Origin of the sequence: Mucilaginibacter sp. UR6-11, from assembly GCF_020880695.1 — a bacterium.
GTDB lineage: Bacteria > Bacteroidota > Bacteroidia > Sphingobacteriales > Sphingobacteriaceae > Mucilaginibacter.
Window position 1 is genome coordinate 805,974 of record NZ_JAJIWO010000001.1, and the last position, 230,686, is coordinate 1,036,659.

231 protein-coding genes, 1 tRNA gene and 1 riboswitch (2 of these 233 only partly in view) are annotated in these 230,686 nt (G+C 43.8%); of the genes, 88 read left to right on the forward strand and 144 right to left on the reverse strand.

From position 1 onward, the window contains the following. From eno to carA, 6 genes are all read right to left on the reverse strand, one after another. Positions 1 to 206: the beginning of a phosphopyruvate hydratase gene (gene eno / locus LJ658_RS03720; protein ID WP_230545121.1), read on the reverse strand. 1,090 nt of this gene lie to the left of the window's left edge; the window shows 206 of its 1,296 coding nt (coding positions 1–206); the start codon lies at positions 204 to 206; its stop codon lies beyond the left edge, outside the window. Positions 207 to 416: 210 nt separating this feature from the next. Then, a complete protein-coding gene (locus LJ658_RS03725) occupies positions 417 to 1,142 on the reverse strand; it encodes a DUF2490 domain-containing protein (RefSeq protein ID WP_230545122.1) in 726 nt (241 codons plus the stop codon). A 69-nt stretch (positions 1,143 to 1,211) separates the two neighbouring features. Further along, a complete protein-coding gene (locus tag LJ658_RS03730) occupies positions 1,212 to 2,312 on the reverse strand; it encodes an ABC transporter permease (protein ID WP_230545123.1) in 1,101 nt (366 codons plus the stop codon). A 54-nt stretch (positions 2,313 to 2,366) separates the two neighbouring features. Next, positions 2,367 to 3,131 (reverse strand): ABC transporter ATP-binding protein, encoded by a 765-nt coding sequence (locus tag LJ658_RS03735; RefSeq protein WP_230545124.1) that lies wholly within the window; start codon positions 3,129 to 3,131, stop codon positions 2,367 to 2,369. A gap of 382 nt (positions 3,132 to 3,513) precedes the next feature. Further along, positions 3,514 to 4,980: a thioredoxin-like domain-containing protein gene (locus LJ658_RS03740; RefSeq protein ID WP_230545125.1), complete on the reverse strand. Its 1,467-nt coding sequence runs from the start codon at positions 4,978 to 4,980 to the stop codon at positions 3,514 to 3,516. A 150-nt stretch (positions 4,981 to 5,130) separates the two neighbouring features. After that, a complete protein-coding gene (carA, locus tag LJ658_RS03745; RefSeq protein ID WP_230545126.1) occupies positions 5,131 to 6,231 on the reverse strand; it encodes a glutamine-hydrolyzing carbamoyl-phosphate synthase small subunit in 1,101 nt (366 codons plus the stop codon). A 1,370-nt stretch (positions 6,232 to 7,601) separates the two neighbouring features. Here carA and LJ658_RS03750 point away from each other — a divergent pair. From LJ658_RS03750 to LJ658_RS03760, 3 genes are all read left to right on the forward strand, one after another. Next, complete coding sequence (locus LJ658_RS03750) at positions 7,602 to 7,781, forward strand: hypothetical protein (RefSeq protein WP_230545127.1); 180 nt, start codon at positions 7,602 to 7,604, stop codon at positions 7,779 to 7,781. An 84-nt stretch (positions 7,782 to 7,865) separates the two neighbouring features. Further along, the gene (gene panB, locus LJ658_RS03755) at positions 7,866 to 8,681 is read left to right on the forward strand and encodes a 3-methyl-2-oxobutanoate hydroxymethyltransferase (protein ID WP_230545128.1); all 816 of its coding nucleotides are present in this window, start codon (positions 7,866 to 7,868) and stop codon (positions 8,679 to 8,681) included. An 89-nt stretch (positions 8,682 to 8,770) separates the two neighbouring features. Further along, positions 8,771 to 9,493 (forward strand): RluA family pseudouridine synthase, encoded by a 723-nt coding sequence (locus LJ658_RS03760; protein WP_230545129.1) that lies wholly within the window; start codon positions 8,771 to 8,773, stop codon positions 9,491 to 9,493. Between the two features lie 72 nt (positions 9,494 to 9,565). On the opposite strand, the gene yiaK is transcribed toward LJ658_RS03760, so the two are convergent. Beyond that, a complete protein-coding gene (gene yiaK, locus LJ658_RS03765; RefSeq protein ID WP_230545130.1) occupies positions 9,566 to 10,561 on the reverse strand; it encodes a 3-dehydro-L-gulonate 2-dehydrogenase in 996 nt (331 codons plus the stop codon). A gap of 117 nt (positions 10,562 to 10,678) precedes the next feature. Here yiaK and LJ658_RS03770 point away from each other — a divergent pair, with 117 nt between their 5' ends. The 9 genes from LJ658_RS03770 (at position 10,679) to rodA (ending at position 21,062) form a co-directional block, all read left to right on the forward strand. Next, complete coding sequence (locus tag LJ658_RS03770; protein ID WP_230545131.1) at positions 10,679 to 11,182, forward strand: DUF5004 domain-containing protein; 504 nt, start codon at positions 10,679 to 10,681, stop codon at positions 11,180 to 11,182. A gap of 55 nt (positions 11,183 to 11,237) precedes the next feature. Then, on the forward strand, positions 11,238 to 11,816 hold the full coding sequence (purN, locus tag LJ658_RS03775; RefSeq protein WP_230545132.1) for a phosphoribosylglycinamide formyltransferase: 579 nt from the start codon (positions 11,238 to 11,240) through the stop codon (positions 11,814 to 11,816). Positions 11,817 to 11,917: 101 nt separating this feature from the next. Beyond that, positions 11,918 to 13,144, forward strand: coding sequence for an MFS transporter (locus LJ658_RS03780; RefSeq protein ID WP_230545133.1), 1,227 nt, complete (start codon positions 11,918 to 11,920; stop codon positions 13,142 to 13,144). A 556-nt stretch (positions 13,145 to 13,700) separates the two neighbouring features. Beyond that, on the forward strand, positions 13,701 to 15,227 hold the full coding sequence (gene purH / locus LJ658_RS03785) for a bifunctional phosphoribosylaminoimidazolecarboxamide formyltransferase/IMP cyclohydrolase (protein ID WP_230545134.1): 1,527 nt from the start codon (positions 13,701 to 13,703) through the stop codon (positions 15,225 to 15,227). Between the two features lie 132 nt (positions 15,228 to 15,359). Next, the gene (locus tag LJ658_RS03790) at positions 15,360 to 16,382 is read left to right on the forward strand and encodes a rod shape-determining protein (RefSeq protein WP_144246277.1); all 1,023 of its coding nucleotides are present in this window, start codon (positions 15,360 to 15,362) and stop codon (positions 16,380 to 16,382) included. 77 nt (positions 16,383 to 16,459) lie between these two features. Next, a complete protein-coding gene (mreC, locus tag LJ658_RS03795) occupies positions 16,460 to 17,296 on the forward strand; it encodes a rod shape-determining protein MreC (protein WP_230545135.1) in 837 nt (278 codons plus the stop codon). Next, positions 17,289 to 17,807: a rod shape-determining protein MreD gene (locus tag LJ658_RS03800; RefSeq protein ID WP_230545136.1), complete on the forward strand. Its 519-nt coding sequence runs from the start codon at positions 17,289 to 17,291 to the stop codon at positions 17,805 to 17,807. Before mreC ends, LJ658_RS03800 begins: the two co-directional genes overlap by 8 nt. Continuing rightward, positions 17,804 to 19,795 (forward strand): penicillin-binding protein 2, encoded by a 1,992-nt coding sequence (mrdA, locus tag LJ658_RS03805; protein ID WP_230545137.1) that lies wholly within the window; start codon positions 17,804 to 17,806, stop codon positions 19,793 to 19,795. The genes LJ658_RS03800 and mrdA overlap by 4 nt, the downstream gene beginning before the upstream one ends. After that, the gene (gene rodA / locus LJ658_RS03810) at positions 19,788 to 21,062 is read left to right on the forward strand and encodes a rod shape-determining protein RodA (protein WP_230545138.1); all 1,275 of its coding nucleotides are present in this window, start codon (positions 19,788 to 19,790) and stop codon (positions 21,060 to 21,062) included. Before mrdA ends, rodA begins: the two co-directional genes overlap by 8 nt. A 55-nt stretch (positions 21,063 to 21,117) precedes the next feature. On the opposite strand, the gene LJ658_RS03815 is transcribed toward rodA, so the two are convergent. Then, positions 21,118 to 22,083 (reverse strand): hypothetical protein, encoded by a 966-nt coding sequence (locus LJ658_RS03815; RefSeq protein ID WP_230545139.1) that lies wholly within the window; start codon positions 22,081 to 22,083, stop codon positions 21,118 to 21,120. Between the two features lie 74 nt (positions 22,084 to 22,157). Between LJ658_RS03815 and LJ658_RS03820 the strand changes: the two genes are divergently transcribed. Further along, positions 22,158 to 22,739 carry a thymidine kinase gene (locus LJ658_RS03820; protein ID WP_230545140.1) on the forward strand — a complete coding sequence of 194 codons (582 nt, stop codon included), beginning with the start codon at positions 22,158 to 22,160 and terminating at the stop codon, positions 22,737 to 22,739. A gap of 105 nt (positions 22,740 to 22,844) precedes the next feature. After that, on the forward strand, positions 22,845 to 23,213 hold the full coding sequence (locus LJ658_RS03825) for a two-component system response regulator (RefSeq protein WP_230545141.1): 369 nt from the start codon (positions 22,845 to 22,847) through the stop codon (positions 23,211 to 23,213). A gap of 22 nt (positions 23,214 to 23,235) precedes the next feature. On the opposite strand, the gene LJ658_RS03830 is transcribed toward LJ658_RS03825, so the two are convergent. From LJ658_RS03830 to LJ658_RS03845, 4 genes are all read right to left on the reverse strand, one after another. Next, positions 23,236 to 24,555, reverse strand: a complete 1,320-nt coding sequence (locus tag LJ658_RS03830) for a zinc dependent phospholipase C family protein (protein WP_230545142.1) — start codon at positions 24,553 to 24,555, stop codon at positions 23,236 to 23,238. Positions 24,556 to 24,661: 106 nt separating this feature from the next. After that, on the reverse strand, positions 24,662 to 25,342 hold the full coding sequence (locus tag LJ658_RS03835; protein WP_230545143.1) for an NAD-dependent epimerase/dehydratase family protein: 681 nt from the start codon (positions 25,340 to 25,342) through the stop codon (positions 24,662 to 24,664). An 88-nt stretch (positions 25,343 to 25,430) separates the two neighbouring features. After that, positions 25,431 to 25,754, reverse strand: coding sequence for a hypothetical protein (locus tag LJ658_RS03840; protein ID WP_230545144.1), 324 nt, complete (start codon positions 25,752 to 25,754; stop codon positions 25,431 to 25,433). Positions 25,755 to 25,756: 2 nt separating this feature from the next. Further along, positions 25,757 to 25,894 (reverse strand): hypothetical protein, encoded by a 138-nt coding sequence (locus LJ658_RS03845; RefSeq protein ID WP_230545145.1) that lies wholly within the window; start codon positions 25,892 to 25,894, stop codon positions 25,757 to 25,759. A gap of 296 nt (positions 25,895 to 26,190) precedes the next feature. On the opposite strand from LJ658_RS03845, the gene LJ658_RS03850 reads away from it, so the two are divergent. After that, entirely contained in the window at positions 26,191 to 26,385 is a 195-nt protein-coding gene (locus LJ658_RS03850) for a cold-shock protein (protein ID WP_230545146.1), read from the forward strand. Between the two features lie 106 nt (positions 26,386 to 26,491). Here LJ658_RS03850 and LJ658_RS03855 read toward each other — a convergent pair whose 3' ends face one another. The 10 genes from LJ658_RS03855 to LJ658_RS03900 form a co-directional block, all read right to left on the reverse strand. Further along, positions 26,492 to 26,851 carry a hypothetical protein gene (locus LJ658_RS03855; RefSeq protein ID WP_230545147.1) on the reverse strand — a complete coding sequence of 120 codons (360 nt, stop codon included), beginning with the start codon at positions 26,849 to 26,851 and terminating at the stop codon, positions 26,492 to 26,494. Between the two features lie 203 nt (positions 26,852 to 27,054). Beyond that, complete coding sequence (locus LJ658_RS03860) at positions 27,055 to 27,240, reverse strand: hypothetical protein (RefSeq protein ID WP_230545148.1); 186 nt, start codon at positions 27,238 to 27,240, stop codon at positions 27,055 to 27,057. Between the two features lie 80 nt (positions 27,241 to 27,320). Beyond that, positions 27,321 to 27,914, reverse strand: a complete 594-nt coding sequence (locus LJ658_RS03865) for a helix-turn-helix domain-containing protein (RefSeq protein ID WP_230545149.1) — start codon at positions 27,912 to 27,914, stop codon at positions 27,321 to 27,323. 48 nt (positions 27,915 to 27,962) lie between these two features. Continuing rightward, positions 27,963 to 30,152, reverse strand: a complete 2,190-nt coding sequence (locus LJ658_RS03870; RefSeq protein WP_230545150.1) for a glycoside hydrolase family 3 C-terminal domain-containing protein — start codon at positions 30,150 to 30,152, stop codon at positions 27,963 to 27,965. 142 nt (positions 30,153 to 30,294) lie between these two features. Beyond that, on the reverse strand, positions 30,295 to 30,684 hold the full coding sequence (locus tag LJ658_RS03875) for a DUF1801 domain-containing protein (protein WP_230545151.1): 390 nt from the start codon (positions 30,682 to 30,684) through the stop codon (positions 30,295 to 30,297). A 74-nt stretch (positions 30,685 to 30,758) separates the two neighbouring features. Then, entirely contained in the window at positions 30,759 to 31,196 is a 438-nt protein-coding gene (locus tag LJ658_RS03880; protein ID WP_230545152.1) for an SRPBCC domain-containing protein, read from the reverse strand. A gap of 15 nt (positions 31,197 to 31,211) precedes the next feature. Continuing rightward, complete coding sequence (locus LJ658_RS03885; protein WP_230545153.1) at positions 31,212 to 31,649, reverse strand: SRPBCC domain-containing protein; 438 nt, start codon at positions 31,647 to 31,649, stop codon at positions 31,212 to 31,214. 478 nt (positions 31,650 to 32,127) lie between these two features. Continuing rightward, positions 32,128 to 32,313, reverse strand: a complete 186-nt coding sequence (locus LJ658_RS03890; protein ID WP_230545154.1) for a hypothetical protein — start codon at positions 32,311 to 32,313, stop codon at positions 32,128 to 32,130. Between the two features lie 26 nt (positions 32,314 to 32,339). Beyond that, positions 32,340 to 32,921 carry a chemotaxis protein CheB gene (locus LJ658_RS03895; protein ID WP_230545155.1) on the reverse strand — a complete coding sequence of 194 codons (582 nt, stop codon included), beginning with the start codon at positions 32,919 to 32,921 and terminating at the stop codon, positions 32,340 to 32,342. Between the two features lie 548 nt (positions 32,922 to 33,469). Further along, a tRNA-Phe gene (locus LJ658_RS03900) sits at positions 33,470 to 33,542 on the reverse strand. Positions 33,543 to 33,751: 209 nt separating this feature from the next. On the opposite strand from LJ658_RS03900, the gene LJ658_RS03905 reads away from it, so the two are divergent. From LJ658_RS03905 to LJ658_RS03915, 3 genes are read left to right on the forward strand one after another with little or no spacing between them, the layout of a single operon-like run. Continuing rightward, positions 33,752 to 35,059 carry a (Fe-S)-binding protein gene (locus tag LJ658_RS03905; RefSeq protein ID WP_230545156.1) on the forward strand — a complete coding sequence of 436 codons (1,308 nt, stop codon included), beginning with the start codon at positions 33,752 to 33,754 and terminating at the stop codon, positions 35,057 to 35,059. Positions 35,060 to 35,077: 18 nt separating this feature from the next. Beyond that, the gene (locus LJ658_RS03910; protein ID WP_230545157.1) at positions 35,078 to 35,530 is read left to right on the forward strand and encodes a DUF2750 domain-containing protein; all 453 of its coding nucleotides are present in this window, start codon (positions 35,078 to 35,080) and stop codon (positions 35,528 to 35,530) included. Positions 35,531 to 35,533: 3 nt separating this feature from the next. Next, positions 35,534 to 36,322: a (Fe-S)-binding protein gene (locus LJ658_RS03915; RefSeq protein ID WP_230545158.1), complete on the forward strand. Its 789-nt coding sequence runs from the start codon at positions 35,534 to 35,536 to the stop codon at positions 36,320 to 36,322. On the opposite strand, the gene LJ658_RS03920 is transcribed toward LJ658_RS03915, so the two are convergent. After that, entirely contained in the window at positions 36,317 to 36,799 is a 483-nt protein-coding gene (locus LJ658_RS03920) for a hypothetical protein (protein WP_230545159.1), read from the reverse strand. The two genes, LJ658_RS03915 and LJ658_RS03920, sit on opposite strands and share 6 nt — an antisense overlap. A 46-nt stretch (positions 36,800 to 36,845) precedes the next feature. Here LJ658_RS03920 and LJ658_RS03925 point away from each other — a divergent pair, with 46 nt between their 5' ends. Together LJ658_RS03925 and LJ658_RS03930 are read left to right on the forward strand one after the other, a co-directional pair. After that, complete coding sequence (locus LJ658_RS03925) at positions 36,846 to 37,331, forward strand: ABC transporter ATPase (protein WP_230545160.1); 486 nt, start codon at positions 36,846 to 36,848, stop codon at positions 37,329 to 37,331. Between the two features lie 86 nt (positions 37,332 to 37,417). Further along, on the forward strand, positions 37,418 to 37,708 hold the full coding sequence (locus tag LJ658_RS03930; RefSeq protein WP_230545161.1) for a YciI family protein: 291 nt from the start codon (positions 37,418 to 37,420) through the stop codon (positions 37,706 to 37,708). A gap of 20 nt (positions 37,709 to 37,728) precedes the next feature. On the opposite strand, the gene mtgA is transcribed toward LJ658_RS03930, so the two are convergent. The 4 genes from mtgA to rpsF all read right to left on the reverse strand — a co-directional run bounded on the left by mtgA (position 37,729) and on the right by rpsF (position 39,694). After that, on the reverse strand, positions 37,729 to 38,418 hold the full coding sequence (gene mtgA, locus LJ658_RS03935) for a monofunctional biosynthetic peptidoglycan transglycosylase (RefSeq protein WP_230545162.1): 690 nt from the start codon (positions 38,416 to 38,418) through the stop codon (positions 37,729 to 37,731). A 186-nt stretch (positions 38,419 to 38,604) separates the two neighbouring features. Beyond that, positions 38,605 to 39,048 (reverse strand): 50S ribosomal protein L9, encoded by a 444-nt coding sequence (rplI, locus tag LJ658_RS03940; protein ID WP_230545163.1) that lies wholly within the window; start codon positions 39,046 to 39,048, stop codon positions 38,605 to 38,607. A 17-nt stretch (positions 39,049 to 39,065) separates the two neighbouring features. Continuing rightward, positions 39,066 to 39,329, reverse strand: coding sequence for a 30S ribosomal protein S18 (gene rpsR, locus LJ658_RS03945; RefSeq protein ID WP_067054791.1), 264 nt, complete (start codon positions 39,327 to 39,329; stop codon positions 39,066 to 39,068). Next, positions 39,329 to 39,694 carry a 30S ribosomal protein S6 gene (gene rpsF / locus LJ658_RS03950; RefSeq protein WP_230545164.1) on the reverse strand — a complete coding sequence of 122 codons (366 nt, stop codon included), beginning with the start codon at positions 39,692 to 39,694 and terminating at the stop codon, positions 39,329 to 39,331. Before rpsF ends, rpsR begins: the two co-directional genes overlap by 1 nt. A 160-nt stretch (positions 39,695 to 39,854) precedes the next feature. On the opposite strand from rpsF, the gene LJ658_RS03955 reads away from it, so the two are divergent. The 6 genes from LJ658_RS03955 (at position 39,855) to LJ658_RS03980 (ending at position 44,791) form a co-directional block, all read left to right on the forward strand. Beyond that, positions 39,855 to 40,469, forward strand: coding sequence for a hypothetical protein (locus LJ658_RS03955; protein ID WP_230545165.1), 615 nt, complete (start codon positions 39,855 to 39,857; stop codon positions 40,467 to 40,469). 123 nt (positions 40,470 to 40,592) lie between these two features. Then, a complete protein-coding gene (locus LJ658_RS03960) occupies positions 40,593 to 40,871 on the forward strand; it encodes a hypothetical protein (protein ID WP_230545166.1) in 279 nt (92 codons plus the stop codon). Between the two features lie 155 nt (positions 40,872 to 41,026). Beyond that, positions 41,027 to 42,832 (forward strand): DNA polymerase III subunit gamma/tau, encoded by a 1,806-nt coding sequence (locus LJ658_RS03965; RefSeq protein WP_230545167.1) that lies wholly within the window; start codon positions 41,027 to 41,029, stop codon positions 42,830 to 42,832. A 53-nt stretch (positions 42,833 to 42,885) separates the two neighbouring features. Beyond that, the gene (locus LJ658_RS03970) at positions 42,886 to 43,416 is read left to right on the forward strand and encodes a hypothetical protein (RefSeq protein ID WP_230545168.1); all 531 of its coding nucleotides are present in this window, start codon (positions 42,886 to 42,888) and stop codon (positions 43,414 to 43,416) included. Positions 43,417 to 43,474: 58 nt separating this feature from the next. Next, positions 43,475 to 44,059: a hypothetical protein gene (locus LJ658_RS03975; RefSeq protein WP_230545456.1), complete on the forward strand. Its 585-nt coding sequence runs from the start codon at positions 43,475 to 43,477 to the stop codon at positions 44,057 to 44,059. 66 nt (positions 44,060 to 44,125) lie between these two features. Then, positions 44,126 to 44,791: a hypothetical protein gene (locus tag LJ658_RS03980; protein ID WP_230545457.1), complete on the forward strand. Its 666-nt coding sequence runs from the start codon at positions 44,126 to 44,128 to the stop codon at positions 44,789 to 44,791. A 43-nt stretch (positions 44,792 to 44,834) separates the two neighbouring features. On the opposite strand, the gene LJ658_RS03985 is transcribed toward LJ658_RS03980, so the two are convergent. Together LJ658_RS03985 and LJ658_RS03990 are read right to left on the reverse strand one after the other, a co-directional pair. Next, positions 44,835 to 45,248: a hypothetical protein gene (locus tag LJ658_RS03985; RefSeq protein ID WP_230545169.1), complete on the reverse strand. Its 414-nt coding sequence runs from the start codon at positions 45,246 to 45,248 to the stop codon at positions 44,835 to 44,837. A gap of 71 nt (positions 45,249 to 45,319) precedes the next feature. Next, positions 45,320 to 46,027, reverse strand: a complete 708-nt coding sequence (locus LJ658_RS03990) for a hypothetical protein (protein ID WP_230545170.1) — start codon at positions 46,025 to 46,027, stop codon at positions 45,320 to 45,322. A gap of 254 nt (positions 46,028 to 46,281) precedes the next feature. Between LJ658_RS03990 and LJ658_RS03995 the strand changes: the two genes are divergently transcribed. Continuing rightward, positions 46,282 to 47,511 carry an NADP-dependent isocitrate dehydrogenase gene (locus LJ658_RS03995; protein WP_230545171.1) on the forward strand — a complete coding sequence of 410 codons (1,230 nt, stop codon included), beginning with the start codon at positions 46,282 to 46,284 and terminating at the stop codon, positions 47,509 to 47,511. A gap of 123 nt (positions 47,512 to 47,634) precedes the next feature. Then, positions 47,635 to 48,618, forward strand: coding sequence for a type I phosphomannose isomerase catalytic subunit (locus LJ658_RS04000; protein ID WP_230545172.1), 984 nt, complete (start codon positions 47,635 to 47,637; stop codon positions 48,616 to 48,618). Positions 48,619 to 48,679: 61 nt separating this feature from the next. On the opposite strand, the gene LJ658_RS04005 is transcribed toward LJ658_RS04000, so the two are convergent. Together LJ658_RS04005 and LJ658_RS04010 are read right to left on the reverse strand one after the other, a co-directional pair. Beyond that, positions 48,680 to 49,291 (reverse strand): YdeI family protein, encoded by a 612-nt coding sequence (locus tag LJ658_RS04005; protein ID WP_230545173.1) that lies wholly within the window; start codon positions 49,289 to 49,291, stop codon positions 48,680 to 48,682. Between the two features lie 42 nt (positions 49,292 to 49,333). After that, entirely contained in the window at positions 49,334 to 50,299 is a 966-nt protein-coding gene (locus tag LJ658_RS04010; RefSeq protein ID WP_230545174.1) for an NAD-dependent epimerase/dehydratase family protein, read from the reverse strand. A 146-nt stretch (positions 50,300 to 50,445) separates the two neighbouring features. On the opposite strand from LJ658_RS04010, the gene LJ658_RS04015 reads away from it, so the two are divergent. Together LJ658_RS04015 and LJ658_RS04020 are read left to right on the forward strand one after the other, a co-directional pair. After that, positions 50,446 to 51,627: a formimidoylglutamase gene (locus LJ658_RS04015; RefSeq protein ID WP_230545175.1), complete on the forward strand. Its 1,182-nt coding sequence runs from the start codon at positions 50,446 to 50,448 to the stop codon at positions 51,625 to 51,627. A 58-nt stretch (positions 51,628 to 51,685) separates the two neighbouring features. Next, a complete protein-coding gene (locus tag LJ658_RS04020) occupies positions 51,686 to 52,834 on the forward strand; it encodes a TlpA disulfide reductase family protein (RefSeq protein ID WP_230545176.1) in 1,149 nt (382 codons plus the stop codon). 77 nt (positions 52,835 to 52,911) lie between these two features. On the opposite strand, the gene LJ658_RS04025 is transcribed toward LJ658_RS04020, so the two are convergent. Beyond that, complete coding sequence (locus LJ658_RS04025) at positions 52,912 to 54,561, reverse strand: NAD+ synthase (protein WP_230545177.1); 1,650 nt, start codon at positions 54,559 to 54,561, stop codon at positions 52,912 to 52,914. A gap of 162 nt (positions 54,562 to 54,723) precedes the next feature. On the opposite strand from LJ658_RS04025, the gene gldB reads away from it, so the two are divergent. Then, positions 54,724 to 55,764: a gliding motility lipoprotein GldB gene (gene gldB, locus LJ658_RS04030; protein WP_230545178.1), complete on the forward strand. Its 1,041-nt coding sequence runs from the start codon at positions 54,724 to 54,726 to the stop codon at positions 55,762 to 55,764. A gap of 74 nt (positions 55,765 to 55,838) precedes the next feature. On the opposite strand, the gene LJ658_RS04035 is transcribed toward gldB, so the two are convergent. From LJ658_RS04035 to LJ658_RS04055, 5 genes are all read right to left on the reverse strand, one after another. Continuing rightward, positions 55,839 to 56,027, reverse strand: coding sequence for a hypothetical protein (locus LJ658_RS04035; RefSeq protein ID WP_230545179.1), 189 nt, complete (start codon positions 56,025 to 56,027; stop codon positions 55,839 to 55,841). Between the two features lie 220 nt (positions 56,028 to 56,247). Continuing rightward, positions 56,248 to 57,246: a hypothetical protein gene (locus tag LJ658_RS04040; protein WP_230545180.1), complete on the reverse strand. Its 999-nt coding sequence runs from the start codon at positions 57,244 to 57,246 to the stop codon at positions 56,248 to 56,250. Positions 57,247 to 57,384: 138 nt separating this feature from the next. Next, the gene (locus LJ658_RS04045) at positions 57,385 to 59,472 is read right to left on the reverse strand and encodes a hypothetical protein (RefSeq protein ID WP_230545181.1); all 2,088 of its coding nucleotides are present in this window, start codon (positions 59,470 to 59,472) and stop codon (positions 57,385 to 57,387) included. Positions 59,473 to 59,651: 179 nt separating this feature from the next. Next, entirely contained in the window at positions 59,652 to 60,395 is a 744-nt protein-coding gene (gene fabG / locus LJ658_RS04050; protein ID WP_230545182.1) for a 3-oxoacyl-[acyl-carrier-protein] reductase, read from the reverse strand. A gap of 175 nt (positions 60,396 to 60,570) precedes the next feature. After that, the gene (locus tag LJ658_RS04055; protein ID WP_230545183.1) at positions 60,571 to 61,752 is read right to left on the reverse strand and encodes a glycoside hydrolase family 99-like domain-containing protein; all 1,182 of its coding nucleotides are present in this window, start codon (positions 61,750 to 61,752) and stop codon (positions 60,571 to 60,573) included. A 153-nt stretch (positions 61,753 to 61,905) separates the two neighbouring features. Between LJ658_RS04055 and LJ658_RS04060 the strand changes: the two genes are divergently transcribed. Further along, positions 61,906 to 62,331 (forward strand): DUF4488 domain-containing protein, encoded by a 426-nt coding sequence (locus LJ658_RS04060; RefSeq protein ID WP_230545184.1) that lies wholly within the window; start codon positions 61,906 to 61,908, stop codon positions 62,329 to 62,331. Between the two features lie 68 nt (positions 62,332 to 62,399). On the opposite strand, the gene LJ658_RS04065 is transcribed toward LJ658_RS04060, so the two are convergent. After that, positions 62,400 to 63,662 (reverse strand): AhpC/TSA family protein, encoded by a 1,263-nt coding sequence (locus LJ658_RS04065; protein ID WP_230545185.1) that lies wholly within the window; start codon positions 63,660 to 63,662, stop codon positions 62,400 to 62,402. Positions 63,663 to 64,150: 488 nt separating this feature from the next. Between LJ658_RS04065 and LJ658_RS04070 the strand changes: the two genes are divergently transcribed. Next, entirely contained in the window at positions 64,151 to 64,594 is a 444-nt protein-coding gene (locus LJ658_RS04070; protein ID WP_230545186.1) for a hypothetical protein, read from the forward strand. A gap of 187 nt (positions 64,595 to 64,781) precedes the next feature. On the opposite strand, the gene LJ658_RS04075 is transcribed toward LJ658_RS04070, so the two are convergent. After that, complete coding sequence (locus tag LJ658_RS04075; RefSeq protein WP_230545187.1) at positions 64,782 to 66,044, reverse strand: AAA family ATPase; 1,263 nt, start codon at positions 66,042 to 66,044, stop codon at positions 64,782 to 64,784. Between the two features lie 229 nt (positions 66,045 to 66,273). Here LJ658_RS04075 and LJ658_RS04080 point away from each other — a divergent pair, with 229 nt between their 5' ends. Then, positions 66,274 to 67,224, forward strand: coding sequence for a sugar phosphate isomerase/epimerase (locus tag LJ658_RS04080; RefSeq protein ID WP_230545188.1), 951 nt, complete (start codon positions 66,274 to 66,276; stop codon positions 67,222 to 67,224). On the opposite strand, the gene LJ658_RS04085 is transcribed toward LJ658_RS04080, so the two are convergent. Both LJ658_RS04085 and LJ658_RS04090 read right to left on the reverse strand, forming a co-directional pair. Continuing rightward, positions 67,221 to 68,177, reverse strand: a complete 957-nt coding sequence (locus LJ658_RS04085; protein WP_230545189.1) for a glycoside hydrolase family 43 protein — start codon at positions 68,175 to 68,177, stop codon at positions 67,221 to 67,223. The two genes, LJ658_RS04080 and LJ658_RS04085, sit on opposite strands and share 4 nt — an antisense overlap. A gap of 69 nt (positions 68,178 to 68,246) precedes the next feature. Continuing rightward, positions 68,247 to 68,858 carry an RDD family protein gene (locus LJ658_RS04090; protein ID WP_230545190.1) on the reverse strand — a complete coding sequence of 204 codons (612 nt, stop codon included), beginning with the start codon at positions 68,856 to 68,858 and terminating at the stop codon, positions 68,247 to 68,249. A 78-nt stretch (positions 68,859 to 68,936) separates the two neighbouring features. Next, positions 68,937 to 69,142: riboswitch (cobalamin riboswitch) on the forward strand. Between the two features lie 168 nt (positions 69,143 to 69,310). Between LJ658_RS04090 and metE the strand changes: the two genes are divergently transcribed. After that, entirely contained in the window at positions 69,311 to 71,617 is a 2,307-nt protein-coding gene (gene metE / locus LJ658_RS04095; RefSeq protein WP_370632941.1) for a 5-methyltetrahydropteroyltriglutamate--homocysteine S-methyltransferase, read from the forward strand. A 383-nt stretch (positions 71,618 to 72,000) separates the two neighbouring features. Here metE and LJ658_RS04100 read toward each other — a convergent pair whose 3' ends face one another. The 6 genes from LJ658_RS04100 to sucD all read right to left on the reverse strand — a co-directional run bounded on the left by LJ658_RS04100 (position 72,001) and on the right by sucD (position 78,406). After that, complete coding sequence (locus tag LJ658_RS04100; RefSeq protein ID WP_230545192.1) at positions 72,001 to 72,402, reverse strand: hypothetical protein; 402 nt, start codon at positions 72,400 to 72,402, stop codon at positions 72,001 to 72,003. 120 nt (positions 72,403 to 72,522) lie between these two features. Further along, positions 72,523 to 72,738 (reverse strand): cysteine-rich CWC family protein, encoded by a 216-nt coding sequence (locus LJ658_RS04105; protein WP_230545193.1) that lies wholly within the window; start codon positions 72,736 to 72,738, stop codon positions 72,523 to 72,525. Between the two features lie 162 nt (positions 72,739 to 72,900). After that, positions 72,901 to 75,279, reverse strand: coding sequence for a ribonucleoside-diphosphate reductase subunit alpha (locus LJ658_RS04110; protein ID WP_230545194.1), 2,379 nt, complete (start codon positions 75,277 to 75,279; stop codon positions 72,901 to 72,903). Positions 75,280 to 75,434: 155 nt separating this feature from the next. Then, the gene (locus LJ658_RS04115) at positions 75,435 to 76,412 is read right to left on the reverse strand and encodes a ribonucleoside-diphosphate reductase small subunit (protein WP_230545195.1); all 978 of its coding nucleotides are present in this window, start codon (positions 76,410 to 76,412) and stop codon (positions 75,435 to 75,437) included. 429 nt (positions 76,413 to 76,841) lie between these two features. Then, positions 76,842 to 77,204 carry a methionine-R-sulfoxide reductase gene (locus LJ658_RS04120; RefSeq protein WP_230545196.1) on the reverse strand — a complete coding sequence of 121 codons (363 nt, stop codon included), beginning with the start codon at positions 77,202 to 77,204 and terminating at the stop codon, positions 76,842 to 76,844. Between the two features lie 320 nt (positions 77,205 to 77,524). Further along, positions 77,525 to 78,406, reverse strand: coding sequence for a succinate--CoA ligase subunit alpha (gene sucD / locus LJ658_RS04125; RefSeq protein ID WP_230545197.1), 882 nt, complete (start codon positions 78,404 to 78,406; stop codon positions 77,525 to 77,527). Between the two features lie 79 nt (positions 78,407 to 78,485). Here sucD and LJ658_RS04130 point away from each other — a divergent pair, with 79 nt between their 5' ends. Then, positions 78,486 to 78,815, forward strand: coding sequence for a hypothetical protein (locus LJ658_RS04130; protein ID WP_230545198.1), 330 nt, complete (start codon positions 78,486 to 78,488; stop codon positions 78,813 to 78,815). Positions 78,816 to 79,129: 314 nt separating this feature from the next. On the opposite strand, the gene ligA is transcribed toward LJ658_RS04130, so the two are convergent. Further along, the gene (ligA, locus tag LJ658_RS04135) at positions 79,130 to 81,139 is read right to left on the reverse strand and encodes an NAD-dependent DNA ligase LigA (RefSeq protein WP_230545199.1); all 2,010 of its coding nucleotides are present in this window, start codon (positions 81,137 to 81,139) and stop codon (positions 79,130 to 79,132) included. A 108-nt stretch (positions 81,140 to 81,247) separates the two neighbouring features. On the opposite strand from ligA, the gene LJ658_RS04140 reads away from it, so the two are divergent. The 3 genes from LJ658_RS04140 to dapA all read left to right on the forward strand — a co-directional run bounded on the left by LJ658_RS04140 (position 81,248) and on the right by dapA (position 84,662). Next, positions 81,248 to 81,550: a YXWGXW repeat-containing protein gene (locus LJ658_RS04140; RefSeq protein ID WP_230545200.1), complete on the forward strand. Its 303-nt coding sequence runs from the start codon at positions 81,248 to 81,250 to the stop codon at positions 81,548 to 81,550. Positions 81,551 to 82,407: 857 nt separating this feature from the next. Beyond that, entirely contained in the window at positions 82,408 to 83,670 is a 1,263-nt protein-coding gene (gene dctA, locus LJ658_RS04145; RefSeq protein WP_304610919.1) for a C4-dicarboxylate transporter DctA, read from the forward strand. A 110-nt stretch (positions 83,671 to 83,780) separates the two neighbouring features. After that, complete coding sequence (dapA, locus tag LJ658_RS04150; RefSeq protein ID WP_230545201.1) at positions 83,781 to 84,662, forward strand: 4-hydroxy-tetrahydrodipicolinate synthase; 882 nt, start codon at positions 83,781 to 83,783, stop codon at positions 84,660 to 84,662. Positions 84,663 to 84,742: 80 nt separating this feature from the next. Here dapA and LJ658_RS04155 read toward each other — a convergent pair whose 3' ends face one another. The 16 genes from LJ658_RS04155 to mraZ all read right to left on the reverse strand — a co-directional run bounded on the left by LJ658_RS04155 (position 84,743) and on the right by mraZ (position 102,873). Further along, complete coding sequence (locus LJ658_RS04155; RefSeq protein WP_230545202.1) at positions 84,743 to 84,919, reverse strand: histone H1; 177 nt, start codon at positions 84,917 to 84,919, stop codon at positions 84,743 to 84,745. 334 nt (positions 84,920 to 85,253) lie between these two features. Next, positions 85,254 to 86,495, reverse strand: a complete 1,242-nt coding sequence (locus LJ658_RS04160; protein WP_230545203.1) for an aminotransferase class I/II-fold pyridoxal phosphate-dependent enzyme — start codon at positions 86,493 to 86,495, stop codon at positions 85,254 to 85,256. A 156-nt stretch (positions 86,496 to 86,651) separates the two neighbouring features. Further along, positions 86,652 to 88,274, reverse strand: a complete 1,623-nt coding sequence (gene ftsZ / locus LJ658_RS04165) for a cell division protein FtsZ (protein ID WP_230545204.1) — start codon at positions 88,272 to 88,274, stop codon at positions 86,652 to 86,654. 162 nt (positions 88,275 to 88,436) lie between these two features. Then, positions 88,437 to 89,783: a cell division protein FtsA gene (ftsA, locus tag LJ658_RS04170; RefSeq protein WP_230545205.1), complete on the reverse strand. Its 1,347-nt coding sequence runs from the start codon at positions 89,781 to 89,783 to the stop codon at positions 88,437 to 88,439. A gap of 2 nt (positions 89,784 to 89,785) precedes the next feature. Then, entirely contained in the window at positions 89,786 to 90,649 is an 864-nt protein-coding gene (locus tag LJ658_RS04175; protein ID WP_230545206.1) for a cell division protein FtsQ/DivIB, read from the reverse strand. After that, positions 90,642 to 91,997, reverse strand: a complete 1,356-nt coding sequence (gene murC, locus LJ658_RS04180; RefSeq protein ID WP_230545207.1) for a UDP-N-acetylmuramate--L-alanine ligase — start codon at positions 91,995 to 91,997, stop codon at positions 90,642 to 90,644. The genes LJ658_RS04175 and murC overlap by 8 nt, the downstream gene beginning before the upstream one ends. A gap of 47 nt (positions 91,998 to 92,044) precedes the next feature. Beyond that, complete coding sequence (gene murG / locus LJ658_RS04185) at positions 92,045 to 93,160, reverse strand: undecaprenyldiphospho-muramoylpentapeptide beta-N-acetylglucosaminyltransferase (protein WP_230545208.1); 1,116 nt, start codon at positions 93,158 to 93,160, stop codon at positions 92,045 to 92,047. Between the two features lie 69 nt (positions 93,161 to 93,229). Further along, positions 93,230 to 94,393: an FtsW/RodA/SpoVE family cell cycle protein gene (locus LJ658_RS04190; protein WP_230545209.1), complete on the reverse strand. Its 1,164-nt coding sequence runs from the start codon at positions 94,391 to 94,393 to the stop codon at positions 93,230 to 93,232. A 60-nt stretch (positions 94,394 to 94,453) separates the two neighbouring features. Continuing rightward, entirely contained in the window at positions 94,454 to 94,795 is a 342-nt protein-coding gene (locus tag LJ658_RS04195) for a four helix bundle protein (protein WP_230545210.1), read from the reverse strand. Positions 94,796 to 94,867: 72 nt separating this feature from the next. Beyond that, positions 94,868 to 96,256 (reverse strand): UDP-N-acetylmuramoyl-L-alanine--D-glutamate ligase, encoded by a 1,389-nt coding sequence (murD, locus tag LJ658_RS04200; RefSeq protein WP_230545211.1) that lies wholly within the window; start codon positions 96,254 to 96,256, stop codon positions 94,868 to 94,870. A gap of 29 nt (positions 96,257 to 96,285) precedes the next feature. Continuing rightward, positions 96,286 to 97,527 carry a phospho-N-acetylmuramoyl-pentapeptide-transferase gene (gene mraY / locus LJ658_RS04205; protein ID WP_230545212.1) on the reverse strand — a complete coding sequence of 414 codons (1,242 nt, stop codon included), beginning with the start codon at positions 97,525 to 97,527 and terminating at the stop codon, positions 96,286 to 96,288. Further along, positions 97,527 to 98,987 (reverse strand): UDP-N-acetylmuramoyl-L-alanyl-D-glutamate--2,6-diaminopimelate ligase, encoded by a 1,461-nt coding sequence (locus LJ658_RS04210; protein WP_230545213.1) that lies wholly within the window; start codon positions 98,985 to 98,987, stop codon positions 97,527 to 97,529. Before LJ658_RS04210 ends, mraY begins: the two co-directional genes overlap by 1 nt. Continuing rightward, a complete protein-coding gene (locus LJ658_RS04215; RefSeq protein WP_230545214.1) occupies positions 98,984 to 101,107 on the reverse strand; it encodes a penicillin-binding protein in 2,124 nt (707 codons plus the stop codon). The genes LJ658_RS04210 and LJ658_RS04215 overlap by 4 nt, the downstream gene beginning before the upstream one ends. Beyond that, entirely contained in the window at positions 101,104 to 101,511 is a 408-nt protein-coding gene (locus tag LJ658_RS04220; protein WP_230545215.1) for an FtsL-like putative cell division protein, read from the reverse strand. The genes LJ658_RS04215 and LJ658_RS04220 overlap by 4 nt, the downstream gene beginning before the upstream one ends. A gap of 2 nt (positions 101,512 to 101,513) precedes the next feature. Next, entirely contained in the window at positions 101,514 to 102,419 is a 906-nt protein-coding gene (rsmH, locus tag LJ658_RS04225; protein WP_230545216.1) for a 16S rRNA (cytosine(1402)-N(4))-methyltransferase RsmH, read from the reverse strand. Then, entirely contained in the window at positions 102,409 to 102,873 is a 465-nt protein-coding gene (gene mraZ / locus LJ658_RS04230) for a division/cell wall cluster transcriptional repressor MraZ (protein ID WP_230545217.1), read from the reverse strand. Before mraZ ends, rsmH begins: the two co-directional genes overlap by 11 nt. Positions 102,874 to 103,220: 347 nt before the next feature. On the opposite strand from mraZ, the gene LJ658_RS04235 reads away from it, so the two are divergent. Further along, positions 103,221 to 103,841 (forward strand): hypothetical protein, encoded by a 621-nt coding sequence (locus LJ658_RS04235; RefSeq protein WP_230545218.1) that lies wholly within the window; start codon positions 103,221 to 103,223, stop codon positions 103,839 to 103,841. 12 nt (positions 103,842 to 103,853) lie between these two features. Here the strand turns inward: LJ658_RS04235 and LJ658_RS04240 are convergent, their stop codons facing one another. The 3 genes from LJ658_RS04240 to LJ658_RS04250 form a co-directional block, all read right to left on the reverse strand. After that, positions 103,854 to 105,683 (reverse strand): UbiD family decarboxylase, encoded by a 1,830-nt coding sequence (locus tag LJ658_RS04240; protein ID WP_230545219.1) that lies wholly within the window; start codon positions 105,681 to 105,683, stop codon positions 103,854 to 103,856. A 62-nt stretch (positions 105,684 to 105,745) separates the two neighbouring features. Then, the gene (locus tag LJ658_RS04245) at positions 105,746 to 107,044 is read right to left on the reverse strand and encodes a pitrilysin family protein (RefSeq protein ID WP_230545220.1); all 1,299 of its coding nucleotides are present in this window, start codon (positions 107,042 to 107,044) and stop codon (positions 105,746 to 105,748) included. Positions 107,045 to 107,050: 6 nt separating this feature from the next. Continuing rightward, a complete protein-coding gene (locus LJ658_RS04250) occupies positions 107,051 to 108,424 on the reverse strand; it encodes a pitrilysin family protein (protein WP_230545221.1) in 1,374 nt (457 codons plus the stop codon). Positions 108,425 to 108,607: 183 nt separating this feature from the next. Between LJ658_RS04250 and LJ658_RS04255 the strand changes: the two genes are divergently transcribed. Together LJ658_RS04255 and LJ658_RS04260 are read left to right on the forward strand one after the other, a co-directional pair. Then, positions 108,608 to 109,444 (forward strand): sulfite exporter TauE/SafE family protein, encoded by an 837-nt coding sequence (locus LJ658_RS04255; RefSeq protein ID WP_230545222.1) that lies wholly within the window; start codon positions 108,608 to 108,610, stop codon positions 109,442 to 109,444. After that, on the forward strand, positions 109,441 to 109,821 hold the full coding sequence (locus tag LJ658_RS04260) for a DUF1634 domain-containing protein (RefSeq protein WP_230545223.1): 381 nt from the start codon (positions 109,441 to 109,443) through the stop codon (positions 109,819 to 109,821). Before LJ658_RS04255 ends, LJ658_RS04260 begins: the two co-directional genes overlap by 4 nt. On the opposite strand, the gene LJ658_RS04265 is transcribed toward LJ658_RS04260, so the two are convergent. Next, positions 109,818 to 112,280, reverse strand: coding sequence for an outer membrane beta-barrel family protein (locus LJ658_RS04265; RefSeq protein ID WP_230545224.1), 2,463 nt, complete (start codon positions 112,278 to 112,280; stop codon positions 109,818 to 109,820). The two genes, LJ658_RS04260 and LJ658_RS04265, sit on opposite strands and share 4 nt — an antisense overlap. A gap of 178 nt (positions 112,281 to 112,458) precedes the next feature. Between LJ658_RS04265 and LJ658_RS04270 the strand changes: the two genes are divergently transcribed. After that, positions 112,459 to 113,445 (forward strand): alpha/beta hydrolase, encoded by a 987-nt coding sequence (locus LJ658_RS04270; RefSeq protein ID WP_230545225.1) that lies wholly within the window; start codon positions 112,459 to 112,461, stop codon positions 113,443 to 113,445. Between the two features lie 10 nt (positions 113,446 to 113,455). On the opposite strand, the gene LJ658_RS04275 is transcribed toward LJ658_RS04270, so the two are convergent. Next, positions 113,456 to 113,926, reverse strand: a complete 471-nt coding sequence (locus tag LJ658_RS04275) for a DinB family protein (protein ID WP_230545226.1) — start codon at positions 113,924 to 113,926, stop codon at positions 113,456 to 113,458. A gap of 78 nt (positions 113,927 to 114,004) precedes the next feature. Here LJ658_RS04275 and LJ658_RS04280 point away from each other — a divergent pair, with 78 nt between their 5' ends. From LJ658_RS04280 to pruA, 5 genes are all read left to right on the forward strand, one after another. Continuing rightward, positions 114,005 to 115,750 carry a DUF885 domain-containing protein gene (locus tag LJ658_RS04280; protein WP_230545227.1) on the forward strand — a complete coding sequence of 582 codons (1,746 nt, stop codon included), beginning with the start codon at positions 114,005 to 114,007 and terminating at the stop codon, positions 115,748 to 115,750. A 64-nt stretch (positions 115,751 to 115,814) separates the two neighbouring features. Continuing rightward, positions 115,815 to 116,741, forward strand: coding sequence for a DUF5996 family protein (locus LJ658_RS04285; RefSeq protein ID WP_230545228.1), 927 nt, complete (start codon positions 115,815 to 115,817; stop codon positions 116,739 to 116,741). Between the two features lie 90 nt (positions 116,742 to 116,831). Further along, positions 116,832 to 117,659 carry a formyltetrahydrofolate deformylase gene (purU, locus tag LJ658_RS04290; RefSeq protein WP_230545229.1) on the forward strand — a complete coding sequence of 276 codons (828 nt, stop codon included), beginning with the start codon at positions 116,832 to 116,834 and terminating at the stop codon, positions 117,657 to 117,659. A 44-nt stretch (positions 117,660 to 117,703) separates the two neighbouring features. Continuing rightward, entirely contained in the window at positions 117,704 to 118,201 is a 498-nt protein-coding gene (locus LJ658_RS04295) for a hypothetical protein (protein ID WP_230545230.1), read from the forward strand. Between the two features lie 387 nt (positions 118,202 to 118,588). After that, positions 118,589 to 120,223, forward strand: coding sequence for an L-glutamate gamma-semialdehyde dehydrogenase (gene pruA / locus LJ658_RS04300; RefSeq protein WP_230545231.1), 1,635 nt, complete (start codon positions 118,589 to 118,591; stop codon positions 120,221 to 120,223). Positions 120,224 to 120,326: 103 nt separating this feature from the next. Here the strand turns inward: pruA and can (LJ658_RS04305) are convergent, their stop codons facing one another. The 5 genes from can (LJ658_RS04305) to LJ658_RS04325 all read right to left on the reverse strand — a co-directional run bounded on the left by can (LJ658_RS04305) (position 120,327) and on the right by LJ658_RS04325 (position 124,609). After that, positions 120,327 to 120,998 carry a carbonate dehydratase gene (gene can, locus LJ658_RS04305; protein WP_230545232.1) on the reverse strand — a complete coding sequence of 224 codons (672 nt, stop codon included), beginning with the start codon at positions 120,996 to 120,998 and terminating at the stop codon, positions 120,327 to 120,329. A gap of 24 nt (positions 120,999 to 121,022) precedes the next feature. Then, entirely contained in the window at positions 121,023 to 121,760 is a 738-nt protein-coding gene (locus LJ658_RS04310) for a YoaK family protein (protein ID WP_230545233.1), read from the reverse strand. A 112-nt stretch (positions 121,761 to 121,872) separates the two neighbouring features. Next, positions 121,873 to 122,595: a carbonate dehydratase gene (gene can, locus LJ658_RS04315; protein WP_230545234.1), complete on the reverse strand. Its 723-nt coding sequence runs from the start codon at positions 122,593 to 122,595 to the stop codon at positions 121,873 to 121,875. Between the two features lie 9 nt (positions 122,596 to 122,604). Continuing rightward, positions 122,605 to 124,209, reverse strand: coding sequence for a SulP family inorganic anion transporter (locus LJ658_RS04320; RefSeq protein ID WP_230545235.1), 1,605 nt, complete (start codon positions 124,207 to 124,209; stop codon positions 122,605 to 122,607). Positions 124,210 to 124,279: 70 nt separating this feature from the next. Beyond that, positions 124,280 to 124,609, reverse strand: coding sequence for a hypothetical protein (locus LJ658_RS04325; RefSeq protein ID WP_230545236.1), 330 nt, complete (start codon positions 124,607 to 124,609; stop codon positions 124,280 to 124,282). Positions 124,610 to 124,712: 103 nt separating this feature from the next. Here LJ658_RS04325 and LJ658_RS04330 point away from each other — a divergent pair, with 103 nt between their 5' ends. The 4 genes from LJ658_RS04330 to LJ658_RS04345 all read left to right on the forward strand — a co-directional run bounded on the left by LJ658_RS04330 (position 124,713) and on the right by LJ658_RS04345 (position 128,928). Beyond that, positions 124,713 to 126,254 (forward strand): acyl-CoA carboxylase subunit beta, encoded by a 1,542-nt coding sequence (locus tag LJ658_RS04330; RefSeq protein WP_230545237.1) that lies wholly within the window; start codon positions 124,713 to 124,715, stop codon positions 126,252 to 126,254. A 70-nt stretch (positions 126,255 to 126,324) separates the two neighbouring features. Continuing rightward, the gene (locus tag LJ658_RS04335; protein ID WP_230545238.1) at positions 126,325 to 126,732 is read left to right on the forward strand and encodes a GNAT family N-acetyltransferase; all 408 of its coding nucleotides are present in this window, start codon (positions 126,325 to 126,327) and stop codon (positions 126,730 to 126,732) included. Positions 126,733 to 126,855: 123 nt separating this feature from the next. Next, positions 126,856 to 127,971: a M42 family metallopeptidase gene (locus LJ658_RS04340; protein WP_230545239.1), complete on the forward strand. Its 1,116-nt coding sequence runs from the start codon at positions 126,856 to 126,858 to the stop codon at positions 127,969 to 127,971. Positions 127,972 to 128,025: 54 nt separating this feature from the next. Then, the gene (locus LJ658_RS04345) at positions 128,026 to 128,928 is read left to right on the forward strand and encodes a sugar phosphate nucleotidyltransferase (RefSeq protein ID WP_230545240.1); all 903 of its coding nucleotides are present in this window, start codon (positions 128,026 to 128,028) and stop codon (positions 128,926 to 128,928) included. 228 nt (positions 128,929 to 129,156) lie between these two features. Here LJ658_RS04345 and nhaA read toward each other — a convergent pair whose 3' ends face one another. Then, positions 129,157 to 130,335 carry a Na+/H+ antiporter NhaA gene (nhaA, locus tag LJ658_RS04350; protein WP_230545241.1) on the reverse strand — a complete coding sequence of 393 codons (1,179 nt, stop codon included), beginning with the start codon at positions 130,333 to 130,335 and terminating at the stop codon, positions 129,157 to 129,159. A gap of 152 nt (positions 130,336 to 130,487) precedes the next feature. Between nhaA and LJ658_RS04355 the strand changes: the two genes are divergently transcribed. After that, the gene (locus LJ658_RS04355) at positions 130,488 to 132,746 is read left to right on the forward strand and encodes a glycoside hydrolase family 31 protein (RefSeq protein WP_230545242.1); all 2,259 of its coding nucleotides are present in this window, start codon (positions 130,488 to 130,490) and stop codon (positions 132,744 to 132,746) included. Positions 132,747 to 132,977: 231 nt separating this feature from the next. Here LJ658_RS04355 and dnaK read toward each other — a convergent pair whose 3' ends face one another. Next, positions 132,978 to 134,891 carry a molecular chaperone DnaK gene (dnaK, locus tag LJ658_RS04360; RefSeq protein ID WP_230545243.1) on the reverse strand — a complete coding sequence of 638 codons (1,914 nt, stop codon included), beginning with the start codon at positions 134,889 to 134,891 and terminating at the stop codon, positions 132,978 to 132,980. 361 nt (positions 134,892 to 135,252) lie between these two features. Here dnaK and LJ658_RS04365 point away from each other — a divergent pair, with 361 nt between their 5' ends. Further along, positions 135,253 to 135,804, forward strand: coding sequence for a transposase (locus tag LJ658_RS04365; RefSeq protein WP_230545244.1), 552 nt, complete (start codon positions 135,253 to 135,255; stop codon positions 135,802 to 135,804). A 130-nt stretch (positions 135,805 to 135,934) separates the two neighbouring features. Here the strand turns inward: LJ658_RS04365 and rplQ are convergent, their stop codons facing one another. The 29 genes from rplQ to rplC all read right to left on the reverse strand — a co-directional run bounded on the left by rplQ (position 135,935) and on the right by rplC (position 151,284). Continuing rightward, entirely contained in the window at positions 135,935 to 136,582 is a 648-nt protein-coding gene (gene rplQ, locus LJ658_RS04370; protein ID WP_230545245.1) for a 50S ribosomal protein L17, read from the reverse strand. Between the two features lie 187 nt (positions 136,583 to 136,769). Then, positions 136,770 to 137,762: a DNA-directed RNA polymerase subunit alpha gene (locus LJ658_RS04375; protein WP_230545246.1), complete on the reverse strand. Its 993-nt coding sequence runs from the start codon at positions 137,760 to 137,762 to the stop codon at positions 136,770 to 136,772. A 96-nt stretch (positions 137,763 to 137,858) separates the two neighbouring features. Continuing rightward, positions 137,859 to 138,467 carry a 30S ribosomal protein S4 gene (gene rpsD, locus LJ658_RS04380; protein ID WP_230545247.1) on the reverse strand — a complete coding sequence of 203 codons (609 nt, stop codon included), beginning with the start codon at positions 138,465 to 138,467 and terminating at the stop codon, positions 137,859 to 137,861. Between the two features lie 72 nt (positions 138,468 to 138,539). Further along, positions 138,540 to 138,929: a 30S ribosomal protein S11 gene (rpsK, locus tag LJ658_RS04385; protein ID WP_230545248.1), complete on the reverse strand. Its 390-nt coding sequence runs from the start codon at positions 138,927 to 138,929 to the stop codon at positions 138,540 to 138,542. Positions 138,930 to 139,065: 136 nt separating this feature from the next. Then, positions 139,066 to 139,443, reverse strand: a complete 378-nt coding sequence (gene rpsM / locus LJ658_RS04390) for a 30S ribosomal protein S13 (RefSeq protein ID WP_230545249.1) — start codon at positions 139,441 to 139,443, stop codon at positions 139,066 to 139,068. A gap of 70 nt (positions 139,444 to 139,513) precedes the next feature. Next, complete coding sequence (gene rpmJ / locus LJ658_RS04395; RefSeq protein WP_082855993.1) at positions 139,514 to 139,630, reverse strand: 50S ribosomal protein L36; 117 nt, start codon at positions 139,628 to 139,630, stop codon at positions 139,514 to 139,516. A gap of 9 nt (positions 139,631 to 139,639) precedes the next feature. Then, positions 139,640 to 139,858 carry a translation initiation factor IF-1 gene (gene infA / locus LJ658_RS04400; protein WP_090643449.1) on the reverse strand — a complete coding sequence of 73 codons (219 nt, stop codon included), beginning with the start codon at positions 139,856 to 139,858 and terminating at the stop codon, positions 139,640 to 139,642. Between the two features lie 67 nt (positions 139,859 to 139,925). Next, positions 139,926 to 140,714, reverse strand: coding sequence for a type I methionyl aminopeptidase (gene map, locus LJ658_RS04405; RefSeq protein ID WP_230545250.1), 789 nt, complete (start codon positions 140,712 to 140,714; stop codon positions 139,926 to 139,928). 6 nt (positions 140,715 to 140,720) lie between these two features. After that, positions 140,721 to 142,061 carry a preprotein translocase subunit SecY gene (gene secY / locus LJ658_RS04410; RefSeq protein ID WP_230545251.1) on the reverse strand — a complete coding sequence of 447 codons (1,341 nt, stop codon included), beginning with the start codon at positions 142,059 to 142,061 and terminating at the stop codon, positions 140,721 to 140,723. A 16-nt stretch (positions 142,062 to 142,077) separates the two neighbouring features. Next, on the reverse strand, positions 142,078 to 142,524 hold the full coding sequence (rplO, locus tag LJ658_RS04415) for a 50S ribosomal protein L15 (RefSeq protein WP_230545252.1): 447 nt from the start codon (positions 142,522 to 142,524) through the stop codon (positions 142,078 to 142,080). 4 nt (positions 142,525 to 142,528) lie between these two features. Further along, entirely contained in the window at positions 142,529 to 142,708 is a 180-nt protein-coding gene (gene rpmD, locus LJ658_RS04420) for a 50S ribosomal protein L30 (RefSeq protein WP_230545253.1), read from the reverse strand. Between the two features lie 4 nt (positions 142,709 to 142,712). Then, positions 142,713 to 143,231, reverse strand: coding sequence for a 30S ribosomal protein S5 (rpsE, locus tag LJ658_RS04425; RefSeq protein ID WP_230545254.1), 519 nt, complete (start codon positions 143,229 to 143,231; stop codon positions 142,713 to 142,715). Positions 143,232 to 143,243: 12 nt separating this feature from the next. Further along, positions 143,244 to 143,600 carry a 50S ribosomal protein L18 gene (gene rplR, locus LJ658_RS04430; protein WP_230545255.1) on the reverse strand — a complete coding sequence of 119 codons (357 nt, stop codon included), beginning with the start codon at positions 143,598 to 143,600 and terminating at the stop codon, positions 143,244 to 143,246. A gap of 5 nt (positions 143,601 to 143,605) precedes the next feature. Continuing rightward, complete coding sequence (rplF, locus tag LJ658_RS04435) at positions 143,606 to 144,163, reverse strand: 50S ribosomal protein L6 (RefSeq protein ID WP_230545256.1); 558 nt, start codon at positions 144,161 to 144,163, stop codon at positions 143,606 to 143,608. 18 nt (positions 144,164 to 144,181) lie between these two features. Further along, positions 144,182 to 144,583 (reverse strand): 30S ribosomal protein S8, encoded by a 402-nt coding sequence (gene rpsH, locus LJ658_RS04440; RefSeq protein WP_230545451.1) that lies wholly within the window; start codon positions 144,581 to 144,583, stop codon positions 144,182 to 144,184. 136 nt (positions 144,584 to 144,719) lie between these two features. Further along, positions 144,720 to 144,989, reverse strand: coding sequence for a 30S ribosomal protein S14 (rpsN, locus tag LJ658_RS04445; protein ID WP_230545257.1), 270 nt, complete (start codon positions 144,987 to 144,989; stop codon positions 144,720 to 144,722). Further along, positions 144,982 to 145,551: a 50S ribosomal protein L5 gene (gene rplE, locus LJ658_RS04450; RefSeq protein WP_230545258.1), complete on the reverse strand. Its 570-nt coding sequence runs from the start codon at positions 145,549 to 145,551 to the stop codon at positions 144,982 to 144,984. The genes rpsN and rplE overlap by 8 nt, the downstream gene beginning before the upstream one ends. Beyond that, positions 145,551 to 145,889 (reverse strand): 50S ribosomal protein L24, encoded by a 339-nt coding sequence (rplX, locus tag LJ658_RS04455; RefSeq protein ID WP_230545259.1) that lies wholly within the window; start codon positions 145,887 to 145,889, stop codon positions 145,551 to 145,553. Before rplX ends, rplE begins: the two co-directional genes overlap by 1 nt. 1 nt (position 145,890) lies before the next feature. Further along, a complete protein-coding gene (rplN, locus tag LJ658_RS04460; RefSeq protein ID WP_066006038.1) occupies positions 145,891 to 146,259 on the reverse strand; it encodes a 50S ribosomal protein L14 in 369 nt (122 codons plus the stop codon). Between the two features lies 1 nt (position 146,260). Further along, positions 146,261 to 146,515 (reverse strand): 30S ribosomal protein S17, encoded by a 255-nt coding sequence (gene rpsQ / locus LJ658_RS04465; protein ID WP_144246489.1) that lies wholly within the window; start codon positions 146,513 to 146,515, stop codon positions 146,261 to 146,263. A gap of 21 nt (positions 146,516 to 146,536) precedes the next feature. Further along, positions 146,537 to 146,746, reverse strand: coding sequence for a 50S ribosomal protein L29 (rpmC, locus tag LJ658_RS04470; protein WP_230545260.1), 210 nt, complete (start codon positions 146,744 to 146,746; stop codon positions 146,537 to 146,539). Positions 146,747 to 146,842: 96 nt separating this feature from the next. Beyond that, positions 146,843 to 147,265 carry a 50S ribosomal protein L16 gene (rplP, locus tag LJ658_RS04475; RefSeq protein WP_230545261.1) on the reverse strand — a complete coding sequence of 141 codons (423 nt, stop codon included), beginning with the start codon at positions 147,263 to 147,265 and terminating at the stop codon, positions 146,843 to 146,845. Between the two features lie 48 nt (positions 147,266 to 147,313). After that, positions 147,314 to 148,201 carry a 30S ribosomal protein S3 gene (gene rpsC, locus LJ658_RS04480; protein WP_230545262.1) on the reverse strand — a complete coding sequence of 296 codons (888 nt, stop codon included), beginning with the start codon at positions 148,199 to 148,201 and terminating at the stop codon, positions 147,314 to 147,316. Between the two features lie 5 nt (positions 148,202 to 148,206). After that, positions 148,207 to 148,635 (reverse strand): 50S ribosomal protein L22, encoded by a 429-nt coding sequence (gene rplV, locus LJ658_RS04485; protein ID WP_230545263.1) that lies wholly within the window; start codon positions 148,633 to 148,635, stop codon positions 148,207 to 148,209. A 3-nt stretch (positions 148,636 to 148,638) separates the two neighbouring features. Beyond that, the gene (rpsS, locus tag LJ658_RS04490) at positions 148,639 to 148,905 is read right to left on the reverse strand and encodes a 30S ribosomal protein S19 (RefSeq protein ID WP_114005430.1); all 267 of its coding nucleotides are present in this window, start codon (positions 148,903 to 148,905) and stop codon (positions 148,639 to 148,641) included. Between the two features lie 2 nt (positions 148,906 to 148,907). Further along, a complete protein-coding gene (rplB, locus tag LJ658_RS04495) occupies positions 148,908 to 149,735 on the reverse strand; it encodes a 50S ribosomal protein L2 (RefSeq protein WP_230545264.1) in 828 nt (275 codons plus the stop codon). A gap of 8 nt (positions 149,736 to 149,743) precedes the next feature. Next, positions 149,744 to 150,034 carry a 50S ribosomal protein L23 gene (rplW, locus tag LJ658_RS04500; protein ID WP_230545265.1) on the reverse strand — a complete coding sequence of 97 codons (291 nt, stop codon included), beginning with the start codon at positions 150,032 to 150,034 and terminating at the stop codon, positions 149,744 to 149,746. Position 150,035: 1 nt separating this feature from the next. Continuing rightward, positions 150,036 to 150,665: a 50S ribosomal protein L4 gene (rplD, locus tag LJ658_RS04505; protein ID WP_230545266.1), complete on the reverse strand. Its 630-nt coding sequence runs from the start codon at positions 150,663 to 150,665 to the stop codon at positions 150,036 to 150,038. 1 nt (position 150,666) lies between these two features. Beyond that, complete coding sequence (rplC, locus tag LJ658_RS04510; protein ID WP_230545267.1) at positions 150,667 to 151,284, reverse strand: 50S ribosomal protein L3; 618 nt, start codon at positions 151,282 to 151,284, stop codon at positions 150,667 to 150,669. Positions 151,285 to 151,709: 425 nt separating this feature from the next. Here rplC and LJ658_RS04515 point away from each other — a divergent pair, with 425 nt between their 5' ends. The 4 genes from LJ658_RS04515 to LJ658_RS04530 are packed head-to-tail and all read left to right on the forward strand — an operon-like array spanning position 151,710 to position 155,959. Then, entirely contained in the window at positions 151,710 to 153,134 is a 1,425-nt protein-coding gene (locus LJ658_RS04515; RefSeq protein ID WP_230545268.1) for a DUF4419 domain-containing protein, read from the forward strand. A 28-nt stretch (positions 153,135 to 153,162) separates the two neighbouring features. Continuing rightward, complete coding sequence (locus LJ658_RS04520) at positions 153,163 to 154,581, forward strand: DUF4419 domain-containing protein (RefSeq protein WP_230545269.1); 1,419 nt, start codon at positions 153,163 to 153,165, stop codon at positions 154,579 to 154,581. A gap of 56 nt (positions 154,582 to 154,637) precedes the next feature. After that, positions 154,638 to 155,027, forward strand: a complete 390-nt coding sequence (locus LJ658_RS04525) for an acyl-CoA thioesterase (RefSeq protein WP_230545270.1) — start codon at positions 154,638 to 154,640, stop codon at positions 155,025 to 155,027. A 53-nt stretch (positions 155,028 to 155,080) separates the two neighbouring features. Continuing rightward, positions 155,081 to 155,959: a DUF6624 domain-containing protein gene (locus tag LJ658_RS04530; RefSeq protein ID WP_230545271.1), complete on the forward strand. Its 879-nt coding sequence runs from the start codon at positions 155,081 to 155,083 to the stop codon at positions 155,957 to 155,959. Between the two features lie 42 nt (positions 155,960 to 156,001). Here LJ658_RS04530 and LJ658_RS04535 read toward each other — a convergent pair whose 3' ends face one another. Continuing rightward, positions 156,002 to 157,261, reverse strand: coding sequence for a prephenate dehydrogenase (locus LJ658_RS04535; protein WP_230545272.1), 1,260 nt, complete (start codon positions 157,259 to 157,261; stop codon positions 156,002 to 156,004). Positions 157,262 to 157,393: 132 nt separating this feature from the next. Here LJ658_RS04535 and LJ658_RS04540 point away from each other — a divergent pair, with 132 nt between their 5' ends. The 3 genes from LJ658_RS04540 to LJ658_RS04550 all read left to right on the forward strand — a co-directional run bounded on the left by LJ658_RS04540 (position 157,394) and on the right by LJ658_RS04550 (position 159,617). Then, entirely contained in the window at positions 157,394 to 158,242 is an 849-nt protein-coding gene (locus tag LJ658_RS04540; RefSeq protein WP_230545273.1) for a hypothetical protein, read from the forward strand. 179 nt (positions 158,243 to 158,421) lie between these two features. Then, the gene (locus tag LJ658_RS04545; RefSeq protein ID WP_230545274.1) at positions 158,422 to 158,865 is read left to right on the forward strand and encodes an EVE domain-containing protein; all 444 of its coding nucleotides are present in this window, start codon (positions 158,422 to 158,424) and stop codon (positions 158,863 to 158,865) included. 47 nt (positions 158,866 to 158,912) lie between these two features. Continuing rightward, a complete protein-coding gene (locus LJ658_RS04550) occupies positions 158,913 to 159,617 on the forward strand; it encodes a DUF92 domain-containing protein (RefSeq protein ID WP_230545275.1) in 705 nt (234 codons plus the stop codon). Positions 159,618 to 160,284: 667 nt separating this feature from the next. On the opposite strand, the gene rpsJ is transcribed toward LJ658_RS04550, so the two are convergent. The 16 genes from rpsJ to hemC form a co-directional block, all read right to left on the reverse strand. Next, positions 160,285 to 160,590: a 30S ribosomal protein S10 gene (gene rpsJ / locus LJ658_RS04555; protein ID WP_022830652.1), complete on the reverse strand. Its 306-nt coding sequence runs from the start codon at positions 160,588 to 160,590 to the stop codon at positions 160,285 to 160,287. Between the two features lie 135 nt (positions 160,591 to 160,725). Further along, positions 160,726 to 162,837, reverse strand: a complete 2,112-nt coding sequence (fusA, locus tag LJ658_RS04560) for an elongation factor G (protein WP_230545276.1) — start codon at positions 162,835 to 162,837, stop codon at positions 160,726 to 160,728. A gap of 103 nt (positions 162,838 to 162,940) precedes the next feature. Then, positions 162,941 to 163,411 carry a 30S ribosomal protein S7 gene (gene rpsG / locus LJ658_RS04565; RefSeq protein WP_370632942.1) on the reverse strand — a complete coding sequence of 157 codons (471 nt, stop codon included), beginning with the start codon at positions 163,409 to 163,411 and terminating at the stop codon, positions 162,941 to 162,943. Positions 163,412 to 163,427: 16 nt separating this feature from the next. Beyond that, positions 163,428 to 163,841: a 30S ribosomal protein S12 gene (rpsL, locus tag LJ658_RS04570; RefSeq protein WP_230545452.1), complete on the reverse strand. Its 414-nt coding sequence runs from the start codon at positions 163,839 to 163,841 to the stop codon at positions 163,428 to 163,430. Positions 163,842 to 164,746: 905 nt separating this feature from the next. Next, positions 164,747 to 165,745 (reverse strand): ABC transporter ATP-binding protein, encoded by a 999-nt coding sequence (locus tag LJ658_RS04575; RefSeq protein WP_230545278.1) that lies wholly within the window; start codon positions 165,743 to 165,745, stop codon positions 164,747 to 164,749. Positions 165,746 to 165,821: 76 nt separating this feature from the next. Beyond that, complete coding sequence (locus tag LJ658_RS04580) at positions 165,822 to 166,640, reverse strand: outer membrane beta-barrel protein (RefSeq protein WP_230545279.1); 819 nt, start codon at positions 166,638 to 166,640, stop codon at positions 165,822 to 165,824. Positions 166,641 to 166,681: 41 nt separating this feature from the next. After that, the gene (locus tag LJ658_RS04585) at positions 166,682 to 167,452 is read right to left on the reverse strand and encodes a hypothetical protein (RefSeq protein WP_230545280.1); all 771 of its coding nucleotides are present in this window, start codon (positions 167,450 to 167,452) and stop codon (positions 166,682 to 166,684) included. Beyond that, positions 167,436 to 168,005, reverse strand: coding sequence for an RNA polymerase sigma factor (locus tag LJ658_RS04590; RefSeq protein ID WP_230545453.1), 570 nt, complete (start codon positions 168,003 to 168,005; stop codon positions 167,436 to 167,438). The genes LJ658_RS04585 and LJ658_RS04590 overlap by 17 nt, the downstream gene beginning before the upstream one ends. Before the next feature lie 224 nt (positions 168,006 to 168,229). Next, the gene (locus tag LJ658_RS04595; RefSeq protein WP_230545281.1) at positions 168,230 to 168,763 is read right to left on the reverse strand and encodes a CopD family protein; all 534 of its coding nucleotides are present in this window, start codon (positions 168,761 to 168,763) and stop codon (positions 168,230 to 168,232) included. 80 nt (positions 168,764 to 168,843) lie between these two features. Further along, on the reverse strand, positions 168,844 to 169,875 hold the full coding sequence (gene hemE, locus LJ658_RS04600; protein WP_230545282.1) for a uroporphyrinogen decarboxylase: 1,032 nt from the start codon (positions 169,873 to 169,875) through the stop codon (positions 168,844 to 168,846). A 121-nt stretch (positions 169,876 to 169,996) separates the two neighbouring features. Further along, a complete protein-coding gene (locus LJ658_RS04605; protein ID WP_230545283.1) occupies positions 169,997 to 170,518 on the reverse strand; it encodes a lipopolysaccharide assembly protein LapB in 522 nt (173 codons plus the stop codon). A gap of 3 nt (positions 170,519 to 170,521) precedes the next feature. Beyond that, the gene (locus LJ658_RS04610; RefSeq protein ID WP_230545284.1) at positions 170,522 to 171,226 is read right to left on the reverse strand and encodes a response regulator transcription factor; all 705 of its coding nucleotides are present in this window, start codon (positions 171,224 to 171,226) and stop codon (positions 170,522 to 170,524) included. A gap of 11 nt (positions 171,227 to 171,237) precedes the next feature. Next, positions 171,238 to 172,113 (reverse strand): sensor histidine kinase KdpD, encoded by an 876-nt coding sequence (locus tag LJ658_RS04615; RefSeq protein WP_230545285.1) that lies wholly within the window; start codon positions 172,111 to 172,113, stop codon positions 171,238 to 171,240. Between the two features lie 6 nt (positions 172,114 to 172,119). After that, a complete protein-coding gene (gene hemL / locus LJ658_RS04620) occupies positions 172,120 to 173,487 on the reverse strand; it encodes a glutamate-1-semialdehyde 2,1-aminomutase (protein ID WP_230545286.1) in 1,368 nt (455 codons plus the stop codon). 80 nt (positions 173,488 to 173,567) lie between these two features. After that, complete coding sequence (gene hemB / locus LJ658_RS04625; RefSeq protein ID WP_230545287.1) at positions 173,568 to 174,539, reverse strand: porphobilinogen synthase; 972 nt, start codon at positions 174,537 to 174,539, stop codon at positions 173,568 to 173,570. 75 nt (positions 174,540 to 174,614) lie between these two features. Then, complete coding sequence (hemC, locus tag LJ658_RS04630) at positions 174,615 to 176,189, reverse strand: hydroxymethylbilane synthase (protein ID WP_230545288.1); 1,575 nt, start codon at positions 176,187 to 176,189, stop codon at positions 174,615 to 174,617. 599 nt (positions 176,190 to 176,788) lie between these two features. Between hemC and LJ658_RS04635 the strand changes: the two genes are divergently transcribed. Together LJ658_RS04635 and LJ658_RS04640 are read left to right on the forward strand one after the other, a co-directional pair. Beyond that, complete coding sequence (locus LJ658_RS04635) at positions 176,789 to 177,271, forward strand: hypothetical protein (protein ID WP_230545289.1); 483 nt, start codon at positions 176,789 to 176,791, stop codon at positions 177,269 to 177,271. A gap of 159 nt (positions 177,272 to 177,430) precedes the next feature. Beyond that, positions 177,431 to 178,156 (forward strand): hypothetical protein, encoded by a 726-nt coding sequence (locus LJ658_RS04640; protein WP_230545290.1) that lies wholly within the window; start codon positions 177,431 to 177,433, stop codon positions 178,154 to 178,156. Positions 178,157 to 178,409: 253 nt separating this feature from the next. Here LJ658_RS04640 and LJ658_RS04645 read toward each other — a convergent pair whose 3' ends face one another. The 4 genes from LJ658_RS04645 to LJ658_RS04660 form a co-directional block, all read right to left on the reverse strand. Further along, positions 178,410 to 179,342, reverse strand: coding sequence for a DUF6371 domain-containing protein (locus LJ658_RS04645; RefSeq protein WP_230545291.1), 933 nt, complete (start codon positions 179,340 to 179,342; stop codon positions 178,410 to 178,412). 202 nt (positions 179,343 to 179,544) lie between these two features. Further along, positions 179,545 to 180,618, reverse strand: coding sequence for an AAA family ATPase (locus tag LJ658_RS04650; protein WP_230545292.1), 1,074 nt, complete (start codon positions 180,616 to 180,618; stop codon positions 179,545 to 179,547). A gap of 1,757 nt (positions 180,619 to 182,375) precedes the next feature. Then, the gene (locus tag LJ658_RS04655; protein ID WP_230545293.1) at positions 182,376 to 184,769 is read right to left on the reverse strand and encodes an ABC transporter permease; all 2,394 of its coding nucleotides are present in this window, start codon (positions 184,767 to 184,769) and stop codon (positions 182,376 to 182,378) included. A gap of 312 nt (positions 184,770 to 185,081) precedes the next feature. Continuing rightward, positions 185,082 to 185,429, reverse strand: a complete 348-nt coding sequence (locus tag LJ658_RS04660; protein WP_230545294.1) for a hypothetical protein — start codon at positions 185,427 to 185,429, stop codon at positions 185,082 to 185,084. Positions 185,430 to 185,610: 181 nt separating this feature from the next. Between LJ658_RS04660 and LJ658_RS04665 the strand changes: the two genes are divergently transcribed. Then, positions 185,611 to 186,072 (forward strand): carboxymuconolactone decarboxylase family protein, encoded by a 462-nt coding sequence (locus LJ658_RS04665; protein WP_230545295.1) that lies wholly within the window; start codon positions 185,611 to 185,613, stop codon positions 186,070 to 186,072. A 661-nt stretch (positions 186,073 to 186,733) separates the two neighbouring features. Here the strand turns inward: LJ658_RS04665 and hemA are convergent. Beyond that, on the reverse strand, positions 186,734 to 187,960 hold the full coding sequence (gene hemA / locus LJ658_RS04670) for a glutamyl-tRNA reductase (RefSeq protein ID WP_230545296.1): 1,227 nt from the start codon (positions 187,958 to 187,960) through the stop codon (positions 186,734 to 186,736). A 175-nt stretch (positions 187,961 to 188,135) separates the two neighbouring features. Here hemA and LJ658_RS04675 point away from each other — a divergent pair, with 175 nt between their 5' ends. The 3 genes from LJ658_RS04675 (at position 188,136) to LJ658_RS04685 (ending at position 190,476) form a co-directional block, all read left to right on the forward strand. After that, positions 188,136 to 188,528 carry a DoxX family membrane protein gene (locus tag LJ658_RS04675; RefSeq protein ID WP_230545297.1) on the forward strand — a complete coding sequence of 131 codons (393 nt, stop codon included), beginning with the start codon at positions 188,136 to 188,138 and terminating at the stop codon, positions 188,526 to 188,528. A gap of 54 nt (positions 188,529 to 188,582) precedes the next feature. Continuing rightward, on the forward strand, positions 188,583 to 189,413 hold the full coding sequence (locus LJ658_RS04680; protein ID WP_230545298.1) for a S9 family peptidase: 831 nt from the start codon (positions 188,583 to 188,585) through the stop codon (positions 189,411 to 189,413). A 64-nt stretch (positions 189,414 to 189,477) separates the two neighbouring features. Further along, positions 189,478 to 190,476: an MBL fold metallo-hydrolase gene (locus tag LJ658_RS04685; protein ID WP_230545299.1), complete on the forward strand. Its 999-nt coding sequence runs from the start codon at positions 189,478 to 189,480 to the stop codon at positions 190,474 to 190,476. A 54-nt stretch (positions 190,477 to 190,530) separates the two neighbouring features. Here LJ658_RS04685 and LJ658_RS04690 read toward each other — a convergent pair whose 3' ends face one another. After that, positions 190,531 to 192,267, reverse strand: coding sequence for a thiamine pyrophosphate-dependent enzyme (locus LJ658_RS04690; RefSeq protein ID WP_230545300.1), 1,737 nt, complete (start codon positions 192,265 to 192,267; stop codon positions 190,531 to 190,533). 226 nt (positions 192,268 to 192,493) lie between these two features. On the opposite strand from LJ658_RS04690, the gene LJ658_RS04695 reads away from it, so the two are divergent. Continuing rightward, on the forward strand, positions 192,494 to 192,811 hold the full coding sequence (locus tag LJ658_RS04695) for a hypothetical protein (protein WP_230545301.1): 318 nt from the start codon (positions 192,494 to 192,496) through the stop codon (positions 192,809 to 192,811). Between the two features lie 5 nt (positions 192,812 to 192,816). On the opposite strand, the gene LJ658_RS04700 is transcribed toward LJ658_RS04695, so the two are convergent. Beyond that, positions 192,817 to 193,347, reverse strand: coding sequence for a dihydrofolate reductase family protein (locus LJ658_RS04700; protein ID WP_230545302.1), 531 nt, complete (start codon positions 193,345 to 193,347; stop codon positions 192,817 to 192,819). 27 nt (positions 193,348 to 193,374) lie between these two features. Further along, positions 193,375 to 195,390 (reverse strand): (E)-4-hydroxy-3-methylbut-2-enyl-diphosphate synthase, encoded by a 2,016-nt coding sequence (ispG, locus tag LJ658_RS04705; RefSeq protein ID WP_230545303.1) that lies wholly within the window; start codon positions 195,388 to 195,390, stop codon positions 193,375 to 193,377. An 82-nt stretch (positions 195,391 to 195,472) separates the two neighbouring features. On the opposite strand from ispG, the gene LJ658_RS04710 reads away from it, so the two are divergent. From LJ658_RS04710 to LJ658_RS04720, 3 genes are all read left to right on the forward strand, one after another. Further along, complete coding sequence (locus LJ658_RS04710) at positions 195,473 to 195,613, forward strand: hypothetical protein (RefSeq protein ID WP_230545304.1); 141 nt, start codon at positions 195,473 to 195,475, stop codon at positions 195,611 to 195,613. Between the two features lie 145 nt (positions 195,614 to 195,758). Then, a complete protein-coding gene (locus LJ658_RS04715; RefSeq protein WP_230545305.1) occupies positions 195,759 to 196,313 on the forward strand; it encodes a hypothetical protein in 555 nt (184 codons plus the stop codon). A gap of 69 nt (positions 196,314 to 196,382) precedes the next feature. After that, on the forward strand, positions 196,383 to 197,006 hold the full coding sequence (locus LJ658_RS04720) for an RDD family protein (RefSeq protein WP_230545306.1): 624 nt from the start codon (positions 196,383 to 196,385) through the stop codon (positions 197,004 to 197,006). Positions 197,007 to 197,017: 11 nt separating this feature from the next. On the opposite strand, the gene LJ658_RS04725 is transcribed toward LJ658_RS04720, so the two are convergent. Genes LJ658_RS04725 through LJ658_RS04735 form a run of 3 tightly spaced genes read right to left on the reverse strand, consistent with a single transcriptional unit; the run spans position 197,018 to position 199,356 of the window. Beyond that, positions 197,018 to 197,980 carry a hypothetical protein gene (locus LJ658_RS04725; RefSeq protein ID WP_230545307.1) on the reverse strand — a complete coding sequence of 321 codons (963 nt, stop codon included), beginning with the start codon at positions 197,978 to 197,980 and terminating at the stop codon, positions 197,018 to 197,020. 18 nt (positions 197,981 to 197,998) lie between these two features. Continuing rightward, a complete protein-coding gene (locus tag LJ658_RS04730) occupies positions 197,999 to 198,628 on the reverse strand; it encodes a PspC domain-containing protein (RefSeq protein WP_230545308.1) in 630 nt (209 codons plus the stop codon). A gap of 23 nt (positions 198,629 to 198,651) precedes the next feature. Further along, a complete protein-coding gene (locus LJ658_RS04735) occupies positions 198,652 to 199,356 on the reverse strand; it encodes an SDR family oxidoreductase (protein WP_230545309.1) in 705 nt (234 codons plus the stop codon). Between the two features lie 135 nt (positions 199,357 to 199,491). Here LJ658_RS04735 and LJ658_RS04740 point away from each other — a divergent pair, with 135 nt between their 5' ends. The 3 genes from LJ658_RS04740 to LJ658_RS04750 all read left to right on the forward strand — a co-directional run bounded on the left by LJ658_RS04740 (position 199,492) and on the right by LJ658_RS04750 (position 202,438). After that, a complete protein-coding gene (locus LJ658_RS04740) occupies positions 199,492 to 200,853 on the forward strand; it encodes a TonB family protein (RefSeq protein ID WP_230545310.1) in 1,362 nt (453 codons plus the stop codon). Between the two features lie 104 nt (positions 200,854 to 200,957). Further along, a complete protein-coding gene (locus tag LJ658_RS04745; RefSeq protein WP_230545311.1) occupies positions 200,958 to 201,689 on the forward strand; it encodes an ABC transporter permease in 732 nt (243 codons plus the stop codon). Beyond that, positions 201,686 to 202,438 (forward strand): ABC transporter ATP-binding protein, encoded by a 753-nt coding sequence (locus LJ658_RS04750; protein WP_230545312.1) that lies wholly within the window; start codon positions 201,686 to 201,688, stop codon positions 202,436 to 202,438. Before LJ658_RS04745 ends, LJ658_RS04750 begins: the two co-directional genes overlap by 4 nt. Positions 202,439 to 202,476: 38 nt before the next feature. On the opposite strand, the gene LJ658_RS04755 is transcribed toward LJ658_RS04750, so the two are convergent. Together LJ658_RS04755 and LJ658_RS04760 are read right to left on the reverse strand one after the other, a co-directional pair. Continuing rightward, positions 202,477 to 203,298, reverse strand: coding sequence for a hypothetical protein (locus LJ658_RS04755; protein WP_230545313.1), 822 nt, complete (start codon positions 203,296 to 203,298; stop codon positions 202,477 to 202,479). A gap of 89 nt (positions 203,299 to 203,387) precedes the next feature. Then, positions 203,388 to 204,212 carry a hypothetical protein gene (locus LJ658_RS04760; RefSeq protein WP_230545314.1) on the reverse strand — a complete coding sequence of 275 codons (825 nt, stop codon included), beginning with the start codon at positions 204,210 to 204,212 and terminating at the stop codon, positions 203,388 to 203,390. Between the two features lie 206 nt (positions 204,213 to 204,418). Here LJ658_RS04760 and LJ658_RS04765 point away from each other — a divergent pair, with 206 nt between their 5' ends. Together LJ658_RS04765 and LJ658_RS04770 are read left to right on the forward strand one after the other, a co-directional pair. Continuing rightward, positions 204,419 to 205,303 carry a class I SAM-dependent methyltransferase gene (locus LJ658_RS04765; RefSeq protein WP_230545315.1) on the forward strand — a complete coding sequence of 295 codons (885 nt, stop codon included), beginning with the start codon at positions 204,419 to 204,421 and terminating at the stop codon, positions 205,301 to 205,303. Between the two features lie 119 nt (positions 205,304 to 205,422). Further along, positions 205,423 to 206,481 (forward strand): hypothetical protein, encoded by a 1,059-nt coding sequence (locus LJ658_RS04770; protein WP_230545316.1) that lies wholly within the window; start codon positions 205,423 to 205,425, stop codon positions 206,479 to 206,481. 95 nt (positions 206,482 to 206,576) lie between these two features. Here the strand turns inward: LJ658_RS04770 and LJ658_RS04775 are convergent, their stop codons facing one another. Beyond that, the gene (locus tag LJ658_RS04775) at positions 206,577 to 206,966 is read right to left on the reverse strand and encodes a DoxX family membrane protein (RefSeq protein ID WP_230545317.1); all 390 of its coding nucleotides are present in this window, start codon (positions 206,964 to 206,966) and stop codon (positions 206,577 to 206,579) included. A 108-nt stretch (positions 206,967 to 207,074) separates the two neighbouring features. On the opposite strand from LJ658_RS04775, the gene msrA reads away from it, so the two are divergent. The 5 genes from msrA to LJ658_RS04800 all read left to right on the forward strand — a co-directional run bounded on the left by msrA (position 207,075) and on the right by LJ658_RS04800 (position 212,663). Beyond that, positions 207,075 to 207,620 (forward strand): peptide-methionine (S)-S-oxide reductase MsrA, encoded by a 546-nt coding sequence (gene msrA, locus LJ658_RS04780; RefSeq protein ID WP_230545318.1) that lies wholly within the window; start codon positions 207,075 to 207,077, stop codon positions 207,618 to 207,620. Between the two features lie 2 nt (positions 207,621 to 207,622). Next, positions 207,623 to 208,420, forward strand: a complete 798-nt coding sequence (locus LJ658_RS04785; protein WP_230545319.1) for a 5'-nucleotidase, lipoprotein e(P4) family — start codon at positions 207,623 to 207,625, stop codon at positions 208,418 to 208,420. Between the two features lie 76 nt (positions 208,421 to 208,496). Continuing rightward, entirely contained in the window at positions 208,497 to 210,938 is a 2,442-nt protein-coding gene (locus LJ658_RS04790; RefSeq protein ID WP_230545320.1) for a bifunctional YncE family protein/alkaline phosphatase family protein, read from the forward strand. Between the two features lie 96 nt (positions 210,939 to 211,034). Next, entirely contained in the window at positions 211,035 to 211,901 is an 867-nt protein-coding gene (locus LJ658_RS04795; RefSeq protein WP_230545321.1) for an aldose 1-epimerase family protein, read from the forward strand. Between the two features lie 3 nt (positions 211,902 to 211,904). After that, complete coding sequence (locus tag LJ658_RS04800) at positions 211,905 to 212,663, forward strand: class I SAM-dependent methyltransferase (protein ID WP_230545322.1); 759 nt, start codon at positions 211,905 to 211,907, stop codon at positions 212,661 to 212,663. 98 nt (positions 212,664 to 212,761) lie between these two features. Here the strand turns inward: LJ658_RS04800 and LJ658_RS04805 are convergent, their stop codons facing one another. Further along, positions 212,762 to 215,593 (reverse strand): DNA gyrase/topoisomerase IV subunit A, encoded by a 2,832-nt coding sequence (locus LJ658_RS04805; RefSeq protein WP_230545323.1) that lies wholly within the window; start codon positions 215,591 to 215,593, stop codon positions 212,762 to 212,764. 140 nt (positions 215,594 to 215,733) lie between these two features. Between LJ658_RS04805 and LJ658_RS04810 the strand changes: the two genes are divergently transcribed. Beyond that, a complete protein-coding gene (locus tag LJ658_RS04810; protein ID WP_230545324.1) occupies positions 215,734 to 216,099 on the forward strand; it encodes a VOC family protein in 366 nt (121 codons plus the stop codon). Between the two features lie 3 nt (positions 216,100 to 216,102). On the opposite strand, the gene LJ658_RS04815 is transcribed toward LJ658_RS04810, so the two are convergent. Further along, positions 216,103 to 216,612, reverse strand: a complete 510-nt coding sequence (locus tag LJ658_RS04815; protein WP_230545325.1) for a YdeI/OmpD-associated family protein — start codon at positions 216,610 to 216,612, stop codon at positions 216,103 to 216,105. 154 nt (positions 216,613 to 216,766) lie between these two features. Between LJ658_RS04815 and LJ658_RS04820 the strand changes: the two genes are divergently transcribed. Next, the gene (locus LJ658_RS04820; protein ID WP_230545326.1) at positions 216,767 to 217,192 is read left to right on the forward strand and encodes a hypothetical protein; all 426 of its coding nucleotides are present in this window, start codon (positions 216,767 to 216,769) and stop codon (positions 217,190 to 217,192) included. A gap of 107 nt (positions 217,193 to 217,299) precedes the next feature. Here the strand turns inward: LJ658_RS04820 and LJ658_RS04825 are convergent, their stop codons facing one another. The 4 genes from LJ658_RS04825 to ftcD form a co-directional block, all read right to left on the reverse strand. Continuing rightward, the gene (locus tag LJ658_RS04825; protein ID WP_230545327.1) at positions 217,300 to 217,785 is read right to left on the reverse strand and encodes a cytidine deaminase; all 486 of its coding nucleotides are present in this window, start codon (positions 217,783 to 217,785) and stop codon (positions 217,300 to 217,302) included. Between the two features lie 192 nt (positions 217,786 to 217,977). Continuing rightward, positions 217,978 to 219,867, reverse strand: a complete 1,890-nt coding sequence (locus LJ658_RS04830) for a DNA topoisomerase IV subunit B (protein ID WP_230545328.1) — start codon at positions 219,865 to 219,867, stop codon at positions 217,978 to 217,980. A 203-nt stretch (positions 219,868 to 220,070) separates the two neighbouring features. Next, the gene (locus tag LJ658_RS04835; RefSeq protein WP_230545329.1) at positions 220,071 to 220,697 is read right to left on the reverse strand and encodes a hypothetical protein; all 627 of its coding nucleotides are present in this window, start codon (positions 220,695 to 220,697) and stop codon (positions 220,071 to 220,073) included. A 129-nt stretch (positions 220,698 to 220,826) separates the two neighbouring features. After that, positions 220,827 to 221,834 (reverse strand): glutamate formimidoyltransferase, encoded by a 1,008-nt coding sequence (gene ftcD / locus LJ658_RS04840; protein WP_230545330.1) that lies wholly within the window; start codon positions 221,832 to 221,834, stop codon positions 220,827 to 220,829. Positions 221,835 to 222,038: 204 nt separating this feature from the next. Between ftcD and LJ658_RS04845 the strand changes: the two genes are divergently transcribed. Together LJ658_RS04845 and LJ658_RS04850 are read left to right on the forward strand one after the other, a co-directional pair. Then, a complete protein-coding gene (locus LJ658_RS04845) occupies positions 222,039 to 224,834 on the forward strand; it encodes an outer membrane beta-barrel protein (RefSeq protein ID WP_230545331.1) in 2,796 nt (931 codons plus the stop codon). 6 nt (positions 224,835 to 224,840) lie between these two features. Next, positions 224,841 to 225,617, forward strand: coding sequence for a GLPGLI family protein (locus LJ658_RS04850; RefSeq protein ID WP_230545332.1), 777 nt, complete (start codon positions 224,841 to 224,843; stop codon positions 225,615 to 225,617). Between the two features lie 90 nt (positions 225,618 to 225,707). Here LJ658_RS04850 and LJ658_RS04855 read toward each other — a convergent pair whose 3' ends face one another. After that, positions 225,708 to 227,585 (reverse strand): chloride channel protein, encoded by a 1,878-nt coding sequence (locus tag LJ658_RS04855; RefSeq protein WP_230545333.1) that lies wholly within the window; start codon positions 227,583 to 227,585, stop codon positions 225,708 to 225,710. A gap of 136 nt (positions 227,586 to 227,721) precedes the next feature. After that, positions 227,722 to 228,375, reverse strand: coding sequence for an RNA polymerase sigma factor (locus LJ658_RS04860; RefSeq protein WP_230545334.1), 654 nt, complete (start codon positions 228,373 to 228,375; stop codon positions 227,722 to 227,724). Between the two features lie 116 nt (positions 228,376 to 228,491). Here LJ658_RS04860 and LJ658_RS04865 point away from each other — a divergent pair, with 116 nt between their 5' ends. The 3 genes from LJ658_RS04865 to LJ658_RS04875 form a co-directional block, all read left to right on the forward strand. Then, positions 228,492 to 228,875 carry a hypothetical protein gene (locus tag LJ658_RS04865; protein WP_230545335.1) on the forward strand — a complete coding sequence of 128 codons (384 nt, stop codon included), beginning with the start codon at positions 228,492 to 228,494 and terminating at the stop codon, positions 228,873 to 228,875. Positions 228,876 to 228,946: 71 nt separating this feature from the next. Next, entirely contained in the window at positions 228,947 to 230,182 is a 1,236-nt protein-coding gene (locus tag LJ658_RS04870) for a carboxypeptidase-like regulatory domain-containing protein (protein WP_230545336.1), read from the forward strand. A 126-nt stretch (positions 230,183 to 230,308) separates the two neighbouring features. Then, a protein-coding gene (locus LJ658_RS04875) for a putative sensor domain DACNV-containing protein (protein ID WP_230545337.1) crosses the window boundary here: on the forward strand, positions 230,309 to 230,686 show its start. 762 nt of this gene lie beyond the right edge of the window; the window shows 378 of its 1,140 coding nt (coding positions 1–378); it begins with the start codon at positions 230,309 to 230,311; its stop codon lies off the right edge, out of view.

Below are 230,686 nucleotides of genomic sequence, written 5' to 3' on the forward strand. Positions count from 1 at the left end.
GCAACAGCTTTTAAAACGCCTTTACCCATGTAAACGGCCTTATCATTATCACGCAACTCAACAGCTTCATACGCACCGGTTGATGCACCAGACGGTACAGCGGCACGGCCTAAAAAGCCATTTTCAGTTAATACATCTACTTCTATGGTAGGATTACCGCGCGAATCAAGGATCTGGCGGGCGTGAACATCAATTATTAAACTCATTTTTTGCTTATTTTTTCGGTTTTGTAACTTAGTGTAATTGGTACACCAAAAACGTTTCGTTTTCCAAAGATACAATTTCAAATAAAAATGCGGCAAAATAGTTTAAGATTAACATAAAATTAATGCGCAAACCTTAATTTACAAGCGCTCAAGTATACCCTTAACCGGCTATGACGATGCTATTGATATTAATGACTGCCGGCTTGGAACCTAATCGCCGGTACTTGGCATGTGCTCCCTCGGCAGGGCGTTTTTGCGGTTTATGCGGTACATAAAGGTTAACGCCAGGTTATTTTTATCTGCAGCAAAAGTTGGGCTGTAGTTGTATTGGTTTAACCAGCCAGCCTGCACATTTATCGCGTTATTAAACTGGTAACCTAAAGCTGCCGAAAACCGGTTACGCTCAAAATGCGGCGCCGCATTGTTCATAAATAGCTCATCATACACAGAGATAAAATAGGTGCCGGCCACAATTTTAGTATTGTTTAAAGGAACGAATAAATTAAGCCGGTAGCGAAACCTGTTACGGTATATACCGTTAACCCAACGCTGCTCAACCCGGTAACGGTGCTCTAACTTAACACGATATAAGAACTGGTTAATCGTCATCTGTTCCCATAACCTGAACTCTTTTGAAACCTTTAAATTTTCAGGATTATCATTGGTTACGTAACGGCCGGTTCCCAGCAGGGCGGTAAAGCTCTTGTCGAGGTCGAAACTTATGCCGGCTTTTGTTTCGTAATAAAAAAACTGGTCAAACGGTTTATCTGATCGGGTTTGCAGCTCGGCATAACCACCCCAGCGGTGTAAACTATCTCCCGGCAATACTACGGTAGCTATACCGAAAACACCGGTTTTGTTGTTTTGAGCCCTTACAGAAAAACTTAAGAAAAGAAAAGCAAACAACAGGATTGTTTGCAGATTATACCTGATCATGTTAAGATAATATAAATTACGGGCGCAAATATATTATCTTAACACTAAATTTACATAACTAACCAGGTATTATTCCCATTTAAATGTTTTCACGGCGACGGCATAAACCACTATCCCCCAGATACACATAATCAGGATCTGGTGCGATACATCAAAAAGGCTTGCTCCCTCAAAGGCCACTTTACGCAAGGCGTCATTTAAATAGGTTAACGGCAATGCCCGGCTGATAGGCTGCAACCATGCCGGAAAAACATTAATAGAAAAGAATGTACCCGACAATAAAAATTGCGGTAAGGTGATCATATTGGCTATAGGCGGTACCGTACTTTCATTTTTTGCGATGCCGGACACCACAAAACCAAAACCCATAAACACGATAACCCCGATGAACGAGAGCAGGAGCATATTGAGCACCGTGACGACACCATGCACCAGCGTAAATCCAAAGGCGAACCTACCGATCAATATGATAAACAAGGCGCCTATCAACGCAAAAGATATCCGGGCAATAGCTTCACCTATTACGATGCTGTAACGTTTAACCGGGGTTGCAAAAAAGCGTTTAATTACCAGCGTTATCCGCAGGCTTAAAAACACAAACGCGGTACCAAATACCCCGGTGCTTAATAACGCAAAACCCAGCTGTCCCGGCAAAATAAAATCAATGGTTTTATACTCCCGGCCTGATATTGTCGACTCCCGTATTTCGGCTACCGGCGGCGGCGCGTCAGGCACGTGTGAATTGATCTGAAAGAAAATATTATTTAAAGCCGATTTCAGGATCGCCGCCTTCTCACCTGATGCTTTGCTGGTTTGCACATTTACCGTAAAATATGGGGCCTTCGTATTTTTTTGGATATTCAATATCGCGTCAATGCTACCCTTTTTAAGGTTGGCTTCCATCTGCTCCGGAGTTTGACTATGGATCAACCGTACTACGCTTACGTTCTTTAGCGCCTGGTAAACCGGGTTTAACGTGTCATTGGTTTTTGCCACACCAACGTCTACAGATATAACCCCGCCCCCGCTGATAAAGCCAAATACCAAAATAAATATCAGCGGAAAAAGCAACGTAAACACCACCGACGACGGGCTGCGTATAATTGACCGGAAACTTGCTTTGGCAATTGCCAGTGTCGCTTTAAAATTACTATATGGTTGTTCTGTCATTGGTCATTAGTCATTAAGGTCATTCAATACTCCCCCTTTGGGGGGCTGGGGGGCTTATTCTTCCCGCCACTCTTTGCCGGTCATGTTTATAAATACATCCTCCAAACTGGCAAGCTTTACCTGTTTGGGCCGCTCAAAACCGCCGGCCACCAGTTTATCAATAAAGTTGTCCGGTGTATCTACCCCGATGATATTACCGCCGTCAACAAAGGCTACGCGGTCACAAAGCACTTCGGCTTCATCCATATAGTGGGTGGTAATTACCACGGTGGTCCCCTGGTCGCGGATCTCGCGGATCAAATCCCAGAGGTTCCGGCGCGCCTGCGGGTCGAGGCCGGTGGTAGGCTCGTCCAGGAACACGATACGCGGATTGTTTATTAAGGTGGTAGCTATAGAAAAACGTTGTTTTTGTCCGCCCGACAGTTCTTTGTACTTGGCCCGGGCTTTATCGGTTAAGGCCACTTTCTCCAGCATTTCCAGCGGACTGCGTTCAATCCCGTAAAGGCCCGAAAAAAGGTCTATCAACTCCGAAAGATTTAAATTTGGATAATATCCCGCTGCCTGCAGCTGTACGCCTATCCGTTTTTTTATGCTTGCCGCATCCGTATCAATATTAAATCCGTCAACAGTAATCTCGCCGGCTGTCTTTTCGCGCAGCGTTTCAATGATCTCGAGCGTGGTAGTTTTGCCGGCACCGTTAGGCCCCAATAAACCAAAGATCTCACCCTCATAAACTTCAAAGCTAATGCCTTTTACTGCCTTAAAATCGCCATAGTTTTTCACCAGGTTTTTTACAGTAATTATGGGTTGTTTTGCCATGGTGTAAAAATGGTACAGAAATTTGGATTATCAATAATTTTTTAACGGATTACTGCTTTTATTACAGTAATTCGAAATAAACACAGGTAGCTGTTTATTATTTTACTAAATGACCTAATAAATGAATGGCCGCAATAGCGTGGGCGATAAACCTGGTGATGATCAGCAATACAGGCAGGGTTAATAGTGTTGTCATTGTTGTGTTGATTTACAGTACAAATGTGGCTGCTAAATCAAAATTTAAACAGGGTTATTAGGTAAGCTGGGCGAAATTGTCGGTGAACGCGGAATTTCGCCCGCCATCCGGGGGTTAAAACAATGCGGCGCCGGTGAATGTGTTGTTGTCTTCAACTTAATGAGTACCCCAATTCCGGTATAAACGCTATTTAGACGCCAGCAATTTTTCTATTTCAGGTTTTAGCTGCTCATCGCTTGGGCGCCTGGCATTGTCGCTTATTATCCTCCCCTGTTTATTTACCAGCAAATAGTGTGGAACACCACTGAACTGAAATTTCTGAGACATGGCCGCGAAATCCCCTTCGTTCAGAAAGAAATGCTCGCCCTGGATACCTAACTCTGCAATCAACGACTTCCATAGCTTTTCATCAGATTTTACTCCCAGGTAAACAAAAACAACATCTTTGCCAGCTAACTGATCATGCAAATTTTTAGAAAAAGGCATTTCGGCACGGCATGGTAGACACCACGTAGCCCAAAAATCAACATATACTACTTTGCCGGGATATTTAGATATGATTTTGTTAAACAGACTATCCCCTGCCGTTTTAGGCAGATTGTTTATTGTAGCGTTAACCGGTAAGGTATAATTGTATATCCTGTCATACGCTTTTTCAACGCTGGCTGTAAAACCACGCTGCCCCTCGTTGGCTTTAAACATATTCATATTGGTTTTTACCAGATCAATAGCGCCGCCGTCAATAAGATGGTACATACTCTGGCTCAGCATAACATCCCGGTATATCCCTGCACGTTGCTTTAATAGCAGTATAAACTCATCCTTAACATAGTATGATTTACCTAATTTTTTTGACATAAAATGCCTAAAGCATTCCGAAGCATACCCTCCGTAATTTGATGAAACCGTAGCGCTTAAATTGTAAAGGTCTGCCTCATTAATAAAATCAAAATAATTATCCGGGGGTACAAAGTCGCCTATTTGTTTTTTATTATATACGGCATGCAGCCAAACATAACGCATCAAATTATTCAGATAATCATATTTTAAATCGGCCTTCGCCCAGTTGACAAACGCGGGGCTTAGCTTATTAGCTTTAATGTAATTGTTAAGAAAAGCAGTTTCTTTGGCATACAGCGCTGTCAAAAACTTTTTGTGGGCTTCAGGTTCGTTGTCTTTTTCAGATGCGTTAAGCGCTTTATAGCGCAAATAATTGTTGCCGCCATAGGCCAATACCGGGTCATTATACATCGCATTCAGATAAGCCCGGTAATCCTGGTTCGTTTTGGCATTGTCGCCCTTAAATACCAACGAGCGTTCAAAGTTGTTGGCATCAAAATCAATTTGGGTATGATCGCCGGGGCTTACGATAATAAAAACCAATTGTTGATCATGTTTAAACATCACATCCTGTGTGCCTGTCTTTAAAAAAGCAAGCCGGTAAGTGCCGTCGCTTTTTGCAGTAGTGCTGTAAGTAAGCTGTTTGTTGGATGCCAGATCGTTAATAATAACGATAATGGTATTTGCATTAGGTTTTGACGCGTCAAGATTGTTAATCTTTCCGGTCAAGTAAACAGAATCCGTTTTAAGCGATTTTTGAGCATTGGCAGCCACCGCAATCAGCAGCGCCATAAATGTGATTAAGGTTTTCATTGGCGTTAGGTTATTATTGAAAAATATATCCGGTTGATGATATATTTGCTTTTAACGCTTATTTTAATAATTTATTATTAACCAAAAAGAGACGCATTAACCAAAAAGAGACGCAAAATATTGCGTCTCTACGGTATGGGTTTGGTTTGATTACTTCATCAAATTAATAAAATCATCAAACAAATAACGGCTATCATGCGGGCCGGGTGACGACTCGGGGTGATATTGTACCGAAAACGCTTTTTTATCTTTTACCCGGATACCTTCAATCGACTGATCGTTCAGGTTTACGTGGGTGATCTCTACTTTGTCCGACGCCCTTACCGCCTCTGGCACCACACCAAAACCGTGGTTTTGCGAGGTAACCTCGCAATGGTTAATGATGATATTTTTTACCGGGTGATTTAGTCCGCGGTGGCCGTTAAACATTTTTTTGGTTGGGATATCATTAGCCAAAGCCAGCAACTGGTGGCCCAAACAGATACCGAACATCGGTTTATCGGCAGCCAGTATTTCTTTAACCGTTTCAACCGCGTAAGGCATTGCCGACGGATCGCCGGGGCCGTTTGAGATGAAGTAACCGGTCGGCGCAAAGTCCTTCTCCATTTCGGCAAAGGTGGTTTTAGCCGGGTATACCTTGGCATAAACGTCGCGGTCATCAAAATTACGCAGGATGTTTTTCTTAACACCCAGGTCAAGCACCGCAACCCGGTAAGGCGCGCTTTCTTCACCAAAAGTATAAGTTTCTTTGGTTGATACCTGCGACGACAGCTCCAGCCCGTCCATTGACGGCACTTTTGCCAGTCTGGCTTTAAGCTCGTCAATATCCAGTATCTCCGAAGAGATGATCGCGTTCATAGCGCCTTTATCACGGATATGGCGAACCAACTGGCGGGTATCAATATCAGAAATCCCCACAATGTTTTGTTCCTGGAAATAATCCTGGATCGATTCGTCGGCCTGTTTACGGCTGTAAGCAATATTGTAGTTTTTACAAACCAGGCCGGCAATTTGGATGTTGCCCGACTCTACTTCCGCGTCAGCAATACCGTAGTTACCAATATGCGCGTTGGTAGCTACCATTATTTGCCCGAAGTATGACGGGTCGGTAAAGATTTCCTGGTAGCCGGTCATGCCGGTATTAAAACATATTTCGCCGGCAGTGGTGCCTATTTTTCCGGCTGCTTTGCCATGAAAAACTGTTCCATCCTCTAAAAGTAATACCGCCGGTAATTTGGTGAAATAGGTCATCTGTTTAAATAAATTGAATAGTTAAAATAACGGCTGGTCTGGTTCGATACGCCGTAAAATTGGATTGGAAAAATGAAGTGAGAAACTTCTGTATTCACGGTGCAAAAGTACGCTTTTATTTTATATTTATAAAGGCTAACACTAGGTTTTTTTATACCGAAAAATAATTGCGTATTTACGTTTTTGATAACTTGATTTTATTAAAAAACTATTAGGCTTTAAGTCTAATTAATCGAGTATAAAATTGTTTTTATTAAGACCTAATTTAACGTGTATTTGCTATTACTTTTATTGATTATATACTACTATTAATTAGTACAAATCATCTCTTAAGTGGATTATATTTAATATAAATTCGTTATCACTTTCATAAGCTGAAAACACTGTTTGAGTTGATGTAAATTACATTTTAATACAACGATAATTTTGATGTAAAGGTGTTATTACTTTTATAGTTTCAGACACTGTTTGGTTGATATAAATTACATCTTACTTGAGCTATTTAATGTGAAATTGTTATTACTTTTTTTGGCTTCAAACACTGTTTGAGTAGATATAAATCATTTCTTATTGACTATACTTTAATGTGAAGTTGTTACACTTTCATCAGATTTTAAAACACTGTTTGAGATAAACATAAATCACCCCTTACTTTCATATTTTGATGTGAATTTTTTATTATATTCATTAAGCCTAAAACACCGTTTTGATCAAACATAAATTGCCTTTTATTGATATTATATTTAATGTGAAATTGCTGTTGCTTTCATTAGGCTTTAATACTATAAATTAGACATATAATTATCTTAATTGGTATGTCTATTTGAAGTTCTTAGGCCTTTTAAATTCATCCCTTTTCTTATAAGATTTTTTCCAAAATGGAGCTTAAAAAAAAGTAAAGTAAGTGCTAGTTCAAAAGTTTTTATGGCGTTCCCCTCCGGGTCAGGCTTTCCGCTTATACGCCTGCAGGCATTAGGCGCATGGCCGGTATCCGCTTCAATCCTTAACGCGGATTGGCGGTTGTAAACGCGCGCCGTTTACTCACCCCGACATCGCTGCGCTCGTCACCCCTCTCTTCGCCTTCGGCGGAAAGAGGGGGATCAAAGAAAAAAACATTGTTCTTTGAATAATGATGGATGTAGAACTAACCCTCTTTCCGCCGAAGGCGAAGAGAGGGTCGCGCTCGAAGAGCCGCGGGGTAAGTCCTCGCCGCCTGATTACGCCTAAAAATCACCGCCACCATTAATCCAACCAAATTTTTGTATATTGCTACAACGCCAACAGCATCCCCGTCTACCACTCACCGGCAAGAAAAAACAGGCATCTATTTTTATTAAAAAACGCCATCCGTTCTTTGAGTTTTACCTAAAATGTTCATTTACAGTAAATTAATTCAAAACCTTACTACCGGCATTAAGCCCTATACCCCAAAAACGGTTAAAATTACTACCGGTATTGGCCCCGATGCCCGAAAAACAACTCTTTTTACTACCGGCAAAACTGCTGATACCCGGAAAATGGCAAAATTTACTACCGGCAATATGCGTTGACGCAGGTGTGAATTATTTCGAAATCCCGCTTCCGGATTCCGAAATAAAATATCCTAACTTTGCCCTCAGCTTAAAACCATCAGCATGTCTGTTCATAAAGAAGTTAAAAGAATAACCACCCATACCCTGCAGGAAATGAAGAGCCGCGGCGAAAAAATCGCCATGCTTACTGCTTATGACTACTCCATGGCCAGTATTGTAGATAACGCCGGCATGGATATTATATTAGTGGGCGATTCGGCATCCAACGTTATGGCGGGCCATGAAACCACCCTGCCCATCACGCTCGATCAGATGATCTATCATGCCTCGGCGGTTGTACGGGCGGTAAAACGCGCTTTAATAGTTGTTGATTTACCTTTTGGCACCTACCAGGGTAATTCAAAAGAGGCCTTAAGCTCGGCCATCCGCATCATGAAAGAATCGGGCGCGCATGCGGTAAAGATTGAAGGCGGCGTTGAAATAGCCGAATCGGTAAGCCGCATTTTAGCCGCAGGCATCCCCGTAATGGGCCACCTGGGTTTAACACCACAGTCTATCTATAAATTTGGCACCTATACCGTTAGGGCCAAAGAAGAAACCGAGGCGCAAAAGTTAAGGGAGGACGCATTAAAACTGCAGGAGCTGGGCTGTTTTGCCATTGTCCTGGAAAAAATACCGGCGCAGCTGGCTAAGGAAGTTTCTGAAAGTTTAGCTATCCCGACGATTGGGATAGGTGCCGGGCGCTTTTGCGACGGGCAGGTATTGGTGATCCATGATATGCTGGGCATAAACAAAGGTTTTAAACCACGCTTTTTACGCCAGTATGCTAATTTAGCCGAGGTAATGAACGGTGCAATAAAAAACTACGTCACCGACGTAAAAGCAAAGGAATTCCCGAACGAAAAGGAGCAGTATTAGGTAGTCCTAGAGTCAGCAGCTTTTAGTCTTGAGTAGAATATACCATCAAGACTAAAGACTATTGACTACAGACTCAAGACTCAATTAAAATGGCCAGACCTGAATTTAACTATACCAGCTACGATATTACCGACAAGGATGTTCTTTATGAGGACAACCACCTTATTGCCATTAATAAACGTGCGGGCGATATTGTACAGGTTGACGACACGGGCGATGAGTCGCTGGACGAGAAAGTAAAGAAATATATCGCCAAAAAATATGATAAGCCCAACGGCGCTTTCCTGGGTGTTGTACACCGTTTGGACCGGCCCGTTAGCGGCGTTATTTTGTTTGCCAAAACCAGCAAGGCGCTGGAGCGGATAAACAAAATGTTTAAGGCGCGCGAAATGCATAAAACTTATTATGCCGTAGTACGCAAAAAGCCATATCCTGAGGCCGGAACATTGGTGCACTACCTCATCAAAAATCCGCAGAAAAACGTTACGAAAGCCTATGATCATGAAGTTGCCGGCAGCCAGCGGTCTGAACTGAATTATAAATTGGTTGGCGAGCTGGATGGTTATTACCTGATAGAGGTTGACCCGATAACCGGCCGCCCGCACCAGATCAGGGTACAACTATCAACCTTAGGCTGCCCGATAGTTGGCGACAATAAATATGGCTATCCGCGTGGCAGCCTGCGTAAAAGCATCTGCCTGCACGCCCGCAGGTTGCAGTTTATCCATCCCATAAAAAAAGAACCTATACTCATTACCGCCCCCGTACCTAAGGATGGTTTTTGGGAGAAGTTTGAAGGGATGATGGGGTGATTTTAATTTTGAGTGATAAGTCTTGAGTTCTGAGTTACCCGGGCGGTCCGACTAAAACCCGGGGATTGGAACCTATAACTCAAGAGCCTTCACTTCCGCCCAGATCTTCTCATCAACCAATACCCCTTCAACGCTATTTCTATTCCTGGTCTTCAACGTATTTTCACCAGGATAGGATATCGGCTTATCCGCATCAACCCTATTACTGCTTTTCGTAAAGTTTAAGATCTCCTCTATCAGCTCGTCTGTTTGCCGGCCCGATTGCGGTTTAATAGCAATGAACACCTGCGACACGCCCGACTCCGTATCCTGATCGGTTATTTGTTTGGTTGATCTGCCCTGGCTCAGTACGGTAGCCAGCAGGTCGAGCACCAGCGTTAACCCTGATCCTTTCCAGAAACCAATGGGCAATACTCTTTTTGACGCCAGCACTTCGGCCGGGTCGGTACTTAAATTTCCGTCCTTATCATATCCTCCGGACACGGGCAATTGTTCGCCATAACTTTCATACTGGTGCATTTTACCAAATGAGAATTGCGATATCGCCATATCCAAAACCACATGCCCCGCTTCACGCGGAACTGCAATAACCAGGGGATTATTACCTAACGTTGGCGTGGTCCCTCCCCACGGGGCTACATTGGCTATCGTATTGGTAAAATTAATACCGATATAACCCGCATCGGCAGCCTGCCAGCCATAGGTGCCGCCACGCATCCAGTGATTGGTGTTTCTTATAGCTATACAACCAATACCGTTTTCATGGGCCAGCTTTATCGCCCTGTCCATACAAAAACGCGCGTTAATTATACCCGGGCCCAAATTACCGTCCCATTGCTCAATGGCGCCAAAAGCATTTACCAGTGTTGGCTCACTTGCGGCTTTAACAATGCCCTGCTTTACGTAGCGTACAAAGGTGGGGAAACGGTTAAGGCCATGAGTGTAAACCCCATCGCGGCTATTTTCTGCAAAAATCGTAGCGCATAGTTCTGCTTTGTCTGCCGGGAAATCCAGTTTAAGTAATATCCGTTTAAATTCGGCTTTAAGTTGTTCAAAAGGGATCCGCATAAAACAAATATAGGGGCTTAAAACCTCGCCGGTAAAATAATAATGACATAAAACAGTTATAATTGCCCATAGTACACAGCAATGGTTAATTAATTTTTATTTTTGTACTATCTGTAAATGAGAAATAAATTACTATACTTACTTATACCGGCTGTGCTGTTAACCGGGCTGTTCATTAATTCCTGCAAAAAGGATAACCAAAATTCAATAGGTACACTTTTAACTAATGGCGCCTGGCAACTATCGTCGGTACGGGTTACCGAGTCGGTTGGTGACACGGTAAAGCTGGATACCATTTTAAATACCAATTGCGATACCATCCAGCTATTTACTTTTAAAACCGATCAAACCTGTACCTATAGTAACTTCGACTGTAAACACCAGCCCGTTGCCCGGGGCACCTGGTCAGTAACAGCAAACCGGTTGTTTCTGTCGGCAAATATGGTATGTCAGGACACTACGGCGGCGGGTAGCTCGAAGCCTTTTACTTATTGCGCTATCAACACTTTGGGCAACTATTCAATGGTGTTATATACCGGCGATATTGTTAATTATTCAACAACCTCAAAACGCAGGGTTGTACGCTACGGCTTTGTAAGGCAAAAAGCTGCAACCAAATAGTGGATAAAATACTTAAAACTTTATATTTGGGTCATACTAAGATTTATTTGACATTTTGAAAAAACGAATAGCTATTTTTGCTTCAGGATCAGGATCAAATGCTCAAAAAATAATGGAGCATTTTAAGCGCAATGCGGAAGCCGAAGTTGTATTGATATTAACCAACAATGCGCAGGCTTATGTACTGCAACGGGCCGATAATTTTGAAATACCATCGCATATTTTTACCCGGCATGAGTTTTATGAAACGGACGAGATCATCCGTATGCTTAAAACCCTGCAGGTTGATTTAATTGTACTGGCAGGCTTTTTATGGCTGATACCAAAATCATTACTGACGGCATTCCCCAATAAAATAATTAACCTCCACCCTGCCTTGTTACCCAAATATGGCGGCAAAGGGATGTATGGCGATAACGTGCATAAAGCCATATTGGAAGCCGGCGAAGAAGAATCAGGCATTACCATCCACTTTGTTAATGAGCAGTTTGACGAGGGCGAGATCATCCATCAATCAAAATTCAAGATAGAACCCGGCGATAACCTGGAGATGGTTAAATTTAAAGGGCAGCAGCTGGAGCATTTGCATTTTCCTAAAGTTATTGAGAACCTGCTCAAAAAAATGAAGAGTTGAGTTTTTGAAGATTAGATATTGAAGATTAAAGATTAGCTGTATTTTTATCCGCCGATTTAAACAGTTCATAACCAATCTTTAATATTTATTACCTACTCACAATGACCACCAAACCATCTGCCAGTATCTTCCAGCTTGCTGTAATTGTAAGCGCGCTTGGTTTCTTTGTTGATACTTATGATCTTTTACTTTTTGCTATTATCCGCAAGCCCAGCCTGGCGTCGCTTGGTTTAAACCCGACCGACATCCTTTCAAAAGGCGAACTGTTGATCAGCATCCAGATGATAGGTATGGTTATCGGCGGAATCATCTTTGGCATTTTGGGCGATAAAAAAGGGCGGCTTAAAGTTTTGTTTGGGTCGATCTTGTTATATTCTATTGCCAATCTGGCCAACGGCATGGTCACTACTTTAAACCAATATATAGTTTTACGCTTTATTGCAGGTATTGGCCTGGCCGGCGAGCTTGGCGCTGGCATAACCCTGGTAAGCGAGTTACTGCCTAAAGAAAAACGAAGCATGGCCGCGGGCTTTATTGCAGGGTTCGGCTTATTTGGCGTGGTGGCGGCATCGTTAATCAGCAAGATGGTAGACTGGCGCACCTGCTACTACGTTGGCGGTGTGCTTGGCCTGATACTCTTAATCATGCGGATACAGGTACAGGAAAGCGGCATATTTAAAACCGTGCAGGAGTCGGCCACTTTAAGCAAGGGTAATTTCCTGATGTTCTTTAATAACCGGAAACGCTTTGCAAAATATATGCAATGCATATTGATAGGCTTGCCGGTTTGGTACATTATTGGCATACTGGTTACGTTCTCAGATCAGTTTGGCAAAGCCATGGGCATAAACGGCGTTGAACCGGGTACAGCCATTATGTATTTATACCTTGCTATTGCAGCCGGCGATTTTAGCGTAGGCTGGTTAAGCCAGCGTTTACAAAGCCGCAAAAAAACGTTGTTTATATTTTATGGCATAGCCATCGTATTTACGGTGCTTTACTTTTTGCAAAGCGGCGGCAGCCCCGGGTGGTTCTATTTCATTTGTGCCGGGTTAGGTTATGGCGCAGGCTTAAATGTGGTTTATATTACCAGCAGTGTAGAGCAGTTTGGCACCAACCTGCGCGCGTCTGCAGGCATTAGTATACCTAATATGGTGCGCGGCACTTTGCCGCTAATGATCTTGCTGTTTAAGTTTACGCGCGGATTTTTTAACAACTATGTTACAGGCGGCTGGGTAACCGGGCTCATCATATTTGCTATAGGGATTACCGCGGCATGGTTTTTAGACGAAACTTATGGTAAGGAGCTGGAGTTTACGGAGGCGTAACAGCCTATTCCTGTTTAACAAACCTGGTTGCGCAGCCTTCAATACAAACTTTAGGGCCGGCAGGGCTCATTTCTAAAACACCAAAATTAATTTTATACATATTAATTTCGTAGGTATAAAGCTCTGTTACAGCACTGTTTTTTTCAGTAAACGTTAGTTTATTATCACTTGTTATAACATAGGTGCCGTATGCTTCAAACTCATTGCCCGTTAAAGTACCATCTGCGTTAAAAATCAGATATTTACCACTGCTGGCCGGTTCAGTCTTCCATGTTCCCAGACCGCCATCGCCGTTTTTTCTGGCGGCAACTTCCCACCGGCCTGTCAGCGAAATTTTAGAATTGTCGTTTTTTTTACCGGAACTGAAAGATAGCAGCGCTTAAAGTTAAGATAAGGTTTTTCATAGGTTACAGGTTAGTTATTAAAATTTAAAACTAAAACGATAGTGATTGGCTAATGCTACACTAAAATTACAATTTTTTCTTAAAAACTAATCTCTAACCGCTAATCTCTAATCTCTAATCATTACCTTTGCGGCTCAAAAAAATCATTGTAAATGAGTCAGTCTGTTGCCATTAAAAATGCCCTTATTTCAGTTTATTATAAAGATAACCTGGAGCCTATTATTCAGGAGTTAAACCGTTTGGGAGTAAATATTTACTCGACCGGTGGTACAGAAACATTTATACGCAGCCTTGGGGTTGATGTTATTGCTGTTGAGGACCTTACCTCTTATCCGTCAATTTTAGGCGGCCGTGTTAAAACACTACACCCAAAGGTATTTGGCGGTATTTTATCGCGCAGGAACAATGACAGCGACAAGCAACAATTAGCTCAATACGACATACCTGAGATTGATTTGGTGATTGTTGATCTTTATCCGTTTGAGGAAACGGTCGAGTCAGGCGCGGGCCATGATGATGTGATCGAAAAGATCGATATCGGCGGCATATCACTTATCCGCGCAGCGGCAAAGAACTTTAAAGATGTAGTGATACTAGCATCAAAAGACGACTATACCGTACTTGATGAAATATTAAAAGCACAAAACGGTACAACTACTATTGATCAGCGTAAAAAATTCGCGCATAAAGCGTTTAACATTACGTCAAACTATGATACCGCTATCTTTCAGTATTTTAACCATGAAGACCCGTTGCCGGTATTTAAACACAGCATACAAACCAGCCAGACCTTGCGTTATGGCGAAAATCCGCATCAAAAAGGTGTTTTCTATGGTAATTTAGATGCGATGTTCACCAAGTTAAATGGTAAAGAATTATCCTACAATAACCTGGTTGATGTTGACGCTGCCGTTGCCCTGATCGATGAGTTTACCGAGCCTACCATCGCCATATTAAAACATACCAACGCCTGCGGTATTGCAAGCCGTTCGTTCATTAAAGAAGCCTGGATAGATGCCTTAGCCTGCGACCCGGTATCGGCATTTGGCGGCGTGATCATTGCCAATGACGAGATTAACGCAGAAACAGCAATTGAGATTGACAAGATATTTTACGAGGTATTAATAGCCCCCGCCTATACAGATGAGGCTATCCAGCTATTGCAAGGTAAAAAGAACCGTATCATCCTGATCCGTCAGCCGGTTGAATTACCTAACAAACAGTTTAAAACTTTATTAAACGGCGTTATCGAACAGGATAAAGACAACACCATTGAGGGCCCCGATCAAATGACCGCGGTTACCAACCGCACGCCCACAGAGCAGGAACTGAAAGACCTTTATTTTGCCAACAAAGTAGTTAAGCATACCAAATCAAATACAATTGTATTTGCCAAAAACAACCAGCTGATGTCAAGCGGTGTTGGGCAGACATCACGCGTTGATTCATTAAAACAGGCCATTATCAAAGCCGAAAGCTTTGGTTTTGATTTAAATGGAGCGGTAATGGCGTCGGATGCTTTCTTCCCTTTCCCTGACTGTGTTGAACTGGCAGCAGAGGCGGGTATACTGGCAGTACTGCAGCCGGGCGGATCAATAAACGATAAGCTTTCGGTTGAAATGTGTAATCAAAAAAATATTTCAATGGTTACAACCGGTGTGCGCCACTTTAAACATTAAGTACCAATAGTGATTAGTTAAAAAAGGTGGGTATTTAATATTATTTTCTAAATAAAACCGTTCACTATCAACTGATACAACTTATTCAACTATATTTATAAACTTTGCAAATTATTTTGAAGCAAACTACAAATGGGTTTATTTAATTTTTTCACACAAGAGATAGCTATAGATTTAGGTACCGCAAATACCCTCATCATACATAATGATAAAGTTGTTGTTGACGAACCGTCAATAGTAGCTTTTGACCGTACAACCAATAAGGTTATCGCCATTGGGCGCCAGGCCATGCAGATGGAAGGTAAAACCCACGATAACATCCGTACCGTAAGGCCGCTTAAAGATGGTGTGATTGCCGACTTTAACGCTGCCGAGCACATGATCCGCGGCATGATAAAAATGATAAACCAGGGCAAGGGATGGTTCTTTCCGTCATTGCGTATGGTTATTTGTATCCCGTCGGGTATAACCGAGGTTGAGAAACGCGCTGTGCGTGACTCGGCCGAGATAGCAGGCGCCAAAGAGGTTTACCTGATCCATGAGCCGATGGCAGCTGCCGTAGGTATTGGTATTGATGTGGAAGAGCCCATGGGTAACATGATCATTGATATTGGTGGTGGTACTACCGAGATCGCGGTTATTGCCTTATCAGGTATCGTTTGCGATCAGTCCATCCGCGTAGCGGGAGATAATTTTGACTCTGATATTGTTCAATATATCCGTCGCCAGCATAATATCATGATTGGCGACCGTACTGCCGAAAAAATTAAAATTGAGGTTGGTGCCGCATTGCCTGAGTTAAGCGACCCACCTTCTGATTTTGCTGTACAGGGCCGAGATTTAATGACCGGTGTACCTAAACAGATCATGGTATCGTATACAGAAATTGCGCATTGCCTTGATAAATCAATTTCAAAAATTGAAGAAGCGATATTAAAAGCATTAGAGATCACCCCGCCGGAGCTTTCGGCAGATATTTACCAAACCGGTATTTACCTGACAGGTGGCGGAGCCTTACTGCGTGGTTTGGACAGACGTATCTCTGCCAAAACAAAACTACCGGTACACGTTGCCGAGGATCCGTTACGCGCGGTAGTACGCGGCACCGGCACCGCCCTTAAAAATATTGGTAATTTTAAATTTTTAATGCAATAAATTAGTTGTGAGTTTTGGGTGGTGAGTGATGAGTTGCTTACTGCTCAAAACTCATTACTCAAAACTCATCACCTGCAATGCGTAATTTGTTAATCTTCATCAGCAAGTACAACGCGTTTTTTCTGTTCATTATATTTGAGGTTAGTGCGCTGGTTATCTACATTAAATATAATTCTTTTCAAAAAGCCACTTTTATTAACAGCACCAACCAGGTAACCGGCGGCTTATACGCCCGGGCCGACCAGTTAAAGAGCTATATCTCGCTAAGGGAAGTCAATGACAGCCTGGCACGCGAGAATGCACGGTTGCGCAACCAGCTTAAAACATCATTTTATATAGATTCTGCCGCTCATCATAAAGTCGTAGATACCATTTACAAGCAACAGTATGAATATATTGACGCGGCAGTAATAAATAACTCCACCAACCATCGTAATAATTACCTCACCATAAACAAAGGCAGCCGCGCCGGCATTGTAAAAGGCATGGGCGTTATTTGCGCGCAGGGTGTGGTAGGTAAAGTAGTTTTTGTGGGCGAACACCTGTCGGTGGTACAATCGTTACTGCATAAAGAAACTATTATAAGCGCCGCGCTTGCCGGTACTAAAGACCTGGGCTCATTTATCTGGGGCGATAATCTTGATCCGCATGTAGGCCTGTTGTATAACGTATCAAACAACGCTACGCCAAAGCTCGGCGAGCTGGTTGTAACGTCTGACCTGTCCTTATTCCCGGCGGGCATACCCATCGGCAAGATCTCCAACCTTCATTCAAAATCAGCCAAAGGGGCATTCTTAAACATGGATGTAAATATCGCTGTTGACTTTAGTAAGCTGCAATATGTTTACGTGGTAAATAACAAACTGGCACAAGAACAAAGGGGACTGGAGGCTCAGCAGAAAAAAGATGAGTAGAACCATAATAATTAACTTACTGCGGTTTATAGTACTGGTTTTTATACAAGTGTTTTTATTAAAAAACATTACTCTTTATAACCTTTCTACACCTTACCTGTACATACTTTTTATCCTGTTGTTACCGTTTGAAATACCAAACCTGCTGTTGTTTGTGTTAGCCTTTATATTAGGGTTAGCTATTGATGCTTTTTACGATACCCCCGGCCTTCATACTACCGCATGTGTATTGTTGGCATTTGTGCGTATCCTATTCATCAGCATAACCGTACAAAAGGAAGGTTTTGATAATGAACCCGAGCCAACACTAAGCATCATGGGATTTAGGTGGTTTTTCACGTATGCGCTTGTACTTACGCTGTTTCACCATTTCTTCCTTTTTAATATGGAAGTGTTCAGGTTTTCTGAGATACAATATACGCTTGGCCGCGTTGTGCTAAGTTCGTTGTTTACTGTATTTCTGATACTGGTTTCGGGTTTGTTATTCTATAAAAGCAAAGAGCGTAAATGAATCAATTTTTTGAGCGGCGATATGTAATTGGGGGCATATTTATTACCATAATGCTAATCCTGCTCGCCCGCTTATTTTATATCCAGATAATTGACGATAAATACGCGCTGTATGCTACCAAAAATGTTATCCGCCGAATTATTCAATATCCCGCCCGCGGGCCTATATTAGACCGTAACGGCAGGGTACTGGTTAGTAATGACCTGGTATATGATATCACAGTAATCCCAAAAGAAGTTAAACCTTTTGACACGCTTGAGTTTTGCAAACTGATAGGTATAGATAAAGCCGAATTTGACAAACGTTTTGCAAAAGCCATCAAATATTCACCAAACCTGTCTTCACCTTTCGAGAAACAGCTATCGCCGCAATTAACGGCATCGTTACAGGAAAGGTTATCAGAGTTCCAGGGATTTTCTGTACAGCCCCACCCTATCCGTACTTACCCCGATTCGGTTGCAGCACAATTTTTGGGCTACATCGGCGAAGTATCAACTGATAAAATTGCAAAGTCTGGCGGTTATTATCGTTTAGGTGATTATATCGGCATATCCGGTGTTGAAAAAGCTTACGAAGATGTACTACGCGGTCGCCAGGGAGTTGAAAATAAAATGGTTGATTCGCGGGGCGTGCAAAAAGGATCATACGCCAATGGCGCCTATGATACCCTGGCAGTACCCGGTGAACGTTTAACCTCATCATTAGACCTGAAACTGCAAAAGCTAGGCGAAAAATTAATGCGCAATAAGGTAGGCAGCATTGTAGCCATCGAGCCGTCAACCGGCGAGATCCTGGCTTTTGTAAGCAGCCCTGGTTATGACCCTAATCTATTAGTCGGACATGAGCGTGGTACCAACTACAATATCCTGGCTAATAATCCTTACAAACCTTTTTTGGTAAGGCCCATACAGGCCAATTATCCGCCCGGATCATCGTTTAAGCCGCTTAGTGCGCTTATTGCAATACAGGAAGGGGTTATTACACCGCAAACCACTTACTATTGCCCGGGCTATTACCAGGCGGGTAACCGTAGGATCCCTTGCTTCCATAACGAACGCCATGGATTGGTTACCCTAAGCAGCGCAGTGGCCGAATCATGTAATGGCTACTTTGATATGGTATTTGAAAAATTAATTAACCGCAACGGCCCCAAACAAACTGATACGAGCTTTACTATATGGCGAAACAACGTGGCAAAGTTTGGCTTAGGCGGGAGGCTTGATCTTGATCTGCCTGCCGAAGGACCGGGCTATCTGCCTAAGGCATCTTTTTACGATAAATTATACCGCCGTGGTGGTTGGCGGTCAAGTACGGTTATTTCCTTAGGTATCGGGCAGGGTGAGTTGCAAGCCACACCTTTACAATTGGCCAATATAGAAGCCACCATTGCCAACCATGGTTTTTATTACAAACCGCACCTTATCAAAGCTATCGGCAATAAGCAGATTGTAAAACAAGAGTACACTGTAAAAAATTATGTAGGGGTAGACGCCCAATATTTTGAGCCTGTCATTGACGGAATGCAGCGAGTAGTTGATGCGGGTACAGCTGCCGGATCAAAAATACCCGGCATCATCATGTGCGGCAAAACAGGAACAGCGCAAACCCATGGTAAAGACAACTCGGTGTTTGTGGCTTTTGCCCCCAGAGAAAATCCTAAAATAGCCATTGCGGTAGTGGTTGAAAATTCGGGCCAGGGTGCGACCTGGGCCGCGCCTATTGCCAGTTTTATAGTTGAAAAATATCTGCGCGACAGCATTACCCGTCGCCCATCAGGCATTGAGCCTGAATATTTTATGAATGCTAACCTGCTGCCCGAAATTGTTATTAAAACATCACCTGCCCAAAAAGCGAAAGCCGATAGCCTTAAAAAACTAAAAACAGATTCGATCCGTAAAAAAGCGGGATTCAAATCAGCAGCCAAAAAAAATAAAGCAGCAGGTACTCCAGGGTTCCTGGCCGCCATTAAACCCAAAGACGATGAGTAACCCGCAGCGCAGTTTCTTTTTTAATGTCGACTGGCTAACGGTGTTTATTTACCTGGTGCTTTGCGCCATTGGCGTACTCAGTATTCACTCAGCCGTATTTGACCCCAAGAATCAGTCAATAGTTGACCTGGACACCAATTATGGCAAGCAGTTTTTATTTGTGATTATCGCAATTATATTAGGCATCTTTATATTGTTGTTAGAGAGCCGGCTCTTATCAGCGCTGGCGCCGGCTATCTATACAATTACCACTCTGCTACTTATTCTGGTATTGGTTATAGGACGCAATGTGGGCGGTAACCAGGCCTGGATACCCCTCCCCGGAGGGTTCAGGCTGCAACCGTCAGAGTTTGCCAAGTTTGCCACCTGCCTGCTGCTGGCCCGCTACCTAAGCGGGGCAAATATTAAGGTGACCGAGATCAAATCATTCGCTATAGCGGCGGGTATCATCTTTTTCCCGATGATACTAATTATGTTGCAACCGGATGCCGGCTCAATGCTGGTATTCAGCTCATTGCTTTTTGTATTGTATCGTGAGGGCCTTTCGCCGTACTTCCTGATATTGGAAGGCTTGTTTATTGCACTGTTTGTAATTACACTTAAGGTAGGAAATCTGTTTTTTATCGTTGGCGGTATTATCGCGGCGGCGGTAATCATCATTCTGCTGTTCAGGCGTAACAGGCAGTTAATCCTAACTATACTTACCGGCGCGGGGATATTGATAGCTTTTGTGTTTAGTGTGCAGTTTCTGTATACCAAAGTATTAAAGCCCCACCAAAAAGTGCGTATTGATATTGTGCTTGGCATCACCAGCGATCCGCGGGGCAAGGGCTACAATGTTAATCAGTCAAAAATAGCCATCGGCTCGGGTAAGCTCTGGGGTAAGGGTTATATGCGGGGCACACAAACCAAATACTCGTTTGTGCCTGAGCAAAGCACCGACTTTATTTTCTGTACCGTTGGCGAAGAATTCGGCTTCGCCGGATCTGTGGTGGTATTGGGCCTTTACCTGTTTTTAGTGTTGCGGATAATATACATTGCCGAACGGCAGCGATCGCCGTTTTCGCGCATTTACGCTTACGGTGTAGGCTCAGTGATATTCTTTCACGTGGTTATCAATATCGGCATGACCATTGGCATTGTACCGTCCATTGGTATCCCGTTGCCGCTGATAAGCTATGGCGGGTCATCATTAATAAGTTTCACCGTTATGCTCTTTATCCTGATCAAACTGGATTCGAACAGGATGGGCATGATCTACGCCTAACCGGGATCATCACACGCAGGAACGGGGAGCTATGCCCAACAATGACAACCGGAAATTAGTTTGAATATCTTCTTTTCAGCAACGTAAAAAACTTATTGGCCGTCTCAGGTTTACTGTCCCAGTTATTTTTAAGGGTGTAGTTTTTGTTTAAAAACCGGTTTGCCTCCTCGAATGTATTAAAACGATTCAGTATCTCAATAGCTTCGCTATAGGCAAGGCTGTAACCATTAAAAAGATCTTTTATATAAAGTAACTTATCGTTAAGTGTAATAGCCTGTTTAAGGTTGGTTATGGGTTGTGCGCCGGCCTGCTCGGTTATATTTGCAGCGGTGCCAATTTTTTGTGAAGACATTTTTTGGTTGATGGTGATAACCTCTTCTTTATCGCTGACAACCTTGTCTGTTGGTTTATCCTCTTCTTTAACCGGCTTCGGTTCTTCAATAGCAATTACTTCTACCGGGTCCTCTATTTCCTCATCCGTATCATCGGCTTCGTCAATAACCAGCTCATGCCTTATAACTTCGGGGTCTTCCATTATAAAAGAATAAGTATCCTTCGGGGTATCTGATGACAGGTCGATTGGCGGGGCAGGTTCCTCCGTTTCTGGCTCGGTACCGGCCAGTTCAACTCCGCGTTTTAAATCACGTTTTGGCTGCTGTACTACCGGCTCAAAAAATTTCTCAACCGTTACCGCAGGCTTCCTGGGTTCGGTTACTTCTGCAGGCTCAGGCGCTGTAACTTTTCTTTCGGGCGGGGCTACTATAGCCTCAGCCTTTTCAACCATAGGATCGGCCTTTGTGCCCACCTTTTCAGCCTGTTCTTCTTTTTGCCTGTCAGCCTTATTTCTTTGATTAAGTTTACTTAAAATCTCGGCATGATCTGTCAAAAAATGAGCGTTGGCCACAAACAGCTCAAGCTCTAAATCATTGATGTTCTCGGGGTTGTTTGCGATATAATTATATTGGTCAGTAAGCTCTTTTATGATGCCGCCTATCTTATTAAATACTTCCAGTTGCTTCATTACCATACTTTAGAAAAATGCTTACCAAAATTAAGCATTAAATTCTGATATTAGACCCTTACAAAAAGTTTACCATGCAGCTCACGGAGGAGGTTTTTAAGCGAAAAAATGAAAGTGGCGGCGGTATTGAAGTTATTTGCGGCTCCATGTTTTCGGGCAAGACCGAAGAATTGATAAGACGCATAAACCGAGCTCGTTATGCCAAACTTAGCGTAAAGATTTTTAAGCCCAAGCTGGATATCCGTTATGATGAAAATGACGTGGTATCGCATAACGCTAATTCGGCGGCTTCTACTCCGGTTGGTAAATCAGCTGATATATTATTGCTGGCGGGCCATGCCCAGGTTGTCGGCATTGACGAAGCACAATTTTTTGACAATAAACTACCTGATGTTTGCACCACTTTAGCCAACAAAGGCATCCGTGTAATTATTGCCGGCCTTGATATGGATTTTAAGGGCCGCCCTTTTGGCCCGATGCCCGTCCTGATGGCTATTGCCGAATCTGTTACTAAAGTACACGCCGTATGCGTTAGATGTGGCAACCCCGCCCTTTATTCATACCGGCTGGTAGCCAGTAAAGAAAAGGTACTGCTTGGCGAAAAAGACAGCTATGAACCCCGCTGCCGGATATGCTATAACAGCAAAACTTTTTAAAAAGCTGTTTTCCAGCCTTATTCGTCATATTTGTGCTAAAATTCATCTCCTACTAAAACAAAAGGTACACGCTTACTTGTTACCTTTATTATTACCTACACTGCAATGGCGAAAAAGATATTAGTAATTGAGGATGACAAGGACATTAGAGAATCTATTGTTTATGTTTTGGAAGAGGAAGAATACGAAGTAATATCCTCGGAAAACTCGAAGATTCTGAGGTCTGTTAACGAGATTGCTCCTGACATGATCTTATTGGACAACTGGCTAACCGAATGGAAAAGCGATGCTAACGGCGAGCAACTAAGCCGCGAATTAAAAAGCAATCCGGCCACCAGCCATATCGCCGTAATTATTATATCCGCAGTAAGCAATATTAAAGAAATTGCTGAGGCAGGTTTGGCAGATTCTTATTTAAGAAAGCCTTTTGACCTGACAGAACTAACCGGACTGGTAAAAAAGCACCTTAAGTAGTAGTCAATCAAAGTCTGTAAGTTTAATGACTAAGATGGATAACTGTATCTTTATTGTTTACCTTATTGGTAAATTTTAAGCTATCCAATGGCCTGGGGATCGCGATCTCTATCTTATATAAACCGGCGCCCGTTTTTTTCCAGGCTGATGGGTTGTTTTTAGCCAGTGCGGCAGTATCAGCCTTGCTATAAAAACCAATAATATCTTTCTTTAGCGGGGCCGTCAGATCCACTAATTTATTATCATTAAGCTTTTCAACCAAACTATCATAGGTTTGGTCGGTAAGCTCATACTCGCCGTATGCGGTTAGTTTTCCCGTATCAAAATCGACATTAGGTAAGTGCGGTTGTTTATAGTCTAACTGTGCCAGTGCCACGGCGTAGTGCTCCATTACAGTATCAAAGCTTTTTATAAATTGTTTCTCGCCGGCAGGGCTAACCGGTCTAAACCTAAACACTCTAAGCGGCCCAACTTTAGGGGCTATATTAATAAAAAATGCGATTAATCGTTCTTTAAACTTCGGCTTGTCCAAATCACGGCCAAACTCTTCAAAGTATTGTTTGCGCCGCATTCGGTAATGAAACTTCCGGCCGGTTATACCCGGTTCGTTCTTTTTTATTTCATCCTTTTTTAATACCCAGGCGCTGCGGGTAACGGTGGGCATTAAACTATTAATGGCCCAGCGGAAATTGTTAACAGACCGGTCCAGATTAGGAAAGATCTGGTTAAGGTCCTGACCATACGTTTTAAGAAAAGCTTTCTCTAAAACCGGTTTGGCCACATTAAACCCAATAAAATCATGATAAGCCTGCGATGCGTAGTTACCGCGTGCTATCTGCAAAACATCAAACGCAATTTCAACGCGGCTGTGTGCGATGGGCTTCTGTTCGTAAGTAACGATGTCGCCAAATTTCCTTTTAACTTTAGGATAGGTCATTGGCACCACGATATTGGTGCCTACAGAATGCCCGTACCTGTCAGCCATATAATGACATAAAGCGCCTACGGCATAGGCAAATTCGTTTAAATTGTCAGATTCAGAGATGAGGTTATTTACAAAATCGCCGCTGCGCACGTAATGTATCAGGTTGGTAAAATAGGTACTGCCGAAGGGCGAATAGCCTATATCGGTCATTAAACTGCCGCCATAAGCGTACGAATGAGCCAAACGCAGCTCAGCTTCGCTGGCATCCGGAAAACGTTTTTTTAATAATGGTTTGATTGATTTTTCCCAACTGGCATCAATAATTGCTTCGTGAGTTAAAACGGAATAAGCCTTAACTGAAGACGGGATCAGGCAGACGGCTAAAATTAAAAACGATAAGTATCTTTTAAAATGCATTTACATTTGGTTATTGCAATATTATTTATACACAATAGCCAAATGTAAATTATTGTTTTATTAGCGGCATGAAATATTATATATAATAAGATTAAATGCAGTTGGGTTAATTATCCTTGGCTAACACGGCTATATCCCTTACCTCTAAAACAGGTTTGATATATCCGCGGGTAACCGAATGGATCATTGCTAACCCAATTTCTTGCAGCGTACAGGCTGTATCCGGAAAAACAGTGCGTAAAAAAGGATAAAGCCAGTCTACATATTTATAGTATTTACCGGTATGCCTTAAACCTTTAATTGATTTTATAAAACCCGGCCTGAAAGCAAATACCCGCATAAATGGCAACTTCATCAGGTCGTTCTCTGTTTTACCTTTTACTCTGGCCCACATGGCGCGGCCCTGTTCGCTGCCGTCTGTGCCGGCGCCCGAGACGTAACAAAATGTCATATCCTTATTAACGCTGCTTACCGTTTCGGCAAGATTTAGAGTTAAAGTATGTGTAAGTCTGTAGTACTCTTCCTGCGTCATACCAACTGATGACACTCCTAAACAAAAAAAGCAGGCGTTATATCCTGCGAGTTGATCTTTAATGCCGGAAAGATCCATAAAATCCTGATGAATTATTTCCGTTAGCTTGGGGTGGGTGATCCCGTCAGGCTTACGGTTAATAACCAGTACTTCTGTCACCTGCGGATTTTGAAGGCACTCATGCAATACACCTTCACCAACCATACCGGTAGCACCGGTAATTATAGCCTTTACCTTTGTAGTTTCCAATTCCATTTATCTTAATTTGTAAACAGAACAACCTGCCATCCTGTGATAACCCCTTATAACGGCGTCAGGGTTAAACTTGTTTCATATTAAGAAATTAAGGGCGCTTGCGTTTTGGGTTAAAAGCTACTATATAACTTAAATCACTATTAATCACACTGCGGTTATTGGGATTTTCTTCAACCTGGTTTAATGATTGATTAAGCCTGAGTTTTGCTAAATTAAACACCTGCAACAAAAACTCGGGTATTACTTTGGTTGCTATGGTAGGATAATAATCCTTTTGGATCTTTTGCCGCTCGGCATCGGTAACCATGGTTAGTTCCCAACTGTCGTCCGCTTTAAAACCATATTCTTTTGCTGTATTCATTAAATCATACAGGTAGATCCTGGTTTGATTTTCTATCGATTGCTCTTTCATAACTATTTTGATTTTTTGCCAATTGATGAGTCTGATTGTGCTACTGAGCCTTTATCAGACTGATAGCTCGATACCTTTTTATTGATATTTGCGGTTGGCTCTTTCTTTTTTTCTTTGATGGTTTTCCTGTCTTTACTCATAACGTTTTGTTTAATAGTGTAACTATAAATGCATGCCCCGTTTGAGGCAGTTATTAACGGGCAGTAATTGCGTATTTGTTTGATACGGAATATTATCAGCGCAAAGCTTAAATATCACCGGTTAAGAAAAAGCGGGCAATGCCTAAGGGTTGTGTGGGAATTGCTTAAAGGTAATGATACTTTATTGAAAATGAGCATGTAATTGAATTTAAATGCCGGTTTAATGATTTAATATCCGTCAAAAAACGGATATACCACTATATATAACTACCTTGTGGGCTTATTAAAAATATATAATGCAAAAAGAAGGAACAGTAAAGTTTTTCAATACCGAAAAAGGTTTTGGATTCATTTCACAGAGTAATGACAGAAGCGATGTTTTTGTACACTCTACAGGCCTAATCGACGAGATTCGTGAAAACGATAAAGTATCATTTGATATTGAAGACGGCAAAAAAGGCCCAAGTGCGGTAAATGTAAAAGTTATCTAAAAAATCACTATAAAATTTAATCGTAAAGCACCCCGGTAACCGGGGTGCTTTTTTTTTGATAAAACTACAGTGCAACGCGAAGACCGATTAATGCTGCCATCTTATTTTAATCCTTATTATGGCCATGCTTTATCATGTCTTTAACAGCGCGAGCCAAAAACAAACTATCATCAGCATTTAAATGCGTTTGTTTTTCGCCATCATTGATGCGATAAAAAATTTCGCCCTGTTTATCGCTTTCGGCAACCAGCTCGCGCCCGTCCCTTTTATATTTAACATAACCGTTTGGTGTGATGTGAGTGATAGCTGTGCCGTTGATATTAAAAAAAGCGCGGCCCGCATACTCTATGCGCGTGCTCCCCCGGTCGTCGCCATCGGTAATAATTACGTGCCGGTTGTTCATATGGCAGGCCGATACCAGTACTGACAGCCCTAAAACCATTATAGTGCTCCTTAAAGTTTTCATGATGTTTTATTTAATCCATCACAAACATACAAATTAACACAGTACTATGCAATACATAATACTATTATTTTCACGGCTTTATGAGCCTATTAAAATTTTGTTGATGAGCCGGCTTAAATTTAAGCGTAGAAATTCAGGCCCTCTTGCGGACAGTCCGTTGAGTAGTTATAAAAATGGTGAGTTACTTATGATGCCCGGACGGGTTACATCAATTCGTCATCCTTTTTAGTTTTATAGGACTTATAAGCCAGGTAAAATAAAAAGCAAGCGGGCACCACATCGCCAATGACGCCGGCGGAGAAATGCCCTTCGGTTATTAATTTATATAGACCTAAAATTAATAATACAACGCCTGTTATAATAAAAAGGTACAGATATTTGTTTACCATAATAACATGATTATCTTATAAAGATACTTCTATTTTTTATAGTTGTGCCGGCCAAATAAAGCGCGGGCCGGATTAACCGTTTACACAAAAATATCCAGGTAGATTACCGTGTCGCTTACGGGCATTATGCCATGTTTTTGTAACGAGCTAAAATAAAGACTGTCACCTTTCTTTAACACATACTCTACTTCACCAACAGTCATTTTCATTTCGCCCTCTACTATAAATACATATTCTTCTCCTTCGTGCGATAACCGGTGCGGCACTACCTCTCCTTTTTTGGCGCTGAACAGGAATGGCTGCATCTTTTTTTCATGGAAACTGGCAGCATATGGAAAAATTGAGTAGCCTTTTTCAGTAAGCGTTAAATTACGTATGGCATCGCGCTGGGTGGTAAAAACGGTTCGGGCCCAGCCATCCTGCTCCAGCAGATTGGATATATTTGTACCCAGGGCTTTTCCAATTTTTACCAGCGCAGCTACCGAAGGCACGGTTTTATTATTCTCTATTTTAGAGATCATACTTTTGGACAGATCGCTGCTGTCGGCAATTTCCTGCAGGGTGCGTTTTTGGTGCATGCGCAAGCTCTTTATCCGCTTGCCTATATGAATAAAGTTCTCGGTTGTATCCCGGCCCTGTAAGGGCGGTATTCTGGTAGAAGTATCATCAGCCATAAGCCAAATATTACAAAATCAATTGAAAAAAAAATAATCTGTAGCCTGTTAATTTATTACCCTAAACTGTGATTTGAGGCGGATATCCGCTGACGAGCTGCCCACCATTACTTCTATCATCTCGGGCTCTACCCTAAAATCATGGATCTTCTCATCATAAAACGCCAGCTTGCTGCCGGGTATAGCTAGTGTTACCGTTTTTGTTTGGCCCGGATCTAAGGTTATTCGTTCAAACCCGCGCAATTCTTCAGCGGGGCGTTTTAAGCTTGGTGATACGTCATGAATATATAACTGCACAACTTCGTCGCCGGCCAGCTTACCTGTATTTTTTACATCTACCTTTACTGTGACAGCCCCGCTGGCTTTGATCTGTTTGGCTGATAGTTTAAGGTTACTGTAGCTAAATGCAGTGTAACTTAACCCATGCCCAAACGGAAACAACGGCTTGCCATTAATATACATATAGGTAAAACCCCTGGTTACATCATATTCATCCTGCGACGGCACCTGCTCTGCAGACGCGTATACCGTCAGCGGCATTTTGCCGCCGGGATTTATGTTGCCAAACAGCGCGTCGGCAATGGCATTTCCGCCCTGTTCGCCCGGCCACCAGGCTTCCAGGATAGCCGGCGCGTTTTCTTTAATATAAGGTATAGTTAAAGGGCCCGCATTCATTAATACCACAATAGTGCGTGGGTTAACGGCCAGCACCGCTTTAACCAATTCTTCCTGGTTACCCGGCAATGCTAACGAGGTGCGGTCTTTCCCTTCTGCTTCTATATTTAATGTGGTGCCTATATATAAAATAGCCACGTCTGCTTTTTTTGCGGCTTCAACCGCTTTTTGCAACTCCTCCTCTTTATTAAATGCAGGAGCGTTTTTGCGCGGAGGCGTTATTTCTGCACCGGCTGCATATATAATTTCTGTACCCGGCGCCACCCGGTTTTTAATGCCCTGCAGTGGGTTAACCGCATCAACAGGCTTGCCGCTATAACCGCCGGCGGTAAACATATTGGCATGGGGGCCAATCACTGCAATGGTTTTAATTTTATTTTTATCCAACGGTAAGGTGTGGTTTTTGTTGGTGAGCAATACCATCGACTCCTGTGCTGCCTTTAGCGCCAGGTTAAGGTGCGCGGCACTGCCAATTACGCTAACGGGTATTTTGCTGTAAGGTACCCTTTCCTGCGGATCAAATTCGCCCAGTAAAAACCGGTCGCGCATTACACGTGACAGCGACTCGTCCAACTTGGCAATCGTAAGCAGGCCTTTATTTACCGCAATGGGGATATACTGCATAAACTCTTTATCAGAAAAATCACAACCTGCGTTGATGGATTGCGCAACGGCTTCTTCATAGCTCATTTTTCCTTTCTCGTGGCCGTTAACCATGGTATTAACCCCACCCAGGTCTGACACCACAAAACCTTTAAAGCCCCATTTGTTCTTCAGAATATCAGTTAGCATCATTTTATTGATGTTATTAGGTATGCCATTAATGGCGTTGTATGATGCCATAACAGATTGCGCGCCGCCTTCAACAATGCAATCCTTAAAATGGGGAAGCCAAAACTCGTGCAGCATCCGTTCGCTAACTGTGGCCGACCTGCTGGTACGGTCTGTTTCCACATTATTAACCGCGTAATGTTTTAAGGTTGATACCAGCTTCAGGTATTTGGGGTCATTTCCCTGCAAACCGGTAACATGTGCTACACCTATACGACCGGTTAAAAACGGGTCCTCGCCAAAACACTCATTAATACGCCCCCAATAAGGGTTACGGCTGATATTAATTACCGGCGACCGGTAGATCAAACCTTTCTTTTCGCCCTGAAAGTTGGAGTCCTGGTGCCAGCCATTGTAAATGGCGCGCGCCTCGTCTGATATCGCAGTGGCTTCGGCATAAACCAGCCGGGGATCCCACGTAGCCGCCATGGCTATTGATACAGGGAACATGGTGGTGGGCCGTGTCCAGACCACGCCGTGCAGGCATTGGTTCCATTTATCAGACTTAATACCAAAACGAGGGATATCGGGCCCGACGTGATTCAAATATTCCGCTTTCTCTTCAAGGGTCATCCTTGAAATTAAATCTTTCACCCGCAGGTCAACAGGTTTCGTATAATCAAGATATAGGGGTTTGTCCGTTGTTTGTGCCATTGACGGGCCACAAGCGTACACGGTTAATAACAAAAGTATTACCGGCAATTTACAGCCGCTACGAAAGCTTGTTTTCATTATGATTTATTTGTTAACCGGGGATGTACGTTGAACAGGGTTTATATCCATTCAACATTGTTGAACAAACTTATATATAAAACTTTATCCGGTCAATATTTCAATCATTAAATTGTCAGGTAAGATTATCAGATTCAAATTTTCACTTTACGTCTCCCTTAAGCGGCTTATATTTGATGATTTCATTATCTATCAAAGCCAGGTAATGGCTAAGCTTTTGCAGAATGATATCGACCGGGATATCCGCATCAGGATCAATTTCCAGGGATTCATATTTATCTTTGGGTTTGACACCGGGTATTACCTCATGCAAACTTTTGTCCCGGCAAAATCCGACTTTTAATTTTTTACGATCGAGCCATAAATAACCCAGTTTTTTGCCTTTATAAGTAAAGAATGGGATCTGGAACTTGCGTTCATGACAAATGCCAGGGTTAGCCCGCAAAATAATATCCTTCAGCGCTAAAAGGCAGCTTTGATAAGGTTCCGGCTTAGAAAGGTAATAGGATTCAAGCGTAGGGATGGTTTTCATAATCATTTTTGCTGATATAGCCGTACAAAGCTAAGTGCTGTGATCATAAGCTTAAATTAAAATGTTCCAGCATATTAAAAGTGAGCCTTATCTTCAGTGATCAAATAAAACAGATAGTCCTTAATAACCGTGCTCCAACCTTTTGAACACATCGCGTAGGATTCTTTTTCAGGAGACAGCCCTTCGTGTGTAAAGTGCAGAATCGTTTTATCGCCTTTAGCACTTATGGTAAAAATCATCTTTGTATTTGTCCACTCATGCTTGTCTTTTTTAAGCCAGTTTAACGTGCTTTCAGTAACCATCCATGCTACTTTTCTATCTTGAATAACTTCAATTACCTTCTGTTTTGAATAATGAGCGCCTGGGTGATTTATTGTAAATTCGTCATTAAGGTTAGTGCATTTCCCTTCAAGGTCTTTGCCGCCCCACCATTTAGCAACATCGCTGGTAATGCTCCGGAAAACAATTTGAGGAGATTTAGAGACTTCAATTGTTGCAGTGAAACTTTTCATTTTATTTGCCAAAATTCACTTCGCTTTTCCATTAACTATAAAGTTATAAAAGAAATCTTTAACCGTCAGGTCACATATCTGAACCAATCTGTCTGATTCCTCCTTTAAAACAACCCCGTCATAGGTAAATTTGAGCTGAGTATGATTGCCTTGGGGAGTTAATTCAAAGATCATTTTTGTCCCCGACCAATCAAAATTGTCTGATTTACGGATGCTTTCGGTTACAAGCCAAACCAGTTTTCTGTCCGGAACAAATTCTGTCACTTTATTTTTTGAATAATGCGAATCGCCCATAGTTAATATAAAATCGCTATTCAGTTTGATGCTTTCGCCATCAAATTCTTCGGGCCACCATTTTTTGAGATCGGTAAGATGATTAAAAACATCATTGGAAGTTTTGGCAAGCGTAATCTCTACCGAGTATTTTGCTTTTTTGTAATTTTTGTCTGTCATTTTTTTAGCTCACTTACGTGATTAATCAAAATCACTTTCCCGGTAGGAAAAATAGCTGTACAAAACTCCCGGTGATCCAGGCATCCAGCCGGGGGCACAATCTTCATAGCCTGCAAAATCTCTGTTTCCATTCTAAAAGTTTCAAACAAATATCGGTTTGCAATAGCTTATTGTATTGTACAAATCGGAATTAGCATGTTATCTTTAAGGATGGATATAAACAGATTCCAAATGGATCGGCATTTATACGCTTAAGGCACTGTAAGGCACAAAAAAACCTTGGCTTTACACTAAGAAGTTTCCTGCAGTTGTGGTCAACACTTTGCATTTATCAAATTGTGTCGATAGCGAAAGCGAGCTGCGCTGAAGCATATATCTGGCCAAACAATTTAATCTTGGCTACCCGATCTGTACGGTTGGCTGACGGGACAGGGTAATTTCGTAAACTCCAAAGCCAAAGTATTATGGAAACATTCAATTATTCAGTTGTTCTGCCGTCAAACCGAAAGAATTGATCGTTTTTTTCAGGAGTTTCCATGCCAATTTCTTCTTTTGGCAAAAGGCTCATTAATACGATCTGGCTGTATTTTGCAGTATATAAAACTTTACGAAAATTGCTATTTTCCAAAGTTGCCTTTTCTATATTAGTGTTGAAGCCGTGCATCCTATTAATTTTTAAGTGGTGAATAATTATTTGCTGTTAAACTCCTTCACGATTTTAATGACCTGCTCCGGCATGTTTTTTGGGTTAAGGACAAAATCTGCGTACCCCGACTCAATCGCTTCTTGCGGCATACTTCCCTCTTTCGCGCTTAAAGGCTCCTGCGCGATGATGATCCCTCCGTTTTTTGAGATGGCTTCTATCCCTTTCGTCCCGTCTTTTCCCAGGCCGGATAAAACAATCGCGATAATATTAAAGCTGCGATTGTCAGCCAATGATTTGAAAAAGATATCGATAGCCATGTTAACTTTAACATTCAGATCCCTGGGCTTCAAAACAAGTCTTTCGCCATCTATCGCCATTATTTTATTCTCCGGCATTACATAAACTTTATCCGGTATGATCTCCATATCTTCTTCCACCTCACAAACCTCAATCGCTGCATGCTTCTGAATTAAAGAAGCCAGCATGCTTTTTATATGCGGGTAGAGGTGAGTCGTTATCACATAAGATACTTCATCCGGCAGCGTATTGTCGAAAAAATCAAACAGCGCCGCAGTGCCGCCGGCAGAAGCGCCTAATGCAATCAGCGTTTTCTTTCTTTCAGGCATGGTCAATGAAAAGAGTTACACAAAGAGGTTAGCTGGGTCTTCCCAAAAATCGTCTGCCTCAACGGTAACCGGATCATATAATTCATCTATCTGATCCGAGAATTCCATTAGTTCTTTGCTCATGATAATTTGTTTAATCATCTAAATTTATAATAATGTAACAAAGAAAAAAATGAGGAATGTCATTGTAGCACTTGCTTTGTGTCAATGGCGATTTGGAAATAATGGAGTTTCGGTTAATTGCTAACGGGTATGAAAGGAAAGCCGCAGGAAATAATTGATGATTGTTGTGATAACTCAGAACCGTTCGTTTTCTTAACAAAGATATACAATAGCCACCCTTACATATTATCGAACCACTTCTTCGCTATAAACTCAAATAATCAGCCCGTTTTTTATACCCAAGAAAATTCCAGTGAAGTCGACCTCACTGGAATTGAACCAAAAACCGGGTTTATAGCATCTGGAGCCACTTTTTAAAAAACGGAAAAAGTTCAAGAAAATAAAAACCCCGATTCCAGCTTGGAATCGGGGTTTTAGGATATCAGTGGTATCAGCTGGGATCGAACCAGCGACACAAGGATTTTCAGTCCTTTGCTCTACCGACTGAGCTATGATACCGACCGTTTAAGGATTGCAAATGTAGCCTTTTTTTTATTTATCACTAGTTTTTTTTGAAAATTCTGCCACTTAATTTTCTATTGTTAATTAAGTATCCAGTAAATCAAATATTTACACCCGTAAAAAAACTTTTAGGCCGGTAAATGTTTAGTCTTGTTTTGATAGTTGATTGATAAAACTATCTTTGATTAAATTACTATGCACGCATAATGATTGCACAAATCCTATTCATTGTGGTACTAACCGCGGCTGTTTACCTGTTCAGTAAAAATGCGGGTAAGATCCGGCGCAATATCTTGCTGGGGAGGGAAGTTAACCGGAGCGACCGCCGCGCCGAACGCTGGCTGGTAATGGCAAAAGTTGCCCTCGGTCAAACTAAAATGACCAGGCGCCCCGTTGCCGCGCTGATGCATTTTTTTATTTACGTGGGTTTTATCATCATTAACCTGGAGGTGCTGGAGATCATGATCGACGGCATATTTGGCTCGCACCGTATATTTTCAAAACCGCTGGGTAGTTTATACGGCCTGCTGATTGGCGGATTTGAGGTATTGGCGGTATTGGTATTGGTTGCCTGCGTAGTTTTCCTTGCCCGGCGCAACATCCTCCGTTTGAAACGGTTTAGCGGCACTGAGATGACCGAATGGCCCAGAAGTGATGCAAACTATATCCTCGTGATAGAGATCTGCCTGATGGCCGCATTTTTAACCATGAACGCCGCCGACTATAAATTACAGGCGCTGCATTTTGGTCATTATATAAAAGCGGGCAGTTTCCCGGTAAGCAGCTTAATTGCCCCTGCCCTGTCGTCAAACCCAGGTACGCTGGCAGTCACAGAACGTGCCTGCTGGTGGTTCCACATTATCGGGATCCTGGCATTTTTAAACTATCTGCCCTACTCCAAGCATTTTCATATTCTGCTGGCTTTCCCAAATACCTGGTACTCAAACCTGGAGCCGAAAGGCGAGTTTACCAATATGGCATCCGTAACCAACGAGGTTAAAGCCATGCTCGACCCGTCGTTTGCGCCCGAAAGTAACGGCGAAACAGCGCGCTTTGGCGCTAAGGATGTAACCGACCTTACCTGGAAAAACCTGATGGAGGCTTATACCTGTACCGAATGCGGCCGGTGTACGGCTGTTTGCCCGGCAAATATTACAGGTAAACTGCTATCGCCCCGCAAAATTATGATGGATACCCGCGACCGGATAACCGAGGTGGGCATTAACCTGGATAAACATGGCAACGACTATAATGACGGCAAAACTTTATTAGATGATTACATAACCCGCGAAGAGCTCTGGGCTTGCACTACCTGCAATGCCTGCGTTGAAGCTTGCCCGGTAAATATTAATCCGCTCGAGATCATTACTGAGATGCGCAGATATGTGGTGATGGAAGAGTCGCAGGCGCCGGCGAGTTTGAATAACATGTTTGGTAACGTAGAGAATAACGGCGCACCATGGAAGTACAGCAATGCCGATAGATTTAACTGGGCCGATGGCGATGGGCAATAATTACAAGTAAAAAGAAAAATGTCAGACGATAAAGAAATAACAGATCAGGCTTACAGATCATTCATCGAAAAAACTGCCGCATCAAAACTGATATGGGGCTTATATGGTAAAAAAGGCTGGGCCAGCTCGCACGCTGCCGAAAGCGAAGATGTGGATTTAGTGCCACTTTGGAGCGAAAGATCACTAGCCAAGATTTGTGCCAAAGGGGATTGGAAGGGTTATACGCCGACGGAGATCCCGCTGGCCGAGTTCCTGGAAAGCTGGTGCCTTGATTTGGCAGAAAGCGAAGTTATGATTGGCGTTAACTGGGATGCAAATTTACTGGGCTGGGAAGCCGACGCCCTGAGCGTCGCGCTGGACATCCTGACCCGGTTAAACGAGATCCAATCGGCAATTACCTTTTCAAATTACAGCAGCATTGAAGAGTTTATAACCGAAGTTAATGAATTGCTCAATAACGATATTATTTAACCTATGGAGTTGAAAGTACCCACTATGGCCCAAATGGCCGCCGAAGGTAAACAGCCCGAAATATTATTCTGGGTTGGTTGTGCGGGTAGTTTTGATGAGCGCGCACAAAAAATAACCCGCGACATTTGTAAGATCCTGCAACACGTGGGCCTTAGTTACGCGGTATTGGGTACCGAAGAAAGCTGCACCGGCGACCCGGCAAAACGTGCCGGTAATGAGTTTCTGTTCCAGATGCAGGCCATGACCAATATACAGGTACTGGATGGCTACCATATCAAAAAGATTGTAACCGGCTGCCCGCATTGTTTTAATACGATCAGGAACGAGTATCCGGGCCTGGGTGGCAATTACGAGGTGATCCACCATTCGCAATTGATCCAGCAACTAATTGACGAAGGCAAACTAAAAGCCGAAGGCGGCGAGAGTTTTAAAGGCAAACGTATTACCTATCATGATCCCTGTTATTTGGGACGCGGCAATAATGTTTACGAGGCCCCGCGCAAAGCTTTGGAAATATTGGATACCGAACTGGTTGAAATGAAACGCTGCAAAAGCAACGGCTTATGCTGCGGTGCCGGTGGCGCGCAAATGTTTAAAGAACCGGAAAAAGGCGATAAAGACATTAACATGGAACGCATTGATGAGGTTATAGCAGTTAACGCGCAAGTGGTAGCGGCAGCCTGCCCGTTTTGCATGACCATGTTAAGCGACGGCGTAAAGAACCATAATAAGGACCAGGAAATAAAAGTTTTGGATATTGCGGAGATAACCGTGAGGGCAAACGGGTTATAGACCCTTCTCCTTAAAATATTCTAGCGCTGCTTTAAGGCTATCCAGCCGTTCAGGCTCCATATTTTTTACGGGGATAGTTAATATATTGGCCATCGAGTCTACATTACCCTGCCTGTCGTTATAGGTTTGCACAATGATGTCATCGGCTTTAGCCTTTAGCAGGAGCGTACCTGCAGCTGTAGTGCCCAGGTAATCCATATCTGCCAGTTTTTGCAGATGAAAAGAAAAATACTCCTGCTTACCATTCTGGAAGGTTTTACGCATTCGGATAAAGGAATCATCCGTTAATACAAGCTCCCACTTTTTTATTTTGAGGTCTGATGATGCGTCGAAGGATTGTGCCAGGCATTTGTTGCCCCAGTTGAGCCAGTCCTGGTCTGCCATGCCGGCAACAAAGCACAGGCTAACCGCGGCCGCTAACACAATGGAAAAGATGCAGGCTATTTTTTTATTTTTTGGCAGAACTGATTTTACCATGACAACAAAATACAGCCTCTAAGTTAATAATTTGGTAGCTTTGTATATGCAATTTTCTGAAAATTCAAGAGTGTGGATATATCAATCGGATAAAAAATTAGCCGATGAGCTGGTGCAGCAAATACAGCAACGCCTGGATAGTTTTACCACGCAGTGGACGGCGCACAACAATCAGCTTAAAGCTAAAGCCGAGATTCGCTATAACCGTTTTTTAATACTGATAGTTGATGAAACCCAGGCCGGCGCCAGCGGCTGCTCTATTGATAAATCAGTACACTTTATGCAGAACCTGGAGCGCGAGTTTAACATCAGTTTATTTGACCGGTTTAACCTGGCTTATAAACAGGCGGATGAAGTACTTTCTGTACCCCGTCATGGCTTTGAAGATCTGCTTAAACAAGGCGCCATCAACACCGATACCATCGTTTACAACAACCTGGTACAAAACCTAACCGAGCTGCAAACTAAATGGGAGGTGCCGTTTAAAGATAGCTGGCACGTGCAACTTTTCAGGGACCTGGTAGTTAGTTAATATCACTGCTTTCATTTTGGGGCATGGCGGGAAATCTATACGGATCTGTCCCGTAGCTCATCAGGATGATAATTATTTTAGTCGCCATGTTTATCATAGACTTAAACTACATTGTCCCGCTGGAAGAACTGGACGCCCACATGGCTGACCACGTAAAATACCTGCGTAAGTATTATAAAAAGAATGTATTTGTGGCATCGGCCCGCAAAGTGCCGCGTACGGGCGGGATCATACTGGCGTTAGCTGATTCAAAAGAAACGGTTGAGAAGCTGATCCGCGAAGATCCGTTTTATAAACATGAACTGGCCGAGTTTACCATCACTGAATTTTTAACCTCGCAATATCATCCGGATCTGAAAGCGTTTTTAGGGCATTGATAGATATTGGCATTAGAGGGCTAAAAATCCATCGGCCCCAGCCTGCGCATATTCTTAAGGATCAGGTATTGCCGGTGACGCACATAATCGGTGGGGTTGGTAGGCGACCATTTAAGCGGACTGGGGAAAATAGACGCTATAGCTGCCGCCTGTACCCGGGTTAAATCAAAGGCGTCTTTATGGTAGTAAGCCTGCGCGGCAGCATTAACCCCGTATATCCCATCGCCCATTTCAATTACATTAAGGTAAACTTCCATAATACGGCGCTTGCTCCAAAAAACCTCTATCAGCAAAGTAAAATAAGCTTCAAACGCTTTACGCACATATGACCGGCCCGGCCACAAGAAAACGTTTTTGGCAGTTTGCTGCGATATGGTGCTGCCCCCTATTAACTTATTGCTGCGCGAATTTTTTTGGATGGCTTTTTCGATCGCGTTAAAATCGAAGCCATGGTTCTCTAAAAAGGTCTGGTCCTCGGCAGCTACCGCGGCGCGCTTCATCCCATCAGAGATATCATCAAAATCGCGCCATTGCTTATCAATCTTCCATTCTTTACCGGCGGCTTTGCGTTCAAACCCGCGGGTAAGCATCAGCCAGGTTACCGGCGGGTTTACAAACCGGTACAGGATCACCCAAAACATGGATATACAAATAAATAATATCAAAAATAATTTAACAAAACGCCAGATGAGCTTGCCCAAACCTTTCATGCAACTAAAATATTGTTTTTATTTCGGATGTCGGAATGTGGATTTCGGATTTGTTAAAAAGAGGCTGCCATTTTGGGCATAGCGAAGAATGATTGATAACAAAAAAAGGTGTCAAGCAATGCTCAACACCTTTTTAATATTCTATTCTAACTCCGAAATCGAAAATCCGACGTCCGGAATCAGAAATTACTCTGCTACAACAGTAAAAGGCACTTGTACCTTAACCTCTTTGTGCAGGTTAACAATTGCGGTGTAATCACCAACAAATTTTGGCTCCTGGTCAAAAGTGATACGGCGACGGTCAACTTCAAAACCTTCTCTCTTCAATGCATCAGCCACCTGGATAGTGTTGATAGCACCAAATATTTTACCGGTTTCGCCAGCTTTAGCGCCGATAGTCAATTTCACACCTTCTAAACGGGCAGCAATTGCATCAGCATCCTTGCGTATTTTCTCTTGTTTAAATGCAGCTTGTTTCAGATTTTCGGCTAAAACTTTGCGTGCAGATTCAGTAGCTAATATGGCGTATCCTTTCGGGAAAAGATAGTTGCGGCCATATCCTGGTTTAACGGTTACTACATCGTCTTTATCACCCAGGTTTTTTATGTCTTGTTTTAAAATAACTTCCATTGTCTTTTACCTCCTGATTATTTTAATGAGTCTGTAACATAAGGTAATAAACCGATGTGGCGCGCACGTTTAACAGCTTGAGCCACTTTACGCTGAAATTTTAATGAAGTACCGGTTAAGCGGCGGGGCAATACTTTACCCTGGTCATTAATAAACTTTAATAAAAAGTTAGCGTCTTTATAATCAATATACTTAATACCATTCTTTTTGAAACGGCAGTATTTTTTACGGTTGTCCTCTACTTTAGGGGCGGTTACGTATTTAATTTGGTCGTTTGCCATTATTTTGCTTCCTCCACTTTAGCTGCAGGTTTCTTGTTAAAGGCACCACTGCGTTTTTTTTCATTGTAAGCAATAGCATGTTTATCTAAAGCTATGGTCAGGAAACGCAAAACACGCTCATCGCGTCTTAACTCGACTTCCAATTTGTTAATTAAATCACCCGGAGCCTTAAATTCAGTTAAGTGATAGTACCCTGTAGTTTTCTTTTGGATAGGGTACGCTAATTTTCTCAAACCCCAATTATCCTCCTGGACAATTTCGGCTCCGCCATCAGTTAAGGTCTTGCTGTATTTGGCTATTGCCTCTTTAGCAGTTTCTTCTGATAACAACGGGGTTAGAACGATCACGATTTCGTACTGTTGCATTATTATACTTTGATTTTTAATTAATTACCCGACAATTCGGGGCTGCAAATGTAGCAAGAATTCTGCATTTTTCAAATAGAATTTAATTATAGCATTAATCTTTTCAAAAACAAATTCTTTATAGCATATTGCAGTATAGAATTTAAACTAATCCCTTATCATGAAAAGAATAATTCTTATAGCCTTTCTCATCCTGATTATTTGCCGGGACGGCTGGGCCCAAACACGCAACATTGGCCCGGTTGAACAAAAGATGACAACCGCCTTATGCGATTGCATTACCGGGATCGATCAATCAAAAATCATGAATTCAAAAGAAGCCGGCGAAGCGTTTATGAACTGCTTCATCAGCCAGTCGTCATTACTGGTTGATCTGGCAACAGAACGAAATGTTTCTATGACCGATAACACCGCAATGCATAAATTAGGTGAGGACATTGGTAAAAATTTACTCACCCAAAAATGCGACGCCTTTTTGAAACTGGCCGTTAAAATGGCGAACAAAGGCGAAGAAAACCAATTGCAAACAACAGCCGGAACCTTTAAAAGAATAGATACCAAAGGATTTAACTATATCATAATTACAGATGAAAACGGCAGTGAAAAGCCTTTTTTGTGGCTGAAGCAATTTAACGGCTCAGAAAAATTCATAAACGCCCCGGCCACTTTTATTGGCAAAAAACTTACGGTGTCCTGGCAGGAGATAGAAGTTTACCTGCCATTGGCAAAAGGTTATTATAAGGTAAAAGAAATAACCGGGATTGAGGTGCCATAAACCGGCCATATAATTCACCTGTTTACCTAACTTTTGTTAATAAAAATAAAACATCAAATTAACGTTAGCTACAAAACATTAAGCTAAGTTCGGTTGTCTTTTAATTACCAAAATATTACCGCCATGGAGTTTGAATATCTTGAAAGCCAACCAGCAAACCACACTACTTTTATGTATGACATAATCTATTTCCAGGCGCAGGGAGATGATTATGAAGACACAGAAAGCGACCTTGAGGACGATGAAGAAGATGAAGACTTTGACGATCGTGCCGATGACCTGGATGACCTGCGCGCCGTACAGGTGGATGACGATATCAATGAACCCGGCGAAGATGATGAATATGACATCACTAACCCCGATCCGGATGATGACCATTTACCGGACGACGACCTGCAATAAATTATAATTTAGGATAGCGTTGGCTGTGTCCTCACCGGAAGGGCAGTATAACCGTGTCTGTAAAGAATCAGGCTGATAAGGTTGTATAAGCTAATTTATCAACAATCCTTTTTTGGCACTTTCAGGTAAAGCAATTTCTTGCTAACTTAGTAGCTGTGGATAATTTTATTGTTTCGGCACGCAAATATCGCCCGGTTACCTTTGAAACTGTTGTCGGTCAGCAACATATCACCAATACGTTAAAAAACGCTATTAAGAATAATCAGCTGGCGCAGGCATTTTTATTCTGCGGCCCGCGGGGCGTGGGCAAAACCACCTGCGCGCGTATCCTTGCAAAAACAATAAATTGCACCGATCTGCAGCCCAATGGCGAAGCCTGCGGTGTTTGCCCGTCGTGCGCATCTTTTCAAAACGGCAATTCCTTTAATATTCATGAGCTTGATGCCGCCTCAAACAACTCGGTTGATGATATCCGCAGCCTGATAGAACAGGTGCGTATACCGCCGCAGGGCGCGCGTTACAAGGTTTATATCATTGATGAGGTACACATGCTTTCGCAGGCTGCATTTAACGCATTCCTGAAAACGCTGGAAGAACCGCCGCATTACGCCATTTTTATACTTGCCACTACCGAGAAACATAAGATATTACCAACCATCCTGTCGCGTTGCCAGATCTTTGATTTTAACCGCATCAGTGTTGATGATATGGCTAATCACCTGGCATCTATAGCCATAAAAGAAGTAATCAAATTTGAGGCTGACGGGCTGCACATCATAGCGCAAAAGGCTGATGGCGGTTTAAGGGATGCCTTGTCCATGTTTGACCAGATTGTCAGCTTTTCTGACGCCAACGTTACTTATCGCTCGGTAATTGATAACCTTAACATTCTTGATTACGATTATTACTTTAATATAACCGATAGTTTACTAACAGAAAATACGGCCAAAACACTGTTGTTTTTTGATGAGATCCTGACCAAAGGGTTTGACGGCGCCCATTTTATATCGGGGCTGTCAGAACATTTCCGTAACCTGCTGGTGACCAAGGATGCATCGACATTAAAATTGCTCGAGGTAAGCGAAGGCATCAAAGCCAAATATCTACAACAGTCGCAGGCGGCAAGTGTGTCGTTCCTGCTTTCGGCAATGAATATTGCCAACCAGTGCGACCTGAGCTACAAGCTGAGTAAAAACCAGCGTTTACAGGTAGAACTGGCATTGCTTAAAATGTGCCACCTGCTCTCGGTATTTAACCTGGCCACCACCCCGCTAACTGCAATGCCCGACACCGGGCAGTTAAAAAAAAAACCTGATACCCCGGCAGTAAGCGACTCAAAACCGGCAACAATTAATAATAATGTGGCTTTTGTAAGCGATGCACCTGCAACTTATGCTACATCGCCAAAAATTACGGAACCGGTAAAACCGGCTACCGAAAGCATTAAAGAAGAAACCGTTGCCGAAAAGCCCAAACCTGCGTTTATCCCCAACGCCGGCACCACCTCGGTGATCATACCCTCGCTAAAAAATATTGGTAACGCCAAAGAAATTATCGCTGAAGAAGAGGACCCTTATGAAAAAGGCGACGCGAAAGAAGACTTCAGCTTTGATGAGTTCCTGAAACACTGGAACGTCTTTGCCGCTACTATAAAAGCTGAAGGTAAAATGAGCCTGTTTACCATTTTTATATCCGAAGTACCCAAAATGCTCGAGCCCTATGTTTTTGAGGTAGTGGTTGAAAATAAAGTACAGGAACAGCTATTCCGCGATGACAAACCTGCCCTGCTTAATTATTTGCGTAAAACCCTTAAAAATTACGATATAGAAGTAAAGACCCGTATTGATGAACAGGTTAGGGTTAAGCGACCCTATACCGCGCAGGAAAAATATCAGCACATGGCCGCGAAAAACCCGCAGCTGGTCGAGTTGCGAAAACGTTTTAACCTTGATTTTGATTGATAACGGCAATGCATTACCTTTATAATAAGATTTTTTGCGCTAATAGAACGTAAGTGAAAAAATACACTAAGGCCTTATTAGGATTGATGGCAATGGTTATGATAACAGTTGCCTGCAAGCTTGACAAGCCGGTAACCCCACCGGTAACCGATCCACCGGGTACTACCGACGGAACGGTTTTAGGTATCGTTGTACAGGGAAAGGTTATTGATGATGCCTATTTAACAGCGTTATGGAAGACGTCAAAAACCGTACAGCAGCTTTACGATACAAGTAACGTTGTTGTGTCGGGGGTGGAAGTCCCCAATAAATTTAGCGCTGTTTTAGTCGATGATCACGCAAAATCAGCCAAATACACAGGCCTGGCTACAGATTTGGGTACAACCAGCTATAAGCTATCTACCACCGATAATGTTTTATTTATAAACTTATCCCCCAATCCGTTTTTTAGCAGTTTAACAAGCCGGGTCAGAATTACGCATTTAACCCCCGCCGCTATGACCTGGGTTGCGCTTGATACTGCATTTACCCCTATTAAGGGTAAATATTTTCACAAAGGCTACCAGGTAACTTTTACCAAATAAAATATAGGAATTATTAAAAAAAGGATAATTTTATATAACCAATATAATTGGTTACCAAATGAACCGCAATTATAAAGTATTCCTGTTGCTGTTTTGCCTGGGTTTAAGTTTGGCCGCATGTAAACTTGATCCACCTGTTTTACCGGGCGATAAGGGATATGTTTCAACTAAAGAAAATACTGTACCCGGCAGCACGGGCGCAACCGGAAATACAGGGACTACCGGAAACACGGGCGCGACCGGAAATACCGGGGCCACGGGCATAAATGCTCATCCCGAGCTTACCGGCAAATGGTTATCAAGAACCATTTTAGCCCAAACGTTTGACCTGTCATATAATATGATCAAAAGTGAGCCTGATCCGGACCTTTTATATCATTATGTCCAGATAGATGACAATACCCGAACTGCCAGATTTGTAAACTCAGAATTATCTATTGACGAATTATTTACTTACACCGTAACTAAAGAAAACGGAAAAACGTATATTCTTTTTAATGCGGATCCGTTTTTCAGGACCGGCAATTTCAGGATAGAAGTGATTATGGCTGCCAACACAATGACGTGGGTGATAATTGATCCTAAATACATTGATGAAGGTGGCGTGAAGGGTTATAAAGGCACCCGGATTTTATTTTATTAGTAAATACATTTATAAACCAGTACCTAAATAAAGACTTACTTACCTGATCATTATAATAACTATTGCATGAAAAAATCATACAAATTATTAATAGTACTGTTGTCTGCCTGTGCGTGCTTTGCAGCCTGCAAACTTGACCCGCCAATATTACCCGGCGATAAGGGATACGTTGCAACCAAAGAAAACACACTACCCGGAACTGCCACCGGTACAACCGGAGCGACAGGGAGTACCGGGGCCACAGGTGCGACCGGAGCAACCGGAACCACAGGCGCCACGGGCCCGGCCAGCTATTCAGGATCGGCAGGAACTACCGTTGGTACTGCGCCCGGCACAATAATCAACAAAGATACGCTGGACGCAAAATGGATTGTAAAAGCGCAGGCGGTGTTACATCTTGACGCAACAACCCTAACCGTAATAAGCAGCGTACCGGCTACACCTATATATTTTGACAGTGCCACGATGGACGAGACTGCTAAAAAGGCGTTGTTATATCATAATTCTTTAACGTCCGGAACGTTTTATGACTACAAGTTGTCGTCTGATAACAACCGGCTATATCTGACATTTTTATATGATCCGTTTTCAAGAAGCGGGAATTCCCCGGTTGAAATTGTTAAACTAACGCTCACCTCGATGGTCTGGCTGGTTATAGACCCTAAAATAATCGATCCGGGAAACGGTGGCGCCAAATATTATGTCGCCAACCTGGTTACGTTCTCCGGCTAAATAAAAATAAGGGCCGCCCTGTTATTACAAGGCGGCCGCTTTATTATCTGGGCAAATCGTTTTTAGGATATCCTTCTTCGTCCAGGTCATCCCTGTCATCTTCCGGTGTATGCGCCAGGCTTGCATCAACAGGATCAAGATTTACTATCTCGCCATTATCAATGTGCATACCCAACTGGTCTACATCCGTTTCTAAAGACTCATTGGGGATATACTCATCCACCGAGTCGAATGGATTGGCCTCATCATAAGTTGAGTTCATGTCGGCCCCGTTTTTCTGCGATGTGTTATAGGGGTCCGGATGATCATAATCCGGGTCGTCGCTTTTTACGTCAAGCTCGTAACTGTTGTCATCGGCGTTAAAACGTAATTGCTCTTTGTCAATGGTTTCGCCAAACTCATCTTTCAGAGTCCGGTCCCTGTCGTCATTTTCGTTGTCAAAAGGATCCTTGTTCATGGTTTAAAAGTTTATAAATTATATACCGTAAAAACCCTGCCAAAAAAATAAATTACTGATTATTATCGCCGTTAAAAAGCAATTTTTTTCCTGTAGGAAGTAACGCCACCAATTGCAAATTTTATCCCGATGGACATTTGTGCGTACGAGTCTTTTTGTTTACCCGCGGTAAAACCGTCCAGGCTATCGCCCATGATAAAATTATATTGATAGCCAACATCAATTTTAAAACCAGGCTCGCTGTAACGGTTATAAAATTTAAACTCATAACCAACCCTGGCCGGTATCAGTATCTCGTTACTGTTATCTTCGCCCGATGTATAAAATCCCGGAGTTTGAATTGAGGCCCTGTTTATTTCTGTGATATGGTTAACCACGAAACCGACACCGGTTGAGAAGTAAAGATTTTTAAACGCATTGGCTATTGAGCTTTGCGAATAGTCTATAATCTCGCCCATTTGCAGCTGCCCCCTAAACATAACCGCGTTAAAGCTATTGGTAAACTGCCGGCCGCTTGTCGTTGTAGCGGCATCGCCGCCCTGAAGCGCCCCGGTTTGAAAATCAATTATATAATTAACAAACGGGCTTACATTATAGTTAAAACTAAACCGGCCCGACCGCGTACTTTTAATGGTTTGTGCATCTGTATAAGGCTTGTTCATATCAAGGCCAACGCCCAGGTCATACTGCTTAAAATCATTACCGATCTGCGCTTTTGCGGTATAGCCTAATAAGCAGGTAAATATTATTAATACAACAGCTTTTAGATAATTTATCATATGCGCATATGGTAGCAGAATGGATTTTAGGGGTTATTTTATATCAGCCTGGCAAACAGTATAATGATAACGTATTAAAACATTTATCGCTCCCCGCATAATTTATAGTTGATAAAAATACAACCAAACTTTAATAAAACAATACTAACGTAAAATTATAATCACATATTGCCAAATTGGTGGGGAATACCCAAATGGTAATTTCAATTTTTATATATTTGAAGCCATTAATAAAAAAAACAAGAACACCTGGTATGTCAAAAATTAAAGTAAATAATCCGGTAGTTGAGCTGGATGGCGATGAAATGACCCGCATAATCTGGAAGTTTATAAAAGATAAACTGATAGTTCCTTACCTGGACCTGGATATTAAATATTATGATCTTGGTTTAGAGCATCGTGATGAAACCAATGACCAGGTAACCATTGATGCTGCAAATGCTATTAAACAGTATGGAGTAGGCATTAAATGTGCCACTATTACTCCCGATGAACAACGCGTGGAAGAATTTGGCTTGAAACAAATGTGGAAATCGCCAAACGGAACCATCCGGAACATATTGGACGGCACCGTTTTTCGTGAACCGATTGTGATGAACAACGTACCGCGTTTGGTACCAAACTGGACGGCCCCGATCTGCATCGGCCGTCATGCTTTTGGCGACCAGTACCGCGCTACCGATTTCTTAACCAAAGGAAAAGGTAAGCTTACCATTAAATTTACGCCAGAGGATGGCAGCCCCGAGCAGTCGTTTGAGGTATTTAACTTTAAAGGCGATGGTGTTGCTTTAGCAATGTACAATACTGACGAATCTATCCGCGGTTTTGCACATGCCTGCTTTAACCAGGCGCTGATGAAAGGCTGGCCTTTATACCTGTCAACCAAAAACACCATCCTTAAAAAATACGATGGCCGTTTTAAAGATATTTTTGAAGAGATCTACCAAAACGATTACAAACAAAAATTTGCTGATGCCGGCATTACTTATGAGCACCGTTTAATTGACGACATGGTTGCATCGGCCCTTAAATGGAACGGTAACTTTGTTTGGGCCTGTAAAAACTATGATGGCGACGTACAATCTGATACCGTAGCACAAGGCTTTGGTTCATTAGGTTTAATGACATCAACTTTAGTTACACCAGATGGTACAGTAATGGAAGCCGAAGCCGCCCACGGTACAGTAACCCGTCACTACCGCGAGCACCAGGCCGGCCGCCCTACATCAACCAACCCTATCGCTTCTATCTTCGCGTGGACACGTGGTTTAGAGTTCCGTGGTATTCTTGACGGTAACCAGGAGCTGATTGATTTCTGCAAGGCTTTGGAAGAAGTTTGTATTGAAACTGTTGAAAGTGGCAAAATGACCAAAGATTTGGCCATCACCATTAAGCCAAAAGTTGAGCACGGTACAGATTACCTGTATACCGAAGAATTTTTGGAAGCAATTGACGAAAATTTGAAAAAGAAGCTGGGCAAATAATCTGCCTTTTAAATAAAAAAAAGCCCACTTGTTAACAGGCGGGCTTTTTTTTATGACCTATTTTTTAGAAAACCCTGTTCCACCCTTATTCAAAATCCATAACTTAGCGCAAAATTATCTCTCATGTCAACAGCACTATATCCTCTTAAATTCAAAACCATTTTCAAAGACAAAATTTGGGGTGGCCAAAAAATAAAAACCTACCTGCATAAAGATTTTGGAAACCTGCCCAACTGTGGCGAGACCTGGGAAATTTCGGGCGTTAAGTCTGATGTTTCTATTGTTGAAGGTGGTGCTTTAAATGGCGAGTCGCTGGCTGATTTATTGGAGCAATACCGCGCAGAGCTGGTTGGCGAAAAGGTGTACAAACACTTTGGCAACATCTTCCCGTTACTGGTGAAGTTTATCGATGCCAACGAGGATCTTTCTATCCAGGTGCATCCCAATGATGAGTTGGCTAAAAAGCGCCATAACTCGTTTGGTAAAACAGAGATGTGGTACATTATTGAGTCTGACCCGGGTTCGACCCTTATTGCCGGTTTTAACCGGGAATTGAATCAGGAAAAATATTTAGAGGCATTTAACAGCGGCCATTTAATGGACGTGCTGAACCGCGAAATCGCCAACGAAGGCGATGTTTTCTTTTTACCTGCGGGACGTGTCCATACCATCGGTGCCGGTTTATTGTTAGCCGAGATCCAGCAAACATCTGATATCACTTACCGGATCTATGACTTTGACCGTGTAGATGCTAATGGCAATAAACGTGAGCTGCATACCGAAGAAGCTTTAGCGGCTATAGACTATAAGTACTACGGTAACTACAAAACAAAATACACCCCTGAAAAGGACGAAACCGTTGAATTGGTAAGCTGCCCGTATTTTACCACAAGCGTGTTAGACGCTACCCAAAGTACCAGCAAGGATTACAGCAATTTGGATTCGTTTGTGATACATGTTTGCCTTGCCGGAGCTTATACTATTAAATATAATGGCGAAAGCTACCCGGTTAAAATGGGCGAGTGTATTTTATTACCCAAAACCATTGATAAAATTGACCTGGAAACTACCGGCGGTTTTAAAATATTGGAGAGCTTTATAGCGTAATCTCTAAACATAAACAGGTCATTCTTCTCGATGCCGGGAGTGACCTGTTTTATTGTATTGCCTACTTATACTTCCAGTTTCTGGTCTTCCCCTCACCTATCCATTCCAGTGCTGTTTCTATACGTTTTTGGCGGGTAGCATCGGTTTTGGCTTCAGTTATCCACTCCAGGTATTCACGCTTGCATGAGGGGCTAAAATCCTGAAAGATTGCAAGGGCCTTCTGATTATCAGCTAATGCAGCTGCAAAGTAGTCTGGCATTTCAATAGGCGCTTTTGGCACCGATGCTTTTTTTGCAGACGGTTTATAATTATTGTCTTTTAAGGCTATCCCCTGTAAAATAAAATCTTTAAGGATCTCATCGCTGGGAAGGTCTGATAGCTTGGTGATCCGGTCGAAATTACCGGCGGCCTCTTTTTCGCCGGGCCGCTGCATTACACCATACGGATCATTAATAGCTGTGCTGTTCCAGAACCCAAATACACAGTGTTCTTTAAAGGCGGCCATGTTTGCCAGCGTGCCCTTATACTCAAAAAATGGATGCCCCCATTTTATAGTCTCAGTAATCTGCGGCGAAACGCTATGCATTAATGCACGTAAGTGCTTTAATATAGGTTGTGCGAAGGCCGCTTTTTTGCCTATGTACTCGTCTATACGGTGATCATACTGTTCCATACCACCAAGATAATAGTTTTATAAAACAATACAAAGTTAAAGTTAACGGGTCAGGCGCTCGCAAACCGCCGCTATCGTTTGGCTAACCGGCTTAAATTCAATACCTGTGGCTGCCTTTATTTTGCTATTATCAAAATCGCGAATCTGGGTTGCTGATCTGGCGGCTATCTTATCCAGTGCAGGGGGCCTGCCGGTAATGAAGCCCAATAAAGCGGCGCCACGCCAGGCTATTTCCATCATCCAGGGCTTGGCCAGGGTTGCCGGCGGTTTTATATGAAAGCCCCGGGCAATTTCTGCAGTAAGTTGCTGATAGTTCCTATTTTCGGCACTTATGATGTAGCGTTCTTCGGTAAGGTTACTTTCCATCAGGGCTATCATACATTTGGCAACATCTTCCACATCAACAAATCCGGCGCTGCCTTCGGTATAAAATTTCAGTCCATTGCGTACTGTTTCAAAAAGCTGTCCGCTGCCTAAAGTGCCTGCGTTTGGCCCGATAATTAATGAAGGATTAACGATCACCGCATCCAATCCCTCGGCAATGCCGCGCCATACTTCCATTTCGCTCTCCAGTTTTGAAATAGCATAGCCGTCATTCTCAGTAGTTATTTCCAGGTGATGATTTTCGGTGATCAGCTCTCCGGGCTTGGCCTGCCCTATTGCAGCTATCGAGCTTACGTGCACCAGCCTGATCCCCTGGTCGAGGCACAGGTTGACTACATTAGCCGTACCGGTAACGTTAGCGCGGATCATAGGCGCTTTGTCGGCCTGTTTTAAAGATACCCAGGCGGCACAATGATAAACCCGGTTAACACCTTCCAATGCTTCTTCCAAAGCAAAAACATCCAGTATATCCGCATTCACCCATTCAATTTGGGTATAAGGCAGTAACAATGCCGGGATAACGGACGAAGCCCTTTTAGTACAACGTATAGCCTCGCCCCGCTCGGCTAACTGCTTCGCTAACTCCGACCCTAAAAAACCTGTGGCACCCGTTATTAATATCATGTTGTGATTGTGCAAATGTGGTGATAGATGTGCGGATATGCAAATGTACAAATGTGCAGATGTTTATATTTTTATATATCTGCCATCAATCGCCAAACCTAAAAAATCCGCATATTTGCATAGCTACACATTTGCACCTTAACAACATGTCCTTATCTGATTTCTTTACGCCGATCGATCTGAATGCCATAGCTCCTAAAAACGGATATTATACCAGTCATTTGGGTAGTAAGATCAGTTATTACGCCGACAGTTTTCCTGACCTGGACCAACCTGCAGATATCGCCATTATAGGCGTGCAGGAGGACAGGAATGCAACAGGCAACCCCGGCTGCGCGCTGGCACCCAATTATGTGCGCGAAAAGCTTTACCTGTTAAATGAAGGCGCGTACCTCACCAAAATTGTCGACCTTGGCAATATCCGCCAGGGCGAAACCGTGACAGATACTTATTTCGCAGTTAAAACCGTAGTTGCTGAACTGTTAAAAAAAGATATTATCCCCGTAATAATTGGCGGCGGGCAGGATCTTACCTATGCACAGTACCTGGGTTATGAAACCCTGGAGCAAAAAGTTGACCTGGTGGTGGTCGACTCGCATTTTGACCTGGAAGATGATGAGTTTACCGAATCCATAGAAACCACGTCAACATCTTACCTAAGCAAAATATTTTTGCACGAGCCCAACTACCTGTTTAACTACAGCAACCTGGGCTACCAAACCTTTTTTGCCAGCCAGGATAGCCTGCGGGTAATGGAAAAGCTTTATTTTGATGTACACCGCCTGGGCGCTTTAAGCGGCAATATTGCAGTTGCCGAGCCTACCATCCGCAATGCCAACATGATAAGCTTTGACGTCAGCGCCATCCGCTCGGCTGACGCGGCTGCCAATACCAACGCTACACCCAACGGCTTTTACGGCGAAGAGGCCTGCCAGCTGTGCCGCTATGCCGGATTTAACGATAAACTAACCTCAATAGGTTTTTATGAGTTTAACCCTGCTTACGATAGCAACGGGCAAACGGCAATGCTGCTGTCGCAAATGATCTGGTACTTTATTGACGGGGTTTATAACCGTAAAAAAGATTTCCCGCTTAGCCCTAAATCGCAATATCTTATTTATAAAACCAGCCTGCGGCATGATGACCATGAGCTGGTGTTTGTGAAAAGCAAAAAATCAGACCGGTGGTGGATGCAGGTACCCTACCCTACGGGCGGCTCAAAAAACGAACGCTTCCACCTGGTTCCGTGCAGGTATGAGGACTATCAAACCGCTACCAGCGGCGAAATGCCTGATCTTTGGTGGCGCACTTATCAAAAATTAACTTAACCCATATATAATTGTAACAGGTAATATCCGTTATAAGTCCTGTATCTTTAAAAAATCAATGAAGAAATTACTTTTAATTATAACCGCATTATTGCCCGCGCTTGCACTTGCACAGGCACCCGCAAATAATTTTACCATAAACGGCAAAGTAGGCAACGTGTCCTCGCCGGCCTGGGCCTATTTATTTTACCAGGTAGGCGCAAACAAGGTGGTCGACTCGGCCATCATCGCAAACGGCAATTTTATTATTACCGGTTACATTCCAAGCCCCTCAAATTCGCTGCTGGTTATAGATCACCAGGGAACAGGGATCAGCAAATTAGGCAACACGCCGGATATGTTAAATTTTTTCCTGGATAAAGGAACCACTAACGTTGCTACCGATAAAGACTCTGTTAAAACCGCGGCAATTACCGGCTCTGTTATAAATGATGAGGACAAGTACCTTACCCAGCAGTTAAAACCAGTTAATGACGAGGCCAAAATACTAAACAGCCAAAGGACAGCCGCATCGGCCGACCAGCAGAACTCGCCCCGGTTTCAACAGGATATGCAGGCCCGGTTTAAGGTTTTGCAGGACAGGCAGCGTGCTATTTTTACAACTTTCGCTTCAACGCACCCGCGCAGTTATTTAAGTTTAATTATTATTAATCAGCTAACTAAGCAAGGCGCTACTCCTGCAGAAGTTGAGACGTTATATAATAGCCTTGACCAATCTGTAAAAGACCTGGAGATAGGCAAGATCATCAAAAAAACCATCGACGAATCAAAAACTACAGCGGTAGGCAGCATGGCTCCTGATTTTACACAACCCGATGTTAACGGCAACCCGATTAAATTATCCTCTTTCAGAGGGAAATATGTATTGATTGATTTTTGGGCGTCATGGTGCGGCCCTTGCCGCCAGGAAAACCCCAATGTGGTAAAAGCCTACAATAAATACAAAACCAAAAACTTTACCGTACTGGGTGTATCATTAGACAGGCCGGGCGACCAGTCAAGCTGGCAGGAAGCGATCAAACACGACGGCCTGACCTGGACTCAGGTATCTGATTTGAAATTTTGGAGAAACGAAGCTGCCGAACTTTATTCGATCCACTCCATACCTGCCAACTTCCTGCTTGACCCTGATGGCAAGATCATTGCCAAAGACCTGCGTGGCCCCGAGCTTGAAAATAAGCTGGAAGAATTATTAGGGAAGGGATAAACGCTTTTAATAAGCTTATCACCGTTGCCCGTATATTCACAGACAACGGTGGTGCAAAAGATTTAGAACAGGGGCGGTTACTGCAAATACTTCCCAACGATAGGCATCCGCCTGCCCATGCCAAAGGCCTTGGGCGATACCCTTAATATTGGTGGTGTTTGATAGCGTTTATGCTCGGCAAGGTTAATTAACCTTATAGCGCGGTGCACCGTAGCTTCGTCGTAACCCATTTTGATGATCTCGTTGGCAGAGCAGCGATGTTCAATATATTGAGCTAATATTTTATCCAGGATATCATATTCGGGCAACGAGTCTGAATCTTTTTGCCCCGGCCTTAACTCGGCCGATGGCGGTTTAATAATCGAATTTTCAGGTATGATCTCACGCCCGCGGTTAATATATCCCGCCAGCTCAAAAACCTGTGTTTTGTAAACATCCCCAATAACAGATATACCGCCGCACATATCGCCATACAAAGTACCATAACCCACGGCAGCCTCGCTTTTGTTGGATGTATTTAACAGGATATAACCAAACTTATTACACATAGCCATCAGCAAAACTGCGCGGCTGCGCGATTGGATATTTTCTTCGGCGATGTTAAAGGGCAGGTCCTTAAACTGCGGGTGCAGGGCGGCTTCAAATGCTTCGGTAATGTTTTTTATGGCGATGGTTTCGCTCATGCAGCCTAAATTAGTTACCAGGTCCACCGCATCTTTTATGGAGTGGTCGCTTGAAAATTTCGACGGCAATAACACCGCCATCACATTTTCAGGGCCCAATGCCTCGGCCGCCAGCGCGCATACTACGGCCGAGTCTATCCCACCGGATAAACCCAGTATAGCACGGCTAAAGCCCGATTTATGGAAATAATCGCGGATCCCTAAAATTAGTGCATCGTGAATCTGCGCAATATCACTGACCCTTGCCGCTTTTACGGTCGACGGATGATCAAAAGACACGCCGTTATGATCATCTAAAGTATAATAGGTTAAGCTTTCTTCAAAATAAGGCAGTTCATCAACCAGCGTACCGGCGCTATCAAACACCAATGATCCGCCATCAAATATTAACTCGGTTTGCGCGCCGACATGGTTAACGTAAAACAGCGGCAGGTTATAACGCGCGGCATTATCTTTTAAAATAGCGATCCTTTCCTCGTCATGATTATAAGCAAAAGGCGATGCGGCAATGTTGATCATCAGGTCAGGGTTTTGCTTAATCAGCGTATCCATCGGGCGGGTTATATACAGCGGGTTTTCAATGGTGTTCCATAAATCCTCGCAAATGGTCAGGGCTATGCGCTTGCCTTTAAACTCAATACAATTAAACCGGGTTGACGGTTCAAAGTAGCGATACTCGTCAAATATATCATAGTTAGGCAGCAGCGCCTTGTTTACAATGGCCTTAACCTTGCCGTTCTCTATAAAATAGGCCGAGTTGTTTAAATCCTTACCCTCAAGGTTATGATTAGGGATAGGCAAGCCAATTATGCACGCAATATCTGTGCACTCGGCAGCGATTTTTTGGGCGGCCACTTCGCATTGGTTTATAAACTCGCTAAACTCTAAAAAGTCGCGTGCGGGGTAGCCGCAAACGCATAATTCGGCAAATACCACTAAATCAGCCCCATTTTGCCGGGCTTTTTGTATATGCTGGATGATATGGGCGGTGTTCGACTCAAAATTACCAACGTGATAGTTAAGCTGGGCTAATGCTATTTTCATCAATATAAGTTATCAATATAAATTATTTTTAACGGTAATGAAGTCATCAGGGTTGCTGCATTGTATAGTTAAATGGCAGCGCATGATGGTTTCATTACGATATTACAAGTACTGGCTGCACCTAAATGCAAATAATAAATTAATTTTGTTGAAAGTATAAAAATGATACCAACCTTGTATAAGTTCAAACAAATTTATTTAATTTTTATTATGGGCCTGCTGCTTGCCGCCTGTGGCCGCAGTAAAAAAATTGATGTCAGCAATATACCCATTGATGTTAAAATAGAGCGCTTTGACCACGATTTTGACGGCCTGCGGACAAAACCCATGGAGCAACAGGCCATGCTGTTGTTGAAAAAATACGGCAATTTTTACCGCGACTATACCGAGCAGATCCTGCAGGCCGGCAGCATTAATGATACGGGTTATTTTAGCGTACTGAGGCCCGTTTTTAAGGGCCGCCCCTACCTTGATGTTAAACACGACGTTGATTCGGTATATCCCGGTAAACTGGAAAAACAGGAGGCCGAACTGACAGATGCTTTCCGGAGGATCAAATATTACTATCCGCAAAAGCGGATGCCAAAGGTATACGCTTACTTTTCGGGCTTTAAAGCGCAGACCGCCGTGGGCGACGGCTATTTTGGTATTGGGCTCGACTTGTTTTTAGGCGCCAATTCAAGGTTCTATCCGGCGCTGATAGAGGTGTTTCCGCACTACATATCCAGGCGGTTTACGCCCGACAATATTACCCCCCGTGTTATTGAAGGGATAGCCCGCGAAGATATGTTTCCGGAAAGTGATAATGATAAAACATTATTATCAAAAATGGTGTATAATGGAAAGATACTTTATTTTATGGACCAGATTTTACCAGACACTCCCGACTCAACCAAAATTGGTTATACCACCCAGCAGCTGGCATGGTGCACGGATTTTAAATCAACCATTTGGGCTTATCTGCTTGAGCAGAATTTATTGTATGAAACCGATTATCAAAAAATACAGACGTACATCAGCGAAGCGCCGTTTACGCCCCAGCTGGGCAGCCGCAACGAATCGGCGCCGAAAGTAGGCGTATGGACCGGCTGGCAGATAGTGAAAGAATATATGGAGCGCCACCCGGAAGTAACCCTGCAGCAGTTAATGGCGAACAACGATGCGCAGAAAATACTGAATGATGCCAAATACCGGCCCAAATAAACCGGGCCAATCAGCATAAAAAAAGCGTCCCGAAAATTTCGGGACGCTTTTTTTATTTATACAGCAATATAAAATTACTTAATGATGCTAAATATCGCTTTAAGCCCTACACCGGCACCAATGGCCAAAATAACATTAGCTACTGCAGAAGCGTGCCTAAAATCCGCGAAGCGTAAATAAACGCCTACCAACCCTATAACTATAGCAATTACCAATAAGATGTAATTACGTTCTGAGTTTGCTTCTTCCATTGAATTGTTCATAGTGCTTATTTTTTTATCGCTACAAAAATAGAAATGTTTACCGAAAAAGGAATAGGGTTTTTAATATTTTAAATATTAGTGTTTGATAAGGGCTAATATTTAGCCTGTAGGCTTATGGTCACCAAACTTTATGGCATCCTTATCACCAACTGCTGTTACAAAAAGCCCTGCCGGCTTTTACACCAACAGGGCACAATTTAAATTAACAGGGGTATTAAACTTATTTTATATTACCAAAATGCACCTGCTCCGTTATGGCATTAGCATCGTCAAGCAACTGTATGATAGTTGACGGGCCGAGATTTAACGGTGCTGACCATGACCGCAGCGCCCAGACCACTTTTTTATCAGGCGTAACTGCTATGGCCTGTACCTGCAAATTACCGGGGTCAGGCTTGCTGTCCCACTGGTTAAACCAGTTATTAATTAATGTATTGCCGTTAGCCAGGCGCGTAGCAATTTGTGGCTCGGGGAATTTATAGCCGGGCATATCGCTCATCATGTATTCCCATACCATTTCGCCTTTGCGGTTAACCTCGCGGGCGAAAGATGTTTTATGCCCTTCATGCCCGCAGGCCAGGATATTACCATTCTTTAACGGCTCAACAGACCAAACGCCCGGCATGTCAATTGATAATAACTGGTTGCCGTTAATATCATACTCGCGAATTTTACCCAGGTCCATATGTGCCACCAGGATGTTACCATCTTGAGTTAGCCGCGCGTGGCGAAACTGTCCGTGGGTGCCGGTGCCTTTAGTTTGCAGGGTAAATTGCTTTTCAATTGTATTGGTTTTGATGTTCATCACAAAAAGCCTGGCGGTGTCGCCATTTTGGATGAACACAACGTGGTCGGTCCCTATTGGTTGAGCGGTATGCGTTTCGTGATTTTTTGGAGTGTCATAGTTCCACAACACTTTTTTGTTTTTGTCGATGAGCGTTATACCAAACTGGTGTGCAAAAAGCACGTTCCCATTTTTCATTAAAACAGCATCGCTTATCTCGCCCCTGCCCAAAGTGTCAATGTACGACCAGGTGATCTTTCCATTCCTGACGATGTACATCTTACGGTCCTTGGCCTCACCGGCGTAAAAGAAATCAAATTCGGATGCGCCTTTACCGGGTAGTATGGCAGGTGCCGCTGGTTTGTCGGCTGCCTGTTGCGCACCAGCCTTAACAGCAGGCACAGCCAGCAACAATAACACAAGCAGCTTGAACATTGGCAAAATGCCCCAACGCTGATTTAAGACCCCGGACATGAATAGTTTTAATTGGTATTTAAAATTACCCCTATCCATTTGAAAATTAAAATTAAAACTATGCAATCGATGCCGTAAACCAAAGGCGCTGTTAAAGGTTTAAATCTCCCCCTCGCGCTTTCGTAAAAACCATTCCACGCTTAACAAAGCGACGATCAGCACGAAGATCCATTTTACATCGATCATATCGCTGTAATGCTTGTCTTCATAAACCAGGGTTTTGATGTTTTCGTTCTTGCGGATCAGATCGGCAAGGCGGCTGATCTGCGATGGCTGCAGCATTTCGCCGCCGCTTTGCCTGGCCAGGTTTCTTAATAACTGGTGGTTAGCCGCGCTCTGCCTGATCTCGAGGTTGAGCGGCTTAACCGTTAGCTGCCCGCCGGCGTTAAACAGGCGGTTGCCCAGTTTGGTGGTGGCGGTATAGGTATACGCACCTACAGGCAAAGCGCCTGCATCCAGTTGATAGCTTTGGCCGTTGCGTGTGGCCAAAAAGCTGTAATTTTTACCGTCGGCATTTTTAAGTTCGACTTTTACATCGGGCGTATTAACCAGTTCAAGGGCTTCGTTGTATAACTCGGCGTTCAGCAATACATTCTCCCCTTCATCAAATATATTTTTTGACGGATAGGCCCTGAACCGCTGCCGGTTGCCATTGGCGGTGAGGTATTGCACACTTTGGCTAAACAACTCTTCCATCGCATGATGATTGCCGTAGTTTTGATATTCGGCTAACTGCCAGCGCCATAAACCCTCTCCGGTTAATATAGCCAGGCGCCGGCCGCCGTCATCACCAAATAACAACAGCGGATAGCTTGTGGCCACCGAGCCGATCTTTTGTTTAAACAGCACACCATTGTTTACCGATGAAGTATAACTGCCAAACGGCGCCTGTAAAGGCGGCATACCGCTTATTTTTTGCAGGGTAGAATCAGACAGGGTAAACGATGTAAACCCCGACGCAGGTTGTGCAAACACTTCCTGCATTTCTAACCTTGAGGCACTGATCTTTATCAGTTTTTGCGCCGCATTGAAACCGGAAGCATCTGCCTGCGCACCCAGCATATACCATAGCGGCGTTTTGCTTCCGGCAATCAGCTCCTTTAACGTGCCAAATGTACCCGGCGATGGCTGGTGAACGATCACCAGGCTATAATCACCCAGTTTTAAAGTGCCGGCATCCGATAGCAGGCTTGTCTTTAATTCATAATTTTTATTAGCCTCAATGGCTTGTTTTATCACGTTAATATCAGGGTGTGCGGCATCATACACCAGCAGTATTTTTTGTTTGGCATCCAGCACCTCCACATAAATGGTCTCCACATTGTTTTGGGTGGACAGCTCATTTTTAACGGGCCTTATACCGATATTGAACTTATGGATGCCTTTTTTATCAGCATTTAGCTTAATGGTAACTACTTTTTTAAACGCGTCATTGGTAACCGGGATGAGCTGCGCGCTTACCTGCCGCCCGTCTTCCGTAACCGTCAGGTACATGGTTTCGCCTTTGCTCTGGTAGGCCTGGGCCAGCACTTCAATTTCAAAGTCGTTGCCTAAAAAAGCGGTTTTATTATAGTTTACATTACCGATCAGCAAATCGCGCCTGGCAACAGTATCGCCAAGAGCGATGGTGTAAATACTACTTTTGAAGTTACGGGCCTCATACTGCGGGTCAGCACCCTGGTTATACAGGCCATCGGTAGCCAAAACTACGGCGCCAATGTTTTGGTTAGCAAACCGGTCATTTAACTGGCGCAGCGCGGCGGCTATATTGGTTTGCCTGCCGTTAAGTGTTTGGGACAGACCGGCAGACAACTCATGGCCAAAATTAAACTCCTGCACCTCGTAGCCATCGCCCAGCTGTTGTTTAAGCTTGCCCAGGTCGGTAACAAATTGGGCAGGGTTAAATCCAGCCGGATGAAAAGTATTGATAGATGCCGAGTTATCCTGGGCGACCAGTATCAACGGCTTTTGGGGCTGATAACTGGTAGACCGTACCAGCGGCGACACCAGCAACAACGCAATCAAAAACACCGCCAGCGTACGAAAAGCTGCTAACGCGTACCTGAATTTATCGGCCAGGTTGAGCGGCCGCCGGTACATTACCCAGGCATACAGCAAACCCAGCAGCAGGCAAACCGGCGCCCACCATCCCGAAACACTTCCCCAGGTTATTGAAAATAGCAGCATTTTTCAAGTTGAACGTTGTACGTAACACGTTTTACGTTATTGTGCAAAATGCAAAAATATTGCGAATGTTTGGTGTAATAATGTTGGTAATTAACGGCAAAGCGCTTACAAAAGAAAAAATAGCTGCATAAAAAAAGAGCATAACAAATATGCTCTTTTAAATATGTTTTGGCAACTAACTACAACATTCCGCCATCAACCGGGATAACCTGCCCGGTGATATAAGTCGCCAGGTCTGACGCCAAGAATACGCAGGCGTTAGCCACGTCTTCGGTTTCGCCGGCACGTTTAAGGGGGATAGATTGTGCCCAGCCTTCAACTACTTTAGGGTCAAGCACCTCCGTCATCTCGGTACGGATAAAGCCCGGCGCTATAACGTTGGTACGGATATTACGTGAGCCTAATTCTTTCGCTATTGATTTGGAGAAACCGATGATACCCGCTTTTGAAGCGGCATAGTTTGACTGGCCGGCGTTACCGTCAACCCCAACAACCGAGCTCATGTTAATAAATACGCCATCGCGGTTCTTCATCATAATTTTTGATGCCGCTTTGGTAATATTGAATACAGATTTCAGGTTAACCTCTAAAACGTCGTCCCATTGTTCTTCGGTCATGCGCATCAGCAAACCATCTTTGGTAATACCGGCGTTGTTAACTACAATATGCAGGGTGCCAAAATCGGCTATGATATCATTGATCAGTTTATCAGCCTGGTCAAATTTTGAAGCGTCAGACTGGTAGCCTTTAATTTGGGTGCCAAAACTTTTCAGTTCCTGCTCCAGGGCCAATCCTTTTTCAACAGACGATAAATAAGTAAAAGCCACATTAGCGCCGTGCTCGGCAAACTTTTCGGCAATTTTGCGTCCAATTCCTTTTGACGCTCCGGTTATTAACGCGGTTTTTCCTTCTAATAATTTCATAAACTTTTAAACAATCCGTTTCGGGCAGCGAAGATAAGGATTTAGGATGAAAAGTTGATGAAAGCATAACAAGCAGTTAATCAATTGTATTCTATGCGATAGGCAAGAATTTACAAACCAAGTAATCGCCGTTCTATAAATCTTCCCTATCGCTCAAAATAACAAAGGAGTCGGTTTATTTATGATCTACAAACACCTTCTTCACCGCTTCCAGATAACCGTAGCCATTAACGTTATCCGGCTCCAGGTAGCTGGTTTCGGTCCACTCGTTCCAGCTGTTGATGGTGATGAGCGGGGCCTGTTTGGGGTGCGCGTCAACATAGTCCTTAGCCATTTGCAGGCCTTTGGCAAAATTGTCGGGCGTGTTGTTACGCATTACCGGGCTCTGGCCGGTGCGCGGGCTGTTATCCCAGCCAATGCTGACATGCGGGTAATAGGTCAGCTCAAAATCTTTGTCAATGCGCGCCCATTCTTTTTTTACTTTTTCAAGGATGTTCAAATAGTCGTCGGCCGGGTTCATAAAATGTACAAACTGGTAATGCGTGGCGCTGGTAAAGCCCAGTTTTTTCACAAAGTCGTTCTCGGGGTTTTTAGATTTGCTGCCATCAACACCGCTGTAATTGGTGTTTTGCGACCACATTGTCAACTGCAGTTCGAGCCCCGGGAAACCGGCCCGTTTGGTTTCTTCTTTAAACCATTTTAGCGCGGCTACTGTGTTTTCAACACCGCCCAGCCCGGCAATCAGCTGCGGCACGTCATAGATCATAAATACCGGCTTGCCGTCAATCTTATAATATTGCGGCAGCTTAAAGTATTTCTCGATGTTACGTTTGCAGATCTTTTCAAACTCCTCGCGGCTTACTTTGCCGGTCCAGATCACGTTGTTCTCGTTATATTTATTCAGGCGGGTATCCCAAAGGTTCAATACATCATGGTTGGCCCACATCAGGTAAAACTTCATTTTATTAACGTTAGCGGCTTTCAGAAAACCGTTATCAAGCGTTGTTTCCATAAACGGGCGGCCGTCATACCAGTACCAGTCGAAAATAAAAACATTAACCCCATGATTGGTGGCTTCGTTAATTTCCATGTTCATAATGGCCGGGTCGGCTTCATTAACCGGGCCCCAGGCGGGTTTACGGTTCCAGTAATGGCCGGGGAAACGTTGCTGCATGGTGGTAACGGTTTCCCACTCGCCATTGCCCGCGGGCCAGAACGGGCGCAAACGCGGGTCGTCATTGGCGTAGGCCGGGTATAAAAACGCGGCCACATCATATTTTTTTGCAATAGTTTGCTGATTTTTTTGGGCGATGGCGCCGGGGCCGATCATACAGCTGCAAATTGCTATAACAAGCATTAAGGTTTTATTTCTCATCATCATAATTGGTGTGCCGTCCTGGGTTTGCCGGATTAACAAACAAACATATATTTTTTATGGTTGAGCACTATCCTTTACTGTCTGAAAAATTAACAAATACTTTTTATATTTGAGTTAACCAATAACCTAACCATGAAATCAATCTTAAAAATCGCGACAGCATTACTGGCCCTGCAATTACTGGCCATAACCACATTTGCCCAAACCGGAAACAAAACATTTACGGGCATCTGGGAACTGGCCCAATCGGGCCCTACCGGATCGGCGCTCCAAAATGCGGGTCCCGGATATTTAAAGATCTTTAATGCCGACAGCACCTTTGCCAACGTACAGATTAGAAACACGGGAGCGATAATTTCGCACAGCGGAAAATACACGGTTGATGACGCTCAGAATTACACAGAAACCGCTTCATACCGGATACCTGAAATGGGCGGAGGCCCTTTAGGCAACGCCTTTAAGTTGAAGTATAAATTTAGCGAAGATGCCAAAATGATTCAGATCAGTTATGTACTTGAAAACGGAATAGCCGCTACGGAGATTTGGCGCAAGTTGTAGCCGGGGCAAATCAAAAAAGCGGGAACTTGCGCGATTGTTTTGAAAGGAATTTCAAAATGTAGCGCTAACTACCGGCTATCAGTTTTTAACAACGGCTGCAGGATCTTATCTGTTTCAGTAAGGCCTGTCTGTGCCTCCCAGGTTTGGTTCGCTATTTTTCCCTGCCGGTTGATAATAAAAAAACGGGGCGTACCAATACCTACGTTATAAGTGAAACCTGCCTGGCTAAAAAAGCCACCGGGTGTCCATACATCCGCCCACGGCATGTTTGTTTTTTTTACCCAGGCCTTCCAAGTGGTATAAGAGCCGTCAATAGATACCGTATAAATTTCAAGCCCCTGGTCATGATACTTTTTGTAAAGCGGCAAAAGCAAATCACGGTCATAAAAACTGCTAAAGCAGTCGGTCGACCAGAATTCAAGGATCACCACCTTACCCTTATAAGAAGCCAGCGGCAAAATGTTGGCAGCCGTATCTTTCAGTAAAATATTTTCAAACTTATCGCCTACGTGCAGGTTGCGATGATAGGTGACAAAATCGCCGGCCAATTGCCCGTAAAAAGATTGCCTGTTGGCCAATGTCAATGAATTAAAGGCACGTTTTATATCCCGGTAAGCTGAAGTAGCATGATCCGAATTATAATAGGTCAGGAAATAACTGCTAACCGGCGAATCGGGGTGAGCAACGGCAAACTGCAATCTCTTTTTATCAAGCAGCCGGATTGCCTTTTGTAAGCGCCGTTCAATAACCGGGTAATTGTTAAGTAAATAGGGTCGCGAATCATTTGCAATCATCTCGTTAAAGTCTGCCGGTGTTGCCTTGTGCGTCTTGTTTACCGAGTTGTAATATTTCCTGACAAAAATCCACAGCTTCGGATCGGAATAATCGCAGATCAGCTCCCCCGGATGCGATAAGGTATCGATCAATCGCAGCAGGCTGGCATTGCCGGCATAAAACCCATCTTCTTCTTTTTGCGCCGTGCTGCCCGCGCTAACTATCGGGTTAAGAAACTCCTTCGAATCTGTTACCGGGTCCGCGTAAAAATCATCCGCTTTGGCATCAATCAGTACATCTTTCCCTTCAACCCAAAAAAAACGTATCAATTGCGGATTGATTCGCAATCCATATTTTTTATTAACGGGATGATTGATCTTTAAAGAAAAAAGCCCGTCGGTTGTTGCAGCGCTGTCCAACACTTCGCCCAAGTCTATATCCTCCAGGTAGATCTTTTCACCGGGCGACATCCCTGCAATTTTTCCCGAAACTTTTATCTGCGCAAACGCAGCACCATAACCTAAAAACAACAGGAAAAATGACAGGATTATTTTCATTATTTATATACGGATAAGGTGGCTTAAATATAAAAATAAATCACCACTTTTCCACCGGCGCCGACGCCGGAAATTTGTTTTGAAGGAATTTCAGGATCTGGTGCAGACCACCGGCAGATTTGTTAAATAATTGTTATTTTAGTGATACCAATAAGATCAAACCTGCCTGACCCTTGAAAACAAAACACTACATCAACCTGCTGGCGATTATGTAAACAGCAGTAGTTATAAATACACTTACACCTATAGCACGCTTGAATAATAGCAGGGGTGATTATAATTATAGGATTTAGGAAAGTAGTCGCAGACTACGGGCATAGTAGTCCGAAGTTATAAACTTCGGACAGCGGGTGGTTTTTACATATTGATAATATAAAATCGGAAACCATACCTGACGATACACATACCGTCTGCTTTAATATGGTGGCTAATCTTGTACAGTTAGTGTTAATATGTGCATAAATAGTTTAGTGTTGCATCTGTCATTAATGCATATCTTTATATTGATTTTTAAATCTTTAAAGGAAGTGAGGGTGAATATGTACAGCAAATACGCAAAAGAACAGTATACTGAAAGATTATTAAAAAATGCATGGACGAGTATTAACCATCCATTAGACAATTATTCTTTCGAATCCAATTGCTCTGGTTGGTTGATAAATGAAAGATATAACGAAATCCGGCCTGTTACATACAAAATAAATAATGTTGGTAATAGAGTTTCAATGAAAGAAACTCTATTAGCTGCAAAGCCAACCCTATATCTAATTGAAGAGATAATACCCGCTTCTGAGGCAAAAAAAATACCAGAGTTTGCTCATATTGACTTTGGTGGTGTTGATGACGTAATGTTAGCCATTATCCAAAATTTTGATGGACGGGAGTTCCCAGTTATCTTTTTGGGACATCGTAAAATAACACACTTGAATTAAGCTTTGGTAAGCGCTGAAGGTACTGCAAAGATTGAATCATAATTAATCTTCTCTTCTTGGTTAGCGTTGTAATTAATTACCCGAAATTCATTACGTGTTAAAGGTGGATAAGGTTATAATATTTTACTATTATACACAAATAGATTCTAATTATCCAAATTTCATTTAGGTAACGCATTGACAGTACTCACTCCCCCACCAACTGCACCACCACCCTGTTCACGGCCGTTAAACTCATGCTTAATTTCCTGCTGATCTGCCGCTGGCTCAGTCCCTGCGCGTGTAGCCGGGTTATTTGATCGATCATTAGCTGGCGCTGCTGATGGTTGTAGGTCCGCAGGTGGTCGGGCTCCAGGCCGTAGCCGATAAACTCATAGCTGATAAAATTTGCCGGGCGGGTAATGCGCCATAAGATCACATTGTCGGCACCATAAATTTCACGGGTATTGCGCTGCTTTACCTGTTTTAAATAGCGGATACCTTTTTGGGTATGGCTCTCGCCGATGGCAAAGGCGCTGTCGGCAAAGTTGATGAGCATTTTACTTCCCTGCAGATCGTCGCGGGTGATGGGTTTTGACGGGTTGCGTTTGGGCGTATGCGCCAGTACCAAAACCGACAGGTTATGTTTGGCTTTCAGCGCCTTCAGGTTTTTCATCAGTGCCAGCGCCTGCGAGGTATGTTCGGTACCCTCGCGCAGGCAGGTAATGTTATCAATAATCACCACGGTGGCCTTGGTTCTTTCGATGGCATATTCAATGGCGGCGCTCATATAGTCATCATAACTATCAAAGCTGAAATGCATCTCGGCATTAGGGTTGAACCCGGCGCGGAAAAACTGGTCAGAAAAATCAAACACCACATCCTGGTAAGTATAGCGCGACTGGAACTGCTTGCCCGACATCTCGAAATCAAGATACAGCACCTTAAGCGGCGCGTCGGTCTCCACGCCAAACGGGCCGATCGGCTCGCGCCGTGCCAGCGCGTTGCCTATTTGCACGGCGAATATGGATTTGCCCACGTTGGTATCGGCAAACATAATACAAAGCTCGCCCTGGTACCAGAGTTCGCCGCATAACTGCCCTGCCGGCGGGGTTATCTTTTCCTGCTGCAGCCATTGCTTGCCGGTATGGATCTCGAACAGGTTTTTAGCCGGATCGCGCTCGGGCACCTGGCCGCCCTTGCCCGCCTTTTCGGCGCGCCGGTTATATTCCTGCTGATTGTTGCGGATCATTTCAATAAAAAGGGGGCGTTCTGCGGTGTGGTACATGGTGTTGGGTTTTAATGGGTTTGTTAATTGCAATGGCCGGGACTCACCCCCGGCTACGCTGCGCTGGTCGACCCACTCTTCCGCAAGCGGGAAAGAGGTTGGTTTACTGCCGTCGCGCACGAAGTGCCGCGGGGTGAGTAACCGCGCGCCGGGTACATTACAAATTTCCGCAATCCCCCTCAATAAAATGGTGACACTGTTTTGTCAGTGTTCCGAAGTGTTCCGCTTCGTTCCGGGGTGTTCCGAAGTGTTCCGGGGTGTTCCGAAGTGTTCCGGGGTGTTCCGCTCACGCAAAGTGGAACACCTGCTTTATTTCATCCCGACAGGTTTATACAGGTAACAATATCACTACGGTAAATACCTGTCGTTATTAATTTTATTAATTTGGCATCAACCAATTATACAAAGCATCATGGAAACAAGTCACTTATCCCGTCGCGGGTTTATTGGCAGCAGCGCGGTTGCCGCAGCCGGAATGTTAATGTTGTCAAAGAGCTCATTTGCCCGTTCGGTTTTTGGCGGGGCCGATAAACCAAATTCGGTTGTCGGTGGTGTGCTGATTGGGGTAACTACCTACTCGTACGGCCACATGAAAAATGTCAGCGCCGAGGATATGCTGCAATATTGTTTACAGGATAACATCAGCGGTGTTGAACTGCGCGGCGATGCTGCCGAGCTAACCGCAGGCGCACCTAAACGCGCTGCAGGGCAGTCAGGGGCCGACTTTGCCAAAATAATGGCCGACTGGCGCGCCAACGTATCAATGGACCAGTTTAAAGCCATCCGCAAGCTGTATAATGACGCCGGTGTAAACATTTACGCTTACAAACCGGTGGTTTTTGGCACCAACAACACCGATGCCGAAATTGAGTACGCCTTTAATGCCGCCAAAGCACTGGGCGCCACACACTGCAATTGCGAAATGCCCGAACATAATGATGCCCAAACCCAACGCATCGGCGACCTGGCTGCCAAACATAAAATGCGCGTTGGCTACCATGCCCACACCCAGGCTACGCCTACCTTATGGGATACGGCTATGGCACAATCGGCCTATAACTGCATTAATCTGGACATTGGCCATTACATTGCAGGCAATAACACCAACACCCTTGAGTTTATTGAAAAAAACCACGCCCGTATAACCAGCATGCACATCAAGGACCGTAAAGTAAACAACGGCCCTAATACTGAGTTTGGCTTAGGCGATACACCAATAAAAGATGTATTACTGCTGATGAAGAAGAAAAAATACAAGTTCCCGGCCACTATCGAGCTGGAATACAAAGTACCAGCCGACTCCACCGACGTAAAAGAGGTTGCCAAATGCCGCGCGTATATGGCGGCGATACTAAGCGCCTAATCTTTATCGATAGTTAAAAAGCGGAAACTATTCTTATCAGCCACCAGCGCTGCGGGTTTATCTTTGGTAAAGGCCAGTTTGATAATGGCGGTTTTGCGGCTTTGCACCCTGGTATTGCTGTTATGGGTATGCAATACGTAATACATTTGCCCGCCCCTGCCAATAAATATATCGCCATGGCCGGTGCCGTTAAACCCCACCAAATGCCGGTCGATGATCGGGTTGGTCGGGCTCTTGGTCCACGGCCCCATGGGCGAGGTTGAAGTGGCATAACCTATGGCGTAATCGATATTCTGATAATCATTGCTTGAGTAAAGCAGGTAGTACAAGCCATTGTGTTTGATAACCGTCGGCCCCTCGCAAACGGGCCAGCGGCTGTTAGCGGTGTTTTCCCAGGGCAGGCTGGAGTTAACACACTCTTTGGCAGCGGCAGTGTCAATATCCGACAGGTCATCTTTCAAAGGCGCCACAAAGATCCGGTTACCTTTCTGCAGCCGAACGAAATACAGGTACAGTTTGCCATCACTATCTTTAAAAATAAATGGATCGATCTGGTGAACCGGGCCTGATATGGCCTTAATCGTTTTCTGTTTAAACGGCCCGAGCGGACTATCGCTTTCGGCAATGGCCAAATCTTCATTAGCGGCGTAAGCCAGGTAGTACTTCCCCTTATTTTTAAAAACCTGCGGCGCCCAGAACTTGGCGGTACCGTAGCTGTCACCCTTTAACAAAGCGTGGCCGTCTGCGCCCTTCCCTGCTGGCCCGTGCCAATTCACCAGGTCGGACGATTGATAAACCGGGAAACCTTTGGGGCTGCCGGTTCCGTACAGGTAATATTGACCGCCACCGTAAAATATGGTTGGGTCGGCCAATAACAGGGTGTCTTTAGAGGTTGACTGCGCATTGGCAGTTACGGCGGCAAATAATGCGCAGAGCAGGTACAGGTATTTCATTGGTTTATAATTTAGGCTAAGATAAAATTTATGGATCTACTTTGTGCCCCGGCTATCGTAAAGAATTGGTTATAATCGGTCTTTTACTACTAATGTACCCGCTACCACATCATGCAGGCATTGCTGCTGCTTGTTAAAAAAACAGTACAGGTAGCCTATACCCAACGTAAGCACCGATAATACTTTGGCGAAATTCCGGCCGGCGGCATGGTTTACCGAGATCCTGTCGCCCTGCATATCACAAACTCTTATCTTTAATATTTGCTTGCCGTAGGCACCCTGCTTCGCCGAGCTTTCCATCACGATATGATAAATCAGGTTTACAATAGGTATAATAACCAACAAGCTCAATGCTACCGCTATCAGCGCAATCTTATTACTCAGGAATATGGTTACGATGAAGGCCAGGACTGAACAAACCGTCGACACCAAAAACCAATCGATTACCGCGGCGGTGGCCCGCTGGTCAAAACTGCCGAAGTACTGTAGCAAAGCCTGTTTTTGAAAGCCGAAAAGCTGGCGCAGTTCGGCAACTTCGTGGGCCTCTTTGTAGTCGTCCATGGCATCGGTCTTTACAAAATCGCCGGGTTTTATCCCGAGTTCCCTGAGCTCATCTAGGCTGTAGGGGCCCTCGGGTTTGCCATTTATTACCAGGATATATTTGTGTGTTGGCGATACCATGTTGCTCTAAAATTAAGATTAATCTTTCATTACGATGGTGATTGTTTTAATCTTACTTATATTTGCCTCAAGTTCTTTACTTTATTTCAACAGATAGGTTCGCGGTTATGATGACCGCGATTAAAAAGGAACCGTGTGTGAATCACGGGCTGTCGCGCAACTGTATGTAACACACCAAGGTTGATGCCTTAACTCCAAAATATGTCCATTATTCGCTAACGCGGATGAGAAGGACGGCACCAACGTTACAAGCCAGGATACTTGCCATTTGTTTAAGACAATGCTTTCGCGTTATGAAGCAGTAGTCAGAGCACATGAAGGAATTTATAGGGGCGTTGTATGCCCGTATATTTTGCTGCGCGTGTCTTTTATTACCATTCCCACGAAAGCATACCGAAAACCGTAAGGAGCATTAAGTCAAATTAATGTTTAACCAAAAAAGTTTTATGCGTATGCTCAAAAACAATCTCGGCTACCCACGCGTGGGAGCCAATCGTGAACTCAAAAAAGCCAGTGAACAGTACTGGGCCGGCAAAACCTGTAAACAAGAATTATTTGCCGCTGCCCGCGCCATCCGCGGGCAAAACTGGAAACTGCAACAGGAGGCCGGTATCGACCTGATCCCCTGCAATGATTTCAGTTATTACGACCAGGTGCTGGATACCTCGCTGATGCTGGGCGTTATCCCGCAGCGGTACACACAGGTGCTCAGCAAGCACCCGGACAACTCGGAAATCGACCTGTATTTTGCCATGGCCCGCGGTTATCAAAAAGACGGGCTGGACATTACCGCTATGGAAATGACCAAATGGTTTGATACCAATTACCATTACATCGTACCCGAGTTTACGGCTAACCAGCAGTTCAGAATCTTCTCTGAAAAAGTATTTGAGGAATTTAACCTGGGCTTGAAAGCATTGGGCACCGCGCCTAAAACGGTATTGCTTGGCCCGGTTACTTACCTGCTGTTAGGCAAGGAAAAAGAACCGGGTTTTGAAAAGATCGACCTGATTAAAAACCTGGTACCGGTTTACATCGAGATCCTTAAAAAACTAAAAAGCTATGGTGCCGAATGGGTGCAGCTGGATGAGCCTTTCCTGGCGCTGGACCTAACCCAGAAGGAAAGGGACGCCTACACCTATGCTTACGCAGAGATCAGGAAGGCCTGCCCGGGTCTAAACATCCTGGTGGCAACCTACTTTGAAAGCCTGCACGAAAATACCGCACTGGCAGTTAACCTGCCGGTAAACGCTTTACATATTGATTTGGTGCGCGCTCCGCAACAGTTAGACAAAGTATTGAGTTTGATTCCTGATAACCTGATCCTGTCTCTGGGGGTTATCGATGGCCGTAATATCTGGAAGAACGATTATATCCGTTCGCTGGGGTATATCAAAAACGCCATTGCCGCCATTGGCAGCGACCGGGTGATGATAGCGCCGAGCTGCTCGTTGTTGCATACGCCTTTCGACCTTGACCTGGAAACCGACATCAATCCCGAAATTAAAAACTGGATGGCCTTTGCCAAACAAAAGCTGAACGAGGTTAATGAACTAAGCCAGATCATTGACGGTAATAATGATCTGTTACAGGGTAATTTAAAAGCCATATCAAGCCGTAACATTTCTAAGCTGATCCATAAGCCTGAGGTTAAGTTACGCACCCTGGCTATTACTGATGCGGATGCCGATCGCGTTAGCAAATTTGCTGAAAGACAGAAAATACAGCAGCAGGCTTTCGGCCTGCCACTCTTCCCTACAACTACTATTGGGTCCTTCCCGCAAACGGATGATATCCGCCAGCTGCGTGCAAAACTGAAAAAAGGCGATATTGACCAGGATCAATATGATACCGAAATAGCCAAAGCCACTATCGATGCCATCCGCTGGCAGGAAGAGATTGGCCTTGATGTGCTGGTACATGGCGAATTTGAGCGTAATGATATGGTGGAGTATTTCGGCGAATTGCTGGATGGGTTCCTGTTCACCAAAAATGGTTGGGTACAAAGCTATGGCAGCCGTTGCGTTAAACCGCCGGTTATTTATGGCGATGTAAGCCGCCCGGCTGATATGACGGTTAAATGGACCAAATTCGCGCAAGCCAACACCAGCAAGCTGATGAAAGGCATGTTAACCGGTCCGGTTACTATACTGCAATGGAGCTTTGTGCGCGATGATCAGCCAAGATCTGTTACAACCAACCAGCTAGCTTTGGCTATCCGCGACGAGGTGGTTGCGCTGGAACAGGCGGGCATTAAAGTGATCCAGATCGATGAGCCTGCCATCCGTGAGGGTTTACCTTTACGCAAAGCGGATTGGGCCACCTATTTAGACTGGGCGGTTAAAGCGTTCCGCATCTCGGCCGCCGGCGTGCAGGACGAGACGCAGATCCATACCCACATGTGCTACAGCGAGTTTAATGACATCATTAAGCATATCGCCGATATGGATGCCGATGTGATCACGATAGAAACATCGCGCTCGCAGATGGAACTACTGGAAGCTTTTGCCGATTTTAAATACCCTGCCGAGATAGGCCCGGGTGTTTATGATATCCACTCGCCACGCGTGCCCACTACCGAAGAAATGGTTAGCCTGCTCGAAAAGGCTGCCGCCCTGCTGCCGGTTGGCAATATCTGGGTTAACCCGGATTGTGGATTGAAAACCCGCAAATGGCCCGAAACAAAAGTCGCCCTGCAAAACATGGTCGGCGCCGCCAAAGCTGCCCGCGAAATTTTTAGCAGGCAGCCTGTTAGTTAATAACTGCAAAGTTAATAGGAGGCCGCACGGAGAGATCCGTGCGGTTTTTTTATGAATTTCGATTTATATGCACCGCCCGCCGCCGTGTAAAGCGTCTACGCTTTACACTCTTTACCGGTAAGCGTCCACGCTTGCGGATATAACAGGTACGTAAGCGTGGATGTTTACAATAGCATTCAGTCAAGCGTGGACGCTTGACTGGGCGATGGCCGCACAATGAAAGTTCTGCGGCTTTTTTCGCACTCCACGCCGTGTAAAGCGTCTACGCTTTACACTATTTACCGGCAAGCGTCTACGCTTGCGGATATATAGGTACGTAAGCGTGGACGCTTACAATAGCATTCAGTCAAGCGTGGACGCTTGACTGGGCGATGTTGTTACTATTAATAAACGTAAGCCAAAGGCCCATCCTTAGCCACCAAAACCGACCAACCCGGCTTGGAACCGGAACTGATACACGCGATAAATTTATCGCGGATGGAAATACCAACTTCTATCAAGCCGTCATTTAATGATTCTGTCCATTCGCAGCGGACTTCGCTTTTATCTTGTATTGGTTTTATGGAGGCGTCTTTTGATAAGTATTCGGTCGGATTCAGAAATGGCATATCTTCCGGTTGCCAAAAAGAAATGGCCGGGGCCTCCTGCTGATTGTAGAGCCAGACATCGCCGATGACGTCTTCTCCTTCATATAAATAAGCATAGGCTACCCTCCCATCATCCTTTATCACTACGGAATAATGAGGATCAAATTCGCAGGGGACTTGTAGGGAAAATGTTGACATATTTCGTTTTATTACAAAATAGGTTGTCATTTCGAAACGTAGTGAGAAATCTTAAACGCGCGACAGGTCGCTCGTATAAGATTTCTCCTCGTACCTCGTTCGAAATGACAAACTGGTTGATTATAGGCTTATCCCCATCGCTTCACGATACTCCACCTGCAATTCACGCAAACACTTCGCACACATACAACCTTCATAGTTCTCGCTGATGTATTGCACTTCGTTTAAACTCAGCTGAACTACGCTGCACTGGCATTTGGTGTAAGAATTTGCCTTACATTCAATGCCGGTTCCGCAACGGTCGCAGGATATGATTTCGTGTTTGGGTTGTATCATTTTGATTAACGTCGTAGAGACGCAATGCATTGCGTCTCCGGACAACCAAATATAACGCAAAAAGACCATAGCCTTTGTCAATTGAATTTCTTCTTTTGACCAGAACTATGGTCTTTATTTACCTCAAACAAGAGACGCAAAATATTGCGTCTCTACGTTAATTTATGCCGAGCAAGTAACGCAGCCTTCTTCCATTGAACAAGATGGGCCGGCAGGTATTTCGTCTGCTACCTGGTTAACTATTTCAGGTATTACTGCTTCCATGTTTTTACCGCCCTGGTTCTCAACAGTAAATTTAACCGCTTGCGATGCTGCCTGGGTACGCAGGTAGTACATACCTGTTTTCAAGCCCTTTTTCCATGCGTAGAAGTGCATTGAAGTTAGTTTAGAAGCATTTGGCGAGTTGATGAACAGGTTTAATGATTGCGACTGGCAAATGTATGCGCCACGGTCGGCAGCCATATCAATGATATCACGCATCTTGATCTCCCAAACAGTTTTGTACAGGTCCTTCAATTCCTGCGGAATTTCGGCGATATCCTGAACAGATCCGTTTGCTGTGATGATCTTATCTTTCATATTACCATCCCATAAACCAAGGTTCACCAGATCGCGCAGCAGGTGTTTGTTTACGATCACAAACTCGCCGCTTAATACCCGGCGGGTGTAGATGTTCGAGGTATAGGGCTCAAAGCACTCGTTGTTGCCCAGGATCTGTGAAGTTGATGCAGTTGGCATAGGCGCTACTAATAACGAGTTACGCACGCCATGGTTCATTACATCTAAACGCAGGTTTTCCCAATCCCAACGGCCGCTTGTAGGTTTTACTTTCCACAGGTCAAACTGGAACTGTCCTTTTGATAATGGCGAACCTTTAAAGGTTTCGTAAGCACCTTCTTTTATAGCCAGGTCCTTAGACGCCGTCATGGCAGCGAAGTAGATGGTTTCGAAGATCTCGATGTTTAACTGTTTAGCCTCGGGGCTTTCAAACGGCATACGTAAAAGTATGAACGCATCAGCCAAACCTTGTACACCTAAACCAATAGGGCGGTGACGCAGGTTTGAATACTCGGCCTCTTTAACCGGGTAGTAGTTATTGTCGATGATCTTATTCAGATTTATGGTGGCCTGATAAGTTACTTCGTATAATTTTTCGTGATCGAAAGAGCCTTCACGTACATAACGCGGCAGGGCCAATGAAGCCAGGTTACAAACAGCGATCTCGTCAGCTGATGTGTACTCCAAAATCTCGGTACATAAGTTTGAGCTTTTGATAGTACCCAAGTTTTGCTGGTTTGATTTGCTGTTGGCAGCATCTTTATATAACAAGTATGGGGTGCCGGTTTCTACCTGGGCGTCAAGTACAGCAAACCAAAGTTCCTGTGCTTTGATCACCTTGCGGGCGCGGCCCTCTTTCTCGTAACGTTTGTACAGTTTTTCAAATTCTTTACCATGGCAATCAGCTAATCCCGGTGCTTCGTGCGGGCAAAATAAGCTCCAGTCCTCGTTAGCTTCAACGCGTTGCATAAACAAATCGGATACCCAAAGTGCGTAGAACAGATCGCGTGCGCGCATTTCTTCTTTACCGTGGTTTTTACGCAGGTCCAAAAACTCGAAGATATCTGCATGCCATGGCTCTAAGTAGATAGCGAAAGCGCCTTTACGCTTGCCGCCACCCTGGTCGACATAACGGGCAGTATCATTAAACACGCGCAGCATCGGGATGATACCGTTGCTGGTACCATTGGTGCCGCTGATGTATGAACCGGTTGCACGCACATTGTGGATGCTTAGGCCGATACCGCCGGCACTTTGAGAGATCTTAGCAGTTTGTTTTAAAGTATCGTAGATGCCGTCGATGCTGTCATCCTTCATGGTTAACAGGAAGCATGATGACATTTGTGGTTTAGGCGTACCCGCGTTAAACAACGTTGGTGTAGCGTGGGTGAACCAGCGCTCGCTCATCAGGTTATAAGTTTTTATCGCGCTGGCGATATCTTCTTTATGGATACCTACCGATACACGCATAAACAAATGCTGCGGGCGCTCGGCAATTTTGCCATCTATTTTTAACAGGTATGATTTTTCCAGGGTTTTAAAGCCGAAGTAATCAAAGCCAAAGTCACGGTCGTAAATAATGCTGCTATCCAGTTCTTCAGCGTTTTTCTCAATTATTTCCCAAACATCGTCAGCCAGTAATGATGCGTTTTTGCCATTTTTGCTGTCAACATAGTTGTATAACAGTTTCATGGTTTCTGAGAATGATTTGATGGTATTTTTATGCAAGTTAGATACCGCAATACGCGATGCCAGTAACGCGTAGTCAGGGTGCTTGGTTGTTAATGACGCCGCCGTCTCGGCAGCAAGGTTATCCAGCTCTGATGTAGTTACCCCATCAAATAAACCTTCAATTACTTTTTTAGCTACATCAACCGGGTCAACCAACGCGGGATTTAAACCATAGCACAGTTTCTCTATCCGTGCGGTTATTTTGTCAAACTTAACTGACTCTTGCTTACCATCTCTTTTTATTACAAACATTTTCTTGGCATTTATGGCTGGACTGGAACCAACCGGGTTACTATTTATTTTATTTAGTACTTAGTAGCTAGTATCAAGTATAAAGACAATAGCTATTTATTCTGTCGCAGGCGATATCAATCTTGATACTTGATACTAACTACTTGATACTTCTCTTAAAAATCCTCGTCTAACGTAAACGCTTTATTATCGCCGCCGCCGTTATTTAACACACCGCTTTTCTGGTAATCGCCAACGCGTTTCTCGAAGAAGTTGGTTTTGCCCTGCAGGGATATCATCTCCATAAAATCAAACGGATTGCTTGCGCCATATACTTTTGGATAGCCAAGTTCGCCTAACCAGCGGTCGGCCACAAACTCAATATACTGGCTCATTAGTTTAGCGTTCATCCCGATCAAACTAACCGGTAACGCGTCGCTGATAAATTCTTTTTCAATTTCAACAGCGTCGGTAATGATAGCTGTTGCAGCTTCTTTTGATAGCTTGTTCTCTAACATTCTGTATAACAGGCAGGCAAATTCGCAGTGCATACCTTCGTCGCGCGAGATCAGCTCGTTGCTGAAAGTAAGGCCCGGCATTAAGCCGCGTTTCTTTAACCAGAAGATAGAGCAGAAACTGCCCGAGAAGAAGATCCCCTCAACTGCCGCGAAAGCAATTAAGCGCTCGGCGAACGATCCGTTGTTGATCCAGCGTAAAGCCCATTCGGCTTTTTTACCTACGCAGGGTACGGTATCAATAGCGTGGAACAAACGGTCCTTTTCGGCAGGATCCTTAATATAGGTGTCTATCAATAAAGCATAAGTTTCTGAGTGGATGTTCTCCATCATGATCTGGAAACCGTAAAAGCAACGGGCCTCGGGCAATTGCACCTCGCTCATAAAGTTTACGGCCAGGTTTTCGTTCACAATACCATCGCTGGCGGCAAAAAATGCCAGGATATGCGATACGAAATGTTTTTCGCCGCTGTTCATGGCTTCCCAATGTTTCAGATCATCAGAAAGGTCGATCTCTTCGGCTGTCCAGAAACTTGCTTCGCATTTTTTATACATCTCCCATATTTCGGGATACTTAATCGGTAGAATAACAAAACGATCCTTGTTCTCTCTTAATAATAATTCTGTTTCTTCTGCCATGCGTTTACTAAGCTTTTAATGATTTCAATTCTAAACCTTATTCCTTTGAGCTATCTGGTAATTTTAGTCGACAATGCCGCCGAGCAGTTGTTGTTAAAACATGACAATTAAAAATTATCATCTTAAACTACTCTAAACATTCCCCCCTCACAAACCCCTACTGAACTACTTTAACAGTGTATTTTGGCCCACCGGCCTGTTGGCAAATGGAACCTTGTTTTACTATTACCGGCAAGGATCACCGATAATTTGGATAGCTTTAAAGAACTTATAATTCAAAGATATGGGTTGCGGATTTTAGATGTTAGTGATAGTTTTACACATCACCTATAAGTTATAAACAAATTTTTTGTGGAGACTAGAATTATTTGATTAAGAGCCGGTTAAATAACCGTTACCAGAATATTAAATTTATCGGTAAAAAATTTGTTATGCTTTTGGAACAAATTTCATCGACAAAGAATTAACGCAGTGACGGGTGTTTTTTGGTGTCAGATATTCACCTTCAAAAACATGGCCCAGGTGGGCGCCGCAATTGGCGCAAACAATTTCTACCCTCCTGCCGTCCGCATCAGGCACGCGTTTAACCGCACCAGGTATTTCATCATCAAAACTTGGCCAGCCACAATGCGACTCGAATTTAGTTTCCGATGTATATAACGGTGTATCGCAGCGTTTGCAAACGTATAAACCCTCGGCCTTGTTGTTTAATAACTCGCCGGTAAACGGGCGCTCGGTGCCTTTATGTAAAATGATATATTCCTCTTCGGGTGTTAATTGATTGTAATTCATCTTATTAAGATTTCACTAATTTTTGATTGATTTCACGGATGATAATGTCCGTCCGCTTCTATACAATATACGACAAAACAGCCGGACATTTTGTTTTTAGGATGGATGTTTACATAGGTTTGACGATGTGAAAATATTCCCTCCTTGGGGAATGGTGCACCGGCCTGAGAAGTGACAGGGGGGTTTAAGGCGTCTTGCGAAATCCATCCCTATACCCTCCCGTTAGGAGGGAATCGCACAAGCGTTTACTTTTTTCTACAAAACAAAAAAATCCCGGCCTAAGCCAGGATCCTCATATCTTAAATCTAATATCTCAGAATCTATTTAGCAAGCTTCGCCAGTTCCTCTGCCATTGCAGCACCAATTTCAGCCGGCGATTCTACAACGCGGATCCCGCACTCGCGCATGATCTTCATTTTGGCAGCAGCAGTATCATCGGCACCGCCAACAATAGCACCCGCGTGGCCCATACGGCGACCCGGAGGGGCTGTCTGGCCGGCTATAAAGCCTACCACAGGTTTGGTGCCGTTATCTTTGATCCAGCGTGCAGCTTCGGCTTCCATGCCGCCGCCAATCTCGCCTATCATAATGATGCCGTGTGTTTCAGGATCATTCATTAACAGCTCAACTGCTTCTTTGGTTGGTGTACCAATAATCGGGTCGCCACCAATGCCTATGGCAGTAGTGATACCCAAACCGGCTTTAACCACCTGGTCAACCGCCTCATAAGTAAGTGTACCTGATTTTGAAACCACACCTACGTTACCTTTTTTAAAGATAAAGCCCGGCATAATGCCAATCTTGCTTTCATCGGCGGTGATAATGCCGGGGCAGTTAGGGCCAATTAAACGAGCGTCTTTATCGGTTAAATATTCTTTTACCGCTATCATATCCTTGGTAGGGATACCTTCGGTGATACATACAATAACTTTAATACCTGCTTCGGCAGCTTCCATGATCGCGTCGGCAGCAAATGCAGGCGGAACGAAAATGATAGATACATCGGCACCGGTTTTTGCAACGGCATCGGCAACGGTATTAAATACCGGGCGGTCCAGATGGGTTTGGCCACCTTTACCCGGCGTAACACCGCCAACAAGCTGGGTACCATACTCAATCATTTGCGATGCGTGGTAGCTACCTTCATTACCTGTAAAACCCTGAACTATAACTTTAGAATCTTTATTTACGAGAACACTCATTGGTTTGATTTTCTTTTATATCGCAAAGCTAAAATTATTTTTGGGCCGCTAAGTGTTTGCGGGGTGAATTTTTTGTTTGATGATGAAAAATTTACAAATCGTTGTGGTGCCGACCGGTTCCTGTCACACCGGCAAGACGCACCGCTCAATCGCCGCGGGAAGGGCTTTGTTCTTTTCCTTGATGAAAAGAACCAAAAATCAAGTCAGACGGGATGCTTCTTTGCCGCACCTGGCCTTATGCGCTGCAAATCAGATAAAACCTAAGGCCCGGTCCTTTTGCCGCCGGTTGCCGCAGGCCCTAGCTTCAGGCAAAATTACCAATGCCTTTGCTGGCACACAGCCCTGCCTGTTTTACCTGATTTCACCCGAAGCTGCCCGTCTGACGGTTAGGATAAAACCAGAATTTTAGTTATTGTAAGAATGAAAAAAGAAGCGGTGGCCCGTCAGCACGCGCGGCCGGGGGTATGGCCCGTGTGATGGCAGCGATCGGGCTGACTTGATTATCCACTTGTTGTTTTTTTAAATGGTGTGGATGAAATCGCTGCGCTTAGTTTTTGAGTTACTTTGTATCAAGACAAAGTAAATAGCCTTAGCGGCAATTGAGCGCTACCAAGCAATAGACAACCAATTGCTGAATGCGTGAGATCAACACATTTATCATGCCCGCATTAATATCAGGTGTCCGTCCGCCAAGTACGGGTACAAAATGGGACCACTGGACAACTACCCTATCATCTCCATCAACTCTACATCACTAATAATAGGGATATTGAGTTTCTGTGCCTTCTCCAGCTTGGCAGGGCCCATATTATCGCCGGCTACCAGATAGTTGAGCTTCGCGGATATGCTGCTTAATATTTTGCCTCCGTTTTGCTCTATGATATCTTTTAACTCATCCCTTGAGCGCTCAAACGTGCCCGATATGATGAATGTCAGGCCCGAAAGGGCGTCGCTTTGCAATACGACTTCCTTTTGCTCGGCTACAAATTGCAGGCCCGCGGCCTTTAGTTTTTCAATCTCTTCGCGGTGCTTTTCGTTGCCAAAATACTCAATGATGCTGTGGGCTATGCGTTCGCCAATTTCTTCGGCCACAATCAGTTCATCCAGCGTTGCCGCCATCAGGTTATCTATGGTTTTAAAATGGATGGCTAGCTTTTTAGCCACCGTCTCGCCTACATAGCGGATGCCTAAGCCAAACAGCACTTTTTCAAACGGCATTTGTTTCGATTTCTCAATCCCCTCCAGCATATTATTGATGGATTTCTCGCCGAAACGCCCCATTTGCTTTAGCTCGGCGGCGTGTTTTGCCAGCGTATAAAGATCGCTGATATGGCGGATAAATCCTTTCTGGTAAAGCGTTTCAATGGTCTCATCGCCCAGGCCATCAATATTCATGGCTTTACGGCCAATAAAGTGCTGCATTTTACCGGTGATCTGTGGCGGGCAGCCCTCATCATTAGGGCAATAGAACGCCGCTTCGCCTTCCTGCCGTTTTAACGGGGTACCGCAAGCCGGGCATTCGGTTATGTAATTAATGGCTGGTGCCGTCGGGTTGCGTTTCTCCAGGTTCACTGCAATGATCTTGGGAATGATCTCGCCCCCTTTTTCAACAAATACCCAATCGCCCTCATGCAGGTCAAGGCGCAGCATCTCGTTGGCATTATGCAGGGTGGCCCGCTTTACGGTGGTGCCAGCCAGCAGTACCGGCTTCAGGTTAGCAACCGGGGTCACCGCGCCTGTACGGCCTACCTGATAGGTAACGGCCAGCAGTTGGGTTTGCACCTGCTCTGCTTTAAATTTATAAGATATAGCCCAGCGAGGCGATTTGGCCGTAAAGCCCAGTTCCTGCTGCTGGCCATAGCTGTTTACTTTAATAACTATGCCGTCAATATCGTAACTAAGGTCAAAGCGCTTTTTGTCCCATTCGGCAATAAAGGCCAGCACGCCGTCAATATCATTAACAAGGCGGCTGTGGTTATCTACCTGAAAGCCCCACCTTTTAACAGCTTCAAGGCTTTCCCAATGGGTTTTAAATAAAAGGCGCTCGGTATATAATCCATACAGAAAACAATCCAGCGGGCGCCTGGCAACCTCGCCCGAATCCTGGAGCTTAATAGTGCCCGACGCAAAATTGCGCGGATTGGCATACGGTGGCTCGCCATTCTCAACACGTTCTTCATTAAGCCTTTCAAAAGCTTTTAGGTGCATAAAAACCTCGCCGCGTATCTCAAACTCGTCAGGGTAGCCACCGCCTTTCAAGTGTTTGGGGATGCTGTGGATGGTGCGTACATTGGTGGTAACCTCATCGCCCTGCACGCCGTCGCCACGGGTAACGGCGCGGGCCAGCCTACCCTGCTCATAGGTAAGGCTCATGGATAAGCCGTCAAACTTAAGTTCGCACACATATTCAAAATTGTCGCCTATGGCCTTGCGGATGCGCTGGTCAAAATCAAGCAGCTCCTGTTCATTATAGGTGTTACCTAATGACAGCATTGGCCAGCGGTGCTTAACCGTTTGAAACTCTTTGGTGACGAAACCCCCTACTTTTTGAGTGGGCGAGTCGGGATCCAGAAACTCCGGAAACTGTTTTTCGAGCGCCGCCAGAGCCTCCAGTTGCCGATCAAACTCCAGATCAGATATAACGGGCATAGCCAGCACATAGTAGTTATAACTATGCTGTTTTAGCGCTGCCGATAGGGTTTCAATTTTCTTTTTTGCTTCAGCCGGTGACATGCAACGAAGATAATAAATTACTCGCGCGAAACTTTTGTGACTCAAAAAATTAAACTTTTTTTAGTCGCGGATGTCTTTAAATTATTAATTTTTAACAAATACCATTTTATGAAAACGCTTAGAAAAATTTTATTTGTGTCGGCGGCATTGGTAATGTTTGCCACAATTGATAGCAGTGCACAAATTGTTGTAAGAAGCCGCCTGTATCACCGCGGGCCGGCATTTGTGCGCCCTGCCCGCCCGTCAGCAGGCCATATCTGGATTGAAGGCGAATGGGTACCAAGAGGAAGAACTTATGTGGAGCGCCCGGGCTATTGGGCATTGGCGCCACGCCCGCATGCGATGTGGATACCCGGCCATTGGGACCGCCGTCACCGGGGTTATGTGTGGGTACCGGGCTATTGGAGGTAATCGTAGCCATTAAGTAATATAAAATGTCCGTCCGCGCTAAGGAGCCTATAGGCTTTGGACGGGCGGACATTTTATTTTAGATGCCTTCTATAAATCTTTGTCCGCTTGTCCAAAAGTGTTTGGCTACTTAGCGGACGGACACCTTTCATCTAAGCTTGTCCGACAGTTTAAATGGTGCCGTATCCCTTGCGGACGGACAACAGCAATACCGATTATTTTTATTTAATTATTTGATAATCAATATTTTAATAGTATATTTGTATACAATATCCAATCAATCCTTTACGTATTACAGAACTGCACAGCTAAGCTATTCCTATATATAATTATATAGGTGAATGGGTGAAGGGGGAAGTGTATTTAAATTTTAAGGGGGTTAAAATTTAATTTTACCAAAGCGTAAGGTTATGCTATTTTTCACCAGTGGTATAATTGTTATTTTACCAGTTGGTAATAGTTGATAGATAATGTTGGTAAAACAATAACCGATACGTCATTGTGAACGAGGTAAGAGTGTGGCAATCTCTGCACGATAGATGCGTCGTAAGCCGTCGCGCAGAGATCGCTACACTCGCGATGACGGTCGGAGGGTTGCGTTAAGGATGGCAGCGGATACCGGCCTGCGCTTAAGGCGTTGTGGCGTATGAGCGTACAGCCTGACCCGAAGGGGAACGCCCATAATCTTGTCCGTCCGCCAGGTACCCGAACCTGTTTGGACAAGCGGACAAAATTGGATACATTAATACTGAAAGAAAATCTGGCAAAGTTTGTCCGCTTGTCTTAACCTACAGCGGGTAGCTACCGGACGGACGCCCCATTATTACCTTATGAAATGTTTTAATAATCGTATTATTGTTATGATGAAACGATTATTAGCCAACCTTACTTTCCAGGTTTTAATAGCGATAGTGCTGGGTGTTATTGTGGGGCTTTACTTTAAGCCCTTTGCGCCTACGGCACAACTGATCGGTAAGGTATTTATCAGCCTGATCACGATGCTGATAGCGCCTATTATATTCCTCACCATTGTGCTGGGTATTGCCGGCATGAGCGATATGAAAAAGGTTGGCCGTGTTGGCGGCAAGGCGCTGCTTTATTTTGAGCTGGTGACTACTTTCGCCCTGATAATAGGCGTTACCGTTGCCAACCTGGTTAAACCCGGCCAGGGCTTTGTAAGCACCGTAAAGGCGGACACCAGCAAGCTGGCCGTTTACCAAAAAGCGGCTGCCGAAATGCATTGGGGCGATTTTATAGCCCACATAGTGCCATCAAACGCTTTTGAGGCTTTTGCCAAAGGGGATATTTTGCAGATCTTGTTCTTCGCGATTATATTTGGTTTTGGCCTGAGCCGGATGGGCGAGGCTGGGCAAACGGTGATCACGCTCTTTGATAAGCTGGCTAAAGTGTTCTTTAATATGATGCACATTGTAATGAAGGCCGCACCCATAGGTGCTTTCGGCGGGATGGCTTACACCATCAGTACCTACGGCATTAAAACACTGCAGCCGCTGGCTTTACTGATGGTGTCGGTTTATATTACGATGTTCCTGTTTATCTTTGTGGTGCTGAATATTATTTGCCGTATCTACAAGTTTAGCTTATGGCAATATTTAAAGCATGTTAAAGAGGAAATTTTGATTGTGCTGGGCACGTCGTCGTCCGAGTCGGCCCTGCCGGGGATGATGGAGAAGCTGGAGCGGTTTGGCTGCTCGCGGTCGGTTGTGGGCCTGGTTATCCCTGCGGGATATTCGTTTAACCTGGATGGCACAACGATCTACCTGTCGATGTCGGTTATATTTTTGGCGCAGGTATTCCATATCCCGCTAAGCATCGTCCAGCAACTGGGGATAATCGGCATATTGATGATTACAAGTAAGGGCGCAGCAGGGGTAACCGGCAGCGGTTTTATTGTGCTCACCTCAACGCTGGCGGCTATCAAAGTGATCCCGGTTGAAGGTGTGGCGATATTGCTGGGGGTTGACAGGTTCATGTCGGAAGCGCGGGCCATTACCAATGTGATTGGCAACGGCGCCGCTACCATAGTGATTGCCAAAAGCGAAAAAGAGTTTGATGAGGCTAAGTATAAAACCGCAATAGCCGGCGGACGGACACGGGTCTGACAGGATGGAGTTTTAGATTTGGAGTTGATGTTTCATGAACTGTCAACCATCATCCATGCACTATAACTATGAACATAAAATTATTATCTTAGCGCCCTTTATTAAATATCATGAATAAATTTTACGGAACGGGGATAGCAATTGTTACTCCTTTTCTTGCGGACGGGCAAGTGGATTATGACGGACTTAAAAAACTCATCAATTATTTAATTGATGGCGGTGTGGAGTACATCGTGTCATTAGGTACAACCGGCGAGAGCGCCACACTTAGCCAGGACGAAAAGAAGAAGGTTTTTGCATTTACCGCCGAAGCAGTAAACGGCCGTATAAATTTAGTGGCTGGCATTGCCGGTAACAACACTGCCGAAGTGGTTGAACAATTAAAAGCGTTTGACGCAACCGGCTACGACGCTATATTATCAGCAAGCCCGCAATATAACAAACCAACCCAGGAAGGTATTTATCAGCATTATAAAGCTATTGCCGAAAATGCTAAACTGCCGGTATTGCTATATAACGTACCCAGCCGCACCGGCAGCAACATAAGCGCCGAGACTACGGTAAGACTGGCGCGTGATTTTAAAAATATCATTGGTATAAAAGAAGCATCAGGCAATTTTGACCAGATCAACCAGATTATGCGTGATAAACCCGAAGATTTCCTGATGATCTCGGGCGATGACCCGATTAGTTTCCCGATGATTGCTTTGGGCGCCGTTGGCGTGATATCGGTAGTAGGTAACGCGTTGCCAGGACAAACCTCAGACATGATCCGCCGTTGCTTAAATTACGACTTTAAGGGCGCGCAAAAAGGCCATTATGATCTTATAGACTTTACCCGCCTATGCTTTATTGAAGGCAGCCCAGCCGGCGTTAAAACCGCATTGAAACAACTGGGCATTTGCGGCAACACAGTACGCCTGCCGCTGGTACAGGTTAGTGATTATACCGCCACCCAGATCATCAAAGAAATCCAAAAGTTTAAGGTATAAAAAAAACCCTGCTGCGTGCAGCCGGGTTTTATTGCAATAACCAGGTTGGTGTGAGATGCAAATATATTGCGTCTCGTTTATTATGCTTTGTTTTTTGCTTCCTGAACTTCCAGGCGGATAGCTTGTGCCAGGTTTTTAAGGTCCTGCATTCCTTTGCGAACACGGGTACCGGCTGCACTGTTACCCTTGTTATAAAATTTGTCGGCATCCGCTTCAAGCGACGTGATAAGATTCTTTACTTCGTTGAATTTTTTCATCAGTTAACTCCTTTTTTAATAATAGTTGAGGTTTTTTGTTTTTGTGAAGCTAAGCTAATAGGTTTTTATCGAAAAAAAAACACTTAATACGGCTTTAAACAGGGTTTTTTTCCACATTTATACGCTATAATTAGGCTTTACCCGGTCTATTAACGTCCATATTTTATCAATATTATAATAATTTTTCCTTTTAAATAATATTTAGGTTGCTAAACAACAAAATCAACTAAAATCCATCATTATTTATATTAATAGCCTTAGCATCAAACATCTACAAACTAAAAATCCCCTGCTTATTTATGGCGGGGGATTTATTATAATTTGTATGATTTTTTTAAACAGTTGCCATATTTTCGCGGTAGTGGCCGGCTTTCAGTTTCTCGCCCATTTCGCTATAGGCATCCAGGGTACGCTGTACATCTTCCATTGAATGTGACGCAGTAGGGATCAGCCTTAACAAAATTAATCCTTTGGGAATAACCGGGTATATTACGATGGAACAGAAGATGCCATAATTTTCGCGCAGGTCGCGGGTTAACGCAGTTGCCTCATAGAGATCACCCTTTAAAAATACCGGTGTAACCATCGTATTGGTGATCCCCAGGTCAAAACCCCGTTCTTTTAATCCCTTTTGCAAAGCATTAGTGATCTGCCATAGTTTTTCACGCAGTTCCGGCTGAGATTTAAGTAACTCAAAACGTTTTTTTAAACCGATAACCATAGGCATAGGTAACGCCTTTGCAAATATCTGCGAACGCATGTTATAGCGCAGATAATCAATAATGTATCTATCGCCTGCAACAAAACCGCCTATACCGGCCATAGCTTTTGCAAAGGTGCCAAAATATACATCTACGCCTTCAATGCAATCCTGCTCCTGGTGCGTACCGGCGCCGGTCTTGCCCATGGTACCAAAACCATGCGCATCATCAACCAGGATCCTGAAATCAAATTTATCTTTAAACGCCAGGATCTCTTTAAGTTTGCCCTGTGCGCCCGACATGCCAAAAACACCTTCGGTAATTAATAATATACCGCCACCGCTTTGCTCAACCAATTTAGTTGCCCGCTCCAATTGCTTCTCGCAGCTTTCCATATCGTTATGCTGATAAACAAACCGTTTACCCATATGCATACGCAAACCGTCAATTATACAGGCATGCGACTCGGCATCATAAACGATAACATCATTACGGTTAACCAGCGCGTCAATAATAGATACCATGCCCTGGTAACCATAGTTTAACAGGAAAGCATCTTCTTTGCCTACAAACTCGGCCAGGCCAATTTCCAACTCTTCATGATGGGTTGAGTGGCCGGACATCATGCGGGCGCCCATTGGGTAAGCCATGCCGTAGTCCGCTGCAGCTTTTGCATCAGCTGCCCTAACCTCGGGGTGATTAGCCAATCCTAAATAATTATTCAGGCTCCACACTAAGTGCTCTTTTCCGTTAAATTGCATGTGAGAGCCTATCTCGCCTTCAAGTTTTGGGTATGAAAAATAGCCGTGCGACCATTTCTGGTGTTGTCCGAGCGGACCACCCATACTACTTGTTATTTTATCAAATAAATCCAAAAGTCTTTTTATTAATCGTTTTCAACTTGCAAATATAAGGTTTTATGCCATTTGTTCACGGTTAAAGGTTTGTTAAGCTTCCGCTAAATAAAAAAGGAGACATCCGCAAGGACATCTCCAATATTAACAGGAACAATGATCCTTAACCATTTAACGCTAGTCTACGTTATCGTGCAGGAAAGAGTTACTATCCCTAATCTCTATTTTACCTTCACTATCGGGCAATAAAGAGAAGCGCGACACCTGGCTCTCATTGGATGCAGGGGTTTCCTGCAGCGCCACTTCCTTACGTTTATACGCTGGTACGTTTTCCAGCTCCTGAATGTTACCGCTGCGCAATTTCATACTCAAATCTTTTAGGCGCATAATACGCTCTCTTGATTTGCGCAACTGCTCTTCGATAGATTCATCAGTTTTATGCTCATCAGCACCCACAACCGAAGTTGGGGCCGGGGCCGGCTCAACTACTTCCTCTTCAACCTCAGCTTCGAAATTGATGATGGTCTCTGTTTCAGGCTCAGCCAGTTTGAAAGTAAATTCAGGTAATTCTTTTTCGTTCTCAGCAATCGGCTGATCCTCAACTTCCTGAAAATTATATCTTATTACGGCCGGTTCAGACTGCTCTTCGGGGCGTGACGCCGCAAACAGGTCGCCAAAAACAGGCTGTGGTTTTTGCTCTTCTTTTTGACCTTTCATGTAAGGCTCGGCAGTTGTGCCTTCTGTTACATGATTGATAAACTCATTTACCGGCCTAACCAAAGGGGCGTCAGGCACCAGCATAGAGACAATTTTTTTGCTGCTGTATTCTTTTTCGCGCTCATCCTTTGTTTGGAAACCGGTAGCAATAATGGTCACCGAGATCTTATCCCCCAGGCTTTCATCTTTACAGTTACCCCAGATCAGGTCGGCGGCAAGGCCGGCTTCTTCCTGGATATAGTCAGTAATAATACTCACCTCATCCATGGTTACTTCTTTCTCGCCCGAGCTGATGTTTAACAGGATATAACGTGCGCCTTCAATTTCATTATCTTTTAACAACGGTGATGATAAAGCGCCTTCAACCGCACGTAAAGCGCGGTTTTCGCCCTCGGCCGCCGAGCTGCCCATGATAGATACGCCGCTGTCTTTCATCACCGTGCGCACATCTTTAAAGTCGACGTTTATATAGCCCGGTAAAGTAATGATCTCGGCAATACCTTTGGCTGCGGTGGTTAAAATATCATCAGCCTGTGCAAATGCCGATCCTAAGGTTAAGTTACCAAAGATCTGGCGCAGCCGGTCATTTGATATGACCAGGAAGGAATCAACATATTTTTTTAACTCTTCCATACCTTCTTCGGCCTGCATCTTACGGCGCTTGCCTTCAAAAGAAAATGGAGTGGTAATGATCCCAACGGTTAATATATCCAGTTCGCGGGCCGCCTTGGCAATGATAGGACTTGCGCCTGTACCCGTGCCGCCACCCATACCAGCCGTTATAAATAACATTTTGGTATTTGAGCCCAGCATCTGTTTAATATCATCAATATTTTCAATAGCCGAATTTTTTCCAACCTCGGGTATTGAGCCTGCGCCCATACCTTCTGTTAAGCTTGCACCCAGTTGTACCTTGTTAGGTATAGGGCTTAACTCTAACGCCTGCGCGTCAGTGTTACAAATTATAAAGTCTACACCTGTAATACCCTGCTTGTACATGTGGTTTACTGCATTACCACCACCGCCACCAACACCAATTACCTTGATGATTGACGACTTTTCTTTTAACATCTCAAATTGCATAATCCTTATTTTCAGCTATGTGTAACTTGACGAATTCTAGATTCCACCATTGTAATATTAGCACTTTTTCAACAACCTTTTTCCACAAATGTCTATAATGTGGAAAAATTGCAAATTGTTGATAACCCCTCTGATTCTTCCCTTCAGAAAGCCGCGGGAGTCCTATTTCAAAAAGTCCTCGTCTTTAATATCGTCTTTAATAAATTTCTTTCCGCTCTCCAGTATCTTACCAAATAAGCCAAACTTTTTATCCTCGGTATATTTGGTTCCCTTGTCAATTTTAACCTCGGCCGGCTGCTGTACTTCGCCGGTATACTCCATTTTCTGGATGCCTTTTATCAGCAGGCCGATGCCGGTTGCAAACGTTGGGCTTTGCAGCTCTTCATAAACATTTTTAGGTAATACTTCGTTCTTGGCCAAATGCTCGTTAGGGTAACCTACACGGCAGTCAAGGCCGGTAACAAACTCAACCATTTGCGGCAGGTGCTTTAACTGCGCCCCACCACCGGTTATCACAATACCGGCAATCAGTTTTTTCTCGTAACCGGAGGATTTGATCTCATAATACACATGCTCTACGATCTCTTCCATACGGGCCTGGATAACAAAGGCCAGGTTTTTTACGGATATTTCTTTGGGCTCGCGACCGCGTAAACCCGGTACGCACACAATCTCATTTTCTTTATTTTCTTCAGCTAAAGCTGATCCGAAACGCACCTTCAGTTGCTCGGCTATGTTACGCATTACCGAGCAGCCTTCGCGGATATCCTCGGTAACGCTGTTACCGCCAAAAGGAATAACTGCAGTATGACGGATAATGCCTTCATGGAAGATAGCCACGTCAGTGGTACCACCACCAATATCAACCAACACCACACCGGCTTCTTTTTCCTCGTCGCTCAATACCGACTCAGACGATGCCAATGGCTCCAGGATCAGTTCCTGGCTCTCTAAATGGGCTTTGTTAACACATTTTACAATATTTTTTATGGCAGTTACCTGTCCGGATATAATATGGAAATTGGCTTCAAGGCGCACACCCGCCATGCCGATGGGGTCTTTAATACCCGGTTCGCTGTCAACAGTAAATTCTTGCGGCAATACATGGATGATCTCCTCGCCCGGGGGCATAACCAGGTTATACATATCTTCAATCAGCTTGTCAATATCCTTGCGGCTTATTTCTGATTGCAGGTCACGACGGGTTATTAAACCGCGATGCTGCAGGCTTTTAATATGCTGACCGGCAATACCCACGTTTACGACCCTTATTTCTACATTTGACTGCGTGCCCGCAATTTCAACTGCAGCGGTAATGCCCTGTACGGTTTTGTCGATATTTGAAACTACCCCACGGGTAACACCCGCAGATTCGGCCTTGCCAATGCCCAGGACTTCGATCTTACCGTTTTTGCTGCGGCGGCCAACAATTGCGCAAATTTTGGTGGTACCAATATCCAATCCCACTACAATAGGCGAACTTTTTTCTTGTGTTGAACTCTTATCCATATTTACTGTTTTATTAGAGATGTGTCTTGTTTTACTGTTTTTACTGAGTCGGCCGTAATTTTCATTTGCTTCATTCTTAAAGAATCAGCCTTCGTGTATTTTACCCCGATTATTTGATTGGCATATTTAATATTGATCACTTTATAGGCATCCCAGCCAACCTGTGGCAATGCCTGTTTATAAAACGCCTTCAGGTTGTGAAACTTCAGCTCCAACGAATCTGCACTGCCCAGCAGTATGCGCTGATTACCAACCCTGGGTATCAATTCAATTTCATGACCTTCGTTTACGTAGATCTGTGCTATCTGCGCATCCCAAAGCGAGTCTTTCCGAATATAGGACACGGTTTTAAAAAGGTCTTTCGCTAACAGTGAGTGTAAGGTGTCTACCCTATCGCCAAAGGGCTCATCAATAAAACCATTGGCCGCCAGTACCCGCGCGGTAAAATTTGATGACACCGGTATTTTTAAACCGTTTTTATCGATATAATAATCCTGGTCAAACTGGTTCATCACCCGTAGTATAGGCTCGCGCTGCGCTATCTCAATCATGATAATGCCGTCCATATCGGCATACACTTTTGCATACTCAATAAAAGGATTGGCCTTTAGCCTGTTCTCCAGGTTATGCAGGTTAATTTGATCTATTTTACGGCCTATCAGCGCAAAGCTGCTTAGTTGCAAAATATTTTCAACTTCTTTTTTATCAATAAAATATTGGCTGCCGGGGATGTATATTTTAACATCTTTGCAAACCACTTCGGCCTTTTTAATTTCAATAAAACTCATCAGCACCACCAGGCCACCCAAGCTTATGAGCCAGGTAAAGCTTAACAGTATAATGCGCCATATTGGTTTTTTAAACATTTTCTAAAGCACTTTTTAAAGGTTGCACCAATTGATCGATATCACCCGCACCTACTGTTAAAAGCAGTTCCGGCTTTTCTGATCTTACTTTATTTATCGTTTCCTGCCTGTCCAAAATTTGCCTGTTGGCCAGATGCATGCGCTCCAGTATCATCGCCGAGGTAACGCCTTCAATAGGCAGCTCGCGCGCCGGGTAAATATCCAGCAGGATCAGTTCGTCGCTCATATCCAGCACCTCGGCAAAGCCGTCCGCAAAATCGCGGGTACGGGTAAATAAATGAGGTTGAAAAATTGTTGTGAGTTTTTTATTTGGATATAACTTCTTAAGCGACGTAATGGCTGCCCTTAATTCTTCGGGATGATGGGCATAGTCATCAATATAAATATGATCCGGCGTTTTTACGATATACTCAAACCTGCGTTTAACGCCCTTAAATGAGCCTAAAGCGCTTTTTATTGCTCCGCCAGAAATATTTAAAAGTAACGCCACTTTAATTGCGGCTACTGAATTTTCTATATTATGTAAACCGGCAATACCCAGTTTGATATTGCTGATGGTTAAACCGCCGCTTTTAAAATCAAAATAGAAATCGCCGTTTTCAACGCGGATATTTTCTGCAATGGCGTCTGCCGGCTCGGTGATGCTATAGGTAAACCCGTTATCCAGCGGTAAACCCTTGCGATGAATTAACGTACCACCAGGTTTTATTTGAGATGCGTATAATTTAAATGACTGCGTTAACTGCTCGTGATCACCATAGATATCCAGGTGATCGGCATCCATAGAGGTAATGATGGCGATATCCGGATGAAGGGTAAGGAATGAGCGGTCATACTCATCGGCCTCAACCACTACAATATCACTATGGCCAAATAACACATTGGTTTGATAGTTGGAGGCAATACCACCTAAAAATGCCGAGCAATCTTTACCCGAATCTTTCAGGATATGGGCTACCATACAGGAGGTAGTGGTTTTGCCGTGTGTGCCGGCAACGCCAATAGTGAATTTACCTTTGCTGATCAGACCCAGCACCTGCGAGCGTTTCCACATTACAAATCCTTTGCGCTGAAAGAAATTAAGTATCTCCGAATCTTTAGGGATAGCAGGTGTATAAATAATTAAAGTGCTGTCATCCAGATCGCGGAAACTTTTAGGCACAAGTTCACCATTATCTTCAAAAACAATCTGTAAACCTTCGTTGCGCAGTTCGTCGGTAAGGTCGGTTGGGGTTTTATCGTAGCCGCAAACAATACAGCCCAAATGAGCAAAATAGCGCGCAAGGCCGCTCATGCCTATGCCGCCTATGCCTATTAAGTAAACCCTTTGTACGTTGCTTAGTTCCATCTTCTTTAAAAAGCCCCACCTCCTTCATAGGGAGGCAGAGCTAAGATTTAATTGTTGTTAATTGTTATTTGTATAACCTCTTTGGCGATAACTTGATCAGCACCCGGCAGGGCCATTTTGCTGATATTATCACTTAATTTCTTTTGTAAGTCTTTATCATCTAAAAGTGCCAGGGCTTTATCTATTAATTTTTCTTCGGCATCACGGTCGGCAACAAAAATGGCTGCCTGGTCATGCACCAGCGCCAATGCATTTTTAGTTTGATGATCCTCGGCCACGTTTGGCGAGGGCACCAGGATAACCGGCTTTTTGATCACACATAACTCGGCAATGGTGCCAGCGCCGGCCCTGGATATGATCACATCGGCGGCGGCATAGGCTAAGTCCATTCGGTTTACAAATTCCATTATACGCACGTTGGGATGATAATTTTCGCCCAGTTGCGCTATAATGCTTTTATAATAAACCTTGCCTGTTTGCCAGATCAGTTGCACATCGGCAGCTATTATTTTATCAAGATGAGCCAGCACACTGTTATTTAGCGTGCGGGCGCCCAGGCTGCCGCCGGTAACCATAATGGTTTTTTTCCCGGCAGATAATTTATACAGTTCTAAAGCCTGTAACTTTTTGCCGGCGATATCAACAGATTCGCTACGGATTGGATTACCGGTTTTAATGATCTTTTCGGCCGGGAAAAATTGCTCCATCCCATCAAAGGCGACGCAGACCTTTTCGGCTTTTTTTCCCAGCCATTTATTGGTTATCCCGGCATAGGAGTTTTGCTCCTGTATCAGGTATGGGATACCCTTTAATGACGCCGCATACAACAGCGGACCGGAAGCATATCCCCCCACGCCTACAACGGCATCCGGTTTAAAATCTTTGATAATTTTTAATGACTTGTTCACGCTGTTAAACAGCTTAACCGGGAATAATATATTTTTCCAGAGTGATTTGCGCTGGATGCCCTGGATATTTAAGCCAATAATTTTATAACCGGCCGCCGGCACTTTATCCATTTCCATACGACCATTGGCACCCACAAATAAAATCTCGGTTGCAGGATCAAGCTTTTTCAAAGCATTGGCTATAGCGATAGCCGGGAAGATGTGCCCTCCAGTACCGCCGCCGCTAATGATGATTCTTTTTGCCTGTGATTTCACCGATTTTATATTTTGATTACACTAATTTATTCTTCATTATACGCCGTTCACCCTTTAGGGTTAGTGGGTTTAAGCCATTTCTAAATTCCCTGCTTCTCTTATTTCGCCTACCACCACTTTTTTAGGATTTTCAATGTCCCTGCTTACTGATAATATAATACCAAATGCTACGCTTGTAAATAACATGGACGTACCACCCATACTTACAAACGGCAGCGGCACACCCGTTACCGGGCCCAAACCAACCGCAACCGCCATATTGGCAAATGCCTGTATGGTTAAGCTAAAGCTTAAGCCTGCGGCCAATAAAGCGCCAAACGCCTTTGGCGCTTTAGTCACAATTTTTATGCAGCGATATAATAAGAACAGGTAAATACCTATCAAAACAATACCGCCTATCATGCCATATTCTTCAACTATGATGGCGTAGATCTCATCAGAGTAAGCCTCCGGCAAATAATTCACCTCGTTGCTTTTGCCCGGGCCCTTGCCAAATATGCCGCCGGTGGCTATAGCTATTTTAGCATGATCTGCCTGGAAAGATTTATCGGGGTTTGCCGCCTCAGGGTGTAAAAACGTATGGATCCGCGAGGTATAAGTATGTCTTCTGGGACCTAAGAATATAACCCCGGTAAGCAATATCGCGCCGGCCAAACAGGTAATTGCTATTTGCTTGATACTGATACGACCGATGATCAACAGCAAAACACTAACACCAAAAAGCATTAGCGCCGTTGACAGGTTTGCCAAAGCAATCAGGATAAACACCGTACAAACTGCGCCCATTATCGGGATGAATGATTGCTTAACATCCTTGATATTTTCCTGCTTACGCGATAATGAACGTGCCAGGAAAGTTATTAATGCCAGTTTAGCCAAATCGGATGTTTGGAAGCTCAGGCCGGTACCCGGTATGGCTATCCAGCGGCTGGCGTCATTTACATGGCTGCCAAATACCAGCGTATACAATAACAACGGGATGGTGATGTACATCAACAGTTTGGAGATCCCCGAGTAATACCGATAGTCCAGTTTATGCGAGATATACATCAGCACAATGCCACCTATGATCATGGCTAAATGTTTCATCAAAATAGACTCAACACCCACGCCACGTTTATAAGCCAGGGTGCCAATAGCGCTGTATACCGACAACAACGATATTAACGACAGCAATATGACAATAAGCCATATCCAGCGGTCTCCTTTGATATTGTGTAATATCTGGTTCATTTATTTGCTTCCTTCTTAGTTATGTGCAGATATGCTGATGTGCAGATGTGCAAATAATTTTTAATGTGTTGATGATATTATCTTACCCAATATTTTAATTATTGATTGTATGTCATTGTACATTTCTTCTTCATAGGGATAACTCTCCGCATGTTTACATAATGACAACCAATACTTCGTTTCTTCTGCTTCTTTATAAGCTATTTTACATTTATGTCTAAAATCAACTTTACTATCTGCTCCTTGCGCCTCACGGACATTTGCACCTATTGATGTACCACATCTAAATAATTGATTGGCAACATTGAATTTTCTTTTTGACTCCAGTTCTTCTGTGAACTGTATAACCTTTAATGAAAAACTAAAAGTCAAATCAACAATTAAATTCGGCTTATCAATCATCAATTATATATACATCTTATAATCATAATCTTCGATCATCTGCACATCCACACATTTGCATATCTGCACATTTTACAACTCTTTTACTGCTGCCTTAAACTGATTACCCCTGTCTTCATAATTCTTAAACAAATCAAAACTTGCACAGGCCGGTGATAATAAAACGGTATCGCCTTTTGTTGCCAGGTGGTAAGCCGTTTGTGCGGCCTCGGCTGCTGACGATGTGTTGATGATAATATCCACATCATCCTCAAAAGCGTCATGAATACGCTGGTTGTCCTTACCCAGGCAAACTATGGCCTTCACCTTTTGTTTAACCAGATCTTTCAACATTGTATAGTCATTTCCTTTATCCACACCACCAAGGATCAGTACGACATCGCTGGTCATGCTTTCCAGCGCGTACCAGGTTGAATTAACGTTGGTAGCCTTTGAATCATTAATGAAACTAATGCCTGATATTTTACCAACAGACTCCAGCCGGTGTTCAATATTTTTGAACGTAGCAAGGCTCTCCCTCAGGGTATCGTTACGTAATTCGAGCACTTTTGCTACTATGCCGGATGCCATAGAATTGTAGATGTTGTGCTTGCCTTGCAGGGCCAGTTCGGTAATTGACATTTCAAAATGTTCTTGTGGTGTGTTGATGACAATATTGTCGTTCTCGAGATATGCTCCCGTTAAATTTTTTTTTTCTATTGTAAATGGAAATTGCCTTGCGTTAATCGTACGGTTCTCCATGCCCTTTATAGTTTCCGGATCATCAGCGCAATAAATAAAAACATCATTGGCTGTCTGATTTTGCGTTACACGGAATTTTGATGCCGCGTAATTCTCCATTTTATATTCATACCGGTCTAAATGATCGGGCGTGATGTTTAACAATACCGCTATATCCGTTTTAAACCGGTACATATCGTCAAGCATAAAGCTGCTTAGTTCAAGTACATAGCAATCATATTTTTCCGTCGCTACCTGGTAAGCAAAGCTGCGGCCTATATTACCTGCCAGCCCTACATTTAATCCTGCATTTTTAAGTATAAAATGCGTCAGGCTGGTAGTGGTGGTTTTACCGTTCGAACCGGTAATACCTATAATTTTAGCGTCGGTATATCTGCCGGCAAATTCAATTTCAGATATCACCGGGATACCTTTTTCTTTTATTTTTTTGATGATAGGCGCCTTATGCGCAATACCCGGGCTTTTGATCACTTCAACCGCTGCCAGTATCTCGGCTTCGGTATGTTGATTTTCCTCAAAACGGATTTTCCAGCCCTGCAACTGATCTTTATAATGAGTCGCAATGGCGCCAAAGTCTGACACAAAAACATCATACCCCTGCTGTTGGGCAAGGTATGCCGCACCCACCCCGCTTTCGCCGGCGCCAAGAATGGCAAGCCTTGCCCCCCCCGCCCCCTGAAGGGGCTGCTTTTGAAGTGATGTGTTGCTTTTGTCAGTCATTTTAATTTATACTTTGTTCCTCCTAGTGCTTATCTCAATTTCAATGTTACTATCGTTAATATGGCCAGCATTATACCGATGATCCAGAAGCGGGTCACTATTTTTGCTTCGTGAAAACCCTTTTTTTGATAATGGTGATGCAGCGGCGCCATTAAAAATACCCGGCGGCCCTCGCCATATTTCCTTTTGGTAAACTTAAACCAGCCTACCTGCAGAATTACCGAAAGGCTCTCCAGCAGGAATATGCCGCATAACAACGGAATCATCAACTCTTTACGGATCAGGATGGCAAATACGGCTATAATGCCGCCGATGGCCAAACTGCCGGTGTCGCCCATAAATACCTGCGCGGGATAGGAGTTGTACCATAAAAAGCCTACACAGGCCCCCACAAACGCACCGGCAAAAATTACCAGCTCGCCCGAGTTGGGGATGTACATAATATTCAGATAGTCGGATATGATATAGTTACCCGATACATAAGCCAGGATAGCCAGTGTAATACCGATAATTGCCGACGTACCCGTAGCCAGGCCGTCAATGCCGTCTGTAATATTTGCTCCGTTTGATACGGCGGTAATGATTACAATTACAAATAACATAAATACCAGCAAAGTATAGTTTTCATAACCCGGGCCTAAAAACTTAAGCACTTTACTGTAATCAAACTCATTGTTTTTGTAAAACGGCATGGTTGTTTTATGAGACATTACATCCTGCGTTAAAACAGGTTTGTTCCCTTTCATGTGAAAGTCTATTTTGGTATCATATTTAACCGGCAGCTTCACTTCCTGCTGTATCACTATGTTTTTATTATTATACATAATAAACCCGATAATCAATGCCAGGCCCACCTGCCCTACTATTTTAAATTTGCCCGCCAGGCCCTCTTTATTTTTTTTAAATACTTTGATATAATCATCTAAAAAACCAATAGCACCCAGCCAAACGGTGGTTATTATCATCATGATGATGTAGATATTATCCAGCTTGGCAAATAAAAGTGTTGGTATCAAAATACCCAGGATGATAATGATACCGCCCATGGTTGGCGTACCTGCCTTTTGCATTTGCCCCTCTAAACCCAGGTTACGCACCGTTTCACCTACCTGTTTGTAGCGCAAGTAATCTATCAGGCGACGGCCGTAAACGGTTGTCACAATTAATGAGGTGATCACCGCCATCGCCATTCTGAAGGTGATGTACTGAAACACGCCCGCCCCCGGGATGCTATAATTTTTGTACAGATAAGTGAATAAATAGTATAGCATTATCCCATTAATTTAAATTGGTTCAGTAACTCTTCCTTATCATCAAAGTGATTTTTCACACCTTTTATTTCCTGGTATTTTTCGTGCCCTTTGCCTGCCAGTAAGATAATATCTCCCGGTTGTGCCAGCATACATGCGGTTTTAATTGCCTCGTGCCTGTCAACAATACTAACGGTTGTACGTTGCGCCGCCGGCGTTACCCCGGCCTCCATGTCTTTAATAATCTGTGCGGGATCTTCAGACCTTGGATTATCTGACGTCAGGATCACTTTGTCGCTCCACTCGCAGGCTACTTTGGCCATTACAGGGCGTTTGGTTTTATCCCGGTCGCCGCCGCAGCCTATTACGGTTATTACCTTTTCAGTGCCTTTACGGATGTTATGGATGGTGCTTAATACATTCTGCACGGCATCTGGCGTATGGGCATAATCAACAATGCCGATAACTTTGGTTGGCGATACGACGTAATCAAACCGGCCCTCGGCACCGGATAGTTTGCTCAGGCTGGTTAAAACCTTGGCTCTATCCTGGTCTAACAACATCGCGGCAGCATAAACGGCCAGCAAATTATAAGCGTTAAACGCACCCACCATCTTAAACCAAACTTCCTCGTTATCAATCAGCAGCAATAAACCGCCAAACTGATTCTCCAGTATCTTACCTTTATAGTCGGCCATGCTTTTAAGGCCGTAGGTTTTTTTATGGGCCTTCGTATTCTGCAACATTACGTTGCCGTTTTTATCATCGATATTGGTTAAAGCAAAAGCATTTTTTGACAAGCCGTCAAAGAATGCCTTTTTAGCCTTCAGGTAGTTGTCAAAAGTTTTATGATAATCTAAATGGTCATGGGTAAGGTTTGAGAAGATCCCGCCTGCAAAATTCAGCCCCTCAATACGGTGCTGCGCCACAGCGTGCGAGCTCACTTCCATAAAGCAATAATCGCAACCCAGGGTTACCATTTCATCCAGCAAACGATTCAGTTCAACCTGATCAGGCGTGGTATGGGTTGACGGGATAATTTTACCGTTGATCTGATTCTCTACCGTCGACAACAGGCCGCATTTATAACCCAGGTCCCTGAACAATTGATACAACAACGTGGCAATGGTGGTTTTACCATTAGTACCGGTTACCCCTACCAGTTTTAATTTCTTTGACGGGTTATCATAAAAATTTGCCGAAACGATACCTAATGCAACTGCGGAGTCGGCAACCATTATAAAATCGGCCCCGGTAGCCGTATGGCCCGGCAGTTCTTCGCATATTACAGCTACGGCGCCATCTTTTAGCGCCATCTCAATATAATCATGACCATCAACCTGTGTGCCTTTTACCGCGACGAACAACGAACCCGGCACAACCTTGCGCGAATCAAACACCACCGCGCTGATCTCCACATCAGCTGCACCCTGCAGCTCGGTGAAGGGTAACCCGGTTAATATGTCGCTCAGGTATCTCATTGCAGTTCTATAAATATTTTTGATCCTTTCGATGCCAGGCTTCCGCCGCTTACCGACTGGGTAGTTACCACGCCGCTGCCTTTAACACCTACTTTATACCCTGCGTTCCCTAATACATATAAGGCATCGCTCAGGCTCATACCGGTTACAGTTGGCACAGTGCCCGCTTTGTATTTGGTTTCTTCATATGGGATGCCGCTGCTGGTATCCAAACCGGTGTTAGCCGATGCATATAAGGGCTTAACGCCCAGCTTATCATATACTTTTTTAATAGCGGCCAGGTTACCCTGCTTAACTTTTGGCATGGTAGTGTTCCCTACAAAATGAGCCGGGGCGCTGTGGTTAATATCCAGATCACTGGCATAAACGCGGTCGGCTATTTTACGGAAGACCGGACCAGCCACCCAGGCGGCTAGATGCGACCCTACTCTGGGATTACTGATCACCACGATCATCGAATATTTAGGATGATCGGCCGGGAAATAACCACAAAAAGATGCCTGGTGCGAATCCTTGGCACCATAGCCCAATGCGCCGTTAGCTATCTGTGCAGTACCCGTTTTACCCGCTACGCTGTATAATTTATTTTTGATGATCAGTTTGCCCGTACCTTCAAGCACCACGCCTTCCAGCAAACCTTTTACTTTAGCCAAGGTTTCGTCCGAGCATACTTTAGGATTGATTACCCTCGCCTGGAAACGCTCGACCGTGTTACCCATGCTGCGGATTTCGCGCACAAAAATCGGCGCTATCATTTTACCGTTATTAGCTACCGAGTTATAGAAGGTAAGCATTTGTAAGGGTGACAATTTTGATTCATAGCCATAAGCCATCTGGGCCACACTTTGTAGTTTATTCCAGCTTTTTGACGACGGGTTTTTGATCAGCGGCAGGCCTTCGCCCGGTATTTGCAATCCGTTTTTCTCGTTTAAATGATAGCGGTATAATGCATCAGTAAACTCGCGCGGATTATCTTTATAATGCGAGTAAACAAACTTAACCGCGGCTACGTTTGATGATTCTTCAAAAGCACGTTTGGCACTGATTACGCCGCCACCGTCTTCTGCGTCTTTAATATGTAAAAACACCTTGCCATTGCGTGGATTGACCATATTATATACACCATGTTCAATATCAACCCTGGTGCTGGTATCTATTTTATGTTGATCAAGCAAAGTCATATAAGTTGCCAGTTTAAATGTCGAACCCGGTTCGGCTTCGGCACCTATGGCGTAATTGAATTTTTCCTCGTAGTCGCCTTCTTTGGTGCGGGTAAAGTTGGCAATGGCACGGATCTCGCCGGTAGCAACCTCCATCAGCACAACTGTCCCAAAATCGGCTTGTGTGCTATCCAGCTGTTTCTTTAAAGCTTTTTGCGCTACATCCTGAAAGTTTATGTTAATGGTTGACATAATGTCGGCACCATCTTTTGCGGTAACTTCATCTTCGTCGTCATTAACCGGCACATACACCCCGCCCGCAATGCGCTGCATTAAGCGCTTACCATTTTCGCCATTGATGTAGCTTGCATAAGCGCCTTCCAGGCCCACGGCGTTTTTTACGTTTTCGTTTTTATAACCTATGGTACGCTGCGCTAAAGAGCGGAAAGGAAGGATGCGCCTGTTTTGCTGTAAAACAATTAACCCGCCCTTGTATTTACCCATATTAAATATCGGGAACTTGCGGATCTGCTTTAACTCCTGAAAAGTAACCTTACGCCTGATCAGCTGGTAGCGCGAACTGTCTTTACGGGCGTTACGCAGCATTCTTGAAAAATCTCTTTCTGATTTCTCAGGATACAACTGCGCTAATCTTAAAGCTAACGAATCAACCTTGCCATAAAATGCCTTATCATCAAAAATACCGCCGGCAAACATGTCCATGTGCAGCTCGTACTCTGGCACCGAGGTTGCCAGCAAAGCGCCGTCGACAGACAGGATATTACCGCGCGTAGCCTCTACGTTTTCATACCGGGTGGATAGCTTGGATGCCATCGACTTCCATTTATTACCCTGTACAAACTGCAGGCGGTACATCTGTATCACTACTGCCAGGGCAAACAACAATATCAGGCCAAAGGCCAGGTAAACACGAAGCAGTATATTGGTTCTGATACTCATTGCGTGGCGTCCTCCTTAACGGTGATCTTTTGCGCAGGCTGGATTGATTCTTTAATGCCCAAAGTGTCCACCCGTTTTGACACTTCAGATAAAGTGCTTTTATAGGCCAGATCAGCTTTGGTTACTTTATATTCCCAGTTCAGCTCATGAACTTCTTTGGTTAGTTTATCAATATCACGGATATTCTTTTCAGCCAAATGGCGGTTACCGATATAGATCATCCCCAACATAGCCAGGAACAATATAAAGGGTAATGCGCGGGTAGCATCATCCGTAGTGACAAACCCGTTAGCCAAAAATTTAGTAAAAAGATTCTCCGGAATTTCCTTTACAGGTTTTTCCTCAACGATCAATTCGCTTTCAATCGGCTCTTCCGGAATTTCTGTGCGTAAACGATTCGTCATTTTTACTTTTTTACTGCTATTCTTAATTTTGCACTGCGTGCCCTGTTGTTACTAAATATTTCTTCTGCCGACGCGGTTATAGCGCCGCGGCTTATCGCATCAAAGGGCTTTTGGTCGTTACCAAAAAAATCCTTCTCCACCTCGCCGCTAAATTTTCCTTTGGCGATAAAATTCTTTACCAGCCTGTCTTCCAACGAGTGGTAAGACATCACCACCAACCGGCCGCCTACTGCCAATACATCAGCCGTTTGGATCAAAAAGTCTTTCAAGGCTTCCAGCTCCTGGTTTACTTCAATACGCAGCGCCTGGAAAACCTGCGCCAGGTATTTATTTTCTTTCCCTTTGGGGATGCGTGCCGAGATCACATTTTTAAGATCGGCCACAGTAACTATCGGTGCATTTAAACGGGCGGTTACGATGGTATTTGCCAGTGATTTGGCATTTTGTATCTCACCATAAATCCCGAAGATGCGGTGCAGCTCGGCTTCAGTATAGGTGTTAATCACTTCTTTGGCGCTCAGCTCGGCCGACTGGTTCATCCGCATATCCAGCTCGGCATCAAAGCGGATGGAAAAACCACGCTCGGCCTGGTCAAACTGGTAGGATGAAACCCCCAGGTCAGCCAGTATCCCGTCAACCGGGATAGCGCCATGCAGGCGGCAAAAGTTTTTCAGGTACCTGAAATTTTGATCGACAAACACAAAGCGTTCATCTTCAATTATATTTTGCTGGGCGTCAGCATCCTGGTCAAATGCCAGCAGCCTGCCGTTTTTACCCAAATGTTTTAAGATCTCTTTTGAATGCCCACCGCCGCCAAAGGTTACATCGACATAAGTGCCGTCTGCCTTAATATTCAGGCCCTCAATACATTCCTGCAGCATTACGGGGTTATGATAATTACTCATCATTCCTCCTTCCTGCGTTACCCATTACCTCTTCGGCCAGGTTTGCAAAGTTTTCAGGCTCGTCATCCAGCTGCGCATTGTACGCTTCTTCGGCCCAAACCTCTATTTTATTGAACTGGCATGACAGCACTACATCGGCATCAATACCCGCATACTCCAGCAACGACTTCGGCAAAAGCACCCTGCCGGCACTGTCCAGCGCCAATTCTGACGCGCCGCGGGTAAAATATCTTATAAATTCGCGGGTCTTTTTTTCGTATTGGTTAAGTTTGCTCAGGTCCTCAACTATCTTATTCCACTCTTTCCGGGTATAGATCACCAAATGCTTTTCAAAGCCACGATTGATCACAAGGCCCTCATTCACAGCTTCTGGAAGCTGTTTTTTGAGGCCAACGGGGATCATCATGCGTCCTTTGGCATCCAGTTTACAATCAAACTCACCTAAAAAATTAGACATAGTTACACTTCGGCAATTATTGTAATGTAAAAGTAAATCACTTTTACCACTTTTAAACACTTTTTCCCACTAAAAGTTTTCAACAATGCCGGAGATGCGTTTTGCTCCCACCCCGGCTAACAAAAAACCAAATTAGCATCCGGTCTAAAAAGCCACCCGGGCCATGATTTATGGGATTAAATTGATTACCATGATGTTAGGCGGACATAGTTTTGACAACTTTAAAAAGTTGTCAAAACTGCCAAGGCTTCTTTTTATGAAATATATTCAGGAGATTAGCCTACGCCTTATCTACCACGACATGAAAAACCTATGAGATTCGGGCATACCTATAACCAAAACCGACGATGAAAAACATTTTGCTGACATTGGCTTCATTTCTGATTTCTTCCGTGTTGTTGGCTCAAAATCCTGTTAAAAAAGGAGATATCGTCATTCATTTGACCGGCTCTGATGCATATGGTGATCATAGATATATGGTTGACATTTATAAAAAAGGCAATTATGCTAAAGTTGTTTATGCATATAGTGATAGCCTTAAATGGTCTGAGGTGAAAGTCGACCCTGATTATTATAGAGTTCACCCTTATTTAGCAAAATATGATTCTGATTACTCAAAAAGAAAATTAATATGGGATACGATAGGCATTATATTCGAAAAACATACGGCTTATACCCGCGATTCGATCACGCTTAATCTAAAAACCGATACTGCTTACAGTAATTTGCTACGGCACATAATGGAGGCAACCAAGGCCGATTTAGCTCCCAAAATTGACGCCAGAGTTTTAGATGGAGATGGTATGTCTATCACGGTGATCACATCTGATAAAATGATACAAACTGCGGCCTATGCACCCGGAGTAATGACCCATCCCTTGATGGCCGGGCTGTTAAGCAAAACATTGAATAAAGATAAAATCAGCCGGGCGGTATTAAAAATCAGAAAGTTTTTTTCGCAATATTGATGAGATGATTAATCAAATAACCCCATACAAGACACCACCAACTTCCCCCATCCTATCCACCAGCTTTTCCACTTCAGGATCTTTTTCAAGCACAGGCGCATGATGCGGCTTTATCCTGGCATCAATGATCAGCGGGCCGTAGCAGCCCCAGTGTTTATGCTCGGTAAATTCATTGATCCCATAAATATCATGCGACGGGTTGCTGCGGGTAAAGGTTACCCAAACAAAGTTGTTAATGTTGGCTGCCGTAAACGCCGCATCGTCACAAAGAACCATTAGCGGGATACCTGACAGATCGGTTTCGGCAAAATGTTCCTGTAAAAACTCCAGCATCAGCGGCATATCGCTGCTGCGGATATTTTTGGGCACCTCAACAGCCAATACACCCGGCATTACCATACTATAATTAACAAACGGTTTTGGCAGGGTGAAACCGGCAGGCACATTTGCCCATAATTCGCGTTTAATATCGCCGGCTACGGTCACAGCCAGCTTGCTGCCCGAGTTTAGGCCGCTGCCGCTATAGTCCAGGGTATCAATGGTGGTTTTGGTGTGGAAATGCAGGTCTCGGGTTAAGTCTATCCGCTGTAAAATATGCGTTAGAAACCTGCTGATATCATTTACATCCAGGTTTGGATCATCTTCCTGCGCGGCAATAAACAGGTATTTAGCCAGGCTCAGCTGGTTCTTACCGAGGATATGATTGGCGATGGTTAAAATCTCCTGTGGTTTGCGCTCTTTGATATACGGCGTATAACGCTCGCTGCCGACAGCAAAAAGCAGAGGGTGTACACCGGCAGCGTCAACCGCGTTAACGGCATGCAGGCCCGGGATTTCCTGCGGCAGGGCCGAGCCGGTGATCTCATGGATCAAAGCGCCAAAGCTGGTATCCTCCTGCGGCGGGCGACCCACTACTGTGAAAGACCATACCGCATCCTTACGATGATATACATTGTGCACTTTTAATAATGGGAACGGGTGCGCCAGGCTATAATAACCCAGGTGATCGCCAAACGGGCCTTCTGATTTATTTTCGTGCGGTTCAACCGTCCCGGTGATGATGAAATCAGCATCCGCAGAAATACAAAACCCCTCCTCATCGTAAAAATAACGGAACCGGCGGTTACCCAGCGCGCCCGCAAAAGTCATTTCTGACAATCCTTCGGGCAATGGCATTACCGCAGCAACCGGGTGCGACGGCGGGCCGCCTACAAATATGCTCACCTTTAACGGCTGACCCTTTGCATTGGCTTTGGTTTGGTGCACCCCTATACCACGGTGCAGCTGGTAGTGCAGGCCGATTTCTTTATTTAAGATATAATCATTACCGGCCAGCTGGATGCGGTACATGCCCAGGTTGGCATTCATTACGCCGGGCTTATCGCTATCCTCGGTGTATACCTGCGGCATGGTTATAAACGGGCCGCCATCTTTAGGCCAGTTTACTATCTGGGGCAGATCACTGACAGTACACTTTTCAAAATCCTTTCTGCCCACCTTCATCGGCAGGGCAGACAAAGCGGTGAGCGCCACATTGGCGTATTTAAACGGATTTTTGATAACCTGCAACGGATCGTTCTTAACGCCTACCAGTGTTTTTACTTTATCCAGCGAGTCGCGGAAAATAAATTTCGACCGCTCAAGCGTGCCAAACAGGTTTGACACCGCCGGGAACTTACTGCCCTTTACGTTTTCAAATAAAATTGCCGGCCCGCCTTTTTCAAACACACGCAGATGGATCTGCGCCATTTGCAGGTACGGGTCAACCTCTTCTTTTATACGTATTAAATGACCGTGTTTTTCAAGGTCAACGATGCAGGCCTGTAAACTTGAATAACCCATTGGGTGCTTTTTTTGCACAAAGGTGCTTAAAATTATGCTAAGCCGGCGGCAAAATCAAATAATTAAAGCGGTGGTATGGTGTACCCGGCAATAGCATCGGGGTTGCCTAAATAAGACCAGCTTAAACCGGTTATGTATTTATTTATTGCAGCATTTACCTGCGCGGGAGTGGCCATAAAGATCAGTTGCGGAAAGTCATCAGCATATTGCCAGCCACTGTTAATTTCTGCCAAACCTAAATTATCTGTAACAGCGGCAGCGTTTTGCTGGTTCATGAAGTTTGAAACAACGAAGCCGTTTTTTATCCGCGTTAACCACTCATCATTAATACCCTTTGTTTGAAACTCTTTGATAATAGCAACCGTGCGTGATATGGCCTCCTTGGGTTTGTTGGTTATGAATGACAGATTTGCATAAGGCATCTGCGTTATTAAACAAAACGCTCCTACATTGTTAACCAATTGATTTTTGGTGACCAGATCATAATACATGTTGCCGCCCAATGCAGCCACGCCAAGCCTGAACGGAATAAAATCAGGACTCTTGCTTAACGGCGAATTAGCTATTGCCGACACATAGTTTATAGGCACTGCCCGCGGTATTTCGATCAGTTTATTGGTACTCAAATCAGGCTGGTCATAGTCGGGCTTGTTATATTGTTTTGACGGGATATTGCCGAACGACAGTAAGATCTTTTCTTTAAGCTCATCTTTGGTAACGTTACCTACCACCACTATAAACATGCGTTCCCTGTTAAAAAGGGTATTATAATAATAACTTTTCAAGTCGGCATCAGTAATCCCGTTAAGTGTTTCATCGGTACCGTAAGGGTCAAAACTATACAGGGTACCTTTAAACGCGTTAAGAACAAGCTGTTTTGAAACACTGACTAAAGGATTGCTGATAAGCGCCCGGTTGTTGGCAATAATCCGGTTTCTTAACAAGTTAACCTCTTTTACCTGGTATGCCGGCGCGGTAACAGCATCGGCAAATACATCCCAGCCCTGATTAAAATATTTGGTGATACAGTTAAGCTCAACGTACCCATAATCAAAACTGGATCCGCCGCTAAGAAATATTCCATATTTATCGCACGTGTCTTTTTGGGCATTGGCGCTGTAGTTTTTGCTGCCGCACTGGGCATTTGCGTTCAGGGCAAAGTACTCTATACCCGCTTTTGAAGCCGGGAAGTTAGCAATGCCGCCACGGTAGTATACCCGCACATTGATGATCTTTTTTTGTGAAGGCTTAAATATTACCTTTATCCCGCCCACATCAAATGAAGTAGTGTTATTTGTTTGTTGCGCAAGCGTGGTTATACTGATCAGAAGCGCTATAATTAGGTTTAATAGTGATTTCATGGTTGATTATTTACCGGCTTTAAAAAAATCGTCTGTTTTTAGTTGCGCTTTCAAATCGGGCGTAATTAACAAGCCGGCGCAATAGGGCTTATTTTTTATGTATTTGCGTACATAGGCCTGCAAATTAGCTCTTTTTACTTTTTGCAGGTTAGCTGCATAAGTGAAAAAATAATCAAGCGAGGTTGATGACCACCAGAATGATAGGGTATTAACAAAATCAGATGTTACTTCTTCGCGCCGGATCTGGTTAATCTCTAATTTGCGCTGCGCGGTAGCAATTTGTTCGGTGGTTAGGTAATCGTCAGCATCAAACAGGCTAATTTGTCTTTTCACCTCGGCCAGGCACTCCTTTATTTTTGACGGGTTTGGCTTAATCAGGAACGTTATGGGGCCGCCGCGGCTCAAAGTCAGGTAATTAAAGCTGAGCTCGAGGGCCAGGCCCGACTGTACCAGGGCCTTATTTAATTTTGATGCATTTTGCGTTAAGATGTATGAAAACACATCGGCAGCGTAAGTAGATGCTATATCTGTACGCGTACCGGGCCCCTGCCAGGCCAATAAGATAACGGGCACTGTTGCCCCGGCATCCTCTACCGTAAAATACCGGGTTTGGGCTACGGGTTTAAACGGAGGTACCGGCCATTTCTTTAATGGGTCAAAGCCGGATGCTTTCCAGGTTCCAAACAACTCATCGGCCTGGTTAAACATTTGCAGATGAGAAACGTTGCCGGCAATAGTAAGCAATGCATTGTCCGGGTAATAATATTTTTTTTGGATAGAATCCATCAACGATAAGGTAGCAGCCTGTATACTTTCATGCGTGCCTATGGCCATTTTTCTTTTATACAAATCACCCCATAAATATTGCCACATGTTTTTATTAAGCATAAACATGGGATTGCTTTCTTTACCCTGTAACTCTTTATCAGATATGTTTTTAGCCTCATTCAACCCCTTTTCATCCAGAACAGGAAAACGTATGGCTGCATTCATGTATTTCAGTCCCTCATTTATACCAAAACTGGGCATCGTAAAATGGCATTCGGCATTTTCTTCGTTAACACTCAAATTCCTTACCATGCCCAATGTACTGGTAATATAAGCCACACGCTCGGCGGGGCCATAGGTGGCGTTAGCCTTGTATAACATATTATGATACATATAGGTAAGGCCGCTGTAATTTGATGCCTCATTGCAGGCGCCGTTTTTAAATGTCATTGAAACGGTGGCCAGCGGCACGCTGTTATCTTCAATCACCAGCACCGTTAAGCCGTTAGCTAATTTTTTCGAAAATATATTCTCACTTAATTTGGTTTGCGCTTTAAGTGCAGTAATTACAAAGCAGGATAAAAGCGTTAAGATGTAGCTTTTGATAGTCATATAAGGTTTAGAATTATGGTGTTAAAATAAAAAAATATTTTAACCGGTACAAGTAATAGTCAAACAGGTTATAAAGAGTGACTTAAACCAACCGGTTATCCAACTTAATCCATAGATAAACATAAAAACCGGCTACTAAAAAAAGTTATTATTACTTTTAGCGCCTAAACGTTTTGTGTTGATATGTCGGTTATTGAGCTTACTATTATAATACTTATCGGCTCGTACTTTGCGGGTTTACTTGGTTCGTTAACCGGACTGGGCGGTGGTTTCATCATTATACCGCTGCTTACGCTGGCATTGCATGTTAATATACATTATGCTATCGGGGCATCGCTCATATCAGTAATTGCAACCTCATCCGGCTCGGCTGCGGCCTACGTAAAAGAAGGCATTACCAACATGAGGCTGGGCATGTTTTTAGAAATAGCTACTACGGCCGGCGCCATGGCGGGCGCCATAGCGGCTATATATACGCCGACGCAGTATATTGCCATATTATTTGGGTTGATACTCATTACATCCGCGTTAATGTCATTACACAAAAAAACAGTACAGCTTACCAAACACAAGAGCTACCTGGCCCAAAAATTGAAGTTTAACAGCAGCTATCCCTCCGCCGAGGGCCCGGTTGAATATAATGTAATCAACGTAGCCGGAGGCTTTTTCGCGATGCTTTTTGCCGGAGTTATTTCTGGTTTGCTGGGGATAGGATCGGGGGCGTTAAAGGTTGTGGCAATGGACGGCATTATGCGGATACCGTTTAAAGTATCAACTACCACCAGTAATTTTATGATAGGCGTTACCGCGGCGGCAAGCGCGGTAGTTTATTTGCAGCGTGGCTATATTGATCCGGGGCTTTCCATGCCGGTTGTAATCGGGGTTTTACTTGGCGCTGTAACCGGCTCAAAAATTCTGGTTCAAAGCAGCTCATCAAAATGGATAAGAATAATATTTGCCATTGTGGTTAGCGTGGTGGCCGTACAAATGATTTATAATGGCATATTAGGTAAAATATGATGAATAAATTAAAAGACACTGATATACAGGCCGTAATTGGATGGGTACTGCGCACCGGGGTAATGCTATCTGTCGGGATTGTGTTTTTGGGCGGGGCAATATACCTGTACCGGCATGGCCATGATGTTACCGATTACCGCACGTTTAAAGGCATACCGGCTTATGTACAATTAAACGGTATCATAAACGGCATCCTAACTTTCAGGGGCCGTTCGATAATACAATGCGGTATTATCCTGCTGATTGCAACGCCCATTATACGGGTTGCCTTCTCGGCTGTTGGTTTTGCTTTAGAGAAAGACTATCTGTATACCGGTATAACCCTGTTGGTTTTATTGATCATTCTGGCAAGTATGCTTGGGGGGCACGCCGGCTAATCTCTTGTGATAGTACTTCCGGCTACGCCACCGGCCCTTTTTTGCTCGTCCTCATTACCGGCGCTGTGTTTAGCCGTACTTTTTAAGGATATATTGCCAAAATGATAGGTAAAGGCAATCTTTAACATCCGGGTTTGAACTTTGTCATAAACCGTCATGTTAAGATTTCGGTAGTTAATTGTGCTAAAATCCCGGTGCGTATTAAAAATGTCGGTTATATTAAGGCTTAGCTTGCCGTTTTTATTTAACATCTGTTTACTGATGCCCGCGTTCACATAATAATCCGCCTTAAACAGACCGATACCATAAAACGTGGGCGATTCATAATCACCCGAAAGCTCAGCAGCCAGTGTACCTGATAACCTGAAGCTTTGTGTACTTGCCAAACTAATGGCCTGGGTGCCTTTATTTAAATCGCCATTTTGGGGATAGGCTTTTATACGCTGATAGGAGGCATCAACAGAAAAATTCGCGCTCCACCAACCGGTGAAATTTACCGGTGCATAAAACTTCAAACCATAGGTGGCGTAAGTGCCAAAATTCTGGGTGATTGATCTGCTTACTTTTGTTGAATCATTTTGCGCATAGTCAACAAATCCATAAAAATTACTAACCACTACACCATAAAGCGTGGTTATTATTTTCTTATTGTAAGTATGCGATATTTGTATTTTGTTAGCGTATTGCGGCAGCAAATTGGGGTTCCCCTGTCGGTAGTCGTATAAATCGGCAAAATATAAAAATGGGTTAACAATATCATAGGCTGGTCGGGTAACGCCGCGGTTAAAACTAAAATCAAAGTTGTTTTTTGCATCAACCTGGTAATTTAGCTGCAGTTGCGGGAACCAGTCTAAATACCGTTTTTTAACATTGCTCATCATTGTTGCAGAGGTGCCGCTACCGTTGGTATTGGTTTGCTCAACCCTTAAACCGGCTACCAGGTTTGCTTTACCCAATTTCCCGCTGTAATTTATATAGCCCGAGTTTATATTTTCCTTAAACAAAAAAGTGCTGCTGAAATTGGGCGAACTTTTGTACACGCCATTTACCTGGGGGCCAAAAACCAGGTCGTTATTACTCTGTACCCAGCTATATTTTAAACCGCCCTCCAACCGCGCTGTTTTTGAAAGCGGGTTAACATAGTCAATCTTTGCCGCCCAGATATGAATGTTTGCCGGCGACAGATTTTGTAATTTAAGTGCCGGCCGGTAGGTAGCATAGGCCGAATTATAAAAATAATTATCAATATACTCTGACGACTGCCGTTCGACATTATTAAATACGATATCTGCGGCTAATATTTTGCCCATCGTATCTAATTTGCCCGTATAGTTAACATCATAACTTATGTTGGTTAACCCCCGGCTTAACTTTGATTTGGTGATTATGGTTGAATCAAGTACGCCGTTGTTGATGATGCTTAAATTATTATCTTTTGCAAAGTCATCATCATTAACGGTGCCGCTTACCAGGACCCCTACGGTATGTTTTGCCGACAATGCATAATCAGTGCCGATACTGAAATTTTGGTTATGCACCTGCTGTATGGCATAATAGTTTACCGCATATTCGCTTAAATTATTCTTATAGTTTATAAACCGGTCGGTCAGAAAAGTATGATCAGATTTCTTGTAGGCATAATTATAGTTGCCAAAAATATTCACCTTGCCCATGCGGTTATTAAAATTCAGGCTCGCATTCCCTCTGCCGAACCTGCCATAGCCGGCGCCCGTTGCCACCGTAAAATTGGTACCGGCGTTAGTTCCTTTTTTGGTGATGATATTGATAATCCCCCCGCCGGAAGCATCATATTTAGCTGATGGATTGGTGATCAGTTCGATCTGTCGCACGCTGCTGCCGGGCACGCTTTGCAAATAATCTACCAGGTCCTGGCCCGTTAAATGAACCAGCTTACCATCAACCATAACCAGGGCATTTGAGCGGCCTATGATGCTGATATCGCCCTTATTCTCGGCATGCACACCCGGTGCCTGCCGCAGGATCTCAAATACAGAGTTCCCTTCAGAAATTATACTGCTTTGAACGTTTAGCAAAACCCGGTCGGGCTTCACCTCGACATACGATCTTTGTGCTGTTATAGAAACCTCTTTAAGTTGGGGCAGGTGCAGGGTTAAGCTAAGGGCATTAATGGCGATCTCTTTATCAGGTGTTATTGTATAGGGCCCGGTTAACGACTGATCATAACCAATTTTGCTGATCAGCAGCAAGTAGTTGCCCGGCTTAACGTTAAAATTAAACAGGCCCTTATCGTCACATACCGTTGATTTGATGATGGCTGAGTCGGTTGCCGCTAAAAGAATAACCGTGGCAGCTTCAGCTGGCCGGTGCTTTTCCTCATAAACTTTACCGTGTATACCGGAAAGACCAGTTTGTGCATATAACCGGGTATACACACTCAATAAGAACGCTAGCAATAAGCACCCTTTTATGAATCTCATCAAATATACAATCAGTAAAATAATCAGTTAATTTATAATCCATAAATATGATTATAATAGCTTAAATTACAGCTTTTTTTGCAGCTTTATTTTTAACAAAGCTGTCAACCAATAGTTGTAGCCCAAGTATTCCCGGGTTTTTATTAATTTCGGGATATAATATATCATACCTGATAAAATGAAGAAGATTTGCTTTTTAATATTGATTATTTTTATCGCTGTCCGGTCGTTTGCGCAGGCAGAGCCGGTACAAACCAAAACAGACCCGTCATTAACAGAAACGCCCGTTTTATTAAAAACGCTTGCCGGAAACATTTCGGGCACTTTAACCACACCACAAACCATCAACGGCAAAATACCTGTAGTGTTAATTATTGCTGGTTCGGGCCCGGTTGATCGTGACGGTAACAGCACCAAACTTAACCTGGCCACCAACAACTATAAATTAATAGCCGAAGCATTAGGCAAAAATGGCATAGCCTCATTACGCTATGATAAACGGATGGTTGGCGAAAGTGCCCCTACCGAAAAAGAGGACAACCTGCGTTTTGATGATTATGTTGATGACGCCATTGGTATGATAAACCTGTTAAAAGAAGACAAGCGCTTTGGCAAAGTAATTATACTGGGCCACAGCGAGGGCTCATTAGTTGGCATATTGGCGGCCAGCGCAACCGAGGAAAACACCAATGCCCTGATATCGGTTGAAGGCGCGGGCCGCAGGGCCGACGAGATCTTAAAAGAACAGATGAAAACACAGCCCGAGTATATCGCCAATGGGTTTAAAAGGATACTGGATTCGTTAGCCAAAGGCAGCATACAGAAAAAGGTTGATCCGGCCCTGTATTTTATCGCCCGGCCCAGCATACAAAGTTACTTGATGAGCTGGTGCAGATTTGATCCACAGCAGGAAATAAAGAAACTGCGCATCCCTATACTCATCTTACAGGGCAGTACAGATCTGCAGGTAAATGTAACTGATGCCGAAAAATTAAAGAAAGCCAGGTCGAGCGCAATCTTAACCATCATCCCCAACATGAACCACGTATTAAAAGATGCCCCTGCTGATAAAGAGAAAAACATGGCAACTTATACCCAACCGAATCTGCCGTTAAAACCGGAGTTTGTAAACAGCGTGATTGAGTTTATAAAAGGATTAAAGTAAGAGTTTACGATTAATAATTCCCCTGCAGCCTGCGTATCACAATAATCTCGCTGATATGATAGGCGGTATGATCTGCAATTTGCAGCGCTTCGCGCAGGATGGTTTGTCCGCTGCCATGACCTAGCGGTTTATAAATGTCTTCCTTTTTAAACAGCGCTATAAACTCTTCCAGGTCGTTTTCTATCTGGCTTAGTGAATTTTCCCATGCCGTATCATCCGCAGGCGCCGGTTCTTTCACCCAGTATCCATCCGGCCATTTCGGCGATTTATGGTCGGCATCCCTGCTAAACTGTAACATATCCCATTGGGCAATACGGATATGCTCAACCAGTTGCCAGATACTATAAGGCAAGCCGGCCGGCTTGTCGCCACGGGCACCGGCGGGCAGGCCGTCAAGCGCATCTTTTAAGCCGATATGTGCGCTGCCGCCGCGCAGCAGTTTTACGATTTCGTCTGTAATAATTTTATGTTCCTTGTCCATAATAAGCACATTGTTTTAATAGTTAATCGCTTTTTTGGGTTAAATGTTCTAAGTTTATCCAACAAAAATATTTTAGCAATGGTGCGCAAACTTTCTATTTTAATAACGGTATTTTTTTTCCTGGTTGGATGCCAAAAAGAAGGGCAGGCGCCCCTGGTTACCAAAGGCAATGATTCATTTAGCAATTACGAAGATCATTTCCTGGATGCCTTATGGAAGTTAAGCCCCGACTGGGCCACCGGCGTAGGTTACCATAAATATGATAGCCTGCTGAACATCCCCGGCGACAAAAGCCGCAATGCCATGCTAAACTTCATTAAATTACAGCAAGATTCACTGGCCCGTTTTGAAGCTAATGACCTTACCGAGCTTAACCGGATGGATTACCGCATACTGCGAAACCAGCTGGAATACAGCAACTGGCAGATCACGGTATTAAAATCTTACCAGTGGGACCCAACGCACTACAGCGCCATACCCGCATTTGCGCATATTTTGAATGAGCACTATGCACCGTTAACCAAACGCCTGCGCAATTTCTACCAAAAAATGGCAGATATGCCGGCCTATTATAAAGAAGCACAAAAGCAGATCAAAAACCCGGTGCCAGAGCTAACCGCCCTTGCCATTGAACAGCAAACCGGCGGTATTAATATCATTGAAAAAGACTTTACCGACTCGTTAAAGAAAACAGCCATCCCTGCTGCCGAGCAGAAACTGATGACCGACCGCGCCAAAATTGCTGCCGAAAGCATACGTGGCTACATCTCTTTTTTACAAAATCTAAAAAGCGACAAACCACGCAGCTTCCGGCTGGGTAAAGAGTTGTATGAAGATAAATTCAGGTATGAAATACAATCAACTTACACTGCCCAGCAGCTATTTAATATGGCTACCGAGCGTAAGAAACAGGTGCATAAAGAAATGGCCAAACTAAGCAAACAATTGTGGCCCAAATATTTCGGTAAAAAAGCAATGCCGGCCGATTCGCTGGATATGATAAGCCAGGTGCTGGATACCCTGTCTGCCAAGCACACTACCGCGGCGGCACTACAATCAACTATCGAATCTCAACTACCAAAACTTGCAGCATTTGTAAAATCAAAGGACCTGCTTACGCTTGATCCCGGCAAACCGTTGCTGGTACGTAAAAACCCAGCCTATTTTGGCAGCGCCGCGGTGGCATCATTAAGCGCGCCGGGGCCGTATGATAAAAATGGCAATTCGTATTATAATATTGTCAGCCTTACCGGCATGCCGGCAGATAAGGCCGAGAGCTACCTGCGCGAGTATAATAACTATACTTTACAGATACTGAGCATACATGAAGGCATACCCGGCCATTACGCACAGCTGGTTTATGCCAATAAAGCGCCAAGCCTGATCAAAGCCATATTTGGCAGCGGCGCAATGGTTGAAGGCTGGGCCGTTTACGGCGAGCAGATGATGCTGGACAATGGCTATGACGACTCGCCCGAAATGAAACTGATGTGGTACAAATGGCACCTGCGCTCGGTTTGTAACAGCATTTTAGATTTTAATGTGCATGCCAATAACCTGTCGAAAGAGCAAGCCATCACATTTTTAACGCACGAAGCGTTCCAACAAAAAGCAGAGGCCGAAGGCAAATGGAAACGTGTGGGCGTCAGCAGTGTACAACTTGACAGCTACTATGACGGCTACAAAGAAATAATGGACCTGCGCGAAGCCTACAAAACCAAAATGGGCGATAAATATCGCCTCAAAGAATTTAACGAAAAATTCCTGAGCTACGGCAACGCGCCGGTTAAGCTGATCAGGACGGCAATGTTGGGGAGTAAATAACGCTCAAACCCCATTGTCATCCCGAACGATGGTGAATGAAAATGGATTTAATAAATATACTGCCATGAAACAAAACTGGCCACACCTATCCTACCCCCGGCTAAAAGACACCATTGCCACCGTGCAACTGTGGACACAGATAGTTGGTAAGATCCGCTTAAAAAAAATGCCCTGGTTAAACCACTCGTGGCATGTTACCTTATATGTATCCCCCCGCGGATTAACCACGCAAAGCATCCCTTATGGCGGCGGCAGCTTCCAGATCGATTTTGATTTTATAGCACATCAGCTGCTTATTACCTGCAGCAGCGGCGAGCATCAAACTATGGATCTTTACCCGCGCACCGTAGCCGGCTTTTATAAGGAGCTATTTGAAAAACTGGCCCTGTTAAATATTGAAGCGGTAATTTACGCTAAACCTAATGAAATTGATCCTGCAATTCCGTTTGCTGAGGATGTTATTCACAGTGCCTACGATAAAACGCAGATGGGGCTTTTTCATCAGGCGTTATTAAACAGCAATACTATTTTTACCCAATTCAGGGCCAGGTTTACGGGCAAATGCAGCCCGGTACACTTTTTCTGGGGAGCGTTTGATCTGGCTGTAACCCGTTTCTCGGGCCGGCGGGCGCCGGTGCACCCGGGCGGCGCGCCTAATATGCCCGACAGGGTGATGCAGGAAGCTTACTCGCACGAGGTTAGCAGCTGCGGCTTCTGGCCGGGCAGCGATCAGTTTCCGCACCCCGCCTTTTATGCCTACTGTTACCCCACCCCGGCTACATTTGGCGAACAACCCGTAAAACCCGCCGAAGCATTTTACAGCACCGAAATGGGCGAATTCTTTTTAAAGTATGAGGATGTGCGTAACGCCGCCGATCCGGAAAAAACTTTGATGGATTTTTTAGAGACAACTTATGTGGCTGCGGCTAATACCGGCAATTGGGACAGGGGCCGTTTGGAGTGTGATTTTAGCTGGCTGGAAAGCAAATAGCTTGCGGCAGCAATGAGAGTACAATGGATTTTTATATTTTGGATCTCACATCAATTTATAACTTTACCCCCAACAATCATTCTCTAAACCATGATCATCGTCATACAATGCCGCGACCGGGTTGGCCTGGTGGGCGCAATAGCTTCGGTACTTGCCAAACAACAGCTCAATATCATCTCCATGCGCGAGCATGTGGATAAGGCCGGGGACCTGTTTTTTATGCGCCTTGAGGTTGAAGAAACCGGCGACGCACCCAAGCTTGAGGCTATGATAAAAGCTGTTTTGCCTGCCGATGCGATGATCATTATCAATCCGCTGCCGCAAAAAAAGGTGGTGGTAATGGTTAGTAAAGACTATCATTGCCTGGCGGATATTTTGATCCGCAATTTCTTCAATACGCTGGGTGCTTCGGTACAATGCGTAATAGGCAACCATCCCCAACTGGAAGATATTTGTACACGCTTTGGCATGCCTTTTTTTTTGGTGCCACATCAGCAACAAACAAAAGCCGGGTTTGAGCAGCAGATAACTCAAATTATCCGGCCCTATCAGCCCGACTATATTATACTGGCCAAATTTATGCGGATCCTGTCGCCTGATTTTGTAGCGCAGTTCCCGATGCGGATTGTTAATATCCACCATTCGTTTTTGCCGGCTTTTGTTGGCGCCAGTCCATACAGGCAGGCTTTTGAGCGCGGCGTAAAGCTTATTGGGGCTACCGCGCATTTTGTATCTGATGAGCTGGACGAAGGGCCTATTATCGCGCAGCAGATCATCCCCGTAAATCATTCATACACCGCCGCCGATATGGTAAAAGCAGGCAAAGAAATTGAAACGGCCGTACTGGCAAACGCACTTAAACTGGTGTTTGAGGACAGGGTATTTGTTTATAATAATAAGACAGTGGTTTTTGAGTAGATTCAGGAACCAGGAGACAAGAATCAGCAATCAAGGTATCGACAATGGAAACTTCAAACGCAATCGAATTCATCCCCGAAGGCGACATGCCGTCCGAAAATAAAAAGTGGACCGGTTTACTGGTAATTAATGCTTTTATCCTTGTAATTTGGTATTTGATAATGCATAATAAATACCCATACGAAACTGTGCGCCCCTGGCTATTTATACTGGTGATCCTAATCCCGGTTGATATCAGTATCCTGTTTTTTTCGAAAGATCCGGTAAAGGTTACCCTGATTAAAGATACCGGTATTTTTCAATATGATTATATCGACTTTTTTGGCAGCGAAAAAAACAGGACCATCTACTTAAAAACAGCTTACTATAAATACAAAGCTGATGTCACCCATACCGGTGCCGCAATGCGCCTGCTCATTTACAACAATTACTTTAAAAACCAGGTTGTGATAAAAGCTGATGAAAAGATGGGGTTTAACCGTGCTCAACTGGATGCCATTGCTGAGGAGATCAAAGTGATACAAGAAAGATTAAACGCTTAAACAGGCGGAAAGGAGGGAGCCAATAACCCCATTTTATTGTTAACTAAAACCATGTCGTCAATTGCGGGGATAGTTTGGCAATCGTAAGAAAAAAGTTTGCGCTCTTTTTCCGGCGACAGCAAATCGGGTGTAATACTGACTTTTAAGTAGTTCCGAAGTGTTCCGCTTCGTTCCGGGGTGTTCCGCTTCGTTCCGGGGTGTTCCGGGGTGTTCCGCTCCGTTCCGCTCACGCAAAGTGGAACACTCGCTGCAGGTATTTGCACACCGGCATATATGCCTGTCTGCACATCCAAATATTTATCATCATAACATCAATTTAACCGCCCGGCTGCCCGCACATTTGTACATTATATGTACCTTTACTTTTAGAATTAACTGAACATCATTATGCTAAAAGGATTTTTTAACGTCCCTACTCCGCAAAACGAGCCTGTATTAAATTACGGCCCGCACAGCCTGGAGCGGGCAGCGCTAAAAGCGGCTTTGGACGAGGCCCGCGCTTATAAGATTGATATACCCATGTACATTGGCGACAAGCAGGTGCATACGGGCAAAAGGATGGAGATCCGTCCGCCACATGATCATAAACATTTACTGGCTAACTTTTTTGAAGGCGATAAAAGCACTGTTGAGGAAGCTATCGCTGCGGCTTTGGCAGCAAAAACCGACTGGGAAAACATGCCCTGGGAGCAACGTGCCGCTATCTTCCTGAAAGCCGCCGACCTGTTTGCCGGACCATACCGCGCCAAAATAAACGCGGCAACGATGCTGGGCCAATCGAAGAACGCTTACCAGGCCGAGATCGATGCTGCCTGCGAGCTGATAGACTTTCTGCGTTTTAACGTGCATTACATGACCGAGATCTACGCACAGCAACCCCCTATATCACCCAAAGGGATTTGGAACCGTGTGGAGCAACGCCCGCTTGAAGGTTTTGTATTCGCGCTTACGCCATTTAACTTTACAGCCATTGCGGGCAATTTGCCGGCATCGGCAGCCATGATGGGCAATGTTGTGGTTTGGAAACCGGCCTATCCGCAGATCTACGCCGCCAACGTATTGATGCAGGTATTCCTGGAGGCAGGATTGCCGCCGGGTGTTATCAACCTCATTTATGTTGACGGCCCGGTTGCCGGCGACGTAATATTTAACCATCCTGATTTTGCAGGCATCCACTTTACCGGGTCGACCGCCGTATTCCAGAACATCTGGCAAACCATTGGTACCAATATCCATAAATACAAAACCTACCCGCGCATAGTTGGCGAAACCGGCGGTAAAGACTTTGTGCTTGCCCACCCAAGCGCCAACGCCGATGTGGTTAGCACTGCATTGATCCGCGGTGCATTTGAGTACCAGGGACAAAAATGTTCGGCGGCGTCAAGGGCCTATATCCCGGCCTCCTTATGGCCGGCGGTTGAAGCAAACATGAAACGCGACCTGGCTACTATCAAAATGGGGCCGACCGAAGATTTTGAAAACTTTGTAAACGCGGTGATTACCGAAGTATCTTTTGACAAGCTGGCTAAATACATTGATGCCGCTAAAGCGGATAAAGATGTTGAAGTAATTGCGGGCGGTAACTATGATAAGAGCCAGGGCTGGTTTATTGAGCCAACCGTACTTAAAGTAACCGACCCCTACTACGTAACCATGTGTACAGAGCTGTTTGGCCCGGTACTAACCATTTACGTTTATGAGGACGCCCAATTTGACGAGGTACTGGAGATTGTGGATAAAACGTCTATCTATGCCCTAACCGGCAGCATCATAGCGCAGGACCGTTATGCTATTGCCAAAGCTACCCATGCTTTGCGCAACGCCGCAGGTAACTTCTATATCAATGATAAACCAACCGGGGCAGTTGTCGGTCAGCAGCCGTTTGGCGGCGCCCGCGGATCAGGCACCAACGATAAGGCCGGGTCAATGATCAACCTGTTACGCTGGGTATCACCAAGAACGATCAAGGAAACCTTTGATCCGCCGAAGGATTACCGGTACCCGTTTTTGCAGAAGGATTAACCCTTTCCGCCCCTAAAGGGGAAACTGAGGAATATAAAGAAAGCCCGGCTTTAATAGAGCCGGGCTTTCTTATTTAGTGGTTTGACCGGCGGATCGTTCCCCATTAGGGTGTCGGGGGAGTAAACCTAAACACATCATCCATATTCTCATTATTCTGCGTGCTTACCTTCATATCGGTGATGATACCGGTTTTGATACTGTAAACCCAACCATGTACAGACAGCGGCTGGCCCTTGGCCCAGGCATTTTGTACAATGGATGTTTTGCAAAGGTTGTAAACATTCTCAACCACGTTTAGCTCAACCAGGCGGTCTACGCGTTTTTGCTCGTCTTCAATAGCTATCAGTTCATCGGCGTGGATTCGGTAAACATCCTTAATGTGGCGCAGCCAGTTATCAATCAGGCCGAACTCTTTATTGCTCATGGCAGCGATTACACCACCGCAGCCATAGTGGCCGGTTACAATAACGTGTTTTACCTGCAATACGTTAACCGCGTAGTCAAGCACCGATAGCATATTCATATCTGTATGGATAACCATGTTGGCTATGTTACGGTGTACAAAGATCTCGCCGGGGGCGGTGTTGGTGATCTGGTTGGCCGGTACGCGGCTATCGGCGCAGCCTATCCATAAAACCGGCGGGTTTTGTCCGTTTGCCAGTTTCTCAAAGTACTCCGGATCAAGCGCCAGCGATTTCTCGATAAATTTTTTGTTGCCCTGCAAAAGGGTTTCGTAAGTAATGTGGTTGGTGTCGTGTATAGGTTTTGCGCACATGGCAATGTTGTTTTTTGGTTGATGTTAGTTTTTGCTTCGGTTAAACCGGCGTGTTACTTTATGTAGCGCCAATTCCGAAACATCAAAGTATAGTATGGTCAGCAATATAAACGGTATGCAGTAAAACACGGCAAACTCGTACAAATTAAAGAAGTATCCGCCAATAATACCACCTAAAAGATAAAATCCCAACACCGTAAACCTGATATAAATCTTATCGCGCACAGTCTCAGTCTTTTCAGCGTTCGGGTGTAGCCATTCGGCTACCTCCCCACCGAGGTCTGTAAACAGGCCCGTTAAATGTGATGATTTGATTAATCCGCCGGAGATGATGGATACCAGGCTATTTTGCAATCCCATGGAAAATAAGATAGCGGCTATTACAATCTCGCGTTCGGTCTGGGTTTCGCGATAAAAGTTATGGCCGTATACCGCCACAAATAACAATATGATAATCTCAATAATCACCGGGATGGAATGTGCGCGGTAGTAGCTCTTATCGGCTAACGACCGCACAATAAAACTCGACAAAAACGCCCCCGCAAAAAACATGAACAGCCAAAGCAGGAAGACGAGTATCTCGCCAAAGTTTTGTTCAACAATGTGTTTGGATAAGTTGGCTACGTGGCCGGTAATGTTTGATGTAAAAGCCAGGAAAGCCACCAGCCCCACCACGTTGGTCATACCCGACACCAGTGCCGTTGATGATGCAAGCATCAGGTTTTCTTTAAGTGTACGGTCGCTTTTCGATTGTCTCAGCATAAAATACCTGTTGTGATACGGTTAAATATATAACTATTAAACCATTTGCCGGGCACAAAAAAATCCCGGCCTGCAATTGCAGCACCGGGACCACTTCACACCAAAAAAAATCTTATGCGTGGGCGGCTACTGCTTCCGCTTCCAACTCATATACATAACCTAAGTTTTGCGAATCATTATTTGTCACTTTCAGGTCTTTAACCAGGCCGGTGTTAATATCCACCACCCAGCCGTGTACCTGCAGGTCCTCGCGCTCTTTCCATGCGTTTTGAATGATGGTTGTTTTGCACAGATTATAAGCCTGCTCAATTACATTCAGTTCAACCAACCGGTTAATTTTGGCATCCTTATCTGTAATACGGTCAAGCTCATGGGCGTGCAGGCGGTATACGTCTTTAATATGGCGCAGCCAGTTATCAATCAGCCCGAACTGTTTGTGGGTTAACGCGGCCGCCACCCCGCCGCAGCCGTAATGGCCGGCAACAATCACATGTTTAACTTTTAATACGTTAACGGCATAATCCAGCACGCTCAGCATGTTCATATCAGAGTGAACACATACATTGGCAATGTTGCGGTGCACAAATACTTCGCCCGGTTTGGTGCCGGTAACCTGGTTGGCGGGTACGCGGCTGTCAGAGCAGCCTATCCACAGCACCTCGGGGCTTTGGCCTTTTGATAACTTTTTAAAGTAATCGGGGTCGCCTTTTAATTGTTCAGCCACCCACTGACGGTTGCCGGACAATAAAGAGTTGTAGCTTTCTTTTTGCGCCAATTTTATACTTCCGTTTTTTACGGCCGTTGTTATTTCTGTTTTATTATTATCGGTTTTCATGACTTTTTCTTAGTTAGGGTGATAAATTAATTCTTTGAGTTTAGGCACATCGTAGCGGTCTTTTATGGCAACCAGCTGTACGTCGATACCTTTGGTATGGGCATTCTTATTAAAGTTGTTGATGATCTCCAGCACATCCGGATCAATAAACCTTGAATTAGTGCCATTAATTACTACTCTGGTATTTTTAGGCAGCGTTGTTAAGGTAATTTGTATGGCTGCCTTATTTAAAAACGACACTTCTTCGGCAAGCATTATGGTGATGATTTTATGATCGGCACTATCCTTAATATGATAGAAAAACGGGTTACGCATGTTGGTGCGCAGGATGTAAAACACCCCTACCAGCATCCCGATGCCTACCCCGATCAGCAGATCAGTTAATACTACCGCCAGTATGGTTACCACAAAAGGTATAAATTGCGATAGCCCCTGGTGCCACATGTGTTTGAACAAGGTTATCCGTGCCAGCTTATAACCTGTCACCAATAATATGGCTGCCAAGCACGATAACGGGATATAGTTAATAGCCGCCGGAATAAACAACAGCGACAATAACAGCAATACACCATGGATGATCGCGCTCATTTTGGTACGCGCCCCGGCATTAACATTTGCCGATGAACGTACAATCACCGCTGTCATAGGTAACCCGCCCAGTAAACCGCTTATAATGTTACCGGCGCCCTGCGCCACCAGTTCGCGGTTGGTTGGCGAGATCCGTTTGATAGGGTCCAGCTTGTCGACGGCCTCAAGGCTAAGTAGTGTTTCCAAACTTGCAACTATGGCTATAGTAGCGGCAGTTATCCAAACATCCTTATTACCTATAGCCGAGAAGTTGGGCGATTTAAACAGGCCGAAAAATTCAACAGCGTTCTGTACTATCGGGATATGTACAAATTGCTTATCCCTTAGTGCAATAGCAGTTCCGTTAAATAGTAAGCTTAGTATCACACCGGCTAATACCACCAGTAACGGTGCGGGTACCACAGCCAGTTTTTTAAACCTGGGCCAGTATATCAGCAATAAAATTGATACCGCGGCAATTATTGTTGTACCATAATTGATCTTTGACAACGCCCTCAATATCCCCGAGAAAGTATTGTTTTGATCTGCCTGCCTGAAGGCTTCGTCACCTTCAAAATCGGCGTCATAACCAACCGCGTGCGGGAATTGCTTCATGATCAGGATGATACCTATTGCGGCCAGCATCCCCTCAATTACTGCGGATGGGAAATAGTTGCCAATGGTACCGGCTTTAATTATACCCAGGGTTATCTGGATGACGCCGGCTAATAACACGGCCAGTAAAAAGGTCTCGAACGAGCCTAAACCGTTAATGGCGTTGAGCACAATTACGGTTAAACCGGCAGCCGGACCGGCCACACTAAGCTGCGATCCGCTTAACGCGCCAACCACTATGCCGCCAATAATGCCGGTTAAAATGCCCGAGAATAATGGCGCGCCTGATGCCAGCGCGATGCCCAGGCATAACGGCAGCGCCACTAAAAAAACAACAATACTTGAAGGGATATCTTTTTTAAGATTTTTTGGCAAAAAATATTTTTTGAGATTAAGACTGCCCATAGCGGTCCCATCTTGCTTAAATTGCATATAGAATGAGTTTGAATTGAAAAATTTAAATGAATAGCAGTCAACCCCGGATCAGGCCCGGGTTATTCATTTAAACGTTGGGAGGCGGCGTGGGTACTACCGGATGGTAAAGCTGCACCAGCAAAGAATGCTCCAGGTTGTGCAGGTAATTTGTTTCCAGCAAATACGGATCGTAGTGGAAGAAAGTCAACAGGTGTTCGTCAAAACTCTTCTTCTCCTTGATGGCATCCTTTTCAGGATTTTCTTTTTCACCTTTGGTTTCCTGCTCCAGTTGCATAATAACTGCGCGGGCGGTGTTACAATCTAAAAACGAAAATAAAGGTACCAGCGATATAGACATCTTCACTACGAAGACGGCCATAAATAGGATACCGGTGAATTTTCTGCCCTTAGCGTTCATTAATGGCGAATATACAAATCTTATCGCTTGCGTTACAACTTTAGTAAGCCGACTTTGTTCAATTTAATTGCTAATTTTATAATCTTACACTATAATTACTATTGTGGATACCAAAATAAACCAACTAAAAGACAAGCGTGAACAAGCCCTCGCCGGTGGCGGCCAGGCCCGTATTGAAAGTCAGCATAAAAAAGGAAAATTAACCGCGCGCGAGCGTTTACACTTTTTAATGGACGAGGGGTCCTTCCAGGAAATAGGTATGCTGGTTACCCACCGGTCTACCGATTTTGGGATGGAGGCTGAAAAATATCCCGGCGATGGCGTGGTTACCGGCTATGGCACCGTTAACGGGCGTTTGATCTATGTATACTCGCAGGACTTTACCGTTTTCGGCGGCTCGCTGTCTGAAACCCATGCCGAAAAGATCTGCAGGATTATGGAACTTGCTATAAAGAACGGGGCCCCGGTTGTCGGGCTCAATGATTCGGGCGGTGCCCGTATCCAGGAAGGCGTGGTATCCTTAGGCGGCTATGCCGATATATTTTACCATAATACCATGGCATCGGGCGTGGTGCCGCAGATCTCGGCTATTATGGGGCCGTGCGCAGGTGGCGCCGTTTATTCGCCAGCTATTACCGATTTTATTTTGATGGTTGAGCATACTTCCTACATGTTTGTAACCGGCCCCAACGTAGTAAAAACGGTAACGCATGAAATTGTGACCTCCGAGGAACTGGGCGGCGCACATACCCATGCCACTAAATCAGGCGTCACCCATTTTGCCTGCGTTAATGAGATCGAAGCTATTCAGCATATTAAAAAACTGCTAAGCTATATGCCGCAGAATTGCGAGGACGAGGCGCCGGCGCTGGCTTACGAGCCCACAAACGAACTACGACCCGAACTAAATGACATCTTACCCGAAGCGGCTTTGCAGCCTTATGATGTTCGCGAAGTGATCACCCATATCATTGATGACGACTCGTTTTTAGAGGTCCATAAAGATTTTGCCGAAAACATTGTGGTAGGCTTTGCCCGGCTGGCAGGCCGCAGCATTGGTATTGTTGCTAACCAACCCGGCTTTTTAGCGGGTGTGTTAGATAGACATGCCTCAACCAAAGCGGCACGCTTTGTACGCTTCTGCGATAGCTTTAACATCCCGCTATTGGTGCTGGAAGATGTCCCGGGCTTTTTACCGGGGACGGACCAGGAGTGGAACGCCATTATCACCAATGGCGCCAAGCTATTGTATGCCTTTTGTGAAGCAACAGTTCCGCGGATCACGGTTATTACCCGTAAGGCCTATGGCGGCGCTTATGATGTAATGAACTCCAAACACATCGGTGCCGATATGAACTTTGCCTGGCCGTCGGCCGAGATTGCGGTTATGGGCGCCAAAGGCGCTGCCGAGATCATTTTTAAACGCGAAATCAGCTCGGCAGAAAACCCGGAAGCGAAGTGGAAAGAAAAGGAGCAATTATACTCCGATACCTTTGCCAACCCCTACCGCGCCGCCGAGCGTGGTTTTATTGACGAGGTGATTGAGCCGGCAGAAACCCGCCTGAAGCTGATCCGGGCCTTCAAAATGCTGGAAAATAAGGTGGTAAACAATCCGAGGAAGAAGCATGGAAATATTCCGTTGTAAAAATATGAGCTGCTAAATAGCAAGGCGTTTAAGATTTCTCACTACGTTTCGAAATGACAATTTATATATTATGATTACCATCGAACAAATCCGCCCCGAACTAACCTGGCGCTTGCGGCAGCAGGTGCTGTACCCCAATTCCAGGTTGTATGAGATGGAAATGGAAGAGGATAATCACGGCTATCATTTTGGCGCGTTTCGGGATAATAATTTGGCAGGCGTGGTTTCTTTGTTCCGGGATGGCACTGGTTTTCAGTTTAGGAAATTTGCCGTGGCTGCCGAAATGCAAAACACAGGCATTGGCAAAGCCATGCTAAATTACATCATTGATTTTGCCATCGCCGAAGGCGCTAAAAGAATATGGTGCAATGCCCGGGTTACCGCTATAGGTTTTTATTTGCGTTATGGATTTGTGCAAACCGGCAAGCTGTTTTCAAAAAATGGTTTTGATTATGAGGTCATGGAAAAGGCCATTTAAATTTAAGCAAAAGGATAAGCTAAAACAATCTGCTAAACCCGCCAAAAACCTTTTACCTTTATCCTTTAACCTTTTACCTCAATTACTATATTTGCAAGCCACTTAAAAGGCACCAACAACACTATGTCTAAAAAGAAATCAGATAAAAAAGAGCACGTTCCTGTTGTAACCGATACATCATTAGCTTTTCTCGAAAAATATATCAATAATGCCTCGCCTACCGGTTTCGAGTGGAAGGGCCAGGAGTTGTGGCTGGATTATATCAAACCGTATGTTGACGATCATTATGTTGACAATTACGGCACCGCGGTAGCCATCATCAACCCTAAAGCCGAATATAAGGTTGTTATAGAGGCCCACGCTGATGAGATCTCCTGGTTCGTTAATTATATTACGAGCGACGGTTTGATCTATGTCATCCGTAACGGTGGTTCTGATCACCAGATAGCGCCGTCAAAACGTGTTAATATCCATACCGATAAGGGCATTGTTAAAGCTGTATTTGGCTGGCCGGCTATCCACACCCGCATGGGTGGCGAAAAAGAAGAGGCCCCATCACTTAAAAACATCTTTTTAGACTGCGGCGCTACCACAAAAGAAGAAGTTGAGAAAATGGGTATCCATGTGGGCTGTGTGATTACTTATGAGGATGAGTTTATGGTACTGAACGACCGCTACTACGTCGGCCGTGCTTTAGACAACCGGGTTGGTGGCTTCATGATTGCCGAAGTTGCCCGTTTATTAAAAGAAAATAAAAAGAAACTGCCTTTTGGCTTATACATCGTCAATGCCGTTCAGGAAGAGATTGGCCTGCGTGGCGCCGAAATGATTGCGCACCGCATTAAACCAAACGTAGCTATTGTTACCGACGTTACGCATGATACCCAAACACCGATGATCAGCAAGATTACCCAGGGCGACCTGGCTTGCGGCCGCGGACCGGTGGTATCTTACGCCCCGGCGGTACAAAACAACCTGAACAAGCTGCTGATGGATACTGCCGATAAAGCAGGTATCCCTTTCCAGCGCCAGGCTTCATCACGCTCAACCGGTACCGATACCGATGCATTTGCTTACTCAAATGATGGCGTGCCGTCTGCATTGATATCCTTATGCCTGCGCTATATGCATACCACCGTTGAAATGGTGCACAAAGAAGATTGCGACAATGTTATCCGCCTCATCTATGAAGCATTGTTAAATATCAAATCAGGACAGGATTTCAGATACATCAAATAAACATTTTAACCTTATTAACGTTTGACATACCGGGCCTAAAGCCCAACAACCATTATGAAACCAACACTATTAATACTGGCCGCAGGGATGGCCAGCCGCTACGGCAGCATGAAGCAGATAGATGGCTTTGGCCCAAATGGCGAAACCATTATTGACTATTCTATCCATGACGCCATCCGTGCCGGATTTGGAAAAGTAAGCTTCATTATCCGCGAGGAGTTTGTTGAACCCTTTAAAGCCATTTTTGAACCAAAGCTGAAAGGCCGTATTGAAACTGATTATGTATTTCAAAGTTTCGACCTTAAGCCTTTTGGGATTGACAAAACTATTGAGCGCGCTAAACCCTGGGGCACCGCCCACGCGGTATTGGCGGCCCGCAACCAGATCCATGAGCCTTTTTGCGTTATCAATGCGGATGACTATTATGGCTACGATTCATTTGAAAAAATGGTTAAGTTTTTAACGACCGAAGTAAGAGACGATCATTATTCATTGATTGGTTACCAGATTGACCGTACCTTGTCTGATTATGGTTCAGTATCGCGCGGCGTTTGCGAGGTGGATGCCAATGGCAACATGACCGAGGTAAACGAGCGTACCGAAGTTTATTTTAAAGAAGACGGCAGCGTGGCCTATAAAGACGCAACCGGCGAGCACCCGCTACCAAACGATACCCGCGTATCAATGAATTTCTGGGGATTTACGCCGGCAGTATTTAAACAAAGCGAGCAAATGTTCAGGGATTTTGTTGCGGCCAATGAGAATAATCCAAAAGCCGAGTTTTTTATCCCCCTGGTTGCCGATCAGCTGATCAAAAGCGGGCAGGCATCATTTAAAGTGATCCCAACCGGCTCAAAATGGTTTGGCGTAACCTATAAGGAAGATAAACCCATCGTACAGAAATCAATATCTGATTTGATTGAGGCTGGTGTTTATCCGGCTAACCTTTGGAGCTAATCAGGACGCTATAAGAAATAAAATCCCGCTTAACGGCGGGATTTTTTGTTTCACACCTTTGCTATGAACCAGGTGTTCCACTTTGCGCGAGCGGAACGAAGCGGAACAGCCGGAACACTGCGGAACACCCCGGAACACTTCGGAACACCCCGGAACGGAGCGGAACACTTCGGAACGCCCCCGGAACACTTCGGAACGCCCCCGGAACAATACAGAATAAAAATCAGCTTAAAGCGGGGACTTTTTGTTCCCAATCAGGATTCTTCTCAGGTATAAAAATCCCGCTACCCCGGCAATAACCGAGGCGATCAAAATAGCAAATTTAGCCTCGGTGTTATAAGCCGACCTGCCAAATGACAACAGCGAAATAAATATCGACATGGTAAAGCCAATCCCCGCCAGTATCCCCATGCCGGCAATGTGTTTCCATGACAACTGATCAGGCAATGCGCCTATTTTAAGCTTAACGGTTAACCAGGCAAAAAGCATCACACCTGTTGGCTTGCCAAATACCAGCCCTAAAATTATCCCAAGCCCCAGCAGGCCCGCAACGCCGTTGATTATACCGGCCTCAAAATGGATATTGGTGTTGGCCAGCGCAAACAACGGCATGATAACAAAATTAACGGGCGTATTAAGCTGGTGGGCCAATTTGGCCAGCACCGGTCCTTTTTTTGAACTGACCGGGATAGCCAATGCTGTTAATACCCCGGCGATGGTGGCATGAACGCCCGAATGATGGATAAAGTACCATAATATAATCCCCGGGATCAAATAAAATGCAACGTGTTTTACGCCCAGTTTATTCATTAGCAGCAACAGCAAAAATATACCTGTTGCTATACCAAGGTACAGCCAGTGCAGGGTTGTTGAATAAAATACCGCAATGATAATTATAGCCAGCAGATCATCAACTACGGCCAGGGTTGACAGCAGCACTTTTAACGACGCCGGTACCAGTTTGCCCAGTAATGACAGTACACCCAGGGCAAAAGCAATATCAGTAGCCATGGGGATGGCCCAGCCGCTACCGGTGGGCTGCCCGTAATTAAATGCGAAGAATATGACAGCCGGCACTATTGCCCCGCCTACCGCGGCAAATATGGGTACGGCGGCAATTTTAAAGCTTGACAAATGGCCGTCAATCATCTCATTTTTGATCTCCAGCCCAATCAGGAAAAAGAAGATGGCCATCAGGCCGTCATTGATCCAGCCCAGCAGGGAATATTTTAAATGGATAACTGCCGATTCATAACCGAATGTACAGGCTAACAACCGGGCAAAACTATCATGAGCGGCCGTGTTGGCAATAACCAGCGAAGCGATTACGCAAACTATTAACAATACGCCACCCGCTTGCTCTGACTGGATGAATTCTGAGAAGGGATCGGTGCTGCGCTTTATCATTTTGGTAGGCTGTATCCAAATATACAATATCTAAATCGCCCGTTCAACTGAAAGCACAGAACAGTTTATGATACCAAACATTGGGCTGTTACTTATTTACTTTAATCACACCTTTCCCAAACTAAAAAAACGATATTGCTGTTCATTAGGATATGCAGTTAGAAATATTAGGCAATGCCAATACCGTTACCTACCAAAATGGCGCGTTGGTTATTAAAACGGCGCAAGCCGAAGCCCGCGTTTGGGTATACAGCCCCACCATCATCCGGGTTTGTATCAGCAAAAATTTTAGCGAAGCTGACAGTTCGTTCGCGGTAATTGAAAAGCCGCTGGATGATTTTACCTGGCGGCATTTGAGTGAGCAGGTTGAGTTAACCACGGCGGCACTAAAGCTAATCGTAAACATCAACCCGTTACGTTTTAATTTTTATACGGCTGATGGCAAGCCCTTAAGCGAAGACGATGCACGCTTTGGCACCAACTGGCAGGGCGAACGGGTGATCAACTACCGGAAGTTGTATCCCGACGAGAAATTTATAGGCCTGGGCGAGAAAGCCGGCGACCTGAACCGCCGCGGCTGCAACTATGTAAACTGGAACACCGATGCTTCGTTGCATACCATTACTACCGATCCCTTATACAAAACCTTCCCGTTCTTTATCGGCCTGCATAGCGGGCTCAGTTACGGACTGTTTTTTGATAATACCCATAAAAGCTATTTCGACTTTGGCGCCACTACCGATGAGCAGATGAGCTGGTTTGGGGCCGATGGCGGCGACATGAACTATTATTTCATCGGCGCGCAGGGTATCCGCAATATCCTGGCGGATTATACCTGGTTAACCGGCCGCATGGAAATGCCGCCGTTATGGAGCCTGGGTTACCAGCAATGCCGGTGGAGCTATATGAGCGCCGGCGAGGTGCTGGATGTGGCCCGCACGTTCCGCGAAAAGCACATCCCGGCTGATGTGATGTATTGCGACATTGATTACATGGATGGTTACAAGATCTTTACCTGGAACAGGGAAACCTTCCCGGATCCGAAAGGAATGATTGACGAGTTGAAAGCTATGGATTTCAGGCTGGTTACTATCGTAGATCCCGGAATAAAAATAGATGAAAATTACAGCGAATATAAAGAAGGCGTGGACAAGCATTACTTTGCCACCTACCCCAACGGCGAGTTATATACCGCCAGTGTTTGGCCGGGCCGCTGCCATTTCCCCGACTTTTTAAATGAGGAAGTGCGCGAATGGTGGGGCGCATCCTTCAAAGCTTTAACCGACCCGGGTGTTGAAGGTTTTTGGAACGATATGAACGAACCTGCCGCCTGGGGACAAAACATGCCCTGGCTGGTAAAATTCGGCGATAAGTTTATGCCAGAGATAAGGAACGTGTATGGCATGCAAATGGCAAGGGCCACTTATAACGGTACTAAACGCATTTTAAACGGCAAACGCCCATTTATACTCACCCGTGCCGCTTATGCCGGCATACAGCGTTACTCGGCCGTTTGGACGGGTGATAACGCCGCGACAGATGAGCACATGCTATTCGGCCAACGATTGGTAAATAGTCTGGGGTTAACCGGCATGTCATTGATCGGTGTTGATATCGGCGGGTTTATGGGTAACCCAACGCCGGAGTTAATGGTGCGCTGGAATTCGCTGGGGTCCTATACGCCAATGTACCGCAACCATGCCGCCCTTGGCATGAGCATGCGCGAACCATGGCAATGGGGCGATGAGTATGAGCAAATCATTAAAAAAGATATTGAGCAGCGGTATAAACTGCTGCCCTACATTTATTCGGGCTTCTATCAATCGGTACAAACCGGTTTGCCTTTAAGCCGCACACTGGCCATTGATTATACGCAGGATGAGAACGTCTTCGATATCAACTACCAGAACCAGTTTTTATTTGGCGACGGGTTATTGGTTGCACCGGTTATCAGCACCGCGGACGGGGTCGACGTGTACCTGCCCGCGGGCGATTGGTACCGTTTAGGCAGCGACGAAAAGTATAGCGGCAGCCAGGTTGTTAAAGTGTCATGCCCACTGACAGATCTGCCCGTGTTTGCCAAAGCCGGCGCTATCGTGCCGATGCAAAATGTGGTACAAAGCACCAATGAAGCCGGTGATGGGATATTGCTTGTTCATATCTGGAACGGTACCGAAGCTAATGCTTTTGTTTATTATGAGGATGACGGAACATCATATGATTATCAAAACGGCGCCTTTTATAAACGGGAGATCAGCTTTGATCCGCAGAAACGTGCAGTTATATTTGGTGAGGTTGAGGGAAGTTTTGTTTCTAAATATTCAATAATAAAAGTGGTTTGGCACGGGTTTGAGAATGCAGGTACCATCGAAGCTGAGAACTCAACTCAACCTTTTATCATAACTTATTAATAATTGTTCATTCCGGAGTCTTTTTACTTTTATTCCTCACCTCAATAATGAACCCGGCCCGAGCGGTCAGGCTAAATTGCGTTAGGGATGGAAATGTATACCGGCCCGGGCCTAAGGCCTCAAGGCGTATGAATGAACAGCCCGGCCCAAAGGGAACGCCCTAACCAAACTCAAACAAAAAAGCCCTGCTCCAATAAACGGAGCAGGGCTTTTAACTAATATATATTGAGATTATTTGCTGTCGTCTTTTACTTCTTCAAAGTCAACGTCAGTTACCGTGTCAGAGTGGTCTTGCGGACCGGCTCCCGGTGCGCCTGCATCTCCTGCCGGCTGGCCACCTTCTGCAGATGCTTTGTACATCTCTTCAGAAGCTGCTGTCCAGGCAGTGTTTAACTCAGCCTGAGCTACATCAATATCAGCAAGGTTTTTAGAAGCATAAGCAGCTTTTAATTTTGTTAAACCTTCTTCAATAGGTGCTTTTTTGTCAGCCGGTAGTTTATCACCAAACTCTTTCAGTTGTTTTTCGGTGCTAAAGATCAAAGCGTCAGCGCTGTTCAGTTTTTCAACTTCTTCTTTTGCCGCTTTGTCAGCATCAGCGTTAGCTTCCGCTTCGTCCTTCATTTTCTTGATCTCGGCATCGGTTAAACCAGATGATGCTTCAATACGGATCTTTTGCTCTTTACCGGTAGCTTTATCTTTAGCCGATACGTGTAATATACCGTTGGCATCGATATCAAAGGTTACCTCAACCTGTGGTACACCACGTGGCGCAGGTGGCAATCCGTCTAAGTGGAAACGGCCAATGGTACGGTTACCTTGTGCCATAGGGCGCTCACCTTGTAAGATATGGATCTCAACAGATGGCTGGTTATCAGACGCGGTTGAGAATGTCTCAGATTTTTTTGTCGGGATAGTTGTGTTTGACTCGATCAACCGGGTCATTACACCACCCATAGTTTCAATACCTAATGATAGTGGGGTAACGTCTAACAACAATACATCCTTCACTTCACCTGTCAATACACCACCTTGTATAGCGGCACCGATAGCAACAACTTCATCAGGGTTAACACCTTTTGATGGTGCTTTACCGAAGAATTTTTGTACGGCATCCTGTATAGCAGGGATACGTGTAGAACCACCTACCAAAATAACCTCGTCGATATCTGATGTGCTGTAACCTGCATTTTTCAAAGCAGTTTTACAAGGCTCGATAGTCCGTTTGATCAGGCTGTCAGCCAATTGCTCAAACTTGGCACGGGTTAAAGTTTTCACCAGGTGCTTAGGCATGCCATCAGCAGCAGTGATATATGGTAAGTTAATTTCTGTTTGCGGAGAGCTTGATAATTCAATTTTAGCTTTCTCTGCAGATTCTTTTAAACGTTGCAAAGCCATTGGATCCTTACGCAGATCAACACCTTCGTCAGATTTAAATTCGTCTGCCATCCAGTCGATAATTACCTGGTCAAAGTCATCACCACCTAAGTGTGTATCACCATCAGTTGATTTTACTTCGAACACGCCATCACCTAATTCAAGGATTGACACGTCATGCGTACCACCACCGCAATCAAATACGGCAATTTTCATGTCTTTGTGTGCTTTGTCCAAACCATAAGCAAGGGCAGCAGCAGTAGGCTCATTAATGATACGACGTACTTTTAAACCTGCAATTTCACCGGCTTCTTTGGTAGCCTGGCGTTGTGCATCATTAAAGTAAGCCGGTACGGTAATAACCGCTTCAGTAACTTCATGGCCCAAAAAGTCTTCAGCCGTTTTCTTCATTTTTTGAAGGATCATTGCTGAGATTTCCTGTGGCGTGTATTTACGGTCGCCGATTTCAACACGAGGTGTGTTGTTATCGCCTTTTACTACCGTATAAGGCATGCGGGCCGCTTCTTTAGTAACCTCGTTAAACTGGTTACCCATGAAGCGTTTAATAGATGAAATAGTTTTTGTAGGATTGGTAATAGCCTGACGTTTTGCAGGATCTCCTACTTTACGCTCGCCGTTGTCGATAAAAGCTACTACTGACGGCGTAGTACGTTTTCCCTCGCTGTTTGCTATAACTACAGGTTCATTACCTTCCATTACAGCTACGCAGGAGTTTGTGGTTCCTAAGTCGATTCCGATTATTTTAGACATATGATTATTTATTTCTTGATTGTTTTGTTTACTACTACCTGTTTAACAATGGTTGTGCCAATTTGGGTTTGGCAGAATTATTAGGTAAAAAGGTGAAAGGGAAAAGGTGAAAGGTATATTTCAGTCAGAATGCTGTCTGATTATGGTGACAGGTTGGCAGAAAACATCATGTAGAGACGCAATATTTTGCGTCTCAGTGCAGAATCATTTATTCACGTAGAGACGCAATATTTTGCGTCTCAGTGCACAATCATTTATATTCACGTAGAGACGCAATATTTTGCGTCTCTATGCCCAATCATTTATTCATGTAGAGACGCAATATTTTGCGTCTCAGTGCAGAATCATTTATATTCAACATATGGATGATAAATACAGAGGCGAATACCGCATTTCCACGGCAAGATTGTCAAATTGGGATTATGGCTCACACGGCCTGTATTATATTACCATTTGCACAAAAGATCGAACCCATTATTTTGGAGAAATAACATCTTCCCCGGAGACGCAAAATATTGCGTCTCTACATCAAACGTTAATTGGAGAAGTTGCCTATAACAATTGGTTAGATATACCCAATCACTTTTCATTTATTGAATTAGACGAATTTGTAATAATGCCTGATCATATTCACGGTATACTATTTATTAATAAACCTGACAAAGAATTTTGGGACATAAATAAATTCGGCGTACAAAGCCAAAACCTGGCATCTGTTATTCGTGGATATAAAGCATCTGTAAAAACTTATGCAACTATAAACAGAATTGAATTTAACTGGCAACCCCGGTACTATGACCGTGTTATTCAAAACGAAAAGGAATATTCAAACATCCGCAACTATATTTTTAACAACCCTGAGCAATGGTTATTAAATGGAAATAATGAGGATAATTTTTACAACCTGCAATGAGACGCACCATATTGCAATAAGACGCAAATCCTGCAATGAGACGCAAAATATTGCGTCTCTACATCATTATTCACAAAAAAAGCCCCGCTCAAATTGAGCGGGGCTTTTCTATTTCTAAAAGAGAAATTAATTATTCTCCTTTTTCTGCGTTTTCTTCGCCTGCAGCTGGTGCTTCAGGAGCTTCTTCAACAGCTGGTGCTGCTTCTGCTGCTGCCGGGGCTTCAACTGCTGCCTCAGCAACCGGTGCTTCTGCAACCGGTGCTTCTGCTACTGCTTCAACTGGTGCTTCTGCAACTGGTGCCTCATCAGCCGGAGTTACCGCAGCGCTTGCCGCAGGTGCGTCAGCTTTTGCTTTGCCGGCTCCGCCACGACGACGTGTTGTTTTCTTAGCAGCTTGTGCAGCGTCAGTACCGTATACGGTGTTATAATCAACTAACTCGATGATTGCCATTTCAGCGTTATCGCCTAAACGATTTTCTAATTTAACAATCCTGGTGTAACCACCCGGGCGGTTAGCAATTTTTTCAGCAATTTCGCGGAAAAGGATAGTTGTTGCTTCTTTGTCCTGCAGGTAGCTAAATACTGTACGACGTGAGTGTGTAGTATCGTCTTTACCTTTTGTAAGGATTGGTTCTACATAAACGCGTAAAGCTTTTGCTTTAGCTAATGTTGTAGTGATGCGCTTGTGTAAAATAAGCGAGGTAGCCATGTTGCTCAACATCGCCTTACGGTGACTGGTTGTGCGGCCTAAGTGGTTGTGTTTTTTACCGTGTCTCATTGTTTTGTTGTTTGTGGCACGTGCATACCGTTGGGCGGCTTCTCAGTCAAGCCCGCGGAATTATGCAAATACTCCGTTAAAAATTTGTGTTTGGAGTTAGCAAGATCGCCTTGCTGTAACTACTCTTTTTGTATAAATGAAAAGAGGTTAAAGACTATTAACTAATCTCTAACCTCTAATCACTAAATTATTCTTCGTCTAATTTAAATTTTGACAAGTTCATGCCAAAAGATAAACCTTTTGATTTTACCAGGTCCTGAATTTCAGTCAATGATTTTTTACCAAAGTTTCTGAATTTCAACATATCTGCTACGTCATATGATACCAGGTCAGCCAGGCTGCGGATATCAGCTGCTTTTAAGCAGTTTAATGCACGTACTGAAAGGTCAAGATCAACCAATTCAGTTTTAAGGATTTTACGCATATGTAAAATTTCCTCGTCAACTTCTTTAGTTTCTTCTTTGGCCTGCGCCTCTAACATCATGTTCTCGTCGCTAAATAACATAAAGTGCTGGATCAGGATCTTAGCAGCTTCTTTTAACGCGTCTTCCGGATGGATTGAACCGTCTGTAGCAATATCCAATACCAATTTCTCGTAATCGGTTTTTTGCTCTACACGATAGTTTTCAATAGTGTATTTTACGTTTTTGATTGGCGTGTAAATAGAGTCAATAGCTATTACACCAACATTCGCATCCGGATTTTTATTTTCTTCGCTTGCTACGTAACCACGGCCTTTGTTGATCGTGAATTCAATTTCAAGCGTTACTGATGAATCCATGTTGCAGATAACCAAATCAGGATTTAAAACTGTAAAGTTATTTGAGAACTTAGTTATATCACCAGCATTAAAAGTATCCTGACCATTGATGATCACGAAAACTTTTTCACTGTCGCCAGACTCACCTGTCTTTTTAAACCTAACTTGTTTTAAGTTTAATATGATCTCGGTAACGTCTTCAACAACTCCTTTTATAGTTGAAAACTCATGCATTACGCCTGAGAAACGTACAGAAGTAATTGCATAACCTTCAAGCGATGAAAGTAATATACGACGTAGCGCATTACCAATGGTTACGCCAAAGCCTGGTTCTAACGGACGAAATTCAAACGTTCCCTCAAAATCAGTAGACTTTTGCATGATAACCTTGTCTGGTTTCTGAAATGCTAATATTGCCATTTATATCCTTTATTTATTGTTTACTTAATTGGACTGATTTAAACCACGAAAATGGTTGACATAATATGCCAACCACTATTCGTGTTATTATCGTTATTATTTTGAGTATAACTCGACGATCAGATTTTCCTTGATATTTTCAGGAATCTCGTCACGGTTTGGATAGTTAAGGAATTTACCTGATAAGGTATTAGCATCCCATTCTAACCAGCTATATTTGTTTACTTTACGGCCGGCTACTGAAGTAGTGATAGCCTCTAAAGTTTTTGATTTTTCACGCACTGCGATAACGTCGCCGGCTTTAACCTGGTAAGAAGCAATGTTTACTACTTCGCCGTTAACGGTGATATGTTTGTGGCCAACTAACTGACGGGCACCTGAACGAGTAGGAGCGATACCTAAACGGTATACAGCATTGTCTAAACGGGCCTCTAAAAATTTCAATAAGTTTTCGCCGGTGATGCCTTCTTTAGCAGAAGCACGGTGAAACAGGTTTTCGAACTGACGCTCTAATACACCATAAGTGTATTTAACTTTTTGTTTCTCCATTAACTGTACCGCGTACTCAGATTGCTTTCCTCTTCTTTTAGAAGCACCGTGCATTCCGGGTGGGTAGTTTTTTCTTTCTAACGCTTTATCCGGACCGAAGATCGGCTCGCGGAACCTACGCGCAATTTTTGATTTGGGGCCTGTGTATCTTGCCATTGTTTGTTTGTTTTAAAGTATCATGCAACCTGCAGCTGCTGAATCTTAGCTTTAAAAATCTGTGAATTATTATTAAACTCTTCTTCTTTTGGAAGGACGACATCCGTTGTGCGGAAGCGGGGTGATATCTTTTATGGTAGTTACCTCAATACCGGTAGTTTGCAAAGTACGGATAGCTGATTCACGACCAGAACCCGGGCCTTTAACAAATACCTCTACTTTACGTAAACCTAAGTCATAAGCAGCTTTACCGCAATCGGCAGCAGCCTGACCGGCAGCGTAAGGAGTGTTCTTTTTAGAACCTTTAAAACCCATTTTACCTGCAGACGACCATGATACAGCCTGTCCGCTTTTGTTGGTAAGGGTAATAATGATATTGTTAAAAGTTGCGTTGATGTGTGCTTCGCCTACGGCTTCAACAATTACAACGCGCTTTTTGGTAACTTTTTTACTTTTAGCCATTTTTCTTTTTTAATTATTGATTTAATGAATTACTGGATTACTGAATAATCCGGACCCATCAATCTTTTTAATTTTATTTTATTCCTAATGATTTAAAGCTTCAACTAATCTCTGCTCGCTAATCACTAATCAACTATTATTTAGTAGCTTTCTTTTTGTTAGCAACTGTTTTACGTTTTCCTTTACGGGTACGTGAGTTGTTTTTAGTACGCTGACCACGCAGAGGCAAGCCTTTACGGTGACGGGTACCACGATAGCAACCAATATCCATTAAACGTTTGATGTTTAACTGCACTTCTGAACGCAGCGCACCTTCAACTTTAATTTCGTCGTTGATGATACCACGGATCAAAGCTAACTGATCGTCATTCCAATCCTGTACTTTAATGTTAAAGTCAATACCGGCTTTAGTCAAAATCTCCTGAGATTTTGAGCGGCCTATTCCGTAGATATAGGTTAACCCTATTTCTCCTCTTTTATTCTTTGGTAAATCAATACCTGAAATCCTTGCCATATTTGTTTTTGTTTTTTAAGTAAGACCGAACGGCGGGCCACCGTTGTGCGGATCATTACAATGTCTTTAATTATCCCTGACGCTGTTTGAACTTTGGATTCTTTTTGTTTATCACGTAAAGTTTCCCGTTGCGACGGATGATCTTGCAATCAACGCTGCGTTTTTTAATGGATGCTCTAACTTTCATCTCTATTTGTTATTTATATCTGTACGTTATCCTACCCTTTGATAAATCGTAAGGGCTCATTTCCAATTTTACGCGGTCGCCAGGTAATATTTTGATATAATGCATCCGCATTTTACCTGATATGTGCGCAATAATCTCATGACCATTTTCCAATTCAACCCTGAACATTGCGTTTGATAACGCTTCCCGAATTGTACCGTCTTGTTCAATCGAAGATTGTTTTGCCATATTTTACTGATTATTACTTGATTATCCGCCCCTAAATCGGGACGCAAAATTAATAAAATATTTTTAATTAATTATTTTTTTCTTTTAAAACATTATCAACATATTCAAATGATGATAAAATGTCGGCTTTACCCTTTTTAACAGCTACGGTGTGTTCATAATGGGCAGATGCTTTACCATCAACGGTTGACACTGTCCAGCCGTCATCCCAAAACTTAACGCCTGCACGACCCGCATTAATCATTGGTTCGATGGCGATAACCATTCCTTCCTCTAATTTTATGCCTGATCCGCGACGGCCATAGTTTGGCACTTCGGGCTTTTCATGCAGCTTTAATCCCACTCCGTGGCCCACCAGCTCTTTCACTACACCAAAACCATGCTTTTCGGCATGCTCCTGTACGGCGTAGCCTATATCGCCAATGCGGTTACCAACAACGGCCTTTTCAATCCCCAGGTCCAGACACTCGCGCGTTACCCGCATTAATGTTTTAACCTGTTCGCTTACCCCGCCAATGGCAAAGGTAAAAGCCGAGTCGCCAAAATATTTGTTTAGTATTACACCACAGTCAACCGATACCAGGTCGCCTTCCTTTAAAACATGGGTACCCGGGAAACCATGTACTACCTGGTCATTCAAGGAAATGCAAAGCGAGTAAGGGAAACCTCCGTAGTTTAAAAAGGCGGGGATCCCGCCATTGTCACGTATAAAGGTTTCAGCAAGTTTGTCTAATTCGATAGTCTTTACACCCGGTGCGATAACTTTCGCTATCTCTCCATGTGTTTTTGCCACAAGCATTGAGCTTAATCTGATCAGCTCTATCTCTTCGGCAGACTTATAATGAATTTTTGACATTCTTTATTAAATTGCTGTCGGCGTTGTTCCGGCGGCAGCAGGTATTGATGTACGTCCGGTTATCCTGCCTGTTTTCATTAAGCCATCATAATGACGCATTAATAAATGGCTTTCTATCTGTTGCAATGTATCCAAAACTACACCTACAAGGATGATCAATGATGTACCACCAAAGAACCTTGCAAATAACGTATTAACACCTACCAGGTTTGCCAAGGCCGGTATAATAGCGATGATGGCTAAGAATATTGAACCCGGCAAAGTGATCTTCGATATAATATCATCAATATAGTTGGTTGTTGCCTCACCTGGTTTAACACCCGGTACAAAACCATTGTTCCTTTTCATATCCTCGGCCATTTGTTTCGGGTTAACCGTAATGGCTGTATAGAAGTAAGTAAACACTATAATTAATATAGCAAACAATAAATTATGTAACCATGAATTATAGTTTGACAATGCTATCAATATACTGTTTGATGCAGCAGCAGGGAAAAATGACGCCAGGGTTGCCGGTATAAACATTAAAGCCTGTGCAAATATGATAGGCATTACACCCGCAGCATTTACCTTTAAAGGTATGTACTGACGCACGCCGCCATATTGTTTGTTACCTACAATACGTTTTGCATACTGTACCGCAATTTTGCGGGTACCCTGTACAATCAATATCGTAAACATAACCACACCCAATAAAGCTACCAGCTCAACAATAAATGTAATTAAGCCGCCGCTACCTGTTGTACGGTTTTGAAATTCTGCAACAAATGCACCTGGCAACTGGGCAATAATACCCACCATGATGATCAGCGAGATACCGTTACCGATACCTTTGTCGGTGATCTTCTCGCCTAACCACATTACAAATAATGTACCTGAGGTTAACACAAAAGTGTTCATGATAACAAACATTGGGTTAGCTATCAGCATTTCATCAGGCGTTACCTGCGACTTCAAATAAGCCGCAGCCTGTAAAGCCGTGATTAAAATGGTGAGATAACGTGTCCACTGGTTAATTTTATTACGGCCGCTTTCACCCTCTTTTTGCATTTTAGCAAAGTAAGGCACAGCAATACCCAATAACTGCATCACGATAGATGCAGAAATATAAGGCATAACACCTAATGCAAAAATAGAGACCCGTGAAAACGAACCTCCTGCAAACATATTTAATAGGCCAACTAATCCCTCTGCCTTGCCTTTGGATGCAATAGCATCGCTAACGCCCGGTAAACGGATGAAAGAACCTACACGATATATTAAAAGAAATAAGAGTGTGTTAATTATACGCACTCTTAGATCTTCGATTTTCCAGATATTGGATAATGTGGTGAAAAACTTCTTCATTTGAAAGTTTATAGTTTTATAGCTTAACTATAGTACCACCGGCTGCTTCTATAGCTTTTTGCGCAGTAGCTGTAAATGCATGTGCAGTAACGTCTAATTTGGCTTTCAACTCGCCACGGCCCAGTATTTTTACCAGGGCGTTTTTTGACGCTAAACCATGCTCTTGTAAAGTAGCAAAGTCAATAGTTGAAAGTGTATATTTTTCAGTTAGTTCCTGCAAAACATCAAGGTTAACACCAACATACTCCACACGGTTAGGGTTTTTAAATCCTACCTTAGGAACACGGCGTTGCAAAGGCATTTGACCACCTTCAAAACCTATTTTAGTTTTTTTACCTGAACGTGAACCGGCACCTTTATGACCGCGGGTAGATGTACCACCACGGCCAGAACCTGTACCACGACCAATTCTTTTTCTATTTTTGGTTGAACCTTCTGCAGGTTTCAGATTACTTAAATTCATGATATTAAATATTTTCTACAGCTACCAGGTGGTTAACTTTTCTAACCATACCTATAATAGCCGCATTGGCTTCAACTTCCACACTGTGGTTAATTTTCTTTAAGCCCAGTGCCTGCACTGTTCTTTTTTGGCGCTCGCTTCTATCGATCACGCTCTTAATCTGGGTAATTTTGATCTTCGCCATGATATTATCCGTTAAAAACTTTACCTAAACTAACTCCGCGGTGCTGAGCTACTGTATGCGCATCACGTAATTGTGATAATGCAGATACGGTTGCTTTAACCACGTTGTGCGGGTTTGATGATCCTTTTGATTTTGCAAGTACGTTATGTACGCCTGCCGACTCTAATACCGCACGCATCGCACCACCGGCTATTACACCGGTACCGTTTGCTGCTGGTTTTAAGAATACAAAACCGCCAGAAAATTTACCTATTTGCTCATGAGGTATCGTGTTGTTGATAATCGGAACTTTTACCAAATTCTTTTTAGCATCATCAATACCTTTTGCAATAGCTTCTGTAACCTCTTTTGCTTTACCTAAACCGTAACCTACCACACCATTTTCGTCACCTACCACTACGATAGCTGAGAAGCTGAATGTACGACCACCTTTAGTTACTTTGGCTACCCGCTGTATGCTTACCAAACGATCTTTTAATTCGATCTCGCTGGTTTTTACTCTTTTTATGTTGATTGTTGACATTTCTCTTTTCGATTAAAAGTTTAACCCACCTTCACGTGCACCTTCGGCCAGTGATTTAACACGACCGTGATACAAGTATCCGTTCCTGTCAAAAACTACATCCTTAATACCGGCTGCAATAGCTTTCTCGGCAACCAATTTGCCTACGGCTACTGATTGATCTGACTTGGTACCATCAGCAGTAAACTCTTTTGATAAAGATGATGCTGATACAATAGTTTTTCCTGTTACATCGTCAATGATCTGCGCATAAATACCTTTATTGCTTCTGTACACTGACAAACGAGGACGGGTTGAAGAACCTGAAAGGCGCTTCCTGATTCCCATCTTTATTCTTTCTCTTCTTGATAATTTCGCTCTAGCTGCCATGACGATTATTTTTTAGATGCTGATTTACCTGCTTTTCTTCTCAATATCTCGCCAACAAACTTGATACCTTTACCTTTGTAAGGCTCTGGCGTACGTAACGAGCGTATTTTTGCCGCTACCTGGCCAATCAATTGCTTATCGTTTGATTCCAGAATAATGGTTGGGTTTTTACCCTTTTCAGCAGTAGTTGAAACTTTAATTTCTTTTGGTAATTCAAATACATAGTGGTGAGAGTAACCCAACACTAAATCTAAAGTATTACCTGTATTAGTTGCGCGGTAACCCACACCTACTAATTCCTGTTCGATTTTGTAACCTGTTGTTACGCCAACAACCATGTTGTTTAACAATGCACGGTATAAACCATGTAATGCTTTGTGGCGTTTTTGCTCAGACGGGCGCTGAACTAATAGTTCGGTACCTTCCTGAACGATTTTTATATCTGTGTCCACCGCTTGATGCAGCTCGCCTTTAGGGCCTTTTACTGTAACTAAATTATCTTCAGATACAGTAATAGTAACGCCTGCCGGTACTGGTATTGGTGATTTTCCTACTCTTGACATTGCTTTTTCCTCCTCTGATTAATAAACGTAGCATAAAACTTCGCCACCTATATTTTGCTGACGGGCTTCTTTATCGGTCATTACACCGTGAGAAGTTGACAGGATAGCGATACCTAAACCATTTAATACGCGCGGCAATTTTTCTGTGCCGGCATATTTTCTGAAACCTGGTCTGCTGATACGCGCGATTGAACGGATAGCAGGGATTTTTGTAATTGGATGGTACTTTAAAGCCACTTTAATTGTGCCTTGCGGACCGTTATCCTCAAACTTGTAGTTTGCAATGTAACCTTTGTCAAAAAGCACCTTGGTGATTTCTTTTTTAAGGTTAGATGCAGGAATCTCAACAACCCTATGGTTGGCTTTAATAGCATTTCTTACCCGGGTAAGATAATCTGCGATTGGATCTGTATTCATTATTTATTTGTTGTGATGGTGGTTTCCTTCTCCTAACATCAGAGACGACCTGCCATCGGTTAATTCTTTTTGTTTGGGTATTAAGTAGAAAGTATCAGGTATCAAGACTTTTGTCTTTATACTTGATACTAGTTACTAATTACCAAGATGCTTTCTTTACTCCCGGTATTTTACCAGCTAATGCCATTTCACGGAATGTAACACGTGAAATACCAAACTGACGCATATAACCACGAGGGCGGCCCGTTAACTTGCAACGGTTATGCAATTTTACCGGCGATGATGCTTTTGGTAAAGCATCTAAACCTGCAAAATCACCTGCTGCTTTTAAAGCTGCTCTTTTTTCAGCATATTTTGCTACTAACTTAGCACGTTTAACTTCGCGCGCTTTTACACCTTCTTTAGCCATTGTTAACTGGAGTTTGATTTTTAAAAGGTAAACCAAATTGCTTAAGTAACTCTAATGCTTCAACATCGTTGGTTGCAGAGGTTACAAAGGTAATATCCATACCCTGAATTTTGTTTATTTTGTCAATATTGATCTCAGGGAAAATGATTTGCTCAGTTATACCTAAAGTATAGTTTCCTCTTCCGTCAAAACCTTTATCGTTAATGCCTTTGAAATCGCGGATACGTGGCAGGGCTACAGAGATCAAACGATCAAGGAACTCATACATCGTATTGTCACGCAGGGTAACACGCACGCCGATTGGCATGTTTTTACGCAATTTAAAGTTTGAAATATCTTTTTTAGATTTTGAAGCAACAGCTTGCTGACCGGTAATGGTAGTTAACTCAGTGATAGTGTTCTCGATCAATTTCTTGTCCGTAGTAGCACCACCAACACCCTGGTTAATTGCAATTTTTTCCAGTTTTGGAACCTGCATTACGCTTTTGTACTGAAATTTATCTTTCAGGTTAGTGCGTATTTCTTCTTTGTATTTCGATTTTAATCGTGGTGTGTATTCCATTACTTAATTTCCTCCCCTGATTTTTTTGCTACCCTTACTAATTTGCCGGCATCATTCAATTTACGGCCTACACGTGTTGCTACGCCTGTTTTTGGATCAACCAATGCCAGGTTTGAAATGTGTATAGCTGCTTCTTGTTTAACAATACCGCCGTTAGGATTAGCCGCGTTAGGTTTGGTATGTTTTGATACCATATTGGCACCTTCAACAATAGCCCTGTTCTTAGCTAATATTACTTCAACTATTTTGCCTTGTGATCCTTTTGAATCGCCGGCTATAACTTTTACTAAATCGCCTTTGCGGATCTTTAGTTTTCCTTGTGCTGCTTTCTTATCCATGTTACAATACCTCCGGTGCTAATGATACAATTTTCATAAATTGTTTCTCACGCAATTCTCTTGCAACAGGGCCAAAGATACGTGTGCCTCTCGGCTCATCCTGGTTGTTTAACAAAACCGCCGCGTTATCATCGAAACGGATGTATGAACCATCTTTCCTGCGGATCTCTTTTTTGGTTCTAACCACAACGGCTTTTGATACTGTTCCTTTTTTAATGTTACCAGATGGCAGCGCGCTTTTTACAGTTACTACTATCTTATCACCAATTGAGGCATATCTCTTACCGGTACCGCCTAACACACGGATCACTAAAACTTCTTTAGCACCGCTGTTGTCAGCTACGTTTAATCTTGATTCCTGTTGTACCATCTTATTTAGCTCTTTCTAAAATTTGAACTAATCTCCAATTTTTGCTCTTGCTCAGCGGACGGGTTTCCATAATTAATACGGTATCACCAATACCACAGGTATTAGTCTCGTCATGTGCCATAAACTTGGTAGTTTTCTTAATAAACTTACCATAGATCGGGTGCTTCACTTTCCGTTCCACAGCAACCACAATAGATTTTTCCATCTTATTGCTTACTACCAGGCCGGTACGTGTTTTTCTTAAATTTCTTTCCATTTTTCCTCGACGCGTAAAAAATTAATTCTGTTCAGAAGCTTGCGCTGCCTTACGCTTTGTTAATTCAGTAGTTAAACGAGCAATATCCTTGCGTACTTTTGTAATACGGGTTGGATTCTCAATCGCTGAAACCGCGTGTGCAAATTTCAGTTTGGTAAGATTTGCTCTTTCCTCGCCGATCTTTGCAACCAACTCTTCAGTTGCGAGCCCTGTAATTTCTGAGTTCTTCATTTTATTTTATTATTATCAGTTATAAGTTGCGAGTTGTCTGTTGTAAGATTTTATAATTACTTATAACTCACAACTTATAACCTACAACAATTTTATTTATGCTTCTACGTAATCTCTACGTGTTACAAATCTTGTTTGTACCGGTAGTTTTTGTGCTGCAAGGCGCAGGGCCTCTTTGGCAACTTCCAGTGGTACACCTTCAGCTTCAAAAATGATCCGTCCGGGGCGAACTACCGCTACCCAATATTCCGGAGCACCTTTACCTTTACCCATACGTACTTCTGCAGGCTTTTTTGTTACCGGTTTATCAGGGAAAATCCTGATCCACACTTGCCCTTCACGTTTCATGAAACGTGTAACAGCAATACGTGCAGCTTCGATCTGGCGACTGGTTATCCAGGCCGCTTCGAGTGATTTTACACCGAAAGATCCAAATGACAGTTCAGCACCACGGGTGGCTAAACCTTTCATTCTGCCTTTTTGCATCTTTCTGAACTTCGTTCTTTTTGGCTGTAGCATTTTCTTAAGCTTTTATATCTATTCGATATAGTAATCTAACTTTTGTTATTATCTTTTAGCTGGTCCACCGGGGCGGCTTCCACCACCTCTGTTAGGCCCGCCACCTTGTCCACCCGGGCGGTTGTTACCACCACCACGGTTGTTAGGGTTACCTGCACCTGGTTTACGGTCGCCTCTGCGCTCGCCACCACGTTCTCCACCTCTTTCATTACCACCTCTGCGGTCACCAAATCCTCCGGCTCCGCCTTCAGGACGGCCACCTTTACCGCTGGCACTGCTGGTACCACCAATGTTTGGTGATAAATCGCGTTTGCCATAAACTTCGCCTTTGCAGATCCAAACTTTAACACCTATTTTACCATAGGTAGTTAAGGCTTCGGCCAGTGCATAATCGATGTCTGCACGGAAAGTGTGCAATGGAATTCTTCCTTCTTTATATTGTTCGCTACGTGCCATCTCAGCGCCACCTAAACGGCCTGATGTCATTACTTTAATTCCTTCTGCACCCATTCTCATGGTTGAAGCAATTGTAGTTTTCATGGCACGACGGAAAGAGATACGTGCTTCAAGTTGTTTTGCGATACCTTCTGCAACTAATTGTGCATCAAGCTCAGGGCGTTTAATTTCAAAGATGTTGATCTGAACTTCCTTTTTAGTCAGTTTTTTCAACTCTTCTTTGATCTTATCAACCTCAGTACCACCTTTACCTATAACAATACCCGGACGGGCAGTATGGATAGTTACGGTGATGCGTTTTAAAGTACGCTCAATTACTATTTTAGACACGCCACCTTTGTTGATACGTGCTGATAAGTATTTGCGGATCTTTTCGTCTTCAACTAATTTATCGGCATAATGATTGCCACCGAACCAATTAGAATCCCAACCTCTGATGATTCCTAATCTGTTACCTATTGGATGTGCTTTCTGTCCCATTGTAATTAATTGATATCGTTTTTACTGCCCACAATTAGCGTTACGTGGTTTGAACGTTTACGGATACGGTATCCTCTTCCTTGCGGAGCCGGACGCATCCTTTTGTTTTGACGACCACCGCCTACTGATACTTCTTTTACAAATAAAGCGCTGTCTTCAACACGTTGTCCTTCATTTTTTGCTTCCCAGTTTTTGATGGCTGATAACAAAAGCTTCTCTACACGGATTGCCGCTTCTTTATTTAAAAATTTCAAAGTATATAACGCTTTCTCAACGTTAACACCGCGGATAAGGTCAACCACCAAACGCATTTTGCGTGGTGAGGTTGGACAGTTCTGCAGTTTTGCAACAGAAGCGCCACCTTGCTGAGCCTTCTCTTGCTCTTTGCGTTGTCTGATTAATACAGACTTTTTGATTTTAGTTGTTGCTTCCATTGCTTATTTTTTCTTTTCTGCGTGACCGCGGAATGTACGGGTTGGAGCAAATTCTCCCAACTTGTGACCAACCATGTTTTCTGTTACATACACCGGTATAAATTTGTTACCGTTGTGTACTGCAAATGTATGACCAACGAAATCAGGAGATATCATGGAACGACGTGACCATGTTTTTACAACTGATTTTTTATTTGATTCATTTAAAACCAGGACTTTTCTGTCAAGGTTATGATCAATATAAGGTCCTTTTTTTATTGAACGTGCCATTATTATTTCTTCCTTCTTTCAATGATATAACGATCAGACCCTTTTTTCTTATCACGTGTTTTGTAGCCTTTAGCTAATAAACCTTTACGTGAACGTGGATGACCACCAGAGGATCTACCCTCACCACCACCCATAGGGTGATCTACCGGGTTCATGGCTACACCACGAACTCTTGGTCTGCGTCCTAACCAGCGTTTTCTACCAGCTTTACCTAACACTTCGTTTTGCTTCTCGCCATTTGAAACTGTACCGATAGTAGCTAAACAAGTAGCTAAGATCATACGGGTTTCGCCTGAAGGCAATTTGATGACAGCATATTTGCCGTCACGTGCTGCAAGCTGAGCGTAAGTACCTGCTGAACGTGCAATGATGCCGCCCTGACCAGGATTCAATTCGATGTTATGAATGATAGAACCTAATGGTATAGTTTTTAATGGTAACGTGTTGCCAACTTCAGGAGCCGCTGTCTCGCCTGACAATACAGTCATGCCAACAGTTAATCCTTCCGGAGCGATCATATATCTTTTTTCACCATCTGCAAAGTGTAACAATGCTATACGTGCTGAACGGTTAGGATCATACTCAATAGTTGCAACTTTTGCAGGGATGTCAAACTTATTGCGTTTAAAGTCAATTAATCTGTATAACTGTTTATGACCACCACCTAAGTAGCGCATAGTCATTTTACCACTATGGTTACGTCCACCTGATCTGGTGTTAACATTTGTTATCAACGACTTTTCTGGTACGTTCGTAGTGATATCAGAGTTATCAGCACCTACCCTGAAGCGGGTACCCGGCGTAACCGGTTTAAATCTTTTTACTGCCATCTCTATATTTATATATTGCTATAAAAATCTATTGTCTCTCCGTCCTTCAACGTGATAATCGCTTTCTTCACGGTAGCTGCACGGCCTGAAACAGGACCAGCTTTAGTGTTACGACTTTTCAGTTTACCTACGTATCTCATTGTGTTTACAGCAGTGATGTTAACGCCATACATGGCTTCGATTGCTGTTTTGATCTGAATTTTGTTAGCCCTTGGGTCAACGATAAAAGCATAACGGTTAAGCTTCTCTGTTAATTGAGCTACTTTTTCAGTAAGTAAGGGTTTCTTTAAAATTTCCATATTACTTAGCTAATGCTTCCTCCAAAATTTTAACAGCACCGGTTGTTAACACTAGTTTACCTGCGTTTAACACGTCATAAGTGTTAATCTGGTCAACGGTAATAACCTTTGTTTTTTTAAGGTTTCTGCTTGATAAATACACATTGTTATTTGCTGCAGGTAATACTAATAATGTCCTTACATCAGTAGCTTTTAAATCTGCAACCAGTTGTATGTAGCTTTTGGTTTTGATTGAGTCGAAACTAAAATCTTCCAATACAATTACATTACTGTCTTTAGCTTTATAAGATAGGGCTGAGTAACGTGCCAACACTTTAAGTTTCTTGTTTAATTTGAAACTGTAATCGCGTGGTTGCGGACCGAATACACGGCCACCACCGTTAAACAATGGTGATTTTACGCTACCTGCACGGGCACCGCCTGTACCTTTTTGCTTATATAATTTGCGGGTTGAACCTGCAATTTCGTTACGCTGTTTTGATTTATGCGTACCCTGACGTTGGTTAGCTAAAAATTGCTTAACGTCTAAGTAAATAGCATGATCATTGGGCTCGATACCGAATATGGCTTCAGGAAGCTGCACCTTGGCACCTGTTTCTTTACCTGATACGTTTAATACTTTAACTTCCATCTTATTTATCCACTATAACGAATGAACCCTTAGCCCCTGGGATGGAACCTTTAACTACTATAAGGTTTTGCTCGGTATAAACTTTCAAAACTTCTAAGTTTTGAACTTTTACACGCTCATTGCCCATTTGGCCTGCCATACGCATACCTTTAAATACACGTGAAGGCCATGATGAAGCACCTAACGAACCCGGAGCACGTAAACGGTTATGCTGACCGTGAGTTTGCATACCCACACCACCAAAACCGTGACGTTTTACCACACCCTGAAAACCTTTACCTTTTGAAGTGCCAACTACGTCAACAAAATCACCCTCAGCGAAAATTTCTACAGTGACAGTATCACCAAGAGCTTTTTCATCTTCGAAAGATTTAAATTCAACAAGTTTACGCTTTGCGGTGGTTCCGGCTTTTTGGAAATGGCCTTTTAACGGACCAGAAGTGTTTTTCTCCTTTTTCTCGCCATATGCAAGCTGTACAGCTGCATATCCGTCTGTTTCAACAGACCTTACTTGTGTTACTACGCAAGGGCCAGCTTCGATAACTGTACAAGGGATGTTTTTCCCTGAGTCATCGAATATGCTGGTCATTCCTACTTTTTTACCAATTAATCCTGACATTTTTTATGTTGTTTGTGCCCATCGAAGCAGTAGGGCTTCGTTCAAGGCATATTATTTCCCCCGTTAAGGGACGGCAAAGATAGCAACTTTACTTTAATTGTCAAATACTTAACAAGTTATTTTTTCATAAATATTAAGGATAGGGCCGCTGCCATTAAAATATCGGCTGGTAACTATAGAATTAATTGATTTTTAAGGGGATTGGCGTTGGGCCGTATGATGATCTGCACTAACCGTCACCCCCGGACTTGTTATGATCCGGGTGATACATCATTGTTAAATTGCCGGCACAGGCAATAAAGAGCGGTCAAATAATTTAACGGGCCGAATATTATTATTGCCTGTGCACCTTTTTCACCTAAACCGGATATATAATAAAGAATACTAAAAAATTATCTAAATTTATACTGACCTAACTCCACCAGATGAAACCTGTCAGCCTGCTTATCCTGTTATCATTTATCAGCGTAACCTGCCTTGCGCAAAAACCAATTGTCATTAATGTTGAAAAACTGGAAGCGCCCAAAGATCGTTTACAAGTGCACACCTACCAGGCTATCCTGGAGCGCCTGATCCTGTCGGACCATGGCGCGCCCCATTATCCGCTTAATAAACAACACACCGGGACACTATTTAATATAGTAGCCAAAAGCAAACATCCCGACAGCCTGGTAACATTTGGCTACCATCCTTTTTTCCAGGGGATGCTAAGTGCCTACGCTAATCACCGGCCGTTTACCCTATCGCCGGATATGATGTGGCTGCTGATAAGCCAGGGTTTTGCCACCCACGTAAATAACAATAGCGAAGCCTTGCGCAGCATGTTTGTTGATTTTAAGGGAAAAACAACGCTTACGGTGACAGACAACCGCATTGAGCTGGATAATCCGGATAGCCCGTGGGAAGAAGTTTTCCCGGAGTTTAGCAAACAGATCAGCGAGAACACCGGTGCCGAGCTGACCAACGTCCTCACTGCCGATTTTAGCACCACCACCCCTATCACTAAAATGGCTTCGCAAATTACCATGTTAGAGGCCATGAAATCATACTTCGAATTTTTGGTGATCAACATTGGTTGCGGCATCCCTAAAATAACGCTTGAAGGTACCCCGGCCGACTGGCACAAAGTTTTAACCAAAACCCGGGCCCTGCGCAAATACAAACTGGATTGGTGGGTTGATAAAATGGAGCCTATATTAATAAACATTGAAAAAGCATCCGAAGGAAAAAAAGATAAAGAGTTTTGGCAAACCATGTTTAAATGGCATAGCCAAAAAGTATATGGCGCACCATTTATTGTTGATGGCTGGATAGTTAAGTTTTTCCCTTACGACAAAATGGGCCACCGTAATAACCTGGAAACGCTGGCTACCAACCCTGATCTGCCTAACGAGATTGTAAAGGTTGATCTGGAATATAAAAAGGGCGATGGCCTCGGCGATTTCGTAACAACGCCGCTTGAGCTTTGGGCCGGCTTTGTTGGCTTAAAACAAAACGACGCTGATTTTAACTTACGACCCGAGATTGGCTGGATGATCCGTAAGAAGGAGGCAAGCAATGATGACGAACTAAAAGCAAGGTTACAAAAGGACGCGAAAGAATGGTGGGGCATAACCTTGCGCGTAAAAGCCCTGCCCAAGGCAATATTTGCCATTGGCCCGATAAAATCATTAACAGTTGTTTTTACTGATGATGTCATTATTCCTGATGAGATAGCTGCCGTACCCATCCAAAAATTCAGGATAACCGGAAAAATTACACCCGATGGGATCGACCGAATAAAAAAACTGCTGCCTAAAACGGAATTGATCATTAATAACAATTTGGTTGGGCAGCAGCCAAACAATTAATTAAAATTAACCAACCTAACTCCATGTAATGAAACCTGTCAGCTTCCTTGTCCTGTTATTATTTGGCAGCTTATCAAGCACTGCACAAACATCAGTAGTTATTAATGTTGAAAAGCTTAAAAAGCCCGAAAAACTTTTGCCGGTCTCAGCATACGACGGGATCTTAAAGGAGCTGATCAGAAGAGACCATCATGTTTGGGGCTATCCGCCAGCCAAGCAAGCCGCACTTGATCCTAAATTTAATATCATAGCAAAAAGTAACGTTAATGAAGATTTAGTCTATTACGATTTTCACCCTTTTTTTCGGGGCATGTACAATGCCTATGCCAGCCACAGGCCCTTTACCTTATCGCCGGATATGATGTGGCTGCTTATTTGCCAGGGGTTTGCCAACCATGTAAACAATAACAGCGAGAGCCTGCGCAATATGTTTGTTGATTTTACGGGCAAAACCAGTTTGGTTGTGCAAACTAACAATATCAGCCTTGATAACCCTAATAGCCCCTGGGAAGAAATATTCCCCGAATTTAGCAAGCAGATAAGCCGTTACACCGGCAAAGAGTTGACCGAAGCACTCACCGCAGATTTTAGCACCACCACACCAACCACCAAAATTGCATCGCAAATTACTGCCTTGTATGCCATGAAGTCGTATTTTGATTTTATTGTGATAATGACCGGTTGCGGTATTCCACAGGTTACCCTTGAGGGTACCCCGGCAGATTGGCAAAAGGTGTTAGACAAGACCGAGGCCTTGCGCAAATATAAACTGGATTGGTGGGTAGATAAAATGGAACCCGTTCTGAAAAAAATTGTAAAGGCATCAAAAGGAAAAAAAGACAAAGAGTTTTGGCAAACCATGTTTAAATATCATACGATAAAAAGATATGGGGCATCAACTATAATTGACGGATGGATAGTGAAATTTTTCCCTTACGATAAAGCAGGTAACCGGCTAAACCTTGAAGCGTTAAGTTCGGGAGTAGATTTACCTGACGAAATTGTTAAAGTTAATCTGAAATTTCTTTCGGCCGATAGCAAGGGCAATTTCGTAACAACTCCGTTGGAGCTGTGGGCTGGTTTTATGGGATTAAAACAAACCGACAGCGATTTTAATTTAAGGCCCGAGATTGGCTGGATGATACGCAAACAAGACACCGATGTGCAGGACAAAAAAATGACCCAATTGCGTGAACGGGCAGCCGATGAACATTATGGAATTGATATACGGGCCAATGCGGTACCTGAAGAGTTAATGGAAATTGGCCCCATAAATTTATTGAAGATCGAGTTTATAAATAATATTAACATTCCGGATGAGCTAGCCAAAGTAAAAATACGCCGGCTTAATTTAAAGGGTGTTATTGCGGATGATGGTATTAAACGTATCAGGAAACTGTTTCCTGATACGGAGTTGATAATAAATAATAATCTGATTGTGCAGTAAGTTATCTGTATGCCTAAAATCTGTTTTGTACCTTTGTGTTATATATAAAATAACACATGAATTTTTACACCCGCAAATGGGTAAAACCCGAAGACCTTAATGCACACGGAACTTTATTTGGCGGCCGCTTACTATCCTGGATTGATGAGGAAGCCGCAATATATACCATAATACAGTTAGGCACCAATGGCTGCGTAACCAAATACATGTCTGAAATTAATTTTATTAATTCGGCCAATCAGGGCGATATTATTGAGCTGGGGATTAAAGCCACAAGCTTTGGCCATACATCAATCACCCTAACCTGCGAGGTGCGCAACAAGATCACCCAAAAAAGCATACTTACTATTGATAAGATAGTTTTTGTAAGCGTGGATGAAAACGGCAAGCCCGTTAAACACGGCCGGACAGAAATTACTTATACGGACGAACGGTTAAGGGAGTAAATAAGACATTAATTAATATTTTTATTAACCTGATTTAAACGTTATTCATGACAATGGGTTCTGCTTTCAAATACTTTTTCATCCTGGTATTTTTTCTTAATACTACTTCATCTTTTGCCCGGGATTTGGATACTTTAAACAGAAAAAATGTTAATGCTGTTTTAGAACGACTTTTTGATAATGACCAAAATGGCAGAGATAAGCCTGCAATTATTCTTAAAAAATATGGTGCTGATTCAAAAGAATATCAGCAAGCTGCTGATGAGTTACACAAACAAGATTCTATCAACCAAAAAACAGTTTTCAATATTCTTGATAAATACGGATGGTTGCCAAAGAGCGAAATTTCGTCAAAAGCAAGTAACGGTATCTTTTATGTAATACAACACGCGGGTTTAGATGCTCAAATAAAATATGAAGATATAGTAATGAAGGCTTATAGTCGAAAACAAATTGGCGATTATGAATATGCAATTTTCATAGACCGCTTAAAAATGTTTGAAAGCAAAAACCAAATATATGGAACGCAATTAGGTGCGGACAATATTGGCAATTTGTTTCTGTATCCTGTTGAAGACACAAAAAAACTTGACGCCAAAAGAAAGTTAGCGGGATTAGAACCTTTGGAAAAATATGTTAAAGAAAATAATGTGAGGTATTATACTTTCCCGCCTAAAAAGAACAGTAATGATATTTTGTTGATTGGACATACATGGGATGCCAACAACAAAGGAGTGAAAAATATAGCTGTCATATTGGGCTCAAGCATTGTTGGAAAGAGTGATGAAAACGGTTTTTTTTATATTTACGTTGCTAAGCCAAAAGAGAAAAGCATAACTGTCATTTTAAAACAAGAAGATACAGGAAAACAATACACCTACACACTTTCAGGCGATAAAGACTTTTATGAAATCCGGCGACAATTTAAGTAAGGATCAACAGTTTTTCGCCATTGTTGATTTCCGAAATGAATTCTATTCTGTCATCAACCTTCTGATCAATTCAGCGCTCTGTTTATTGCCTTCCAGCAAACGATCTTTAAAAAAGGCCTGAACATCATTGAAGTGTTTTTTATACCCCTCCATATCGCCATAGCCAATAATGGACGACCATTCGCGCACGGCCGAATGAAATTCAAGATCATCCCCGCGGATAGTTTTATCATATAACGCTGCCTGGATAGATTCTTCCAATAGTTCTTCGTCCTTAAATAAATATTCGGCAATACCCAGACGCAGGCGAAACGGCGGGGTCTGGCAGATCAGGTTATCATAAGGGTTAACACCCAGATGATACCAGGCATCAACCATACTTAATATACTGAGGTGCGAGTTGGGTTTTTGCAGCTCGTGGTTTTGCGAAAGCGAGAACTCTTTCATCACTTTATCACTTAACATGATGGGTTTGCGGCTTTCGTGAAAAACAAAGTCGCGCGCCCGGTAAAGCCGCTCGCGGAAGATCGTTTCCTCTTCCTGTATCATCAGCTTAAACAATTCAGACTCAGATACCGCATATTGCCTCACCTGCTGCCGGGCATAGGGGTTTAATATAGCAAGGCCGGCGTATACGTGCGCTTTATAACTAAATATGCGCAGGGTGGTTAAAATCTTCACGTTATCTATACCGCCTATATAAGAAGCGTTTTCCCATGGGAAAAAACCGGCAGATTTCCAGGCGGTGCCCATGCTTTCAAAACCTACGTGGGTTACGGCTTGCGTGTCGGCTACAATTTTATCGTGCTCGTGGTAATCGGCCAGCTCAACTATCTCTGATCCTATGGCGGTAAACAGGTCAAGCATGCGCTGGCGGGCTGCAGCATCAGCGCGGTGCGGTATCAAAATCAGGGTTTGACCCTTAGGCTCAAAGCCCGGGCCGTGCATACCGTGAAAGGTAATGATCTGCGCACTTGCGGGCAGATATTTTTCAAACGCCAAGATCTCGGGGGTTTTTACAGATGTTTGCCCGGCTACTATAGCGCCGGGTTTGGTAAACCCGGCATTCTCGGCAACTACTTTGGCAATTTTCTCGGCCTCGACAGAATAAATGATCAGGTCGCTGGTTTGCGATACTTCTTTACCGCTGTCCAATACTTTAATATGGTAAGGCGCCAGGTCCCGCTCCAACTGCTGCTGGTTTGCAGGTAAATCGCAACCCGCTACGGTATATCCTGCCTTAGCGAAAGCTTTGGCGTATAACCGCCCCATATCGCCCAGGCCTATAATTCCAATATTCATTCTGCTAATATAACTATGCATAGCAAAAATGCGTATTAAGGTTTACATTAGCCACGCCAATTATCCTTTAAATACATGACAAAAGCATTTTTTTACTGTTTTTTTAATATATCATTGTCTAATTTTACAATTATGAAGAACCAATTCATGTTGAAGCTATCACTATCCCTGCTGATAATTACCGTTTGCCTAACCGCAGTAAAGGCGCAGGACAGCGTAAAAAAGACTGTTGTTAAAAAAACCATTGTCACTAACCCGGTAGTAAATCCAATCAGGCCGGGCACGGTGCCCATCAACCCAAAAACGGGCAGGCCATACTCCAGGTATGGTTATGGCGCCTATGCCAGGCATTACCGGGCACGTCTTAAGGCCGACAGTATAAAAAAAGCAGCGGCGGCAGGGTCTCCTATAAAAGTATCTACCACTACCATCGCCACCACACCACCCGATGTAAAGCCCGACACCCCGGTTATAACAACAGCGTCCCGGGTGGATAAAAGCCTTAACGGCCAGTACCAATACCTGTTAACCAAAGTTTTTAGCTATCAAAGGCCGTTTGTTGAGGCGTTTTGGAAGAATTTTACGGATACCCTTAGAAGCAATCGTGCGCAGTTAAAAAACACGCAGGATAAATTGGCTGAACAAGCTAAAACCATTAGCAGTTTGCAGGCCGGCGTGGCTGCCAGAGAACAGCAGCTTACCCAAACCGATTCGATCAGCTTTTTGGGTGCTGAGGTGACCAAAACTACCTATAATATCATCATGTGGGGCCTGGTACTTCTTGTTGGTACGATAGCCGCCGTTGTTATTGCCCGGTCAGGAAGTTCGCGCAAGGAGGCCGCTTACCGCACCACTTTATACAATGAGCTGGAAGAAGAGTTTAAAACCTTTAAAGCTAAGGCCAACGAAAAAGAAAAGAAACTGGCGCGCGAGCTGCAGACCGAACGCAATAAAGTGGATGAATTAACCGGCCGCGGATAAGCCGGGGGTGTTCCACTTTGCGCGAGCGGAACACAGCGGAACATCCGGAACGAAGCGGAACACCCCGGAACGAAGCGGAACATTCCGGAACACTTCGGAACAGGGCGGAACACCCCGGAACGAAGCGGAACACTTCGGAACGCAACTAAAGTACTTCCAAAATTTTAATAAATTTATTTATGAAAGCATATCTGTTTGGATGGAACCCACAGAAATTTGAGTGGGCCGATCTGGATGATGATATTAAAAAGCTGACTGCTACCGGCAAACTGGAAGATAACTGGAGCGTGATCAGCCACAAAAGTATAAAACCGGGCGACAGGGCCTTTATTGTACGCGTAGGTGTTGAGCCCAAAGGCATATTTGCATCAGGCGTTGTATCATCCGATGCTTATCCCGCTTTCCGTAATGGCAGACATTATTATCGTATTAACGTAGCCCTGGATATCTTATTAAACCCGGATAAAGAACCCATACTGACTTTAGAAATTTTAAAAACAGGCAACCTGGCTGCACAGAACTGGACACCACAGGCGTCGGGCATATCTATCAGGCCCGAACTGGTTGATGAGCTTGAAGGGGTTTGGCAGGATTTTTTAGAGACCAGAGGTGAGGATTTTTAACTTCTTTAGCGCGTATCGCGATTATATTTGATATCTTAATTTCATATATGCCAGCCGCCGACGTTATCATTTATATCCTACTCCTGACTGGGGCCGCATTAAGTTTCATCACCCGTAAACTCACTTTAACCGGCGCCATCACCGGTGCGGTAGTGGGTTTGCTTATTTATAAAGGTGCGGGCTATACCGGCCTGGCAATGCTGGCGCTGTTTTTCATTGCCGGATCATGGGCAACCGGCTGGCGGGTCAATCAAAAAGAAGCTATCGGCGCAGCCGAAAAAAATACCGGCAGGCGCACGGCCGGGCAGGTATTGGCCAACGGCGGCACAGCAGCATTATTAGGCGGTATCGCCTGGTATTTCCCGGCCTGCACAGCCGTTGTTGAGCTGATGATAGCCGGTAGTTTCGCCGCCGCAACCGCGGATACTTTGTCATCCGAGCTGGGCACAATTTATGGGCGCCAATTTTTTAATATCCTGACTTTTAAAAAAGATATGCGCGGGTTGGATGGGGTGGTGAGTTGGGAGGGGACGTTGATTGGATTGGCAGGAGCTTTCCTGATAGCGATTGTTTATGCTGTCAGCTTTGGTTGGGGAGTTTCTGTTTGTTGGATCGTATTAGCTGGCTTCATCGGAAATTTGGTTGATTCGGTATTAGGGGCGTTGTTGGAGCGAAAAGGGTTGATGGGGAATAATATGGTGAATTTTTTGAATACAGTTGTAGGAGCTGGGGTTTGCTGGTTAGTGAGCTAATCGTTTACTTATCGCTTCCTGGCCTTCCCGTGTTTGGCTTGCCCCGCTATAGCCGCGGAAGCTTTGGTTCTTTTTCTTGATAAAAAGAACCAAAAATCAAGTCATCCGGGATGCTTCTTGCCGCACAGGCCTTTGCCCGGCAAATCAGGTAAAACCAAGGGCCCGGTCCTTTTGCCCCTTGTTGTCGCTCTTGTCCACCGCTTCAGGCAAAATTACCAATGCCCTTGCCACCACACAGCCCGACTTGTTTTACCTGCTTTCACCCGAAGCTACCCGTATGACAGCTTTGGGCACTAACCGAGATCTAGTAAAATGAGAGATCAAAAAGAGTGCAAAGGCCTGTCAGCACGCCGGGCCGGGAGTATGGCCTTGCGGGCGGAAGCGACCGGGCTGACTTGATTATCCACTTGTTGTTTTTTTAAATGGTGTGGATGAGATCGCTGCGCTTAGTTTTTGGGTTACCTTTGTATCAAGACAAAGGTAACAGCCCTTCCCGCGGCGATTGAGCGGGTGGATGTTGGTATTGAGGATAGAACCTGGCGGTGTGCACGAATACGAACAACGCTGAAATCTTAGCTAATTCGCAGTGACGACACCGCCTCCCACAAAAAAAGCCACCCGATCTAAATCGAATGGCTTCTTATATGTTTCAGATCTTCCGGTACAGTTACACTTTGATCTCAACTTCAACACCGCTTGGCAATTCAAGCTTCATCAGCGCATCTACAGTTTTTGAGTTTGAGCTGTAGATATCCAATAAACGTTTGTAAGAACATAACTGGAATTGCTCACGTGCTTTCTTGTTTACGTGTGGTGAACGCAAAACAGTGAAAATTTTCTTTTCGGTTGGTAACGGAAGTGGTCCGCTAACTACAGCGCCTGTCGGCTTTACTGTTTTTACGATCTTCTCGGCTGACTTGTCAACTAAATTGTAATCGTAAGATTTTAATTTGATTCTGATTCTTTGGCTCATTTTGTTTTTGTTTGATGACCGTTCCTAAGAGCTATTTATTAGGGCGATCGGGTTTTAATTTATGTGCAGATGTGCGAATATGCAAATGTGCGGATGATATTTGCATATCTGCACATCTGCATATCTTCACATCAATTAGTTATTTCCGGCAGCTTTTCTGCCTTTTGCCTTGGCAACAATTTCGTCCTGTACGTTACGCGGCGCTTCAGCATAGTGATCAAACTCCATGGTTGAAGTAGCACGGCCAGATGTAATGGTACGTAACTGGGTTACATAGCCAAACATTTCTGAAAGTGGTACAGTAGCTTTAATTACCTGTGCACCGGCACGAGAGTCCATACCCAAAAGCTGGCCACGACGACGGTTCATATCACCGATAACGTCACCCATGTTTTCTTCAGGGGTTAAGATCTCAATTTTCATGATCGGCTCTAACAATACTGGTTTACAACGTGGCAATGCCTCGCGGTAAGCCATCTTGGCAGCTAACTCGAATGACAATGCATCCGAATCGACAGCGTGGAATGAACCATCAATCAAACGTACTTTTAAGCCGGTTAGCGGGTAACCTGCCAACACACCATTTGCCAAAGAAGCTTCGAAGCCTTTTTGTACAGATGGGATAAACTCACGGGGGATTGAACCACCTGAGATTTCGTTGATAAAGGTTAAACCTTCTTTACCGTCATCATTTGGAGATAATACAACTTGTATATCAGCAAATTTACCACGGCCACCGGTTTGTTTCTTGTAGGTTTCGCGATGTTGTACAGAACCTGTGATAGCTTCTTTGAAAGCTACCTGTGGCGCACCCTGGTTAACCTCAACTTTAAACTCGCGTTTTAAACGGTCCATGATGATATCCAGGTGAAGCTCGCCCATACCGCTAATTACAGTTTGGCCGGTTTCTTCATCAGATTTTACGTGGAACGTAGGATCCTCTTCAGACAATTTACCTAAAGCGATACCAAGTTTATCAACATCAGCCTGAGTTTTAGGCTCGATAGCTAAACCGATAACCGGGTCAGGGAAGTTCATAGACTCCAATATGATCGGGTGTTTCTCGTCGCAAAGGGTATCACCTGTTTTAATGTCCTTAAAGCCTACTACCGCAGCAATATCACCGGCACCTACGTTAGGGATCGGGTTTTGCTTGTTAGCGTGCATTTGGAAGATCCGGGAGATACGCTCTTTATTGTCAGAACGCATGTTATGGATATATGATCCTGCTTCAAGGTTACCAGAGTAAACACGGATAAAGCATAAACGACCTACGAAAGGATCGGTTGCAATTTTAAATGCTAAAGCTGCAAACGGCTCTTTTTCTGATGGTTTACGTAAAACCTCTTCGCCTGTTTCAGGGTTGGTACCAATGATACCTTCAACATCCATAGGTGAAGGAAGCAATTCCATCACATAATCAAGCATGGTTTGTACACCTTTGTTTTTGAAAGACGAACCGCAAACCATAGGAACAATTTTAGCATCCAGCACTGCTTTACGCAATGCATCTAAAATTTCGCGCTCGGTAATTGAAGCCGGGTCTTCGAAGAATTTCTCCATCAAAGTCTCATCATAATCAGCAACTGATTCTAACAATTTCTCTCTCCACTCGGTAGCTTCTTCAATCATATCCGCAGGGATAGGCACTTCAGTAAAGGTCATACCTTTATCATGCTCATTCCAAACGATACCTCTCCAGTTAATCAAATCAATTACGCCTTTAAAGTTCTCTTCTGCACCGATAGGTAATTGCAATGGTACAGCGTTGCTGCCTAACATGCTTTTTACCTGTTTTACAACATTTAAAAAGTCGGCACCGCTACGGTCCATTTTGTTAACGAAACCTATACGGGCAACGTTATAGTTATTGGCCAGGCGCCAGTTAGTTTCTGATTGTGGTTCAACACCATCAACAGCACTAAAAAGGAAAACCAAACCATCCAATACCCGTAACGAGCGGTTTACTTCTACGGTAAAATCCACGTGTCCCGGTGTATCAATAATGTTGATATGGTAATCTTGTCCCCTGTATTTCCAACCAACTGTAGTAGCTGCCGAAGTAATGGTAATACCACGCTCCTGCTCTTGCGCCATCCAGTCCATTGTAGCTGCACCTTCGTGTACCTCGCCTATTTTGTGGCTAACGCCGCTATAGTAAAGGATACGCTCGGTAGTAGTTGTTTTACCGGCATCAATGTGGGCGGCAATACCTATATTTCTTGTATATCTTAGATCTCTTGACATGTTTGTTTTTTTTGATTGCTCTGATTTATTTAATGATTACACCGATTTTGCAATCATAACAAAATCGGTGTAATCCTATATTAAATCGGTGTAATCCTTTTAATTAGAAACGGAAGTGTGAGAACGCTTTGTTAGCCTCGGCCATTTTATGCGTATCTTCTTTCTTTTTCACTGCTGCGCCTTCACCTTTAGCTGCTGATATGATCTCGCCGGCTAATTTCTCCATCATGGTTTTTTCACCACGACGACGTGCATAGCTGATTAACCATTTCATGCCTAAAGCTATTTTACGCTCCGGACGAACTTCGGTAGGTACCTGGAAGTTAGCACCACCAACACGGCGGCTTTTAACTTCAACTGCAGGCATAACATTGTTTAAAGCCTTTTTCCAGGTTTCTAAACCGCTTTCGCTGGTTTTCTTTTCAACAATATCAACTGCGTTATAAAATATAGTGTAAGCGGTAGATTTTTTACCATCAAACATCATGTTATTTACAAACCTGGTTACCAAAATATCATTGAATTTTGGATCAGGAAGAAGGATTCTTTTTTTCGGTTTTGACTTTCTCATTATTACTATCCTCCTTTAATTATTTCTTTTTACCTTTTGCAGGGGCTGCAGCAGCTTGTCCTGGTTTAGGGCGTTTAGTACCATATTTTGAACGACGTTGGTTACGACCGGCAACACCAGAAGTATCTAACGCACCACGGATGATGTGGTAACGCACACCAGGTAAGTCTTTAACACGACCACCACGGATCAACACAATAGAGTGCTCTTGCAGGTTGTGACCTTCACCAGGGATGTAAGCATTTACTTCTTTACCATTGGTTAAGCGCACACGGGCAACTTTACGCATTGCTGAGTTTGGTTTTTTAGGGGTAGTGGTATACACACGGGTGCACACTCCTCTTCGCTGTGGACAGCTGTCCAACGCTGGCGACTTACTCTTGTCAACCAGAGCTACTCTACCTTTTCTAACTAATTGATTGATAGTAGGCATTCTTGCTTTCTTGTTTTGTTTTTTTAAAGTCCCCCTGCCATCCTTCATTGGTGGGCAGTTTTAGGGACTGCAAAAGTACGGAGTTATTTTATGATTTTCAAGTGGTTATGAAAAAAAGTTTTGGGATTGGGGTAAAAGGTAGCCTAATGAGGGTTAAGTAGTTAGATTAGGTTGATTAGGAAAGTAGTTATTGATAGGCTAAATAGTAAATTGAGTTGGTTAAGGTGGTTTCATTAATAAGCGTTTGACGGGATTTATTGACAGCGATATTGAATGATTGGATGATTAACTAAGTAATACTATAACCAACCAATCACTAATCTCCAATCACAAATAACTAAGCATGGGCGTTGCCTTCGGCCCGGGTTATCCGCTTATACGCCTGCAGGCCTTAGGCGCAAGGCCGGTATCCGCTACTATCTCTAACGCAAAATGTCGCCTTATCAAACTAAAGCGGACATTTATCATTACTGATGCGCTGGTGCTCCCGGAGGGGCCGGTGGTGCGGCGTGGTGCATGGCGCCACAACTTGTGCCCAAAATGCCCAATACTACTCCAAGCAATACCAGACGTAAGAATTTGTTTTTCATAGCGGTAATGTTTTACAATATAATAACTGCGGGGACGTATTTGTTTGAGTACTGAGACACTGTTAGCTAAATCCCGGTATTAAAAAGTAATCCGGGGTGATCCGCTTGTGGCTGATCCACTCCTTAAAAACAGACAAAAAACGACCAATTTTTAATTATTTAATTATCAATTATTTAATTAAATAATATGCATGAAGGTCCTGACGAATAAGTGTGATCCAAAGTGATCCGCTTTATTTATTAAAATATTCATTTACAATAAGTTAACCAAAAAAGATGATCCGGGTGATCCACTTTTTCAGATGGATCACCTTACTAAAACTCCAGGTACTTACTCACCTTAATATGCACCTTATCACCCACCTGGTATTTGCCGGGCTGATCATTGAGCAAACGCAGGGTGATAGGGGCTTTTTCAATCAGCAGGTCCTCATAGCTGCCTTTAAACAGCACTTGTTTTACGGTCCAGTCTTTGCGGGTCCAGCTGCCGGTGGGCGTGGCCCATTCGGGGTAGATGACGATGTTGCCGGCCCCCGTGCTTATTCCGCATTTTTTTGCGTCTTCCTTGTTTAATACATTGCAGTTAGTGAGCAGCCTGGCAGTATACAGGTTCTGTGGATTTTGGTACAGGCTCTTTGGGTGTCCCGACTCAATGATCTCGCCTTCTTTCAGCACAATCAGCTCATCCGCCATTGACAGCACCTCGGCAGGATCATGCGATACCATGATAACGGTCAAACCGGTATCATGCACCACCTGCCTGATATCCTGCTGCAACCCTTCACGAAACGAGGTATCGACCTGGTTAAACGGCTCGTCCAGCAATAAAACTTCCGGCCGGGTTGCCAGGGCGCGGGCAATGGCTACCCTTTGCTTTTCGCCACCGCTTAAAAAGAAGGCCTGCTTATCAGCCAGGTGTAGTATGTTCAATTGTTTAAGCACCTGGGTGGTTCGCTCCTCTTTGGTGGCTACGTCGGTATTAGGCAGTAATACGGCAATGTTATCCCATACTTTGGCATAAACGTTTAGTCCGTCGGTATCCTGGGTAACCATTTTCATGGCGTCGTGGCCGGGGATCAGCTTTTCTTCGGGCCCCCAAATGCGCTCGCCTTTAAACTGTACCGTGCCTTCATCCGGCGACAGCAAACCGTAAAGCAGCCGAAGCAAGGTGCTTTTGCCGCTGCCGCTTTCGCCTATTATAGCGGTTATTTTTTGCGGCTCAATGGTAAGGCTCGTCCTTTTTACACCCGCCACACGTTCGCCGGGATAAGTTTTGGTTATAGCTGTTGCCTGTAAAAAGGGAGTATCGGTCATGCCGCAAATATAGCTAAAACCACAAAAGGCTGTCGGTTAAAACAGCCTTTGCTTTATTAATACAGGTAGATGATATTTAAAATCCGAAGGTTAAGCCCACGGCGAAGTTTTTCAGGCCTTCCTGTGCCGGGCTGTTTTCAAACATATCATTAAAGTAATATTTGGCAAACAAACCTGCCGAGCCGTAGCCTATACGGGTAAAGGCGCCGTAACGTACTTTGGCAAAGTGATAATCATCATCAAGTTTTTGTTTGCCGCGTTCGTCGCTGATCTGTTTAACACGGGCGCCCAGCAGGATCCCGGCCTCGGGGCCCACAATAAAGCGGAACCGTTTGCCATTGCTATACTCATTAGTTCTGAACTCGAATGACAATGGTACGCGCAAATAAGTTGACGAAAACCGGTTTTTGCTAAAATGAATAGTATCATTAACATAAGTTAAAACCGGTGCATTACGCTGTATGGTGATGTCCTTACGTAAACGTAACAGCATCCAGTCAAAACCGCCCGATAAGTAAACCTTAAAGTTGGGCGTAAAACGATAGCCAAATTGTAACAGGTCAAAACCTACGTTGCTCGATTTCCAGGAGCGATAGCTCAGGAAATCGTTTTTAGGAGAAAGGGTAAAGCTGCCATTATCAATCAATGTAGTTAAACCCAGATCAAACCTTGCAAAAGTAAGCCCGAAATTAAAACCGGATGATTTACGGTTATGCCGCAGACTATCGCGCATTGCTTTGAAAACTAGCCGGGGTTTAACCTTGGTATCAGTAGTTGTACTAACTATAGTGTCTTTACCATTAATTGTGGTGGTGGTAGTAACTGTTGTTACTTTTTGTGCAAAGCCCAGGTTTGCCGCGCCGCATAGTAATGCAGCAATCATCAGACGTTTCATGTTATTGTGTGTTTAGATTAGATTGTATAAGTAGATATATATTATTGTTTTTTAATTTTTATTAATCCAAGGTTTACTCCGGTTAACTCCGATTCGTTATCATCGTCGTCGCTGTCACTAAACTCAATCAGCTTGTCTTCCCGCTTGTCAACTTTAGCAACTAACGCATTTATAAGCCCCCCCAGATTGTGTATGCCGCGTTTTTTTACGAGTGCTGGTTCGGGCCTATCGTTTGAGGCTATTGCCGCCGGCGTTTCAACCGGTGCCCGCGCAATAACATCCGCAGCTGCGGGTGTCAATCGCACATCCGGAACAGTTACCTTTGCAGGGGGAGTTACCACGGCAATCAATTGCGGGCTCTCTGCTTTTACCGGCTTAACTTCTTTTACCACTGCTACCGGTTTTGTAATTACCGGCGCAGCTGCTTTATTTACTGGTGGTGTGTTTTCAGGCTGATGAGTTGCTGCTATCGCAATCCTGTCAACCGGTTTTTCAACGGAAACGAGCTCAGTTGCCTTTTTAACCGGCCTGGTTGTTAAAGGCGCAACCAATTTAACACGGTTTACAGCCAGCTTTGTTTCATGATTGGGCTGTACAGCCGGTTTATCTTTTTGATTTAAGAATAACATACCTGCTGTCAATATCACTACCACACTTGCTGCCAGGCTTAAGTAAGATATCAAACTGCGTTTATTTTTTTTACCATCCAGTTCATCAGCTATGTTATCCCATAACATGGGTGATGGCTCAACCTCAAAGTTTTCAAACTTCGAGTTAAATATTTGATCAAACTCCTTATCCTGCATATTCATATTTTTTATCGTTCATTTTTAAAACCAGGCCTTTCAATATTGCACGAGCCCTTGATAACTGCGATTTAGAGGCCCCTTCTGTTATACCAACCATTTCGGCAATTTCCTTGTGCGAGTAACCTTCAATGGCATAAAGGTTAAACACCATTTTATAACCCGGCGATAATTGCTGAATGATGCCCATCAGGTCCTTCACACCCATATTTGCCATGGCGGCTGGGTTAACCGATGGCTCGTTGCCCATCTCGTTTACATCCATTACCTGTATCATTTTATGATGTTTGCGGTAATACTCTATCGCGCTGTGTACCATTATCCGCCTTACCCATCCTTCAAAAGAACCTTCGCCCCGGTAATCATCCAGCTTTTTAAATATTTTAATAAAGCCGTTCTGCAACATATCTTCAGCTTCCATCTTATCTGTGGCGTAACGCATGCAAACACCCAGCATCCCGGAGGCAAACTGCTTATACAGCATCTCCTGAGCTTTCCGTTCGCCTGCTTTACAGCGGGTTATTAATTCATTAATTGTATAGGTAGGTCTTAGTAGCATCATTTGTAAGTAAGATGATAGTTAGTACCAAATGGTTGCACAGCGTTACAAATATTTTTTAATATTTATTTAAGATAGATAAAATAGAGGGAATTAGCTTCGGAGTAGTGCGCCCGTTTGCAACGAATGCGAATGTGGACTTGTCCGGCTTGCGCTCGTTTGCAACGAGTGCTTAATATGCATTTGTTATTTGTAAGTATTAAATGGCAAAGTAATTCGGAGGGTTACTTTTTCTCCCGGTAATACTTATAAAGCTTGACCGACATCATCAACACAATAGAGAAAGCAATAATCCCCACTACCCCAAAGATCCAGTTAAGGGAGTTTTTGAGTACGACCAGGAAAACAATGGCGAACAAGATCAGCGTAGCCAATTCATTCCACAAACGCAGCTGGGTTGATGTCCAGGTATAAATACCTTTGCGCATTTGGTTCATTTTATGCTGACAGATAAAATGGTACACCACCAGGCCTATTACAAAGGCTAGCTTAATGTGCATCCACCCCATTTGCAGCCAGCCGGGTGCCAGGCAAAGCAGGCTAATGCCCGCGGCCAATACCAGGTACATGGACGGCGTGGTAATGATCCACCAAAGCTTGCGCTCCATTACTTCAAATTGTTCTGATAAAATAGTACGGGCAGGCTCGGGTTTGGCCTGCGCTTCGGTATGGTAAATAAACAGGCGCACCATATAAAACAGTCCCGCCATCCAGCAGACTACAAATATGATGTGTATGGCTAATATGTATTGGTACATAAACCCCCTAACCCCCTGAAGGGGGACTGAATGTCTAATTTATTAAATTTATAAATAGCCCCGCCGCTATTACTCCCCCTTTAGGGGGTTGTGGGGTATTGTTTAATTATTTCAACCGCGTATTTCACATTGTCAAAAGGGATATCAGGCATAATGCCGTGGCCCAGGTTAAATATGAAACCGTTCTCCCCCTTCATACGGTCAAACAGGCGGTAAATACGTTCTTTAATCACTTTTTTATCAGCATACAAAATATGCGGATCAAGGTTGCCCTGTACGGCGACGCCTTGCGGTAAACGTTTTTTAATATCTAACAGGTCAACGTTCCAGTCGATAGAAATAACATCAGGTTTTGCTTCGGCCATTAACGGCGCAAAAACCGAACTGCCTTTACAAAAAGAAATAACCGGGATATCTTTCCGGTTCAATTTGCTGATAATTTCGGTAATATACCGGTGCGAAAACTCTTTATAATCATCCCATGCCAGGGCTTGTGCCCAGCTGTCGAATATCTGTACCGCGTTTACGCCGGCAGCAATTTGCAGGTTCAGGTAATCGGCAGTAACAGTTGCAATCTTTGATAATAGCTGATGCGCCATTTCGGGCTCATTATGCAGCATCAGTTTGGTCAGCTTAAAATCCTTTGACGACCCACCTTCAACCAGGTAGCTCATTACCGTAAAAGGCGCGCCCGCAAAACCAATCAGCGGAATGCTTCCGTTCAATCTTTGCTGGATAACTTTAATCGCGTCAGCAACATATTGCAGCTCGCCGATACAATCCGTATTCAGGTTATCAATATCTTTTTGTGTACGCACAGGGTTGGCAAACTTAGGGCCTATGTTTTGGGTAAAGCTTAAATCGCCGCCCATAGCCTCGCCGGTAACCAGTATGTCTGAGAATAAAATAGCCGCGTCAATACCCAGCAAATCCACCGGTAACATCGTAACGTCAGCCGCGATCCCGGGCGTTTTGCACATTTCCAGGAACGAATATTTGTTTTTAATTTCCCAGTACTGTGGCATAAACCGGCCTGCCTGGCGCATCATCCACACGGGTGGGCGTTCGGTTTTTTCAGAAAATGCGGCTTTTATTAGTAGTGAATCTCTCATGTTAATTTATCAAGAGACGCAAAGCATTGCGTCTCTATATTATGTAATTGTAGAGACGTAACATTTTACGTCTCAAACGTATATAATTCAAGAGACGCAAAAATATTGCGTCTCTACATTTTTATTTTTTATCCAGCTCCTGATGCAAGCGGCGGATCACCTCTTTCATTTTAGCGGTTATTTTTTCTTCATGCTTATCGGCCAGCGCCAAATAGGCCTTGGCTTTGTCAAAATTGTTATGCCGTATGCTGATATTGGCCACATGCACCAATGCCGCCACATGGTCATTGGCTGATCGCAGCGGATATTGGGCGGCTATTTCATAGTGCTTTTCGGCTTCATTATAATCCTGTTTTTGCAGGCAAATACCGCCGTAAATAAACTCATAAAAGCCACGGCGCTTTTTGCCCAGCCAATCGGGGTTGTTTACCTGTGTCAGCAACGCTTCGGCTTTGTCATAATCTTTATTATGAAATGCTTTTGCGGCCAGCACTACGGTGCCTTCTTTAAAATAACCCCATATCAGCAGGCCAATAAACATTATAATTACACCCGCTACCTCATAAACGCGCAGGTTAACCGTCACCGCCAGCATAATAACAAAAGCGCCTATAACTAATATGCGTGCCCTGTTTGTAAACATTAATTAATGCTGATCTGTAAATTTATAGCCAACACCACGTATCGAGTGAAAATAAACCGGGTTTTTAGGGTCCGGTTCAAAATACTTACGGAAAGTCAGGATAAAGTTATCAATGGTACGGGTTGACGGGTAAACATCATAGTTCCATACGGTTTCCAGTATTTGCTCGCGCGATACGGCGTCATTACGGCGCTCTATCAGCAACTTCAACAGCATGGTTTCCTTTTTAGTAAGCGGGGTGATGCTGCCGTCGCCGTTAACCAGCTCAAACGAATTAAAGTGGATGGTTTTGTCGCCAATTTTATAGCTGTTAAACTCCTTCAGATCGTCGCCTTTTAAGCTGCGTTTTACCAGGTTGTTTACACGCAGGATCAACTCTTCCAGGTTAAAAGGTTTGGTCAGGTAATCATCCGCGCCTTTTTTTAGCCCGGCTATTTTATCTTCGTTGGTGTTTTTGGCTGTTAAAAACATAATAGGCACCTCAGAGTTTTCCAGTCTTATAGTTTCGGCAACTACAAAGCCGTCAATTTCGGGCATCATCACGTCTAATATTACCAGGTTAAATCGTTCTTCCTTAAATATTTGCAACGCTTTTTTACCGTTATTAGCGGTTGATACTTTATAACCTTCCAATTCAAGGTTAAGTTTAATTGCCTCTAAAAGATGTTCTTCATCCTCGGCCAGTAAAATTCTTTTTCTGCTTGGCATTTTATTGTGATTTATGTAAGTCCAAAAACAACCTCAAATATGCTTCCCACAGGGCGATTGTCTTTGACCCTGATGCTTGCCTCATGCTTATCCAACACTTGTTTTACAATGTATAAGCCAAGGCCGGTACCTTTTGTATTACGGGTATCTTCACTGCCCACCCTGTAAAATTTGTCGAAAATACGGCTTTTCTCGTCGTCAGCGATCCCGATACCATGATCGGCTACCTGCAGGTGTATTTTGCCTTCTTTCTGGAATAGTTTAACATCAACCGCTTCGCACGGTTTTGAATATTTAATGGCGTTTTCAACCAGGTTGGTTACCACCGATGTAAGCGCGAACTTATCGCCGGTTATTTCAATTTTTGGTTCAATCTCGGCGTTGATGATCTGCTGGTTACCATCGCATTTGGTTATCTGCAAACGGTTAACAATGCTATCTACCAAAACAGATAAACTAAAACTGGCCTTGGGGAAGGTGTACGACCGGTTCTCAATTTTTGATGCCAGCAGCATATTCTCCACCATATCATCCAGCCGCTCAATATCCAGTAATGATTTACCTATAAAATCCTGTATCTGCGCTTTGGTTAAATCTCTTTTCTGTATGGTTTGCAGTAATAGTTTGATTGATGCCAGCGGCGATTTTAATTCGTGTGTTACGGATAACAAAAAGTTCTTTTTTTGCTCCTGCAGCTTACGCTCGCGGTTGATGGACCGGTGTAAATAATACGCGCCGAAGCAAAGGACGATCACAAACATCGAACCCTCGCTTAATATCATACTAAGCTTTTTATATTGCAGGTTAACCAGCTGGTACCCCCACCATATTAGCTGGGTAACAGCATAAATAATTAAGGCATAAAATATAACAAGCGATCTTCTCATAACTCCTTATTTTTTAAATACCAGATCAAGGCTATCAAATATAGCTCTTTTTGCTTTCTCCAGGTCTATCTTGGTATGTGCCGATGATATAAAACCAACCTCATAGCCCGACGGGCCCAAATAAACACCCCTGTTGATTAATTCGCGGTGCATTATTTTAAATTTCTCCATGCTGGCGGGGTCAATCTCATCAGCTTTGCTGATCGACTCTGCCCCTGTAAACGCAAACCAGAATATCGACCCAATGCTAAACACTTTAAACTTATAACTCCTCGCGGTAGCAAAACGCTGGATAGCCTCGGTAAACTCTTCGGTCTTTTTATGCAGGTCCTTATAAAAGCCCATGCGCAACAGCTCGGTTAGCTGGGCAATACCCGCGGCCATAGCCACCGGGTTGCCTGATAAGGTACCCGCCTGGTAAACCCCGCCATCGGGCGATACATGCCCCATGATCTCGGCAGATGCCCCGTACATGCCCACCGGTAAGCCACCACCAATTATCTTACCATAGGTGATAATATCCGGCTGGATCTGGTAATAACCGGCAGCCCCCTCAAACCCGATACGGAAACCCGATATCACCTCATCAAATATCAGCAAGGTTCCGTTAGCGGTACAGCTATCGCGCAGCGCCTGCAAGTATTCTTTGGTTTGCAATAACAAGCCATTGTTAGCGGGTACAGGCTCGATGATAACCGCGGCTATCTGGTCCTTAAATTCGGCAAAGGCTTTTTGTAAGGCTTCAGTATCATTCAGGCCGATAACAATGGTTTCGCCGGCAAATGCTTTGGGTACGCCTGCGGATGACGTCTCGCCAAAAGTAACCAGGCCCGAGCCTGCTTTAACCAGCAATGAATCTGAATGGCCGTGATAACAGCCTTCAAATTTTAAGATCTTATCGCGTTTGGTATAACCACGGGCCAGCCTGATGGCCGACATCACTGCCTCGGTACCCGAGCTTACAAAACGCAGCTTTTGTATGTATTTATTGTTTTTAAGGATCAGCTCGGCAAGCTCGTTCTCTAGCGCCGTAGGTGCGCCGAAAGACATGCCGTTTTGCATCACCTCGATTACTTTCTCTTTAACTTTTGGGTGATTATGGCCCAGGATAAGCGGGCCCCATGAGCAGCAGAAATCGATAAACTCGTTATCGTCAGCATCCCAGATATGGCTGCCGTCGCCTTTTTTGATGAAGAGCGGCGTACCGTATACCGATTTAAAGGCCCTTACCGGCGAGTTTACCCCACCCGGGAAGAACGTTTTGGCCTTTGCATACAATTCGGCAGATTTTTCCCTGCTGATATCCGGCTTGCCCGTAGTATTTACCGGCAGCTCGTCCTCACTGGAAAACATTTTTTTTATAGAATCTAACATTTTTTATAAGTCAAAATTCAAAAGTTAAAATTAAAAAGCCAGCCTGTTTTTTTGACTTTTTAATTTTTACTTTTAACTTATTACAACCATTTATTCTCCAACACCTCTTTAGCGTGATACGTTAATATCGCGGTAGCGCCTGCCCGGCGGATGCTGGTTAGCACCTCGGTTACGGCACGCTGCTCGTTTAACCACCCTTTTTGTACGGCGGCTTTCAGCATGGCATATTCGCCGCTTACGTTATACGCTGCAACGGGCAGTTCAGTATTATCTTTTATTAATTTAATGACGTCGAGATAGGCCAGTGCCGGTTTTACCATTAAAAAGTCGGCGCCTTCCATTTCGTCCAAACGGGCTTCAATTAATGCTTCGCGCTGGTTGGCCGGGTTCATCTGGTAGCTTTTCTTATCACCAAATTTGGGTGCCGAGTTTAACGCATCCCTAAACGGACCATAAAAAGCACTTGCATACTTAGCCGAATACGACATGATCGACACGTGCTTAAAACCCGCATCATCCAACGTCCTACGGATATACCCTACCCTGCCATCCATCATATCGCTTGGCGCAATAATATCGGCGCCGGCATGGGCATGCGCCAAAGCCATCTTGCCTAATACTTCTAATGTTTCGTCGTTTAGTATCTCGCCGTTCTCAACTATGCCGTCATGGCCATCGCTGCTGTAGGGGTCCATAGCTACGTCGGTAATTACGCAGGCTTCGGGGAAGTTTTTCTTTACCTCGCGGATGGCGCGCAGGTACAGGCTCTCCTCGCGGTGGCTTTCGGTAGCGTATTTATCTTTCAGCTCTTCGCTGATGTTGGGGAAAAGATCAAACGAGTTTAACCCCAGTTTCATACAGCTTTCCACCTCGCGCAGCAAATTATCTATAGAATACCTGAAGATCCCCGGCATAGATGCTACCTCGGTCTTCTGGTTATTACCCTCCACTATAAACAGCGGGAAGATCAGGTTAGCGGCGCTAACATGCGTTTCCTGCACCATCTGGCGGATAACTTCACTCTTACGGTTTCTTCTTGGTCGTTGTAGCATTACGTTAGTCATTGGTTATTGGTCATTGGTCATTGTCACTTTACTAATGACCAATGACTGACGACCAATCAACATTTATAATCCAAACACCGCCTCTGCCAGTCCAACTTCGTCGGGGCTAAAGGGTAGTGTGTATTTTACGCCCATCTCATCAAACTTTTTGCCGGTTGATCTGCCTATGGCAATAACTTTTTGATAAGGGTCGAGCAAATTTTCGGCAAAATAAGCATCTACGTTTGAGGGGCTGGTAAACACCAGCACGTCAGCGCCCGATCCTTCAATCTCTTCTTCCAGTACGGTTTCATAAACCACCAGGTCAATGATTTTGGTATCGGCCGACAGCCCTTTCTGGACGCTCCTCAAAGAGTCTTCGGCACCGGGGAACAGTACGGTTTGGCCGTTAACCAGCCTGGCAAACGCCTCCGCAACATCCTCCGAATCAATACCTAAACCTGTAAAATCAGTAAAGTGCCCTTTTTTGCGCAGCATCTCTTCGCTGCCGGCGCCCATCACCCCAAACTTAACGCCCTTAGGTAACAGCGGGTCGAGCTGAAAGAAATATTCAACGGCGTTTTTGCTGCTGAAGAATATCCAGTCGATATGTTTTAATATGTATGAATCTAACTTGGTGATAACCGGCACCGTGCGGATCAGCGAGCGGCCGTCTATCTGTATCGTATGTTTCTCCAACGCCTTGCGGAAATAGCTCTGCTCAGACACCTCGCGCGATATAAACACGCTTGATGGCAGCTTACGTTCCGGATCAAACGCTTTAACCACTTTCTCGGGCAGCCCTTCGGCGGTTGCGGCCTCTAAAAATAAGCGGTCGGGGAAATCGTCGCCAGTTTCGGCTTTCGAGGTAAACACCTGGAAAGCGCCATCCTCGCGGCGGCAATAGCAGCCCAGCGGTAAATGGCAGCCGCCGCCAAACAGTTTTAACACCGTACGCTCAACGGCCAGTTCTTCGGCCACGTCGGGGTGGTTCAACACCTGTAACGACTCAAACAGTTCAGTATCGCTTTCGCGGATCTGTATGGCCAGCACGCCCTGCGCCGGGGCGGGTACAATCTCGTTGGGGGTTAGCTCTTCCACATGAAACTCGCCCAGGTCAATACCTAAACGGGTAACGCCGGCTTTGGCCAGCATAATGGCATCATAGCTTTCATCGCGCAGTTTACCTATGCGGGTAGGCACGTTGCCGCGCAGGTCCTCAATTTCCAGGTCGGGGCGGTAGGCCAGCAGCTGTGCCTTGCGGCGGTTGCTTGACGTACCCACAATAGCGCCGTATTTAACCGACAGCTTTTGCTTAACATCCACGCAATCTTTCAAGATCAGCAGCAGCTCAGAAGGGTCCTCCCGCTCTGATACTGCCGCGATGATGAGTCCCGGAGGGTTTTCTGTAGGCAGGTCCTTGTGGCTGTGTACCGCAATATCAATAGTGCCTGCCAATAATTCTTCTTCCAGCTCTTTGGTAAAAAACCCTTTACCTTCAAGCTTATCAAAACTTAAATTAAGTAGGCGGTCGCCCTGCGTTTTAATAATTTTTAACTCGACGGGGATATTCACTTTTGCCAGGCTGTCCTTAACAAAATTAGCCTGCCATAGCGCCAGTTCGCTGCCGCGCGTTCCTATAATTAATGTTCTTTCCAAAGGGTCACTCTATTTGCAACCGCAAATTTAATTTTTTATGGTCAGGTTTGTCATATTAATTAAGGATATGAAAGTTTAGTGACTATTGAGTGATGAGTTTTGGGTGGTGAGTTGTGAGTTGTAGGTCGGTGGTGGGTGGTGAGTTGGTTGTGAGTTGTGAGTTGTGAGTTGTGGGTTGTATGTTGTAGGTGGGGGTGCTGGGTTGGTTGTGAGTTGTGGGTTGTATGTTGTAGGTGGTGGGTGGTCGGTTTATTAAACAAATACTAATAACAACTCAAAACTCATAACTCAAAACTCAAAACTGTTATGGCGTTGCCTGCGGCCCGTGCTTTCCACTCATACGGCTGCAGGCCTTAGGCGCGATGGCCGGTATCCGTTTCAATCACTAACGCGGCCGACGCGCAAGTCACCAACTTTATGTCATTGCGGGCGTAGCGTGGCAATCGCAAGGTATAAGGCGGCGAACTTTGCAGCGTGCAATTGCGGAGTGGCCGCGCAATGACAAACGTGCAAAGTGTTCGTCCGAAACAGGGATGAAACAAAATAAAACGAACGGACGCTTTCGGTAGCAGGACAATTAAAAATAATTACATTTGGCTATGTGTACAATTGATTGGGATATACTTGCCAAGTTCGCAACTCTTTTAACTTCGCTAATTGCGATATATATCTCAATTGTTGCTCTGAAAAGGAATACAAGGCTTTCAACTAAAAATATAAATCTTTCAATACAACAGGCTATCTTCAAAATAGTGGCTGAAAAAGCACGTGATTGTAATAACGTTTGGAAAAATGAACCCGAATTTGAATTAAAAAGTAAGGACTCACCGCATTTTTTAGTTATCACCGAGTTGGTAATATCTATAGAAATTATAAATAACGCTTTCCTTTTATTTGATAAAAATTCAGAGGTAATTGAAGAATTTAAAGACACATATTTTTCATTGCTCTGGAAACAATTAATACCAGATATAAGAGGTTGGGTGCAAAATGTTACTCCTACTATTAAAGCAAACCATAACGATAAGTTTTTAAAACAAGTTGCTACTGTACACGAAAACTTTTCAAAGTATTTTGATTAATTACGCTGTTCGTCCGAAACAGGGATGAAACAAAATAAAACGAACGGACGCTTGCGGTAAGTCACGAGTACGCCCGGCGGTGGCTTGCGCTGCATACTCGCGCCAGCGTGGGATTTTGTATATTGGTTGTTTGCAAACCGATCATAATTCAAAAGCCAAATGACTAATATTAATAAAATATCTGATATAATAAATGAGGGACTAATTAATCCAACTATCGATTTGACAGTTGATTATGCAGAACTAGCCTTGGATAGTTTCTTAGATAATGATGCTATTAAAGAAGTCCCCATTGTAAAAACTATAGTAGGATTAGTCAAAGGCGGAATGAAGATTTCCGAGATTTTTTTTGCGAAAAAGCTTTTAACTTTTTTGAAAGAATTTCACAATGGCAATTTTGACAATCAAAAACTTCAACATTTTAAAAATGAATTTCAGACCAATCTTAAATACCGCAATAAGGTAATTGAAAATTTGATGATAATGATAGAACGATTTGTAGATGTACGAAAGGCGAAAATTTATGGAAATCTTTTCAATGCACATGCTCATCAATTAATCAGTTGGGACGATTTCGTTGTCTTATCAGTTATTCTGGATGAGATGAATATCAAATCAATAGAAGCACTCAATTTTTTAGGCGATCAATTACCAACAAGATATCTTATTCATAATCCAATATTAACATTACCAATGACTCTATTATTAAATTCAGGTTTGGTGGTTTGGTTACATAAAAATGATCACATTGCCGCAACATTATATGGCGTGTGTATGCACAAATATGGAATACAAGGAGATTTTAGTAAGCCATTTGGTGAATTGAGTAAAATTGCTCCTGTAGAACATACATTAAGTACGTCTAATCGTTGGAGGGTAAAATAAATTCCAAGTTCTCCCTCTGTGCGAGTTTGCAACACAGGCAATCGCCGGACGTACTCGTGACCTAACCAATTGCTCAGCTTCCGTAGAGATTATTAATTCTATTATTTGTTTTTTAAAGGAATTAATGAGCTCCCTACGGTCGGTTGTCTTCGCTCCTCGCAATGACGCGCGGAGAGATAGGCCTCGCCGTGCGACAGGCCTAATCTCTAATCTTCAATCACTAATCTTTAAAAACCGTCCGTCCGTTCCCCCATCAAACACTTTCGGACGAACGGACACTTGCGATCAGCCAGTCGGCTATGTCCATGCCGGGGGTTTGTTCTTCGGGTGGCAGGTCCTGCAGGAATTTGCCCATGCCGAAACGGGTGCCGGGCATTTTGGCTTTTAGCTGGTTCATTTTCTTTTCCCATTTGGGGTAGGCGTCAAGGTCGGGCACCAGCATTACCTGGCGGCCATGCAGTACGCGGCATTTTTCGTACGTCAGTCCCTCTAAGCTGCCCGCGGCTACCCAGGTATGTTCGGGCATAAAGCCGGCGGCTATAACGGCTGTTTTCTCGCTTTCTACAATGGCTATGATCCGTTTGCTACCCGGCGAGATGAGGTGCTCGCCAAAGAAGCATTGCTGCAGGTTGTATTTAGGCAGTTTAAGCAACGTATGCGCCCAGGCAACGTGCGCGTAGGGTTGTTTAACGCGCTTGCCGGTATAGGGGTCGTACAGCATTATTTTGCCGGTACGTACGTTGTCTTTGCGGTCTACCTGCCACCAGATCGTCGAATGGGGCCAGTGTTTGGCGGTGCCGATGTAGTATTTTTCCAACAGTTCATTTACCGTTTCGGGTTCAAACAGGCTGCACAGGTATTCAACAAAGTCGTTCAGTTCGGTACGGTTCAATGATTTTTCAAACATCTTTTTGGGGATGTAATCCGGCTTTTGCGGTGGGGGGATAGGTTTCGGTTCCCTTGCTTTACCCGGCTTTAGCGTAGGGTTAGCGGCAAAGTAATGTTTGGGGGTAAAGTGATAGCCGCAGTTTATTTCACGGTCGCATTTGCCTACGTGGTCGGCCAGGTGTTCGCCGGTTTCGGTATCCAGGTAGCGGGTAAACTTTTTAGGTTCGCCACATTCGGGGCAGGTGTAGCGTGATTTTGGGGTTTTGTAAGGTTCGAGGGTGTAACGGTGTGTGGTCATTGGTTATTGGTCATTAAGTCATTGGATAAGTTAATAAAGCCGTCATAGCGAGCGTAGCGTGGCTATCTCTGCGCGATAGGTAAACGGGCGACCTGGCGTGTAGAGATCGCCACACTCGTACCTCGTTCGCGATGACGTAGCGGTGAGTTGGGGGTGTCCGTTCGTTTTTTTTGCCTTATGGAAAAAACGAACGGACACCTTATTATTGAGGGATTAAACTTTTTTGCTGGGCGGCTTTTAGCAGGCGGTCTACCTTTTGGTAGTTAACGTTCATGGCTTTGGCAATTTCGCGCAGGCTTTTGCCTTGCAGCTTTAGTTCTACGGCCTGTTCAATCTGGTTATCGGCTAAGGCCTGGCTATGCTTGCTCAGGTGGTCAACTTCGCGGCCGTAGCCTATAAACTCGTATTGCAAAAAGTTATGCGGTTTGGTAATGGTAAACAGGCAAACCTTATCGGCGCCATATACCTGCTCGGTATTGCGCTGCTTAATTTGTTTAAGGTAACGTAACGAGTTATCGTTTTGGCTCTCGCCAATGGCAAAGCTGCTGTCGCAAAAGTTCATCAGCATTTTACTGCCCTGCAAATCGTTACGGGTGATGGCCTGCGTCATATCGCGCTTGGGGGTATGTGCCAGTACCAGGATGGATAGGTCGTACTTGTTTTTCAAAGCCTTTAAATGCTTCATTAATGGTAAAGCGTCTTTAGCCTGCTCATTCTCGGTACCCAGGTAAGTAATGTTATCAATAATAATAACCTTCGCTTTGGTTTGCGTGATGTACCGCTCTAACCTGTGGTTCAGGTACTGGTTAAAATTGGTAAAGCCTTCGGGCAGTTCCACGTCGTTAAGCTGGCCGCGGTACAGATCATCCCTGAAAATGTAATGCTGCGTATAGTCGACACTGTAGCGTGCTTCCAGTTGTTTTGAGGTTAACTCGAAATCGTAATACAGTACCGGTTGACGGTCGGCTTCCAAATCAAAAGGAGCAATTGCGGTACCGTTGTTAATTGAATTGGCAATTTGTACCGCAAGGATGGATTTGCCCAGGTTACTATCGGCAAACAGGATGCAGAGTTCGCCTTCGTACCAAAATTTATCAAAAAGCATTTTGGGTACTTCGTGGGTGCTGGCTTCTTTAAGCCAGGCATTAGCGGTACGCACTTTAAACAGGTCATCGCTTTGTTCAAGCTCATCCTGTTCCTGCTGCCATTGAAAAAATTCGTCCTGGAGTTTGGCAAACCCTTCGTGTGGGTCGGTTTGGTTTTGTTGATTGTTCATTATGGTAAGTTTTTAAAAATTGCTGGTGAGTAGCTGGTGAGTAGCTAGTATCAAGTAGCTAGTATCAAGTAGCTGGTATCAAGTAGCTGGTCAAGTAGTTAGTATCAAGTAGCTAGTATCAAGTAGGATGTATTGCTGTTTAGGTATACCAAAAGATATGGTCTTGATACTAATTACTTGATACTAAATCTTGATACTTGATACTAATTACTAGCTACTAAATCAAGTAGCTGGTATCAAGTAGTAAGTATTGATGTTTAGTTAGTTAACCGATATGATATGGTCTTGATACTTGATACTAATTACTTGATACTAAATCAAGTAGCTAGTATCAAGTAGGATGTATTGCTGTTTAGGTATACCAAAAGATATGGTCTTGATACTAATTACTTGATACTAAGTCAAGTAGCTAGTATCAAGTAGGATGTATTGCTGTTTAGGTATACCAAAAGATATGGTCTTGATACTTGATACTAATTACTAGCTACTAAATCTTGATACTTGATACTAATTACTAGCTACTAAATCTTGATACTTGATACTAATTACTTGATACTTGATACTAATTACTTGATACTAAATCTTGATACTTGATACTAATTACTTGATACTATAACCAAATAGTAGAAAATACCCCTCCTACAGCCTACCTACAGGGTAAGTGGCTTTGATTGCTGTTGTAAAGAGCAACTATGTAGCTTATGTGATGGATGGGTGTTCGTCCGAAACAGGGATGAAACAAAATAAAACGAACGGACACCTAAAATGATGAAGAATATGCGCGGAGGGTTATATTCATTACAAATATAAAGAATATTCTTTATATTCAAAGAAAAATCTTGAATTTTTTTATTTACACAGGTGTCCGTTCGTTTTATTTTGTTTCACGGGGGAAACGGACGAACAGTTCCGAAGGAGTCCTATGGACCACCCACATTTTGTTGGTGATGATATACAAGGCGGGGATGTTAAGGATAGCGTTTACCTGTCGGCGGTTTACTCACCCCGCGGCACTTCGTGCGCGACCCTCTCTTCGCTGCGCGGAAAGAGGGTTGTCCTAAACGAATATCCAGCGTTGCCAAAGCCTTTTTTTGACCACCCTCTTTCCGCCAAAGGCGAAGAGAGGGTGGTCCAGCGAAGCGCAGACCGGGTGAGTCGACGGAGCGCAGACCGGGTGAGTCGACGGTGCGCAGGCCGCGTTAAGGATTGAAGCGGATACCGGCCATCGACTCACCCCGCGGCACTTCGTGCGCGACCCTCTCTTCGCTGCGCGGAAAGAGGGTTGTCCTAAACGAATATCCAGCATTGACAAAGCCTTTTTTGATAACCCTCTTTCCTGCTTATGATCTTCCTTCTGTAACAGGTTTTAGTTACCCTCTTTCCGCCGAAGGCGAAGAGAGGGTGGTCCAGCGAAGCGCAGACCGGGTGAGTCGACGGTGCGCAGGCCGCGTTAAGGATTGAAGCGGATACCGGCCATCGACTCACCCCGCGGCACTTCGTGCGCGACCCTCTCTTCGCTGCGCGGAAAGAGGGTTGTCTTAAACGAATATCCAGCATGACAAAGCCTTTTTTTGATAACCCTCTTTCCCGCTTGCGGAAGAGAGGGTGGTCCAGCGGAGCGCAGACCGGGTGAGTCGACGGTGCGCCAGCCAGCGTTAAGGATTGCAGCGGATACCGGCCCTGTGGCTAATGCCTGCGCAGTATGAGCGAAAAGCCTGGCCCGAAGGGAACGCCCTGATAATTGCCTGGTTAATGCCCTACTCCGACTTTAAACTGTTCACCGGGTTGGCGGTGGATGCTTTGATGGTTTGCCAGCTTACGGTAAGCAGGGTTAAAAGTAAGGCGCCTACGCCTGTCAGCGCAAAGATCCACCAGGGTAACGGCACCCGGTAGGCGTAATGCGTCAGCCAGTCTTTCATTAAATAGTTGGCAAGCGGCATGGCTATTAACAGCGAGATGGATACCAGCACCACGAACTCGGTTGATAGTAACCGCCACAGCCCTGCGACTGACGCGCCCAGGATCTTGCGTACCCCGATCTCTTTTTTACGCTGCTCGGCTACGAAGGTCGCCATGCCGAACAGGCCCAGGCTGCTGATGAGGATGGCCAGCAGGGTAAATACGCCGGCCAGTTTGCCCACGCGCTCTTCGGTCGCGAATTTTTTGCCGTACTCGGCGTCGACGAAATGATAGTCGAAAGGGCTTTCGGGGTCGTATTTATCGTAGATCTTTTTAATTTTAGGCAGGGCTGCTGCCAGGCTCAGGTTAGGGTTAACCCGTATTTGCAGCACGCTGCCCCACTCGCGCAGAAAGCCGTACATGATGGGTTTAACCGGCTCGAACGGCGAGGTCATCACCACATCTTTAACCACGCCGATGATGGTATAGTTTTTACCGCTAAACTGTACAATTTTGCCCAGCGGGTTCTTCATCCTCATAAACTTAACGGCCGATTCATTAACCACAATGGCCGAGGAGTCGGTGCTAAAAGCAGCCGAAAAATCGCGGCCGCGGGTTACCTGCCAGTCTACCGTTTTACCGTAGTCGCGGCTCACGGCTATGATGCCAAAGTCGTCCTGTAGTTTAGGGTCCTTGCCTTCCCAGTTTAAACCGCTGTAGTTGTTCCAGATCTCGGTAAGCGGGCTGTTCGACTGGCTCACGGCCACGGCTGCGCCGGTGGCAAGCAGGTCATGCTTAAAAGCCTCGAAGTGGGTGGTAATACCATCAATAAACTCCATCTGCAATAAACCATGCTGGTTATAGCCAACCGGGCGGTTCTTCGAGTAATTTACCTGCATAAATACCACCACGGTACCTATAATTAAAGCAACCGAAACCGCGAACTGCAGCACCACCAACGCCTTACGCGGTATGGCAGCCAGCTGACCAGCCTTAAACGTGCCCTTTAATACTTTTACGGGATTGAAGGACGATAGGTAAAGCGCCGGATAGCTACCCGCTATCAGCCCGGTTAACAGCGTAAACAACAACCCTGCCAGCCAAAATAACGGCTGGTTAAAGGGGATATGGGTTTCGCGGCCGGCTACCTGGTTAAAGCCCGGTAATGACAGCACTACAATAACCAGCGCCAGTACAAAAGCCAGCAAAGCCAGCAGGATCGACTCGGTAAAGAACTGGGCAATCAACTGGCTGCGTAACGAGCCTACCGTTTTGCGGATGCCTACCTCTTTGGCGCGTTTCTCGCTGCGGGCGGTGCTCAGGTTCATAAAATTAATGCAGGCCAGCAACAGCACAAATATGCCTATCAAAATAAACATGCGTACAAACTGTATTTCGCCGCCTGCGTTTTTACCATTTTTAAAATCCTGGTACAGGTGCCAGTCGGCCATGCGCTGCATAAAGATCTGGGCCTTGAATGACAGGCCCATTTCATCATGATTAAGCGCCAGGCCCTTCATCTTTAAATCTTTAATATGTGCGGTTACCGCGTTAATGTCGGCACCGGGTTGCAGCTGGGCAATGATGGCCCATGAATTATTACCCCAGATATTGATCGTCTCTTTCAGGTAAGGTTGGGTGGTCATGTACAAATCCCAGGGGGCAATGTAATTACCGGTTTCGGCCAGGGTTGTATTTTGGGGCAGGTCCTCATACACACCGGTTACCTTAACATTATATTTATTGTCGAGTTTTAACGGCCGGTTTATCGGGTCGGCATTACCAAATAACCCTTTGGCTAACGAGGCCGATAGCAGGATGGACGACGGATCGCTGAGGGTATTCCGGGCGCCTTTCAGCATTTTAAGCGTCAGCATTTCCGGGCCCTCGGCCTGCATATACATACCTGCCGAACTGAGCTTCCGATCGCCTGTGGCGAGGATATTTTTGGTTGGGCTTACCAGCACAACAGCCTTAAAATCATGTTTATATTCCCGGCGCAACTGGTAACCTAAGGGCAGCGGCATGGAGCGGCTGGTATTAATTTCGCCGTTGCTGGTTTGGTTTTGCATCAGCATAACTATGTTTTTATAGTTTTTATGGTAATGATCGTAAGTAAACTCATCATAAACCCACAAACCAATTAACATAGCCACTGCCATACCGATTGATAAACCGCCGATATTAATCAAGGCTGTCAGCTTGTTTTTGCCCAGGCTCCTCCAGGCTATCTTGATATAATTCCTAATCATATATGCAAATAAATGTAAGTAACTGTATGTCAATATACAATTTTATGCCATAAAGTCAAATAGTTGTATATCAATACCTTATAGCAAAATATATAAAATTATTGTAACAAAACCGGACAGTGTCTTGTACGGATGTGCAACAGCTTGGCGGTTTAATTTATTAGGATCAGGGCGTTCCCCGCCGGTAGAAGCGGGGCCGTGCTATCCGCTTATACGGCTTCAGGCCTTAAGCTCAGGGCCGGTATCCGCTCCTATCACTAACGCAAAGGGTGCCCGCCCGAAACATTTGTCCGATCGTCCGTTTTGTCTCAGTCAGGAAACGGACGGACAAACACCGCACATTTGTTGGTGACAACACATCACAAAGGCGGGCGCAAATTCAATCTTCGAGCGCTCGGTTCCCCCGCCCGGTTTTTTACTGCTCAAAGTAAATCCGCCCGCCCTTTTACCATTTGGGTCGGTGAAGTTTAGGGTAGCCTCGCCTGCTGTGAGGTTTACTTTTACAGCATACTTCACCAGTTTGGATCCGGCGGCCACATCAAAAGGAATACTCCGATTAATGACACTGTCAATCAGGTCGATGGAACCTTTAATAACCTGGGCATTAGCCTTAATAGTTGTGGCTCCCAGGATCAGTAAAAAAAATAATAGCTTTTTCATCTTTTCTAAATTTCCGGTAAAATTTTGAAATACCTTAACAGAAAACAAATTTCAGGAGGTGGATAAAGGGTGGAGCGGGGATGGATTTTTAAAAAATAGATAAAATACTTTTGCGGTACTGTCCAATTCTGTTTTTCCCAATCGTCATTGGGGTATAATTCAATAATTAAACAGGAACACAATGGAACAACGAATTAATGCTTTTGAAAAAGCACCGGGCGCCTTAAAGGCCTTGTACGGAATTGGCGCTTACCTGGCAAAATCGCCGGTTGAGGGTCAACTTTTAGACCTGATTTACTTTAGGGTATCGCAAATTAACGGCTGTGCCTTTTGCCTGGACATGCACAGCAAGGACCTGCGCGCCAAAGGCGAAACCGAGCAGCGCCTGTATATGGTAGCCGCCTGGCGCGAAGCACTGGTTTACACCAACCGCGAACGTGCCGCCCTTGCCTGGGCCGAAGCCGTTACCAGGCTTAATAATAATGATGTACCGGATGCTGTTTACAACGAGGCCCGTAAATACTTTAATGAGGAAGAACTGGTAGATCTTACCCTGGCCATTACTACCATTAATACTTATAACCGGATCAATATCGCTTTCCGCACGCCAGGGGGTAATTATAAGGTGGGGATGTTTGCGTAGCGTAACCTATATGCAAGAGAACCTTACGAAGTTTGAAAACTTCGTAAGGTTTTTCAATATTTAAAGTTAGGATTTCTACTGCGTTCTGAGTAGAAATGCAAGAGTGTCGCGAAGTCAGGTCCTGTAATATTCAAATTATCAATACTTATGGATATTTGTTTTTCGCTTTTAATGACATACTCGAAACGGTATGACTCCCCTCTTTTAGGGCCCATTATAACTTTTTCGGATGTTATATCGGCCCAACTATAAAATGGTATCGAATTAGTCAATATTCCTTTATTATTTATAATAATTTTGGGAACATTGCCAAAGAAAATCTTACTATTTAAATAGACGAGATAAGCAACATATAAACATATTAATCCGAAAAAGATTATTGGACCCAGATCATATAAACCAGCTATAATAAAGTAAAAAATACCAAATGCAAGACCCAATGTCGATAAAATTAACTTAATAAACACACGCATTTTTGAATAGTAGATCTTTGTCTCATCCGGTATCGGGTTAGCTACAACAATATTTTGGGTGGTGAAGTTCATTTAACTTTAGATGATAGCTAAGCTATTAAATTACATCAGCAAAAACAATAAGCGAAGCTTTAGCATGTAAGATGCTGAACAAGTTCAGCATGACGGGAAGAGAAAAATGCGTAGTATTAATTATTGTTGATCAAAATATCCTTAGCCATTACCATAGGTACGCTAATATATTTTTTCTCCATGTAGTTGATCACCTTTTCCAGCACCTCGCGCGATTGCGCGTCCATGCTCAGCAGCTCGTCAGCAAAAACACTGTTGATGGCGGTGTTGCGGATCTCTTTGATCTTTTCGGGCACCTGGCGCATAGCCAGTTCAACTTTACGTTGTTTCAGCATCAAACAAAACTCGGCAATATTTTGCTCAATAATTTCTTCGGCCTGGGTAAGCTCCTGGTAACGTTCCTGCAGGTTGCGTTTGGCAACTTCATTTAAGGAGCATACCTCGATAAAATTAACCGGGAACTGCTCTAAAACCTCGGGTGCGGTATCATTGGGTATGGCCAGGTCGACAATGGTTTTTTTAGCGGTGCAGCCATTAAGCAACGACGCATAAATTTCGGGCGTAATAATAGGCTCGGTTGCCGATGTGCAGGTAATGATCACATCAAAACCTTTTTTATAAGCCGGCAATGCATCCAGCGTAAAGGCTTCGCCGTTTAAATCAGCAGCCAGTTTCTGCGCTTTTGACAGGGTACGGTTAAATACCGAAAAATTAGAGAATTTATGTTTTTGAAGATATTTGGAGATGTTTTGGTTGGTTTCGCCGGCGCCTATGATGAGGATGCGGGCGTTTGAGCATAACCTGAGGTCATTAAGCTTGCGGTAGGCCAGTGATACTACTGAAATTGGGTTGCGCGAGATGTTGGTGTTGGTGTAAACCTCCTTGGCTGTTTTAACTACGCAGTTCATAAACATGCGCAGCCCGTCGCCGGTAAGCCCTGCCTCGCGGCAACTGTCATACGCTTTTCGCAGCTGGGCCAGGATCTCTTTTTCGCCAACTATCAGGCTCTCTAATGAGCACGACATTCGCAACAGGTGATTCAGGGCCTCGCGGTCCTCATATATCGAAGCTGCTTCAACAAAAGTGCCCATATGGCTTGAGCACAAACCGGTGTTTAGCTTTTCAATGAATTTTGTGGCAAATGCTTTATCTACAACCTGCGGGGTTAGCATTACAAACTCAACGCGGTTACAGGTAGCCAGGTAAAAAAGTTCGGTAATGCCAAATTCGGTTTTCACCTGGTGAAGCTTCTCAGTTAAGTTCTCCTCACAGATCACCAACTTACCCAGTTCCTTCAGCTCTATCTGTTTGTGCGTAAAAGCTATTACCTTTAAATACTTCAAAGCATTTTAAATTTGACCCAACAAAAATAGCATCTTGAACCACAATCAATGTCAAGCCTTTGTCATACAGTAGTATTTAGAATGTTTATAAATAACCGCCTAAATGATATTAAAACAACCGCTTTAGCGTAAAGAACGTAACTAAACAATAAAATACGGCATCGAAATTATAAAAATGATAAAAAAGACAAGTCTGGTAATTTTGATAACCGGTTACCTGTATGCAGGGATCAATCATTTTCGCAACCCTGAGTCGTACAGGGCTATCATTCCGCATTATATTCCGTTTCCCGCATTAATAAATTCGCTGGCCGGGTTATTTGAAATATTGTTTGGCCTGCTGCTGATCTTTAAAACCACCCGGCCCTTTGCCGCCCTGGGCATTGGTTTGATGCTGACGGCCTTTTTACCCGTCCATATCCAGATGATCATTGACGCCCCTTTTAAACTGGGCGCCTTCATTGTTACCCCGCTGGTTGCCTGGGCGCGGCTTGCGTTACAGCCCTTATTAATATTATGGGCGTGCTGGTATATTAAGCCGGACAAGAATGTAATTATGCTATCATAAATTGACTATAATTTGGTTGGTACCACCTATTATGGTATTATTGACTATCTACAAATGATAAAAAAAGAATTTTTCACCTTATCGGGCAGTAAAGGCAGGGGCATGTTAATGGACCTTACCTATGATGATAAGCTAAAAGACGCCCCGTTAGTGATTTTTGCCCACGGCTTTAAAGGTTTTAAAGACTGGGGCACCCATAACCTGATGGCCGGCTATTTTGCAGAAAATGGTTACCGCTTTTTAAAATTTAACTTTAGCCATAACGGCACCACACCTGATAACCCCGTTGACTTTACCGACCTCATCGCTTTCAGCGACAACACGTTTTCAATGGAACTGGATGATTTGAACACCGTTATTGATTTTGCCTGCAATGGTTCGGCCATACCGCGTGCAAACGGTGTTTATTTAATAGGCCATAGCATGGGCGGCGGCATCAGCATCGTTAAAACTGCCGAGGACAAACGGATCAAAAAACTGGTGAGCATGGCCGCTATTTCCAGCTTTCATAACCTTTGGCCCAAAGCCGCCGAAGAACAATGGAGGCTGCAGGGGATATTGTATATGCTTAATACCCGCACCAATCAGCAAATGCCGTTAAAAGCAACTTTACTGGATGACCTGGATAAGAACCCGGGCAGGCTGGATATTGCCGCTAAGGCAGCTCAAATAACCCAACCCTGGTTAATTGTACATGGTGACGAGGATAAAACAGTACCGCTTAGCCATGCCCAACAGTTAAAAGCGGCACAACCCCACGCCGTTCTCTCCATAATAAAAGGTGGCGACCATACGTTTGGAGGCTTACACCCCTATGCCGAAAACACGCTACCGGCCCACCTGAAGGAGTTTTGCAGCCTGGCAGTTAATTTTTTTAATAAATAACCAAAAACGCCCAACAATTACCCTGCTGTCGGCATTATCTATAATATCCTTAGCCAGTCCCATCATGAGTATACCAGCATCAACAAAACAAGACAATAAGTTTTTAAACCCGATCCCTACTTCTGAGGTTGGCTTTGACAAAATGTTGCCCCTGATGAAAGCTTATGCTACCAATAAAGCAGAAGTTGTCCCCCATAAAACGTTAGGACCTTTTACGACAGACACTTCTGTATATCAATCCCCGCCTGCAAGCGGACTGAGAATAACCTGGGTGGGCCATTCAAGTTTATTGATTGAGATTGACGGGCGCACCATACTGACAGACCCAATTTGGAGCCAGCGGGCGTCATTTACTCAACTTATGGGGCCCCGGCGGTTCTTTAATCCGCCTTTAAAATTGAGCGAACTGCCGCCGCTGGATGCCATTATCATATCGCACGACCATTACGACCATTTAGATAAAGCAACTATTAAATTTTTTGCAGGTACCACCATACCCTTCTTTTGTTCGCTGGGAGTAAGCCAACACCTGGAAAGCTGCGGCATTATAAAAAATTTTATTACGGAACTGGATTGGAGCGACAGCATCATGATAGGTCACGACTGTGTTATAACAGCGGCCCCGGCAAGGCACTTCTCGGGCAGGGGGATAATTGGGCGCAATGAAACGTTATGGTCGTCATTTGTAATTAAAGGCAAAAAGCATAATATTTTCTTTGGTGCCGATTCAGGTTATTTCCCCGGATTTAAAGACATCGGCGAAACCTTCGGCCCTTTTGATTTGTCGATATTGGAGATTGGCGCTTACGGCGAATACTGGCCGGATATCCACATGGGACCAGACAAAGCATCAAACGCACAGCTGGACCTGAACAGCAAATTAATGATGCCTATTCACTGGGGCACCTTTAACCTGGCCCTGCATGATTGGTTTGAGCCCATCGAACAGCTTCAACAACATGCCACCGACAAAAACATAGCGTTGTTTGTGCCCGAACCGGGCAAACCTACAGAGGTTACCGGCGCATATAACTCGGGTTGGTGGCGTAAGTTTAAATCGTGAGCTCCGGGTCCAAAGTCGTGAGCCGCTGTCTGACTCAAGACTTTGAATCTAAGGCTACAGAACTTCCTTCAAATGCTTATAGTTTGCTTTAACGGTATCCAGCACTTCTTCCATCCTGCCGTTTAATATCAGCTTGGTCATGGATAGCGCCATGCCTTTAACCTGTTCAAACTCTATTTTGGGTGGCATAGCCAGGGCGTTAGGATCGGTCATGATGTTCACTAAAACCGGGCCGTCAAATGCCAGTGCTTCTCTAAGGGCCAATTTTACATCTGCCGGCTCGGTTACGGTAACACCTTTTATGCCCATGGCCTGGGCCACCAAAGCAAAATCCGGATTAACCATATCGGTTTGCCAGTCGGGCAAGCCCGCAACTTCCATTTCCAGCTTTACCATTCCTAATGACCGGTTATTAAACACGATGATCTTAACCGGCAACTTATATTGAGCGATGGTAGCCAGGTCGCCCAGCAACATAGATATGCCACCATCACCACACAGGGCTATTACCTGCCTGCCCGGGCAGGCCAAAGCCGCCCCGATAGCCTGCGGCATAGCATTAGCCATTGAGCCATGATTAAATGAGCCCAGCATCACCCGCCTGCCGGTAGCATTGATATAGCGGGCGCCCCATACGCACGACATCCCGGTATCAACCGTAAATATGGCGTCGGCGGCGGCAAGTTCATCCAATACACTGGCCACCATTTCGGGGTGGATATTATCTTTTTCACCGCCATCGTCTACATAGCTTCGCATTTGTTTTTTTACCCCGGCATAAAGCTCAAGCTGCGCCTTTAAAAAGCTATCGTCTTTTTTTGGTGCCACCAAAGGCAGCAAAGCGGTTAACGTATCTTTTACATTTCCGCATAAACCCATATCAACTTTAGCGCGGCGACCCAAACGCTCGGGCTTAATATCTATCTGTACAATCCTGCAATCGGGTGGCATAAACTGAGCGTACGGAAAATCAGTACCTAACAGTATTAACAGATCACATTCATGCATACTATGAAATGCCGATGGCAGGCCCAATAAACCGGTCATGCCAACTTCGTTTGGGTTATCGTATTGAATGCTCATCTTACCTTTAAAAGAGTATCCAACGGTGGCTTTCAGTTTATCAGCTAAAGCCACCACCTCATCATGTGCATCCACACAGCCAATACCGCAAAAAAGGGTAATTTTTTTATGCTGATCTATCAGAGCCGCCAATTGCTTCAGATCGGCCGCAGACGGTTTTATTTCAGGAACCGGATTGTAGTTTTGCATGGATGATATGCTCTCATCAGCGTCCATCTTTGTCAAATCACCGGGCAGGCCAATAACTGCTACGCCTTTTTTATGCAGGGCCTGCTGTATCCCGGCCTGTAACATCCTGGGGAACTGTGCCGGTGTGGTAGCCATTTGATTGTAATGGCTGCAATCATCAAACAGCTTAATAGTATTGGTTTCCTGGAAATAGTCGGTGCCAAACTCTGTACTCATTACAGTAGAAGCTATGGCAATTACCGGAGCGCCTGATTTATGGGCATCATACAAACCGTTAATTAAATGTACATGGCCCGGGCCGCTGCTGCCTGCGCAACAGGCAAAGCCAGTTAATTGCGCTTCGGCGCTGGCGGCAAATGCGCCGGCTTCTTCATGCCGTACATGGATCCATTGTATACTGCCTTCGCGCCTTACCGCGTCGTTTACTTCGTTTAAGCTATCGCCGGTTACGGCATATATTCTTTTAATACCGGCGTTAACCAACATTTCTACCAGTTGATCTGCAACACTTTTTGCCATAATTGTTATCTCCTTTACAACTAACCAACGAATAGGTACAGAGTTTTAAATTTATGGCTGAACCTGTTTTATAATTTAGATCATAATAACCGGCTTATTAATCGCAAAGATTATTACAAATAACACACCAAAGCAATAATCGCAACAAAACATCAAAATTATTGTTAATTTAACAAATTATTAGTATTATTATTTGTAAATTTGCAACAAAGCAACAAGTAGAGATATGGAAAGAGTAGCAATAGTTGCTTATAAGCCCAACCCCGGCAAGGAAGAGGCTTTAAGAGCACTAATTAAAAAGCACGGGCCGGTTTTAAAACAAGAGGGACTTGTGACGGCCAAAGACAAATTTATTTTAGAAACTGCAGACGGTACAATAGTAGAAGTGTTCGAATGGAAATCGGCACAAGCTATGAAAACTGCGCACACTAACCCAAAAGTGCAGCAAATGTGGCGCGAATACGCAGCAGTATCCACCTACACCCCTTTAAATCGTTTACCCGAAGCCGGTAGCTTATTTGCCCATTTTACTTCGGTAAATTAGGCAGGCTATCGCTTCCTCAGGTAACGGCTTTTAACAAGCCCTCCATAGTATACATCGGTTTCGATGTGCTCAAACTTAAGTTCAGAATTACCGGTACTGAATAACGGGATGCCGCCGCCTAAGAGGATTGGGATCTTTGTGATCACCATTTCGTCTATCAGGTCAAGCGCCAGGAAGCTTTGTATCGTTTTACCACCATCAACGTAAATATTATTTATGCCACGGCTGTTAAGGTTGTTTATTACTTCCGTTGGTTCACCTTTTACAATTTCTGCCTTGCCAGCCCACTTGCCCGGTAAAGCTTCCAAAGTTTGGGTTAATACAAACACAGGTTTGGTGTAGATCCATTGGTCAAAATTCTGTACGATCTCGTAGGTCTTCCGGCCCATTAATACGCCGTCAACCCGGTTCATAAAGCCAGCAAAACCATAGTCGCTTTGGTCGGGGTTGGGTATTTCCATCAACCAGTCAATCCCGCCATCAACTTTGGCAATGTAGCCATCAAGGCTGGTTGCTATATAAACGATATTAGACATGATATTTATAGGGTAATTAGTTTCGACTTATCTTTCCGCCGGTTCTATCCAGTTACCGTCTTCGCAGATAATGCCTATCAGCTCATCAAGCGCATTTGCAGCGTTAATATTCTTTTTAACCGCTTCTTTTCCGCGATATAAGGTGATCTTATCGGTACCGGAGCCTACATATCCATAATCGGCATCAGCCATTTCGCCGGGGCCATTTACAATGCAGCCCATTATCCCAATTTTCAATCCTTTTAAATGGCTGGTACGGCTGCGGATCATTTGCGTGGTAACCATCAGATCAAACAATGTACGGCCACAGCTTGGGCAGGAGATATATTCGGTTTTTGAGATACGTGAACGGGTGGCCTGTAATATGCCGAATGCTGTAGAGGTAATGGTTTTAGTATCCACCTGCGGCGCATCGATCCAGATGCCGTCGCCAAAACCGTCAATTAATAAAGCACCGAGGTCGGTAGCTGCGTTAAGTTGCAGGTTCTGGATTGTGAGTTGTGGATCCTGATTTTCAAAAATATAAGACCTTTTTATTATCACCGGAATCTCGAGCCCCAACTCTTCCAATTTGAAGAAAAATGAACGCTGGTCGGCCATACCGTGCAGTGCATCGGTTTCTAAAACAAAAACTAAGGAATTGCTGAACGGCAATAAGCCAAATTCATCCGAATCGATATCGACGAGCTTCAGGCTTACCAGGTTTAAGGATGATGAACGGTCTACATCGCCAACATATTCTTTTAAAGTAAATAACGGATGGCAAAGTGTTTTATCTGCCAGCTTTTGCCAGGTTTGGTAATTATATAGCTGTTTTAAGTTGGATGGCAGGTTAAACGACGGCAGTTCATCGCCGAAAAACACAAAATCAACCGATTGTTCGGCCATGTTATATTTATCCAGCAACGGCGAGTAGATATAACCGGCATCGCCCAGCACTGAAGCATCTTTGAGATTGACTCCGGACAGGTCAACCACTACACGTGGCACCATATGCCCGCCAATAAAAGCGTTGGCTTCGCAGGTTTCGCGTTTTTTGTATTCGTAGGGATTATGCGTTGAGTTCTGAGTCCTGAGTTCTGAGTCTTGAGTCAAATCAATCTTTTCAGACTTAAGACTTTCGACCTGAGACTTACGACTTGTATAACGCTCAACCAATGCTATCGCCACCGGTGCCTCAGCTTCGGGTTCTTCTGTCAGGGATACACGGACGGTATCGCCCAAGCCATCTTCCAGTAAAGTGCCAATACCTACGGCCGACTTAATGCGGCCGTCTTCGCCATCGCCGGCTTCAGTAACGCCCAAATGAAGGGGGTAATTCATTCCCTCGGTCACCATGGTTTCAACCAGCAGGCGGTAGGCTTGCACCATTACCTGCGGATTACTTGATTTCATGGAGATGCACAAGTTGTAAAAGTTCAAAGTCTCGCACATCCTTATAAACTCCATGGCCGACTCGACCATGCCCTGTGGCGTATCGCCGTAACGGCTCATGATCCTGTCGCTTAGCGATCCATGATTGGTACCAATACGCATGGCAGTGCCGTACTCTTTACAAATTTTTACTAATGGCGTAAACTTTTGATAGATCCGGTCAAGCTCGCCCTGGTATTGCAGGTCGGTGTAATCTATCTGGTCAAATTTCTTTTTATCGGCATAATTGCCGGGATTTACCCGCACCTTTTCAACAATGCGTGCCGCAACTTCGGCAGCGTTTGGGGTAAAATGGATATCGGCAACTAAAGGCGTGTTATAACCTCGTTGGCGCAGCTGTTTTTTTATTTCGGCCAGATTTTGTGCTTCCTTAATACTGGGCGCGGTAATACGCACATACTCACAGCCCGCATTGATCATCCGGATAGATTGCTCAACCGTACCAATGGTATCCATCGTATCGGTAGTGGTCATGCTTTGGATACGGATGGGGTTGGTGCCGCCCATGGGTACATCGCCTATATAAACCTCGCGCGTTATAAAACGAGAGTACCCGGTTAACGAGTTACAGTAACGGCCGGGCAGTGATTTTATAGCAGGAGCATTCATGCAGTTGGTGTGCTTTTATTGCCACAAAAATAAGTAATATTTAAAGATCGCGGGTTATATTAGCGTCACCAAATCTGTTATTATGAAAAATTACTTGTACACGATATTTATCGCACGTACGTTGCTGGCCTGTAAAAGCAATACTAAAATCAACAGCTCAGGACAAGGCAACTACCACCAGCTCATCTTTCAATCCCAAACAAAATTTAATAGCGTAGTTTAACCCGGTTGTACAAGGCGCTTGGATTAAGAGCGATTATATAGATAAGGTTATTCAAACAAAATCGCAGGCAGCAAGCCGGAACCTCGCCGTAGGGATCACCACTTTTTATGCCGACACCGCTAAAATAACCGGTGATAGCCTGGTGGTGAATGCCGGCTTCGGTAACCACGAAGGTGGCAGCGACGTGATAAGGTTCAGACCGAGTAAATCGCCATTATCCATTCTTTTTTATGACGGGGAATTGACCTATACCATTGTCAATGGCGACACCACTCTGATATTAACCGAACATCATATTAAAACCAATAAACTCATCACCACCAAATACAAAAAAGCCGTTAACAAGCAGCCGGACGACCGGTTAGATTTTGGCATGAACTATTTGGTGAACAAAGGAATTATTGGCGGTAAATATTTATGTATTGATAGCACCGGGCATCAATCAAACGTGATGTTTACCAATGATGGCCGGGTTACGGCGTTGGCCAATTTTAAAACTTACTTCATATCTACAGATATAGGCGGCGAACCGATGAATAATTTGGATGGTATTATTTTTGAGCGGATTGATAAAACAAGGCAGTTTTTCACCTTTAACATCAATGCCGACACTTTAAAGTTATATGACACCTATGCTAATACCGACTCGACCGAATATATAGTCGGGCGGCTTAAATACAGGCTGGTCAAAAAGAAATAAGGCATTTGCATGTTTTGCAATTATTTTAAGCGGGAATTAATTACCTTTCGACCGTATTTTATACCCAACATGAACAAAGAATATTACCTGATAGAAGGCGAAGAGAAAAAGGGCCCGTACACTTATGAGGAGCTGGTGGATATGCATATTGATATCTATACCGAGATCACCACTTCAATAAGCGATACACCGAAATATGCATCAGAATTACCTGAATTTAATGATTACTTTATTGCACAGGGCGTTTATTTCCCTACTGAGGATAATTTAGCGCCGTACGTTAAAAGGCTTGGCGCCTTTTTAATTGATTATTTTGCGTTATATATTATTGTATCAAATATTGCCACACGAACGGGCTGGATTGTACTCCCTACTGATTACACCTTAGGGAAACCGGTGCCCCCAAGCATGTTGCTGCTTTCAGCAACTATAATGATTACATTTTTACTATACAAAACTATCTTTGAAGCCACTAATTTAAAAGCTACTTTAGGCAAAAAGATCTTTAAACTAATTGTGGTTGATATTAACGGCCAGCGTTTATCAATAGGCCGCGCATTACTGCGCAACCTGGGGGTGATATTATCTATTACTATCTGGTTACCTTTTTTAAGCGTGTTTTTTAGCGAACACCGCCAGGCCTGGTATGATAGCCTGGCTAAAACTTATGTGATAACCACTGTTATAAATTAAGGTTAAGAGACTTAATATCTCCTAACCTTAAAGTCGGCCATGCCGCCGCTCATTTTTATATATATTTTATTTTTTGCCGTGGCAAAACCGGGTGTTTCATATTTATGATCACTTGTTTCCGTAAAGCCTTCATAGTGGGTTGACGCCAATCCGGTATCGCTTGTTATACGGCAGGCAGCAGTTAAGGGGATATTGATGGTAGCTTCGGCCATGCCGGTGCTTACTTCAATATTAGTAACCGCAAGCGGCTGGCCCAGTTTAACATCAAATGATGCAGCGCCACCCTTTAACTTTAATGATCTGATCTTGAATTTTGTCAAGTCGAAATTCAACTTGGCTGCACCTGTTTCTACATTAATTTCCCACTCGGGATTTGGGTTTAATTTAAAAGTAGCCGAGTTTGTTTTTTCTGATTTATTCCAGCCTATATGTACATGATGCTGGCTTTTCATTTTAAAATCCAATACATAAACAGAGTCTTCTTTGGTCTTTTTAAATTCATAACGGCCATGAAATTCATTGGTATGGGCATTAAATAATTCGGCTGTAGTATCACCAAGATCGTAAATTGTGCCGCCGCCACTTATGTTCAAACGGGCAACTTTGATGTCGGGGGTAAAAGGTTCGGTAAAGACGCTGTTACCACTAACTTTCACTATGTTTTTACCGGTATCATTGTCATCATCATCAAAAGTATAGTTATAGTCATTATTCCAGATGTTGTGGTGCCTGGCAAAGCTGCCAAACAGGATCAGACAAAATCCGCCGCCAATTACCAGTAGTTTTATAGCTACGGCCAGCGGCGATTGCCTGTTATGACCAAATATCAGATTAATGCCTGCAATTACAATTAATATAGGCAATAAGTATATCAGGTTCATTATATGGAACATCGCATATCCATAGTTGTGCAGTAAAATAATTGCGCCTATCATTATCAGGACTACGCCTGGTACAATTTTATCGTTTCTCATGATCTTATCTTTAAAAAATTAAACCGCCGGAGGGGTGTCCTCTGTTTTATCATCTGTTTTTGCTTCGGTTACCGGCTCACCAGCGGTGTTCCAGTTTTCTTTTTCCCAGGGTTTCTGTTTCCGTGGCGAAAACACCAGTAATAAACCGCCAATAATAAATATCACCGGCCACAGGCGGTCAAAATCCCAATCTGGCAGCAAGTTAAAATTGTCCATCAAAAAGAAAGCGCCAAATGCTACCAGGGCCGCTCCAACTATTATACCCGCGCTTGACCTTTTTTTAGGCGGCATTACCACCGGTTCGCCTTGCGGCGGCGTAAAGCTGCCAAATTGGTTGGGTACACTATAATCTACCGGCCTATTGGGTTGCGGCGGTACGGTATAATCAACCGGGCCATTGGGTTGTGGCGGCACGGTATAATCAACCGGACCGGGGTTGTTAAAATTGGCCCCGCTAAAGCCATAGGCTTTTTTCGGCATTATTATCCATAAAACAATATAAGGTATCAGCCCGCAGCCATGTAATACCAATGTTAATACAAATAACACCCTGATAAGGGTTACATCAATACTCAGATAGTCTGCAAGGCCCGCGCATACGCCTGCTATCATTTTATTATGTTCGTCGCGCTGAAGTTTCTTTTCCATTTCGTTTAAGTTTAAAAGTCGGTTTATAACTGCCCGCCGGCGGGCTTGATTACTATTTGGTCGACGTTAGCACCTTTGCTCATCTTATAAATATTAACAACGGCCGATGCTACGTCTTCGGGTAAAACCATTGTGTCTTTATCAATCTCCTGCCCCTTCCATGAGTCGGTTAATGTTGAGCCCGGGATAACCGCAGTTACCTTAATTCCATGCTGTTGCATTTCAAGCCTCATTACGTTATTGAGACTTAACAGGGCAGCCTTTGTTACACTATAAATACCTGCATCAACTACCGGGTTAAGCGCCGCTACCGAGCAGATATTGAAAATATGCCCTTCGCCTGCGGCTACCATGCTTTTACCAAAAAAGCGGTACAATTCGTAAGCCGGCATAAGGTTGGTATTAACCATCCTGTCAAATAAGCCCGGCTCATCATCCAATATTTTAGCGTACTGGTACATGCCCAAATTATTAACGATGATGTTGATTGTGCCCAGCTGCAGCTGCGTATTTTTGGCGAATTGCAACAACTCTGTTTTATTACTGCCATCGGCCACCGCGGTAAAAACTTTGATAGCCGGGTTGATCTGTAATAGCTCAGCTTTAAAAGCATTAAGATCATTTGCATTGCGTGAGTTAATGGCCAGGTTGATACCTTCGTGGGCAAAAGCTATTGCTATTGCACGTCCCATTCCTTTAGTTGCGCCGGTTATTAAAGCATTTTTCATAGTATAAAAGTAGATATATTTAAAAGATACCGCTTATAGAAATCGGGGAACGGGGCAGAATAGTCGGTGAAATGGTTTTTACCTTCGGGCGGGGGTATTTTTGATAAAGTAAAAAATTGATACTATCTTCAAAACATGTTTAAAACCTTATCTACCTTTTTGCTGTCATTGATGATTTGGCAGACAGCCAGCGCACAGAATAACAACATTAGTGACACGCTGATTTGCTATCTTAACAAAAATAATGTAATAGTCAATAATAAAGATAGTGCCACCTATGTGCTATTTGTCTATCCGCACGATTTAACCGTAAACAGAAAACTATATCCCTTTCGTCAATATTATTTAAACGGCAAGGCCAAATCCATTGGCTTTACCAGTGCACACTCTCCAATATTAACTTTAGAAGGTCCACTTATTAATTTTTTTCCGAATGGGCACCGGCAAAGCACCATGACTTTTAAGGAAGGCAAAATGTTTGGTACCGTTATACAAAATTATGCCAGCGGAAAATTATATGCGGTTCAGGAATATGATCCTTCTAACAACAACGTAAAGTTTGTTGAGTGCCGGGACACTTCAGGAAATGTTTTAGCAGAAAAAGGAAACGGCAAATGGGTTCAATTAGATGAAAATTACACCAAACTATTAAGGTATACCTCAGTTAAAAATGGGATATTAGGTATAATATGGCACCCTATTATTGATACAACCAGATACGCATATTATGACAGTACTGGGCCTGTAATAACCCAACCTTACACAATTCCTTCATATATATATAATAGTGGTACTCAACCCTATGATTTTGATACTTTTTTAGACAACAATTTATTTTATCCTGACGAGGATGTTAAAAAGAAGATATCCGGTGATGTTGCCGTAACGGTTATTGTTGAAAAAGACGGGACGCTAACCCGGCTAAGAGTTACAAAAACGCCATCTGCCACCTTAGGTGAAGAAGCATTACGGTTACTCGGTTTGTCATCTCCATGGACACCTGGTATAGCTGTGGCCGGCGGCCCACCTGCAAGGGTACAAATTGACATTTTGGTATGTTTTAGATTATCAAATAGTGACGATAAGTTAGCTAAGGGAATATACCCTCACGCATATCTCAGCTATCTGACAACAGGTAAAGAAGTGAAACTATCTGCGGACAGTATTTATAAATTTAATAAAAGTCCTGAATTTCCAGGTGGACAGGACGCTTTCATGAAGTTTCTATTTTCTAATATTAAATACCCAAGAAATGACAGAGAAAACGGCATATCTGGAAAAGTCATTGTTGAATTTATAATTGAGCCGGACGGTAGCTTAACTAATATACATGTAATACAAGGCCCCAGTCAGACAATGAAGGATGAGGTAATAAGGTTCATAAAATTATCGCCTAAATGGAAACCTGCATTACTAAATGATAAACCTGTACGAGCGAATTATAAACTGCCCGTCTCTTTTAGTTTAAATCAGCAGGTCATCAATTTTTCCAATTAACGTACCCGATTAAACAATTCATCTATTTTTCCGTTAAATTACTAAATTACGCAGCATCAGGTTCAAAAAGTAAATGTATTTTTAACCCGATTTTATATGAAAGCATGTTTTATAGTTTAGGCAAGTATTTACTTTTATTACGTTTAAGTTTCAGGAAGCCTGAAAAATTTAGTGTTTACTGGTCAGAGGTAATGCGGGAGATGGTTTCCATCGGCATTGGCTCGTTAGGTATTATTGCCACTATATCATTATTTATTGGCGCCGCCACTACTATACAGGTAGCTTTTCAATTAAGCAGCCCTTTGGCACCAATGAGCATCGCGGGTAAAATAGCCCGCGACTCGACCATACTTGAGTTTAGCCCAACCATATCTGCCCTTGTATTAGCCGGCCGTGTAGGTTCAAGTATCGCTTCACAAATTGGCACCATGCGGGTGACGGAGCAAATTGACGCTTTAGAGATCATGGGTGTAAATGCCCCCGGTTATTTAATATCGCCCAAAATTATTGCCAGCATGACCATGATACCTTTATTAGTTATTGTTTCAATAACCCTTGGCATTACCGGCGGCTATATTGCCTGCGTATTTTCTGGTGATATCACCCCCGGCGATTATATTGCCGGCGTACGTGACGGCTTTGACGGATTAACTATACAGGTAGCCTTAGTTAAGGCGATAGTTTTTGGCTTTTTAATCTCTTCTATTTGTGCCTATCAGGGCTTTTATACCTCGGGCGGTGCGTTAGAGGTTGGGCAATCATCAACCAAAGGCGTGGTTTATAGCTGCGTTATGATTTTATTTGCCGACCTGGTTATAACCCGTGTCATGCTATGATCGAGATCAAGGATATTTATAAAACCTTTGGTGAGAATGAGGTACTAAAAGGTATATCTGCCAATTTCCAGCAAGGAAAAAACAACCTGATCATCGGCGGCTCAGGCTCCGGAAAAACAACGTTGTTAAAATGTATAGTAGGCTTGCATGAGCCCACAAAAGGTGATGTTTTTTTTGACAGCGAAAATTTTACCAATATGGACTTTGAGCAACGGGTGCCTATCCGTACAAATATCGGCATGTTGTTTCAAAACTCGGCGCTGTTTGATTCGATGACGGTTGAGGAAAACATCATGTTCCCGCTAAACCTGTTTACTACGCAGACTACCGCCGAAAAACTGGATCGCGCCAATTTCTGCTTAGAACGCGTAAACCTTGAAGGCAAGAACAAACTCTATCCTGCCGAATTATCTGGCGGAATGAAAAAACGGGTTGGTATTGCCAGGGCTATATCCATGCAGCCAAAATATTTATTTGTTGATGAACCAAACTCGGGCCTAGACCCAAAAACATCCATTCTGATTGACGACCTGATCAATGAACTAACCGAAGAGTATAACATGACCACCGTTATTGTTACCCACGATATGAACTCGGTTATGGGTATTGGCGAGCATGTTATATTTCTGCATAACGGCGAAAAATGGTGGGAAGGCAGCAATAAAGAAATTGCCAAAACCGATAACCAGGAACTAAACGACTTTGTGTTTGCCAGCAAATTTATGCAGGCGGCAAAAGTAAAACTATAGCCGGTGTTTAGCCGCTAATTTGTATACCCTTGCTGATGTTATTTAGCCAGGGTGTATTCGCCCCAGCAATCGGTAGTTGAGAGTGCGCTTATGTAGGAGTTCGCCAGTTTTGAATTTACAACGTTCATCAGGGCTATGGTGCCGTCTTCATTCCGGGTGATCATTATGCCCGGCACAAAATCAATCTGAATCTCATTAAACCTTATATTATAGTTAAAATGAGTTTGGTCTTTGGCCGACATGCCCAATAATTTTAGTTCTATACTCATCTCAACCGTATAAACCATTTTATTATCAAACGCGTTTGCCACCTTTATCCCGTCTGTATTATAGATCGACGTTAGTGTGTCCAGGTCTTTTAACCCGGTTAACCGGATAAACTTAGATTTTTGGGCCAGATTTTCGTTATTGGTCTTCATTAGTGAATCCGCACGTTTCTCAGCGCCGTTTGAGCCCGCTACAATATCGGCGAAAGCATTAAGATTTATAACGGGCCTGTCCTGCATATCAAATACCGGGTAGGTAACGGTTATGCCGCCAACGGTAGTTTTTTTGGCAGCCTTACCTACCGTGAAAGAAACACCGCCATTAATTATTTTATTAATGATCTCTTTTTTTGTAGCCTGTACCGTTAAATAAAGTTTGTTATCGTCATTAGCTATTGTGTAGAATGCCTGTATCGACCTGTTATAGGCCTGTAATTTATTCCCCCATTCTTTGGCCTTACCATCAACTTTGATATTGGCCGGCGCGCGAAGTGAGTTTTTTTGAATGCCCGGAAGTTTTTGGGCGCTAACACTAATGGAAAACAATAAAGCAGGCCAAAGCAGCTTATAAGGTGTACGCTTAAATTTTTTCACTACAGGGGAATAATTGGTTAAATAAAAATACATAATAATTGGATGCCAGGCAATTAACATCGCTTTTATTTATTGACAGCTATATTATATTATTTAGCCAACGTATACTCGCCAAAAAAGAAGGTCGGGTTTGCAAAGCCAAGGTTGTCCGGTCCGGGATACCCTATGTTAACTTCGCTGCCGTCGCCGGCGGTATATACCATTCTCCGTCCGTCATCCACCACCCTAACCTCACCCGGAGGGCCGTTTACCTGTATTTTATATTTAAATGTGCCCGGTTTATCGGCCGCAAATTTTATATAACTAAGGGGTATAGCCAGTTCATACGTGTAAGATAACTTCTTATCAAAACGGGCCACTGCTTTAAAACCTTCAGTATTATAAACAGACAGTGTGCTATCCGGAATTGAAGGTTCGCCGATAACACCGATAGTTTTCAGCCTGTCGGCCAGGACGGCATTATAGGCGGTTACTACCGAATCCTGCATCGCATTGTTCCGGTTGGTATCCTTTACCGTTTCATAAGGGTTCCTCAAATTTAGATACGGCGGACGTTCTGATTTTCCATAAAACGGAAAAGTTACAGCCAGCCCGTCCTTATTTTGTTTGGGATCAGCCATTATGGTTAACGTAATACCGTTAGATAGTAATTTCCGGATGATTTTTCTTTCGGTAGACTGCACCGTGAAATACAGCTTGGTTGCGCTGTTTGACAGGGTATAAAACACCTCTGTTGTGCGGTTAAACGCCTGGAACTTATTATTCCACTCGGTAGTTTTACCATCAACCTTTATATCGGCAGGAGCAGCCACACTTGTAATTTGAATTTTTGGAAGCTTTTGAGCACTGACGATGACCGGGAATAGTAAAGCCGGCAAAAACAGCTTGAATGATTTTAGATTAAAATTTTTCACGCAGGTATATATTTAGTTATTATAAAATTACGCATTAAACCCAACCCCGAAAAAAAAACAGGTTAATCTAACAAACATGTTACTGCGGGGGTGCAATCGCGGTTTATCAAAAATCAAGCCGCCTATCCGTGTTAACTTTATAGTTATCCTTATATTTGCCCAAAATCAAACGTACTGCTTAAACGTATTGCGTATAATATACAAGTATGATCCAACTCCTTACGCCCATACACTGGAAAGATTACGAGCTTATTGATTGCGGCGATTTTGAAAAACTGGAACGTTTTGGTAATGTGACACTGATCCGCCCCGAGCCACAGGCAGTCTGGAGCAAGGTTTTGCCGCAGGCAGAATGGCAGCGTTTGCACCACATCAGGTTTAAGGGCCGTTCGGCCACATCCGGCGAGTGGGTAAAGAAAAATCCGGCGACGCCTGACCGGTGGCATGTTGAATATAAAAACCCCGAGGCCGCTATTAAATTCAGGCTGGCGCTTACCTCATTTAAACACCTGGGCATTTTCCCCGAGCAGGCCGTTAACTGGGATTATATATCGCAAAACATCAAAAAATTTAAAACGCCCGAACCCAAAGTGCTTAACCTGTTTGCTTATACTGGCGGCGCATCATTAATAGCCCGCGCTGCGGGCGCCGATACAACGCACGTTGATTCCATAAAACAGGTTGTGACCTGGGGAAACGAGAACCAGGAACTATCCGGCCTAAAAGATGTCCGCTGGGTGGTTGAAGACGCCCTTAAATTTGTAAAACGCGAATTAAAGCGCGGCAAAAAATATAATGGTATCATCCTTGATCCGCCGGCTTATGGCCACGGGCCAAATGGCGAAAAATGGAAATTGGAAGATCATATCAATGAAATGATGCAGGATGTGGTACAGCTGCTTGATCCCGAAGAACATTTCCTGATATTAAATACCTACTCTCTGGGTTTCTCGGCCGTTATTGTTGAGAATTTAATTAAAAGTGCTCTTCCTAAAGTACAAAACCTTGAAATTGGCGAGCTTTATTTGCAGGCCACATCAGGCATAAAACTACCTTTGGGAGTGTTTGGCAAATTTTATAAACACAAATAGCACTTTTGTGGATAATTTTAAGGTGACAGCCCCATTAAAAGATGTTATTTTGCACTTGGTATAATATGCCAGGCCCGTACCACACAATTAGCCCAAATACAGTAAAACAAATTGATTAAATGAAAAATATATTTCTATCCACAGTATTCATGCTGTCATCGTTAGGTTTATTCTCTAACTGCACTCAAAGTAAACCTGGTGTCAAGGATACTAAAGCAACAACTACAACCGCTGCTGCCGTCGAAAAAGAAGAACCCGCACCTGGCGACACCACTGTAAAAGTAGCTTACCCCCCTATTGATAAGAAACAGTACGATTCATTGATGAAACGCATGGCCCACGGTGATACCACCGGCAAATGGCCCGTTAAAAACACGCCTTACCCTATACCGGGTGCTATTTTACCTTTTAAAAGGGTAGTTGCTTATTACGGCAATCTGTACTCAAAAAAGATGGGCATTTTAGGCGAACTTCCGGCAAACGAGATGCTTGCCAAGCTAAAAGGCGAAGTGAAGCACTGGGAAAAAGCCGATCCGCAGGTACCCGTACAACCTGCTTTACATTATATTGCCGTAGTAGCCAGTGGCGATCCGGGTAAAGATAAAATGTACCGTCACCGTATGCCGTTCAAACAAATTGATACCGTTTTATATCTGGCTAAAAAAGCGCATGCCATTGTATTTTTAGATGTGCAGGTTTCTTTAAGTAATATCCGCACAGAGTTACCACTGTTAGAGAAATACCTGATTATGCCACAGGTGCATTTTGGTATGGACCCTGAGTTTTCTATGAAAGACGGTTCACTTCCGGGCAAAAAGATAGGCACCTATGATGCTAATGATATTAACTACGTATCGGGCTACCTTGCCGGCCTGGTTAAGAAATACAACCTGCCTCCTAAAATTTTAATTGTACACCGTTTTACTAAAAAGATGGTAACCAACTATCAAAACATCAAACTACACCCGGAGATTCAGTTAGTAATGGACATGGATGGCTGGGGTGAGCCTGACTTGAAAGAAGGTACCTGGCGTTACTTTATTTACAATGAGCCGGTACAGTTTACAGGCTTTAAATTATTTTATAAAAATGATATTAAAAAAGCACCTCACCACATGTTAACGCCCGAGGAGGTTTTGAAGAAAAAACCTTACCCAATGTATATTCAATACCAATAACTTGATACAACCGGAAAAAGAAAGGTCCCCTGAATTATCAGGGGACCTTTTTATTACAAATGATTGCCAGACCTGGCGATCATTAACTTTCGTAATTATACCGTCGGCTTAGCCGTAAACACGCTTTTGTAATATTTAATATACCCTATGCACAAAAATATATTCAATACAATAACCACTGCACCAACAGGTATCCCTGCGGGCAGTAATATGGCATGATATAGAAAGATGTTTACGCTGATAGGCAACAGCGCCAGTAAAAAGAATGCGGTGTAACGGTTTAATAACAAAAACAATCCGCTTACAATTTCAATAACTTTCAAATACTGGAAAAAATAACCCGAGCCCCAAAGACCACCGGCAAATGCACCTGCCGCACCAGTCGGCATAGGTTGTTTTGGCATGAAAGGAAAAAAGAAATTTAGTCCGAACACCACGAAGATCAAACCAAGTAAGATCCGGGCAATTAATACTGCAATTTTCATAAGTTGTGAGTTTTAAGTTTATTATACAAAACTTATCAATTAAATCGACAAATCAAATGTTTAAACACATATTTTTAAACCAAAGAGTCATACCTTCGTTATAATATTATGAATATACAGAAAATAACATTTGGCAGCGGTTGCTTTTGGTGCACCGAGGCCATATTTCAAACCGTAAAAGGTGTAAGGGCCGTTATATCGGGCTATATGGGTGGCGAAACTAAAAACCCGACTTATGAACAGATCTGCACCGGAGCCACCGGCCATGCCGAAGTGGTTGAGGTAGAATATGATGCGGATGAAGTTAGTCTTGACGAAATATTGCTGATATTTTTTAAAACGCACGATGCTACCAGCTTAAACCGCCAGGGCAATGATGTGGGGACGCAATACCGCTCGGTTATATTTTATCATACCGAAGAGCAAAAGCAAAAAGCCGAAGCAATGGTCAAAAGATTGACCGATGAACAGATTTACGACAAACCCATCGTTACCGAGATCAGCCCGGCAAGTGAATTTTATAGAGCCGAGGATTATCACCAGAATTATTTTGCTGATAACTCCTCAAAATCCTATTGCGCCTTTGTCATCCAGCCCAAACTAAATAAGTTTGCTAAAGAGTTTACCGATAAAATTAAACCGGAGCTATTATAACCATGAAAAAAATACTGCTGCTGACAGGTTTGCTGTTTTATTTTTTTGCCGCTAAAGCGCAGGATGCTTCAAAAACCCTGTCTATCGCCAACGGCGGTAAAGTATGGGCATCGCTGTACCAACAGCGAGCCGCCGAGTACAAAGCTTTATGTTTCCAGGCTTATAACCTGGCCAAATTGCGGTTAGATGCTGCTTTGAAACACAAAAGCAAAAAGCCCCTGGCGGTGATCACCGATATCGATGAAACGCTGTTAGACAATAGCCCCTATGATGCCATAAGGGCCGTAAATAACCTGGAGTTTGATCTTAAAGCCTGGAAACAATGGACCGCCAAAGGCATTTGCGATACAGTACCCGGCGCGCCTTCGTTTTTTAAATACGCGGCATCAAAAGGCGTAGCTGTTTTTTATATCACCAATCGTGATGAGGACGAACGCCCCGGCACCACAAAAAATTTAAAACTATATAACCTGCCGTATGCTGATGATGCGCATATTATCTTAAAACAAACGGTATCAAGCAAAGAGAGCCGTCGGCAACAGGTACTGGCAAAATATAATGTCGTACTGCTTTGCGGCGATAACCTGCCGGATTTTGACGCGCTGTATGACAACAAACCAACTGAAGAAAGCCGCAGGATAACTACCGAGAAACTTAAAAAGCAATTTGGCAGCAAGTATATTATTATACCCAACCCAGCCTATGGCGATTTTGAGAACGCCCTGTTTAAGTTTAATTATAAGCTAACCGGCGCGCAAAAAGATTCTGTCATCAGGTCCTTAATAAAATTAGATCAGTAACAATTATATTAAGTTTGTGTTAAATAGGATTTTACCGTAAATCAATTGCTATTTTTGATTTACCCAGTTAAAAATCATGAAACATAAACTATTATTTGGTTTTGCAGCGCTTATTACCATCGGGCTGCAGGCACAGGCGCAATTACCCGGTAAAATACCACAAACCGGCCAGGTACTTTTGCCTAACGGATGGAAATTGAGTCCGGCGGGCACGGCGCTGCCATTAGGCGATCTGCCCTTAAACATCCAGCTTTCGCCATCCGGAAAATTGCTGGCTGTTACCAATAACGGGCAAAGCACACAATCAATCCAGCTAATTGACCCGGTTAATGAAAAACTGCTTGATGAAAAAGTAATCGGGAAGTTATGGTACGGATTAACCTTTAGCCATGATGAGAAGCACCTGTATGCATCAGGCGGCCACGATAACTGGATAATAGATTTCAGGGTAAAGGATAATAAAATAATCCCCGCCGATACGATTAAATTTGGTTTACCTTATCCAAAAGACAAAATATCGCCAACCGGCATCGTTGTTAATAGAAGCAATACGCTTTTGTATACTGTGACCAAAGAGGACAATAGCCTGTATATCGTCGATTTAAAAACCCGCGCTGTAAAATCAAAAATAAAACTGGCTTCCGAAGCTTATAGCTGTACGTTGTCGCCTGATGAAAAAATCTTGTACATATCTGCCTGGAACGCTCAGGAAATTACCCGTTATAATACGGTATCCGGCAGGCTAAGCAATATTAAAGTGGGCAGCCACCCCAATGAATTGCTGCTAAACAAAAAAGGCACACGGTTATTTGTTGCCAATGCTAACGATAATTCGGTATCAATTATAAATACCGCGACTGACAAGGTAACCGAAGTGGTTTCAACATCATTGTTCCCGACAAAGTTAACCGGGTCAACTACCAACGGGCTGGCATTATCTGCCGATGAAAAAACACTTTACATTGCCAACGCCGACAATAACTGCCTGGCTGTTTTTGATGTGAGTAAACCCGGCAACAGTCAAAGCCGCGGTTTTATTCCGGTTGGCTGGTATCCCACCAACGTTAAAACATTGGGTAATAAAATTTTAGTAGCTAATGGTAAAGGGTTTACTTCAATGGCAAACCCCGACGGGCCACATCCGATAAGAAAAGCAGATAACAGCAGCTATCAAAAAGGCGCTACCAATACAAAAGAGCAATACATTGGCGGCTTATTTAAAGGCACCTTATCCTTTATCAATACCCCTACTGGCGGTCAGCTTAAAGTTTATACCAAACAGGTTTATGCCAATACGCCGTTTAATGATAAATTAGAAAAAATGGCACCGGGCGAACAGGGCAACCCTATCCCCCGCAGCCGGGCAGATCAATCACCCATTAAATATGTGTTCTATATCATTAAAGAGAACCGAACTTACGACCAGGTTTTAGGTGACCTGCCAAAAGGCAATGGCGACACTTCGCTTTGTATTTTTGGCAATAGCGTTACCCCCAACCTGCACGCTATAGCCAATGAGTTTTCATTGCTTGATAATTTTTATGTAGACGCTGAAGTAAGTGCAGATGGCCATAACTGGAGCACGGCCGCCTATGCAACCGACTATATTGAAAAAACCTGGCCAACCAGCTATGGTGGCCGCGGTGGCGATTATGGCAGCGAAGGCGTGCGCAAGATCGTTGATCCGCGCGATGGTTATATATGGGATTATTGCAAACGCGCCGGGGTAAGCTATCGCAGTTACGGCGAGTTTGCCGCCTATGGTAAAACAACTATTAAAGCTTTAGAGGGGCACATGTGCGTACAAACACCCGGGTTTGATTTAAACATAACCGACAGGTTTCGTGAAAGCGTATGGGCGCATGATTTTGATTCGCTGCTTAATATTAACCAGGTGCCGCGGCTGAATATTGTACGGATGGGTAACGACCATACCAGCGGACAACGTAAAGGCGCAATTTCGCCAATTGCCGCTGTTGCTGATAATGACCAGGGTGTAGGTATGCTGATCGAGCATCTTTCAAAAAGCCCGATCTGGAAAGAATCGGTAGTGTTTGTTCTGGAAGATGATGCGCAAAACGGATCAGACCACGTCGATGCGCACCGGTCGCCGGTATACGTGGCCGGGCCGTATGTAAAGCGCAATGCCGTGGTACATGGCATGTACTCAACATCAGGCGTACTGCGTACCATGGAACTTATTCTGGGCCTGCCGCCGATGAGCCAGTATGACGCCGCGGCCATGCCTTTATATGATTGCTTTACCAGTGCGCCTGATTTTACCCCCTACCGGCTAAAAGCGCCACTGGTTGATGTAGAAAAACGCAACATCGCGGTAAATAAAAGCAGTAAGATTTCTGATTCATTTAATCTTGCGGATGAAGATAAGGTACCGGATTTGTTGCTGAACGAAGTGGTATGGAAATCGGTAAAAGGCGAAAATTCGGTTATGCCGGCGCCAAGGCGGAGCGCTTTTGTAATTTTAGAACAAAAAAGCAAAAAGGATGATGATGATTAATCAGGTTTGAGTATGTTTATCGGCGCGAATAGTGATTAAGTTAAAACTACTGTGTTTGATAATTGTTAAACTATTCAACCATTAATCAACCCGATAATGACGATCATAGAGAACCATCTTTTTAAAATAGCTATTCGTAACCAGGGCGGCGAGCTCACCTCTTTTTTTAACAAAACTACCGGCGTTGAACACTTATGGCAGGGCGATGCGGGCATCTGGCCCTGGCATGCCCCTAACCTGTTCCCGATAGTGGGGCAATTAATAAACAACGAGCTTTTGGTTGATGGGAATACCTACGAATTGCCGAGGCATGGTTTTGCCCGCACGTCAGAATTGTTATTGATATCGTCAAACGAACAATCAGCCTGGTTCTCTTTGCCGTATTGCGAAAAAACGCTGGCTAAGTATCCTTATAAGTTTGATTTCCAAATTCATTACGACCTGATAGACGATGCCTTGCGGGTAACTTATAAGGTCATCAACCTGGATAAAAAAACTATCTATTTTTCGGTTGGCGGGCACCCCGCTTTTAATGTGCCGTTTAACAAAGGCGAAAACCACGAGGATTATTATATTGAATTTGAACTGGACGAAAAGTTAGAAACGCATCTGCTTTCATCCGAAGGCACATTTAATGGCGAAACCGAACCGGTACCCACCGATAAAGGCAAGCTATTTTTAACCCGCGAACTGTTTGCTAAAGACGCACTGGTATTTAAAAACCTGCGCTCAAGAGTGGTGACTATTAAAAGCACCCAACACGATCAATCATTAACAGTAGAGTTCCCGCATTTTAACTACCTGGGACTCTGGAATAAACCCGGTGCAGATTTTGTTTGCATTGAGCCATGGTTGGGTTGCGCCGATAGCACCGGAAAACATGTTGAAATCAGCCAAAAAGAAGCCATACAAAAACTGCAGGTAGGACACGTATTTGAGGCTGCCTTTTTTATAAGTATGTAGCAAATGACGGCTCCGACCCAGCGTTTTAGTAACCGTGTAGATAATTATGTAAAATACCGGCCCGGCTACTCCGAACAGGTATTGGTTTTTTTGAGTGAACAGGCGCATCTTTCTAATCAATCCACTATCGCGGATATCGGTTCGGGTACCGGTATATTCACCAAATTATTACTGGATAAGGACTATAAAGTTTATGCCGTTGAGCCCAACGACGCCATGCGCCAGTATGCTGAAGAAGATCTAAAAAAATACAATACATTCCATTCAGTAAATGGCACAGCGGAAAAAACAACATTGGCAGGTAACAGCATGGACCTGGTAGTTTGCGCCCAGGCTTTTCATTGGTTTGATCAGCAAAAAACAAAATCCGAATTTAAACGAATCTTAAAGCCTAACGGCTTAGTGGCCCTGATCTGGAATAACCGGCAGATAGAAGCGGACGCTTTTGCAATTGCCTATGAGCTTCTATTACAAAATCAGGGGTCGGACTATAAAGAAGTAAATCACCGAAATATTACCGACATTAATTTTAATAATTTTTTTAGTGGCGGGAAGTATGAGCTGGCAAAATACAGCCACCTACAGGTTTTTGATGAAGATGGTTTAGTGGGCCGTGCGTTTTCGTCATCCTATGTTCCTCCAAAAGATACCGAAGCTGGGCAAGCTTTTCTGGCCCAGTTGAAATTGCTGTTTGAACAGTATCAAGCTAACGGCACAGTAAACTTCGAATATCAGACAGAGGTCTATTTAGGTAAGATTTAATCCCTTTCCGAAATTCAGCTTAGACTAACCAACTAATTATTCATTTTATTTCAGAACAGATTACTATCCAGCATCTTATAAAATAGATCTTTATCTCTTTAAAATAACCCTAACTGTCCCTTATCGTCTATATCGATATCATCTGGATTAGTTATCTCAAAATCTATCTTTTTAACCGGCGGTTCTTCCGCAGGCTTTGGCGCTTCAACCACAGGTTCAGGCTCTTCGGCAGGCTTTTCTGCCAACGGCTCAGGTTTTTGCGCCCGTATTGGTGGCTTTGGTTTTTCTACCGGCAGGGATACGGGCTCTTCCACTATCGCAGGCGCCTCATCCAATACTACTTTATCCTCCGGTGTTATTAAGATTTCGGTATCGGCAACCGAATCCGGTTCTGGATCCGGTACATCTTCCTCATCGTCATGCTCTGCTTCCAGCACTACGCTTTGTATAATATGGACCGATAACCGGTTACCCATTGCTTTCATACCTTTAACATCAATCAGGTCGGCCAGGTTAAGCTCAACCGTCTCGGGCGTTTTTGCCGCACCTTTTAACTGATCAACCTTTACTACAGCCTGCGACGCACCTGATATTACGATCAATTTTGATCCGGGCTCTTCACTGATAATGCTGGTTTGTTTACCGATAACCGTATTCTCAAAAACGAAACGTTTAACCAGGTAGTTTTTTGATTTGCCATCATAATGCACTACCGAAAAAACTTTTTCCGGATTATATTTTTCGATAATGACCATCTTATCATCAAAATGGTTATTCAGGTCGAAACTGGTTAGTTCATAAACGCCGTTGGCAAATACGGTCAGTATCCGGTCATCACCGTCAAACTCGCCCAGGAACTTGCCACGCGCGTCAATATTTAAACGTTTTAAAATATCGTCATACCAAATTTTACGCCCGGCAAGGGTTGAGACCCCTTTGCTCTTTAACAGGATCTTTTTAACCGGGTATTTGGTAATGATATTACCCATTGACCCGCGACCTTTAATAGCCAGCAACGCAAAGTCCTCATCAAACTGCAACTTCTTTAGTTTCGCGTGAGGCTTTAACTGTACATTAACCACCTCGGCTTCGCCGTTGGGGTTGGCAGAAAAGTATAAAACTTTTGAGCCCTTGCTACCCTTGGTCAGATCATACTCCTTATCGCGGGTTACGCCGGTAACTGCAAAACGTTTGATATAGCTTACGCCGCTTTGCCCGTCTTTATAAATCATGTTGTATACAGTGCGTTCATCGTTCTTTTTAAATACCGCAACGTGAATGATCTCTTTCCCCACAAAAACTTTCTCCTGCACTTTGGTGATGATACAGCGCCCATCTCCGCGAAAAACAATGATCTCATCTATATCAGAACAATCGCCTACAAATTCGTCTTTCTTTAAGCCCGTCCCTATAAAGCCGTCCTCGCGGTTAACATATAGTTTAACGTTTGCCAATGCCACCTGCGATGCCTCAACCTTATCAAAAGTGCGCAACTCTGTTTTACGCTCACGGCCCTTGCCATATTTCTCTTTTAACCTTTCAAACCAGTCGATGGTATATTCGGTAAGATGTTTAAGATGATTTTTTACGGTTTTGATCTCATTTTCCAGATTTTTGATCTGCTCGTCCGTTTTCTTAAAGTCGAAACGGGTAATGCTGCTCATCGGTTTATCGATCAGCTTGCGATAATCCTCGGCCAGTATCGTGCGATAAAACAAAGGCAAAAATGGCTCGAACAACCGATTTAATACCACCAGCACTTCATCAAACGTACCAGATTTTTCATAATCCGGATGCTTGTACATCCCTTCCTGGATAAAGATCTTAAGCAATGAGCTGAAGAATATTTTCTCCATTAACTCTTTAAGCTTAATCTGCAGCTCCAGTTTAAGCAGCTCTTTGGTAAATCCGGTGCTTTCGGTAAGCATATCGTTCACGCTCATAAAGCGTGGCTTATCGTTTTGTATTACACAGGTATTTGGCGATATAGACACCTCGCAATCGGTAAAAGCATACAGGGCGTCAATAGTCACATCGGGCGAGATACCCGGCGCCAGGTGGATCACTATCTCCACATTTTGCGCGGTATTATCTTCAATTTTTTTGATTTTGATCTTACCCTTATCATTGGCAGCTATAACGCTGTCAATCAAACCGCCGGTGGTTGTTGTAAAGGGGATCTCGGTAATAACCAGCGTCTTTTTATCGCGCTCCACAATTTTTGCGCGTACGCGGATACGTCCACCGCGCTGTCCGTCATTATAGGCAGATGCATCCGCCATCCCGCCGGTGGGAAAATCAGGCAGCAAATTTGGTGTCTGACCCCGTAATACAGCAACCGATGCATCCAGTAATTCAATAAAGTTATGGGGTAATATCTTGGTGGCCAAACCTACCGCAATACCCTCGGCGCCCTGTGCCAGCAGCAACGGAAATTTTACCGGCAGCGTGATAGGCTCTTTGTTACGGCCATCATAGCTGGCCTGCCAAATGGTAGTATCGGCATTAAAAACAACCTCTAACGCAAATTTGGATAACCTGGCCTCAATATAACGCGGCGCGGCTGCCGAGTCGCCGGTTACCGGATCGCCCCAGTTGCCCTGGCAATCTATCAACAGGTTTTTTTGGCCTATTTGTACCATGGCATCGCCAATTGACGCATCACCATGCGGATGATACTTCATGGTGTTACCAATAACATTGGCGGCTTTATTAAAACGCCCGTCATCCATCTCTTTAAGCGAGTGGAGGATACGGCGCTGTACGGGCTTTAAACCATCATTTATATGCGGAACGGCACGGTCAAGGATTACATACGAGGCGTAGTCAAGGAACCAGTTTTCATACAATCCGTCGAGTGAGGTTACGTTATGGATTTTATCGTCGTTATTTGCAGCAGGTATATCGTTTTCGTTCAGATCTTCACTCATTAGTAACTAAAAAATTTGGATGGATAAAGATAGGGAAATGTAAAGATGTCCGAATAGGCAGACATCCAGATTTTATGCACATTTTTAACTTTCTTAACTTAAATTGACCCGTATTAAAGATTATAAAACAAACACCTTTTATGAAACTAAGAGTAGCCCGTCATACGTCCGACCTGAAATCGCTGATCAACTTTTACACAATTATTGTGGGGTTGGAAGTAATTGGCGATTTTAAGGACCACGCCGGTTATAACGGCGTTTTTATAGGTGGCAAAAATACAGGCTGGCACCTGGAGTTTACTACTTCGGCCCATGCTGCAAACCATCAGGCAGATGATGATGACCTTTTAGTTTTTTATGTTGATGAAGAAGATTACAATAATATCAGGACAAATGCGGCGGCTAATAACATCAGGCAGGTGGAAGCTAAAAATCCCTACTGGGCCGCTAATGGTTTTAAGCTGCCTGACCCGGACGGGTTTAGGGTTGTGATTACAATGTGCTAAGTATCAGTCTTCGTTTCTCATTTCGCGGATCATTACATTATAACTCCATTTACGCAACATAGCATTTATGGTGTTAACGATTCGTTTTGCGCGTGTCTCGTCAGTTTTTGCGCTCTCTATCCATTTGATAAAATAATTGCGATGCGACATAGCCAGGCCTTCAAATTGGGTAAGCGCTTCCGGATCAAACTCAAAACATTCCTGCAGGTCGGCTGGTACCGCTACCTTAAAATCTTTATGTTCCTCCAGCTTCACGGTAAGCATAGCGCCAACTTCTTTGCGGATGCTTTTGCGGATCTCGGCTTTTATGGGCATGATAAATCTCCCCTCGCCCATAGGCAAAAGTGCGAAACCCTGAATAGGAAAACTGTCTAACATACCACGCACCCGGAAGGCTTTTTTATTGCCCGGTTTTAACTTTTGAGCAAGGTCTGCCGGGATTTCAATATACCGCCAGCCTGTTTTTTCGCCCTGCTCGCCAAACTGCAAAATGGTGGTTTTATACTCGATCATGCTATAAATATCCCCTAAATATGGATCATTTAAAAATAAGACAAATGTTAAATTTTGGTTAAATCGATAATAAATATTTTTTTCTGTGTAACGTTTTGATGGGTGCCGCTGTCTTATGGATATAAAAATTAATTAATAACCTTAAATACATATTATGAAAACTTTAAAATCAATTATGCTAGGTTTAGCATTTTTAGTAGTTGGCACAGTTGCCAACGCTTCAACTAAACAAGCTACAGCTGCCTTAACAAAAAACGATGTTTTAAATATCTATGTGAACGCTGTAATTCACGGCAAAATAGATGGTGTTGAAAATATACTTGCCAAAGACGTTAAGTTCACCATGTACCGTGGCGACAAAGAATTTAACCTTGACAAAAAACAATTATTGGAGTCATTAAAAGCATCAGAAAACATTGAACAAGGTTGCACCTATAATACCTCAATTTTGGATGAAACCGATAACAGAATGACCGTTAAATTAACCATGCGTTATGATGGCTACGTACGTGTTAACCTGATAACTATCGCATTAAACCACGCCGATTTTAAAATTACCAAAATCGAAACACAATCTTAATTTTAGTTTAGTTTTGTTTATAGTTAAGGCTGCCGTAACGGGTGGCCTTTTCTTATATACGCTAACTTATTATGACATCAGCCTGGCCTTTCGGAAGCGACAAGAGGTTATGACAGCCGGTCTTCAAAAAACAAAAACGGCAAAAAGGCTTCAATACCGTTGGTTACCCAAACAGGGCCTTTACTAGCAAACAATATAACTTTTACCGGTTGTTTCTGCTTTTTTTCGTATTCGGCTAATACCTGCAAGCACGACCCGCATGAGGTTATTGGCTTTTGTAATTCAAATTCATCTGTATGGGCGGTTACAGCCATACTTATAATAGGATCGGCCGGATGGTTGGCACCCCAATAAAAAAGGGCTACCCGCTCGGCACACAGGCCTGATGGATAGGCTACATTTTCTTGGTTGCTTCCATGTATTATTTTACCGCTTTTTAAAAGCAACGCCGCCCCTACTCTAAATTTTGAATAAGGCGAATGCGAATTTTCCATTGCTTTTACCGCCTCCGCACACAAATCCCGGTGGGTTGTTTCTAATTCTTTCACAGAAGCATATTCCTGGAAAGCTATTTTTATTTCGTGGTTAGTCATTAGCCTCACCTACCCGCTCCAAAGGAGAGGGTTCTTTTTTAAGTTTATAAAAAAACATTCCCACCTCTAAAAAAGAAGGGGGAAACAAGATAAGGAATTATCCGGTAAATTAAAATGGAATTAACTATCATCAGCTGCGGCGTGACAATCACGCCGCAGCGAACGCTATCTTTCAAAATGAAATTGGGTGGTTTAACTGGCTATCGGCAACTCTTCTGCATCCTCAGCAATAGTTGGGTTTACGGTTTCATCATCTTTTTCGACCCGTAAGTTGCCTATGATATGCTGCTGCCTTGCCGGGGTATTTTTCCCCATAAAATATTCAAGCAAGCCTTTGATGTTGGCATCTTTAAGGATAACCGGATCAAGGCGGATGTCTTTGCCAATAAACAAGCCAAACTCGTCCGGTGATATTTCGCCAAGGCCTTTGAAGCGGGTTATTTCTGGCTTTGCCCCTAATTTAGCAATGGCGTTTTTGCGCTCTTCATCACTATAACAATAAATGGTTTCTTTTTTATTACGCACGCGGAACAGTGGTGTTTGCAATATAAACACGTGCCCGGCTTTTACCAGGTCCGGAAAAAACTGCAGGAAAAAAGTCATCAGCAACAACCGGATGTGCATGCCATCCACGTCAGCGTCGGTGGCTATTACAATATTGTTATAGCGCAGCCCGTCAATACCGTCCTCTATATTAAGCGCATGCTGTAGCAGGTTAAATTCCTCATTCTCATAAACTACTTTTTTGGTCAACCCGAAGCAGTTCAGCGGCTTGCCTTTTAAGCTAAATACAGCCTGGGTCATCACATCCCGCGATTTGGTGATCGATCCGCTGGCCGAGTCACCTTCGGTAATAAACAGCGTGGTATCCTGTTTGCGTTCATGTGTGTCGTCAAAATGCAATTTACAATCGCGCAGCTTGCGATTATGCAGTGATGCCTTTTTCGCCCGGTCATTAGCCAGTTTTTTAATGCCTGCAATATCCTTACGCTCACGCTCTGATTGCATGATGCGCTTTAACAAAGCATCGGCCGTTGCGGGATTTTTATGCAGATAATTGTCTAATTCTTTTTTGACGAAATCGCCTATAAATGAGCGCACAGACGGACCCTCCGGGCCAATGTTTTGCGAGCCCAGTTTGGTTTTGGTTTGCGACTCGAAAACCGGCTCCTGGACCTTGATCGCGATAGCAGCAACAATAGAGGCCCGTACATCTGACGCGTCAAATTCCTTTTTATAAAACTCACGGATGGTTTTTACAACCGCTTCGCGGAAGGCTGCCTGATGCGTACCACCCTGTGTAGTATGCTGGCCGTTCACAAACGAGTAATATTCTTCACCGTACTGCTGCCCATGGGTCATGGCGATTTCTATATCCTCGCCTTTTAGATGGATGATGGGATAACGCAGGGTTTCAACATCCGTGTTTTTAGTTAACAGATCATAAAGTCCGCGCTCTGAAAAATATTTTTGGTTATTAAAGTTAATGGTAAGGCCCGAGTTTAGGAACACGTAGTTCCAGATCATATTGTCTACAAACTCGGGGATAAAACGGTAATGCCTGAAAATCGTATCATCAGGATAAAAATTTATAGCGGTGCCATTGCGTTGCGAGGTTTCTTTTTCCGGCTCGTCCCTTACCAGTTCGCCTTTTTCAAATTCAGCTATTTTTGTACGACCGTCACGATAGGATTGTACAATGAACGAGGTTGAAAGCGCGTTAACCGCCTTGGTACCCACCCCGTTTAATCCAACCGATTTTTGGAACGCCTTGCTATCATATTTACCGCCCGTATTAATTTTTGATACACAATCAATCACTTTACCCAATGGTATGCCGCGGCCATAATCGCGTACAGAAACCTTATGGTCGCTTATATTGATCTCAATGGTTCTGCCCGAGCCCATGACAAACTCATCTATCGAGTTATCTACAATTTCTTTCAGTAATACATATATCCCGTCGTCATAAGCTGATCCGTCGCCGAGCTTGCCGATATACATGCCGGGACGCAGGCGGATGTGCTCTTTCCAGTCGAGCGACCGGATACTATCTTCACTATAATTTACTGGTTCTGCCATTTTATACGCGTAATTTTTATTGGGGAGACAGGAAGCCTCTCAACAGCAAAAATAAAGTTTACAGGTTGAAATGCTAACGCAAATCTCTTAACTTATTAACATTGTGTGACGGGTGACAGGGACCAAAGCCGGGAGATTGGCCTGAGCCTGGTTGGCTATCTTTCAAACTAATCTCTAAACCCTGATTAACCGGTCTCTAACCACTACTCTCTAAACTTCACACAGTTGCTTGCCCTGTTCATATCTTTAAAAAACTCGGGGCCCTTATCATTTGTAAAACAAATAGCCAGCAATGTGCCTATTTTGTTTTTTTGCAGTACGGTTAAAAACGCGTATTTATAATGCTTGGTTACCGGCGAATCATCTATGCTTACCAGGTAGATGCTACCGCCATCAGCGTTATACCGGTTTAATATATACTCCGGGAGGTTTCTTTTCATGTATTTTTTTTCGGAGGTAAAAGATGATATCTGATCTTGCGCTACGCCTAAATAAAGTGAATCGGCACAGGAAACATGTATATTTTTATCGGCGAGGAGCTTTTCATTTTCTTTTTGCGTATTGACACGCAGCCAGATCTCGAAATCAGCATCGGGAAGCACCATTGCATAATCAAACTGAAAGCTTTCTGTAGTTGGCGCTTTAATTTCTTTAAAGCCCTCGGGGAAATTAAAAGTCATATTTACCTGTGCCAATGAGCTGTTAAAATTTTTAAGCTGGCTTTGGGCACCGGCATTTCCGTGATTTAACTGCGCAGCTGCCGGCGTAACCGACAACATCAAAAACAATATAAATAACGACCAGTTAATTCTTTTTGTGATAGCGTTCATAGGTAAACTCAAAAACGTTGTTTTGCAGCTTGGTTGTATTCAGACTTAAAAATAAAGAAAAATTTATATAATAATTTAAAAATAAACATTTAAGTTAAAAACAAAAGCCTGCTAAAACATTAACTTTTTTTAAAGTAAATATTCAATTATCCGTTTTTCAGACTCAAAAGATGTTAATTGGTTTAACCCCATTGCTTCCACGGCACTATTAATTAATTTATTTTCATTCAATGTTTGTGATTGCCCTAGTTTTTGTCTGAAATAGGCCCCCGCATCAAGCATGGCCTTTAGCGGGATCATGCCAATCAGTTCGCTGCCAACCACAGTTATGTTATGTGCCAGGGCCCTCGACTTTACTTCATCAAAAACAATATGGATTGGTGTTACCGCTATGTTTGTTAAATTCATTGACACTTGGGCCAGGCCATACTCTTCTATATACCAGCCTATGGCTTTTACGTATTTTAATGCCCCGGGTATCCGTTGTTTACCATTTTCATTAATCACAATCCGGCCGGTTTCGCGTACTTCGCAGGCAATTTCATTGGCTATGTTGATTGACTGCGTATCCAGGTTGATATTATAAGCGATCAAAAAATCGCGCGCGCCGATAACGGTTGCACCGCGCCGGGCATCCATTTCGGCCGGGCCAAAATCCGGTTTCCAAGCGGGTAATTTTATTTTTTTGAAGAACCCCTCGTATTCGCCTGCCCTTATAGCGGCCAGGTTGCTGCGGGTTTTATTGGGTTGCGAGTGCTCATATAAATAAACCGGTATCTGCAGCTCTTCGCCAACCCTCCGGGCCAGGTGTTCGGCATATACAGCAACTTCATCAAGTGTAATATGGCTAATGGGGATGAGCGGGCAGACATCCGTAGCGCCCATGCGTGGGTGCTCCCCTTTTTGGGCCCGCATATCAATCAGTTCGCCGGCCATTTTAATAGCCAGGAAGGCAGCCTCAACAACTGCATCCGGCTCGCCGGCAAAAGTCACCACCGTTCGGTTGGCGTCCTTACCCGCGTCGACATTTAATAATTTAACCCCGGTTACCGACGCTATTTCACCGGTAATACTATTGATGATGTCAGGATCAACACCCTCGCTAAAATTGGGCACGCACTCTATGATTGGCTTCATATGGCATGCAAGTTAATTATTATTTGACAACTGTAATATGATGATGCCAAGCCAAAATCAGCTAATTTATAAGCTGAATATTGTAACTAACTAACAAAACCGCAGTCTTATCACCGGGAGTAAGTGTTAATTTAAGTTAAGAAGTGTTAAAAATCCTCCAGCACTATCTTTTTAGTTATACATTAGCCTAAACTAAATCTACCTATGAAAATCACAATTTTATCAATAGCGTTATTAACGCTGTTGTCAATAACCGGGTACGCGCAAAGCAATTATGCGGTCACCGGCTCGGCTATTGACACATCCGAAAAAAAAGCTCTCCAAAACACCACCATCATGATTCTGAATGCTAAAGACTCTACCCTGTCAAAGTTTAGCCGCGCTGACGGAGATGGAGCATTTCGCATTAATAATCTTAACGCTGGCAAATTTATACTGGTAATGTCTTATCCGGGTTACGCGGATTATACCGAAGATTTTATACTGGACGGCAAAACGGAACCTATCCATAACTTCGGCAAAATAAGCCTGGTACTGAAATCACGCTTATTGAAAGACGTGATCATTAAGGGCCAGGTAACGGCAATAAAAGTAAAAGGTGACACTACCGAGTTTAACGCCAAGGCCTACGTCATACAACCCAATGATAAGGTCGAGGACCTGATAAGGCAATTCCCGGGGATACAGGTTGACAAAGACGGGAAAATAACGGCCCAGGGCCAAACCGTTAACAAGGTATTACTTGATGGTGAAGAATTTTTCGGCGATGATCCAACCCTGGTGACCAAAAATATACGTGCCGATATGGTTGATAAAGTACAGCTATATGATAAGAAAAGCGACCAGGCGACTTTTACGGGGATTGATGACGGTGTTAAAACCAAAACTTTAAATATTAAATTGAAAGATGGCAAAAAGAGCGGCTACTTTGGTAAAGCAGACTTTGGGATAGGTACAGACAAGTACTATACCGGGCAGCTGCTGTTTAATAAATTTCAAAACAAAGAGAAATTCTCATTATACGGCACAGCGGCCAACACAGGTAAAACCGGGCTTAGCTGGGATGATGCACAAAAATATGCCGACGGCAGCGCACCTACTTTTGAGGACGGCGGGGTTTATTATGTTGGCGGCGGCGACGATCTGTATTACACCGGCGAAGGTATCCCCAAGGCAAAAACCAGCGGGGCGCATTATGACAACAAATGGGATAGTGACAAATACGCCGTTAACAGTAACTATAAACTTGGCGCCCTGGATATTGACGGAACGAAAAGAACGGTGAGCCAAAACAACTTACCGGGCCGTGTTATCAATAGTAATACCAGCCAGGAATCTCATAATTCTACATTCAGGCAAAAAATTGATGCTACCTTAACCATTAAACTTGATACTACCTCCAACTTAAAAATTGCGGTTGACGGCACCTATAAACATCTTAAATCCAAAACAACAACTGTAGATACCAACCGGCGCGGTGATAACACTTTACTAAACATCAGCAATAACGATTTGAGTAATGATCGCGATCAGCATATATTTAACGCCAGTACTTTTTATACTAAAAAGTTAAAGAAAAAAGGGCGCACTTTATCGGCATTGGTAAGTGCTTCATCAAATGATGATCAAAGCACGGGCTACCTAAAATCAAACCTGGCTTATTTTGACACCACCGGAACCTTAACCCGTAACGAGCCAACCGACCAGTATAAAACCAGCCACAATAAAAACACCACGCTAAATACAAACATTACTTATACCGAGCCGCTTACGAAGGAATTTTCAGTTATATTTAATTATGGCTTAAACGTAAACAACGGCAGCTCAGACCGCCGGGCATATAGTAAAGCCGCTGCCGGGAACAATTATGATGTGCTTGTAGACTCGTTGAGTAATTATTTTAAGCTGAACCAGCTATCTAACCAGGCTGGCGCCGTAATTAATTATACCAAAGGAAAAACGGTGATAAACTTTGGCACCAAAGCGTCTGATGTCTCTTTCAAACAAATCAATGAGTATACTGATGAAATCCTTAAAAGGCATTTCATAAACTGGAACCCCCAGGCTATGGTTTCGTATAAATTTTCTCAGCAGCAAACCGTAAGATTAAGCTATAACGGCAATACTAATCAACCGTCTATTAATCAGATACAGCCTGTTAAAAATAACAACAACCCGTTATATGTTATACTGGGCAATCCGGATCTTACCCCCTCGTTCAGAAACAGTTTTGACGGGTATTTTAACTCCTATAAAGTGTTAAGCGGACAAAGCATCTACCTGTCTGCCAACTATTCATTTACCACAAACCCCATTGTAAACAATACGGCTACCGACGCGGGGGGAAAAACAACTGTACAATATTTTAACCTTCATGGTAAAAGCCCGCATAACTTTAACGTTTATGCCGATCTGGGCCGCAAAATAAAAGGGCCGGATATTAACGTTGGTATAGGTGGCAGCATATATGGCAATACCTCATACAATATGGTAAAAAATGATATAAACGCCAGCAACCAGTTAAACACTACCAACGCCATTAACTATTCGGGCAGAATAAATGTTAATAAATATGTAGAGAATAAATATAGTTTTTACCTGTCGGGCGGCCCAACTTATAGTATCAATCAATCATCATTACAAGCTATTAGCAACAGTAACGGTGGGGGATTTAACGGCTATGGCGGATTTAACGGCTATCTGCCACATCAATTTGAAATAGGTACTGATGTTAATTACACCTATACCGCAAAAACTGCGGCACTGCCCCAGGGTTTTAGGTCTACCATATGGAACGCCACTTTAGCCAAATATTTCTTTAAAGAGAAAAGCCTGAAACTATCTGCAACCGTTAATGACCTATTGAACCAGAACAATGGTTTTAACCGCTATGCCAGTGGCAGTGTTATTACCGAAGAAAGATACACTACCATAAAAAGATATTTCATGTTCTCCATAACTTATGATTTTACCAAAATGACAGCCGGATCAACTAAATAACAACCTATGAAAAACCTTTTAATAACATTTGGCTGCTTTTTGATATTAGCCAACACCAACTGCCTGGCACAAACAGAACACTTTACCACATCGGGTATTATTGAGTTTACCAAAACGTCAAATGCCTATGCTATAATTCGTAAAGAGATAAATAAAGACAATGAATCGTATACTCAAAACGCTTTTGAGGAATACAAGAAAACACAACCGCAGTTTAAAGTATTAAAGAGCACTTTAAAATTTGGCAGTAATAAAACGTTATTTACACCTGTTGAGCCCGAGACACCGCCAACCAATTATTTTTTTAACGTGGTGATAGCTGAACAGAACTCGACCGTTTATACTGACCTGAATACGGGTATAAGCACCAGCCAGAAAAAAGTATTTGAAGAAACCTTTTTGTTGAAAGATACGGTCCGCAAAATTAAATGGAAAATTACTGACGAAACCCGCGAAATAGCAGGCTACCAATGCCGCAGGGCCAATGCGCTGATAATGGATTCTGTTTATGTAGTTGCTTTTTATACGGACAGGATATTGGTAACCGGCGGGCCGGAATCATTTACCGGATTGCCGGGTATGATACTGGGTGTAGCACTGCCACACGAAAACGTAAGCTGGTTTGCCACCAAAATAACGGATACCAGTATGCCAGAAAGCACTATAATTCCGCCAAAAAAAGGCAAGCCGGTAAACAATACGCAATTTAAAGAAACGCTTAACAGCGCTTTAAAAGAATGGGGTACTTATGCGCACAGTTATTTAAAGGCGTTTTACTTGTAGCCCTGATCACTCGGCAAAAAACCTGCTAAAGATTCAAAACTTAGCTACGTGTCACATAAAAACAACAAAAGCATTGACTATTAAATCAGGCTAGTTATCGCCATTAAAATCAATCAACCTTCGGCCTTTGATAAGCATTTTTATGCGCTGGCGTTTTAAGGAGATCTTTACGTGGGCAAACTCATTTTTTTCGATATCGCGGCTGTAAGCACTGATGATATCTTTATAAGCCAACACTCCAATTACCTTACCAGCTGCTGATAACACAGGCAAAACCTCGGCCCCAGTTTTTGACATCTGCTCTACGGCGTGGCGCAGATTGTCTTTTGTATTTACACCTGTTATGACTTTTGGATCCACAATTTCTTTTAACAGCAAATTATCATTCAGCTTCTGATCATAAATATCAGTAAGTTTAACAGTGCCCGCATATTCGCCCTGGTTATTTACAGCAATAAAATTATTGTCGCTACCGGGGTTGGCAGCCAGCCAGCTCCTTATATCCTGAATGTTGGTATTTTCATTGATTACCGTTTCGGTACTGTTTACCATCTGCCCCACTGTAATTTTTTGCAGGACGTCCGGTTCAAACGAATCGGGTGTTGAAATACCGCGGCGCGCAATTTTTTCGGTCATAATGGTGTTTTCCATCAGGAAAAAAGAAACGATGTAAGCGCCGGTACAGGCACCCAGCAAGGGCAGCAAAGCGTGCGACTGCATGGTAGCCTCCAGTGCAAAAACGATGCTGGTCAGATAAGCTCTTGATGCTCCGGCAAACATAGCCGACATCCCGATCAGCGCAGCTAATGGTATATTAATACCTGAGTCCGGGAACATCTTTAAGATCAATATCCCTATCACCGATCCGGCAGCGCCGCCCATGGTCAGCAACGGAGCCAGTGTACCGCCCGAAGTACCGCTGCCTAAGGCTATAGCCCACGACAGGAACTTGAATATACACAAGCTCAATACCAGCGCCAGCGGCCACTTACCCGACAGGATACCGGTAATGTTATCATAACCCACACCTAAGGTATGCGGCGAATAAAAGCCGATTAAACCTACAGCCAAACCACCCAGTGCCGGCCACCACATCCAGTGGATAGGCAGTTTCTCAAAGGCATCCTCAACCCAGTAAACAATTTTAGTGATACCCAGCGAAATGAAACCAATAAAAATCCCCATGAAGCTGTATATGCCCAGCGCCAGGTTTGATGGTATGGCAACCTCAGGCATTTGAAATACCGGGCCAGATTCAAATAATAAATGATGGCCCGCTGCACCGGTAATACAGGCTAAAGCAACCGGTAATATTGATCGTGGTGAAAACTCGAATAACAATAATTCAATAGCCAAAAATACGGCTGCTATCGGCGTGCCAAATATAGCTGACATACCCGCCGTAGCCCCGGCAGCCAGGATAATTTTACGCTCATTGGCCGTAACTTTAAACAACTGGCCCAAGGTTGACCCAAGCGCGCCACCTGTTGCGATAATGGGCCCTTCGGCGCCAAAAGGACCACCGGTACCGATGGCTATTGCCGATGAGATAGGCTTGAGTAAAGTAATAGAGGGCTTAATGTTACTCTCATTAACCAATATCTGTTCCATAGCCTCCGGGATGCCATGCCCGCGTATGGCTTTTGATCCGTAGAGGGCCATAAAGCCAACAACGACACCGCCGATAGCCGGTATTAAAATCACCCAGGCACCTAAATGGTTATTGGCCGGGCTGTTAAAACCCAGGGTAAATGAGCCATAAAAAGCGATATTGGTCACCAGGTTAATTAAGGATACCAGCACTTTGGCTATAAAGCTTATGGCTACCGCCACCGCAACCGTATATGCACAAATAGTTAACAGGCGCCCTTTAATGATAAAAGGCCTTTTTAAGTTACCTTCGGCGATTTCTAAATTGTTTAATAACGGCGATATGGGAATGCCATTGGGTATTTCAGCGTTTTTCATAGTAAAAAGGAAACAGCGCAGGAAGATTGATGGAGCATCAACGTGCTGCGGATATCAAATAATTTGCAATTATATTACTTATATAATATAATTAACAACATTATGGCGTATTTATTTCATTTTTATATGATTTAAATCATATTTTATATTGTGTTATTTGCTGCATAACCACATCTACCACCCTATCACAGCGCGATAAATGAAATTCGAAGATCTCCGGCGAGCGATAGTAGTCTTTTAATTGATCGCGCAATAACATTTTAGCGCGCATTAACCTGATCTTCACATTTGATTCTTCAATGCCCAGCACTTCCATCGTCTCTTGTGTGCTCATATCTTCCATTTCGCGCATTACAAACACCATCCGGTACTTATCGGGCAGTGCAGCTATTGCATTTTCAAGCAGTTGCTTTAGTTCTTTATTCATAACATCATTTAACGGTGTATGTGTAACTATGTCATTGGTTCTTTTGGCGTTAATTACTTTTTGCCTGTGCTGTAATTTCTTTTTGCGCAGTATACATTCATTTATAAGTATGCGGGTTATCCAGGTATTAAATTTTGCGCGCTTATTAAAACTGCCCAGGCTTCGATAGGCATATATATAAGTGTTCTGCATAATATCCTCCGCTTCCATATCATCCCCGATAAATGACATACTAATGCGGAACATACGTGCATTTAACCTGCGCATTATCGTTTCATACAGATAACTCTGGCCATTTATTATGCGTTCAACAATATCTTCATCGCTTAAAGAATCGGTATTGATCATTGACTTTATATTCATTTGCTATGCTTTACCACCCATAGAGTCAGGCCGGGACCAAAGGGTTACATTTTTATTTTTTGTAACCCTTTTTTAACTGGCTGTCTCTAATCAATAAATTTAATCTTAAATAAATTATGGACGAGAAAAAAATTAACCAGGTACAAACGTTGTTGAAATTTACGTATGGCCTTATTCCTATTGTAGCTGGCGCTGATAAGTTTACAAACCTGCTTACAAATTGGGCGCAATATCTTAATCCTTCGGTTGCCGGCGCGCTTCCGTTTACACCCCACGTATTTATGGCCATAGTAGGGGTTATTGAAATTATAGCCGGCATATTGGTATTTATAAATGCAGCAAAGGCCGGTTACCTGGTGTCAGCGTGGTTAGTGTTAATTGCACTAAGCCTGTTAGCAAGTGGGAAGTTTATTGATATTGCCGTGCGTGATATAGCAATGGCAATTGGAGCTTATTCATTGGCGCAATTATCGGCAGCATCAAAAAAAGTTTCTTTATAGCTGTATTAGGGTTAGCTAAGAACGTTTTTATTTATTAAAATCGTACTTTTAGCTAACCTTTCACCTGATACATGAAGACCGTCCGCCTGCTGTTAGTTTTTATCGCTTTTTTAAATGTTTGCGCAACCGCACAGGGGCACTATAACGTTATGGGTACCATTGCTGATAGTAAAGGCAAACCTGTTAACGGCGCTACCGTATTTATGAGCGGGTCTGAAAAAATAACCGCTACCAATACTGCCGGCCAGTTTATATTTTACAATATTGATCCCGGTGCATTTCAGTTGTCGGTAAAAATGCTGGGTTACGCCTATTGTTCAAAAGACATAGTAATCCAGGACAAGTCGGTGGAAGTTAATATCTCATTAAAAGAAAAACCTATTGCACTTACCGAGGTAAAAATCGGGCCCGATGCATGGGAGAGAAATTACCGGATATTTAAGGACGAGTTTTTAGATACTACCCCTAACGGTAAAGAATGCACAATATTGAATCCACAGGTTTTAAACTTTAGCACCATGAAACTGGGGTGGGGCAGGATCCTTTTAAAGGCCGATGCGGATGAGTTTTTGATAATTGAAAACAAAAGGCTGGGATATGGGGTGCACTACCTGCTTAAAACTTTTGAAAATAATGGCCTTACGGGTATCACCAGCTATGATGGCGACGCCGTTTTTGAGGAAATGGACGGTACCCCCGAAATGAAAAAAAATTGGGCTAAAAACAGGCTCGAGGCTTATAAAGGTTCATTTATGCATTTTTTGCGGTCGGTTTATGCAAACACTACGCTGGATGAAGGATTTATCACGCACCAAATGTATCCTGCGCGGGGCAGTATTAACGGTATATATATGGATACCCGGCCGGTAAATTTCGATACGCTGGTTACCCCTATTGATACGTCTTTCATATCATTAAAATTCACCTCGCTATATATTATTTATGATCCGCGTAAAGCCGGGAAGTTAAAAAGCCAGGGCATAACTTCTGTAAGAAATAAGGTACAACAAACTGATGTAAATGCAGAAATGATTAGTAACTCAAAGATTTTACCAGACAGCGCTAATTTTAAGACCCTGGTTACCAGCGGGCCAAATGGCGTTAGCCCGGCTGTACCGGCCACCGTAAAGGTGAGCCCTGATGTAAATAATGCTTCGCAGATCATATTGAATTTAAGAGAAGCCATTATTGACGCGAAGGGCAGCTATACCGACTACCGCACATTTTTTCTCCGGAAAAACTGGGGTAAAAAGAGGGTGGGCGACCAATTGCCTTTTGAATATCAGCCTCCTGCCGTAAATAATTGATTTATTCAGTCTTTGCCTGGCTGAATTTAAATTCATTCGCTCTCTCCAAATTTGGTCAAATTTTACCCTGCCATGTTGCACTCCTTTAAAACATTAAAGATATTTTTGAGGTATAAATAACCATTAATGCTGTCAGAACCAACCTATATAGCTGCGCGCATGGTAGCTGCTACCATTGAGGCACATTTTGCCACCCATTTGGCTGCAGCAAGCGCACAGGGTGCAATAAACCTTGCCGACGAACCACAGGCGCCAATTATTGAGGCCATTATTGACGTAGCATTTTGGGCCAGCTTGCGTAAAGAAGAAGGGCATCCGCCAAAAATATCTATCGCGCTGTTACAGCCCGGGCAGGCCAGCCAACCGCTGATATTTGGTAACCGCATACGGCTTACTCCGCATAATCTTACTAAACTGGCTCCGGCAGTTGAAAGCCCCGGAATACACCTTGGCGTTTGGTTTGAAAACGATGAGCTGTATGTGTGGGGTACTACCCTTGCCATA

Bases quoted from the DNA above. Each gene is read 5' to 3' on its own strand.
- LJ658_RS04100 (WP_230545192.1), bottom strand. From the start codon at position 72,402: ATGTCAACATTTTCCCTACAAGTCCCCTGCGAATTTGATCCTCATTAT.
- rplE (WP_230545258.1), bottom strand. From the start codon at position 145,551: ATGGAATACACACCACGATTAAAATCGAAATACAAAGAAGAAATACGC.
- LJ658_RS04530 (WP_230545271.1), top strand. From the start codon at position 155,081: ATGGGTTCTGCTTTCAAATACTTTTTCATCCTGGTATTTTTTCTTAAT.
- LJ658_RS04080 (WP_230545188.1), top strand. From the start codon at position 66,274: ATGGAAACAAGTCACTTATCCCGTCGCGGGTTTATTGGCAGCAGCGCG.
- LJ658_RS04015 (WP_230545175.1), top strand. From the start codon at position 50,446: ATGTCCTTATCTGATTTCTTTACGCCGATCGATCTGAATGCCATAGCT.
- LJ658_RS04340 (WP_230545239.1), top strand. From the start codon at position 126,856: ATGTCTAAAAAGAAATCAGATAAAAAAGAGCACGTTCCTGTTGTAACC.
- LJ658_RS04365 (WP_230545244.1), top strand. From the start codon at position 135,253: ATGGATGATAAATACAGAGGCGAATACCGCATTTCCACGGCAAGATTG.
- mtgA (WP_230545162.1), bottom strand. From the start codon at position 38,418: ATGAAAGGTTTGGGCAAGCTCATCTGGCGTTTTGTTAAATTATTTTTG.
- LJ658_RS04020 (WP_230545176.1), top strand. From the start codon at position 51,686: ATGAAGAAATTACTTTTAATTATAACCGCATTATTGCCCGCGCTTGCA.
- LJ658_RS04735 (WP_230545309.1), bottom strand. From the start codon at position 199,356: ATGAAAAATGCTTTAATAACCGGCGCAACTAAAGGAATGGGACGTGCA.
- LJ658_RS04585 (WP_230545280.1), bottom strand. From the start codon at position 167,452: ATGAATATGCAGGATAAGGAGTTTGATCAAATATTTAACTCGAAGTTT.
- LJ658_RS04685 (WP_230545299.1), top strand. From the start codon at position 189,478: ATGAGTATACCAGCATCAACAAAACAAGACAATAAGTTTTTAAACCCG.
- ispG (WP_230545303.1), bottom strand. From the start codon at position 195,390: ATGAATGCTCCTGCTATAAAATCACTGCCCGGCCGTTACTGTAACTCG.
- rpsJ (WP_022830652.1), bottom strand. From the start codon at position 160,590: ATGAGCCAAAGAATCAGAATCAAATTAAAATCTTACGATTACAATTTA.
- mreC (WP_230545135.1), top strand. From the start codon at position 16,460: ATGCGTAATTTGTTAATCTTCATCAGCAAGTACAACGCGTTTTTTCTG.
- LJ658_RS03885 (WP_230545153.1), bottom strand. From the start codon at position 31,649: ATGACAGACAAAAATTACAAAAAAGCAAAATACTCGGTAGAGATTACG.
- LJ658_RS03995 (WP_230545171.1), top strand. From the start codon at position 46,282: ATGTCAAAAATTAAAGTAAATAATCCGGTAGTTGAGCTGGATGGCGAT.
- LJ658_RS04115 (WP_230545195.1), bottom strand. From the start codon at position 76,412: ATGGCAGAAGAAACAGAATTATTATTAAGAGAGAACAAGGATCGTTTT.
- LJ658_RS04285 (WP_230545228.1), top strand. From the start codon at position 115,815: ATGAAACAAAACTGGCCACACCTATCCTACCCCCGGCTAAAAGACACC.
- rplB (WP_230545264.1), bottom strand. From the start codon at position 149,735: ATGGCAGTAAAAAGATTTAAACCGGTTACGCCGGGTACCCGCTTCAGG.
- LJ658_RS04240 (WP_230545219.1), bottom strand. From the start codon at position 105,683: ATGGGTTATTCAAGTTTACAGGCCTGCATCGTTGACCTTGAAAAACAC.
- LJ658_RS03855 (WP_230545147.1), bottom strand. From the start codon at position 26,851: ATGAAAACTTTAAGGAGCACTATAATGGTTTTAGGGCTGTCAGTACTG.
- LJ658_RS04545 (WP_230545274.1), top strand. From the start codon at position 158,422: ATGAAAGCATATCTGTTTGGATGGAACCCACAGAAATTTGAGTGGGCC.
- rplO (WP_230545252.1), bottom strand. From the start codon at position 142,524: ATGAATTTAAGTAATCTGAAACCTGCAGAAGGTTCAACCAAAAATAGA.
- rplW (WP_230545265.1), bottom strand. From the start codon at position 150,034: ATGGAAATTTTAAAGAAACCCTTACTTACTGAAAAAGTAGCTCAATTA.
- infA (WP_090643449.1), bottom strand. From the start codon at position 139,858: ATGGCAAAACAATCTTCGATTGAACAAGACGGTACAATTCGGGAAGCG.
- LJ658_RS03860 (WP_230545148.1), bottom strand. From the start codon at position 27,240: ATGGTAAACAAATATCTGTACCTTTTTATTATAACAGGCGTTGTATTA.
- LJ658_RS04195 (WP_230545210.1), bottom strand. From the start codon at position 94,795: ATGATTGATAAGCCGAATTTAATTGTTGATTTGACTTTTAGTTTTTCA.
- LJ658_RS04140 (WP_230545200.1), top strand. From the start codon at position 81,248: ATGAAAACGCTTAGAAAAATTTTATTTGTGTCGGCGGCATTGGTAATG.
- LJ658_RS04310 (WP_230545233.1), bottom strand. From the start codon at position 121,760: ATGCTGAGACAATCGAAAAGCGACCGTACACTTAAAGAAAACCTGATG.
- LJ658_RS04660 (WP_230545294.1), bottom strand. From the start codon at position 185,429: ATGAAAAAGCTATTATTTTTTTTACTGATCCTGGGAGCCACAACTATT.
- rpsL (WP_230545452.1), bottom strand. From the start codon at position 163,841: ATGCCTACTATCAATCAATTAGTTAGAAAAGGTAGAGTAGCTCTGGTT.
- fusA (WP_230545276.1), bottom strand. From the start codon at position 162,837: ATGTCAAGAGATCTAAGATATACAAGAAATATAGGTATTGCCGCCCAC.
- LJ658_RS03740 (WP_230545125.1), bottom strand. From the start codon at position 4,980: ATGAAAACCTTAATCACATTTATGGCGCTGCTGATTGCGGTGGCTGCC.
- LJ658_RS04870 (WP_230545336.1), top strand. From the start codon at position 228,947: ATGAAGACCGTCCGCCTGCTGTTAGTTTTTATCGCTTTTTTAAATGTT.
- LJ658_RS04790 (WP_230545320.1), top strand. From the start codon at position 208,497: ATGAAACATAAACTATTATTTGGTTTTGCAGCGCTTATTACCATCGGG.
- can (WP_230545232.1), bottom strand. From the start codon at position 120,998: ATGTGCGCAAAACCTATACACGACACCAACCACATTACTTACGAAACC.
- LJ658_RS04770 (WP_230545316.1), top strand. From the start codon at position 205,423: ATGAAAAATATATTTCTATCCACAGTATTCATGCTGTCATCGTTAGGT.
- LJ658_RS03880 (WP_230545152.1), bottom strand. From the start codon at position 31,196: ATGAAAAGTTTCACTGCAACAATTGAAGTCTCTAAATCTCCTCAAATT.
- rpsF (WP_230545164.1), bottom strand. From the start codon at position 39,694: ATGCAACAGTACGAAATCGTGATCGTTCTAACCCCGTTGTTATCAGAA.
- secY (WP_230545251.1), bottom strand. From the start codon at position 142,061: ATGAAGAAGTTTTTCACCACATTATCCAATATCTGGAAAATCGAAGAT.
- LJ658_RS04155 (WP_230545202.1), bottom strand. From the start codon at position 84,919: ATGAAAAAATTCAACGAAGTAAAGAATCTTATCACGTCGCTTGAAGCG.
- LJ658_RS04855 (WP_230545333.1), bottom strand. From the start codon at position 227,585: ATGAAAAACGCTGAAATACCCAATGGCATTCCCATATCGCCGTTATTA.
- LJ658_RS04690 (WP_230545300.1), bottom strand. From the start codon at position 192,267: ATGGCAAAAAGTGTTGCAGATCAACTGGTAGAAATGTTGGTTAACGCC.
- LJ658_RS04065 (WP_230545185.1), bottom strand. From the start codon at position 63,662: ATGAAAATAATCCTGTCATTTTTCCTGTTGTTTTTAGGTTATGGTGCT.
- LJ658_RS04860 (WP_230545334.1), bottom strand. From the start codon at position 228,375: ATGAATATAAAGTCAATGATCAATACCGATTCTTTAAGCGATGAAGAT.
- hemB (WP_230545287.1), bottom strand. From the start codon at position 174,539: ATGCTACAACGACCAAGAAGAAACCGTAAGAGTGAAGTTATCCGCCAG.
- LJ658_RS03955 (WP_230545165.1), top strand. From the start codon at position 39,855: ATGAAAAGAATAATTCTTATAGCCTTTCTCATCCTGATTATTTGCCGG.
- murD (WP_230545211.1), bottom strand. From the start codon at position 96,256: ATGACTGACAAAAGCAACACATCACTTCAAAAGCAGCCCCTTCAGGGG.
- LJ658_RS04645 (WP_230545291.1), bottom strand. From the start codon at position 179,342: ATGACCACACACCGTTACACCCTCGAACCTTACAAAACCCCAAAATCA.
- rplI (WP_230545163.1), bottom strand. From the start codon at position 39,048: ATGGAAGTTATTTTAAAACAAGACATAAAAAACCTGGGTGATAAAGAC.
- pruA (WP_230545231.1), top strand. From the start codon at position 118,589: ATGCTAAAAGGATTTTTTAACGTCCCTACTCCGCAAAACGAGCCTGTA.
- LJ658_RS04280 (WP_230545227.1), top strand. From the start codon at position 114,005: ATGGTGCGCAAACTTTCTATTTTAATAACGGTATTTTTTTTCCTGGTT.
- LJ658_RS03925 (WP_230545160.1), top strand. From the start codon at position 36,846: ATGCAATTTTCTGAAAATTCAAGAGTGTGGATATATCAATCGGATAAA.
- LJ658_RS03735 (WP_230545124.1), bottom strand. From the start codon at position 3,131: ATGGCAAAACAACCCATAATTACTGTAAAAAACCTGGTGAAAAACTAT.
- ftsA (WP_230545205.1), bottom strand. From the start codon at position 89,783: ATGGATAAGAGTTCAACACAAGAAAAAAGTTCGCCTATTGTAGTGGGA.
- LJ658_RS03895 (WP_230545155.1), bottom strand. From the start codon at position 32,921: ATGCCTGAAAGAAAGAAAACGCTGATTGCATTAGGCGCTTCTGCCGGC.
- rplN (WP_066006038.1), bottom strand. From the start codon at position 146,259: ATGGTACAACAGGAATCAAGATTAAACGTAGCTGACAACAGCGGTGCT.
- LJ658_RS03910 (WP_230545157.1), top strand. From the start codon at position 35,078: ATGTCAGACGATAAAGAAATAACAGATCAGGCTTACAGATCATTCATC.
- LJ658_RS03730 (WP_230545123.1), bottom strand. From the start codon at position 2,312: ATGACAGAACAACCATATAGTAATTTTAAAGCGACACTGGCAATTGCC.
- ligA (WP_230545199.1), bottom strand. From the start codon at position 81,139: ATGTCACCGGCTGAAGCAAAAAAGAAAATTGAAACCCTATCGGCAGCG.
- LJ658_RS04730 (WP_230545308.1), bottom strand. From the start codon at position 198,628: ATGGAAAAGAAACTTCAGCGCGACGAACATAATAAAATGATAGCAGGC.
- hemL (WP_230545286.1), bottom strand. From the start codon at position 173,487: ATGTTAGATTCTATAAAAAAAATGTTTTCCAGTGAGGACGAGCTGCCG.
- LJ658_RS03780 (WP_230545133.1), top strand. From the start codon at position 11,918: ATGACCACCAAACCATCTGCCAGTATCTTCCAGCTTGCTGTAATTGTA.
- LJ658_RS04750 (WP_230545312.1), top strand. From the start codon at position 201,686: ATGATCGAGATCAAGGATATTTATAAAACCTTTGGTGAGAATGAGGTA.
- LJ658_RS04220 (WP_230545215.1), bottom strand. From the start codon at position 101,511: ATGACGAATCGTTTACGCACAGAAATTCCGGAAGAGCCGATTGAAAGC.
- LJ658_RS04355 (WP_230545242.1), top strand. From the start codon at position 130,488: ATGCAGTTAGAAATATTAGGCAATGCCAATACCGTTACCTACCAAAAT.
- LJ658_RS04720 (WP_230545306.1), top strand. From the start codon at position 196,383: ATGAACAAAGAATATTACCTGATAGAAGGCGAAGAGAAAAAGGGCCCG.
- murC (WP_230545207.1), bottom strand. From the start codon at position 91,997: ATGGAACTAAGCAACGTACAAAGGGTTTACTTAATAGGCATAGGCGGC.
- LJ658_RS03840 (WP_230545144.1), bottom strand. From the start codon at position 25,754: ATGAAAGAGCAATCGATAGAAAATCAAACCAGGATCTACCTGTATGAT.
- LJ658_RS04590 (WP_230545453.1), bottom strand. From the start codon at position 168,005: ATGCTACTAAGACCTACCTATACAATTAATGAATTAATAACCCGCTGT.
- LJ658_RS04550 (WP_230545275.1), top strand. From the start codon at position 158,913: ATGCCAGCCGCCGACGTTATCATTTATATCCTACTCCTGACTGGGGCC.
- LJ658_RS04000 (WP_230545172.1), top strand. From the start codon at position 47,635: ATGTCAACAGCACTATATCCTCTTAAATTCAAAACCATTTTCAAAGAC.
- LJ658_RS04655 (WP_230545293.1), bottom strand. From the start codon at position 184,769: ATGATTAGGAATTATATCAAGATAGCCTGGAGGAGCCTGGGCAAAAAC.
- LJ658_RS03870 (WP_230545150.1), bottom strand. From the start codon at position 30,152: ATGAAAACAAGCTTTCGTAGCGGCTGTAAATTGCCGGTAATACTTTTG.
- LJ658_RS04260 (WP_230545223.1), top strand. From the start codon at position 109,441: ATGATGAATAAATTAAAAGACACTGATATACAGGCCGTAATTGGATGG.
- LJ658_RS04765 (WP_230545315.1), top strand. From the start codon at position 204,419: ATGATCCAACTCCTTACGCCCATACACTGGAAAGATTACGAGCTTATT.
- LJ658_RS04815 (WP_230545325.1), bottom strand. From the start codon at position 216,612: ATGATCGAGTATAAAACCACCATTTTGCAGTTTGGCGAGCAGGGCGAA.
- yiaK (WP_230545130.1), bottom strand. From the start codon at position 10,561: ATGCGGATCCCTTTTGAACAACTTAAAGCCGAATTTAAACGGATATTA.
- dnaK (WP_230545243.1), bottom strand. From the start codon at position 134,891: ATGTCTAAAATAATCGGAATCGACTTAGGAACCACAAACTCCTGCGTA.
- LJ658_RS04825 (WP_230545327.1), bottom strand. From the start codon at position 217,785: ATGACTAACCACGAAATAAAAATAGCTTTCCAGGAATATGCTTCTGTG.
- mrdA (WP_230545137.1), top strand. From the start codon at position 17,804: ATGAATCAATTTTTTGAGCGGCGATATGTAATTGGGGGCATATTTATT.
- LJ658_RS04295 (WP_230545230.1), top strand. From the start codon at position 117,704: ATGGAAACTTCAAACGCAATCGAATTCATCCCCGAAGGCGACATGCCG.
- mraZ (WP_230545217.1), bottom strand. From the start codon at position 102,873: ATGTCTAATTTTTTAGGTGAGTTTGATTGTAAACTGGATGCCAAAGGA.
- LJ658_RS04250 (WP_230545221.1), bottom strand. From the start codon at position 108,424: ATGACTATCAAAAGCTACATCTTAACGCTTTTATCCTGCTTTGTAATT.
- LJ658_RS03790 (WP_144246277.1), top strand. From the start codon at position 15,360: ATGGGTTTATTTAATTTTTTCACACAAGAGATAGCTATAGATTTAGGT.
- metE (WP_370632941.1), top strand. From the start codon at position 69,311: ATGCTCAAAAACAATCTCGGCTACCCACGCGTGGGAGCCAATCGTGAA.
- LJ658_RS04325 (WP_230545236.1), bottom strand. From the start codon at position 124,609: ATGAACGCTAAGGGCAGAAAATTCACCGGTATCCTATTTATGGCCGTC.
- LJ658_RS04805 (WP_230545323.1), bottom strand. From the start codon at position 215,593: ATGAGTGAAGATCTGAACGAAAACGATATACCTGCTGCAAATAACGAC.
- LJ658_RS04785 (WP_230545319.1), top strand. From the start codon at position 207,623: ATGAAAAAAATACTGCTGCTGACAGGTTTGCTGTTTTATTTTTTTGCC.
- LJ658_RS04130 (WP_230545198.1), top strand. From the start codon at position 78,486: ATGATGAAAAATTTACAAATCGTTGTGGTGCCGACCGGTTCCTGTCAC.
- LJ658_RS04110 (WP_230545194.1), bottom strand. From the start codon at position 75,279: ATGTTTGTAATAAAAAGAGATGGTAAGCAAGAGTCAGTTAAGTTTGAC.
- LJ658_RS04265 (WP_230545224.1), bottom strand. From the start codon at position 112,280: ATGAGATTCATAAAAGGGTGCTTATTGCTAGCGTTCTTATTGAGTGTG.
- LJ658_RS04245 (WP_230545220.1), bottom strand. From the start codon at position 107,044: ATGAAATCACTATTAAACCTAATTATAGCGCTTCTGATCAGTATAACC.
- LJ658_RS03845 (WP_230545145.1), bottom strand. From the start codon at position 25,894: ATGAGTAAAGACAGGAAAACCATCAAAGAAAAAAAGAAAGAGCCAACC.
- LJ658_RS03905 (WP_230545156.1), top strand. From the start codon at position 33,752: ATGATTGCACAAATCCTATTCATTGTGGTACTAACCGCGGCTGTTTAC.
- LJ658_RS03865 (WP_230545149.1), bottom strand. From the start codon at position 27,914: ATGGCTGATGATACTTCTACCAGAATACCGCCCTTACAGGGCCGGGAT.
- LJ658_RS03920 (WP_230545159.1), bottom strand. From the start codon at position 36,799: ATGGTAAAATCAGTTCTGCCAAAAAATAAAAAAATAGCCTGCATCTTT.
- LJ658_RS04795 (WP_230545321.1), top strand. From the start codon at position 211,035: ATGACGATCATAGAGAACCATCTTTTTAAAATAGCTATTCGTAACCAG.
- LJ658_RS04810 (WP_230545324.1), top strand. From the start codon at position 215,734: ATGAAACTAAGAGTAGCCCGTCATACGTCCGACCTGAAATCGCTGATC.
- LJ658_RS04010 (WP_230545174.1), bottom strand. From the start codon at position 50,299: ATGATATTAATAACGGGTGCCACAGGTTTTTTAGGGTCGGAGTTAGCG.
- dapA (WP_230545201.1), top strand. From the start codon at position 83,781: ATGAATAAATTTTACGGAACGGGGATAGCAATTGTTACTCCTTTTCTT.
- LJ658_RS04605 (WP_230545283.1), bottom strand. From the start codon at position 170,518: ATGTTTACAAACAGGGCACGCATATTAGTTATAGGCGCTTTTGTTATT.
- LJ658_RS04035 (WP_230545179.1), bottom strand. From the start codon at position 56,027: ATGAACAATTCAATGGAAGAAGCAAACTCAGAACGTAATTACATCTTA.
- LJ658_RS04820 (WP_230545326.1), top strand. From the start codon at position 216,767: ATGAAAACTTTAAAATCAATTATGCTAGGTTTAGCATTTTTAGTAGTT.
- LJ658_RS04190 (WP_230545209.1), bottom strand. From the start codon at position 94,393: ATGAACCAGATATTACACAATATCAAAGGAGACCGCTGGATATGGCTT.
- LJ658_RS04215 (WP_230545214.1), bottom strand. From the start codon at position 101,107: ATGAGTATCAGAACCAATATACTGCTTCGTGTTTACCTGGCCTTTGGC.
- LJ658_RS04255 (WP_230545222.1), top strand. From the start codon at position 108,608: ATGTCGGTTATTGAGCTTACTATTATAATACTTATCGGCTCGTACTTT.
- LJ658_RS03850 (WP_230545146.1), top strand. From the start codon at position 26,191: ATGCAAAAAGAAGGAACAGTAAAGTTTTTCAATACCGAAAAAGGTTTT.
- LJ658_RS04740 (WP_230545310.1), top strand. From the start codon at position 199,492: ATGTTTAAAACCTTATCTACCTTTTTGCTGTCATTGATGATTTGGCAG.
- dctA (WP_304610919.1), top strand. From the start codon at position 82,408: ATGATGAAACGATTATTAGCCAACCTTACTTTCCAGGTTTTAATAGCG.
- LJ658_RS04800 (WP_230545322.1), top strand. From the start codon at position 211,905: ATGACGGCTCCGACCCAGCGTTTTAGTAACCGTGTAGATAATTATGTA.
- rpsK (WP_230545248.1), bottom strand. From the start codon at position 138,929: ATGGCTAAAAGTAAAAAAGTTACCAAAAAGCGCGTTGTAATTGTTGAA.
- LJ658_RS04540 (WP_230545273.1), top strand. From the start codon at position 157,394: ATGAAGAACCAATTCATGTTGAAGCTATCACTATCCCTGCTGATAATT.
- sucD (WP_230545197.1), bottom strand. From the start codon at position 78,406: ATGAGTGTTCTCGTAAATAAAGATTCTAAAGTTATAGTTCAGGGTTTT.
- mraY (WP_230545212.1), bottom strand. From the start codon at position 97,527: ATGCTATACTATTTATTCACTTATCTGTACAAAAATTATAGCATCCCG.
- rpsD (WP_230545247.1), bottom strand. From the start codon at position 138,467: ATGGCAAGATACACAGGCCCCAAATCAAAAATTGCGCGTAGGTTCCGC.
- rplX (WP_230545259.1), bottom strand. From the start codon at position 145,889: ATGGATAAGAAAGCAGCACAAGGAAAACTAAAGATCCGCAAAGGCGAT.
- rpsQ (WP_144246489.1), bottom strand. From the start codon at position 146,515: ATGGAAAGAAATTTAAGAAAAACACGTACCGGCCTGGTAGTAAGCAAT.
- can (WP_230545234.1), bottom strand. From the start codon at position 122,595: ATGAAAACCGATAATAATAAAACAGAAATAACAACGGCCGTAAAAAAC.
- LJ658_RS04850 (WP_230545332.1), top strand. From the start codon at position 224,841: ATGAAAAACCTTTTAATAACATTTGGCTGCTTTTTGATATTAGCCAAC.
- rplV (WP_230545263.1), bottom strand. From the start codon at position 148,635: ATGGAAGCAACAACTAAAATCAAAAAGTCTGTATTAATCAGACAACGC.
- LJ658_RS04090 (WP_230545190.1), bottom strand. From the start codon at position 68,858: ATGGTATCGCCAACACACAAATATATCCTGGTAATAAATGGCAAACCC.
- LJ658_RS04210 (WP_230545213.1), bottom strand. From the start codon at position 98,987: ATGAGATACCTGAGCGACATATTAACCGGGTTACCCTTCACCGAGCTG.
- rpmC (WP_230545260.1), bottom strand. From the start codon at position 146,746: ATGAAGAACTCAGAAATTACAGGGCTCGCAACTGAAGAGTTGGTTGCA.
- LJ658_RS04580 (WP_230545279.1), bottom strand. From the start codon at position 166,640: ATGAAACGTCTGATGATTGCTGCATTACTATGCGGCGCGGCAAACCTG.
- LJ658_RS04710 (WP_230545304.1), top strand. From the start codon at position 195,473: ATGAAAAATTACTTGTACACGATATTTATCGCACGTACGTTGCTGGCC.
- rpsR (WP_067054791.1), bottom strand. From the start codon at position 39,329: ATGGCAAACGACCAAATTAAATACGTAACCGCCCCTAAAGTAGAGGAC.
- LJ658_RS03990 (WP_230545170.1), bottom strand. From the start codon at position 46,027: ATGATAAATTATCTAAAAGCTGTTGTATTAATAATATTTACCTGCTTA.
- LJ658_RS04640 (WP_230545290.1), top strand. From the start codon at position 177,431: ATGACTAATATTAATAAAATATCTGATATAATAAATGAGGGACTAATT.
- rplC (WP_230545267.1), bottom strand. From the start codon at position 151,284: ATGTCAGGATTAATTGGTAAAAAAGTAGGAATGACCAGCATATTCGAT.
- LJ658_RS03750 (WP_230545127.1), top strand. From the start codon at position 7,602: ATGTTCATTTACAGTAAATTAATTCAAAACCTTACTACCGGCATTAAG.
- LJ658_RS03830 (WP_230545142.1), bottom strand. From the start codon at position 24,555: ATGCATTTTAAAAGATACTTATCGTTTTTAATTTTAGCCGTCTGCCTG.
- LJ658_RS04025 (WP_230545177.1), bottom strand. From the start codon at position 54,561: ATGAAAATAGCATTAGCCCAGCTTAACTATCACGTTGGTAATTTTGAG.
- rpsE (WP_230545254.1), bottom strand. From the start codon at position 143,231: ATGTCAACAATCAACATAAAAAGAGTAAAAACCAGCGAGATCGAATTA.
- carA (WP_230545126.1), bottom strand. From the start codon at position 6,231: ATGACCTATTTCACCAAATTACCGGCGGTATTACTTTTAGAGGATGGA.
- LJ658_RS04610 (WP_230545284.1), bottom strand. From the start codon at position 171,226: ATGCCAAGCAGAAAAAGAATTTTACTGGCCGAGGATGAAGAACATCTT.
- LJ658_RS04275 (WP_230545226.1), bottom strand. From the start codon at position 113,926: ATGGACAAGGAACATAAAATTATTACAGACGAAATCGTAAAACTGCTG.
- LJ658_RS03985 (WP_230545169.1), bottom strand. From the start codon at position 45,248: ATGAACAAGGATCCTTTTGACAACGAAAATGACGACAGGGACCGGACT.
- LJ658_RS03835 (WP_230545143.1), bottom strand. From the start codon at position 25,342: ATGGAATTGGAAACTACAAAGGTAAAGGCTATAATTACCGGTGCTACC.
- LJ658_RS04700 (WP_230545302.1), bottom strand. From the start codon at position 193,347: ATGTCTAATATCGTTTATATAGCAACCAGCCTTGATGGCTACATTGCC.
- LJ658_RS03800 (WP_230545136.1), top strand. From the start codon at position 17,289: ATGAGTAGAACCATAATAATTAACTTACTGCGGTTTATAGTACTGGTT.
- LJ658_RS04375 (WP_230545246.1), bottom strand. From the start codon at position 137,762: ATGGCAATATTAGCATTTCAGAAACCAGACAAGGTTATCATGCAAAAG.
- rsmH (WP_230545216.1), bottom strand. From the start codon at position 102,419: ATGATGAGTAATTATCATAACCCCGTAATGCTGCAGGAATGTATTGAG.
- rpmD (WP_230545253.1), bottom strand. From the start codon at position 142,708: ATGGCGAAGATCAAAATTACCCAGATTAAGAGCGTGATCGATAGAAGC.
- LJ658_RS04535 (WP_230545272.1), bottom strand. From the start codon at position 157,261: ATGAATATTGGAATTATAGGCCTGGGCGATATGGGGCGGTTATACGCC.
- rplF (WP_230545256.1), bottom strand. From the start codon at position 144,163: ATGTCAAGAGTAGGAAAATCACCAATACCAGTACCGGCAGGCGTTACT.
- LJ658_RS04575 (WP_230545278.1), bottom strand. From the start codon at position 165,745: ATGACCGATACTCCCTTTTTACAGGCAACAGCTATAACCAAAACTTAT.
- LJ658_RS04615 (WP_230545285.1), bottom strand. From the start codon at position 172,113: ATGAGAAGATCGCTTGTTATATTTTATGCCTTAATTATTTATGCTGTT.
- rplR (WP_230545255.1), bottom strand. From the start codon at position 143,600: ATGGCAGCTAGAGCGAAATTATCAAGAAGAGAAAGAATAAAGATGGGA.
- purH (WP_230545134.1), top strand. From the start codon at position 13,701: ATGAGTCAGTCTGTTGCCATTAAAAATGCCCTTATTTCAGTTTATTAT.
- rplP (WP_230545261.1), bottom strand. From the start codon at position 147,265: ATGCTACAGCCAAAAAGAACGAAGTTCAGAAAGATGCAAAAAGGCAGA.
- LJ658_RS04070 (WP_230545186.1), top strand. From the start codon at position 64,151: ATGCATATCTTTATATTGATTTTTAAATCTTTAAAGGAAGTGAGGGTG.
- rodA (WP_230545138.1), top strand. From the start codon at position 19,788: ATGAGTAACCCGCAGCGCAGTTTCTTTTTTAATGTCGACTGGCTAACG.
- LJ658_RS04835 (WP_230545329.1), bottom strand. From the start codon at position 220,697: ATGAACGCTATCACAAAAAGAATTAACTGGTCGTTATTTATATTGTTT.
- LJ658_RS03825 (WP_230545141.1), top strand. From the start codon at position 22,845: ATGGCGAAAAAGATATTAGTAATTGAGGATGACAAGGACATTAGAGAA.
- rpsC (WP_230545262.1), bottom strand. From the start codon at position 148,201: ATGGGACAGAAAGCACATCCAATAGGTAACAGATTAGGAATCATCAGA.
- LJ658_RS03980 (WP_230545457.1), top strand. From the start codon at position 44,126: ATGAAAAAATCATACAAATTATTAATAGTACTGTTGTCTGCCTGTGCG.
- hemE (WP_230545282.1), bottom strand. From the start codon at position 169,875: ATGAGAGATTCACTACTAATAAAAGCCGCATTTTCTGAAAAAACCGAA.
- panB (WP_230545128.1), top strand. From the start codon at position 7,866: ATGTCTGTTCATAAAGAAGTTAAAAGAATAACCACCCATACCCTGCAG.
- LJ658_RS04175 (WP_230545206.1), bottom strand. From the start codon at position 90,649: ATGTTTAAAAAACCAATATGGCGCATTATACTGTTAAGCTTTACCTGG.
- LJ658_RS04665 (WP_230545295.1), top strand. From the start codon at position 185,611: ATGGAACAACGAATTAATGCTTTTGAAAAAGCACCGGGCGCCTTAAAG.
- rplQ (WP_230545245.1), bottom strand. From the start codon at position 136,582: ATGAGACACGGTAAAAAACACAACCACTTAGGCCGCACAACCAGTCAC.
- msrA (WP_230545318.1), top strand. From the start codon at position 207,075: ATGAATATACAGAAAATAACATTTGGCAGCGGTTGCTTTTGGTGCACC.
- rpmJ (WP_082855993.1), bottom strand. From the start codon at position 139,630: ATGAAAGTTAGAGCATCCATTAAAAAACGCAGCGTTGATTGCAAGATC.
- LJ658_RS04045 (WP_230545181.1), bottom strand. From the start codon at position 59,472: ATGCTGCTATTTTCAATAACCTGGGGAAGTGTTTCGGGATGGTGGGCG.
- LJ658_RS03930 (WP_230545161.1), top strand. From the start codon at position 37,418: ATGTTTATCATAGACTTAAACTACATTGTCCCGCTGGAAGAACTGGAC.
- LJ658_RS04060 (WP_230545184.1), top strand. From the start codon at position 61,906: ATGAAATCAATCTTAAAAATCGCGACAGCATTACTGGCCCTGCAATTA.
- LJ658_RS04085 (WP_230545189.1), bottom strand. From the start codon at position 68,177: ATGAAATACCTGTACCTGCTCTGCGCATTATTTGCCGCCGTAACTGCC.
- LJ658_RS04775 (WP_230545317.1), bottom strand. From the start codon at position 206,966: ATGAAAATTGCAGTATTAATTGCCCGGATCTTACTTGGTTTGATCTTC.
- LJ658_RS04845 (WP_230545331.1), top strand. From the start codon at position 222,039: ATGAAAATCACAATTTTATCAATAGCGTTATTAACGCTGTTGTCAATA.
- rpsS (WP_114005430.1), bottom strand. From the start codon at position 148,905: ATGGCACGTTCAATAAAAAAAGGACCTTATATTGATCATAACCTTGAC.
- LJ658_RS03960 (WP_230545166.1), top strand. From the start codon at position 40,593: ATGGAGTTTGAATATCTTGAAAGCCAACCAGCAAACCACACTACTTTT.
- LJ658_RS03875 (WP_230545151.1), bottom strand. From the start codon at position 30,684: ATGAAAACCATCCCTACGCTTGAATCCTATTACCTTTCTAAGCCGGAA.
- LJ658_RS04345 (WP_230545240.1), top strand. From the start codon at position 128,026: ATGAAACCAACACTATTAATACTGGCCGCAGGGATGGCCAGCCGCTAC.
- LJ658_RS03975 (WP_230545456.1), top strand. From the start codon at position 43,475: ATGAACCGCAATTATAAAGTATTCCTGTTGCTGTTTTGCCTGGGTTTA.
- purU (WP_230545229.1), top strand. From the start codon at position 116,832: ATGATCATCGTCATACAATGCCGCGACCGGGTTGGCCTGGTGGGCGCA.
- LJ658_RS04120 (WP_230545196.1), bottom strand. From the start codon at position 77,204: ATGAATTACAATCAATTAACACCCGAAGAGGAATATATCATTTTACAT.
- LJ658_RS04105 (WP_230545193.1), bottom strand. From the start codon at position 72,738: ATGATACAACCCAAACACGAAATCATATCCTGCGACCGTTGCGGAACC.
- LJ658_RS04335 (WP_230545238.1), top strand. From the start codon at position 126,325: ATGATTACCATCGAACAAATCCGCCCCGAACTAACCTGGCGCTTGCGG.
- rpsN (WP_230545257.1), bottom strand. From the start codon at position 144,989: ATGGCTAAAGAAGGTGTAAAAGCGCGCGAAGTTAAACGTGCTAAGTTA.
- LJ658_RS04005 (WP_230545173.1), bottom strand. From the start codon at position 49,291: ATGGAACAGTATGATCACCGTATAGACGAGTACATAGGCAAAAAAGCG.
- LJ658_RS03725 (WP_230545122.1), bottom strand. From the start codon at position 1,142: ATGATCAGGTATAATCTGCAAACAATCCTGTTGTTTGCTTTTCTTTTC.
- ftcD (WP_230545330.1), bottom strand. From the start codon at position 221,834: ATGAAGCCAATCATAGAGTGCGTGCCCAATTTTAGCGAGGGTGTTGAT.
- ftsZ (WP_230545204.1), bottom strand. From the start codon at position 88,274: ATGCAATTTGAGATGTTAAAAGAAAAGTCGTCAATCATCAAGGTAATT.
- LJ658_RS04040 (WP_230545180.1), bottom strand. From the start codon at position 57,246: ATGTTCAAGCTGCTTGTGTTATTGTTGCTGGCTGTGCCTGCTGTTAAG.
- LJ658_RS04650 (WP_230545292.1), bottom strand. From the start codon at position 180,618: ATGAACAATCAACAAAACCAAACCGACCCACACGAAGGGTTTGCCAAA.
- LJ658_RS04695 (WP_230545301.1), top strand. From the start codon at position 192,494: ATGGAAAGAGTAGCAATAGTTGCTTATAAGCCCAACCCCGGCAAGGAA.
- LJ658_RS04320 (WP_230545235.1), bottom strand. From the start codon at position 124,209: ATGCAATTTAAGCAAGATGGGACCGCTATGGGCAGTCTTAATCTCAAA.
- LJ658_RS04055 (WP_230545183.1), bottom strand. From the start codon at position 61,752: ATGCTTGTTATAGCAATTTGCAGCTGTATGATCGGCCCCGGCGCCATC.
- LJ658_RS04830 (WP_230545328.1), bottom strand. From the start codon at position 219,867: ATGGCAGAACCAGTAAATTATAGTGAAGATAGTATCCGGTCGCTCGAC.
- gldB (WP_230545178.1), top strand. From the start codon at position 54,724: ATGATACCAACCTTGTATAAGTTCAAACAAATTTATTTAATTTTTATT.
- LJ658_RS04235 (WP_230545218.1), top strand. From the start codon at position 103,221: ATGAAAAACATTTTGCTGACATTGGCTTCATTTCTGATTTCTTCCGTG.
- LJ658_RS04595 (WP_230545281.1), bottom strand. From the start codon at position 168,763: ATGTACCAATACATATTAGCCATACACATCATATTTGTAGTCTGCTGG.
- fabG (WP_230545182.1), bottom strand. From the start codon at position 60,395: ATGAAATTATTAGAAGGAAAAACCGCGTTAATAACCGGAGCGTCAAAA.
- LJ658_RS03770 (WP_230545131.1), top strand. From the start codon at position 10,679: ATGAGAAATAAATTACTATACTTACTTATACCGGCTGTGCTGTTAACC.
- LJ658_RS04520 (WP_230545269.1), top strand. From the start codon at position 153,163: ATGAAACCTGTCAGCTTCCTTGTCCTGTTATTATTTGGCAGCTTATCA.
- LJ658_RS03760 (WP_230545129.1), top strand. From the start codon at position 8,771: ATGGCCAGACCTGAATTTAACTATACCAGCTACGATATTACCGACAAG.
- LJ658_RS04745 (WP_230545311.1), top strand. From the start codon at position 200,958: ATGTTTTATAGTTTAGGCAAGTATTTACTTTTATTACGTTTAAGTTTC.
- LJ658_RS04270 (WP_230545225.1), top strand. From the start codon at position 112,459: ATGAAGAAGATTTGCTTTTTAATATTGATTATTTTTATCGCTGTCCGG.
- map (WP_230545250.1), bottom strand. From the start codon at position 140,714: ATGTCAAAAATTCATTATAAGTCTGCCGAAGAGATAGAGCTGATCAGA.
- LJ658_RS04635 (WP_230545289.1), top strand. From the start codon at position 176,789: ATGTGTACAATTGATTGGGATATACTTGCCAAGTTCGCAACTCTTTTA.
- LJ658_RS04675 (WP_230545297.1), top strand. From the start codon at position 188,136: ATGATAAAAAAGACAAGTCTGGTAATTTTGATAACCGGTTACCTGTAT.
- LJ658_RS04515 (WP_230545268.1), top strand. From the start codon at position 151,710: ATGAAACCTGTCAGCCTGCTTATCCTGTTATCATTTATCAGCGTAACC.
- LJ658_RS03820 (WP_230545140.1), top strand. From the start codon at position 22,158: ATGCAGCTCACGGAGGAGGTTTTTAAGCGAAAAAATGAAAGTGGCGGC.
- LJ658_RS04865 (WP_230545335.1), top strand. From the start codon at position 228,492: ATGGACGAGAAAAAAATTAACCAGGTACAAACGTTGTTGAAATTTACG.
- LJ658_RS04680 (WP_230545298.1), top strand. From the start codon at position 188,583: ATGATAAAAAAAGAATTTTTCACCTTATCGGGCAGTAAAGGCAGGGGC.
- rplD (WP_230545266.1), bottom strand. From the start codon at position 150,665: ATGGAAGTTAAAGTATTAAACGTATCAGGTAAAGAAACAGGTGCCAAG.
- LJ658_RS04725 (WP_230545307.1), bottom strand. From the start codon at position 197,980: ATGAGAAACGATAAAATTGTACCAGGCGTAGTCCTGATAATGATAGGC.
- LJ658_RS03915 (WP_230545158.1), top strand. From the start codon at position 35,534: ATGGAGTTGAAAGTACCCACTATGGCCCAAATGGCCGCCGAAGGTAAA.
- nhaA (WP_230545241.1), bottom strand. From the start codon at position 130,335: ATGATAAAGCGCAGCACCGATCCCTTCTCAGAATTCATCCAGTCAGAG.
- LJ658_RS04525 (WP_230545270.1), top strand. From the start codon at position 154,638: ATGAATTTTTACACCCGCAAATGGGTAAAACCCGAAGACCTTAATGCA.
- rpsM (WP_230545249.1), bottom strand. From the start codon at position 139,443: ATGGCAAGGATTTCAGGTATTGATTTACCAAAGAATAAAAGAGGAGAA.
- LJ658_RS03815 (WP_230545139.1), bottom strand. From the start codon at position 22,083: ATGAAGCAACTGGAAGTATTTAATAAGATAGGCGGCATCATAAAAGAG.
- LJ658_RS03890 (WP_230545154.1), bottom strand. From the start codon at position 32,313: ATGCACGGCTTCAACACTAATATAGAAAAGGCAACTTTGGAAAATAGC.